General features: G+C 69.1%; 182 protein-coding genes, 5 tRNA genes and 22 pseudogenes (1 of these 209 cut by a window edge). 85 read left to right on the forward strand and 124 right to left on the reverse strand.

What is annotated here, in order from left to right:
• The first annotated feature begins 6 nt into the window (after nt 1-6).
• Nucleotides 7-573 (forward strand): elongation factor P-like protein YeiP, encoded by a 567-nt coding sequence (locus tag B1L07_08880; GenBank protein AUZ55179.1) that lies wholly within the window; start codon nt 7-9, stop codon nt 571-573.
• Between the two features lie 155 nt (nt 574-728).
• On the opposite strand, the gene B1L07_08885 is transcribed toward B1L07_08880, so the two are convergent.
• The 4 genes from B1L07_08885 to B1L07_08900 all read right to left on the reverse strand — a co-directional run bounded on the left by B1L07_08885 (nt 729) and on the right by B1L07_08900 (nt 4,564).
• Complete coding sequence (locus tag B1L07_08885; GenBank protein AUZ55180.1) at nt 729-995, reverse strand: hypothetical protein; 267 nt, start codon at nt 993-995, stop codon at nt 729-731.
• A 93-nt stretch (nt 996-1,088) separates the two neighbouring features.
• Nucleotides 1,089-2,828 carry a hypothetical protein gene (locus B1L07_08890; protein ID AUZ55181.1) on the reverse strand — a complete coding sequence of 580 codons (1,740 nt, stop codon included), beginning with the start codon at nt 2,826-2,828 and terminating at the stop codon, nt 1,089-1,091.
• Nucleotides 2,828-3,127 carry a hypothetical protein gene (locus tag B1L07_08895; protein ID AUZ55182.1) on the reverse strand — a complete coding sequence of 100 codons (300 nt, stop codon included), beginning with the start codon at nt 3,125-3,127 and terminating at the stop codon, nt 2,828-2,830. Before B1L07_08895 ends, B1L07_08890 begins: the two co-directional genes overlap by 1 nt.
• Nucleotides 3,128-3,175: 48 nt before the next feature.
• Complete coding sequence (locus B1L07_08900) at nt 3,176-4,564, reverse strand: FAD-binding oxidoreductase (GenBank protein ID AUZ55183.1); 1,389 nt, start codon at nt 4,562-4,564, stop codon at nt 3,176-3,178.
• A 205-nt stretch (nt 4,565-4,769) separates the two neighbouring features.
• On the opposite strand from B1L07_08900, the gene B1L07_08905 reads away from it, so the two are divergent.
• Nucleotides 4,770-6,011, forward strand: coding sequence for a D-3-phosphoglycerate dehydrogenase (locus tag B1L07_08905; protein ID AUZ55184.1), 1,242 nt, complete (start codon nt 4,770-4,772; stop codon nt 6,009-6,011).
• Nucleotides 6,012-6,084: 73 nt separating this feature from the next.
• Here B1L07_08905 and B1L07_08910 read toward each other — a convergent pair whose 3' ends face one another.
• On the reverse strand, nt 6,085-6,681 hold the full coding sequence (locus B1L07_08910) for an NUDIX hydrolase (GenBank protein ID AUZ55185.1): 597 nt from the start codon (nt 6,679-6,681) through the stop codon (nt 6,085-6,087).
• Nucleotides 6,682-6,824: 143 nt separating this feature from the next.
• Between B1L07_08910 and B1L07_08915 the strand changes: the two genes are divergently transcribed.
• The 6 genes from B1L07_08915 to B1L07_08940 all read left to right on the forward strand — a co-directional run bounded on the left by B1L07_08915 (nt 6,825) and on the right by B1L07_08940 (nt 12,966).
• Nucleotides 6,825-8,303 carry an amino acid permease gene (locus B1L07_08915; GenBank protein AUZ55186.1) on the forward strand — a complete coding sequence of 493 codons (1,479 nt, stop codon included), beginning with the start codon at nt 6,825-6,827 and terminating at the stop codon, nt 8,301-8,303.
• Between the two features lie 64 nt (nt 8,304-8,367).
• Nucleotides 8,368-9,801 (forward strand): amino acid permease, encoded by a 1,434-nt coding sequence (locus B1L07_08920; protein AUZ55187.1) that lies wholly within the window; start codon nt 8,368-8,370, stop codon nt 9,799-9,801.
• 187 nt (nt 9,802-9,988) lie between these two features.
• Nucleotides 9,989-10,636 carry a methylthioribulose-1-phosphate dehydratase gene (locus tag B1L07_08925; protein ID AUZ55188.1) on the forward strand — a complete coding sequence of 216 codons (648 nt, stop codon included), beginning with the start codon at nt 9,989-9,991 and terminating at the stop codon, nt 10,634-10,636.
• A gap of 84 nt (nt 10,637-10,720) precedes the next feature.
• The gene (locus tag B1L07_08930) at nt 10,721-11,275 is read left to right on the forward strand and encodes an acireductone dioxygenase (GenBank protein AUZ55189.1); all 555 of its coding nucleotides are present in this window, start codon (nt 10,721-10,723) and stop codon (nt 11,273-11,275) included.
• 310 nt (nt 11,276-11,585) lie between these two features.
• The gene (locus B1L07_08935; GenBank protein AUZ55190.1) at nt 11,586-12,284 is read left to right on the forward strand and encodes an acireductone synthase; all 699 of its coding nucleotides are present in this window, start codon (nt 11,586-11,588) and stop codon (nt 12,282-12,284) included.
• Between the two features lie 190 nt (nt 12,285-12,474).
• Nucleotides 12,475-12,966, forward strand: a complete 492-nt coding sequence (locus tag B1L07_08940; protein AUZ55191.1) for a methyltransferase — start codon at nt 12,475-12,477, stop codon at nt 12,964-12,966.
• Between the two features lie 14 nt (nt 12,967-12,980).
• Here the strand turns inward: B1L07_08940 and B1L07_08945 are convergent, their stop codons facing one another.
• The gene (locus B1L07_08945; protein AUZ55192.1) at nt 12,981-14,147 is read right to left on the reverse strand and encodes a hypothetical protein; all 1,167 of its coding nucleotides are present in this window, start codon (nt 14,145-14,147) and stop codon (nt 12,981-12,983) included.
• A 220-nt stretch (nt 14,148-14,367) separates the two neighbouring features.
• A complete protein-coding gene (locus B1L07_08950) occupies nt 14,368-16,209 on the reverse strand; it encodes a hypothetical protein (GenBank protein ID AUZ56532.1) in 1,842 nt (613 codons plus the stop codon).
• A 193-nt stretch (nt 16,210-16,402) separates the two neighbouring features.
• On the opposite strand from B1L07_08950, the gene B1L07_08955 reads away from it, so the two are divergent.
• From B1L07_08955 to B1L07_08965, 3 genes are all read left to right on the forward strand, one after another.
• Nucleotides 16,403-17,674: a hypothetical protein gene (locus tag B1L07_08955; protein ID AUZ55193.1), complete on the forward strand. Its 1,272-nt coding sequence runs from the start codon at nt 16,403-16,405 to the stop codon at nt 17,672-17,674.
• A gap of 103 nt (nt 17,675-17,777) precedes the next feature.
• The gene (locus B1L07_08960; GenBank protein ID AUZ55194.1) at nt 17,778-18,404 is read left to right on the forward strand and encodes a hypothetical protein; all 627 of its coding nucleotides are present in this window, start codon (nt 17,778-17,780) and stop codon (nt 18,402-18,404) included.
• A complete protein-coding gene (locus tag B1L07_08965; protein ID AUZ55195.1) occupies nt 18,392-18,754 on the forward strand; it encodes a hypothetical protein in 363 nt (120 codons plus the stop codon). The genes B1L07_08960 and B1L07_08965 overlap by 13 nt, the downstream gene beginning before the upstream one ends.
• 154 nt (nt 18,755-18,908) lie before the next feature.
• Here B1L07_08965 and B1L07_08970 read toward each other — a convergent pair whose 3' ends face one another.
• From B1L07_08970 to B1L07_09020, 11 genes and pseudogenes are all read right to left on the reverse strand, one after another.
• On the reverse strand, nt 18,909-20,435 hold the full coding sequence (locus B1L07_08970) for a calcineurin phosphoesterase (protein AUZ55196.1): 1,527 nt from the start codon (nt 20,433-20,435) through the stop codon (nt 18,909-18,911).
• 105 nt (nt 20,436-20,540) lie between these two features.
• Nucleotides 20,541-21,176, reverse strand: a complete 636-nt coding sequence (locus B1L07_08975; GenBank protein AUZ55197.1) for a bifunctional phosphoribosyl-AMP cyclohydrolase/phosphoribosyl-ATP diphosphatase — start codon at nt 21,174-21,176, stop codon at nt 20,541-20,543.
• A complete protein-coding gene (locus B1L07_08980; protein AUZ55198.1) occupies nt 21,166-21,942 on the reverse strand; it encodes an imidazole glycerol phosphate synthase subunit HisF in 777 nt (258 codons plus the stop codon). The genes B1L07_08975 and B1L07_08980 overlap by 11 nt, the downstream gene beginning before the upstream one ends.
• Nucleotides 21,936-22,669 (reverse strand): annotated as a pseudogene (locus tag B1L07_08985) (1-(5-phosphoribosyl)-5-[(5-phosphoribosylamino)methylideneamino]imidazole-4-carboxamide isomerase). The gene B1L07_08980 and the pseudogene B1L07_08985 overlap by 7 nt, the downstream one beginning before the upstream one ends.
• Nucleotides 22,666-23,267, reverse strand: a pseudogene (locus B1L07_08990) (imidazole glycerol phosphate synthase subunit HisH). The pseudogenes B1L07_08985 and B1L07_08990 overlap by 4 nt, the downstream one beginning before the upstream one ends.
• Entirely contained in the window at nt 23,264-24,337 is a 1,074-nt protein-coding gene (locus B1L07_08995; GenBank protein ID AUZ55199.1) for a bifunctional imidazole glycerol-phosphate dehydratase/histidinol phosphatase, read from the reverse strand. Before B1L07_08995 ends, B1L07_08990 begins: the two are co-directional and overlap by 4 nt.
• Nucleotides 24,334-25,416 carry a histidinol-phosphate transaminase gene (locus B1L07_09000; protein ID AUZ55200.1) on the reverse strand — a complete coding sequence of 361 codons (1,083 nt, stop codon included), beginning with the start codon at nt 25,414-25,416 and terminating at the stop codon, nt 24,334-24,336. The genes B1L07_08995 and B1L07_09000 overlap by 4 nt, the downstream gene beginning before the upstream one ends.
• Nucleotides 25,413-26,708: a histidinol dehydrogenase gene (locus B1L07_09005; GenBank protein ID AUZ55201.1), complete on the reverse strand. Its 1,296-nt coding sequence runs from the start codon at nt 26,706-26,708 to the stop codon at nt 25,413-25,415. The genes B1L07_09000 and B1L07_09005 overlap by 4 nt, the downstream gene beginning before the upstream one ends.
• Nucleotides 26,705-27,616 (reverse strand): ATP phosphoribosyltransferase, encoded by a 912-nt coding sequence (locus B1L07_09010; GenBank protein AUZ55202.1) that lies wholly within the window; start codon nt 27,614-27,616, stop codon nt 26,705-26,707. The genes B1L07_09005 and B1L07_09010 overlap by 4 nt, the downstream gene beginning before the upstream one ends.
• Nucleotides 27,617-27,626: 10 nt before the next feature.
• Nucleotides 27,627-27,953, reverse strand: a complete 327-nt coding sequence (locus tag B1L07_09015; GenBank protein AUZ55203.1) for a DNA-binding transcriptional regulator — start codon at nt 27,951-27,953, stop codon at nt 27,627-27,629.
• Between the two features lie 123 nt (nt 27,954-28,076).
• Nucleotides 28,077-29,483 (reverse strand): histidine--tRNA ligase, encoded by a 1,407-nt coding sequence (locus B1L07_09020; GenBank protein AUZ55204.1) that lies wholly within the window; start codon nt 29,481-29,483, stop codon nt 28,077-28,079.
• A 109-nt stretch (nt 29,484-29,592) separates the two neighbouring features.
• Here B1L07_09020 and B1L07_09025 point away from each other — a divergent pair, with 109 nt between their 5' ends.
• On the forward strand, nt 29,593-30,351 hold the full coding sequence (locus B1L07_09025; GenBank protein ID AUZ55205.1) for a Crp/Fnr family transcriptional regulator: 759 nt from the start codon (nt 29,593-29,595) through the stop codon (nt 30,349-30,351).
• 89 nt (nt 30,352-30,440) lie between these two features.
• A complete protein-coding gene (locus tag B1L07_09030) occupies nt 30,441-30,884 on the forward strand; it encodes a hypothetical protein (GenBank protein AUZ55206.1) in 444 nt (147 codons plus the stop codon).
• A 135-nt stretch (nt 30,885-31,019) separates the two neighbouring features.
• Here B1L07_09030 and B1L07_09035 read toward each other — a convergent pair whose 3' ends face one another.
• From B1L07_09035 to B1L07_09060, 6 genes and pseudogenes are all read right to left on the reverse strand, one after another.
• Nucleotides 31,020-32,318 carry a threonine synthase gene (locus B1L07_09035; GenBank protein ID AUZ55207.1) on the reverse strand — a complete coding sequence of 433 codons (1,299 nt, stop codon included), beginning with the start codon at nt 32,316-32,318 and terminating at the stop codon, nt 31,020-31,022.
• A gap of 43 nt (nt 32,319-32,361) precedes the next feature.
• A complete protein-coding gene (locus tag B1L07_09040) occupies nt 32,362-33,297 on the reverse strand; it encodes a homoserine kinase (GenBank protein AUZ55208.1) in 936 nt (311 codons plus the stop codon).
• A gap of 22 nt (nt 33,298-33,319) precedes the next feature.
• Nucleotides 33,320-35,818, reverse strand: a pseudogene (locus B1L07_09045) (bifunctional aspartate kinase/homoserine dehydrogenase I).
• Nucleotides 35,819-36,331: 513 nt separating this feature from the next.
• Nucleotides 36,332-37,263, reverse strand: a pseudogene (locus tag B1L07_09050) (EamA family transporter).
• A gap of 83 nt (nt 37,264-37,346) precedes the next feature.
• Entirely contained in the window at nt 37,347-38,048 is a 702-nt protein-coding gene (locus tag B1L07_09055; protein ID AUZ56533.1) for an AraC family transcriptional regulator, read from the reverse strand.
• 52 nt (nt 38,049-38,100) lie between these two features.
• Nucleotides 38,101-38,177: transfer RNA gene (locus B1L07_09060), tRNA-Arg, on the reverse strand.
• Nucleotides 38,178-38,327: 150 nt separating this feature from the next.
• Between B1L07_09060 and B1L07_09065 the strand changes: the two genes are divergently transcribed.
• The 6 genes and pseudogenes from B1L07_09065 to B1L07_09090 all read left to right on the forward strand — a co-directional run bounded on the left by B1L07_09065 (nt 38,328) and on the right by B1L07_09090 (nt 44,117).
• Nucleotides 38,328-39,860: an aldehyde dehydrogenase family protein gene (locus B1L07_09065; protein ID AUZ55209.1), complete on the forward strand. Its 1,533-nt coding sequence runs from the start codon at nt 38,328-38,330 to the stop codon at nt 39,858-39,860.
• Between the two features lie 198 nt (nt 39,861-40,058).
• The gene (locus B1L07_09070; GenBank protein AUZ55210.1) at nt 40,059-40,346 is read left to right on the forward strand and encodes a hypothetical protein; all 288 of its coding nucleotides are present in this window, start codon (nt 40,059-40,061) and stop codon (nt 40,344-40,346) included.
• 7 nt (nt 40,347-40,353) lie between these two features.
• Nucleotides 40,354-41,124, forward strand: a complete 771-nt coding sequence (locus tag B1L07_09075) for an SAM-dependent methyltransferase (protein AUZ55211.1) — start codon at nt 40,354-40,356, stop codon at nt 41,122-41,124.
• Nucleotides 41,125-41,129: 5 nt separating this feature from the next.
• Nucleotides 41,130-42,185: a dihydroorotate dehydrogenase (quinone) gene (locus B1L07_09080; protein ID AUZ55212.1), complete on the forward strand. Its 1,056-nt coding sequence runs from the start codon at nt 41,130-41,132 to the stop codon at nt 42,183-42,185.
• Nucleotides 42,182-43,221: pseudogene (locus B1L07_09085) on the forward strand (UDP-N-acetylenolpyruvoylglucosamine reductase). Before B1L07_09080 ends, B1L07_09085 begins: the two are co-directional and overlap by 4 nt.
• Before the next feature lie 50 nt (nt 43,222-43,271).
• Nucleotides 43,272-44,117, forward strand: a complete 846-nt coding sequence (locus tag B1L07_09090) for an EamA family transporter (GenBank protein AUZ56534.1) — start codon at nt 43,272-43,274, stop codon at nt 44,115-44,117.
• Nucleotides 44,118-44,360: 243 nt separating this feature from the next.
• Here B1L07_09090 and B1L07_09095 read toward each other — a convergent pair whose 3' ends face one another.
• The 22 genes and pseudogenes from B1L07_09095 to B1L07_09200 form a co-directional block, all read right to left on the reverse strand.
• Nucleotides 44,361-44,582, reverse strand: a complete 222-nt coding sequence (locus B1L07_09095) for a hypothetical protein (protein AUZ55213.1) — start codon at nt 44,580-44,582, stop codon at nt 44,361-44,363.
• A gap of 90 nt (nt 44,583-44,672) precedes the next feature.
• Nucleotides 44,673-45,734 carry a hypothetical protein gene (locus B1L07_09100; protein AUZ55214.1) on the reverse strand — a complete coding sequence of 354 codons (1,062 nt, stop codon included), beginning with the start codon at nt 45,732-45,734 and terminating at the stop codon, nt 44,673-44,675.
• 57 nt (nt 45,735-45,791) lie between these two features.
• Nucleotides 45,792-46,979 carry a hypothetical protein gene (locus B1L07_09105; GenBank protein AUZ55215.1) on the reverse strand — a complete coding sequence of 396 codons (1,188 nt, stop codon included), beginning with the start codon at nt 46,977-46,979 and terminating at the stop codon, nt 45,792-45,794.
• Nucleotides 46,972-49,026: a DEAD/DEAH box helicase gene (locus tag B1L07_09110; GenBank protein AUZ55216.1), complete on the reverse strand. Its 2,055-nt coding sequence runs from the start codon at nt 49,024-49,026 to the stop codon at nt 46,972-46,974. Before B1L07_09110 ends, B1L07_09105 begins: the two co-directional genes overlap by 8 nt.
• Nucleotides 49,023-51,796 (reverse strand): annotated as a pseudogene (locus B1L07_09115) (lactate dehydrogenase). Before B1L07_09115 ends, B1L07_09110 begins: the two are co-directional and overlap by 4 nt.
• A 58-nt stretch (nt 51,797-51,854) precedes the next feature.
• Nucleotides 51,855-52,055 (reverse strand): transcriptional regulator, encoded by a 201-nt coding sequence (locus B1L07_09120; GenBank protein ID AUZ55217.1) that lies wholly within the window; start codon nt 52,053-52,055, stop codon nt 51,855-51,857.
• Nucleotides 52,056-52,196: 141 nt separating this feature from the next.
• Nucleotides 52,197-52,475, reverse strand: coding sequence for a hypothetical protein (locus tag B1L07_09125; protein AUZ55218.1), 279 nt, complete (start codon nt 52,473-52,475; stop codon nt 52,197-52,199).
• Between the two features lie 111 nt (nt 52,476-52,586).
• Entirely contained in the window at nt 52,587-52,988 is a 402-nt protein-coding gene (locus tag B1L07_09130) for a hypothetical protein (GenBank protein ID AUZ55219.1), read from the reverse strand.
• A gap of 565 nt (nt 52,989-53,553) precedes the next feature.
• Entirely contained in the window at nt 53,554-54,459 is a 906-nt protein-coding gene (locus tag B1L07_09135; GenBank protein ID AUZ55220.1) for a plasmid replication initiator-like protein, read from the reverse strand.
• 65 nt (nt 54,460-54,524) lie between these two features.
• Complete coding sequence (locus B1L07_09140) at nt 54,525-54,749, reverse strand: transcriptional regulator (GenBank protein AUZ55221.1); 225 nt, start codon at nt 54,747-54,749, stop codon at nt 54,525-54,527.
• Between the two features lie 1,097 nt (nt 54,750-55,846).
• Nucleotides 55,847-57,052, reverse strand: a complete 1,206-nt coding sequence (locus B1L07_09145; GenBank protein AUZ55222.1) for an integrase — start codon at nt 57,050-57,052, stop codon at nt 55,847-55,849.
• Nucleotides 57,053-57,360: 308 nt separating this feature from the next.
• On the reverse strand, nt 57,361-58,926 hold the full coding sequence (locus B1L07_09150) for a glutamine-hydrolyzing GMP synthase (GenBank protein ID AUZ55223.1): 1,566 nt from the start codon (nt 58,924-58,926) through the stop codon (nt 57,361-57,363).
• Nucleotides 58,927-59,031: 105 nt separating this feature from the next.
• On the reverse strand, nt 59,032-60,489 hold the full coding sequence (locus tag B1L07_09155) for an IMP dehydrogenase (protein ID AUZ56535.1): 1,458 nt from the start codon (nt 60,487-60,489) through the stop codon (nt 59,032-59,034).
• A 187-nt stretch (nt 60,490-60,676) separates the two neighbouring features.
• Complete coding sequence (locus B1L07_09160) at nt 60,677-61,561, reverse strand: bifunctional methylenetetrahydrofolate dehydrogenase/methenyltetrahydrofolate cyclohydrolase (GenBank protein ID AUZ55224.1); 885 nt, start codon at nt 61,559-61,561, stop codon at nt 60,677-60,679.
• 81 nt (nt 61,562-61,642) lie between these two features.
• A complete protein-coding gene (locus tag B1L07_09165) occupies nt 61,643-62,782 on the reverse strand; it encodes a molybdopterin biosynthesis protein MoeB (protein AUZ55225.1) in 1,140 nt (379 codons plus the stop codon).
• Nucleotides 62,783-62,881: 99 nt separating this feature from the next.
• On the reverse strand, nt 62,882-64,282 hold the full coding sequence (locus B1L07_09170; protein AUZ55226.1) for a ribosome biogenesis GTPase Der: 1,401 nt from the start codon (nt 64,280-64,282) through the stop codon (nt 62,882-62,884).
• A gap of 12 nt (nt 64,283-64,294) precedes the next feature.
• The gene (locus tag B1L07_09175; GenBank protein AUZ55227.1) at nt 64,295-65,491 is read right to left on the reverse strand and encodes an outer membrane protein assembly factor BamB; all 1,197 of its coding nucleotides are present in this window, start codon (nt 65,489-65,491) and stop codon (nt 64,295-64,297) included.
• A complete protein-coding gene (locus B1L07_09180) occupies nt 65,491-66,132 on the reverse strand; it encodes a hypothetical protein (protein AUZ55228.1) in 642 nt (213 codons plus the stop codon). Before B1L07_09180 ends, B1L07_09175 begins: the two co-directional genes overlap by 1 nt.
• Nucleotides 66,133-66,190: 58 nt before the next feature.
• A complete protein-coding gene (locus B1L07_09185; protein AUZ55229.1) occupies nt 66,191-67,003 on the reverse strand; it encodes a hypothetical protein in 813 nt (270 codons plus the stop codon).
• A gap of 44 nt (nt 67,004-67,047) precedes the next feature.
• The gene (locus B1L07_09190) at nt 67,048-67,839 is read right to left on the reverse strand and encodes a type IV pilus biogenesis/stability protein PilW (protein AUZ55230.1); all 792 of its coding nucleotides are present in this window, start codon (nt 67,837-67,839) and stop codon (nt 67,048-67,050) included.
• A complete protein-coding gene (locus B1L07_09195) occupies nt 67,832-69,049 on the reverse strand; it encodes a 23S rRNA (adenine(2503)-C(2))-methyltransferase (GenBank protein ID AUZ55231.1) in 1,218 nt (405 codons plus the stop codon). Before B1L07_09195 ends, B1L07_09190 begins: the two co-directional genes overlap by 8 nt.
• 23 nt (nt 69,050-69,072) lie before the next feature.
• Nucleotides 69,073-69,498 carry a nucleoside-diphosphate kinase gene (locus B1L07_09200; protein ID AUZ55232.1) on the reverse strand — a complete coding sequence of 142 codons (426 nt, stop codon included), beginning with the start codon at nt 69,496-69,498 and terminating at the stop codon, nt 69,073-69,075.
• 209 nt (nt 69,499-69,707) lie between these two features.
• Between B1L07_09200 and B1L07_09205 the strand changes: the two genes are divergently transcribed.
• The 3 genes from B1L07_09205 (at nt 69,708) to B1L07_09215 (ending at nt 74,047) form a co-directional block, all read left to right on the forward strand.
• Nucleotides 69,708-70,361 carry a TetR family transcriptional regulator gene (locus B1L07_09205; GenBank protein ID AUZ55233.1) on the forward strand — a complete coding sequence of 218 codons (654 nt, stop codon included), beginning with the start codon at nt 69,708-69,710 and terminating at the stop codon, nt 70,359-70,361.
• 31 nt (nt 70,362-70,392) lie between these two features.
• A complete protein-coding gene (locus tag B1L07_09210) occupies nt 70,393-72,765 on the forward strand; it encodes a 3-hydroxyacyl-CoA dehydrogenase (protein AUZ55234.1) in 2,373 nt (790 codons plus the stop codon).
• A 73-nt stretch (nt 72,766-72,838) separates the two neighbouring features.
• Nucleotides 72,839-74,047, forward strand: coding sequence for an acetyl-CoA acetyltransferase (locus B1L07_09215; GenBank protein AUZ55235.1), 1,209 nt, complete (start codon nt 72,839-72,841; stop codon nt 74,045-74,047).
• Between the two features lie 568 nt (nt 74,048-74,615).
• Here B1L07_09215 and B1L07_09220 read toward each other — a convergent pair.
• The 8 genes and pseudogenes from B1L07_09220 to B1L07_09255 form a co-directional block, all read right to left on the reverse strand.
• Nucleotides 74,616-75,494, reverse strand: a complete 879-nt coding sequence (locus tag B1L07_09220) for a UTP--glucose-1-phosphate uridylyltransferase (protein AUZ55236.1) — start codon at nt 75,492-75,494, stop codon at nt 74,616-74,618.
• Nucleotides 75,494-77,395 (reverse strand): polysaccharide biosynthesis protein, encoded by a 1,902-nt coding sequence (locus tag B1L07_09225; GenBank protein AUZ55237.1) that lies wholly within the window; start codon nt 77,393-77,395, stop codon nt 75,494-75,496. Before B1L07_09225 ends, B1L07_09220 begins: the two co-directional genes overlap by 1 nt.
• 2 nt (nt 77,396-77,397) lie before the next feature.
• A pseudogene (locus B1L07_09230) lies at nt 77,398-78,383 on the reverse strand (lipopolysaccharide biosynthesis protein).
• Between the two features lie 3 nt (nt 78,384-78,386).
• Nucleotides 78,387-79,564: pseudogene (locus B1L07_09235) on the reverse strand (lipopolysaccharide assembly protein LapB).
• A 6-nt stretch (nt 79,565-79,570) separates the two neighbouring features.
• Nucleotides 79,571-79,861: a hypothetical protein gene (locus B1L07_09240; protein ID AUZ55238.1), complete on the reverse strand. Its 291-nt coding sequence runs from the start codon at nt 79,859-79,861 to the stop codon at nt 79,571-79,573.
• A 152-nt stretch (nt 79,862-80,013) separates the two neighbouring features.
• Nucleotides 80,014-80,319 carry an integration host factor subunit beta gene (locus tag B1L07_09245; GenBank protein AUZ55239.1) on the reverse strand — a complete coding sequence of 102 codons (306 nt, stop codon included), beginning with the start codon at nt 80,317-80,319 and terminating at the stop codon, nt 80,014-80,016.
• A gap of 89 nt (nt 80,320-80,408) precedes the next feature.
• Nucleotides 80,409-82,100 (reverse strand): 30S ribosomal protein S1, encoded by a 1,692-nt coding sequence (locus B1L07_09250; protein AUZ55240.1) that lies wholly within the window; start codon nt 82,098-82,100, stop codon nt 80,409-80,411.
• A 193-nt stretch (nt 82,101-82,293) separates the two neighbouring features.
• Nucleotides 82,294-82,970, reverse strand: a pseudogene (locus B1L07_09255) (cytidylate kinase).
• Between the two features lie 189 nt (nt 82,971-83,159).
• Between B1L07_09255 and B1L07_09260 the strand changes: the two are divergent.
• The 6 genes from B1L07_09260 (at nt 83,160) to B1L07_09285 (ending at nt 87,791) form a co-directional block, all read left to right on the forward strand.
• Complete coding sequence (locus B1L07_09260; protein AUZ55241.1) at nt 83,160-83,285, forward strand: 50S ribosomal protein L36; 126 nt, start codon at nt 83,160-83,162, stop codon at nt 83,283-83,285.
• A 234-nt stretch (nt 83,286-83,519) separates the two neighbouring features.
• Nucleotides 83,520-83,852, forward strand: coding sequence for a hypothetical protein (locus B1L07_09265; protein ID AUZ55242.1), 333 nt, complete (start codon nt 83,520-83,522; stop codon nt 83,850-83,852).
• Nucleotides 83,853-83,976: 124 nt separating this feature from the next.
• Nucleotides 83,977-85,011: an agmatine deiminase gene (locus B1L07_09270; protein ID AUZ55243.1), complete on the forward strand. Its 1,035-nt coding sequence runs from the start codon at nt 83,977-83,979 to the stop codon at nt 85,009-85,011.
• A gap of 127 nt (nt 85,012-85,138) precedes the next feature.
• Entirely contained in the window at nt 85,139-86,023 is an 885-nt protein-coding gene (locus B1L07_09275) for an acyltransferase (GenBank protein AUZ55244.1), read from the forward strand.
• 15 nt (nt 86,024-86,038) lie between these two features.
• Complete coding sequence (locus B1L07_09280) at nt 86,039-86,569, forward strand: phosphinothricin acetyltransferase (GenBank protein ID AUZ55245.1); 531 nt, start codon at nt 86,039-86,041, stop codon at nt 86,567-86,569.
• Entirely contained in the window at nt 86,562-87,791 is a 1,230-nt protein-coding gene (locus B1L07_09285; GenBank protein ID AUZ55246.1) for a conjugal transfer protein TraB, read from the forward strand. Before B1L07_09280 ends, B1L07_09285 begins: the two co-directional genes overlap by 8 nt.
• Nucleotides 87,792-87,813: 22 nt before the next feature.
• Here B1L07_09285 and B1L07_09290 read toward each other — a convergent pair whose 3' ends face one another.
• Genes B1L07_09290 through B1L07_09310 form a run of 5 tightly spaced genes read right to left on the reverse strand, consistent with a single transcriptional unit; the run spans nt 87,814 to nt 96,712 of the window.
• Nucleotides 87,814-88,224 (reverse strand): hypothetical protein, encoded by a 411-nt coding sequence (locus tag B1L07_09290; protein AUZ55247.1) that lies wholly within the window; start codon nt 88,222-88,224, stop codon nt 87,814-87,816.
• Between the two features lie 11 nt (nt 88,225-88,235).
• Complete coding sequence (locus tag B1L07_09295) at nt 88,236-88,949, reverse strand: hypothetical protein (GenBank protein ID AUZ55248.1); 714 nt, start codon at nt 88,947-88,949, stop codon at nt 88,236-88,238.
• A gap of 52 nt (nt 88,950-89,001) precedes the next feature.
• Nucleotides 89,002-92,079, reverse strand: coding sequence for an acriflavin resistance protein (locus B1L07_09300; GenBank protein ID AUZ55249.1), 3,078 nt, complete (start codon nt 92,077-92,079; stop codon nt 89,002-89,004).
• Nucleotides 92,080-92,084: 5 nt separating this feature from the next.
• Nucleotides 92,085-95,576, reverse strand: coding sequence for an acriflavin resistance protein (locus tag B1L07_09305; protein AUZ55250.1), 3,492 nt, complete (start codon nt 95,574-95,576; stop codon nt 92,085-92,087).
• Nucleotides 95,573-96,712: an efflux transporter periplasmic adaptor subunit gene (locus tag B1L07_09310; protein AUZ55251.1), complete on the reverse strand. Its 1,140-nt coding sequence runs from the start codon at nt 96,710-96,712 to the stop codon at nt 95,573-95,575. The genes B1L07_09305 and B1L07_09310 overlap by 4 nt, the downstream gene beginning before the upstream one ends.
• 205 nt (nt 96,713-96,917) lie before the next feature.
• Between B1L07_09310 and B1L07_09315 the strand changes: the two genes are divergently transcribed.
• Both B1L07_09315 and B1L07_09320 read left to right on the forward strand, forming a co-directional pair.
• Nucleotides 96,918-97,310: a cytochrome C gene (locus B1L07_09315; GenBank protein ID AUZ55252.1), complete on the forward strand. Its 393-nt coding sequence runs from the start codon at nt 96,918-96,920 to the stop codon at nt 97,308-97,310.
• A 9-nt stretch (nt 97,311-97,319) separates the two neighbouring features.
• Nucleotides 97,320-97,781 carry a cytochrome C biogenesis protein CcsA gene (locus tag B1L07_09320; protein AUZ55253.1) on the forward strand — a complete coding sequence of 154 codons (462 nt, stop codon included), beginning with the start codon at nt 97,320-97,322 and terminating at the stop codon, nt 97,779-97,781.
• A 288-nt stretch (nt 97,782-98,069) separates the two neighbouring features.
• Here B1L07_09320 and B1L07_09325 read toward each other — a convergent pair.
• The 3 genes and pseudogenes from B1L07_09325 to B1L07_09335 form a co-directional block, all read right to left on the reverse strand.
• Nucleotides 98,070-99,013, reverse strand: a pseudogene (locus tag B1L07_09325) (IS481 family transposase).
• Between the two features lie 135 nt (nt 99,014-99,148).
• Entirely contained in the window at nt 99,149-100,906 is a 1,758-nt protein-coding gene (locus tag B1L07_09330; protein AUZ55254.1) for a hypothetical protein, read from the reverse strand.
• Nucleotides 100,907-100,918: 12 nt separating this feature from the next.
• On the reverse strand, nt 100,919-101,518 hold the full coding sequence (locus B1L07_09335; protein ID AUZ55255.1) for a Fe-S biogenesis protein NfuA: 600 nt from the start codon (nt 101,516-101,518) through the stop codon (nt 100,919-100,921).
• A gap of 88 nt (nt 101,519-101,606) precedes the next feature.
• Here B1L07_09335 and B1L07_09340 point away from each other — a divergent pair, with 88 nt between their 5' ends.
• The gene (locus B1L07_09340; protein AUZ55256.1) at nt 101,607-101,951 is read left to right on the forward strand and encodes a 4a-hydroxytetrahydrobiopterin dehydratase; all 345 of its coding nucleotides are present in this window, start codon (nt 101,607-101,609) and stop codon (nt 101,949-101,951) included.
• A 1-nt stretch (nt 101,952) separates the two neighbouring features.
• Nucleotides 101,953-102,366, forward strand: coding sequence for an energy transducer TonB (locus B1L07_09345; protein AUZ55257.1), 414 nt, complete (start codon nt 101,953-101,955; stop codon nt 102,364-102,366).
• Nucleotides 102,367-102,467: 101 nt separating this feature from the next.
• On the opposite strand, the gene B1L07_09350 is transcribed toward B1L07_09345, so the two are convergent.
• Nucleotides 102,468-103,457 (reverse strand): 23S rRNA pseudouridine(955/2504/2580) synthase, encoded by a 990-nt coding sequence (locus tag B1L07_09350; protein ID AUZ55258.1) that lies wholly within the window; start codon nt 103,455-103,457, stop codon nt 102,468-102,470.
• Between the two features lie 409 nt (nt 103,458-103,866).
• Between B1L07_09350 and B1L07_09355 the strand changes: the two genes are divergently transcribed.
• Nucleotides 103,867-107,010 (forward strand): ribonuclease E/G, encoded by a 3,144-nt coding sequence (locus B1L07_09355; GenBank protein ID AUZ55259.1) that lies wholly within the window; start codon nt 103,867-103,869, stop codon nt 107,008-107,010.
• A 75-nt stretch (nt 107,011-107,085) separates the two neighbouring features.
• On the opposite strand, the gene sirA is transcribed toward B1L07_09355, so the two are convergent.
• From sirA to B1L07_09370, 3 genes are all read right to left on the reverse strand, one after another.
• Nucleotides 107,086-107,733, reverse strand: a complete 648-nt coding sequence (gene sirA / locus B1L07_09360; protein ID AUZ55260.1) for a two-component system response regulator UvrY — start codon at nt 107,731-107,733, stop codon at nt 107,086-107,088.
• Between the two features lie 267 nt (nt 107,734-108,000).
• Nucleotides 108,001-108,699, reverse strand: coding sequence for a hypothetical protein (locus tag B1L07_09365; protein AUZ55261.1), 699 nt, complete (start codon nt 108,697-108,699; stop codon nt 108,001-108,003).
• A complete protein-coding gene (locus B1L07_09370) occupies nt 108,680-109,945 on the reverse strand; it encodes a 4-hydroxy-3-methylbut-2-en-1-yl diphosphate synthase (protein AUZ55262.1) in 1,266 nt (421 codons plus the stop codon). The genes B1L07_09365 and B1L07_09370 overlap by 20 nt, the downstream gene beginning before the upstream one ends.
• Before the next feature lie 79 nt (nt 109,946-110,024).
• Between B1L07_09370 and B1L07_09375 the strand changes: the two genes are divergently transcribed.
• The gene (locus tag B1L07_09375) at nt 110,025-111,260 is read left to right on the forward strand and encodes a sensor histidine kinase (protein AUZ55263.1); all 1,236 of its coding nucleotides are present in this window, start codon (nt 110,025-110,027) and stop codon (nt 111,258-111,260) included.
• Complete coding sequence (locus tag B1L07_09380) at nt 111,257-111,820, forward strand: two-component system response regulator (protein AUZ55264.1); 564 nt, start codon at nt 111,257-111,259, stop codon at nt 111,818-111,820. The genes B1L07_09375 and B1L07_09380 overlap by 4 nt, the downstream gene beginning before the upstream one ends.
• A gap of 33 nt (nt 111,821-111,853) precedes the next feature.
• Here the strand turns inward: B1L07_09380 and B1L07_09385 are convergent, their stop codons facing one another.
• From B1L07_09385 to B1L07_09400, 4 genes and pseudogenes are all read right to left on the reverse strand, one after another.
• Nucleotides 111,854-112,621 (reverse strand): short-chain dehydrogenase, encoded by a 768-nt coding sequence (locus B1L07_09385; GenBank protein AUZ55265.1) that lies wholly within the window; start codon nt 112,619-112,621, stop codon nt 111,854-111,856.
• Nucleotides 112,622-112,766: 145 nt separating this feature from the next.
• Nucleotides 112,767-115,358: a bifunctional aconitate hydratase 2/2-methylisocitrate dehydratase gene (locus B1L07_09390; protein ID AUZ55266.1), complete on the reverse strand. Its 2,592-nt coding sequence runs from the start codon at nt 115,356-115,358 to the stop codon at nt 112,767-112,769.
• Between the two features lie 41 nt (nt 115,359-115,399).
• Nucleotides 115,400-115,800: pseudogene (locus B1L07_09395) on the reverse strand (VapC toxin family PIN domain ribonuclease).
• Nucleotides 115,797-116,039, reverse strand: a complete 243-nt coding sequence (locus B1L07_09400; GenBank protein ID AUZ55267.1) for an AbrB family transcriptional regulator — start codon at nt 116,037-116,039, stop codon at nt 115,797-115,799. Before B1L07_09400 ends, B1L07_09395 begins: the two are co-directional and overlap by 4 nt.
• 280 nt (nt 116,040-116,319) lie before the next feature.
• On the opposite strand from B1L07_09400, the gene B1L07_09405 reads away from it, so the two are divergent.
• Nucleotides 116,320-119,076: an aconitate hydratase 1 gene (locus B1L07_09405; GenBank protein AUZ55268.1), complete on the forward strand. Its 2,757-nt coding sequence runs from the start codon at nt 116,320-116,322 to the stop codon at nt 119,074-119,076.
• 582 nt (nt 119,077-119,658) lie between these two features.
• Nucleotides 119,659-120,798: a Zn-dependent dipeptidase gene (locus B1L07_09410; GenBank protein ID AUZ55269.1), complete on the forward strand. Its 1,140-nt coding sequence runs from the start codon at nt 119,659-119,661 to the stop codon at nt 120,796-120,798.
• 13 nt (nt 120,799-120,811) lie between these two features.
• On the opposite strand, the gene B1L07_09415 is transcribed toward B1L07_09410, so the two are convergent.
• From B1L07_09415 to B1L07_09475, 13 genes and pseudogenes are all read right to left on the reverse strand, one after another.
• A complete protein-coding gene (locus B1L07_09415; GenBank protein AUZ55270.1) occupies nt 120,812-122,227 on the reverse strand; it encodes a replicative DNA helicase in 1,416 nt (471 codons plus the stop codon).
• Between the two features lie 216 nt (nt 122,228-122,443).
• A complete protein-coding gene (locus B1L07_09420) occupies nt 122,444-123,001 on the reverse strand; it encodes an NADPH-dependent FMN reductase (protein ID AUZ55271.1) in 558 nt (185 codons plus the stop codon).
• 73 nt (nt 123,002-123,074) lie between these two features.
• Complete coding sequence (locus tag B1L07_09425) at nt 123,075-125,018, reverse strand: asparagine synthase (glutamine-hydrolyzing) (GenBank protein AUZ55272.1); 1,944 nt, start codon at nt 125,016-125,018, stop codon at nt 123,075-123,077.
• 8 nt (nt 125,019-125,026) lie between these two features.
• Nucleotides 125,027-127,302 (reverse strand): annotated as a pseudogene (locus B1L07_09430) (MFS transporter).
• 43 nt (nt 127,303-127,345) lie between these two features.
• On the reverse strand, nt 127,346-128,005 hold the full coding sequence (locus tag B1L07_09435; protein AUZ55273.1) for a glutathione S-transferase: 660 nt from the start codon (nt 128,003-128,005) through the stop codon (nt 127,346-127,348).
• A gap of 216 nt (nt 128,006-128,221) precedes the next feature.
• Nucleotides 128,222-128,758, reverse strand: a complete 537-nt coding sequence (locus B1L07_09440; GenBank protein ID AUZ55274.1) for a GNAT family N-acetyltransferase — start codon at nt 128,756-128,758, stop codon at nt 128,222-128,224.
• Between the two features lie 48 nt (nt 128,759-128,806).
• Complete coding sequence (locus B1L07_09445) at nt 128,807-129,661, reverse strand: peptidase (protein AUZ55275.1); 855 nt, start codon at nt 129,659-129,661, stop codon at nt 128,807-128,809.
• Between the two features lie 3 nt (nt 129,662-129,664).
• The gene (locus B1L07_09450; GenBank protein AUZ55276.1) at nt 129,665-130,249 is read right to left on the reverse strand and encodes an oligoribonuclease; all 585 of its coding nucleotides are present in this window, start codon (nt 130,247-130,249) and stop codon (nt 129,665-129,667) included.
• A gap of 97 nt (nt 130,250-130,346) precedes the next feature.
• On the reverse strand, nt 130,347-130,859 hold the full coding sequence (locus tag B1L07_09455) for a tRNA adenosine(34) deaminase TadA (protein ID AUZ55277.1): 513 nt from the start codon (nt 130,857-130,859) through the stop codon (nt 130,347-130,349).
• The gene (locus tag B1L07_09460; GenBank protein ID AUZ55278.1) at nt 130,856-131,320 is read right to left on the reverse strand and encodes an acetyltransferase; all 465 of its coding nucleotides are present in this window, start codon (nt 131,318-131,320) and stop codon (nt 130,856-130,858) included. The genes B1L07_09455 and B1L07_09460 overlap by 4 nt, the downstream gene beginning before the upstream one ends.
• A gap of 63 nt (nt 131,321-131,383) precedes the next feature.
• A tRNA-Ser gene (locus B1L07_09465) sits at nt 131,384-131,473 on the reverse strand.
• A 69-nt stretch (nt 131,474-131,542) separates the two neighbouring features.
• The gene (locus B1L07_09470) at nt 131,543-132,535 is read right to left on the reverse strand and encodes a LysR family transcriptional regulator (protein ID AUZ55279.1); all 993 of its coding nucleotides are present in this window, start codon (nt 132,533-132,535) and stop codon (nt 131,543-131,545) included.
• 175 nt (nt 132,536-132,710) lie between these two features.
• A complete protein-coding gene (locus B1L07_09475; protein ID AUZ55280.1) occupies nt 132,711-133,991 on the reverse strand; it encodes a serine--tRNA ligase in 1,281 nt (426 codons plus the stop codon).
• A gap of 130 nt (nt 133,992-134,121) precedes the next feature.
• Between B1L07_09475 and B1L07_09480 the strand changes: the two genes are divergently transcribed.
• Nucleotides 134,122-134,772 carry an energy transducer TonB gene (locus B1L07_09480; protein AUZ55281.1) on the forward strand — a complete coding sequence of 217 codons (651 nt, stop codon included), beginning with the start codon at nt 134,122-134,124 and terminating at the stop codon, nt 134,770-134,772.
• A 130-nt stretch (nt 134,773-134,902) separates the two neighbouring features.
• Complete coding sequence (locus B1L07_09485; protein ID AUZ55282.1) at nt 134,903-135,457, forward strand: hypothetical protein; 555 nt, start codon at nt 134,903-134,905, stop codon at nt 135,455-135,457.
• 69 nt (nt 135,458-135,526) lie between these two features.
• Here B1L07_09485 and B1L07_09490 read toward each other — a convergent pair whose 3' ends face one another.
• From B1L07_09490 to B1L07_09505, 4 genes and pseudogenes are all read right to left on the reverse strand, one after another.
• A complete protein-coding gene (locus tag B1L07_09490; protein AUZ56536.1) occupies nt 135,527-136,837 on the reverse strand; it encodes a 3-phosphoshikimate 1-carboxyvinyltransferase in 1,311 nt (436 codons plus the stop codon).
• A gap of 142 nt (nt 136,838-136,979) precedes the next feature.
• A pseudogene (locus B1L07_09495) lies at nt 136,980-138,127 on the reverse strand (chorismate mutase).
• A gap of 56 nt (nt 138,128-138,183) precedes the next feature.
• Nucleotides 138,184-139,269 carry a phosphoserine transaminase gene (locus B1L07_09500; GenBank protein ID AUZ55283.1) on the reverse strand — a complete coding sequence of 362 codons (1,086 nt, stop codon included), beginning with the start codon at nt 139,267-139,269 and terminating at the stop codon, nt 138,184-138,186.
• 140 nt (nt 139,270-139,409) lie between these two features.
• The gene (locus B1L07_09505) at nt 139,410-140,210 is read right to left on the reverse strand and encodes a hypothetical protein (protein ID AUZ55284.1); all 801 of its coding nucleotides are present in this window, start codon (nt 140,208-140,210) and stop codon (nt 139,410-139,412) included.
• A gap of 119 nt (nt 140,211-140,329) precedes the next feature.
• Between B1L07_09505 and B1L07_09510 the strand changes: the two genes are divergently transcribed.
• Nucleotides 140,330-140,605, forward strand: a complete 276-nt coding sequence (locus B1L07_09510) for a polyhydroxyalkanoic acid synthase (GenBank protein AUZ55285.1) — start codon at nt 140,330-140,332, stop codon at nt 140,603-140,605.
• 92 nt (nt 140,606-140,697) lie between these two features.
• On the forward strand, nt 140,698-141,159 hold the full coding sequence (locus B1L07_09515) for a hypothetical protein (protein ID AUZ55286.1): 462 nt from the start codon (nt 140,698-140,700) through the stop codon (nt 141,157-141,159).
• Between the two features lie 183 nt (nt 141,160-141,342).
• Here the strand turns inward: B1L07_09515 and B1L07_09520 are convergent.
• From B1L07_09520 to B1L07_09535, 4 genes and pseudogenes are all read right to left on the reverse strand, one after another.
• Nucleotides 141,343-142,748 (reverse strand): annotated as a pseudogene (locus B1L07_09520) (coniferyl aldehyde dehydrogenase).
• Between the two features lie 105 nt (nt 142,749-142,853).
• Entirely contained in the window at nt 142,854-145,334 is a 2,481-nt protein-coding gene (locus B1L07_09525; protein AUZ55287.1) for a hypothetical protein, read from the reverse strand.
• A gap of 92 nt (nt 145,335-145,426) precedes the next feature.
• Nucleotides 145,427-146,554: a hypothetical protein gene (locus B1L07_09530; protein ID AUZ55288.1), complete on the reverse strand. Its 1,128-nt coding sequence runs from the start codon at nt 146,552-146,554 to the stop codon at nt 145,427-145,429.
• A gap of 10 nt (nt 146,555-146,564) precedes the next feature.
• Entirely contained in the window at nt 146,565-147,788 is a 1,224-nt protein-coding gene (locus B1L07_09535; GenBank protein ID AUZ55289.1) for a hypothetical protein, read from the reverse strand.
• Nucleotides 147,789-147,981: 193 nt separating this feature from the next.
• On the opposite strand from B1L07_09535, the gene B1L07_09540 reads away from it, so the two are divergent.
• Nucleotides 147,982-148,947 (forward strand): hypothetical protein, encoded by a 966-nt coding sequence (locus tag B1L07_09540; GenBank protein AUZ56537.1) that lies wholly within the window; start codon nt 147,982-147,984, stop codon nt 148,945-148,947.
• 127 nt (nt 148,948-149,074) lie between these two features.
• Here B1L07_09540 and B1L07_09545 read toward each other — a convergent pair.
• From B1L07_09545 to B1L07_09570, 6 genes and pseudogenes are all read right to left on the reverse strand, one after another.
• Nucleotides 149,075-150,588: pseudogene (locus tag B1L07_09545) on the reverse strand (glucose-6-phosphate isomerase).
• Complete coding sequence (locus tag B1L07_09550) at nt 150,585-150,965, reverse strand: aspartate 1-decarboxylase (protein AUZ55290.1); 381 nt, start codon at nt 150,963-150,965, stop codon at nt 150,585-150,587. Before B1L07_09550 ends, B1L07_09545 begins: the two are co-directional and overlap by 4 nt.
• A 179-nt stretch (nt 150,966-151,144) precedes the next feature.
• Nucleotides 151,145-151,984, reverse strand: a complete 840-nt coding sequence (locus tag B1L07_09555; protein ID AUZ55291.1) for a pantoate--beta-alanine ligase — start codon at nt 151,982-151,984, stop codon at nt 151,145-151,147.
• Entirely contained in the window at nt 151,981-152,796 is an 816-nt protein-coding gene (locus tag B1L07_09560; protein AUZ55292.1) for a 3-methyl-2-oxobutanoate hydroxymethyltransferase, read from the reverse strand. Before B1L07_09560 ends, B1L07_09555 begins: the two co-directional genes overlap by 4 nt.
• 31 nt (nt 152,797-152,827) lie before the next feature.
• Entirely contained in the window at nt 152,828-153,316 is a 489-nt protein-coding gene (locus B1L07_09565) for a 2-amino-4-hydroxy-6-hydroxymethyldihydropteridine diphosphokinase (protein AUZ55293.1), read from the reverse strand.
• Between the two features lie 5 nt (nt 153,317-153,321).
• A complete protein-coding gene (locus tag B1L07_09570; GenBank protein AUZ55294.1) occupies nt 153,322-154,695 on the reverse strand; it encodes a polynucleotide adenylyltransferase in 1,374 nt (457 codons plus the stop codon).
• A 41-nt stretch (nt 154,696-154,736) separates the two neighbouring features.
• Here B1L07_09570 and B1L07_09575 point away from each other — a divergent pair.
• A tRNA-Glu gene (locus B1L07_09575) sits at nt 154,737-154,811 on the forward strand.
• 208 nt (nt 154,812-155,019) lie between these two features.
• Nucleotides 155,020-155,343: a ferredoxin gene (locus B1L07_09580; protein ID AUZ55295.1), complete on the forward strand. Its 324-nt coding sequence runs from the start codon at nt 155,020-155,022 to the stop codon at nt 155,341-155,343.
• Nucleotides 155,344-155,474: 131 nt separating this feature from the next.
• On the opposite strand, the gene B1L07_09585 is transcribed toward B1L07_09580, so the two are convergent.
• Together B1L07_09585 and B1L07_09590 are read right to left on the reverse strand one after the other, a co-directional pair.
• The gene (locus B1L07_09585) at nt 155,475-155,984 is read right to left on the reverse strand and encodes a hypothetical protein (GenBank protein AUZ55296.1); all 510 of its coding nucleotides are present in this window, start codon (nt 155,982-155,984) and stop codon (nt 155,475-155,477) included.
• 31 nt (nt 155,985-156,015) lie between these two features.
• Nucleotides 156,016-156,909, reverse strand: a complete 894-nt coding sequence (locus B1L07_09590; protein AUZ55297.1) for a 4-hydroxy-tetrahydrodipicolinate synthase — start codon at nt 156,907-156,909, stop codon at nt 156,016-156,018.
• Between the two features lie 162 nt (nt 156,910-157,071).
• Between B1L07_09590 and B1L07_09595 the strand changes: the two genes are divergently transcribed.
• From B1L07_09595 to B1L07_09635, 9 genes and pseudogenes are all read left to right on the forward strand, one after another.
• Nucleotides 157,072-157,632: a transcriptional regulator gene (locus B1L07_09595; protein ID AUZ55298.1), complete on the forward strand. Its 561-nt coding sequence runs from the start codon at nt 157,072-157,074 to the stop codon at nt 157,630-157,632.
• Between the two features lie 78 nt (nt 157,633-157,710).
• Nucleotides 157,711-158,190, forward strand: a complete 480-nt coding sequence (locus tag B1L07_09600; protein AUZ55299.1) for a peroxiredoxin — start codon at nt 157,711-157,713, stop codon at nt 158,188-158,190.
• Nucleotides 158,191-158,271: 81 nt separating this feature from the next.
• Nucleotides 158,272-159,672 carry a phosphate starvation-inducible protein PhoH gene (locus B1L07_09605; protein AUZ55300.1) on the forward strand — a complete coding sequence of 467 codons (1,401 nt, stop codon included), beginning with the start codon at nt 158,272-158,274 and terminating at the stop codon, nt 159,670-159,672.
• A gap of 84 nt (nt 159,673-159,756) precedes the next feature.
• Nucleotides 159,757-159,951, forward strand: a complete 195-nt coding sequence (locus B1L07_09610; protein AUZ55301.1) for a hypothetical protein — start codon at nt 159,757-159,759, stop codon at nt 159,949-159,951.
• 547 nt (nt 159,952-160,498) lie between these two features.
• Nucleotides 160,499-161,173, forward strand: a complete 675-nt coding sequence (locus tag B1L07_09615) for a DUF1275 family protein (GenBank protein AUZ56538.1) — start codon at nt 160,499-160,501, stop codon at nt 161,171-161,173.
• A gap of 35 nt (nt 161,174-161,208) precedes the next feature.
• Nucleotides 161,209-162,017, forward strand: a pseudogene (locus tag B1L07_09620) (bifunctional hydroxymethylpyrimidine kinase/phosphomethylpyrimidine kinase).
• Nucleotides 162,014-162,856: a hypothetical protein gene (locus B1L07_09625; protein AUZ55302.1), complete on the forward strand. Its 843-nt coding sequence runs from the start codon at nt 162,014-162,016 to the stop codon at nt 162,854-162,856. The pseudogene B1L07_09620 and the gene B1L07_09625 overlap by 4 nt, the downstream one beginning before the upstream one ends.
• A gap of 62 nt (nt 162,857-162,918) precedes the next feature.
• Nucleotides 162,919-162,995: transfer RNA gene (locus B1L07_09630), tRNA-Arg, on the forward strand.
• Between the two features lie 52 nt (nt 162,996-163,047).
• Nucleotides 163,048-163,124, forward strand: a tRNA-Arg gene (locus B1L07_09635).
• Between the two features lie 254 nt (nt 163,125-163,378).
• Here the strand turns inward: B1L07_09635 and B1L07_09640 are convergent.
• The 12 genes and pseudogenes from B1L07_09640 to B1L07_09695 form a co-directional block, all read right to left on the reverse strand.
• On the reverse strand, nt 163,379-166,075 hold the full coding sequence (locus tag B1L07_09640; protein AUZ55303.1) for a DNA gyrase subunit A: 2,697 nt from the start codon (nt 166,073-166,075) through the stop codon (nt 163,379-163,381).
• 234 nt (nt 166,076-166,309) lie between these two features.
• Nucleotides 166,310-167,374, reverse strand: coding sequence for an S-methyl-5-thioribose-1-phosphate isomerase (locus B1L07_09645; protein AUZ55304.1), 1,065 nt, complete (start codon nt 167,372-167,374; stop codon nt 166,310-166,312).
• A 22-nt stretch (nt 167,375-167,396) separates the two neighbouring features.
• Complete coding sequence (locus B1L07_09650) at nt 167,397-168,092, reverse strand: hypothetical protein (GenBank protein AUZ55305.1); 696 nt, start codon at nt 168,090-168,092, stop codon at nt 167,397-167,399.
• Nucleotides 168,093-168,273: 181 nt separating this feature from the next.
• Nucleotides 168,274-169,218 carry an EF-P lysine aminoacylase GenX gene (locus tag B1L07_09655; protein ID AUZ55306.1) on the reverse strand — a complete coding sequence of 315 codons (945 nt, stop codon included), beginning with the start codon at nt 169,216-169,218 and terminating at the stop codon, nt 168,274-168,276.
• On the reverse strand, nt 169,215-169,691 hold the full coding sequence (locus tag B1L07_09660; protein ID AUZ55307.1) for a GNAT family N-acetyltransferase: 477 nt from the start codon (nt 169,689-169,691) through the stop codon (nt 169,215-169,217). Before B1L07_09660 ends, B1L07_09655 begins: the two co-directional genes overlap by 4 nt.
• Nucleotides 169,688-172,168, reverse strand: coding sequence for a DNA ligase (NAD(+)) LigA (locus B1L07_09665; GenBank protein ID AUZ55308.1), 2,481 nt, complete (start codon nt 172,166-172,168; stop codon nt 169,688-169,690). The genes B1L07_09660 and B1L07_09665 overlap by 4 nt, the downstream gene beginning before the upstream one ends.
• 107 nt (nt 172,169-172,275) lie before the next feature.
• Nucleotides 172,276-173,009, reverse strand: a pseudogene (locus B1L07_09670) (cell division protein ZipA).
• A gap of 46 nt (nt 173,010-173,055) precedes the next feature.
• The gene (locus tag B1L07_09675; GenBank protein ID AUZ55309.1) at nt 173,056-176,559 is read right to left on the reverse strand and encodes a chromosome segregation protein SMC; all 3,504 of its coding nucleotides are present in this window, start codon (nt 176,557-176,559) and stop codon (nt 173,056-173,058) included.
• 223 nt (nt 176,560-176,782) lie between these two features.
• On the reverse strand, nt 176,783-177,232 hold the full coding sequence (locus tag B1L07_09680) for a 50S ribosomal protein L9 (GenBank protein ID AUZ55310.1): 450 nt from the start codon (nt 177,230-177,232) through the stop codon (nt 176,783-176,785).
• 161 nt (nt 177,233-177,393) lie between these two features.
• Nucleotides 177,394-177,624: a 30S ribosomal protein S18 gene (locus B1L07_09685; GenBank protein ID AUZ55311.1), complete on the reverse strand. Its 231-nt coding sequence runs from the start codon at nt 177,622-177,624 to the stop codon at nt 177,394-177,396.
• 11 nt (nt 177,625-177,635) lie between these two features.
• Nucleotides 177,636-178,067 (reverse strand): 30S ribosomal protein S6, encoded by a 432-nt coding sequence (locus B1L07_09690; GenBank protein AUZ55312.1) that lies wholly within the window; start codon nt 178,065-178,067, stop codon nt 177,636-177,638.
• Between the two features lie 249 nt (nt 178,068-178,316).
• Complete coding sequence (locus B1L07_09695) at nt 178,317-178,655, reverse strand: Fe-S cluster assembly protein HesB (GenBank protein ID AUZ55313.1); 339 nt, start codon at nt 178,653-178,655, stop codon at nt 178,317-178,319.
• A 145-nt stretch (nt 178,656-178,800) separates the two neighbouring features.
• Here B1L07_09695 and B1L07_09700 point away from each other — a divergent pair, with 145 nt between their 5' ends.
• The 13 genes and pseudogenes from B1L07_09700 to B1L07_09760 all read left to right on the forward strand — a co-directional run bounded on the left by B1L07_09700 (nt 178,801) and on the right by B1L07_09760 (nt 189,748).
• Nucleotides 178,801-180,195 (forward strand): asparagine--tRNA ligase, encoded by a 1,395-nt coding sequence (locus B1L07_09700; protein ID AUZ55314.1) that lies wholly within the window; start codon nt 178,801-178,803, stop codon nt 180,193-180,195.
• 109 nt (nt 180,196-180,304) lie between these two features.
• Nucleotides 180,305-180,610, forward strand: coding sequence for a hypothetical protein (locus B1L07_09705; protein AUZ55315.1), 306 nt, complete (start codon nt 180,305-180,307; stop codon nt 180,608-180,610).
• Nucleotides 180,607-180,921, forward strand: a complete 315-nt coding sequence (locus B1L07_09710; GenBank protein AUZ55316.1) for a hypothetical protein — start codon at nt 180,607-180,609, stop codon at nt 180,919-180,921. Before B1L07_09705 ends, B1L07_09710 begins: the two co-directional genes overlap by 4 nt.
• A gap of 7 nt (nt 180,922-180,928) precedes the next feature.
• On the forward strand, nt 180,929-181,639 hold the full coding sequence (locus B1L07_09715; protein AUZ55317.1) for a hypothetical protein: 711 nt from the start codon (nt 180,929-180,931) through the stop codon (nt 181,637-181,639).
• Nucleotides 181,640-181,706: 67 nt separating this feature from the next.
• Nucleotides 181,707-182,369: a carbonate dehydratase gene (locus B1L07_09720; protein ID AUZ55318.1), complete on the forward strand. Its 663-nt coding sequence runs from the start codon at nt 181,707-181,709 to the stop codon at nt 182,367-182,369.
• A gap of 16 nt (nt 182,370-182,385) precedes the next feature.
• Nucleotides 182,386-182,904 (forward strand): 3-hydroxyanthranilate 3,4-dioxygenase, encoded by a 519-nt coding sequence (locus B1L07_09725; protein ID AUZ55319.1) that lies wholly within the window; start codon nt 182,386-182,388, stop codon nt 182,902-182,904.
• A gap of 112 nt (nt 182,905-183,016) precedes the next feature.
• Nucleotides 183,017-184,291 carry a kynureninase gene (locus B1L07_09730; protein ID AUZ55320.1) on the forward strand — a complete coding sequence of 425 codons (1,275 nt, stop codon included), beginning with the start codon at nt 183,017-183,019 and terminating at the stop codon, nt 184,289-184,291.
• A 41-nt stretch (nt 184,292-184,332) separates the two neighbouring features.
• Nucleotides 184,333-185,682, forward strand: coding sequence for a kynurenine 3-monooxygenase (locus B1L07_09735; GenBank protein ID AUZ55321.1), 1,350 nt, complete (start codon nt 184,333-184,335; stop codon nt 185,680-185,682).
• An 85-nt stretch (nt 185,683-185,767) separates the two neighbouring features.
• Complete coding sequence (locus B1L07_09740) at nt 185,768-187,210, forward strand: exodeoxyribonuclease I (protein ID AUZ55322.1); 1,443 nt, start codon at nt 185,768-185,770, stop codon at nt 187,208-187,210.
• Entirely contained in the window at nt 187,207-187,893 is a 687-nt protein-coding gene (locus tag B1L07_09745) for a TIGR02453 family protein (GenBank protein AUZ55323.1), read from the forward strand. The genes B1L07_09740 and B1L07_09745 overlap by 4 nt, the downstream gene beginning before the upstream one ends.
• A 74-nt stretch (nt 187,894-187,967) precedes the next feature.
• Complete coding sequence (locus B1L07_09750; protein ID AUZ55324.1) at nt 187,968-188,438, forward strand: hypothetical protein; 471 nt, start codon at nt 187,968-187,970, stop codon at nt 188,436-188,438.
• A 16-nt stretch (nt 188,439-188,454) separates the two neighbouring features.
• Nucleotides 188,455-189,006, forward strand: coding sequence for a hypothetical protein (locus B1L07_09755; protein ID AUZ55325.1), 552 nt, complete (start codon nt 188,455-188,457; stop codon nt 189,004-189,006).
• 455 nt (nt 189,007-189,461) lie between these two features.
• Nucleotides 189,462-189,748: pseudogene (locus tag B1L07_09760) on the forward strand (hypothetical protein).
• A 730-nt stretch (nt 189,749-190,478) separates the two neighbouring features.
• Here the strand turns inward: B1L07_09760 and B1L07_09765 are convergent.
• The 5 genes from B1L07_09765 to B1L07_09785 form a co-directional block, all read right to left on the reverse strand.
• Nucleotides 190,479-190,691: a DNA-binding protein gene (locus B1L07_09765; GenBank protein ID AUZ55326.1), complete on the reverse strand. Its 213-nt coding sequence runs from the start codon at nt 190,689-190,691 to the stop codon at nt 190,479-190,481.
• Nucleotides 190,692-190,961: 270 nt separating this feature from the next.
• Nucleotides 190,962-191,687, reverse strand: coding sequence for a transferase (locus B1L07_09770; GenBank protein ID AUZ55327.1), 726 nt, complete (start codon nt 191,685-191,687; stop codon nt 190,962-190,964).
• Nucleotides 191,684-192,640, reverse strand: a complete 957-nt coding sequence (locus B1L07_09775; GenBank protein AUZ55328.1) for a 5'-nucleotidase — start codon at nt 192,638-192,640, stop codon at nt 191,684-191,686. The genes B1L07_09770 and B1L07_09775 overlap by 4 nt, the downstream gene beginning before the upstream one ends.
• Nucleotides 192,641-192,690: 50 nt before the next feature.
• Complete coding sequence (locus tag B1L07_09780) at nt 192,691-193,506, reverse strand: NAD kinase (protein ID AUZ56539.1); 816 nt, start codon at nt 193,504-193,506, stop codon at nt 192,691-192,693.
• 269 nt (nt 193,507-193,775) lie between these two features.
• Nucleotides 193,776-198,755 (reverse strand): glutamate dehydrogenase, encoded by a 4,980-nt coding sequence (locus B1L07_09785; protein AUZ55329.1) that lies wholly within the window; start codon nt 198,753-198,755, stop codon nt 193,776-193,778.
• Nucleotides 198,756-198,991: 236 nt separating this feature from the next.
• On the opposite strand from B1L07_09785, the gene B1L07_09790 reads away from it, so the two are divergent.
• The 3 genes and pseudogenes from B1L07_09790 (at nt 198,992) to B1L07_09800 (ending at nt 204,020) form a co-directional block, all read left to right on the forward strand.
• The gene (locus tag B1L07_09790; protein ID AUZ55330.1) at nt 198,992-199,630 is read left to right on the forward strand and encodes a TetR family transcriptional regulator; all 639 of its coding nucleotides are present in this window, start codon (nt 198,992-198,994) and stop codon (nt 199,628-199,630) included.
• 22 nt (nt 199,631-199,652) lie between these two features.
• A pseudogene (locus tag B1L07_09795) lies at nt 199,653-200,822 on the forward strand (efflux transporter periplasmic adaptor subunit).
• 30 nt (nt 200,823-200,852) lie between these two features.
• The gene (locus B1L07_09800; protein ID AUZ55331.1) at nt 200,853-204,020 is read left to right on the forward strand and encodes a multidrug efflux RND transporter permease; all 3,168 of its coding nucleotides are present in this window, start codon (nt 200,853-200,855) and stop codon (nt 204,018-204,020) included.
• Between the two features lie 122 nt (nt 204,021-204,142).
• Here B1L07_09800 and B1L07_09805 read toward each other — a convergent pair whose 3' ends face one another.
• Nucleotides 204,143-205,291: an acyl-CoA dehydrogenase gene (locus tag B1L07_09805; protein ID AUZ55332.1), complete on the reverse strand. Its 1,149-nt coding sequence runs from the start codon at nt 205,289-205,291 to the stop codon at nt 204,143-204,145.
• Between the two features lie 206 nt (nt 205,292-205,497).
• Here B1L07_09805 and B1L07_09810 point away from each other — a divergent pair.
• The 4 genes and pseudogenes from B1L07_09810 (at nt 205,498) to B1L07_09825 (ending at nt 211,713) form a co-directional block, all read left to right on the forward strand.
• A pseudogene (locus B1L07_09810) lies at nt 205,498-206,426 on the forward strand (ArsR family transcriptional regulator).
• A 46-nt stretch (nt 206,427-206,472) separates the two neighbouring features.
• A complete protein-coding gene (locus B1L07_09815; protein ID AUZ55333.1) occupies nt 206,473-207,606 on the forward strand; it encodes a 5-methyltetrahydrofolate--homocysteine methyltransferase in 1,134 nt (377 codons plus the stop codon).
• Nucleotides 207,603-210,284 (forward strand): methionine synthase, encoded by a 2,682-nt coding sequence (locus B1L07_09820; GenBank protein ID AUZ55334.1) that lies wholly within the window; start codon nt 207,603-207,605, stop codon nt 210,282-210,284. The genes B1L07_09815 and B1L07_09820 overlap by 4 nt, the downstream gene beginning before the upstream one ends.
• A gap of 259 nt (nt 210,285-210,543) precedes the next feature.
• Nucleotides 210,544-211,713 carry a cytosine deaminase gene (locus B1L07_09825; protein ID AUZ55335.1) on the forward strand — a complete coding sequence of 390 codons (1,170 nt, stop codon included), beginning with the start codon at nt 210,544-210,546 and terminating at the stop codon, nt 211,711-211,713.
• Between the two features lie 113 nt (nt 211,714-211,826).
• On the opposite strand, the gene B1L07_09830 is transcribed toward B1L07_09825, so the two are convergent.
• Nucleotides 211,827-212,708 (reverse strand): LysR family transcriptional regulator, encoded by an 882-nt coding sequence (locus B1L07_09830; GenBank protein ID AUZ55336.1) that lies wholly within the window; start codon nt 212,706-212,708, stop codon nt 211,827-211,829.
• A 229-nt stretch (nt 212,709-212,937) separates the two neighbouring features.
• On the opposite strand from B1L07_09830, the gene B1L07_09835 reads away from it, so the two are divergent.
• Nucleotides 212,938-214,389 carry an amidohydrolase gene (locus B1L07_09835; protein AUZ55337.1) on the forward strand — a complete coding sequence of 484 codons (1,452 nt, stop codon included), beginning with the start codon at nt 212,938-212,940 and terminating at the stop codon, nt 214,387-214,389.
• Nucleotides 214,390-214,536: 147 nt separating this feature from the next.
• Entirely contained in the window at nt 214,537-215,757 is a 1,221-nt protein-coding gene (locus B1L07_09840) for an MFS transporter (GenBank protein AUZ55338.1), read from the forward strand.
• A 26-nt stretch (nt 215,758-215,783) separates the two neighbouring features.
• On the opposite strand, the gene B1L07_09845 is transcribed toward B1L07_09840, so the two are convergent.
• The 5 genes from B1L07_09845 to B1L07_09865 all read right to left on the reverse strand — a co-directional run bounded on the left by B1L07_09845 (nt 215,784) and on the right by B1L07_09865 (nt 219,681).
• The gene (locus B1L07_09845) at nt 215,784-216,428 is read right to left on the reverse strand and encodes a nucleoprotein/polynucleotide-associated enzyme (protein AUZ55339.1); all 645 of its coding nucleotides are present in this window, start codon (nt 216,426-216,428) and stop codon (nt 215,784-215,786) included.
• A gap of 17 nt (nt 216,429-216,445) precedes the next feature.
• Nucleotides 216,446-216,688: a hypothetical protein gene (locus B1L07_09850; protein AUZ55340.1), complete on the reverse strand. Its 243-nt coding sequence runs from the start codon at nt 216,686-216,688 to the stop codon at nt 216,446-216,448.
• Entirely contained in the window at nt 216,681-218,030 is a 1,350-nt protein-coding gene (locus tag B1L07_09855) for a UDP-glucose 6-dehydrogenase (GenBank protein AUZ55341.1), read from the reverse strand. The genes B1L07_09850 and B1L07_09855 overlap by 8 nt, the downstream gene beginning before the upstream one ends.
• Nucleotides 218,031-218,051: 21 nt before the next feature.
• Complete coding sequence (locus B1L07_09860) at nt 218,052-219,011, reverse strand: peptidylprolyl isomerase (GenBank protein AUZ55342.1); 960 nt, start codon at nt 219,009-219,011, stop codon at nt 218,052-218,054.
• Between the two features lie 100 nt (nt 219,012-219,111).
• Complete coding sequence (locus B1L07_09865) at nt 219,112-219,681, reverse strand: glutathione peroxidase (protein ID AUZ55343.1); 570 nt, start codon at nt 219,679-219,681, stop codon at nt 219,112-219,114.
• Nucleotides 219,682-219,813: 132 nt separating this feature from the next.
• Here B1L07_09865 and B1L07_09870 point away from each other — a divergent pair, with 132 nt between their 5' ends.
• The 7 genes and pseudogenes from B1L07_09870 (at nt 219,814) to B1L07_09900 (ending at nt 224,305) form a co-directional block, all read left to right on the forward strand.
• Complete coding sequence (locus B1L07_09870; GenBank protein ID AUZ55344.1) at nt 219,814-220,056, forward strand: hypothetical protein; 243 nt, start codon at nt 219,814-219,816, stop codon at nt 220,054-220,056.
• Between the two features lie 2 nt (nt 220,057-220,058).
• A complete protein-coding gene (locus B1L07_09875; GenBank protein ID AUZ55345.1) occupies nt 220,059-220,421 on the forward strand; it encodes a GntR family transcriptional regulator in 363 nt (120 codons plus the stop codon).
• A complete protein-coding gene (locus B1L07_09880; protein ID AUZ55346.1) occupies nt 220,418-221,290 on the forward strand; it encodes a multidrug ABC transporter ATP-binding protein in 873 nt (290 codons plus the stop codon). Before B1L07_09875 ends, B1L07_09880 begins: the two co-directional genes overlap by 4 nt.
• Nucleotides 221,287-222,300, forward strand: coding sequence for a hypothetical protein (locus B1L07_09885; protein ID AUZ55347.1), 1,014 nt, complete (start codon nt 221,287-221,289; stop codon nt 222,298-222,300). The genes B1L07_09880 and B1L07_09885 overlap by 4 nt, the downstream gene beginning before the upstream one ends.
• A 51-nt stretch (nt 222,301-222,351) precedes the next feature.
• Nucleotides 222,352-223,191: a hypothetical protein gene (locus B1L07_09890; GenBank protein ID AUZ55348.1), complete on the forward strand. Its 840-nt coding sequence runs from the start codon at nt 222,352-222,354 to the stop codon at nt 223,189-223,191.
• A 33-nt stretch (nt 223,192-223,224) separates the two neighbouring features.
• Nucleotides 223,225-223,811, forward strand: a pseudogene (locus tag B1L07_09895) (hypothetical protein).
• A 59-nt stretch (nt 223,812-223,870) separates the two neighbouring features.
• Nucleotides 223,871-224,305 (forward strand): hypothetical protein, encoded by a 435-nt coding sequence (locus B1L07_09900; protein ID AUZ55349.1) that lies wholly within the window; start codon nt 223,871-223,873, stop codon nt 224,303-224,305.
• Between the two features lie 306 nt (nt 224,306-224,611).
• Here B1L07_09900 and aspA read toward each other — a convergent pair whose 3' ends face one another.
• Nucleotides 224,612-226,009 carry an aspartate ammonia-lyase gene (gene aspA, locus B1L07_09905; GenBank protein ID AUZ55350.1) on the reverse strand — a complete coding sequence of 466 codons (1,398 nt, stop codon included), beginning with the start codon at nt 226,007-226,009 and terminating at the stop codon, nt 224,612-224,614.
• Between the two features lie 143 nt (nt 226,010-226,152).
• Between aspA and B1L07_09910 the strand changes: the two are divergent.
• From B1L07_09910 to B1L07_09920, 3 genes and pseudogenes are all read left to right on the forward strand, one after another.
• A pseudogene (locus B1L07_09910) lies at nt 226,153-227,534 on the forward strand (adenylosuccinate lyase).
• A 289-nt stretch (nt 227,535-227,823) separates the two neighbouring features.
• Entirely contained in the window at nt 227,824-229,812 is a 1,989-nt protein-coding gene (locus B1L07_09915; protein ID AUZ55351.1) for a hypothetical protein, read from the forward strand.
• A gap of 159 nt (nt 229,813-229,971) precedes the next feature.
• A protein-coding gene (locus B1L07_09920) for a hypothetical protein (protein AUZ55352.1) crosses the window boundary here: on the forward strand, nt 229,972-229,994 show its beginning. It continues 265 nt past the right edge of the window; only the first 23 of its 288 coding nucleotides appear in the window; its start codon is at nt 229,972-229,974; its stop codon lies beyond the right edge, outside the window.

Consider the following 229,994-nt stretch of genomic DNA (forward strand, 5'->3'; position numbering starts at 1 on the left):
CCAAGCATGAAAGCCAGCGATATCAAGAAAGGCAACGTCGTCGAATACAACAACGGCGTCTACCAGATCCGCGACATCGAGCGCAGCTCGCCGCAGGGCCGCGGCGGCAATGTCCGCTTCCGTTTCATCATGTACAGCGTGCCGGGCGGCAACAAGCTCGACGCCAGCTTCGACGCCGACGACAACCTGCCGGAAGTCGAACTGCTGCGCCGCCAGTCGACCTTCTCCTACATGGACGGCGACGCCTTCGTGTTCCTCGACGACGAGGACTACACCCCGTACACGCTGGACGCGGACGTGATCGGCGACGACGCCGGCTACATCACCGAGGGCCTGGCCGGCATCTACGTGCAGGTGATCGACGAGCAGCCGGTGGCGATCCAGCTGCCGCAGCACGTGACCCTGGAAGTGGTCGAGACCCCGCCGGAACTCAAGGGCGGCACCGCCACCAAGCGCCCGAAGCCGGCCAAGCTCAACACCGGCATCGAGATCATGGTCCCGGAGTACATCGCCAACGGCGAGCGCATCCTGGTCAACACCAGCACCGGCGAGTTCGGCGGCCGCGCCGACTGATCCACCGCTGGCTACCCCATGCGACGGCGCCCACGGGCGCCGTCGTCATTCATGGTCATCGGCGGCGGTACGTGGCCCGGCGCTGTCAGCGGGCGCGACCGATGCCGGTGCCGGAAGCCGCGGCACGCCGGTGGCGGCCGCGCCCCCGCTGCAGATCACCCTTCGGGCAGGCCGTGGACGCCGAAATCGATCACCACCGCATCCGGTCCGCGCTGCAGGTAGCTGATCGACAGGTGCGCGCCGAAGCGCTGGCCGAGCTGGTCCAGCAGCGGGATCGGGTCGTGGTCGTTGACGAAACGCATGGTCTCGCCGTTGCGCAACGCGCCCAGCGCGCCGAAGATCGCCGCGTGGCGGAACCGCCGCGCCACGCCGCGCGCGTCGAAGACGTGCACGTGCGGTGCCGGATCGAGGGAAACAGGCATTGCGGGAACTCCATCGTGGGAAACCCGGCCCATGCCAGGCCGCGCCACCGGCACCGCCCTGACCGGGGTCAAGACCCGCGCCGATGCCCCGCTTCAGTCCGGCACGGCGGCCAACGCGCGCATGCGTTCGGCCAGCCAGCGCACCCGCTCCCTGCTGCGCTCGAGTTCCTCGCGCTGCGCCGGCGGCAGCACCTGCTCGGCGCTTTCGTGCAGCGCCTGCCAGCGTGCCTGCCCGTCCTCGCCGAGCCGTGCCAGTGCCTGCGCCAGCGCGTCCAGTTCATCGGGCTGGGCGATGCCGTAGCCAGCGGCTGGCAGCAGTGATGCCGGCGCATCCAGCAGGCTGCTGAACCGCTGCCAGTCGGCCACCCGCGCCTGCAGTTGCGGCGTGGTGCCCTCCAGGTGCCGCTTGAGCTGGGCGAGCGCGCGCAGTTCGGCGCGGCGCAGCGCCGCCGTTTCTAGCACCCACCACGCCGCGGTGGCCTGCAGTGGCAGATCCGCGGTGGGCTCGCCGCGCTGCCGTGCCGGGCTGTCCAGCCAGCGTTCGAGCGGCAGCGGCGGCACCCGGCCCGCCTGCTGCAGGCCATGCAGCAAGTGCGCGTAATCGGCGCGGGCCGAGGCGAAGTACAGGCCCTCGTCCGCGCCTGGCGGCGGCGCCTGCCGCGCGGCCAGGCCGGCATCCTGCAGCCGCCGCAGCACGCCGCGCGGCGTGGTGGCCTGCAGCCGCCGGCGCGGCGGGGTCAACGCCAGGTCGAGCAGGCGCCCGCTCTCCACCGCGCAGTTGTTGCCGATGAAGCGATAGCGCCCGTCGTAGCTCCAGTGCGCGCGGGCGGCCAGCTGCAGCAGCGCGTCGATCTGCGCCGGCGACAGCGCCAGCGGCCAGGCCTGCAGGTCGCGCAGCTCGATGCGGGTGTATTCGTCGATCACCTGGTCCAGCGGCAGCACGAACAGCCGTGCCGGGTAGGCGCCGGTCAGCCCGCGCCAGTTGGAGATCTGCACGTCGTTGACGAAGGCGCGGAAGGACAGCACCCGGTGGTAGGCCAGGTCCATCCGGCAGCGCGGGCCCGGTTCGCGGCCGGGCGCGCAGACCACCAGGCGCAGCATGGAATGGCCGAACCGGCTCATCGCCGCGTCGCCGGCGCCGGCCAGCAGGTAGTCCACCGCGTAGATCCGGGCCGGGTCCAGCGTTTCCAGCTCCAGCTGCGCCGGCGCGGCGCCGGCCACCAGCAGCGGCAGCGCGGCGGCGCAGGCCACCGGCGCAAGCGGCGCCGGCCCCAGCTGCTGCCGGAACCACGCCGCCAGCGCCGGCCGCCGGCACGGATACCGCGGGTCGAGCAGGTACCACTCCAGGTTGACCGCAAATGCCTCGGCCGGGCTGTGCCGCTCATAGCCGTCGGGGCTGCGCAGCGTGTACGGGTTGGCACCGCGCCGGTCCCATCCGGCGAGCCGACGGAACGCCGGTTGCCGCGACCAGCCGCCGCCTTCGCCCCGGTCGAAGGCGTGGGCGATCTCGTGCAACACGGTGGCCCGGGCCAGGTCGTGTGCGGTGGCGGTGGCCGTCGCCGCCTCCTCAAGCAGTTCCGGCGACAACCGCAGTTGGCCACGCCGGTGGCGGCCGGCAATGTCGGCCGGCAGGCCAGGATCGAAGCGCAGCGTCAGCCGCCGCGGGTCGGCCTGCCAGCGTCCGGGCAGGCGTTCGTGGGCACGGGCAAGCAGGTCGCGGGCGCGCTGCTGCGCCGGCGGGTCCAGCCCGGCCGGATCCAGCGCCAGTTCCAGCGCCGGGGCGCCGCCGCTGGCCAGCAGCAGCGCGGCGGCCAGCACAGCCGCCAGCCGCATCAGCGGGCGAGGATGGTCCGCGCCAGTTGCATGTCGCTGGCCTGGGCGGCGCCGGCGTCGTGCTGGCGCAGGTACAGCAGCGCGGCCTGCAGCCGCGCGCCGCGCAGGCGGCCGTCGCTGGCGACGAAGCCGGCGGCCTCCTCGCGCGCGGCCTGGATCACCTTGTCATCGCCCGACGAGCTGCTCGACCCCTTGGACGAGGCGCCGGCGGAAGTACCGGCGGTGCTGCCGGCAAAGCTGGAGGCCAGCAGCGGCGCGGAGGCGAGGAGCAGGACGCAGGTCAGGAACGGACGGATCATCGGCGGAGACAGTGCTGGGGACAGGCGTCGAGCGTAACCGGCCGCCGCCTACAGGTCGAACACCTTGCCCGGATTCATCAAACCCAATGGGTCGAATGCCTGCTTCACCCCGCGCATCAGCGCGATTTCCGCCGCATCGCGGGTGCTGGACAGGTAGGGCTTCTTGACCAGGCCGATGCCATGCTCGGCCGAGATGCTGCCGTGGAAACGGTGCAGCACCTGCGCCAGCAGCTTGGTCACGTGCTCGCACTGGCCCAGGAACTCGGCGTCGCTGGTGTCGTCGGGCTTGAGCACGTTGATGTGTAGGTTGCCGTCGCCGATATGGCCGAACCAGACCACGTCGAAATGCGGGTAGGCGCCGCCGATCAGCGACTGCGCCTCGGCCAGGAAGTTCGGCATCGCAGAGATCCGCACCGACACGTCGTTCTTGTACGGCCGGTAGCGCGCCAGCGCCTCGGTGATGCCCTCGCGCAGGCGCCACAGCTGCTGCGCCTGCGCCTCGCTGGCGCTGATCACCCCGTCCAGCACCCAGCCCTGCTCCATGCAGTGCTCGAACGCGGCCAGTGCCGCGGCCTCGCCCGCTTCGTCGGCCGCGGCGTACTCGGTGACCACGTAGTACGGGTAGGTTTCGGCGAACGGGTACGGCGCGCCATGCGCGGTGACGTGCTGCACCGCGCGGTCGGTGAAGAATTCGAACGCCTCCAGCTGCAGGCGTTCGCGGAATGCCGAGAACACCCGCATCAGCACCTCGAACGAGGGCAGCGCCAGCAGCATGACGTTGGTCGCCGGCGGCGGATCGACCAGCTTCAGCGTCGCCTCGACCACGATACCGAGGGTGCCCTCCGAGCCGATCATCAGCTGGCGGAAGTCGTAGCCGCTGGAGTTCTTGATCAGGCCCTTGTTGAATTCGAGCAGTTCGCCGTTGCCGGCCACCACCTTGAGGCCGGCCACCCACTCGCGGGTATTGCCATAGCGGATCACGCGGATGCCGCCGGCGTTGGTGGCGATGTTGCCGCCGATCGAGCAGGACCCGCGCGCGGCGAAGTCCACCGGGTACTGCAGGCCGTGCTCGCGGGCGGCGTTGTGCACGGCCTCCAGCGGCATGCCGGCCTGCACGGTGAGGGTGCGGTCCACCGCGTTGAAATCCAGCGCCTTGTTCAGCCGCTCCAGGCTAAGCACCAGCTCGCCGTTGGCCGCCACCGCACCGCCGGACAGGCCGGTCCTGCCGCCGGAGGGCACCACCGCCACGGTGTTCTGGTTGGCCCAGCGCACCACCGCCTGCACGTCCTCGACGCTGCCCGGCAGCGCGATGGCCAGCGGTGCCGGCGTCCAGCGCCGGGTCCAGTCGCGCCCGTAGTGCTCCAGGTCGGCCGGATCGGTCTTCAGGCGCAGCCCCGGGCAGGCAAGCAGCAGGGTGTCCAGGCGCGGGTCGGTCATGGCGTTGTTTCGAAGGCGTGAAAGCCGGCAAGCGTGCCAGCCCCGCCGCGGCGCGTCCAGTCACCCGCGCAGCGCCGAAGACGGCCGCGGTAAATTCAGATGAAACCTTTTGTGTTCAAGGTGTTGCCGCATGGCGCAGCGCACCAAAAGCCGGGCCGGTTCTGGCATAGTGAACGGCCCATCCCCTCCACCCGCCGTGGCCGCCATGTCGCCCAAGAAGACCTCGTTCCCGAAGCAGGACATCCGCGTTTTGTTGCTGGAGGGGGTCAGCCAGACCGCCGTGGATACCTTCAAGGCGGCCGGCTATTCGCAGATCGAGTACCACACCAAGTCGCTGCCCGACGACGAGCTGAAGGCGCGCATCGCCGAGGCCCACATCATCGGCATTCGCTCGCGCACGCAGCTGGACGCCGAGGTGCTGGCGCATGCCAAGCGCCTGATCGCGGTGGGCTGCTTCTGCATCGGCACCAACCAGGTGGACCTGGAGGCGGCCGAACTGGCCGGCATCCCGGTGTTCAACGCGCCCTACTCCAACACCCGCTCGGTGGCCGAGCTGGTAATCGCCGAGGCGATCATGCTGACCCGCGGGGTGCCGCAGAAGAACGCCGAGTGCCACCGCGGCGGCTGGTCCAAGTCGGCCGACGGCAGCCACGAGGTGCGCGGCAAGACCCTGGGCATCATCGGCTACGGCCACATCGGCACCCAGGTCGGGGTGCTGGCCGAAGCGCTGGGCATGCAGGTGATCTTCCACGACATCGAGACCAAGCTGTCGCTGGGCAACGCACAGCCGGCCGCCAGCCTGGACGACCTGCTCGCCCGCGCCGACGTCGTCACCCTGCACGTGCCGGAAACCGCGGCCACGCAGTGGATGATCGGCGCACCGCAGCTGGCGAAGATGAAGCGTGGTGCGCACCTGATCAACGCCGCGCGCGGCACCGTGGTGGTGATCGAGGCGCTCGACGCGGCGTTGCGCTCGGGGCACATCGGCGGCGCCGCGGTGGACGTGTTCCCGGTCGAGCCCAAGGGTAACGGCGACCGTTTCGAGTCGCCGCTGGCCGCGCACGACAACGTGATCCTGACCCCGCACGTGGGCGGCAGCACGCTGGAGGCGCAGGACAACATCGGCGTCGAGGTGGCGGCCAAGCTGGTGCGCTACAGCGACAACGGCAGCACCCTGTCGGCGGTCAACTTCCCCGAAGTGACCCTGCCCGAGCACGAACAGAGCCTGCGCCTGCTGCACATCCACCGCAACGTGCCCGGCGTGCTGTCGCGGCTCAACGAGGTGTTCTCGCGCCACAACCTCAACATCGACGGCCAGTTCCTGCGCACCAACCCGAAACTGGGCTACGTGGTGGTGGACATCAGCGCCACCGTGGAACAGGCCAACGCGATCCGCGACGAACTGGCCGCGATCGACGGCACGCTGCGTACCCGCATCCTGTACTGAGCGCGGCGCCGACCCGCGGGCGCGATCCCGCCGCGCGCCCCGGCAAGCACCGCCGGGACCGCGGCGCGCGGCCTCAGTGCGCGTGCGCCAGCCAGCGCAGCGCCATGCGCCGCAGCGAGGCGTCGGCCTGCGCATCGGCGGCGATGGCATCGATCGCGCGCCATGCCAGGTCCAGCGACTCCGCGCTGACCAGGAAGCGCTCGTCGGTGCCGGCGCGCACCACGTAGCGCACGTCGTAGTGCCAGTGGCCGGGCACGTCGCCGCGCCCGGGAATCCAGTGCCGGTCAAGATCGAACGGCACCAGCGCCTGCAGCGACAACCCGGGCAGGCCCGATTCCTCCTGCGCCTCGCGCAGCGCCACCGCGGCCAGGTCGCGGTCACCGTCGGCATGCCCGCCCAGCTGCAGCCAGCGCCCCAGCTTGCGGTGATGGGTCAGCAGCACCCGCTGGCCATCGGCGCTGACCAGCCAGGCGCTGCCGGTGAAGTGGCCGGCAAGGCGCGAGCGCTGGAACGGGTCGGCGCCCTGCGCGTCGAGCAGGTCCAGGAATTCCGCCGCCACCTGCGCATGCTCCGGCACCCGCCGCGCGTAGTCCTGCAACGTGTCGCGCAGGCGTCCCTCGTGTTCGTACATGACTGCAGGCACATCCCATCGATCCGACCAGGCGGCCATTATCACCGGCCATGCTGCACCTGCGCTTGTCGGTTTGGCCGGGCTTTGGCAAGGTAGGCCGTTGCCGGCGGTTCAGCTTGCCACACCCCATGCGCATTGCCGGTGGATGCGCGGAAACACCACCAGGTCTGGAAAAACAGCGAATGCTCAAAACACTGTTGAGGGTCAAACCGGTCGAGCCGGCCGCACACGTGGACGCCGGCGAACCGGTCGAAGGCAGCCTGCAGGGCGAAGCCACGCTCAAGCGCACCCTCACAGCCAGGCACCTGATCCTGTTGGGCATGGGCGCGGTGATCGGCGCCGGCATCTTCGTCATCACCGGCCAGGCCGCGGCCCACCACGCCGGCCCCGCGATCATGCTGTCGTTCGTGCTCGCCGGCCTGGCCTGCGCCTTCGCCGGCCTGTGCTACGCCGAGTTCGCGGCGATGATGCCGGTTTCCGGCAGCGCCTATTCGTATTCCTACGCCACCCTGGGCGAAGGCATGGCCTGGTTCATCGGCTGGTGCCTGGTACTGGAGTACCTGTTCGCCTCCTCCTCGGTGGCGGTGGGCTGGTCGGCCTACCTGCTCAGTTTCCTCACCAGCACCCTGCACCTGCCCTTCCCCGACGCGCTGACCGCCGCGCCGATCGCCTGGGAGAACGGCCAGTTCGTCGCTTCCGGCAAACTGCTCAACCTGCCGGCGGTGCTGATCATCGCGGTGATCTCCGGGCTGCTGTACGTCGGCGTCACCCAGTCCACCTTCGTCAACGCGGTGATCGTCGCGATCAAGGTCGCGGTGATCTGCCTGTTCGTCGGCTTCGGCGCGATGTACGTCAACCCGGAGAACTGGACGCCCTTCATCCCGGACAACACCACCGGCGTGTTCGGCCAGTTCGGCTGGAGCGGCGTGTTCCGCGCCGCGTCCATCGTGTTCTTCGCCTACATCGGTTTCGACGCGGTCTCCACCGCCGCCGGCGAAACCAAGGACCCGCAGCGGAACATGCCGATCGGCCTGCTCGGCTCGCTGGCCGTGTGCACCATCATCTACATCGTGGTCTGCGCGGTGATGACCGGCCTCATGCACTACACCCAGCTCGGCACCGACAAGCCGGTGGCCACCGCGCTGGAGGCCTATGCCAACCTGGCGTGGCTCAAGACCTGGGTGGAGATCGGCGCCATCGCCGGCCTGTCCTCGGTGGTGCTGGTGATGATGATGGGCCAGACCCGCATCGCCTACACCATTTCCCGCGACGGCCTGCTGCCGCAGGTGTTCGGCCGGGTGCACCCGAAGTTCCGCACGCCGCACCTGAGCACCGTGATCGTCGGCGCGCTGGCCGCCACCCTGGCCGGACTGGTGCCGCTCAACGTGCTGGGCGAACTGGTCGCCATGGGCACGCTGCTGGCATTCGCCACGGTCTGCATCGGCGTGCTGATCCTGCGCCGCACCCGCCCGGAGATGCCGCGCGCGTTCCGGGTGCCGGCGGTATGGCTGGTCGCGCCGCTGGGCGCGCTGATCTGCCTGGGCCTGTTCGCGATGGCCTTCGCCGCCCATTGGCTGGTGTTCGTGCTGTGGAACGTACTGGGCGTGGCCATCTACCTGGGCTACGGCATGCGCCACAGCAAACTGAACCGGAACGCCTGATTCCCTTCCTTCCGGCCGGCCACGCGCCGGCCGTTCCCGTACGCACGACGAGCGAACACGCACCATGTTCAAGCAACTGTGGGCCACCAAACATCCGCACGCCGCCCATGAAGAGGCCAACGGCCTGAGCCTGCGCCGCACCCTGGGCCCCTGGGGGCTGACCGCGCTGGGCATCGGCGCGGTCATCGGCGGCGGCATCTTCGTCATCACCGGCCAGGCCGCGGCCAACCACGCCGGCCCCGCGATCATGCTGTCGTTCGTGCTGGCGGCGGTGTGCTGCGCGTTCTGCGCGATGGCCTACGCCGAGTTCGCCTCGATGGTGCCGGTGTCCGGCAGCGCCTACACCTACACCTACGCCACCTTCGGCGAACTGTCGGCGTGGTTCATCGGCTGGATGCTGGTACTCGAGTACGGCGTCTCCGCCTCGGCGGTGGCGGTGAGCTGGACCGGTTACTTCCTCAGCCTGCTCAGCCATTTCGACATCTACCTGCCGGCGGCGCTGGTCAATGCGCCGCTGGACGCCCAGCTGCGCCCGACCGGGGCCATCGCCAACATTCCGGCCGCGGTGCTGGTGCTGCTGCTGACCTGGCTGTGCTACGTGGGCATCAGCAAGTCCTCGGCGATGAACATGGCCATGGTGATCCTCAAGACCGGCCTGATCCTGCTGGTCATCGTCGCCGGCTGGAAGTACGTGGACCCGGCCAACTGGACCCCGTTCATCCCCGCCAACGAAGGCCCGGGCAAGTACGGCTTCGACGGCGTGCTGCGCGGCGCGGCGATGGTGTTCTTCGCCTACATCGGCTTCGAGGCGGTCTCGGTGGCCGCGCAGGAATCGCACCGCCCGCAGCGCGACCTGCCGATCGGCATGCTGCTGTCGCTGGTGATCTGCACCGTGCTGTACATCGCCATGGCCGCGGTGATGACCGGGCTGGTCCCGTACAAGCTGCTCGGCACCGCCGAACCGGTGGTGACCGCGGTGGCCGCGCATCCGCAGCTGGACTGGCTGCGCATCATCGTCGAGGTCGGGGCCCTGATCGGCCTGTCCTCGGTGGTGCTGGTGATGGTGATCGGCCAGCCGCGCATCTTCATGATCATGGGCCGCGACGGCCTGCTGCCGCCGGTGTTCACCAAGATCCACCCCAAGTACCGCACTCCGCACATCAACACGGTGATCACCGGCATCGGCATCGCCCTGCTCGCCGCGCTGTTCCCGCTGGACATCCTCGGCGAACTGACCTCGATGGGCACCCTGATCGCCTTCGCCGCGGTCTGCGCCGGCGTGCTGGTCCTGCGCCGCACCCAGCCGGACCTGCCGCGCCCGTTCCGCATCCCGATGGCCTGGCTGATCTGCAGCGCCGGCGTGCTCAGCTGCATCGCCCTGCTGACCGCGATGACCCTGCACAACTGGATGCTGATGGGGCTGTGGACCGCCACCGGCTTCATCGTCTACTTCGCCTACGGCATGCGCCACAGCAAGCTGCGCGACCGCCGCGGCTGACCGCGCGGCCACGCGCCAGCCTTCCGGGCCCGGGTGGAAACACCCGGGCCTTTTTTCCGCCGCCCGGCACGCGCCGTGCGCAATGGCGCCCGCGATGCGGCCGATCCGGCACGGAGGACGCCGCCTGGCCACGGGCCCGGTGTCCGGCGGCCCCTACGCGTGCCGCCGGCTGAGTAGAATGCGGGCCATGAACGCCCCCACTGTCCCCTACGACGCCCAGCGGCTGAGCGAACTGGCGCAGCTGCTGATCGACAACATCCGCGAACTGGCCCGGGCCGGCTGGACACCCGCCACCAGCAGCAACTTCTCGCACCGGCTGGACGACCGCCATGCAGCCATCACCGTGTCCGGCAAGGACAAGGGACGGCTGGTCGAAGCCGACATCATGGTCGTGGACTTCGACGGCAAGGCCGTGGGCAGGCCGCTGCGCCCGTCGGCCGAAACCCTGCTGCATACCCAGCTCTACGCGCGCTTCCCGGAAGTGAACTGCGTGCTGCACACGCATTCGCCGGTGCAGACCATCGCCTCGCGCCTGTACGGCGGCGACGGCCACGTGCGCCTGGAAGGCTACGAGCTGCTCAAGGCGCTGCACGGCAATTCCACCCACGAGACCGCGGTGGACCTGAAGGTGTTCGCCAACACCCAGGACATGGACGTGCTCGCCGCGCAGGTGGAGGCCGAACTCGACAAGGGCCCGATGTGGGGCTACCTGATCGACGGCCACGGCCTGTATGCCTGGGGCCGCGACATGGCCGAAGCGCGCCGCCACCTGGAAGCGTTCGAGTTCCTGCTCCACTGCGAACTGGAACTGCGCCGGCTGCGCGCCGGCGGCTGAATCCACGCACCGCGGGCCACGCGGGCGCCGATGGCGCCGGGTGCCCTGCTACCCTTCCCGTCCCCCACGCCTCGAGCCGCCGCCATGAGCCGACTGCGCATCTTCAACGACACCGATCCCGCCACCGTGCTGCTGGACAGCCGCGACGGCGGGGTCATCCGCGCCGAACTGGAGAAGATCGGCGTCACCTTCGAGCGCTGGCAGGCGAAACACCCGGTCGCGCCGGGCGCCAGCCAGGAAGAAGTGTTCGCCGCCTACCGCGAGGACATCGACCGCCTGGTCGCCACCCACGGCTTCAAGAGCGTGGACGTGGCCTCGATCGCGCCGGACAACCCGGACCGCGAGCAGATCCGGCTCAAGTTCCTCGACGAGCACTACCACAAGGAGGACGAAGTGCGTTTCTTCGTCGCCGGCTCGGGCCTGTTCACCCTGCACGTGGGCGACAAGGTCTACGAAGTGGAATGCGTCAAGGACGACCTGATCTCGGTGCCCGACGGCACCACCCACTGGTTCGACATGGGGCCCGCGCCGAGCTTCGTCGCGATCCGCTTCTTCACCGCGCCCGATGGCTGGGTCGGCCACTTCACCGGCACCGACATCGCCCGGCAGTTCCCGCGCTACCAGCCCGACGCGGGGTGATGCTTCGAGCCCCGCTCCGTTCGGCGTGGCAGGGGCCGTTCGCGCCCCACCGCTGCGCTGGCCCGTCAATGCCCCTGCGCCAGCGCCGGGAGCGCGGCGCCACACCGGGCACGGGGCAAGGGCACATGCAGCAAACCCGTGCGCCGTTCCCGCTGCGCCCGCCTGCCAGCCGCACTGCGCCGTACCCCTCCCGCCCTTCGGGCACCTGCACCCGGCACCTCCCCGTGCCCCACCCACCCGGCGGCTTCAGCGTACAGCGTGGCGGCCCTGCCAAACTGTCGCCCGCAAGCAAAGGAACTGGACTCCCCGCATGACCACCCGCGCCATCCTCACCGACATCGAAGGCACCACCTCGAGCATCTCCTTCGTCAAGGACGTGCTGTTCCCCTATGCCCGTGCCGCCCTGCCCGGCTTCGTCAGCGCGCACGGGCAGCAACCCGAGGTTCGCCGCTGGCTCGACGCGGTCGCCACCGAGATCGCCGCCAGCGCCTGCCAGGACGAGGTCATCGTCGAGACCCTGCAGGGCTGGATCGACCAGGACCGCAAACACACCGCGCTCAAGGCGCTGCAGGGCATGATCTGGGAGGCCGGCTACCGCAACGGCGACTACACCGCGCACCTGTACCCGGAGGTGGCCGCGGTGCTGCGCGGCTGGCATGCCGCCGGCATCCCGCTGTACGTGTACTCCTCCGGTTCGGTGCCGGCGCAGAAGCTGTTCTTCGGTTACAGCGACGCCGGCGACCTCAGCGGCCTGTTCTCGGGCCACTTCGACACCCAGACCGGTGGCAAGCGCGAGGCCGGCAGCTATGCGCGCATCGCCGCGGCCATCGGCGTGGCGGCGCATGACATCTTGTTCCTGTCGGACATCGTCGAGGAACTGGACGCGGCACGCGAGGCCGGGCTGCGCACGGTGCTGCTGGACCGCCGCGACGACTACCCGATGCCACGCACCGGCGACGCCACGCACGGCCATGCCCGGGTGGAGACGTTCGAACAGATCGTGCCCTGAGCGCCCCGCGCATCCGGCATGCATGACCCCGGCGGCCCCCTGCGGGCCGTCTTCATTGGCGCGCCGCGGCGACCGGCTGGCCCGGCCCGCCCGCATCGACGCGGCCATCACCCCGGCTGCATTGGCGCGATGCTAGCGTGCGCCGGCATCGCGTGCATCGACACGCACCCCCCCGTGCCGGAACCCTACGATGAGCATCACCACACAGGTCGGCCAGGCGCTGGCCGCCGAATTCGCCATACCCGACGTCGCTACCCTGACCGTCGTCGCCACCCGCCTGCTCACCGCCATCGTGCTCGGCGGGGCGCTGGGACTGGAGCGCGAAAGCAAGGGCCGTGCGGCCGGGCTGAAGACCCACATCCTGGTGTCGGTGGGCTCGGCGCTGTTCGTGCTGGCGCCGCTGCAGATGGGCATCAGCGGCGCCGACGTCACCCGGGTCATGCAGGGCATCGTCTCGGGCATCGGCTTCCTGGGTGCCGGCGCCATCCTCAAGCAGGACCGCGAGGAACGGGTGCAGGGCCTGACCACCGCCGCTGGCATCTGGATGACGGCCGCGATCGGCATGGCCGCGGGCATGGGCATGCAGATGGTGGCGCTGGCCACCACCGTGGCCGCGCTGGCGGTGGTCAGCGCGCTGCCGCGGCTGATGCCCGAACGGCGGAGCATGGCCGCCGACGACTGAGCCTGCGGACGCCCTCAACGGGCGCGGGCGGGCGCGGCCTTCAGTACCAGCAGGTCGATGCTGGAGGGAACGCCCAGGCGCACGCCGAAGCCGTCCCATTGCCCGGCACCACTGCTGACGAACAGGGTCATCGGCCCGACCCGGTAGTCGCCGCGGACGAAGCCGTGGTTGGCCGGCGCCACCACCCAGCGGTCGAACCCCAGCATGTGGCCGCCGTGGGTATGGCCGGATACTTGCAGGTCGAACGCGCCGGTGGCCGCGGCCGCACGCGCCTGCTTCGGCTGGTGGGCGAGCAGGATGTGCGCGTCGGCCCCCTTGCCGGCGGCGATCACCGCCGGCAGGTCGGGCGCGAGCCCGCCACGCATGTAGGCACTGGGACGCAGCGCGGCCAGGTCGCCCACGCCGGACACCGCCAGCGTGCGGCCGTGGATGTAGAGCCGCGCGGTCTGGTTCTCCAGCACGCCCAGGCCCATGCCGCGGAAGTGCGCCATCCAGCGCCGGTAGCCGTGGTAGTACTCGTGGTTGCCCGGCGCCACCCATACGCCGTATGGCGCGGCCAGTCCGGCCAGCGGGGCGACGAACGCTGCCGTGTCCCCGACCTCGCCGTCGACCATGTCGCCGGGCAGCACGATCAGGTCGGGGCGCGCGGCCATTACCGCATCGACCACCTTCCGCGTGCGCCAGGCGCGCTTGACCGGGCTGGCGTGCAGGTCGGCGATCACCGCCATGCGCAGGCCGTCCAGTTCCTGTGGCAGGCCTGGCACTACCAGCGCACGCTCATGCACCGCTGGTGGCTTCAGGCCATTGACTATACCGAGCGTGGCCAGCAGCACGATCACCGCGGCGGCCAGCTGGTTACCACGCACGCCGTGCCATGCGGTGGCCAGCACCGAAGTGCGCGGCGCCCGTCGCGACAGCAGCCAGCCCAGCTCGCGCAACGGCAGGAACACCAGCAGCATCACGAACATCGCCAGCACCCAGCCGAACACCAGCTGGATCCAGGCTTCGGCCGCGTACGCCAGGACATCCATGCGCCACAGCGCGGCCAGGGCCACGCCCAGCAGGGCCAGCACCACGCTGGTGCCAAGGTGCCAGCGGCGCTGCCGCCGGTCCGGGAACGGCACGGGCCACCACAACCACAGGGCAAGCAGCGGCAGGAGCAACGATACGATCAGGGTCATCGACGGGGGAGCAGCCGGGCCGGCGCGGACGCGGCCGTCCGGCAGCCGGAAAGGCGTTCAAGGGAGGGGAGCAATGATGCGGCAGGCGCCCGCCGTGCGGCGAGTGCGCCGGTTGCACCAGTGCGTTCCCGCGGCGCAGCGAGGGGCGGTGCCGGCAGCAGGCCCCGGTACCGGGCGACGGCGGCGGCCACGTGGCCGCCGCGTCGGTGCCCGGCGCCGCTCAGCCGCCCTGGGCGGCGATCCAGCCGTCGACCTTCTCTTCCAGCACGTCCAGCGGCACCGAACCGTCCTTCAGCACCTCGGCATGGAACTGGCGGATGTCGAACTTGCCGCCGAGCTTCTGTTCGGCACGCCGCCGCAGCTCCTGGATCTTCAGCTCGCCGGTCTTGTAGGCCAGCGCCTGGCCCGGCCATGCGATGTAGCGCTCGGCCTCGGCCACCGCATCGGGCTCGCTCACCGAGGAATTGGCGAACATGTAATCCAGCACCTGCTGGCGGCTCCAGCCCTTGGCGTGCAGGCCGGTGTCCACCACCAGCCGCACCGCGCGCCACAGCTCGCCCTGCAGGCGGCCGAAATAGCTGTACGGGTCGGTGTACACGCCCAGGTCCTTGCCCAGGCTCTCGGCATACAGGCCCCAGCCTTCGATGAAGGCGGTTTCGCCGCCGAAGCGGCGGAACGCCGGCACGCCCTGCAGTTCCTGCTGCAGCGCCAGCTGGAAGTGATGGCCCGGAATCGCCTCGTGCAGGAACAGGTCCTCCGCGTCCCAGGTCTTGCGGGTCGGCAGGTCGTAGGTGTTGACGTAGAAGATGCCCGGGCGGCTGCCGTCCTCGCTGGGCTGCATGTACTCGCCGCCGGCCGCCGACTTGGCGCGGAACGCCTCGATCGGGCGGATCTCGAAACCGGCCTTCGGCGTCAGCGAGAACAGCTTGGGCACGTTGGCGTTGATCTTGGCTTCCAGCCCGCGGTAATGCTCCAGCAGCGCCGCTTCGGAGCCGAACTCGAACTGCTTGTCGTGCTGCATGAACTTGAAGAAGTCCTGCAGCGAGCCCTTGAAGCCGACCTGCTGCATCACCGTGCGGATCTCGCCGTGGATGCGCTCCACTTCCTTCAGGCCGATCTCGTGGATCTGCTCCGGGGTCTGCGTGGTGGTGGTGCTCTCCCTGGCGTTGAAGGCATACCACGCCTTGCCGTCGGGCAGCGCGTCCAGGCCCACCGTGTCGCGGGTCGCCGGCAGGTACTCGTTGGCGATGAAGTCACGCTGCTTCCTGATCGCCGGCAGCAGCTGCTGCTCGATCAGCGTGCGGTAGGCCGCGGTCAGGCGCTCCTTGTCGGCCTGCGCGAAATCGGCCGGCATCGCCTTGATCGGCCCCCAGAACTGGCTGTCCTCGGCGCCCTTGGCCGCCAGGATCTCGTCGAACTGCGGCACCACCTTTTCCATCAGCACGCGCGGCTGCACCACCCCGGCCTTCATGCCTTCGCGCATATTGGCGATCTCGGTGTCCAGCAGCACCGGGATGCGCGCGGCGCGCGCCAGCCAGTTGTCGTAGTCCTTCACCGTCTTGAACGGCTGCGCGACCTGGCCCGAACCCAGCATCACCGCGTAACTCACGGTCGAGCCCATCTGGTTGACCGGCATCATCCAGCCGGGGAATTTCTCCCCTTCCAGCGACTGCTTCTGCTCCTGGACGAAGATGCGGTAGCTGAGCAGGTCCTGCCCGGTCAGCCCGGCATCGCCGATCTTCTCCGCCTTGGCCAGCCATTCGGCGGTGAAGTCGTGGCTCTGCCTGCGGAACTGCGCCGAGCCGAAATCCGGCAGCTGGTCGTTGTAGCGGTTGTCGCCCTGGAAGGTGGCCTGCAGCGGGTTCAGCTTGAGCACGCCCTCCCAGTAATCGGCATAGAGCTGGTTGAGCCGGGCGGCCTTGTCGGCCTGCGCCGCCTCGCCGGCGGCGTCGCCGGCGGCCGGTTGCGTGGAGGGGGAACAGGCAGCCAGCACGGTGGCCAGGGACAGCGAAACGGACAGGGCCAGGGGACGCAGCTTCATGCGGGAATCCATCGGATGCAGGAAGCCACCAGCGTCCACGCAGCACTCCCGCCGGGGAAAGGGCCAAAGGTCATTGCCGCGGCGACCATCGCCGCCGCGCCGGCAACGCGTCATAATCCGCGCCCGTTCCCGCGCCCGTTGCCGCAGGCGCCTCCCCCTTCCGCCCGACCCGGTGCCCCGGTACCCGTGGCCGCGCCCCGTTCCCTGGCTCCTGATGACTACCCCCCACCGCCCGCTGGGCTTCTGGTCCGCCACCGCCCTGGTCGTGGGCAGCATGATCGGCTCCGGCACCTTCCTGCTGCCGGCCACGCTGGCCCCCTACGGCGCCGCCACCCTGGTCGGCTGGGCCATCACCCTGTGCGGTGCGCTGCTGCTGGCGGTCACTTTCGCCCGCCTGGCGCGGCGCTGGCCGCAGACCGGTGGGCCGTATGTGTTCGCGCGCAACGCCTTCGGCGAACTGCCCGGTTTCGTGGTGGCATGGAGCTACTGGATCTCGATGTGGTGTGCCATCGCCGCCATCGCGGTGGCCTTCGCCGGCAGCATCGGTGCCATCTTCCCGTCCCTGACCGCCACCCCGGTGCGCGCGGCCGGCTGCGGCCTGGCCGCGTTGTGGCTGTGCGCCGGCGTCAACCTGGCGGGGCTGCGCGAGGCCGGCCGCCTGCAACTGCTGACCACCGTACTGAAAGTGGTGCCACTGCTGCTGTTCGGGCTGGTGGCGCTGTGGTTCGTCGATGCGCGCCACTACGTGCCGTTCAATCCCAGCGGTGAATCGCTGGGCAGCGTGGCCGCCGCCACCGTGGCGCTGACGCTGTGGGCGATGATCGGGCTGGAAGCGGCGACCGTGCCGGCCGGATCGGTCGACGATGCGCCGCGGACCGTGGCCCGCGCCACCGTGGCCGGCACCGCGATCGCCGGCATCGCCACGGTGCTGGCCTGCACCACCGTGCTCGGCCTGCTGCCGGCCGACGTGCTGGCCCGCTCCAGCGCACCGATGGCCGACGCCGCGGCGGCATTGTGGGGACCGGCGGCCGGCGTGCTGCTGGCGGTGGTAATGGCGGTGTCCTGCGTCGGCGCGCTCAACGGCTGGACCCTGCTGGCGGCGCAGCTGCCGTTGGCCGCGGCCCGCGATGGCGTGCTGCCGCGCGCCTTCGCCCGCGAGAACGCGCGCGGCGCCCCGGCGTTCGGTGTCATCGTCAGCTGCCTGCTGGCCAGCGTGCTGGTGATCAGCAACTACAACCGCTCGCTGGTGGACCTGTTCAAATTCTCGGTGCTGCTGTCCACCGCCGCCACCCTGCTGCCCTACCTCGCCGGTGCCGCCGCGTGGCTGTGGCGCGGCGACGGCAGGGGCTCGCGGCTGGCCGCCGCCGGCGCGCTGGCCTTCAGCCTCTACGCGCTTGGCGGCATCGGCACCGAAGCCCTGTTGTGGGGCGCGGGCCTGGTCGTGGCCGGGCTGCCGATCTATTTCGGGTTGCGCCACCGACGCTGAGCCATAGCCGCCGCATCCGCAGCGGCGGCCCTGGCGGCGCTCCTGCTTGCGTCCGGCGCAGCCCCCTGCAACGCTGCCGGCGTCCCACGAGAGCCGATTGCCGATGCCGGAAACACCGCGACCGCCGCGTTCCCGTTCCCTTGCGCTGCGCCGGCTGTGGCTGGCCGGGGTGATGCTGGCCGGCAGCTGGCCGGTGCTGGCGGGTAGCGCCGACCAGCCGCCGTGGGTGCCGACCACGCCGGCACTGGATGCCCCGCAACGCGCCCTGCTCGACGGCCTGCTCGCGCGGCTGCCGCCGCAACGGCCCGGCGTGACTGACCTGTATGTGCTGGGGGTGGCCGGCGACGCCGACGAGGACGTGTTCCGCAACGAAGTGCTTTACCTGCGACAGCTGTCGGCCCGGCGCTGGGACGCCGACGGCCGCATGGTCGCGCTGGTCAACCAGCCGGACACGCTGCCCGGCGAGGCGCCGCTGGCGCCGGCGACCTACGAGAGCATCGGCCGCGCACTGGACGGGCTGGGGCAGGTGCTGGACCCGCGCGAGGACGTGTTGTTCGTGTACCTGAGCAGCCATGGCCTGGACGACAGCAGCTTCTACCTGCACACCGGCCCGGACCAGGAGGACTACCTGACGCCGGAGGACCTGGCGCAGCTGCTGGAAGACGCGGGCATCGGCAATGCGGTGATCGTGGTCTCAGCCTGCTATTCGGGGGCTTCGTGCCGGTGCTGAAGGCTGCCAACCGCATGCTCGTCACCGCCGCGCGCAGCGACCGCCCGTCCTTCGGCTGCGGCAACACCGACAGCGCCACCTGGTTCGGTCGCGCGTTCCTGGTCGAGGCGCTGAACGCCACCGACGACTTCGCCGCCGCCTTCGGCATGGCCCGCGACAGCGTTCGCCGGCGCGAGAAGCAGGAAGGCGAGCTGCCATCGCATCCCCAGTTCGCCGCCGGCAGGGCGATCGCGCCGGTGCTCGCGCGCTGGCGCGCCGGGCTGCCGGCAAGTGCGCCGGTACCTTACCCGTTCGTGCATGCGCCGCCGGCCGCGCCGGGGGCGACACCGGCCAGCCACGACACACGCTGACCGTCCGGCAGACGTCGCCGGGTCAACGCAGCCGCGGACGCATGCCGTCCAACGCCTACTCGTGTGCCCATACCGACACCACGGCGGTGCAGCGTTGAGTGGCCTGCCCCGGGTGCACGGGCGCCTGCAGCGTCCGCTGCCCTGGCCCGCCGACTCAGGGCCGGGCGTCCTGCAGCCGGTAGGTGGTTTGGCTGCGGTACTCCCTGCCGTTGAGCGTGGTGCGCACCTCGATCAGGTGCTCGCCAACGTCCAGCCGGGTCGGCAACGCCGCGCGCCACAGGTGCGTGGACGGCGTGGCTTCGGGCGAGCGGTCATAACCGCGCAGGCTGTCGGCCTGGTCGTCGGCCACGTTCTCGGCCAGCAGCCGTGGGTCGGGCTGCTCGACGCGTTTCATCGGCTGCCAGTCGCCGCCATCGACGCGGAATTCCACCGGCAGGCCGTCATGGCCCATGTAGACGTTGGCGTACACGCCCCACGCCGGATACGCGCCGCGGCGCAGCACCTTGGGCGCATGCAGCGCGATCTGCTCGTCCTCGGGCGCGCGCGCGACCCGGTACTCGACGCTGTAGCGGCCCTGCGGCTGCACGTTGAGCAGACCGTAGCCATTGGGCGTGCCATCGGACATGGTGGTGTCGGGGATGCCCTGCGCGTCCTTCACTCCCGACCAGAACGCACCGCAGGCGGCGCCCACGTTGTACTCGTGCAGCGGGCGCGTACCCTTCCAGCCCTGCGCCGCGCTCCAGAACACCTGGCGCTGGTTGTGGGTGTGGCCGCTGAGCACCAGCGGGTGCGGCACCTGCTCCAGCAACGCGAACAGGCGCGCGCGGTCCGCGGCGCGGAACGCGTGGTCGAACAGCGGAATATGCAGCCCCAGCACCACCAGCCGGTCCTTGGGCACGGTCGGCAGGTAGCGCTCGAGGAAAGCGAACTGGTCCTCGCGCAGGCCGCCGACGTACGCCGGCTTCTGCCCCGGTTGGGCGACCACGTCGTCCAGGCCGATGAACACCATCGACGGCTCTTCCCAGGCATGGGTATCCGGGCCGAGCTGGCGGTGGAAGCTGTCCAGCGACGCGGCATCGCTGCGCGCGCCCAGGTCCATGTCGTGGTTGCCCGGCACGTGCAGCCACGGCACCCCGAGCGAGGTCACCGCCTTGACCAGCAACGGGTACAGCGCCGGATCGTCGTTGCTGATGTCGCCCAGGGTCATGCCCAGCCGCGCTGAGTGACGGCCGCGCAGCGGCGCGACGATGTCGCGCTCGAAGTAGTCCACGTCCAGCGCGCTGGAAGTCTGGCTGTCGGCCATCACCAGCGCCTGGAAGCTGGCCGGCGCGTCCGGCTGCGGCACCAGCGCGAACGGCCGGCACTGCCCGCCTTCGGTCTCGCCCGCGCGCGGGCGCCAGATGTCCGGCAGCCCGTCGGCGCGCGCCGCGGCGCGACGGCCCGCGGGCTTGATGACGAACACCGTGGTCTGCGCCGAGTCCGGCAGGCGGTAGCGGCCGTCGCGGCCGGTGAGCGCGATGTGCTCGCCGTCGGAAACACGGATGCCCGGCAGCGGCTGCTCGCCGGGGTCGCGCACGCCATTGCCGTTGGCATCGTCGAACACCGCGCCCTCCACGCAGGACGCGGCCGCGGTCAGCGGCGCACAGGCCAGCAACAGGCCGGCGAACAGGTAATGGCGCATGCAAGCTCTCGTCAGGCGAACGGACAGGCCGGCATTATCGCGCCGTCATGCGCCGCGCGCATGGCGGCAAGCCGCCCGGGCGCTCCGCCGCGGCGGCCGCATCACTCAGCGCGCCGCCTTCTCCGCCGCCTTGGCGTGGCGCTGCGCCAGCACCGCCACCGCATCGTCCAGCGACAGCCCGCGCGCGCGCAGCAGTACGATCAGGTGGAACAGCAGGTCGGCCGACTCGCCCAACAGCTCGTCGTCGTGCTGGACCACCCCGGCCAGCGCCGTCTCCACGCCTTCCTCGCCCACCTTCTGCGCGATGTGGCGGGTGCCCTTCTCGAACAGCTTGGTGGTATAGCTGTTGAGCGGACGGTCGTGCTCGCGCTGCCGCACCAGCGCGTCCAGCGCGCCCAGGAACTGCCCCGGCGCATCGCCGAAGCAACTGCTGCTGCCGGTGTGGCAGGTGGGCCCGTGCGGGTGCGCCGTGACCAGCAGGGTATCGCCGTCGCAGTCGGCACGGATGGTCACCAGTTCCAGGTGGTGGCCCGAGGTCTCGCCCTTGGTCCACAGGCGCTGCCTGCTGCGGCTGAAAAAGGTGACCTTGCCGTCGCGCAGGGTCCGGTCCAGCGCGGCGCGGTCCATGTAGCCGAGCATCAGTACGCGCAGTGTGGCCGCGTCCTGCACGATGACCGGCAGCAGCCCGCCGACCTTGTCCCAGTCCAGCGCGGCCGGGTCGAACGGCTTTTCAATAGACATCGCGCACCTCGATCTGTTGTTCGCGCAGGAAGCGCTTGAGTTCCGGGATGCCGATGGCGCCGGAGTGGAACACGCTGGCGGCCAGGGCGCCATCGACGTCGGCCTGCTCGAACACGTCGGCGAAATGGCGCGGTGTCCCGGCGCCGCCGGAGGCGATCAACGGCACGCTGCACACGGCGCGGGCCTGGCGCAGCTGGGCGATGTCGTAGCCCTTGCGCACACCGTCGCTGTCCATGCAGTTGAGTACGATCTCGCCGGCACCGCGCTGCTGCGCCTCGCGCAGCCAGTCCAGGGTCAGCCGCGCTTCGTCGCGGGTCCGCGCCGGGTCGCCGGTGTACGAGCGCACGCGCCACTGCCCATCGGCTTCGCGGATGGAATCGATGCCGACCACCACGCACTGCTGGCCGAACGCCCCGGCCAGTTCTCCGATCAGCGCCGGCCGCTCCAGCGCCGGGGTATTGATCGATATCTTGTCGGCGCCGGCGTTGAGGATGCCGCGCGCGGTTTCCACGTCGCGGATGCCGCCGGCCACGCAGAACGGAATGTCGATCAGGCGCGCGACGCGCTCGATCCAGGCGCGGTCCACCGAGCGTCCCTCGGGGCTGGCGGAGATGTCGTAGAACACCAGTTCGTCGGCGCCCTGGTCGCGGTAGCGCAGCGCCAGCTCGGCGATGTCGCCCATGTCGACGTGGTCGCGGAAACGCACGCCCTTGACCACCCGGCCATCGCGCACGTCCAGGCAGGGGATGATGCGGCGGCTCAGCATGCCAGCGCCTCCTGCAGCCGCATCCGGCCCTCGAGCAGCGCCTTGCCCAGCACCGCGCCGGCACAGCCGGCGGCGCGGGCGGCGGCGACGTCATCGACATCGCGCACGCCGCCGGATGCCTGCACCGCCACCCGGGCAACAACCGCGACAGGTGGGCGTACAACGCCAGGTTGGGACCGGACAGCATGCCGTCGCGGGCGATGTCGGTGCACAGCAGGTGCCGCATGCCGGCCTGTGCATAGCGCACGGCCAGTTCGTCCAGGGTCACGTCGGCGGTCTCGGTCCAGCCATGCACCGGCAGGCGCCACACGCCGTCATCGCCCTGCCGCGTGTCCAGCGCGATCGTCAGCCGCTCGGCGCCGAATTCCTGCAGCCAGGCCAGTACCCGCGCCGGCTCGCGCACCGCCAGCGAGCCGATCACCACGCGGCTGGCGCCGGCGTCGAGAATCCGCGCCACGTCGTCGCGGTCGCGCACGCCACCGCCGGTCTGCACGTGCAAAGCGGTGCTCGTGGCGATGCGTGACAGCAGTGGTGCCAGGGTGTAGCCACCGGCGCGGGCGGCATCCAGGTCGACCAGGTGCATCCATTGCGCGCCGGCGGCGGCGAAGGCCTGCGCGCGCGGCAACGGGTCGTCGCCATAGGTCGTCTGCTGCGCGTAGTCGCCCTGCAGCAGGCGCACCACCTGGCCGTCGCGGATGTCGAGTGCGGGATAGACGGTAAAGCTCATGGAAAATCGGTCTCGATGAAATTGCGCAGGATGCGCGCGCCCGGCCCGGCCGAACGCTCGGGATGGAACTGCGCGCCGCACAGGCGGCCGCGCTGCACCACCGCGGTGAACAGGCCACCGTGGTGGCACGCGGCCACGGTATCGGAGGTGACCGGTGCGGCGTAGCTGTGCACGAAATAGGCGCTGGCGCCGGGTGTCACGCCGTCCAGCAGCGGCGACTCGCGCAGCGCAAGCAGCTTGTTCCAGCCCATGTGCGGCACCCGCACGCCCACCGCCGGGTGCAGGCGCCGCACCACCCGGGCAACAGCCCCAGGCAGTCCACCCCGCCCTCCTCGGACCCCTCGAACAGCAGCTGCATGCCCAGGCAGATGCCCAGCAGCGGCACCTGCAGGTCGCGCAGCGGCTGCACCAGCCCCTGCGCGTGCAGCCGGCGCATGCCCTCGGCCGCGGCACCGACGCCCGGCAGGATCACCCGCGAGGTGCCTACAAGGTCGGAAGGCTCGCGCACCATGCGCACCGCCACGCCCAGCCGTTCCAGCGCATAACGCACCGAGCCGAGGTTGGCGCCGCCGGCGTCGATCAGCCCGACCGTGCTCACAACGCCCCCTTGGTCGAGGGCAGCTCGGTGCCTTCGCGGCGGATCGCCTGGCGCAGCGCGCGCGCCAGCGCCTTGAAGCAGGCTTCGACCTTGTGGTGGTCGTTGTCGCCTTCGACCTTGAGGTTGAGGTTCAGGCCGGCCGCATCGCACAGCGAGCGGAAGAAATGCGGCACCAGTTCGGTGGGCATGTCGCCCACCCGTTCGCGCCTGAACGCGCCGTCGAACACGAAGTACGGGCGGCCGCTGAAATCCAGCGCGGCGCTGGCCAGGGTTTCGTCCATCGGCAGGGTGAAGCCGTAACGGCCGATGCCACGCTTGTCGCCCAGCGCCTCGCGCAGCGCCTGGCCCAGGGCCAGGCCGGTGTCCTCGATGGTGTGGTGTTCGTCGATATGCAGGTCGCCGCGTGCCTGCACCTCCAGCGCGAAGCCACCGTGGCGGCCGATCTGGTCGAGCATGTGGTCGAAGAACGGCAGGCCGGTGTCGATCGTCGACGCCGCCACCCTGTCCAGATCGACGGCCACGCGGATCCGGGTTTCCTTGGTGTCGCGCTGCACGACGGCGCGGCGCGGCGCATCGGCCAGTTCGTGGGCGATGCCGTCCCAGTCCCAGTCGCCGCCGAACTGCGGGGTGCGCAGCTGGAAACCCCGGATCTTCATGTTGTCCGCGAACTGGATGTCGCTGGGCCGGTCGCCGACCATCGCCGAGCGCGCCCAGTCGATCGAGCGGTCCTGCAGGTACGGCAGCATCATGCCGATGCCCGGCTTGCGGTTGGGGCTGTTGTCGGCCGGCCAGCTCGGGTCCACCAGCACGTCGCGGAACACGATGCCCTGGCTGGCGAAGATCTGCAGCATCAGGTCGTTGGGGCCGTCGAAGCTGGCCTGCGGGTAGCTGTCGCTGCCCAGCCCGTCCTGGTTGGAGACGATCACGAACTGGTAGCCGGCATCGCGCAGGCGCAGCATCGCCGGGATCACGTTCCTGACGAAACGGATCTTCTCGAAGGCGTCGATCTGGAAATCGGCCGGCTCCTCGATCAAGGTGCCGTCGCGGTCGACGAACAGGATGGGGGTCATGGTGCGGACTCCAGCGTGGCAAGCACGCCCAGTACGCGCGCGTTCTGTTCAGGGGTACCCAGGGTGATGCGCAGCGCGTCGTGCAGCTGCGGCGCGCCGCGCTGGTCGCGCACCACCACCCCGGCCACCAGCAACCGCTGGAACGCGGCTTCGGCATCGGCCAGGCGCACCAGCAGGAAATTGGCGTCGGACGGGTACACCCGGCGCACGCCGGGCAGGCGTGCCAGCGCGGCGCCCAGGCGCTCGCGCTCGGCGCGTACCACGGCGATGCGTTCGCGCGTGCGCGCCAGCGCCGCGTCGGACAGCCCCTCCAAGGCCAGCGCCGTGCATGGCGCCGGTATCGGATAGGGCGCCTGGCAACGGCGCAGCACCGCGATCAGGCTGGCATCGGCGATCACGCAGCCGACCCGTGCCGCCGCCAGCGCATGCGCCTTGGACAGCGTGCGCAGCACGGCGATGTTGTCATGGCGCGGCAGCAGGCTTGCCGCCGAAGGCTCGTCGGCGAAGTCGGCATAGGCCTCGTCGACCACCACCAGCGCCTGCCCGCGCAGCGCCACGGCCACCTGTTCGACCTGCGCCAGCGCGATGCTCCGGCCGCCGGGATTGGAGGGCGAACACAGGAACACCAGGCGTGCGTTGCCCTGCTTGGCGGTGGCGATGATGGCCTCGATGTCCGCCACCAGCCCGGCCTCGTCGTCGCGCAGCGGCACTTCCAGCGCCGGCGCGTTCTGCAGTCGCGCACTGACCGCGTACATGCCGAACACCGGTGGCGTGTACAGCACGCCATCGCGGCCGGGCACGCACAGCGCGCGCACCAGCAGGTCGATGGCCTCGTCGCTGCCGCGCCCGACCAGCAACTGCTCGGACGTACAGCCATAGAGCGTGGCCAGGCGCTCGCGTAGCGCCTGCGGCTGCGGCTCCGGATAACGCCGGCACAGCCCGCCGGCATCGCCGGGGTTGGGCCACGCCGATTCGTTGGCATTGAGCCAGATCTCGCCCTCCAGCCGGGTGCTGCGCGCGGACGCATACCCGGCGAAGCCGCGCAGGTCCTCGCGCACCAGGTCGAGCACGCCGCTCATGGCGCCACCTCCAGCCGCAGCGCGACCGCGTTGGCGTGCGCGTCCAGCCCTTCGGCGCGGGCCATGACCAGCGCGCACGGGCCGATGCCGGCAATGCCCTGCGCGCTGGCGGCCTGCACGCTGATCTGGTTCTGGAAGCTGGCCACGCTGACCCCGCTGTAGGCGCGTGCGGCGCCGGCGGTGGGCAGCACGTGGTTGGTACCCGAGCAGTAATCGCCCAGCGCTTCGGGCGTGTAGTCGCCCAGGAACACCGAACCGGCCGCCTCGACCCGCTCCAGCCAGTCGCGCGGCTGGCGCAGCGCCAGGATCAGGTGCTCGGGCGCGTAGCGGTTGGAAATGGAGAACGCCTGTTCGATGGATGCGACCTGCAGCAGCAGCGAGGCCGCCAGCGCCTGGCGGGCGATGGCCTCGCGCGGCAGCCGCGCCACCTGCCGTTCCACTTCCCCGCGCACCGCGGCGATCAGCGTGGCGTCGTCACTGAGCAGCAGCACCTGCGAATCGGGGCCGTGTTCGGCCTGCGACAGCAGGTCGGCGGCGACGAACGCCGGGTTGGCGCCGGCATCGGCGATCACCAGCACTTCCGAAGGCCCCGCCGGCATGTCGATGGCGGCGGCGCCAGCCTGCGCCACCTGCTGCTTGGCCTCGGTGACGTAGGCGTTGCCGGGGCCGAACAGCTTGTCGCAGGACGGCACGGTCGCGGTACCCCAGGCCATCGCCGCGATCGCCTGCGCGCCGCCGATCTTGTAGACCCGGTGCACGCCGGTCAGGCGCGCGGCCACCAGCACCGCCGGGTCGGCGGAGCCATCCCGGCGCGGCGGCGTGCACAGCACCACCTCGCGGCAACCAGCCAGTTTCGCCGGCACCCCCAGCATCAGCGCGGTCGATGGCAACGGCGCGCTGCCGGCCGGCACGTACAGGCCGACGCGGGCGATCGGCCGGATGACCTTGCCGCAGACCACGCCCGGTGCGGTTTCCACCGAGTACGGCTGGGCCATGCCCGCGCGGTGGTAGGTGTCGATGCGCGTGGCCGCCTGCTGCATGGCGATGCGCAGTTCCGCCGGCACCGCCAGCTCGGCGGCGGCGAACTCGGCCTCGCTCACCTCGAAGCGCTCCAGCGTCACCCCGTCCAGGCGCGCGGTGATGTCGCGCAGCGCGGCATCGCCGCCCTCGCGGACCTGCTCTATCAAGGCCGCGACGGCGGCGCGGGTCCGGGTGGCCACGGCCTGCGCCGGCCGGGTCAGCGCGCGCGCCTGGGCGTCGGCATCCAGTGCATTCCAGTCAAGGATGTTCATGCCAGCGACTTCTCCACCGCCAGCACCATCAGCCCCTGCGCACCGGCGCGCTCCAGTTCCTCGAGCCGCTGCCAGCTCAGCGCGCCGTTGCACATGGTCTGCAGGCGCACCGCGCCGCCATCGCCGGGCAGCCGCAGCAGCGGTTCGGCGTCGGGCAGCAGCCGCGCCAGCGCGTCCACGCGCTCCTCGGCCGCCGAGAACATCAGCAGTTTGCGGTCCTGCACCCTGCTCAGGCCGTCCAGGCGGCGCAGCAGCATCGCCATCAGCCCGGCGCGGGCGTCGTCCAGTTCACGCACCGGGCCGGCCAGCACCGCCTCGCTGTCCAGCAGCGTCTCCACCGGCTTGAGCTGGTTGGCCGCGAGCGTGGCGCCGCTGGACACCAGGTCGCAGATCAGGTCGGCGGTGCCCAGCCTGGGCGCGATCTCCACCGAACCGGACAGCTCCACCACCTGCGCGTCCACGCCCTTGTCCCGCAACCAGGCGGCCAGGATGGCCGGGTAACTGGTGGCGATGCGCTTGCCGGACAACTGCGCCACGCCCTGCCACTCCCAGTCCTCGGGCACGGCGATCATCAACCGGCACTGGCCGAAGCCCAGGCCGCGCAATGGCTGGTAGGCATCGGCCAGGCCCAGCTGGCGGCGCGCCTTGGCCTGCTCGTCCAGTTCATTCAGGCCGACCACGCCCAGGTCGCAGACGCCGTCTGCGATCAGCCCGGGGATATCGTCGTCGCGCACCAGCAGCAGGTCCACCGGCAGCGATTCGCCAAAGCAGAACAGCTTGTCGCGGCTCTGCCGCCAGCTCAGCCCGCAGGCGGCCAGCAGGCTGCGCGCCGGGTCGGCCAGGCGCCCGCTCTTCTGGATGGCGATGCGCAGCCGGTCGCGGGCCGGCGCGGAGGAGGAAGCACTCATGGGTCTTGTCTCAGTTGGATTCGGCTTTGCGCGCGGACAGGCGCTCGATGGCGACGGCATACCCGCCGGCGCCATGCTCGAGCGAGCGCGCGACCCGGCCGATGGTGGTCACGCTCACCCCGGTCAGGTCGTAGATCTCGCGATACGGCACGCCCTTGCGCAGCAACGGCACCACCCGCCAGCGGTCGGCCATCGCCTCCAGCTCGGCCGGCGTGCACAGGTCGCGCAGGAAGGCCTGCACGTCCTGCGGCCGTTCCAGCGCGGCGAACGCGCGCGCCAATGCCTTGAGGGAAGCGTCGGAAGCCTTTTCGCGGTCAGAGTCGGGGCGCGGTTTCATACGTACCAATGTAATAGCGTGCTAGTACATTAGTCCAAAAAAGGGCGCCGGGTCAAACGCCGGCGCCCCCGGGAAAGCAGAAGGCCCCGCGATGCGGGGCCTTTCGTTCAGCCTGCGCGGCGCTCAGCGCGCCATGGCGCGGGCCTGCTCCAGCTCCACCTGCAGGGTGGACGCCAGCTCGTCGCGGGCGACTTCGAACTGCTGTTCGCGCAACAGGTCCTTGACCGCAACCACGCCGCGCGCCAGCTCGTCGTCGCCGGCCAGCACCACGAAGCGGATGCCGGCCTTGGCCGCGTACTGGAACTGCTTGCCGATCTTCTTCGGCTCCATCTGCACTTCGGTATTGATGCCGCCGGCGCGCAGGCGGCGGGCGATGTCCAGCGACTGCGGCATCGCCGCCTCGTCCATCAACGCCACCATGGCCTGCACGCTGCTCTCGGCGATGCCTTCGATCAAACCGGCCTCGCGCAGCTGCCAGAACAGCCGGGTCAGGCCGATGGAAATGCCCACGCCCGGCAGCCGGCTCTTGGTGTAGTGGCTGGCCAGGTCCTCGTAGCGGCCGCCCGAGCAGATCGAGCCGATCTGCGGGTGCTCCAGCAGGGTGGTCTCGTAGACGGTACCGGTGTAGTAATCCAGCCCGCGGGCGATGGAGAAATTCAGGCAGTAGGCGTCCTCCGGCACGCCCAGCGCCCGCACCAGCTCCAGCACCTCGCGCAGTTCGGCGGCGCCGCTGCGCAGCGATTCGCTGGCGGCGGCACCGGCCTCGGCCAGCACCGCGTCGATCCGGGCCAACGCGTCGGCATGCGATTGCGAACGCACCTCGACGAAGGCGAGGATGCGCTCCACCGCGGCCGTCGGCAGGCCGAAATCCGGGCCGACCAGAGTGTCGCGCACGTAATCGGCGCCACGCTTGTCGAGCTTGTCGACCTCGCGCAGCACCAGCGCCTGCTGCTGCGGGTCGGACACGCCCTGGGCCTCGAAGAAGCCACGCATCAGCTTGCGGTTGTTCAGCTGTACCGCGAAGCGGCCGATGCGCAGCTCGGAGAACACCGCATGGATCACCGCCAGCACCTCGGCGTCGTAGCGGATGCTCAGCGTGTCCTTGCCGATCACGTCCACGTCGCACTGGTAGAACTCGCGGAACCGGCCGCGCTGGGCGCGCTCGCCACGGTAGACCCGCTGCATCTGGTAGCGGCGGAACGGGAAGGTCAACTCGTGCTCGTGCTCGGCCACGTAGCGCGCCAGCGGCACGGTCAGGTCGAAGCGCAGCGCCATCTCCGGCAGGCCCTTGTCGGCCGACCCGGCGGCGTTGGCCAGGGCCCCGGTGGACTGCACGAAATAGACTTGGCGCTCGGTCTCGCCGCCGGACTTGGTCAGCAGCACGTCGGACAGTTCGAACACCGGGGTCTCCACCGGCAGGAACCCGAAGCGCTCGTAGTTGCGGCGGATGACGTCCAGCATGCGCTGGAACGCAATCTGCTCGCGCGGCAGCAATTCCATGATGCCGGGCGGGGTACGGGGCTTGATCACGGGCGAAACTCCTGCAAACAGTGGGGGTGAGCGGACGCCAATTCTAGCGCCACGCCGCCCGCGCCGACCGCATGAAGTATCATGCGCCCACCTCCCCCGCTGCGACGCCATGACCCGGTCCGTCCCCGGTTCCGAGCCAAACTCCGTACCGACCCCCGTTTCCGATGGAAGCGGCGCGCGCGAGTGCCTGCACTGCTCGGTGCGGCACCTGTCGGTGTGCTCGGCACTGTCCTGCGACGAGGTGCGGGCACTGGAGCAGATCACCACCTCCATGCCGGTGCCGATGGGGGCCACCCTGGCCCGCAGTGGCGAGCCGCGCGCGCATGTGTTCACGGTGACCGAGGGCGCGCTGCGGCTGGTGCGCACGCTGGCCGATGGCCGCCGCCAGGTCAACGGCTTCGTGCTGCCCGGCGACTACGTCGGCCTGAGCGGCAGCGACCACCACCGCTACGATATCGAGGCCATCGCCGACAGCCGGGTATGCCGGGTGCCGACCACGCAGATGCGCGACCTGCGCCAGCGCTACCCGCACCTGGAACGCAAGCTGCTGCAACGCGCCTGCCAGGAACTGGATGCCGCGCAGGACAATGCCTTGGCGCTGGCGCGGCTGCAGCCGCCGGAACGGCTGGCCGACTTCCTGCTGCGACTGGCCGCGCGCGAGGCCGCGCTGGGCCAGGTCGGCAACCGCGTAGCGCTGCCGATGGGCCGCGGCGACATCGCCGACCACCTGGGCCTGACCATGGAAACGGTCAGCCGCACCTTCACCAAGCTGCGCCAGCAGGGGCTGATCGCCCTGCCGCAGCTGAACGTGGTCGAGATCCTCGATTTCACCGGCCTGCAGACACTGGCCAACGACGACCTGGGCTGAGCCCGGACGGCGTTTGACGTCACCCGCCCCGGCCCTGCAAGCTGGGCGCGACCGCCGCGCCACCGCCGGCGGCTGACCCGGGAGGCCTCATGTCGCGCCCTATCGCCACACTGCTCTCGATCGCCATCGGCATTGGTTTCATGCTGCTGGTCCTCAACGCCTGGCCGGCCATCGCCGCCCATAACACGCTCCCCACCCGGCTCGCACAGGCCGGGCTGTCCGGCAACGCGTGGTACGCCGCATTGACCGTGCAGGACTTCGTGCTCAACGTACTGCTCGCGCTGCCCGCGGCGTGGCTGCTGCGGCGACTGGGCCGCGAGCGGCTGCGCTTTCATTGCGCGCTGGCGACGCTGACGTTCGCCACCGCATTCACGGCGGCGGCCGGGCTGCCGGTGTTCGCAGCCGGGGGCTTCGTCATCGCCGGCTGGCTGCTGATGCTGGCTGCGCTGCCGGTGGCGACCTGGCTGCTGGGCCTGTCGGGGCGCAACCGGCACCGTCCGGCCGGCCGCCTGCCGCGTCCGCGCGCCGCCTGAGGCCACGGGCCAGCCTGGCGCCATTTTCGCCACACCGGGGCCAACGCCCGCCGCCGCTGGCGCGGCGGGCACTTGTCCACAGGCTTTCCTCGCCACGCTCCACATCCGCTGTGGACAACGCGACGACCGCACGCATCAGCGCAGCAGCGCGTCGCGCAGCGCGGCGTACTCCGGCGCGCAGGGCTCGGCCTGGGCCGGGCGCCGCAGCAGTTCGGCCAGTGCCGGCGGCACCGCCACCTCGCGGCCGATCAGCGGCTCGACCACGGCCTCGAACTTGGCCGGATGCGCCGTCGCCACCACCGCCCAGTGCTCGTGCGCGGCAGCCTCGCCGCTGGCGCGCAGCTGCTCCAGCACCCGCACCGCGGTAGCGGTATGCGGGCACAGCACCTCGCCATGCCGCTGGTGGCGCGTGGCGATGGTGTCGGCGATGGCGTCGTCATCGACCGCGCGCGCGACGAACTGGGCACGCAGCACGGCGTCGTCGCCGGCATGCAGCCAGCGCAGCCGCTCGAAGTTGCTGGGCGCGCCGACATCCATGGCGTTGGCCAGCGTGGCCACGCTGGTACGGGCCTGGTAAGCGGCACCGGCGAAGTAGTCCGGCAGCACGCGGTTGGCGTTGGTGGCCAGCACGATGCGGCCCAACGGCACGCCCAGCGCACGCGCCATGACCGCGGCCATGGCGTTGCCGAGGTTGCCGGTGGGGACGACGACGTTCAGCAGCGTGTTCTGTGCGGCCTGGTGGGCCAGCGCCGCGTGGGCGTAGTACGCCATCTGCGGCAGCAGGCGGCCGAGGCTGATGCTGTTGGCCGAGCTCAATGGCACCCGCGCCTGCAGCTCGGGGTCGTTCAACGCCTGCTTGACCATGGCCTGGCAATCGTCGAACGCGCCGGCCACGCGCAGCGCGCGGATGTTGCCGCCCAGGCAGCCCAGCTGGTGCGCCTGGCGCGGCGACACCCGTCCGTCCGGGTACAGCACCACCACCTCCAGCCCGGGCTGCCCATGGAACGCGGCGGCGACGGCCGCGCCGGTGTCGCCGGAGGTCGCGACCACGATGGTCAACGGGCGCTCGTGGCCGGCACGCAGCCGCGACAGGCTGGCGGCCAGGAAGCGCGCGCCGAAATCCTTGAACGCGGCCGTGGGGCCGTGGAACAGCTCGAGCACGTGATCGTTGCGGGTGGCCAGGCGGCGCAATGGCGCGGGGAAATCGAAGGCCTCGGCGCAGATCCGCGGCAGCTCCGGCTCCAGTCCGTCGCCGGCGAAGAATGGCTGCAGCAGCGTGGATGCGGTATCGGCCAGCGAAGCGCCCGCCTGCAGGGTCCGGGGCGCCGGCATCTGCTGCGGCACGTAGAGACCGCCATCGGGCGCAAGGCCGGCGGCGATGGCCTGGCTGAGCGTGGCGGCGGGTGCGTTGTTGCGGGTGGAGATGAAGTGCATTGGGAGAGGATTCCGTGAAAGCGCCCCGCGGGAGGGCGGGGATTCAAAGCAGGCGCGCGCCCGGGCTGTCCAGCGGCGTCACCCAGCTCTGGCTGTCGAAGCCGGCAGCGGCGAAAGCGGCCCGCACCTCCGCTGCGGCGGCCTGCGCGGCTTCGGCGGTCTCGAACCATGCGAACACGCTGGGGCCGGCGCCGGAAATGCTCGCGCCCATGGCGCCGGCCGCCAGTGCCGCCTGCTGGGCGGCGGCGAAGCCGGCGATCAGCGGGGCGCGGCGCGGCTCGACCAGCACATCGCGCAGGCCCGCGCGGACCAGCCCGGCGTCGCCGGCATGGCAACCGGCCAGCACCAGCGCCAGGTTGGTGCTCTGCGCGACGAATTCCCCGAGCGCATAGCTTCCCTGCAGCGCCGCGCGCGCGCGACGGGTTTCCAGCTGCGCATCCGGATGCACCAGCAGGCTGTGCCAGTTTGGCGGCACCGGCACCGGCACCAGCCGCTCCAGGGTGGACAGTACCAGTCCGCCCAGGAACATCGGCCCGAGGTTGTCGCCATGGCGGCTGCCACTGGCCACGGCCTCGCCGTCGAGCGCATGCAGGTACAGCTGGTCCCGGCCCAACGGCGCATCCAGCAGCGCATTGGCCGCGACCAGCGCGGCCACGCACGAGGCCGCCGAGCCGCCCATGCCGGAACTGAGCGGGATGCCCTTGTCGATCTCGATCTCGAACCCGAACGGCAGCGCCAGTGCCTGCCGCAGCGCGATCAGCGCCGCGCCGGCGGTGTTGGCCGCCGCCTGTCTGGGCAGGTCCACGGCGGTGCCGCGGATCGCCGCGATGCGGACCTCCGGGGCGTCGATGCGGCGCACCGTCACCGTATCGCCGACACCGGCCACGGCATAGCCGAGCAGGTCGAATCCGACCGCCACGTTCGCCACCGAGGCCGGGGCGAAGGCGCGCGCCTCGTCCCGGCCGGCGGCGGACTGCATTGCCTGCCTGCTCACAGTCGCGCCCCCTCCCCGCAGCCACCCGCAGCACGTCGGCGAACACCCCGGCGGCCGTCACTTCCGGGCCAGCGCCCGGCCCCTGCACCACCAGCGGATTGTCACAGTAGCGGCGGGTGCGGAACTGCACCACGTTGTCGGTCAGGCGCAGATTGGCGAAGGCATGATCGCCGGGCAGTTCGACCAGGCCGACCGTGGGCCGCTGCCCGGGCTCGAAACGCGCGACATAGCGCAACACATTGCCGCGCCCGCGGGCGTCGGCCAGGCGCTGGTCGAAGCCGGCATCGACCTCGTGCAGGCGCGCCATGAAGGCTTCCACGCCGCCCTGCTGCAGGTCCGCGGGCACCAGCCCCTCCACCGCCACGTCCTCCAGGCTGAGCGCGTGCCCAGCCTCGCGCGCCAGGATCACCAGCTTGCGCGCCACGTCCACCCCGGACAGGTCGTCGCGCGGATCCGGCTCGGTGTAGCCCATCGCCCGCGCCTGCGCGACCAGCTGCGAGAACGGCACGCTGCCGTCGTATTTGTTGAACAGCCAGGCCAGCGTGCCGGAGAAGATGCCGGCGATCGCCGTCACCTCGTCGCCGGTATCGACCAGGTCGCGCAGGGTGGTGATGACCGGCAACCCGGCCCCCACGGTCGCCTCGTAACGGAAACGCGCGCCGGTGGCGGTGGTCGCCTCGCGGATCGCCTGGTAGCGCGCCAGCGGGCCGGAACCGGCCTGCTTGTTGGGCGTGACCACGTGGATGCCGGCGGCCAGCCAGCCGGCATAGCGGTCGGCCACGTCCGCGCTGCCGCTGCAGTCGATGACCAGGGTGTGCGGCAGGCGCGCGGACAGCAGGTGCTCGGTGAAGCGGTCCAGGTCGGCCGGCTCGGCGCTGGCCTCGAACGCGGCCTTCCAGTCGCCCTGCACGCCGCGTGCGTCCAGCAGCATGCGGTTGCGCGACAGCACCGCGCGCAGGCGCAGGTCAAGCTTTGCCCGCGCCAGCAACTGCGGCTGCGCCAGGTGCAGCTGCTCCAGCAGCGCGGCGCCGACGTTGCCCGGGCCGATCACCCCGACCGAGAAGGTCTGCGGCGACAACCAGAATCCGGCATGCGCGGCGCGCAGCGCCTTGGTCGCGTCGCCGGCATCGATGGCCACGGAGATATTGCGCTCCGACGAGCCCTGGGCGATGGCCAGGATATTGACCTGCGCCCGCCCCAGCGCCTCGAACAGGCGCGCGGCCACGCCCGGCTGGCCGGCCATGCCGTCGCCCACCGCGGCCAGCACGCTCACGCCCTCGGTCAGCTGCACCCGCTGCACCTGGCCGGCGGCCAGTTCGTGCGAGAACGCCTGCACCAGCGCATCGCGGGCGCGCGCCGCCTCGGCCTGGCGCACCACGCAGCAGATCGAATGCTCGGACGAGCCCTGCGAGATCATCACCACCGACACATGCGCGTTGCGCAGCGCCGCGAACACGCGCTCGGCGGTGCCCGGCACGCCGATCAGGCCGGTGCCCTCGACGTTCAGCACCGCCAGCTCGGGGCTGAGCGTCAGCCCCTTGATCGGCCCCCTGCCGGCGCTGACCGCGGTGATGCGGGTACCCGGATGCTCGGGGTGGAACGTGTTGCGGATGATGATCGGCAGGCCGCGCTCGATCGCCGGGGACATGGTCTGCGGGTGTACCACCTTGGCGCCGAAATAGGCCAGCTCGCAGGCCTCGTCGTAGCTCAGCGCCTCCAGCTGCACGGCCTCGGGCACCACCCGCGGGTCGGCCGACAGGACGCCGTCCACGTCGGTCCAGATGTGCAGCTCGTCGGCGGCGAACAGCGCGGCGAAGATCGCCCCGGAAAAATCGCTGCCGTTGCGGCCGAGCGTGGTGATGTTGCCCCGGCGGTCGCGGGCGACGAAGCCGGTGACCACCAGCCGCCGCGCCGGGTGCGCGTCGCGCCACAGCGCCAGCTTGGCGGCACTGGCCTTCCAGTCCACGTCGACCCCGAGCTCGCCGTGGTCGACCACCAGCACCTCGCGCGCGTCCAGCACGTCGGCGTCTTCGCCCAGCGCCTGCAGGTGATGGCCGAGCAGGTGCGCCGAGAACACCTCGCCCAGGCCCTGCACGCGGTCCAGCACTTCCCGGGGCAGCTCCCCGATCACCGCCAACGCGGCCAGGATCTCGCGCAGGCGGTTGAAGCGCGCATCCAGCCACTCGATGGTCGGCCCGGCGTTCTCGGCCAGCAGCGACACCGCCGCGGCACGGTGACGGGCGCGCAGCTCATGCCAGCGCTCGTCCCAGCCGGCGTCGGCGGCCGCTGCCGACCGCGCCAGGTCGATCAGTGCGTCGGTCACTCCCTTCATCGCCGACACCACGGCGACCTGCAGGTCCTCGTCGCGCGCCAGCAGCAGCCGCGCCACATGGCGGTAGCGGTCGGCGTCGGCCACCGAGGTGCCGCCGAATTTATGGACCACGCTGCGGACGACGGCGTCGGTGGCGGGAGCGGGAGCGGGGAGCGGAGCGGCAACTGGCGACATCGGATGGACCTCGGCTGGAGGCCCCGACACGCATCAGGATGGGAGCCCCCGCATCCTGATCCGGGTGCGGGGCCGTGGTTTTCGGAAATTACGCGAAGACGACGGGCCGCACCGGGCGAGTGGTGACGGTAATGGTGGTGGTGGTAATGGACAGGCCGCCGCGATCGCCCGGCAGCGCGCCTGCGGGCGGCGGGTCGATGGCGAAGAAGGGCGACGGCATGTGCATGCGACCAAGAGGACACCAGCGATGAATGCGCTGTCAAGTGCTGCGATGCAAAACACCACTTGCAAGGATCGTCGGCGAACACGCATGCATCGGTTGCAAATGTCATCAACGCCGATCATCGGCCATCAGGCCCGCAAGCACCGGCAAAAGCCGCACCCGGACACCGGAGTGACCGCAGCGGCCCTGCCCTGCGACGGGTGCACGGCTGCGCCCGGGTGGCACCTCCGCCGGCACGGCGCCCGCCGGATCTGCGCGGAACGCGCACCTGCGCCCGGGTCGTGGCGCCGTCAGTGCTGTGCCAGCGCCTCGGCCGCGGGCCGGTGCGCGGCCGCGGCCAGCACCACGCCGGCCAGGAGGCAGCCGGCGGCCAGCAGCTCCAGCGGCAACGGCCAGCGCTGCTGCCAGAGAAAGCCGTAAAGCAGGCCGAACAGCGTCTCGAACACGATCATCTGCCCGCCCAGGCTGAGCGGCAGCGCACGACTGGCGCGGTTCCAGCAGGCATTGCCAAGGATCGAGGCCAGCACCGCCACCGCCGCGGCAACCAGCCAGAACAGGCCCCACTCGGCGGCCGGACGGCCCTGCCCGCCCCGGCGAATGCCAGCGGCGCCACCAGCAGGGCCAACGCGCCGGTGGCCACCCCGGTCAACAACGACCAGTCATGCCCGGACACCTCCGGGCAGCGTGCTAGCCAGCGCGCATTGCCGACCGAATACACCGTCCACGACAGCAGCGCGCCCACCGCGCACAGCAGGCCGACCAGGCGCCGCCCGGTACTGGCATGCACGTGCGAGGACGCCATCGCTGCCCAGCCCATCAGCACCACCCCGGCCACGCACAGCGCCAGCGCCGGGGCCAGCTTCGACAGTGGCACCGCGCCCGGTTCGCGCGCGGCGGTGACCGCCACCAGCACCGGCACCATGCCCACGATCAGCGATGCCGCCGCGCCACCGCTCCACTGCACCGAAACCGACAGCAGCACGTAATACAGCAGGTTGCCCAGCAGGCTGAGCCAGGCCAGCGCGGTCCATTCGGTACGCCCGATGCGCGAACGCAGGGCCGGCCAGCGCGGCACCAGCAACAGCAGCGCCAGGGCGCCGTAGACCAGGTAGCGCGCGGCCGCGAGCTGCAGCGGCGCGAACCCGGACAGCACCGCCGGGGCCAGGAACACCACGCCCCACAGCGCCCCGGAAGCCACGCCGTTGGCGATCCCGACACTCATCGAACGATTCACGCCTGCCGCACCCTTGCCCTGGAGAACGGCGCGCAGTGTAGGCACCGCGGCGGGCCGCGTCTTGACCCGGACTACTGCCGGGCCCGCCATTGCCGTGGGGTGCGCCCGCTCTCGCGACGCAGCGCACGGGTGAACGCACTGTGCTCCGAGTAACCGGCGCGCTGGGCGATGTCGCTGATGCTGGCGTCGCTGCACAGCAGTTGCCGCCTGGCCCAGCGCAGCCGCGCGGCGCTGACCCAGGCCAGCGGCGGCAGCCCGAACTCGCGCACGAACAGCGCGTGCAGGCGGCTGCAACCGACCCCGGCCAGGGCCGCCATGCGCGCCACCGACCAGTCCAGCCCCGGCGCGGCCACCACCGCGCCGCACACGCCCTGCAGCCGCGCGCCACTGCCGGCCGGGGCGAAATGCCGCAGCAGGTGCGGCAGCGGGTCGCCCAGGGCGCGGCTGCCAGGCAATCCCTGCAGGCGCTGACGCATGGCCGCCGGCAGCGCCAGCCAGGGGCGGCGGTACAGGTGTTCGAGCGTGTCGTCGTCGAGCACCCCGGGGGCGCAATCGACGACCAGGCAGCAGTTGTCGCCGAGCACGTCCAGGTCGTGGGCCTGCCCGGGCGCGACGAAGGCGCCCAGCAAACGGTCCAGGTGGCCACCGGCGCCTCCTACTTCGAACGGCAGCTCGCCGCGCACCGGCAACACCCACTGCGCATGGTCGTGGCATTCCAGCCCGGTGGGCCGGAGATAGCGACGCAGGTGGGGGGTGCTGGCGCTGGCGGACATGCGGGCGGTCTGCGCAGGGAGCGCCGCGGGCATCGCGCGGCAGGCGGATCAATGGCGGCCCCGACACGATTCGAACGTGCGACCTGTCCCTTAGGAGGGGACCGCTCTATCCAGCTGAGCTACGGGGCCTGCGGACGCGTATTGTGGCATGCCGCCCCCGCATCCGGCATCCACCCGGGCCAAGAAGCGTGCGCGGCTCTGCTAAAATCGCCGTTCTGCACGCCGCACCCCACCGTCGCCAGCGGCTGCGCCCCCAACGCAAAGCAATCAGGAGATTTCATGTCCTTCGAAATGCTCAAGGCGCTCGGCCTCGAGGCTTCCAACGCTGGCACCTACCTGGGCAATGGCCAGTGGTCAGCGGCCACCGGCGCGGGCGTGCTCTCGCCGCGCAACCCGACCACCGGTGAAGTCATCGCCCAGGTGCAGGCCACCACCGAAGCCGATTACGAGACCGTGATCGCCCGCGCGCAGGAAGCCTTCAAGGCGTGGCGCACCACCCCGGCCCCGCGCCGTGGCGAGGCCGTGCGCCTGTGCGGCGAGGCACTGCGCAGGCACAAGGACGCGCTGGGTTCGCTGGTCGCCCTGGAAATGGGCAAGTCCAAGCCGGAGGGCGACGGCGAAGTGCAGGAGATGATCGACATCGCCGACTTCGCGCTGGGCCAGAGCCGCATGCTGTACGGCTACACCATGCACTCCGAGCGCCCGGGCCACCGCATGTACGAGCAGTACCACCCGCTGGGCCTGGTCGGCATCATCTCGGCGTTCAATTTCCCGGTCGCGGTGTGGGCCTGGAACGCGTTCCTGGCCGCGATCTGCGGCGACGTCTGCATCTGGAAGCCGTCCAACAAGACCCCGCTGACCGCCATCGCCACGATGAGGATCTGCAACGAGGCGCTCAAGGAAGGCGGCTTCCCGGACATCTTCTTCCTGATCAACGATGCCGGCACCGCGCTGTCGGAGAAGCTGGTGGACGACAAGCGCGTGCCGCTGATCTCCTTCACCGGTTCCACCCAGATCGGGCGCATCGTCAATGAGCGCGTCGCCCATCGCCTGGGCCGCTGCCTGCTGGAACTGGGCGGCAACAACGCCATCATCCTGGACGAGACCGCCGACCTGAAGCTGGCCGTGCCGGGCATCGTGTTCGGCGCCGTCGGCACCGCCGGCCAGCGCTGCACCACCACCCGCCGCCTGATCGTGCACGAATCGATCTACGACAACGTGCTGGCCACCCTGGTCAAGGCGTACAAGCAGGTGGAAGGCAAGATCGGCGACCCGACCGACCCGGCCAACCTGATGGGCCCGCTGAACAGCCCCGAGGCCGTGCAGCAGTTCCTGGCCTCGATCGAGAAGGCCAAGGCCGCCGGCGGCACCGTGGAGACCGGCGGCACCGCCATCGACCGTCCGGGCAACTTCGTGCTGCCGGCGATCGTCACCGGCCTGAAGAACAGCGACCAGATCGTCCAGCACGAGACCTTCGCGCCGATCCTGTACGTGATGAAGTACACGACCCTGGACGAGGCCATCGACATGCAGAACGGCGTGCCGCAGGGCCTGTCCTCGTCGATCTTCACCACCAACCTGAAGTCGGCCGAGAAGTTCCTGTCCGCGGCCGGCAGCGACTGCGGCATCGCCAACGTCAACATCGGCACCTCCGGCGCCGAGATCGGTGGCGCGTTCGGCGGCGAGAAGGAAACCGGTGGTGGCCGCGAGTCCGGTTCGGACGCGTGGAAGGTCTACATGCGCCGCCAGACCAACACCATCAACTACTCCGACTCGCTGCCGCTGGCCCAGGGCATCAAGTTCGACCTGTGATGGCGTCGGCCTTCGCCTGCTGACGACGGCGCCGCGGCGGCATGGCCGCGGCGCCTGGTACTGCCGGTAGCGGAACCAGGCTGGTGCCGCGCCGGATCGGGGCGGCAGACGGCAGCACAAAGGCAACGGCGGGCCGCCCGCCGCTGCTTCCCTCTTCCACCGGGAGAGCGACCCCAACCCCAGCAATGGAGTCCAACCATGAGCATTCCCGCACCACGACAGACCAGCAGCTATGCCGTGATCGCCCTGGTCGCCGGCATCCTCGGCTGGACCCTGCTGCCGCTCCTGGGCAGCCTCGGCGGCATCATCTTCGGCCACATGGCGCGCGGCGAGATCCGCCGCAGCAACGGCCAACTCGACGGTGACGGCCTGGCCATCACCGGTCTGGTGCTGGGCTGGGCGTCGGTGGCGCTGTGGGTAATCGCCATCCTCGCCTTCATCCTGTTCTTCGGCGGTCTGGCCTGGCTGGCCACGCTGAACGCCTGAGGCGGGCGTGCAGCCGAACGATCCAACCGCGCGTTTCAGCAGCCGGGTGGCCGATTACGTCCGCTACCGCCCCGGCTACCCGCCGGCGCTGCTGGACTGGTTGCATCGCGACATCGGCGTCCCGGCCACCACGCCGGTCGCCGACATCGGTGCCGGCACCGGCATCTCCACCCGCCTGCTGCTCGACGCCGGCCACCCGGTAATCGCGGTCGAACCCAATACCGCGATGCGCATGGCCGCCGAGCACTGGCTGGCCGCCGATCATCCGCAGCTGACCTTCGTGGCCGGCACCGCCGAAGCGACCACGCTGGCCGACGCCAGCGTCGGCCTGGTCAGCGCCGCCCAGGCGTTCCACTGGTTCGACACCGACGCGCTGCGGCCGGAATGGCGCCGCATCCTGCGCCCGGGCGGCATGGCGCTGGTGTACTGGAACTCGCGCCTGCTCGACGCCTCTCCCTTCCTGTCCGGTTATGAGCAGTTGCTGCTCGACTACGGCACCGACTACGACGCGGTAGCCGAACGCTACCCGGACGACGCCACCATGCGCGGATGGTTCGGCCGCGGCCTGCGCGGCCAGCTGCAGCTGCCCAACACGCAACACCTGGACTTCGACGGCCTGCGCGGCCGCCTGCTGTCCTCCTCCTATGCACCGCAGGCCGGCCATCCGCGCCACGAGCCGATGCTGCACGCCCTGCGCGCCCTGTTCGACACCCATGCGGTGGACGGACGGGTCGCCTTCGAATACCGAACCCGTGCCTTCGTCGGCACGCTGGACTGAACCCCATGTATCCGCTCGTACGCCCCTTCCTGTTCGCCTTCGACGCCGAGCGCGCCCATGGCCTGGCGCTGTCCGCGCTGGAGCTGGCGTGGCGCACCGGCACCACGCCGCTGCTCGCGGCGCGGCCGGCGCCGATGCCGACCACGGTGTTCGGCCTGGACTTCCCCAACCCGGTGGGGCTGGCCGCCGGCCTGGACAAGAACGGCGAGCATATCGACGCGCTGTTCGGCCTGGGCTTCGGTTTCGTCGAGATCGGCACCGTCACCCCGCGGCCGCAGGCAGGCAACCCGAAGCCGCGGCTGTTCCGACTGCCGCAGCACGCGGCCATCATCAACCGCATGGGCTTCAACAATGCCGGCGTCGACGCGCTGGTGCGCAACGTCGAGCGCAGCAGCCAGCGCACCGGGCCGCTGGGCATCAACATCGGCAAGAACAAGGACACGCCCAACGAGGACGCGCTGTCCGACTACCTGGTGTGCCTGGAGAAGGTGTACCCGCTGGCCGACTACGTCACCGTCAACATCTCCTCGCCCAACACCGCCGGCCTGCGCGAGCTGCAGGAAGAGCAGGCGCTGCGACGGCTGGTCGGCGGCCTGCGCGACGCGCAGGAACGTCTGGCGTCCCAGCACGGCCGGCGCGTGCCGATGCTGGTCAAGGTGGCGCCGGACCTGAGCGACCGCGACATCGAAGCCGCCGCCCGGGTGCTGAGCGAGCTGGAAGTGGACGGCGTGATCGCCACCAACACCACCATCGGCCGCGAAGGCGTGGAGCATGACCGGCGCGCGGCCGAGACCGGCGGCCTGTCCGGCGCGCCGCTGCTGGGGCAGTCCACCCTGGTACTGCGCCGGCTGCGCGCGCGCCTGCCCGAGCGCATCCCGCTGATCGGCGTGGGCGGCATCCAGTCCGGTGCCGACGCGGTGGCCAAGATGTCCGCCGGCGCGACCCTGGTGCAGTGCTACAGCGGCCTGATCTTCCGCGGCCCGGCACTGATCGGCGAGTGCGTCGATGCCATCCGCCGCCGCCGCGAGGCACCTTCCCGAGGCGCCGTCGCCCCGCTATGACAACCGCTGCACCCTGGTCGCTGACCACAGACGCCCCGCTGCGATCCCTCAATACCTTCCATGTCGCTGCCCGCGCGCCACGGCTGCTGCGCGTGCACGATACGGCCGCGCTGCCCGAGGCCCTGGCCGCGGTGGCGCCATCGCCGCTGCTGGTGCTGGGCAGCGGCAGCAACGTGCTGCTCGCCGCCGACCCGCAAGGCACCGTGCTGTGCTTCGACAACCGCGACATCGCGATCCTCGAGCACCGCGCCGACCATGCCGTGGTCCGCGCCGGGGCCGGCGTGGTCTGGCACGACCTGGTGATGTGGTCGCTGGCCGAAGGCCTGTCCGGGCTGGAGAACCTGGCGCTGATTCCAGGCACCGTCGGCGCCGCGCCGATCCAGAACATCGGCGCCTACGGCGCCCAGGTCGGGGAGTTCATCCAGTTGGTCGAGGCCTGGGACACCGTGCGGCACGAATGGGTGCAGCTGGACCAGGCGGCCTGCCGCTTCGGCTACCGCGACAGCCTGTTCAAGCACGAGGCCGACCGTTACCTGATCACCGCGGTGCAGTTCCGGCTGCCGCTGCTGCACGAACTGCGCCTGGACTACGCTGGCATCCGCGAAGAACTGCGGGCCATGGCCGTGGAACTGCCGGTGGCCGCCGACGTCGCCAACGCGGTCATCGCCATCCGCCGCCGCAAGCTGCCCGACCCGGACGTGCTCGGCAATGCCGGCAGCTTCTTCAAGAACCCGATCCTGCCGCGCGAGCAGGCCGAACTGCTCTCACACCAGCACCCGGCGCTGCCGGTGTTCCCGGGGAGGACGAAGGCCACCGCAAGCTGTCGGCGGCGTGGATGATCCAGGCCTGCGGCTGGAAGGGACGGCGCGAGGGCGATGCCGGCGTTTCGCCCAACCACGCACTGGTGCTGGTCAACCATGGCAACGCCAGTGGCGCCGAACTGCTGGCCTTCGCCCGCCGCATCTCCGCTTCGGTACTGGAGACTTTCGGCGTGCCGATCGAGCCCGAACCGCGGCTGGTCGGCGCGCGCTGGTGAACGCCGTCGCGGCCGCCCCCGGCCCTGCCCCGCTGCGCGCGGCGCTGCTGATGTTCGGCAGCGCCATGGCCTTCGGCCTGATGGCCATCGCCATCCGCCTGGCGACGGCCCACGTGCCCACCCAGGAAGTGGCGTTCTTCCGCAACGCCTTCGGCCTGCTCGCGCTGCTGCCGGTGCTGCTGCGCCCGGGCCACGCGCCGCTGCGCACCCGGCAACTGCCGCGCTACCTGCTGCGCAGCGCGATCGGCCTGGCGTCGATGCTGTGCGGCTTCTGGGCACTGGGCCACCTGCCGCTGTCGCAGGCGGTCTCGCTGTCCTATTCGACGCCGTTGTTCGTGACCATCGCCGCGGTACTGTGGCTGGGCGAAACCGTGCGCGTGCGCCGCTGGGCGGCGGTGATCGCTGGCTTCATCGGCGTGCTGGTGATCGTGCGTCCCGGCGCGCATGGCTTCCAGGCCGGCAGCCTGGTCGCGGTGTCGGCGGCCATGCTCAGCGCGCTGGTATCGATCCAGATCAAGCAGCTCACCCGCATCGACGGCCCGGATACGGTGGTGTTCTACACCTATGTGTTCTGGGTGCCGCTGTCGCTGCTGCCGGCGCTGTTCGTGTGGACCTGGCCGACCGGCATCGCCTGGCTGTGGCTGCTCGCCACCGGCATCCTCGGCACCATCGGGCAGTTGCTGTGGACGCGCGCGCTGCGGCTGGGCGAAGTCTCGGCACTGACCCCGATCAGCTTCACCCAGCTGCCGCTGGTGGTACTGCTGGGCTGGCTGCTGTTCGGCGAAACCCTGGACCACTGGACCCTGCTCGGCGCGGCGATCATCCTCGCCGCCAACGCCTACATCGCCCACCGCGAAGCGGTGCTGGCGCGCCAACGGCGCAAGCTGGCGCCCTGAGTGGCCGCCTCGGAGGCGGCCCTGCGCATCGGGTTGGTACGCACTGCCATACAGGGCGGAGGCCAGGGCCTGCCGTTGGCCCCGGCTCACCCGTCCCGCGCACTACCCGGGACAGACCCTCAACCGCGGATCACTCCCACTCGATTGTCATCAAGAGAAAAATATCTTTTCACATCCACATGTTACTTACGACCATTAGCCTGATGCCATGATAAATACCATGTGACGCCAAGGCAGATTGAGTTAGCCACCATCGGATGCGGTCCAACCTCCGGCCTTGCGCCGCTTCTCCCGCTCGGCGTCGGCCAAGTCGCCGGGCCACCCCGCCAACTCTTCACTGGTGAGGCCCGCCAGGATTTGCGGCAGGTTCATGGTCCGGTGTGGAGGGGGCGGCAGGTCATTGGACGGCGGGCCGTCGGTTATGAAACATGGCTCGGTTTGGTCGTCCTGGTGCAGCTTCATCATTCTCTTTCCTCTTGGCGTTCATTTTGGCCTGCGGCCAGGGCAAATCAAGCGCGCGACGGCCTTGCCGAAAACGAACATTGCGCAACAAGGCTATCTCCCGCGACCCCGCGGGCGTGCCTGCCATGCTTCCTCGACCAATTCCGGGGTGATAGCTTCCCGAAGCACGCGCAGTGCGTTGTCGGAATACCTCGGGTGTTTTTGAGACCCGAACTCAAACACCATGACGTTGGCTTGATCTTCGTCTATACGCAGGAAGTCGCGGACAGCCTTGGCCTTATTGATTGTCAACCCCAGCTTTTCCGCCAACGCACTCGGACTCCAGTGGTATTTTTTCTGGAGATCTACGTCGCGGATAGCCGCCGCACCCTCTGGGTCATCACCCGACACGAAGCGAACCGCTGGAGCGTCTGCGGCTCGGGTGATTCGGACTCGAATCGTCGGACCGTCTCCTTCAATGTTCGTTGCTAGGGTCATCAATCGTGGAAATACCTGCTCCACGGGAGTGTCGTCTTTGATCGCCTCTTCAATTCGATCCAGATCTCGTTTGGAAACTGCAACCTCTTCACTGACATGGGCTTCCATCGCCAGGAGTGCCGTGATTCGGCCTCTAGCCTCGTCTCTCGCCCTTCGGCCCGGAGCAAGCAGGTCTCTAATCTGTGCGTATTCCCGATTCACCAGCATTAAGAAATCAGGCAGCGGTTGGGTAGACAGAGGCAGAACCCGTACCGGAAGGTTATCTGCGATCGTGTCCTGGAAGTGCGCTGTCAGGATTTCATCCAACACCGTTATCAACGCCCTCGCGTTGATGTAGAGAGCGTCTTCGGGAACCACGATCATCCAGTGCTGGGCTTGGTCACGCAGCGCGTCGACGACTCGGATAGCCCCAGCTTGTGATGCGCTCATCCACCCTTTGGACTGAGCAATGTTCAACGCCTTCTCGATACCAATCGAGGTTCCCTTTTCTTTGTCAAAGACGTCCTGCCCCTTCTGAACCAACAACGCCTTAGCCAACATTTCGCTCGCGTGCTGAAGCATAAGAAGGACTGTTTCCGGCCTCCCATCGTCGTCGTGGTTATTGAATGCCTCCAACCCACGCTTTAACGAAGCTATAGCCTTGGCCTTCAGCGTCTTGGCTTCCCTCTTCAGCTTCATAATTGCTCCAATCTTTGGCTAATTTCAGACGAACGGGGCGGCGGAGGTGAGTTCGATCTACGTCACCTTCACCAGCTTCGCAGCCTTGGGGTCGTAGACGTAGCCGGTGATGCTGCCATCCTTGATGCGTGCAACGGCCTCGTCGATCACGAACAGCGGAACGAGAAACCATTCCTCGGGCTGCACGGGGTGACCGAAGCGGTCGTTGATGGTGATGTTCAACCGCGCGGGCGCGAACAGCCTGTGGAACAGGTTTTCCATCCGGGTGCGGTTGATGCCCGCGAGCTTGTAGGTCGCTACCACTTCGACCTTTGCCAGCAGGTAGGTGGAGTCGTGCTCGGCGTTGGCGATGCGCGTCTCCACCCTGCCCCCGGTCACGCCGACCTTGTGAATGATGTCGCGGTGCTGCGCGACATAGGGATGATCGGAGAGGGAGCGCAGGACGTAGATCGTGCCGCTTTCGACATCATCGGCTTCAAGCTCTCCGCCGAAGCAGAGTTGCCCGCTCTCGGGCGAGGCCAGCCGCCGCGCGGCGGGGTCGTTGTAGAACGCACGCTGGAGCGAGCGAAGCAGCAGATTGCTTTCGGTGCCGTTGGAGAAGATGAGGCGCAGGCGGCGGTCCACTTCCCCAGCGGTGGTTTTCAACGGCTCGCCAACCTCGGCGACGTAGAGAGTAAGGCCATCAAGAACAAAAAAGTCCCCAGCTTCAATCGCGCGGCGGCCCGCTTCGATGGGCTGGGACTGGCGCATACCGGTTTTGACCTCAGCTTGCACGCGCTCGAACAAGAGTCGAAAGGTCTCGAAGTTTTCGCAAGGCTTGCGATCCGCGATCTCCTCGGCAGCGCGCTTGTCGGCGCTGGTGCGGACATGGCGCAGGACCGTGATGTCGCCCGCGCCGGCTACGCCCGCCAGCTCGGCGGCCAGGTCGTCGATGTCGATGGCTTCATCCGCCGAAGCGGCAACGGTAGGCGCCCCAGCAAGCAAGCCCTGATGGTCCAGCGGCTCCAGCAGGGCGCGGCAGTCCGGGAGCACGCGCAAGCGGTCCAGGCGCACGGCGTAAAGGCGCTCGAAGATGTCGCGGTCTTCACCGTGCTGCGGCGCACGGCCGTGCTTTTCGGTGAAACGTTGGATTTCCTCGAAGCCCGCGATGACGCGCTCCTCACTGGCCGGCCGGCCGCCCTTCTTCTCAGGCGGTGCGAACTCGGCAAGCTCCGCAGCGAGTTCGTCAAGATCGGAGTTACTCATAGCGCCCCTCCGCCTTGAAGCGCATAAAGGCGGCCGCGCCTTCGGCCATGCGTCGCTCCCAGGCATCCTGGGAATCGAGCGCCGGAATGCGGCCGCGCTCCTTCTTGAACTGGACAGCACGAACGGCCATCTCCTTCGCCTCGTCCGGCGTCAGGCTCGTGCGCTTGGCCGAGATCGCCATCGCAACCTGCTTCAAGCTGTCCTCGCTCATGGTCTTGGCGAGGATGGCGTAGGCTTCGCCGAAGGGGTTGATGCGGTCGATCAGGTCGATGTCCAACTCGCGCACGTCCATCGCAAAGCGGCGCACGCCGTCGATCAAGGCGGTGTTGGGCGACCCATCGCCCTCGCCTTCGGTGACAAGCCGCTTGGCTTGTTGCGTGAGGTTGAGGGCGGCGATGGCGTGCTGGCGCACGGCCTCCTGATCTTCGGCATCAAGCTCGGGATATTTGTCCTTGATAATCTTGCCCATGCGAACCTGCGTCAGTTCCTCGGGCACCAGCTCCTCATCGAACAGGCCGCGCTCGATGGTGGGCTTGTCCTGCACGAAGGCCGCAATGACTTCGTTCAGGTCTTCCTGACAGATTCGCGCCGCCTCCTTGCTCTTGGGCTCGGCGAGGCCCTTGATCTCGATCTGGTAAGCCCCTGTCTGCTCATTGACACCGACATTGCAACGGTCCGCGTCGTAGCCACCCTCGCCGTAGTTAAATCCCGGCGTCGGGCCGCTGTCGGGGTTCTTGGGCTTGAACTCGAAGCGCGGAGCAAGAACCTGCTCCATCAGCAGGCTTGCCGCGATAGCTTTCAACGTATCGTTGACGGCCTCGGTGACAGCTTCCTCGGCCGCATCCGGCTCGGCGATCAGGTTGGTGAACCTCGCGCGGGTCTTGCCGGGCGCGTCGCGGGTAGCTCGGCCGATGATCTGCACGATCTCGGTCAGGCTGGCGCGGTAGCCCACGGTCAGTGCATGTTCGCACCAAATCCAATCGAAACCTTCTTTGGCCATACCCAGCGCGATGATGATGTCCACATGGTCGCGGTTGTTTTTCTGCGTCGGGTCTTTGAGTGAAGCGGACACGCGGTCGCGCCTGGCGGCATCGTCATCGACGAGATCGGCGACCCGCAGCACGCGGCCATCGGGGCGCTTGACACGTTGGAAGCCGGTCGCAGGGTCGATGCCTTGCCATTCACCCAGCGCCTCGATGATGTGCTCCACTTCCCGCATCTTGTCTTTCGTACTTTCGCGCGAATTGACATTCGGGATGTGGATGATGGTCTTCTCGGCGGGATCGAGGACATTGAGGATGTCATCGACGTAAGGCCCGCTGTAGAAGAAGTAGCCAATGTCGAGCTGCTTGAGGTACTCGTAGCCGTTGAGCTGCTCGTAGTAGGTGTAGGTGACGGTATCGAACTTCGACTCATCCTGCGGTGCGAGCACGGCCTCGGCGTCGCCACGGAAGTAGGAGCCGGTCATGGCAACGATGTGCGTCTTGCCCCGTGCGAAGAACTGTCCCAGGTGCAAGCCGAGCTTGTTGTCCGGGTTGGACGAAACGTGGTGGAACTCATCGACCGCGATCAATCGGTCGTCGAACGCCTCCACGCCGTAGGCATCGACCGCGAAGCGGAAGGTCGCATGGGTGCAGACCAGCACCTTGTCGTCGCCTTCCAGGAATGCACCCAGCGACTTGACCTTGCCGCCGTTGTCGTTGCCTGGCGCATTGCACAGGTTCCACTTGGGTTCGACCTGCCAGTCCGCCCAGAAGCCGTACTTGGACAGCGGTTCGTCGTTGAAGCTGGCACCGATGGACCTCTCCGGCACAACGATGATGGCCTGCTTCAAGCCTTGGTTCGTGAGCTTGTCGAGTGCCACGAACATCAGCGCACGGCTCTTGCCCGATGCGGGCGGCGACTTGATGAGCAGGTATTGCTCGCCCCGCTTCTCGTAGGCCCGCTCCTGCATGGGCCGCATCCCAAGCGCATTGGCCTTGGTCGACGCACCGTTGCGGGCGTAGGTGACGGAAACGGACGGTACGGACTTGATCTTGTCGCTCATGCGTTGGCTCCCGCTTTGCGCTTCTTGCCCTTGGCCGGTGCAGCCGAAGCGGTCATCTTGGTATAGAGGTCAAACAGCTTTTCCAGCCGCTCGGTGTCGTTCTTGAAGCGCCGACCGATGTAGATGCGCTCCAGCACTTCGTCGTTGCGATCATGGGCGGCGCGCAGGTCCGCGGGCATGTTCTCGGGGTCGTACAGGTCCGCGATGGTCGCGGGGAAGTGATGCTCCCGCGCCAGCAAAATGTCCTCAGCGCAGCGCGTGAGGTCGGCCTTGTTCTTATCCGTCAGTGCCGGAACGGGAAAGGTGTTCCAGCCGACAGTGTTGGAGTAGGAAAAGTCGGTTCGCATGCGAACGCACACGGTCCCAATCCAAACCCAATGCAACTTCGACACAATTAGCGCCATATTCCACAGCGGGGCGTCATATAGTGCAAAACACTTGTTTGACGCTATGGCGTCAGCCGTCAAGTAGTCGCAGGGCAAGTAGGGTCGGTTCTCCGAGCTAACACCAGGAACAAGTATTTGATTCCGTCGCGCCACGCCCGCGATTTGGACGAAACGGTGTGGCTGCTTGGCGAACTGACGTGTAGATTCGGCATCTGACTGCTTGCGATTCTCCGCCACCAACCGCAAGCGCTCAGCAATGAAGACGCTTCTCTTGGCATACTCCACGTCCTTGTCCGCAATCCACAAGCAGTACCGTAGCTTGCCGTTTATTAGCTCGGTCGAACCGACAAATCGCTTGACGAAGGGGCGCGCATCAACGTCCTCGGCAATGACCTTCTCTGCCAATTCGGCATCAAGAAAAAGGTGTCCGCCATCGCGTGGCATGTTGCCGAACAGCATCGTGGACTGCTCGCCAATCGGATCATTTGCCTTCTGAACATATGCGAGGCTATCCGGCACAAGGTACGGACCGATAGCAGAGCATTGCTTGACTAACTCCTCCTGGTAGAGCCTTTTGGGTAGCGTCGATTTTTCACCCAGACCGACGATCACCACCGTCACGCCAGCGTTGTGACTGGCAAGGTTCGCCCACTTGAACGAGGTGTGTGCAAAGCGGATTTCGTAGCCACGCTGGAAGGCTACCGGCCAAACGTCAATGGCCTGCTGGCCCTGGCATATGCTGTTGGTTGCCACGAAGGCGGCAACTGCATTTGGAACGCTGTCAGCGTAGTCGAAGAAGCGCGCAAACCATCCTGTCACGAAGTCGGTCGTCTTCGCCAGCTTGGGGTGCTTGACCCAAGCGTTCGCCAAATCGGCCTTTTGTTCGTCGCTCTGCCATTTGCTGCCCTTGTACGGCGGATTTCCGCAGATGTACGTCTCGCCGCCTTCGTTCTGAAAGTCGATCTCGGCTTGATCGAGTGGAGTTTCAAAGAGGTCGTCCGCCTGCAGCTTCACGCCAGTACCGGTCGCAGGGCACACGCTCAACCAGTCGATTCGCAGTGCGTTGTGACACGTGATCCAATTCTCGTTGCGCAGAGGCAGAAACTCAGCCAGCGCCAGCTTCTGTCCCCGGTACAGCACATCGCACTGGTACTCGGCGATGACCAGTGCGAGACGGGCGATTTCGGCCGGAAAGTCGCGTAGCTCGATCCCGCGAAAGTTGGTAAGCGGGATTTCTGATGCGCGATCCGGCTCGCCGCGCCGCCGGTTGATCTCGGCCTCGATGGCCCGCATTTCCTTGTAGGCGATGACCAGAAAGTTGCCCGAGCCGCAGGCCGGGTCGAAGACCCTGATCTTGGCGATGCGCTTGCGCAGGTTGAGCAACATGCGGACGTTGTCGTCCGCTTCCTCCAACTTCTCCCGCAGGTCGTCGAGGAACAGCGGATTCAGCACCTTTAGGATGTTGGGGACACTGGTGTAGTGCATCCCCAGCTCGCCACGCTCCTCGTCCTCGGCGACGGCCTGGATCATCGAACCGAAGATGTCAGGGTTGATCTTGGTCCAATCCAACCCGCCGACGTGCAACAGGTAGGACCGGGCGATCTTGCTGAATCGGGGCACTTCGTCGCCACCAGAGAACAACTGACCGTTGACGTAGGGGAAGTCTTCGGCCCATCGGGGAATCTTGGCGGCGGCCCGATCCTCGCGCTTGGTGTTCATGGTGCGGAACAGCGTGGCGATGACCTCGTGCGTGTTGGACGAGTCCTTGGCGCTCATCTGCGCGACGGTTTCAGTGAAGCGGCCCTTGCCGACAAAGATGTCGGTGTCCTCAGCAAAGAAGCAGAAGATCAGCCGCGCCATGAGGTTGTTCATGTCGTGGCGACGCTCCGCCGCACCCCATTCGGGTTGTCTTTCAGCAGTTCGACGTACAGGCGGTTCAGGCGGCTGGTGGCCCGGATGTCGAAGGCGTTTTCGCTGATCTGGCGGACGGTGCTGATGCCCGCCAGCGGCAGGAAGAAGCCGAAGTGGTCGGGAAAGTCCTTGAAGGCACAGGCGACGGTCTCGCCGCTGGTCAGGTCTTCGGCCTCGAAGTCCGCGCCGTCCGTGGCAAGGATGAACTTCGCCTTGGCCTTGGCCGTCGCCGGACTGGCCTTGAGAGCGGCCAGCGTCTGGGTCACCCGCCCTGCGTCGCACGTCAAGATGTGGATGTTGCTGGTCTGGAGAAGGCCGCCGAGGTCAGACTTGTTCGACGCCCCCGCACGCAGGCGCTTGATGGTCGTCGCTTTGTTGCCGAACGCCTCAAGGAAGGCATAGGGGAACTCTGCGCTGTCGAACGGCTGCTCCGCCAGGTCTGTGATGGCTTGTTCGATTTCTACGGCGTTCATGGGCGTGTAGCCCTCCCTCTGAGCGAGGCCGTCTGGCTGCTGCTGTTCTGCGGGGTGCTCATGTCTTGTCCTGCGTTTTCTCGGCTATCTGCGCGGCAATCCAGCGATCCAACTCGCTGCGGCGAAACCGCCAGGTGCCGCCCAGCTTGAATCCCGGTATCTCCCCCTGCTGGGCCAACCGGTACACGGTCTTCTTCCCTGCCTTGAGGTAGACCGCCACTTCGTCCAGCGTGAGAATTTCGCTATCGGGTTGGTTCATGTCAGGCGGCTCGCTTGGTGTCGCACGGCGAAGTTTTCCAAAGTTTGGCCAAGTTTACCCTTCAACCACTTACGCAGTCTTGCAAGCCACTGGCCCGAACTTAGGCGGGAGCGGGATTTCGGCTACCTGTACGAGGGTGCTTTAGGCCGGATCGCGTGAATCGGACCCATAAGCCGCATCAGCGTCCTCCGTCCTGAACCCACGATCCCGTATGAACTGCGCACCGAACTGACCTTTGAGGAAGGCCAACGAGTGCGCAGGCAGCTCGGCCAGTGCCAGCCATGCCCATGCGGCTTCTTCATCACCGGCGTGGTCGGCAGCACGGGATTCCGCCATCAGGATTGCGTTCTCCGACATGCCGCCAGCTCGCCGCCGCGTGCGGTCTTCTTCGGTCATGTAACTTTTTGGTTTGGTGCTCATCAACGCTCTCCGAACTTCAAGGCTTGAACGGCGGCTGTGGAAGCAGGCGAGCCTGCGCGATGGGACTGTAGCCGCAAGGTGAAGCGCACCCAAGTGTCAGAGCCACCACGTTCAATCACCACGCACCACGCGCCCCATGACGTCCAGGACGCGGGTTTGCAGGGCGCGGAACTCGATCATGAGGCTTTCGACCTCCACCGGACGTCCGCCCTGCCCGCGTTTCTCGGCCAGCCAGAGTTTCAGCAGGCCCGCCACCCGGCCAAGGTCGCCGTTGACGTGCCCGAGGTCGGCCACCGCTTTCAGGTCAACCACTGACCGCACCGGCTGGTTAAGGCCTACCGCTCGCAGGTAGCCCGAGTTGGACAAGCCGGCCTGTGCAGCCAGGTCGGCAATGGTCGCTTCTTCCTCTGGTGTCACCCACACCTCTATGCGCCGCCCACGCGGCCGCCCACCCCGCACCTTGGGAGGCAGGGCGGCCGGCTCTTTGGGGGGGCGCTGGGGCAGCTTTGGCATCGCTTGGCTCGTTCGGCTTAGGGCTTGGTCGCGGCAGCGACGGTCAGCCTCGCAGAGCAAGATTCCGTCGAACCGAAGGCGAGTAAGGGGCGGTGGTGGACAGGTGCGGGCGCAGCCCGTACCGGTACAACACACATCTTGCCGTCACTTACGACGCAAAGTAGTGCAATTGAATGCAAGAGGTTCTTTCTTTTCAGCCAATTGCATTGAATTGCGCTCTCTTGCGCAAAATTGCGCTTGCGGCCGTCGATTAACCGCTGAATTGCCTTGTTTTGCATAAAGTTGCCTAAAAAACACCGCTTCCACGAAAGTTCAGCCAGCCCAAATGCTGCGCGCTGTCCATGTTGTCCACAGCCGCAATGCGTTAAAGAGCTTTTAAAGTTAAAAAAGCAGTTAAAGCGCGCGCGCGTTACACTTTTGGAAAGCCTTGTGCCGCAAGGGTTTGAGGGGTGGTTGCGTTCCTGAAAGCACGAAGTGAGCGTTCCTGAAAGCACGTGTCTGGTGTTCCTAAAAGCACGTGGCTATCCACAGAAAGCGTTCCTGAAAGCACGTGGCTATCCACAGGTCAGAGCTGCCTCTTGGGCTTCCTCGCGACAATCCTCTTGTGAGCCGTCAGCGTGGCATGTGGCCGTCCGGTCTGAATGTCGCAGGCCTCCGCCCTCCGGCCCTTGGGGCCGATGGCATAGATTGTCACCACGTCCCGTTCCACATCGAAGGCCATCAGGTAGTCTGGCAACCCACCACTCTCCGCCAACGCTTTCACGTCAAAGCGGAATCGACGCAGCGACGCCATGCTGCCGCTCTTTTGGTGCAGAACCGTCATCGAGACGCGCCAACGCGATTGCGAACCGCAATGCTTGCGGGCCAACTCGTAGATGCGGCGATCCAACGCCTTGCGCAGACCCCAATAGTCATCCGATAGCGTTAACACTTTCCCAGCATCCACCGAACGGAAGAGCCAGCGTGGCAAATCCACCTCGACGGCTACCATTCGATCATCGACGGGAGACTTCTCGACCACCCGCCAACTGTCGATCAAGCCAAAGCCACGTCGTTCACGCTGCCCATTCGTCTCGATGTTGGTTTCGACCACCGTGCCTTTCAGGCGGCGCAGCATGTCTTCCATGCGTTCGTAAGCCCGACCGCTGGCACCACGTCCCGTTGCGATCAGGAAGTCATAGGCGGTAAAGCGCACGGTCGGCGCGATGACGCGGCCCCGGTTCCTGGCTTCCATCAACTGGCTGATGCAGTAAATCCACAGGTCTTTGTCGTGGATGGTGGCGCAGCCACAAGACCCGGGCATCACAGTCACGGTATTGCCATTGCGCTCGTAGGTACGCACGCGCTTGTCGCCAGCCTTCAACGCGAACAACGGATACTCCATGCTGGCAATATCATCTTTCGGCGAGGCACCAAAGATGTCCGCTATGAAGAAATCGCCTTGCTGGCAGCGGCCTGATGCGAGCCGCATGGCAACCTCGCAGTCGATGCGCTCCGCTCGGCTGGTGTTCGGCGCGATGAGCACGAACTAGCAGCTCAGTGCCCGACTCCAGGGCGTATGGCTTGGACACCCGACAACCTGCGGGCATCAACCCATGCTTCAACCTCCGCCAGATCCCATGCGACGTTTCTGCTGGTGAGCACGATGCGACGGGGAAACTCTCCGCGCTGCTCCATGTTGTAAATCGTGCGCTCTGCCAGCGGGATCATCGCCAACAGTTTCTTGCGGTTGATGAGCGTCCTGTTCGTTGTTGTCAGCATGCCGTGTTTCCTTCAGCCACTTTAAACGTGCCTGATGGTGCCCCGTGATGCCAGTTGCGTCGGCGTATTAGTTGGCTAAAATGGTTGACATGAGGAATCCTTCAATCCCGATCTGGGAAGGCTGCTATCCAGCCATTTCGGAAGCCATAGGGCGATTCCAAGGTCGTTGGCGGGCATCTTCAACGGACAAGCACAGCGTCCGATTGTTGAAGGAACTGATTGATCCCGTTGTGACCGCCTATGCAGCCACCCTTCCCTTGCGCTATTTGGGCCATGTACCGGGTGTCGGGCCAGACGTGAAGCCACTCAGCGAGATCGCACGACTGATCGGGTTCAACGCAATGGCTCGGCTGCAACGGCAGCTACTGCGCGCTTTCACGCTCACGAACAACCGGTGGTCTGCGCGCGAAAAGCAGTTTGTCGCAACGCTCGAAACATTGATTGAGTTGGTCAGCGCCTGTGCCCGCAAGCGACCAACAAAGTCGAAGATTCGTGACACGAATTTGAAGAGTGGGCGCACTCGGGGTTTTGCCGATTTTGCGGGGCAATGGCCGAACTGACTCTATTCGGAAATGGAAGCGAGGCACCAAAGGCAAATGACCCGGAAGACGTACTGAGACTAAGCAACCTGTACTGTCCTGAACACCGGCCAAGATTGCCAACCGGCGAATGGAATCCCGCATATCGAAGAGCCAAACGGTCACTGGCGCAGTTCGATCAGGAACTAGCCAGACTCGACCTGCAATCCACAAAAATGCAAGCAGGCCAAGCGCAGTCAGGCGACGCGCTTATCGACAGCTACGTCTTTCACTATGTCCGCAAGTATGGCTTTCAGCCTGCGGACGAGGCCGAACTGCGCCATCATGCGCGATGGATGGTGGACAACAAAGTGACGGATCGGAAGAAGCAAATGGTGATTCTGCACCGGTACGGCATGAGTCAGTCAGACATAGCGCGAAAGCTGAGCATCAAGCGCCAAGCTGTGTTCAAGGCGCTTGCGTCGATCCCGGAGGACGCCCGCCAACTACCCATGCTCCCCGGTTTCCCATCTCATTTTCTTTCGTCAACCAAATCGTACAATTAGTTTGCATCAAAATTCACGCCGGCAAACGTGACTTGAGCGTCCACTCGTCGATCATGTCCGCCCAGTCTTGCAACATGGCCGTGCGTTGCTCGCGATATTCAGCCTTGTTGTAAACCGCCCTGACACCCCGTTGCTCGTGGGCGAGGCACTTCTCGATCCAATCGGTGTTGTAGCCGGCTTCGTGAAGTAGCGTGCTGGCCGTGCGCCGCAAATCATGCGGCCCGAAGTTTGCAAGAGGCCTCCCCTCTTTTTGCGCCAGCCGATAGGTCAGCGTCAGCACGCGATTGAGCGTGGCACTGCTCATCTGCACGTCGGCATCGTAGCGCCCCGGAAACACATAGTTCGAGCCGCCGGCAAAGATTTTCAGCGCGATGAAGATATCCAGCGCCTGCCGGGAAAGAAACACCAGATGGGGGTTGCGTCGCTTCATCCGCTCTTTCGGGATCGTCCAAAGCGCCTCGCTGAAATTGATTTCGTCCCAGGTCGCATCGGTCAGCTCGCTCTTGCGCACCATTGTCAGAAGCAGCAATTTGACCGCCGCCCGAATAGTTGGCGTCGTGCCAATACGCTCCATGTACTGGTACATCAAGCCGATTTCATCAGGCGTCAACGCACGGTCGCGCGGCTCGAATTTGGCGATGGAAGTCGGGCGCACCAGCTCGGCTGGGTTCTCGACCTTCTGACCACGCTCGATAGCCCAGCGATAGACCTGCAATACGATCTCCCGAACATGCACAGCCGTCGCTGGCGCACCGCGGCCGACGATGGCATCGGTCAATGCCCGCAAGTCCTCGTGGGTGATCTCAGTCAGCTTCCAGTTGCCGAACTTGGTCTTGAGGTCGCGCTCATAGACGGAGCGGCGCATGTCGCGGGTGGAATCGGCCATCTGGTAGCCGCGCAACCACTTCTCGGCCCATGCCCCGAACGTCTCGGCATCCTTGGTACGCGCCTTGTCGCGTGCCTTCTCCTTTGCCGGCGACTTGCCCGCCGCGATCATCTTCTTGGCCTCATTAAGCCGCTCGCGCGCTTCTGCCAAGGTGATGCCGCCAACTCCGTAGCGGCCGAAGGTCATCGTCTCCTGCCGGCCATTGATCGCGTAGTTGTAGCGAAAAGAGATGGCACCAGCCGGCGTGACGGCCACATAGAGGCCGTCACGATCGACGGCCTTGTACAGCTTGTCCTTCGGCTTGAGGTTGCGCAGCTTGGTATCGGTCAACATGACAAGGTTCCAGAGTCCGGACTGGATACCATGATCAAGAACTGCCAAAAAATCCCACTTTAATCGTTAAAAATCAACAATTTATCAGAATTAAATACCATGCAAACAACCGCCGAGCGCACATGGTATCGAGGCAACATCATGGCATCAGGCGGGATACTACCATCGCCCATGCCATCAGGAGAAATTGCTTGCTGGTGCCAGAACCTGCCAGACAGCACCAGGCAGAACAATCAAAATGTCCACCTAAAACATCCACTTAGGCGGCATTTATTGCCCGTAGTTGCCAGTGCGTACCAGACGCAAAATCACTCCCACTCGATCGTCGCCGGCGGCTTGCCGGAGATGTCATAGACCACGCGCGAGACGCCGCGCAGTTCGTTGATGATGCGGTTGGACACGCGGCCGAGGAAGTCGTACGGCAGGTGCGCCCAGTGCGCGGTCATGAAGTCGATGGTTTCCACCGCACGCAGCGCGATCACCCATTCGTAGGCGCGTGCATCGCCGACCACGCCGACCGACTTCACCGGCAGGAACACCGCGAACGCCTGCGAGGTCCTGTCGTACAGGTCGGCCGCACGCAGTTCCTCGATGAAGATCGCATCGGCCCTGGCCAGCAGCTCGGCATATTCGCGCTTCACTTCGCCGAGGATGCGCACGCCCAGGCCCGGGCCCGGGAACGGGTGGCGGTAGACCATGGCGCGCGGCAGGCCGAGCTCGACGCCGAGGCGGCGCACTTCGTCCTTGAACAGCTCGCGCAGCGGCTCGACCAGCTTGAGCTTCATGTCTTCCGGCAGGCCGCCCACGTTGTGGTGGCTCTTGATCACGTGCGCCTTGCCGGTCTTGCTGCCGGCCGACTCGATCACGTCGGGGTAGATCGTGCCCTGCGCCAGCCACTTGGCGTTCTTCAGCTTGGCCGATTCCTCGTCGAAGATCTCGACGAACAGGTTGCCGATGATCTTGCGCTTGGCTTCCGGGTCGCTGACCCCTTCGAGCGCTTTGAAATAGCGGTCGGCGGCATTCACCCGCACCACCTTCACGCCCATGTTCTCGGCCATCATGCGCATGACCTGGTCGCCTTCCTGGAAGCGCAGCAGGCCGGTGTCGACGAACACGCAGGTCAGCTGCGCGCCGATGGCCTTGTGCAGCAGCGCGGCGACCACCGACGAATCGACGCCGCCGGACAGGCCGAGGATCACCTCGTCGCTGCCGACCTGCTCGCGCACGCGGGCGATCTGGTCGTCGATGATGTTGGCCGCGGTCCACAGCGTGGCGCAGCCGCAGATGTCGGTGACGAAACGCTTGAGCAGCGCCGAGCCCTGCCTGGTGTGGGTCACCTCCGGGTGGAACTGCACGCCGTACCAGCGCTTTTCCTCGTTGGCCATCGCCGCCACCGGGATGCGGTCGGTCACCGCGGTGATGACGAAGCCCGGCGGCACGTGGGTGACGTGGTCGCCATGGCTCATCCACACGTCCAGGCGCGGTTCGCCGTTATGGTCGGACAGCCCGCCGAGCAGGCCGTCGTGGCCCAGCAGCTTCACTTCGGCATGGCCGAACTCGCGCTGGTCGGCGGCTTCGGTGCCACCGCCCAGCTGCTTGGCCATGGTCTGCAGGCCGTAGCAGATGCCCAGCAGCGGCAGGCCGCTGTCGAACACTTCCTGCGGCGCGGCCGGCGCGCCGTCCTGCGTGGTCGATTCCGGGCCACCGGACAGGATGATGCCCTTGGCGCCGAACGCGGCGATCTCGGCCGGATCGTGGTCCCAGGCCCAGATTTCGCAATACACGCCGAACTCGCGGATGCGACGCGCGATCAGCTGGGTGTACTGGGCGCCGAAATCGAGGATGAGGATCTTGTCGTTGTGGATGTTGGTCATGGGGCCTGGAACGATGAGTCGGAAAACGGGGGCGATGCGGATGCCGGCGGCGTATAGAGAAAGAGGAACGGGACAGCGTCCTCGTTCCTCTTCGCTCGTTCCGCGTCAGGCGCGGTAGTTCGGCGGTTCCTTGGTGATCTGCACGTCGTGGACGTGGCTCTCGCGCTGGCCGGCGCCGCTGATCTTCACGAACTTCGGCTTGCTGCGCATCTCCTCGATGGTGCCGCAGCCCACGTAGCCCATGGTCGCGCGCAGGCCGCCGACCAACTGGTGGATGATGCCACCGACCGGGCCTCGGTACGGCACTCGGCCCTCGATGCCTTCCGGCACCAGCTTGTCGGCAGTGGCCGCGTCCTGGAAATAACGGTCCTTGGAGCCTTTCTCCATCGCCGCCAGCGAACCCATGCCGCGGTAGCTCTTGTAGGAGCGGCCCTGGAACAGCTCGGTCTCGCCCGGCGATTCCTCGGTGCCGGCCAGCAGGCCGCCGATCATCACCGTCGACGCGCCGGCGGCCAGCGCCTTGCCGATGTCGCCGGAATAGCGGATGCCGCCGTCGGCGATCAGCGGGATGCGGTCCTGCAGCGCCTCGGCGACCAAGTCGATCGCGGTGACCTGCGGCACGCCGACGCCGGCGACCACGCGCGTGGTGCAGATCGAGCCCGGGCCGATGCCAACCTTGACCGCGTCCGCACCGCAGTCCAGCAGCGCCAGCGCCGCCTCGCCGGTGCAGATGTTGCCGCCGACGACCTGTACCTGCGGGAAGTGCTTCTTGACCCAGCGCACGCGGTCCAGCACGCCCTGCGAGTGGCCGTGGGCGGTATCCACCACCAGCACGTCCACCCCGGCGGCGACCAGCGCCTCGACCCGGCGGTCGGTGTCGCCACCGACGCCGACCGCGGCACCGACCAGCAGGCGCGTGGCCGCGTCCTTGGCCGCGTTGGGGTTGTCGGTCTTCTTCTGGATGTCCTTGACCGTGATCAGGCCGCGCAGTTCGAACGCGTCATTGACCACCAGCACCTTCTCGATGCGGTTCTTGTGCAGCAGCGACAGCACCTCGTCCGAGGCCGCGCCCTCCTTCACCGTGACCAGCCGGTCCTTCTTGGTCATGATGTGGCGGACCGGATCGTCCAGTTCGGTCTCGAAGCGCATGTCGCGGTGGGTGACGATGCCGGCCAGCAGGCCGTCGCTGCCCACCACCGGTACGCCGGAGATGTTGTGCGCGCGGGTCAGCGCCAGCACTTCGCGGATGCTGGTCTCCGGGCCGACCGTGATCGGGTCGCGGATCACCCCGGATTCGAATTTCTTGACCTTGGCCACTTCGGCCGCCTGCTGCTCCAGCGGCAGGTTCTTGTGGATGATGCCGATGCCGCCGAGCTGGGCCATGGCGATGGCCAGGCGCGCCTCGGTGACCGTATCCATGGCCGCCGAGACGATCGGCAGCCGCAGCCGAAGGTCGCGGGTCAGGCGCGTGCCGAGGTCGACATCCTTGGGCAGGATCGTGGAGTGGGCGGGGACGAGCGAAACGTCGTCGTAGGTCAGTGCTTCAGCCTGGATGCGCAGCATCGGCATACCCGAGATGTGGGGAAGCGCGTCATTTTACCCTTGTTCGGGCGCCGATGGCAGGGGGCCGGTGCGACGCAGTGTCGCGCCGGCACCGATGGTTCAGGGCCGCGGCCACGGCCGGCCGGCGCCGCCCGTGCGGCGGGCACCGGTATGACCCGGCAGGGCGATGGCCGCCGCCGGTGGCCGTTCAGCCGGCCGCGTCGGCCGCCTCGATGGTGTTCTGCATGAGCGTGGCCACCGTCATCGGGCCGACGCCGCCCGGCACCGGGGTGATCCAGCTGGCGCGACGCGACGCCGCTTCGAACCCGACGTCGCCGACCAGGCGGCCATCGTCCATGCGGTTGATGCCGACGTCGATCACCACCGCCCCCGGCTTGACCCACTCGCCCGGCACCAGTTGCGGGATGCCCACCGCCACCACCAGGATGTCGGCGTTGCGCACCGCCCGCTCCAGCTCCTCGCGCGGGGTGAACTTGTGGCAGCTGGTGACGGTGCAGCCGGCAATCAGCAGTTCCAGCCCCATCGGCCGGCCGACGTGGTTGCTGACCCCGACGATTGTGGCGTTGCGTCCGCGCACCGGCTGGTCGGTATGCGCCAGCAGGGTGATGATGCCGCGCGGCGTGCACGGGCGCAGGCCGAACTCGCGCAGCGCCAGGTGCCCCACGTTCTGCGGATGGAAGCCGTCCACGTCCTTGCGCGGGTCGATGCGCTGGATCAGCCGGTTGGCGTCGGCGATGCCCGGCAGCGGCAGCTGGATCAGGATGCCGTGGATCTTGGGGTCGGCGTTGAGCCGGTCGATCAGCTCCAGCAGCTGCGCCTCGGTCGTGCCCTCGGGCAGGTCATGGTCGAAGGCCTCGATGCCGACCTTCTGCGCGGCACGGCGCTTGTTGCGCACGTACACCGCCGAAGCCGGGTCGCCGCCGACCAGCACCACCGCCAACCCCGGCCGCGAGCGCCCGGCCGCGATCCGCGCGTCCACGCGCAGCTTCAGGTCGTCGAGCAGTTCTTCGGCGATGCGGCGGCCATCGAGGATGCGGGCAGTGGCCGCGGAGGCGTCGGCAGGCAGGGTCATGGGCGTGGAGGCGGGAACGGGCCGGCTATTGTCCCCGATTCGGCGCGGCGCGACATCCCGCCGCGCGCCCGGCAGCCGCGATCAGCCGCGATGGGCGCAGAATGCGGCGTAGTCGATATAGCCGGGAAACGCGCGGCCCGGCGCGCAGACCGGGCAATCGGGATCCGGATGCACGCGGGTCTCACGGAAGCGCATGCCCAGGGCGTCGAAGCGCAGCAGCCGCCCGACCAGGGGCTGGCCGATCTCCAGCAGCAGCTTGAGCACTTCGGTGGCCTGGATCACCCCGGCCAGCCCGGGCAGCACGCCGAGCACCCCGGCCTGGGCGCAGTTGGGCGCGAATGCGGGCGGCGGCGGCTCCGGAAACAGGCAGCGGTAGCACGGCGCCTGGCCACGCCGGCGGCCGGCATCGAATACCCCGACCTGCCCGTCGAACCGCTCGATGGCGGCGTACACCAGTGGCCGCGCGTGCCTGATGCAGGCGTCGTTGAGCAGGTAGCGCAGCGGGAAGTTGTCCGAACCGTCCAGCACCACGTCCACGCCCTCCATCAACGCGTCGACATTGGCCGACGTCACCCGTTGCGCGATCGCCTCCACCTCGATGTGTGGATTCAGCGCCAGCAGGCGCGCGCGCGCCGACTCCACCTTGGCGCTGCCGATGGCGGCATCGGTGTGGATGATCTGGCGCTGCAGGTTGCTGCGCTCGACCACGTCGTCGTCGACGATGCGCAGCCGCCCCACCCCGGCCGCGGCCAGGTAGAACGCGGCCGGCGCGCCCAGCCCACCGGCACCGACCACCAGCACGCGGGCGCGCTGCAGGCGCCGCTGCCCGGCCTCGCCCACCTGCGGCAGCAGCAGGTGCCGCGAATAGCGGTCGTAGAAGTCGCGTTCGCGCGCGTCGAGCAGCGGCTGCACCAGCGGCAGGCCCGCCGCCCGCCACGCGAGCGTTCCGCCGGCAACCGAGGCCAGCTGCGCGTAGCCGGCCGTCTGCAAGGCCACCGCCGCATCCAGCGAACGCCTGCCGCTCTGGCAGATCAGGATGATGTCCTGTTGCGGCGACGGCAGGGCGCTGGCGGGCGCCGCCAGCAGTTCGCCAGCGGCAACCCCGTGCGCGCCTTCGGCCATGCCGGCGGCGCGCTCGTGCGCTTCGCGCACGTCGATCATCACCGCGCCGGCCAGTTGGCGGGCACGGGCCTGTTGCGGGGTCAGCTCGCGGATGCTCATGGCGCGATTATCGGCCATGGCTCCGGCGCGCGCCGGGATTCATCCCGCCATCGGCAGGGCACAAACGAAAAGGGCGGCCCTGCGGCCGCCCCTGCGTGATCACTTCCTGCCTTTGACGTGCTTCATCAGCCGCCGCTTGGCCTTGACCTGGCGCTCGGTCAGCACGTTCTTCTTGCCCTCGTAGGGGTTGGCGCCCTCGCGGAACAGGAACGTCACCGGCGTGCCCACCAGCTTGAAGCGCTTGCGGAAGAAGTTCTCCAGGTAGCGCTTGTACGAGTCCGGCAGCTCCTTCAGGCGCGTGCCGTGCACGATGAAGGTCGGCGGGTTGGTGCCGCCCGGGTGCACGTAGCGCAGCTTGGAGACATGGCCGCGGATGCTCGGCGGCGGGTTGCTCTCGTAGGCGATTTCCAGCGCCTTGTTCACTTCGCTGGTGCTGAATTCGTGGGTGGCCGAGGCATGTGCGCGGTGCACCGCGCGGAACAGCTCGCGCAGGCCCGAACCGTGCTTGGCGGAGATCCGCACCACCTCGGCCCAGGGCACGAAGCCGAGCTTGAGCGAGAGCAGGGTTTCGGCCTGTTCGCGCTGGTAGTCGGTCAGCCCGTCCCACTTGTTGATCGCGATCACCAGCGCGCGCCCGGCATCGAGCACCGCGCCCAGCACGCTGGCGTCCTGGTCGGTGACGCCTTCGCTGGCATCGAGCATCAGCACCGCGACCTGGCACTCCTCGATCGAGCGCAGGGTCTTGACCACCGAGAACTTCTCGACCACTTCGTCCACGCGCGATTTGCGGCGCAGGCCGGCGGTATCGATCAGCCGGTACAGGCGGCCGTCACGCTCGAGGTCCACGGAAATCGAATCGCGGGTGGTGCCGGGCACGTCGGAGGCAATCATGCGCTCCTCGCCCAGCAGGCGGTTCACCAACGTCGATTTGCCGACATTGGGACGGCCGACGAAGGCGATGCGCACCCGTGCCGGGTCGTCGTCCAGGGTCTCGGTCGTGCCCTCTTCCGGCAGGCGCTCGACGATCTCCTCGAGCAGGTCGTCCAGGCCCTGGCGGTGCGCGGCCGAGACCGTGAGCATCTCGCCGAAGCCATAGCGCGCGAATTCCGAGCGCACGTCCTGCTCGTCGGTGCCGTCGATCTTGTTGATCAACAGCAGCGTCGGGCGCGACAGCTTGCGCAGCCACGCCAGGATCTCGTCATCCAGCGCCGAGGTGCCATCGCGGGCATCGACCACGAACAGGATCAGGTCCGCCTCGGCGGCGGCGGCGCGCGCCTGCCGCGCGGTGGCGCCGGCCAGGCCCTCCTCTTCCTCGGCGATGCCGCCGGTGTCGACGATCAGGAACGGGTTGTCCTCGTCGAGCCGGCACACGCCGTAGTTGCGGTCGCGGGTGACGCCGGGCTGGTCGTGGACCAGAGCGTCACGCGTACGCGTCAGGGCATTGAAGATGGTCGACTTGCCGACATTCGGCCGTCCAACCAGGGCGACCAAAGGCAGCATCGCTTGGACTCCTTAATTCGCCAACCGCCAGGCGGTCAGCTTGCCGTCCACGTTCTGCACCAGCAGCACGCCTTCGGCGACGATGGGTTGCGCAACCACGGGGTCGCCCCCGCTCTTTTCACGGGCCGCCAGGGCACCATCGCCCATCTGCAGCCAGTGCAGGTATCCCTTGTAATCGGCGACCACGACGTAATCGCCCTGGATCGCCGGGCCGGTCACCGAGCGCCGCGCCAGCGCCTGCTGCGACCACATCGCCGCACCCGAGGTCTTGTCCAGGCCATAGACCGTACCCTTGCCGTCGGTGACCACCACGTGGCCGGAGGAGACGGCCAGGCCGCCACCGCCGCCATGGTCGCGCGACCACAGCGGACGCCCGCTCGGGCCTTCGATCGCCAGGGTCTGGTTCTTGAAGCTGGTCACGTACAGGTTGTTGCCTTCCAGCACCGGGGCGCCGTCGACGTCGGCCATGCGCTCCAGTTCGGTACGCCCTTCCGGGGTGCCGATGGTCTGCTCCCACAGCGGGCGGCCGTCCTGCATGGCCAGCGCCGCCAGGGTGCCATCGTCGTTGCCGATGAACAGCACGCCCGGGCCCGCCACTACCGGCGCGTTGCCGCGCACGGTCAGCGAGGGCAGCTCCTGCGCATTGAACCAGCGCCGTTCGCCGCTGCCGGCATCCAGCGCGGTGGTACGGCCGTCGTTGCTGCGCACGAAGACCAGCCCCTGCGCGACCGCCGGGGCGGCGATGATCTCGCCGGGGACGCGCGCGCGCCACTTTTCGCTGCCGTTGGCCGCGTCCAGCGCGATCACCTGGCCGTCCAGCGTGCCGATGACCACCAGCCCCTCGCCCACGCCCGGGCCACCGGACAGGCGCAGGTTGGCCTTCTTCTTTTCCTTGGCGGGCGTGTATTCCCACACCTGCTTGCCGGTCTGCAGGTCGAGCGCGTGCACGCCGCCTTCGACCGCCGCGGCGTAGACGCGGCCATCGGCCACGGCCGGTGCCTGGCGCACGCCGATGCGGCCTTCACCCTTGCCGACGTTGGCCGACCAGATGCGGTTGACCTTGAGCGTGGGCTCGAACTTGACCAGTTCGGCCGGCTCCAGGGCCTTCTTGGCCTCGGCATCCTTGCCCGCGAACCAGCCCTTGACCGTCGAGCAACCGCTCAGCGCCACCGCGACCAGCGCGATGCCCGCCACATGCTTGAGTTTCATCAGTTCTTCTCCGCCGCAGGGTCGGCGACGGTACCGCCGGCGTCCATCAGCTTGATTTCGAGCAGGCGACGCTGCGGCGCGGCGACGTCGAGCTTGGCCAGCGACTGCGCGTACAGCTCGCGCGCCTGCTCGCGCTTGTCCTGCGCCACCAGCGCGTCACCGCGGATCTCCAGGCTGGCGCTGTCATCGGCCTTGCCAAGCAGGGCCTGTGCTTCGGCCGCCTTGCCGGTTTCGATCAGCAGGCGGGCAATGCGCTGGTCGATCAGCAGCTTGAACTCGCCTTCGACCTTCAACCCGCGCAGGGTCTTGATAGCATCGTCGTTCTTGCCCGCCTCGACCTGCGCCTTGGCCAGCTCCAGCGCCGCGAGGTCGGCATAGATGCCGGCCTTGCTGCCTTCCAGCGCCGCCACTTCCTTGGCGGCCTCGTCCAGGTTCTTGGACTGCAGGCTGCGGCTGACCGCGTCATAGCGGCTGTTGGCCTGCGCCAGCTTGCCCACCTGGTCGTTCTGCCACCACTTCCAGCCCATGATCAAGGCCAGCGCAAGCACCACCCCGCCAATGATCCCAGCGCCGTTCTGGCGCAGCCAGGTGCGGACACGTTCGCCTTGTTCATGCTCGTCGAGCAGGTCGTCAATCGCCATGCGTAACTCTCGCTCCACTCCTGCCGGGGGAGCCTTGATGTTTTGATCTGCGCTCGTTTCAGTGCGAAACCGGCGCCACGGAGCCGTCAGAGGATACCGTAAAGCGGGCCACATTATTACCGCTTGTAAACGGCGCCAGGTCGACATTGCCACCGCTCTGGCGGAAGTCCACTTCCGAGGCGTTGCCTACTTTCATGCGGCCGACCTGACCGGGACTGTAACTGCGCTTCTCGCCGGCGCGGATCAGCGCCTTCTCGACGATGGAACCATCCGGCGCGGAGACCTCGACCCAGCTGTCGCCGCGGAACTCCAGGCTCATGCCCGCCGACGCCAGCGCCTGCGGCTCCGCCGCCTGCCGCGCGAGGGGCGCCATCGATGCGATGTAGGGCGCCCGCTCCTGCTGCGGGCGTGCCGCCGCTTCGTCGCTGCCGGCGCTACCGGCAGCGGCCACCGACGCCGGGTCCGGTACCACGTCCAGCGACGCGGTACTGGGTGGCGCGTCGCCGAACTTGCTCTGGAAGGCGTACCAGACCGGCACCGCCAGCACTGCGGTGATCACCACGTACACCGCCCGGCGACCGAGACTCTCGGCGACCCGGCGCACGCGCGGGGTATGCGTATGGCTGACCAGCTTGGGCGGCTCGACCGGCGCGATCCGCGCCTGCTGCAGCAGCCCGTCCAGGTTGACGCTGAGCAGCCGCGCATAACTGCGCAGCTGGCCACGCACGAACACCGGCGCGCCCAGGCGCTCCCAATGCTCCTGCTCCAGCGCGGCAACCACCTGCACCGGCATGTGCAGCCGCCCCGCCACTTCCTCCAGCGACAGGCCAGCCGCCTGGCGCGCCTGGCGAAGCTGCTCCCCGCAGCCCACCGCCCCTCAAAAGCGTTCATACCCGGATCATTGCTCACAATGCATCAGCCCTGGGAATTCGGGGTTGCGCCGGCAGGAAATTCCTCACGCAACCGCTGCTGGTATCGGCTGACGGCACTGCTGTCGCCCAGCCGTTCTTCAATCTGAATGGCAAGTTGTAACACGGAAACCGTGGCCGGCGCAGCCGCCAGGCGTCGCTGGTAGAACGCGCGCGCCTCGAAATAGCGCCCCAGCCGGAACTCGTTGCGCGCCATCGCCTCCAGCGCATATGCGTTGTCCGGGTCAAGTTCCAGCGCCTGGCGCAGGTCCTGCCCGGCGCGTTCGCCCTGCCCCGCTTCCAGCGCGCAGCCGCCCGCGTTTGCCAGCGCGTCGGCACGTTCCTGGTAGCCGGGATCGGCCACGGCGCGGTCGAACCAGACCAGCGCCTCGGCCGGATGGCCGTTGGCGCACAGCCAGGCACCATAGTTGTTGAGCACGTCGCCCTGGCGCGGCGCAAGCTCGGCGGCGCGCCGGTACAGCCGGCCGGCCTCCTCCATGTTGCCCCGCCGCCCTTCGATCACCGCCTGCAGGGTGTAGGCCGCCGGATCGTCCGGCGCCAGCCTCTGCGCCGAGCGGGCGTGTTTGAAGGCGCCATCGAGGTCGCCCCGGCCCAGCCGGTCGCCGACCAGCCGCAACAGTTCCTGGTAGCGCAGGCGCGCGCGCACCTGGCGGTCGTCATGCACCTCTACGGACTGCGCCATCTCCGGGCCCCAGCGGACCCTGGTCGCCTTGGTGCCATGCCCGCAGCCGGCAAGCAGCAGCAGGACCAGCACCGACGCGAGCAGGCGCTCAACCAAGCGCGTCCCGCTGCGCCGGGGGCGCGTCCTGGGCCTGCAGCAGCCGGTTGAACTCGGCCTGGCGACGGGTGCGATCCATCACCTGGCCCTTGAGCTGGCCGCAGGCGGCATCGATGTCGTCGCCGCGGGTGCGCCGCACCATCGTCAGTACCTGCGCGTCGAGCAGGATCTTCTGGAAGGCGCGGATCTGCTCCTCGTCCGAACGCTCGTAGCGGGTGCCCGGGAACGGGTTGAACGGAATCAGGTTGACCTTGCCCGAGTCCTTGGCCTGCACCGCGTTGTCGAACTGGCGCATCAGCCGCGCCAGCTGGCGGGCGTGCTCGGGCTGGTCGTTGATGCCCTTCATCAGGGTGTATTCGAAGGTCACCGAATCGCGCTTCTTGTTGCCGCGCAGGTAGCGCGCGCAGGACGCCATCAATTCGGCGATGGGGTACTTTTTGTTGAGCGGCACCAGGGTTTCGCGCAGCGCGTCGTTGGGCGCATGCAGCGACACCGCCAGCGACACGTCGCTTTCGACCGACAGGCGGTCGATCTGCGGCACCAGCCCGGACGTGGACAGGGTCACGCGTTTGTTGGCCAGGCCGTAGCCCAGGTCGTCGCGCATGATGCTCATGGCACGCACGACATTGTCAAAATTCATCAGCGGCTCGCCCATGCCCATCATCACCACGTTGGTGAGGCGGCGCATCTGGTGCGGCACGTTGCCCAGGTGGCGCGCGGCGACCCACACCTGGCCGATGATCTCGGCGGTGGTCAGGTTGCGGTTGAAGCCCTGGGTGGCAGTCGAACAGAAGGTGCAGTTCAGGCCGCAGCCGACCTGCGAGGACACGCACAGCGTGCCGCGGGTCTTGTCCGGGATGTACACGGTTTCGATGGCATTCCTGCCATCCACGCCCATCGCCAGCAGCCACTTGTGGGTGCCGTCGGCCGACGGTTTGTCGAACACGACATTGGGGACGACGACCTCGGCATGCTGCTGCAGCTTGGCGCGCAGCGACTTGCCGAGGTCGGTCATCTGGTCGAAATCGGTGACGTAGCGGTGGTGGATCCACTTCATCACCTGGTGGGCGCGGAACTTCTGTTCGCCGAGCGTCTCGACGAAGAACGTCTCCAGGCCCGCGCGATCGAGGTCGAGCAGGTTCTGCTTGCCAGCCGCCGGCGTGGTTTTCGGCAGCGGCTGGATGGCGGGGGACTGTACGACCTCGTTCACGGCTTCAACCTTCTACGTACTGCTCAGCGCGAGACCACTTCGGTGGCGGCGAAGAAGTAGGCGATCTCGATCGCGGCGTTCTCGACCGAGTCCGAGCCGTGGGCGGCGTTGGCGTCGATGGATTCGGCGAAGTCGGCGCGGATGGTGCCCGGCGCGGCTTCCTTCGGATTGGTGGCGCCCAGCAGTTCGCGGTGGGCCAGCACGGCATTCTCGCCTTCCAGCGCCTGGATCATCACCGGGCCGGAGATCATGAATTCAACCAGCGCGTTGAAAAACGGACGCTCGCGGTGCACGGCGTAGAAGCCTTCGGCCTCGCGGCGCGACAGCTGCTTGTACTTGGCGGCCACGATCTTCAGGCCGGCCTTTTCGAAGCGGGCGTAGATCTCGCCGATCACGTTCTTGGCGACGGCATCGGGCTTGATGATGGAAAGGGTGCGCTCCAGCGCCATGGGAATTCTCCGGATTTGGGGCCGGTCGGCCCGAGGGTACATGAAAAAAACCCGCGTGCGGACGCGGGCTTAGCCTGAATTGCGGTTGCCAATTCTAACGGGTGCCCGGGGGCTTTGCACAGCGCCAGATAAATGATGCTGCAAAGCAGCATGACCCTGCGCCCCGCCGGGCGTAGCATCCAAACAATCGTTTGATTGACTGCATCGCCATGGGCAAACCCGCCAGCTTCTCCACCAAGGACCGCATCCTCTGCGCCGCCGAGGAACTGTTCGCGCAGTACGGCTTCGCCGGCACCTCGCTGCGGCAGGTGACCAGCCACGCCGACGTCAACATCGCCGCGGTCAACTACCACTTCGGTTCCAAGGAAAACCTGGTCAACGAGGTGTTCCGCCGGCGCATGGACGAAATGACCGCCGCCCGCCTGGCCCAGCTGGAGCAGGCCCGCGCCATCCGCCCCGGCGACCTGCGCGCGGTGCTGGCCGCCTTCGTCGAGCCGGCGCTGGCGATGGCGCAGGACCGGCAGAGCGGGGGCGCGTTCGTGCGGGTGATCGCCCGCGCCTACGCCGAGAAGAACGACAACCTGCGCAAGTTCCTGTCCGACCACTACGGCCACGTGCTGCGTGAGTTCGGCAAGGCCATCGGCGCCTGCGTGCCCGGCCTGAGCAAGGAAGAGCTGTACTGGCGGCTGGACTTCCTCGCCGGCGCGCTGACCTATGCGATGGCCGATTTCGGCCTGATCAAGCGCCCGCACGGCATCAGCGAGGCCGCGCACCGCAGCAAGGCTGCCAACGAACTGATCCATTTCGCCGAGGCCGGGTTCCGCGCCAGCGCACACGGCGCCGCCGCGCCCGCCTCCCCCTGATTCCACCCGGTACCAACAAAGGCCCTACATCATGTCCAATTCCCTGCTGATCCGCCGCGCCGCCGTGCTGGGTGCCGGCGTCATGGGTGCCCAGATCGCCGCCCACCTCACCAACGCTGGCGTCGACACCGTGCTGTTCGACCTGCCTGCCAAGGAAGGTCCGGCCGACGGCATCGTGCTCAAGGCAATCGCCAACCTGGGCAAGCTGAGCCCCGCGCCGCTGGCCAGCAAGTCGCTGGCCGAAGCCATCACCCCGGCCAACTATGAGTCCGGCCTGGAGCAGCTGAAGGACTGCGACCTGATCATCGAGGCCATCGCCGAGCGCATGGACTGGAAGCAGGACCTGTACAGGAAGATCGCCCCGTTCGTGGCCGACCACGCGGTGCTGGCCTCCAACACCTCCGGCCTGGGCATCAACAAGCTCGCCGACGTGCTGCCCGAACAGCTGCGCCACCGCTTCTGCGGCGTGCACTTCTTCAACCCGCCGCGCTACATGCACCTGGCCGAGCTGATCCCGGCCACCACCACCGACGACGCCGTGCTGGAAGGCCTGGAAGCTTTCCTGGTCACCACCCTGGGCAAGGGCGTGGTGTACGCCAAGGACACCCCGAACTTCATCGGCAACCGCATCGGCGTGTTCTCGATCCTGTCCACCATCCACCACACCCAGCAGTTCGGCCTGGGCTTCGATGAAGTGGACGGCCTGACCGGCCCGCTGGTCGGTCGCCCGAAGTCGGCCACCTACCGCACCTCCGACGTGGTCGGCCTGGACACCATGGCGCACGTGATCAAGACCATGGGCGACACCCTGCCGAACGACCCGTGGCATGAGTTCTTCAAGTCGCCGAAGTGGCTGGACGCGCTGATTGCCAAGGGCGCGCTGGGCCAGAAGACCGGCGCCGGCATCTTCCGCAAGGTTGGCAAGGACATCGTGGTGCTGGACCTGGAGAAGCAGGACTACCGCCCGGCCGATCGCGCTGCCGCGCCGGAAGTGGTCGAGATCCTGAAGATCAGGAACCCGGCCGAGAAGTTCGCCAAGCTGCGCGAAAGCCAGCACCCGCAGGCGCAGTTCCTGTGGGCGACCTTCCGCGACCTGTTCCACTACAGCGCCTACCACCTGGCCGACATCGCCGAGACCGCGCGCGACGTGGACCTGGCCATCCGCTGGGGCTACGGCTGGTCGCTGGGCCCGTTCGAAACCTGGCAGGCCGCCGGCTGGAAGCAGGTCGCACAGTGGATCGCCGATGACATCGTGGCCGGCAAGAGCATGAGCAACGCCCCGCTGCCGGACTGGGTGTTCGATGGCCGCGACGGCGTGCATGCCGCCGAAGGCAGCTACAGCCCGTCGCGCAACGCCAAGCTGCCGCGTTCGTCGCTGCCGGTGTACCAGCGCCAGCGCTTCCCGGATCCGCTGTTGGGCGAGAAGTTCGCGCCGGGCGAGACCGTGTTCGAGAACGACGGCCTGCGCATGTGGCACGACGGTGATGGCATTGCCGTGGTCAGCTTCAAGACCAAGATGAACACCGTGTCCGACCAGGTGCTGGACGGCCTGCAGGAATGCGTCAGCCGCGCCGAGAAGGACTTCCAGGGCCTGGTGATCTGGCAGCAGAAGGAGCCCTTCTCTGCCGGTGCCGATCTGGCCGGTGCACTGGGCCTGCTGCAGGCCGGCAAGGTCGACCAGTTCGAAGAAATGGTTGCCAACTTCCAGCGCACCAGCCAGCGCATCAAGTACTCGCTGGTGCCGGTGGTGGCCGCGGTGCGTGGCCTGGCGCTGGGTGGCGGCTGCGAGTTCCAGATGCACAGCGCCAAGACCGTGGCGTTCCTGGAAAGCTACATCGGCCTGGTCGAGGCCGGCGTCGGCCTGCTGCCGGCCGGTGGCGGCCTGAAGGAACTGGCCGTGCGCGCCTCACAGGCCGCGGGCCCGGGTGGCGACGTGTTCGCCGAACTGAAGAAGACCTTCGAGACCGTGGCGATGGCCAAGGTCTCCAACTCGGCGGTCAACGCCAAGGAACTGGGCCTGCTGCGCAGCACCGACAAGGTGGTGTTCAACAGCTACGAGGCGCTGTACATCGCCAAGGCCGAAGCGCGTGCGCTGGCCGAGGCGGGTTACCGCCCGCCGCTGCCGGCACGCCGCATCCAGGTGGCCGGTGACGTCGGCATCGCCACCTTCAAGATGATGCTGGTCAACATGCTGGAGGGCCGCTTCATCAGCGCGTACGACTACGAGATCGCCGAGCGCATCGCCACCGTGCTGTGCGGCGGCAAGGTCGACCGCGGCACCGTGGTGGACGAAGAGTGGCTGCTGACCCTGGAGCGCAAGCACTTCGTCGAACTGGCCCAACAGGAAAAGACCCAGGCCCGCATCGCGCACATGCTCAAGACCGGCAAGCCGCTGCGCAATTGATCGCCCTTCCCTGCTTTCGGTGGGTGCCGGCCATGGGTCGGCACCCCGGCTAAAAATTCGAGAGATCACCACAATGACCAAGCAAATCCAGGACGCCTACATCGTCGCCGCCACCCGCACCCCGGTGGGCAAGGCGCCCAAGGGCATGTTCCGCAACACCCGCCCCGACGACATGCTTGCGCACGTGCTGCGCAGCGTCGTCGCCCAGGCCCCGGGCGTGGACGTCAACCGCATCGATGACGCGATCATCGGCTGCGCCATGCCGGAAGCCGAGCAGGGCATGAACGTGGCGCGCATCGGCGTGCTGCTGGCCGGCCTGCCGAACACCGTCGCCGCGCAGACCGTGAACCGCTTCTGCTCCTCCGGCCTGCAAGCCGTGGCGCAGGCCGCCGACGCGATCCGCCTGGGCAACGCCGACCTGATGTTGGCCGGCGGCACCGAATCGATGTCGATGGTGCCGATGATGGGCAACAAGATCGCCATGGCGCCGAGCGTGTTCGACAACGATCACGTGGCCATCGCCTACGGCATGGGCATCACCGCCGAGAAGGTCGCCGAAGAGTGGAAGGTCTCGCGCGAAGACCAGGACGCCTTCGCCCTGGCCTCGCACCAGAAGGCCATGGCCGCGATCCAGAACGGCGAATTCAAGGACGAGATCAGCCCGTACGAGATCGTCTCGCACCTGCCGGACCTGGCCGATGGCCAGCGCATCATCACCCGCAACACGATTGCCGACACCGACGAAGGCCCACGCCCGGATTCCTCGGCTGAAGGCTTGGCCAAGCTGCGCCCGGTGTTCCGCAACGGCCAGTTCGGCGGCACCGTCACCGCCGGCAACTCCTCACAGATGAGCGACGGCGCCGGCGCCGTGCTGCTGGCCTCGGAGCAGGCGATCAAGGATTACGGCCTGACCCCGCTGGCGCGTTTCGTCAGCTTCTCGGTGGCCGGCGTGCGCCCGGAAGTGATGGGCATCGGCCCGATCGCCGCGATTCCGAAGGCATTGAAGCAGGCTGGCCTGACCCAGGACCAGCTGGACTGGATCGAACTGAACGAAGCCTTCGCCGCGCAGGCGCTGGCGGTGATCCGCGATTGCGGCCTGGACCCGAGCAAGGTGAACCCGCTGGGCGGCGCCATTGCCCTGGGCCACCCGCTGGGTGCGACCGGCGCGATCCGTACCGCCACCCTGCTGCACGGCCTGCGTCGTCGCCAGCAGAAGTACGGCATGGTGACCATGTGCATCGGCACGGGCATGGGTGCGGCGGGTATTTTCGAGGCGCTTTAAGGTTCAGAGCGTTGCCGGTCGGGATGTCGGTGTACTGAAGGGCCCGGGTGGGTGAGACTGCCCGGGACACGCCGCAAGTACATCCCCGTAGGCTTGGCAGCGGCATCCATGCCGCTGACAGTCCCGGTCAGCCTCACCCACCCGCGCTACCCGGCATTCCGCGTGGCGGCGGGCTGAGCAAAGGCAAGATCAAAATCGGGGTCAGAGCCCTTTGCTGCGCAAAGGGATCCGACCCCAACAAGCAACCCCAAAAGAAAAAGGCAGCCATTGGCTGCCTTTTTTGCTTTTGCCTTTGCCCTTGATTCCGCCCTTCCCGTCCGCGCCGCACGGAAACTGTCGAGAGGGGGCGGAAGGCCCTCTCCAAGACCGTTGGCGCCATGGGCCCGAGGCATGCCTCGGGCGGGTTGGGCAGGACGCCCAACCCCGGTCTTGCCGTGTACGCAGGACAGCGCACACGAGCAAGGCGCCATCGAGCACCATGGAAGGGCTTTGGCGTGTTTTGGAGAGGGCCATCCGCCCCCCCCTCCCCACGCATCAATCAAAGCGCGAACGGAACGCTGGCTAAACCTTATTCGGCCAACATCGCCGCCAGCTTCTCCCGCGCCGGGCCAGCCAGCTTCGGGTTGTCCAGCGCGAAGCGGATCGTCGCCTCCACCAGACCCAAGTGCGTGCCGCAGTCGAAGCGGGTGCCCTCGAAACGGTAGGCATCGACCTCTTCGGTCTTCAGCAACTCCGCGATCGCATCGGTCAGCTGGATCTCGCCACCGGCACCTGTCCGGGTCTGTTCCAGCAGTTCGAAGATCTTCGGGCTCAGCACGTAGCGGCCGACCACCGCCAGGTCGCTGGGCGCATCCTCCGGCTTCGGCTTCTCGACGATCTGCGAAATACGGCCCTTGCGGCCATCGAAGGCCTCGGTCGCGACGATGCCGTAGCTGGCGGTCTTGTCATGCGGCACGTCTTCGACCGCGATCACGCTGGCGCCACTGGCTTCGTTCAGATCGGCCATCTGCTTCAGCGCGCCGTCACCCCGGTTCCAGATCAGGTCATCCGGCAGCAGCACCGCGAACGGCTCGTCGCCGATCACCGCCTTCGCGCAGAGCACGGCATGCCCCAGGCCCAAGGCTTCGGCCTGGGTCACGAAGATCGCGCGTACGCCTTCGGGCAGCACGTGGCGGATCATCTCCAGTTGTTCCTGCTTGCCGGCGCGCTCGAGCTTCTGCTCCAGTTCGTAGGCCTTGTCGAAATAGTCCGCGACCGCGTGCTTGTAGCGGTTGGTGATGAACACCAGCGTGTCGCAACCAGCTTCGATCGCCTCATCGACGGCGTACTGGATCAGCGGGCGATCGATGATCGGCAGCATCTCCTTGGGAACGGTCTTGGTGGCGGGCAGGAAGCGCGTGCCGAGACCTGCGACAGGGAAAACCGCCTTGCGAATGCGTCGGGACATCAGTTCCTACCAGCCTCTTTGGGAAACGGGACAATATTGGTCCTGGTGCTTTGCTCCACCGTTTCGCGCAAGGGCGAATACTCGGGGATGACGGCAGACAGGATGGCCTGCATGGCCTCGGTATCATAGCCGGCTACCGCCTCGCGCAGCCGCGGCAGGCTACCCAGCACGCGCTCGGTGGAGAACTCGCGCACGCCCGCCTCCAGCACCTTGGGATGGGCGGTGGGGCGGCTGTTCTCATCCGAATAGAACAGGCTTTCGTGCAGCTTCTCGCCCGCGCGCAAGCCGGTGTAGACGATGGCGATATCGGCACCCGGCTGCTGTCCGGCAAGGCGGATCATCTGCTCGGCGAGCACCCGGATCAGCACCGGTTCGCCCATGTCCAGCATGTAGATCGCGCCACGCGAGGACGAAGCCGCCGCCTGCAGGATCAGCAGGCAGGCTTCGGGAATCGTCATGAAGTAGCGGCTGACCTCGGGATGGGTCACGGTGACCGGGCCGCCTTTGCGGATCTGTTCGCGGAACAGTGGAACCACGCTGCCCACCGAGCCCAGCACGTTGCCGAAACGCACGGTGACGAAGCGCGTGCCCTTCTTCTCGTTGAGGCTCTGGCAGATCATCTCGGCGTAGCGCTTGGTCGCGCCGAGCGCATTCGCCGGGTCGACCGCCTTGTCGGTGGAGATGAACACGAAATTGTCCACGCCCTGCTCCTGGCAGGCACGCGCCATGCATTCCGTCGCCAGCGTGTTGTTGCGGACGGCTTCGCGCAACTGCCCTTCCAGCAACGGGACCTGCTTGTAGGCCGCAGCATGGAACACGGTGTCCGGGCGATACAGGCCAAGCGCATGGCGGGCGACTGCGGGGTCGCCACAGTCGCCCAGCACGCACTCGATCTCCAGGTGCGGGAAGTTGCGGCACAACTCGCTCTGGATGTTCAGCATGAGGATCTCGCTGATTTCCAGCAGCACGATCCTGCCCGCGCCATGACGCGCGCATTGCCGGCAAAGCTCCGAACCGATCGATCCGCCGGCGCCGGTGACCATCACCGTGCGCCCGCGCAACCACCCCCGGATCAGCGCCCAGTCCGGCTGGATGGGCTTGCGGCCGAGCAGGTCCTCGATCGCCACCTCCTTCAACTGCCCGGGCAGAGAGTTTCCTTCCAGCACATCGCTCAGCCTCGGTACGGTCCGGAACGGCAGCCCGGTGCTCTCGCACAGCGCCACGATCCGCTGCATGCCGGCCGCATCCAGGGTGGGAATGGCGATCACCAGCAGTTTCGCCGCCGTTTCCCGAGCCACCGACGCCACGTCGGAGATGGTTCCCAGGATCGGAATGCCCTGCAGCTTGGCGCCCTTCAGGTGCGGAGAGTCGTCAAGCAGACCCACGGGCTCGTAATCGCCCGATCGGCGCAGGTCCTTGACCAGGGCTTCGGCGGCGTGACCGGCGCCCAGTACCAGCACCCGGCGCGCGCGCGCATCGGATTGGATCGACTGATGATCCTTCCACGCGCGGTACAGCAGACGCGGCCCACCCAGCATGGCCGCGAGTGCGAACGGATAGATCGCCAGCACCGACATCGGAATGCCGTTCAGGCGCCGGTAGCTGAATACCAGGACGATCGCACCGACGCCGAGGAAGCAGGCCTTGAAGATGTTGACCAGGTCGGTGACGCTGGCAAAGCGCCACAGCCCGCGGTACAGGCCCACGTAATGGAACGCCATGGCCTGCAGCAGCATCACGATGGCGACATCGAAACTGAACAGGGGAATGGCCGGCGCGCCCGCCAGCATCGCATAGCGGGCCACGTGCAGCAGCTGCCAACACGCCCAGACCATGACCAGGTCGTGCAGCATCACCGCGATGCGTGGAAAATTTCCTGCCAGCCGTCGCCAGACCGCCATGGTCATCCTTCCCTATTGATCGACTTGTTGCGCAGAACGAACCAGAGACCCGCTGCCGCCGCCGCCCACGCGGTGGCCGCCAACTGGCTCCACGGCGAAGGCAGCCGCACGGAAACAACGGTCAGCACGACTCCGGCAGCCCCGAACAATGCGTAGCCCAGTGTGACTGTGACGTGACTGTGGCCGGCTTTCACCCAGCGCTGGTAAAGGTGCTGGGTGTGCGCCTCCATCCAACGCTCGCCCCTCAGGATGCGGCCCGCCAAGGTGAACCCGGCATCGACCAGGAATGCGGCAAGCGGGATCAGCAGCACCGCCGGCGGGGCGCTGTGGCTGGCCAGCCCCAGGGCCACCAGCGCGGCGAGCAGGTACCCCAGGGCGCCACTGCCGACATCGCCCATGAAGATCCGCGCCCGGGGAAAATTGAATGGGATAAAGCCCGCCACGCCCGCCGCCAGGACCAGCGCCAACGCGGCGACCGGCGCCGGCAGCACCAGAGCGTAGGCCAGCGCCGCCAGCAGCGCCTGCGTGGCGGCCAGGCCATCGATGCCGTCCATGAAGTTCCAGACGTTGACCAGCCCGATGGCCAGCAGCGCACTGAAACCGCCCAGCAGGAGGTCACCGGTCCCGTGCCAGACCAGCCCCCCAGCAACATGCCGGCCAGCGCATGCACCGCCAGGCGCGGGAGCGCCGGCAGTGGCCGGTGATCGTCCCACCAGCCGATGCCCGCCACCAGCAACAGTCCCGCGGAAAACACCGCGAGCGGCGGCGCGGCCGCCGGGGACAGGACGCCGATGCACAGGCAGGCCAGCAGTTGCGAGGCGACGATGGCGATGCCGCCACCACGCGGTGTCGCGACTGCATGGCTCCTGCGCTCCCCAGGCTGGTCCAGCAACTGTAGGCGCCGCGCATAGCCACGCGCCAGCGCCGTCAGCAGCGCCGCAACCACGAAGACCAGGAACAGGCCCGGTATCATCCATGCCGGCTGCATGGATCAGAGCACCGCGTAATTCAGCAGCGGCTTGACCGTCCCCCATTCCTTGCAGCTCGGGCACTGCCAATGGTGGGTACGCGCGCCGAAACCGCAGCGGGTGCAGCGATAGGCCGGGTTGCGCACCAGCAACTGGTCGGTGATGTGCTTCAGGTCCTGCAGCGTCGCCACCGGGTCCGCGCCCTCGGCCAGGGTCAGGTCGATGAGCGCCGACTCGCCACGCACGGAGGGACGGTCCTTCAACTGGCGGCCCAGGTAGGCCCGCGCGGGGCCGGCGCCTTCCTGCTCCTCCATCAACCGCGACAGCGCCAGCACCGGGGCGATGCCGCGGTAGTGTTCGGTCATTTCCGCCAGGAACGCGCGCGCGCCGGCCAGATCACCCACGTTGCGGTAGTTCTTGAGCAGCTGCGGCAGGATCTCGGGCAGGTAATCTGGATCGTTGCGCGCCGCACGTTCGAACGCGCGCACGGCCGCCTCATCGTTGCCGAAGTCGCTTTCCAGGCGACCCTCGATGATCCCGGCCCGCACGCTCATCGCATCGGCGGCATTGGCACGCCCGATCGCCGCGCGCGCCTCGTCCAGCCGCCCGGCGGCGCGATGGCGCTCTGCCAGCTCGCACTCGAACTGGCCGATCAGCTTGCCCATCGGCTCGTCGGTGACCTGTTCGTAGCGGGTCGCGTTCTCGATCGCCTTTTCCCAGTCGCGCTCGGCCTGGTAGATGCCGATCAGGTGCTTCAACGCCTGCGGTGCGCGCTGGTCGATGCGCGCCAGGTCGGTGAACACGGTCTCGGCACGGTCCAGCAGGCCCGACTTCATGTAGTCCTCGCCCAGCGCGAGCAGGGCCTGTACCCGCTGCTGGTCGGACAGGTCCTGGCGGTTGGCCAGCCCCTGGTGCAGGCGGATGGCGCGATCCACCTCCCCCTGCGCCGGAACAGGTGGCCGAGCGCAAGCTGGGTCTCGAAGGTCTCCCGATCCAGCTCGGCAATGTGCAGGAACAGCTCGATCGCCTTGTCCGGCTGCTCGTTGAGCAGGTAGTTCAGGCCGCGGAAATAGGTGCTCGACAGGCGGCTGACCTGGTTCTCGCTGTGGCGCTGGCCGCCACGCCGGCCCACGACCCAGCCGCCCAGCGCGGCGATCGGCAGGAACAGGAAGAACCAGAACCACTCACTGATGAAAGCCATCGTCGATCAGCGTCCGTCGAAGGGGGAAGGCGCCTGCGGCGCCGCGTCGCCGGCCGCGCCTGCTGCGGCCTTGTTGGCACGCCGGAGCCGGGCATACAGCGGGATGGCCACGCCTGCCAGCACCAGCCCGCCGCCCACCAGCGCGCCCAACAGCAACGACACGATGATCGCGATCCCGGAGGTGGTGCTGAGCGCCCAGAACGCCAGCCGGATATCGACGGGCTGCGAATTGAGCGAGCCTATCACCAGGCCACCGACCAGCACGGCCAGCAGAATCAACAGACGGACAGCCTTCATTCGGCAGCCTGCTCCATGTCCACAGAGCCACTAGCTTAACGGCCGTGGCGACGATCCGCAGCAGGCGGATCAAAAAACCACCCCGAACGGTTGCCGGGGCCACTTGTCGATGGATCCGGGGGATGCCGCCGCGGATCGCGGCGACCAGGAACTCAGGCCGGGTCGCTTTCCAGCGGCACGACGTCGCTCACGCGCTCGCGCAGCTCCTTGCCGGGCTTGAAGTGCGGGACATGCTTCCCCGGCAGGGCGACCGATTCGCCGGTCTTCGGGTTGCGCCCCATGCGCGGCGGCCGGTAATGCAGCGAAAAGCTGCCAAAGCCACGGATCTCGATGCGGTCGCCGGAAGCCAGCGCGCCGCCCATCATCTCCAGCAACGACTTCACGGCCAGATCGACATCATCGGCCTTCAAGTGCGCCTGGTGGCGCGCAAGGATTTCGATCAGCTCGGATTTGGTCATTGCGGACTCGTCACGAAGGTAAAACCCCGAAGCGGCCCGGATTTTCGTCCGGGCCGCCCAGGTTGCATCTACGACAAGCTCAAGGCCGATTACTCGGACTTGTTGCCACCCAGCTGCGCGCGCAGCAGCGCACCCAGGCTGGTGGTGCCGGCAGCGGCTTCGGTCGAGGACTTGTTGTACTCGGCCAGCGCTTCGGCGGTCTCGGCTTCGTCCTTGGCCTTGATCGACAGCTGCATGGTACGGCCCTTGCGGTCCATGCCCACGAACTTGGCTTCGACCTTGTCGCCCACCTTCAGGTGCTGCGAGGCGTCGTCGACGCGGTCGTGGCTGATGTCGCGGGCCGAGACGTAGCCTTCGATGCCGTCGGCCAGCTCGATCACGGCGCCCTTGGCGTCGACTTCCTTCACCACGCCTTCGACCTTGGAGCCCTTCGGATTGGCCGCCATGTACTGGCCGAACGGATCCTGCTCCAGCTGCTTCACGCCCAGCGAGATGCGCTCGCGCTCCGGATCGACGGCCAGGACGACGGCGTCCAGGGTATCGCCCTTCTTGAAGTTGCGGACGACGTCTTCGCCGGTGGTGTTCCAGCTGATGTCGGACAGGTGGACCAGGCCGTCGATGCCGCCGTCCAGGCCGATGAAGATGCCGAAGTCGGTGATCGACTTGATCTGGCCGGACACCTTGTCACCCTTCTTGTGGGTGGCGGCGAAGGTTTCCCACGGATTGGCGGCAACCTGCTTCATGCCCAGCGAGATGCGGCGACGCTCTTCGTCGACGTCCAGCACCATCACTTCGACTTCGTCACCGACCTGCACGACCTTGGACGGGTTGACGTTCTTGTTGGTCCAGTCCATCTCGGACACGTGCACCAGGCCCTCGACGCCCGGCTCGATCTCGACGAACGCGCCGTAATCGGTGACGTTGGAGACCTTGCCGAACACGCGGCTGTTGGCCGGGTAACGACGCGAGATGTTGTCCCACGGATCCTCGCCCAGCTGCTTCAGGCCCAGCGACACGCGGTTGCGCTCGCGGTCGAACTTCAGCACGCGCACGTCCAGCTCGTCGCCGACGTTCACGACTTCGGACGGATGGCGCACGCGCTTCCATGCCATGTCGGTGATGTGCAGCAGGCCGTCGATGCCGCCCAGGTCCACGAACGCGCCGTAGTCGGTCAGGTTCTTGACGACACCCTTCAGGATCGCGCCTTCCTGCAGCTTGTCCATCAGCTGCTCGCGCTCTTCCGAGTGCTCGCTCTCGACGACAGCGCGGCGGGAAACGACCACGTTGTTACGCTTGCGGTCCAGCTTGATGAGCTTGAACTCCAGCTCCTTGCCTTCCAGGTAGGCCGGGTCGCGCACCGGGCGCACATCGACCAGCGAACCCGGCAGGAACGCGCGGACATCCTTGATGTCGACGGTGAAACCACCCTTGACCTTGCCGCTGATGCGGCCGGTGATGGTCTCGTTCTTCTCCAACGCTTCTTCCAGCTCGTCCCACACCATGGCGCGCTTGGCCTTCTCGCGCGACAGGACGGTTTCGCCGAAGCCATTCTCGATCGAGTCGAGCGCGACCTTCACCTGGTCGCCCACGCCCACGTCGATTTCGCCAGCGTCGTTACGGAACTGTTCGATCGGCACGATGCCTTCGGACTTCAGACCGGCGTTGATCACCACCACGTCGCCGCGGACGTCGACGACGGTGCCGACGACGATGGCGCCCGGCTTCAGCTTGGCCAGATTGGCCTGGCTGGCTTCAAACAGTTCTGCAAATGATTCGGTCATTGGATTTACTCAGTTGAACACATGGGCAGGCCGCTCCCTTCGGGGAATGCGTGCCGCCCGCCTGTTGGTCGACCCCGTGCCGGCGGCCGTGTGTGGAGTGGAAAAACCGCCGTGCACCCTGCACGACGGAGCCTTGTACAACTTCGATTTGCGCGACGGCGGCCGTCACCGGCCGCTCTCACGGAACCGCGGGTCACGCTTCCGGCGAAGGAAGCAGGCCCAGCACCCTGGCAACGACGTCGTCGATGCCGATACCGCTGGTGTCGATGAGAACGGCGTCATCGGCCGGCCTCAGGGGCGCCACTGCGCGTTGTGCATCACGGGCGTCGCGGGCCATGATCTCGCGCAGGAGGTCATCAAAGTTAACCGAAACCCCTTTTTCTTTCAACTGTTTATGCCGCCTGTGCGCCCGCTCCTCGGCGCTGGCGGTCAGGAATACCTTGAACGGGGCGTCCGGGAAGATCACCGTCCCCATGTCGCGGCCGTCGGCGACCAGCCCCGGCGGCATCCTGAATGCGCGCTGGCGCTCCTTCAGCGCCGCCCGCACCTCCGGGATGGCGGCGATCGCCGAGGCCAGCGCCCCGGTGGTCTCCAGGCGCAGCTCGTCGGTGGCATCGGTATCGTTGACCAGCACCCGCAGGCTCTCGCCGCGCTCGACGAAGCGGATCCGGGTATCGAACGTGCAGCGCACCAGCGCCGAGGCGTCAGAGGTATCGATGTCGGCCCAGCTGGCGGCCACCCCCACCGCCCGGTACAGCGCCCCGAATCCAGGTAGTGCCAGCCCAGCCGGTGCGCGACGATGCGGCTGACGGTACCCTTGCCGGCCCCGGACGGGCCGTCGATGGTAAGAACGGGGGGAAGTGGACTCATCTGCGGCCTGCGCTGGAACGGGAATCCGCCCATTCTAGCGCCGCGCCCGGCCCGCCTGCCGCCGATTGCACGCAACCACTTGAACCCACATGGAATTGCCCGGTAGAATGGCGGGCTTGAACGAGCGTCAACCTGCATATCCGCGGCTACGCTCCCTGAAGAACTCCAACGTATCCGCCGAGGTATGCCATGAAAGTCCTGTCCTCCCTGAAGTCGGCGAAGGCCCGTCACCGTGACTGCAAGGTGGTTCGCCGTCGCGGCAAGATCTTCGTGATCTGCAAGTCGAACCCGCGCTTCAAGGCTCGCCAGCGCTGAGCCGACTGGCGTTCGCCGCCAGCGGAATCCGCGAGGATTCCGGATCTTCGCAGAAAGCCGCCCCGGGCGGCTTTCTGCATCTTCGTGCCCCGCTCACGGCCGGCCGCGTATCCTGCACCCGCCGTGTCCGCCGCACGCATGCCGCGCCCGGCAGCGCGGAACAGGGCTGCCTGCCACTTTATCGACGCTGTTTTTTTGCTGTAATCGCCACTTGTCCTCCGGGGAGAAGCGACCATGAAGCAGACCATCCGGGCCCTGGCCCTGAGCGCCGCGATCATCGCGGCACCCACCACGGCGCTGGCCGACACCCTGCTGATCGAGCGGGCCCAGGAAAAGCCGGCGGGCACGCTGCCGGCGCGCGGCGAGTCGATGGGCCAGGTGCAGGCGCGCTTCGGCGCCCCGCAGGAACGGCTGGAACCGCGCGGCGGCCAGAAGCGCCAGTGGCCCACGATCAACCGCTGGGTCTACCCGGCCTTCACCGTCTACTTCGAGAAGCAGCGGGTGATCGACGTGGTCGCCAACCAGGCAGGCCCCGACGAGATCGGCCCCAAACCGCCGGTCCGCTGATCTCCGCCACTCCGGGGCTGCAATGGCGGCCCCGGGCGGCGCCCTCCCCCGCGCCTCCCGGCACCGGCAGGCGCGCCAACGCACCGGACTTTCGCGCCGGGCATGATCCGAGCACTTACCCGCAATGACCGATGCACTTCGTTTTCCCGCCGAATGGGAAGCCCAGTCCGGCGTCCTGATCGCCTGGCCGCATGCCGATACCGACTGGGCCGAACGCCTGGCCGAGGTCGAGGAGACCTATATCGCGCTGGTCGCCGCCATCACCCGCTTCCAGCCGGTGCTGATCTGCGTGGCCGACGACGATATCGAGACCTACGCGGAGATGCGCCTGCGTTCCAACCGCATCGATATGGCGCGCGTGCGCTTCATCACCGCAGCGTACGACGACACCTGGCTGCGCGACTCCGGCCCGATCACGCTCAGGCGTGCCGACGGCGGCTTCCAGCTGCTGGATTTCCGTTTCACCGGCTGGGGCGGCAAGTTCGAGGCGAGCCTGGACGACCAGCTGGTCGGGGTGCTGCATGACGCCGGCGTGTTCAACAACGCCCAGGTGCGCAGCATCGCCTTCGCGCTGGAGGGCGGCGCCATCGACACCGACGGCGACGGCACCCTGCTGACCACCTGGAAGTGCCTGCACGAACGCCACCCGGAGCGCGACCGCGCATCGCTGGCCGCCGACATGGCGCAGTGGGTGCACCAGGAACGCGTGCTGTGGCTGGACCACGGCTATCTGGAAGGCGACGACACCGATGCCCATGTCGACACCCTGGCCCGCTTCGCCTCGGCCGACAGCATCGTCTACCAGGACTGCGACGACCCGCAGGACTCGCACCATGCCGAACTCAAGGCAATGGGGGCCGAACTGGCCGCGCTGCGCACCCGCGATGGCCGGCCCTACCGCCTGTTCCCGCTGCCGTGGGCGCAACCGGTGATCGACGAGGGGCGCCGCCTGGCCGCGTCCTACGCGAACTTCCTGATCATCAACGGCGCCGTGCTGATGCCGGCCTACGGCGACCCTGCCGACGACACGGCGCGCGACGTGCTCGCCCGCGCGTTCCCGGACCGCGAGATCGTGCCGGTGCCGTGCCGGCCGCTGATCTGGCAGAACGGCAGCCTGCACTGCATCACCATGCAGCTGCCCGCCGGCCTGCTGGGCTGAAGCCCGGCGCCCGCTTGCCCTGTGCCTGCCTGGCAGGCACGGGGCCCGGCGCCCTCCTCTTTCCCATGCCCGGCGCGAAGCGCCCCTTGTGCAGGGGCCATTGCTCCCCCAGGTTTACAATGCCCGCATGAATACACATTCCCTGACTGTCGCCCTGATCCAGGAACGCAACCACGGCGATGCCGCCGCCAACCTGGCCGTGATCGAGGCCCGCGTCGCCGAAGCCGCGACGCAGGGCGCCAAGCTGGTGCTGCTGCAGGAACTGCACAACGGCCCGTATTTCTGCCAGCACGAATCGGTGGACGAGTTCGACCTGGCCGAGCCGATCCCCGGCCCGAGCACCGCGCGCCTGGGCGCACTGGCCAGGCAGCATGGCGTGGTCATCGTCGGCTCGCTGTTCGAGCGCCGCGCCGCCGGCCTGTACCACAACACCGCGGTGGTGTTCGAGAAGGACGGCACCCTGCTGGGCAAGTACCGCAAGATGCACATTCCCGACGACCCGGGCTTCTACGAGAAGTTCTACTTCACCCCGGGCGACATCGGCTTCAAGCCGATCGACACCTCGGTCGGCCGCCTGGGCGTGCTGGTGTGCTGGGACCAGTGGTATCCGGAAGCCGCGCGCCTGATGGCGCTGGCCGGCGCCGAGCTGCTGCTCTACCCCACCGCCATCGGCTGGGATCCGGACGACATGCAGGACGAGAAGAACCGCCAGCGCGACGCCTGGGTGCTTAGCCACCGTGGCCATGCCGTGGCCAACGGCGTGCCGGTGCTGTCGTGCAACCGCGTCGGCCACGAGCCGTCGCCGCTGGGCGCGTCGGGCATCCAGTTCTGGGGCAACAGCCACGTGCTCGGCCCGCAGGGCGAGTTCCTGGCCGAGGCCGGCACCGAGCCGACCGTGCTGGTCTGCGAGGTGGACCTGCAGCGCAGCGAGCACGTGCGCCGCATCTGGCCGTTCCTGCGCGACCGCCGCATCGATGCGTACGGCGACCTGCTCAAGCGCTACATCGACTGACCGGGAACCCTGCGCATGGCCGTGCACATCCGTGATGCCGGTGCGGCCGACATCGCCGCCATTACCGCGATCTACGCGGTCGAGGTGACCGACTTCGTCAACACCTACGAGTACGAGGTGCCGGACGAAGCCGAGATGCTGCGGCGCATGCAGGACATCATCGCCCGTGGCTTTCCCTACCTGGTCGCCGAGATCGACGGCCAGGTCGCCGGCTACGCCTACGCCAACACCTATCGCAGCCGCATCGCCTACCAGTGGACGGTGGAGAATTCGGTCTACGTCGATGCCCGCTTCCAGGGCCGCGGCGTGGGCAGCACGCTGCTGCAGGCGTTGATCGACGCCTGCACCGCGCGTGGCTACCGGCAGATGGTCGCGGTGATCGGCGAGCCCGCCAATAGCGCCTCCATCAGGCTGCACGAGCGTTTCGGGTTCCAGCTCGTGGGCGTGTTCCGCGGCCTGGGCCGCAAGCACGGCCGCTGGCTGGACACGGTGCAGATGCAGCGCGCGCTCGGCGATGGCGCCGGCAGCGCCCCCTCCAATGAATGACGCAATGACCGACACCCACTCCGAAAACGGCAGCGAACTGCTCGCCGGCCAGCCGCTGCGCATCGTCGAACGCGATGGCGTGCGCTACACCCTGCTGGGCACCGCCCATGTGTCCGCCGCCAGCGTGCAGGCGGTGGAACAGGCCATCGGCAGCGGCCAGTACGACGCCGTCGCGGTCGAGCTCGATCCGCAGCGGCTGCAGGCCCTGACCAACCCGGACGCGCTGGCGCAGCTGGACCTGATCGAGGTGATCCGCAAGAACCGGGTCGCGCTGTTCGCCGCCAACCTGGCCCTGGCCGCCTACCAGCGCCGGCTCGCCGAACAGCTGGGCATTGAACCGGGCGCAGAGCTCAAGCGCGCGGTGACGCTGGCGCAGGAACGTGGCCTGCCGGTGCACCTGATCGACCGCGATGTCGGCCTGACCTTCCGCCGCGCCTCGCAGCGCCTGGGCTTCATCGGCAAGCTCAAGCTCGTCGCCGGGCTCGGCGCCGGCCTGTTCTCGTCCGAGGACGTGGGCGCGGACGAGATCGAGAAGCTGAAGCAGGGCGACATGCTCGAATCGAGCTTCGGCGAATTCGCCAGCGAAAGCCCGGCGCTGTACGAGAGCATCATCGGCGAGCGCGACCGCTACATGGCCACACGCCTGCGCGAAGAGCGCAGCGACAGCCAGCGCAACGTACTGGCGGTGGTCGGCGCCGGCCACCTCGCCGGGCTCGCGCGTTACCTGGAAACCGACACCGAAGCGCCCGGCCCACTGCGCCAGGCGCTGGAGGCGGTACCGAAGAAGCGCAACATCCCGTGGATCACGCTGACCATCCTGGCCGTGGTCCTGGCCGGCATCGGCGTCGGCTTCTGGAAGGGCGGCATGGGCATGGGCGCGGACATGCTCGCGACCTGGGCGCTCTACACCGGCGGCCTGGCCGGCCTTGGCGCGCTGCTGGCCGGCAGCCACCCGTTGAGCATCCTGACCGCGGTGCTGGTGGCGCCGTTCAAGCCATTCCGCCTGAGCATCCCCACCGGCGCGTTCGCGGCGCTGGTGGAAACGCGCCTGCGGCGGCCGGCCTACGCCGATTTCCTGCGGCTGCGCGACGACGCGCAATCGCTCAAGGGCTGGTACCGCAACCGTGTCACCCGCATCGTGCTGACCTTCATGCTCACCAACCTCGGCAGCATGCTCGGCCTGTGGCTGACCGGTTTCACCGTGTACGGCAAGCTGGTGTGATGCGCCGGCGCTGGCGCGGCCCTCAGGTCCGCGGCCAGCGCCAGGACAGGCCCACGATCAACAGGCACAGCACGATCTCGATACTGCTGTAGGCCAGGTAGAACCACCATGCCCCCGGCATGGTGAGCGCGACGAAGGCGGCGTAGAACAGGGCCAGGCCGATACCCAGCCAACGCACCACGCGCGCCGGCAGCGCCAGCGACAGGAACACCATGAGCCCGGGCACCGCCAGCAGCAGCGCGACGAACAGCAGCGAGCCCTGGCTGCTCGGCCCCATCGGACCGCCGCCGTCGAGCATGTACTTCAGCTTGCCGGGCCGATAGAGGCCGAAGTAATCACCGTAGAGATAGCAGAAGGTCAGGCTGGCCCACAGCGCCGAGAGCTTGATGCGCGGCGACAGCGGCGGGTCGGATAGCAGGGAACGGCTTTGCATGGGACGTCTCCTCAATGGACAGCGGATGGCACGGCATCGCGGCCCCGCGTGCGCAGGCCGAACAGCAGCAGCCACAGGCAGGTACCGATCTCGCCGACGGAGGCCGGCAGGGTCAGGTGGGCGGAAATCCACCAGTCCGCGTAGCCCGGCACCAGCAGTTCCGCCAGCACATCCAGTACATAGCCCAGCCCGCCCAGCACCAGCAGCGCGCCGAGCAGGCGCGGCAGGCGGCGCGAGCGCAGCAACAGCCAGCCCAGCGGCAGCAGCCACAGGCCCCAGAACACGCGCACCAGCTGCATGCCGCCGCGGTACGCCTTCAACGCCGCGTGCGCAAGCTGCTGGCGTTGTTCCAGCGACAGCAGCTGCGCGCTGTCGGCATCGGTCAGCAGCGCCAGCGCCTGCAGCCGGTGCGACAACGCCGCCAGCGCCAGTGGCACGCCCATCGCCACGAACGCCAGCATCAGCGTCGCCGCGCCGCGGCTGACATCCTGGAAGGCGCGGTACAGCACCAGTGCCAGCAGCAGGTAGGCCACCTGTTCGACGACGAACGCCGCCACGCCCTGTTTGAACAACGCCTGCCTGGCGACCACGTTGTCCAGCAGTGCACCGGCGTCGGCGCCGGCCAGCTGCGCCGGTACGTAGGCCAGGCAGAAAATGCCGGTGACGACGACGATCAGGTACAGGACACCGGCAAGCCGGCCGCCCGGGTGAAGTACATGTGGCATCCGCGGTTCCCCTGGAAAAGGCCCCCGCCGGCATGGCGGGAGCACGATGGCGTTACTCCTGCACCGGCGCCGGCCCCACCTCCGGCAGTGGCGACAGCCCGCGCGCGCGCCGCACCAGGCGCGCCGTGCCGGTGCGCAGGTCGTCGAGGATCGCGTAGATGGTCGGCAGGAACAGCAGGCTGACCACGGTCGAGAACGCCAGCCCGCCGGCGATGGCGCGTGCCATCGGGTAGTACGGCGGCATGCCGTCGGCGGTCTTGGTGTTCAGCGCGATCGGAATCATCGCCAGGATCGCCGTGCCCATGGTCATCATGATCGGGCGCAGGCGTTCGCGGCTGCCTTCCACCAGCGCATCGGTGCGCGCCATGCCGCGCCGGCGCAGGTTGTTGATGTGCTCGATCATCACGATGCCGTTGTTCACCACCACGCCCATCAGCACCAGGATGCCGATCACCGCCATGATGTTCATCTCGGTGCCGGTGATCCAGAACAGCCAGTACACGCCGAAGATCGAGAACAGCACGCAGGACATGATCGCCGCCGGGAACAGCAGGGATTCGAACACCGCGGCCATGATCACCACCATCAGGATCAGCGCGATGAAGATGCTGTTCACCATCTGCTGCATGCCGTCGAAGTTGATGTTGAAGCCGGCGCCGGCGAAGGTGTAGCCATAGCCGGGCGGGAACTGCACGCCGTCCAGCGTGGTCTCGACCGCCTTGCGCGCCTGGTCCATCGGCACGTCCTTGGCCAGCCCCGCCTCGACCCGCAGCATGGTCTGCCGGTTCAGCCGCTGGATCGAACTGGCCGCCGGGGTGACGTTCACGTCCACCATCGCCAGCAGCGGCACCTCCTTACCGCCGGCGGTGCGCACCATGAACGAGGACAGGTCCTCGATGCCATAGTTCTCCGAGCCGGCGAAGCGCACGTTGACCGGGATCTCGACGTCGTCGCGGTGGAAGTCGCGCAGCGACGAACCGCGCAGCGCCATGCCGACGAACTGCGCCACCTGCTGTGCGCTGAAGCCGTAGGCGGCGGCACGTTCGCGATCCACCCGCACCGCCAGTTCGGTGTTGGCGTCGCCGGTGTCCACGCGCACGTCGCGCAGCTTCGGATCGCGGGCCAGTATCGGCACGATGTCATCGGCCAGCTCCTTCAGGGTCTGGGTCGAATCGCCCACCAGGCTGAAGCGGATGCCCTGGCCGTCGCTGCCCATGCCACCCGGCCAGCCGATGCCGATCTTGGCGCGCGCCGACTGCGGCAGCCCCTTGCGCACCTCCTCCTTGATCTTTTCGCTCAGCGCCGGGTCCTCGGTATCCAGGAACAGGCGGGTCTGTGCCCAGCCCTGTTCGCTGTAGCGGCTGAACACGCGGTCGATGTGGAACTGCTTGCGGTTCGCATTGACGAACGCCTCCACCCGCGCCACTTCGCGGCCCATCTCCTCCTTGGAGTAGGCGCCACGCCACTGGTAGAAGATGTTGATCTCGCTCGGATTGTCGTCGTCGCCGCCACCACTGGTATGCGTCATCGGATACACGCTGGCCAGGGAAATGGCGAGGATGCCGCCCACCGCCCAGCCGCGGTGCTGCAGCGTCCAGCGCAGCGCACGCGCATAACGTTCCTGCATCCGGTTGATCAGCGGCGACTTCAGCGCCGGTGGGGTCTTCATCCGCGCCGACAGCATCGGGATCAGGCTCACCGCCACCAGCCACGAGGCCAGCAGCGAGACCGAGATCGTCACCGCCAGCTGCGACAGGTAGATGGTGATGATGTTCTTCTCGCCGAACATCATCGGCAGGAACACCACGCAGTGACACAGGGTACCGGCCGACAGCGCGATGGCCACGTGGCGGGTACCGATGATGGAGGCCAGCGAAGGCTGGTCGGGGTACTTCTCGCGCTCCTGGTAGATGCTCTCCACCACCACCACCGCGTTGTCCACCAGCATGCCCACCGCCAGCAGCAGGCCCATCATCGAAATGATGTTCAGGGTGATGCCGGCGAAGTACATGAACCCCAGGGTCATGATGAAGCAGATCGGGATGGCCAGCGACACCATCAGCGTCGACGGCCAATGGCGCAGGAAGGCGTACAGCACGATCACCGACAGCAGCAGGCCGATCGCGCCGGCCTCGGCCAGCGCCAGCAGCGAACTGGTCACCGCCTGTCCCTGGTCGTCGGTGACCTCGATGCCGACACCACGCATCGCCGGGTCTTCCTGCAGCCGCTCGATCTCGGCGCGCACCGCGCGCGACAGGTCCACCAGGTTGGCCGAGCGCTCCTTGTATACGTCGACGCCGACACTGGGCCTGCCCTCCATCTGCCGCACGTAGTTCATGCGCTGCGGCTGCAGGCTGACGTCAGCGATGTCCGACAACCGGGTACCACGCTTGTCGACCGGCAGGTTGCGCAGCGCCTGCAGTTCCAGCAGCTCGCCGCGCGGCTGCACGCGCAGGCGCCGGCCGGCCTCGGTGATCTGCCCGGCCGACACCGAGAAGTTGGCCGCCTGCAGCTTCTGCACCAGCTCGTTGAGCGCCACCCCGTGCGCGCTCAGCCGGTCCTTGTCCAGCGCCACCAGTACTTCCTGCTTGGCCACGCCCTCGACCTCGACCCGCGCCACCCCGGGCAGGCGTTCCAGGCGCTGCTTGATGCTGCGTTCGATCAGGTCCGCGCGCGCGGTCAGGTCCTCGTCGCTGGTCAGGCGCAGGCTCATCGCCTCGCGGTCGCTGGTACTCCAGCGCTGCACGTAGTAGCGGCGGAAATCGTCCGGCAACTGGTCGCGCACCGCGTCGATGCGCTCGCGCGCTTCGGACGCGGCCATGGCGATATCGCGGTTCCAGTCGCTGAATTCGACCTGGATCTGCCCACCCTCGGCATTGGCGCGGGCGTTCATCGACTTGATGCCGGGCATCGTGGCGATGGCTTCCTCGACCGGCCGCAGCAGGTTGCGCTCCACTTCCTCCGGCGTCGACCCCGGGTATGGCAGCGACACGAAGAAGAAGGGAATAGTGGCTTCCGGCTCGGCTTCCAGCGGCAGCCGGAAGGCGGCGATCAGGCCGATCGCCACCATCGACACGAACAGCATGATGGTGGTGACGGGGCGGCGGATGGACAGCTCGGTGATGTTCATCCGTGTCAGCCCTTCAGCCCGTCGCCGCCGGTGGCGCCATCGCCCAGCGCGTCATGCTCGTGCGCCAGCACCTGCTCGACCTGCTGCGCCTGCTGCCGCGCGCGGCGGCCACGCTCGGCATAGAACGCGTCGGCCTTGCGGTCCAGCAGGTCGTACACCACCGGGATCACCAGCAGCGTCAACAGGGTCGAGACCAGCAGGCCGCCGATCACGGTGATCGCCATCGGCGAGCGCACTTCCGCACCTTCGCCGAAGGCCAGCGCCAGCGGCAGGAAGCCGAACACCGCGCACAGCGTGGTCATCATGATCGGGCGCAGTCGCGAGCGCGCGCCCTCCACCAGCGCCTGGCGCTTGGGCACGCCTTCCTCGCGCAGCTGGTTGACCTTGTCGATCAGGATGATGGCGTTCTTCACCACCAGCCCGACCAGCAGGATCAGGCCGATGAACACCACCACCGACACCGGCGAGCGCGACAGCAGCAGCGCCGCGACCGCGCCGACCAGCGCCAGCGGGATGGTGAACAGGATCACGAACGGGTGCAGCAGCGATTCGAACTGCGACGCCATCACCAGGTACACCAGGAACACCGCCAGGGCGAAGGCGAATAGCAGCGAACGGATCGATTCGCCCAGCTCCTGGCCCTGCCCGCCGATGTGCATGCCGACATCGGTGCCGAGCGGGTTGTTGGCCACCATCTTCTGCACTTCGGTGATCGCCGTGCCCAGGTCGATGCCGCGCAGGTTGGCCGAGACGATCGCCACCCGGCGCAGGTCGGCGCGGTGGATCTCGCTGGGGCCGGTGGTTGCCACCACCTCGGCCACGGACGACAGTTCCACCGGCTTGCCGCCGGTCGGGTGCACGATCAGGCGGCGGATGTCCTCGACCGAGGAACGCTCGGACTCCTGCACGCGCACCAGCACGTCGATCTTGCGGTCGCGGAAGCTGTAGCGGGTGGCGACGTTGCCGCGCACCTTGTTGACCACCGCATCGGCGATCTGGCGCGTGGTCAGGCCCAGCGCCGCGGCGCGGTCCTGGTCGAACACCACCTGGATTTCCGGGAAGCCCTGCTCGACCGTCGACTTGACGTCGGCGTAGTGCGGGTTCTGCCGCAGCATGCCGGCCAGGCGGTTGCCGGCCACCCGGATCGCGTCGAGCGTGTTGCCCTCGATCTCGATCTCCAGCGGCGGCGACAGTGCGAACAGTTCCGGGCGCGCGAAATCCACCTGCGCCGCCGGCCATGCCTTCATGGTCTGGCGCAGCTTCTCGGTCAGCTCCGGTTCGCGCGAGGTGTCGCTCATCACCACCGACAGCTTGCCGATGTTCTCGCCGCTCTCGGTCGGGCTGGCGTCCAGCCGCGTGCCGGTGCCGGACACGCCGTACAGCAGGCGTATGCCGTCCTCGCCGGCATGCTTGCGCTGCACTTCGCGCACCAGTGCATCGGTCTGCGCCAGCGGCGTGCCGGGCGGCAGCTTGGCGGTCATCTCGAAGCGGTCCTGCGCCAGCTGCGGGATCAGGTCCACGCCCAGCATCGGCAATGCCGCCAGGGTCAGCGCGAACGCCAGCGCCGCGCCGCCGAGCACCGGCCACGGCCGTGCCAGCGCGGCGGGCAACAGCCGCAGGTAGGTGCGTTCGGCACGGCCGTACGGCGCCATGGCGATGTCGCTGGCCTTGCGCATGACCGGCCCGACCACCGCGGCGATGCCGCGGAAGATGCGCACCACCAGCCACGCCGCGGCATAGAAGCCGTAGCGGAACATGGCGCCGATGCCGCGACCGGCGAACGCGGCCGGCTTCTGCCAGCGGCGCTCCGGGCGCCACGGCTGGCGCGGATCCTCGGCCGGGAACTCCAGCGGCGGCCGGCCCTTGAGCGCGCTCAGCATCGGGATCAGGGTCATCGACACCACCAGCGACACCGCGATGGCGATCGACACGGTCAGCGCCTGGTCGCGGAACAGCTGCCCGGCGATGCCTTCGACGAACACCAGCGGCAGGAACACCGCGATGGTGGTCAGGGTCGAGGCGACCACCGCCATGAATACCTCGCGGGTGCCCTTGATCGCGGCCTCGAGGATGCCCATGCCGCGTTCGCGCGCCTTGGCGATGGATTCGAGCACCACGATCGAGTCATCCACCACCAGGCCGGTGGCCAGCGCCAGGCCGCCGAGCGACATCACGTTCAGGCTCAGCCCGAGCTGGCCCATGAAGAAGAACGTGGCGATGATCGAGATCGGCAGCGACAGCGAAATGACGAACGTGCTCCAGCCATCGCGCAGGAACAGGAAGATGATCAGCACCGACAGCAGGCCGCCGATCACCGCGTCGATCTTGACGTCCTTGATCGCGTGGCGGATGAAGACCGACTGGTCCTCCACCGTGGTCATCTCGATGTCCTTGGGCATCTGCTTGCGGATCGCCTCGAGCTTCTTCTCCAGCGCATCGGCGGTGGAGACGGTGTTGGCGTCGCCTTCCTTGTAGATCGCCAGTTCGACCGCTTCGTGGCCGCCGGCGCGGATCACCGCCTCGCGCTCCTTGTAGCCCTGGCGCACGTCGGCCACGTCCTTCAGGCGTACCGGCGAGGTGCCGCCGCCACTGCCATCGCTGCGCAGCGCGGCGATCACGTTCGGATCGCGGCTGCCGAGGATCGCGGTCATCAGCTGGCGGTTCTCGCCGGCCGAGGAGGCACCCGAGCCGGCGGCGGTGTTGAGCAGCATCTCGCGCATCTGCTCGACCGTGGCGAACTGGTTGACGGTACGCACCAGGTAACGCTGCGAGCCCTCTTCCAGGCGGCCGCCGGACAGGTTCACGTTCTCCTGCTGCAGGCGCTGGATCACGCTGTCCAGCGACAGCCCCAGCTGCGCCAGCTTGCGCTGGTCGATATCCACCTGGATCTCGTCTTCCAGACCACCGCCGACCTTGACCGCGGCCACGCCGCTGACCGGCTCGAGCTTGCGCTTGAGGTCGTCGTCGGCATAGCGGCGCAGTTCCATCAGCCGGCGCACCGCATCGGCCTCGCTGCCGCCCTCCTGCTTGGAGGACAGCGCCAGGCGCATGATCGGCTGGGTCGACGGATTGAAGCGCAGCAGCAGCGGCGGCTTGGCCTCCAGCGGCAGCTGCAGCGTCTCCATCTTGTCGCGCACGTCCAGCCCGGCCTGCTGCATGTCCGTGCCCCAGGCGAACTCCAGGACCACGTCGCTCTGCCCGGTGCGCGAGATCGACTTGAGCTTGCGCAGGCCCTTGACGATGCCCAGCGCTTCCTCGGCCGGCTGCGAGATCAGCGTCTCCACCTCGGCCGGCGCCGCGCCTTCATAGTCGGTGCGCACGGTGAGCGTGGGGTAGCTCAGGTCGGGCAGCAGTTCGACCTTCAGGCTCGACAGCGAGATCAGGCCGAACAGCACCAGGGTCAGCGTCATCATCGCGATGGTGACGCGACGGCGCGTGGCGAACTCGATCAGGTCGAAGCCGCCACCGCCGGGAACCGACGGATCGCGCGCACTCATTGCTTGGCCGCCTGTGCGGCCGGTGCCTTGGCGGGCGCCGCGGCGGCGACCGCCTTCTCCTTGCCGATCACCTGCACCGCGCTGCCCTCGCGCAGCGCCGCCTTGCCGGCGATCACCACTTCTTCGCCCGGCTGCAGGCCTTCGCGCACCTCGATCCAGCCGGCATCGTCATAGCCGAGCTTGAGCCGGGTACGGGTCGCCTTGCCGTCGCGCACCACGTACACGGCGGGCTCGCCACCGTCCTCGAGCAGCGCGGTACGCGGCACCACCAGCGCGTCGGCGCGCTGGTCGTAGTTGATGCTCAGGCGGCTGAACATGCCCGCCTGCAGATCGCCCTCGCCCGAGAACGAGGCCACCACGCGGAACGTACCGGTGCCGGTGTCCACCACCGGCGACACGCGGTCCACGACACCGTCGAACGTGCGCCCCGGCAATGCGTCGGCGACCAGCGTCACCGCCTGCCCTGGCTTGAGCTTGGCGATCTCGCGCTCGGGCACGTTGAGCGTGGCCTCCAGCTTGCCGGCGTCGACGATGCGGATGATCGGCGAATTGATCTGCACGAAATTGCCCGGCTTGATGTCGCGCGAGGCGATCACCCCGGAGATCGGCGCCACCACCGTGGTGTAGGACAGCTCCAGCGCCGTCATCCGGTATTGCGCGCGCGCGTTCTCCAGGTCGAAGCGCAGCTGGTCCACGTCGGCGGCGCTGACCAGCTGCTGCTGGACCAGCTTCTGTGCGCGCTGGTAGCTGTTCTCAAGCTTGCGCATCTGCGCTTCGCTCTGCGCCACGGCCAGCCGCGCGCGGTCCGGGTCCAGCCGTACCAGCGGCTGCCCGGCGCTGACCTGCTGGCCTTCCTCGACCATCACCGCCAGCGCCACGCCCGAGGTCTTGGCGACCACCTGCGACTCGGCGCGCGGCTCAAGCGAGGCGGTACCGGTGTAACTGGCGGCGATGGCGCGGCGTGCCGCCTTGGCCACTTCGACCGGGACCGCGTCGCTTGCCTTCTGCTCTTCCTTGGGCTTGTCCTTGGCATCCTCGCCACCGGCCTTGCAGCCCCCGAGCAACAACACCGAAGTGACGAGGAGAGCGGCGGCGCAGCGTCCGGTGCGGCCGTACGGGGTAAGGATTGGCGACATCGTGGGTTCCCTGGAGATGCAGTGGCTGGTGTTGTAGCAAAGTATTGCACCACCCCACGACGACACCATGCCCCAAAGGTCATGCCCGCATGCCGCGTCGCAGCATTCATGAATGGTTCCGAACCGGTGAATACGCGGGCTATACTCGGGCGGTTCCGTGTCCCCACGGCGGAACGAACAGACCCGCATACCGGACAAGGAAACCATGCGCCCGCAGCCGTTTGCCGTATGTCTCGCCCTGGCTCTGGCCCTGCCCTTCGGGGCGGCCGCACAAGCCGACCCGCAGCAGTCTGAACCTTCCGCCCCCGCACCCGCCGCCACGCCCGCTCCCGCGGCGGCGCCGGCCACCGGCAATGCCGAGGCCGGGCGCACCCTGGCCTACACCTGCCAGGGGTGCCATGGCATCACCGGCTACAAGAACGCCTATCCGAGTTACCGCGTGCCGAAGATCGGCGGGCAGTCGGCGCAGTACCTGGGCCAGGCGTTGACCGAATACCGCGAAGGCAAGCGCAAGCATCCGACCATGCAGGCGCAATCGATGAGCTTCAGCACGCAGGAAATCGCTGATCTCGCCGCCTACCTGTCCACTCTCAAGTAAGCACCGCTCATGTCGAAAGCCAAGCACGCTTCGCGTCTCGCCATCGCCCTGTTCGCTGCCTGCACGGTGGCCGCCTGCACCCAGTCGGAAGTGGAGTCCAGCGCCAAATCCGCCGCCGACCCCGGCCATGCCAGCGGTGAACATGGCTCCAGTTCGTCGGCCGGCCTGCCGCAGGGGCGCATCGCCGCCGGCGAGCAGCTGGCCAACAGCAAGGGCAAGGCCACCGGCCAGAGCTGCATCGACTGCCATGGTGCCGACGGCAACGCGCCGATCGATCCGGGCTATCCACGGCTCGGTGGCCAGTATGGCGACTACCTCGCCCATGCCCTGCAGGCGTATCGCAGCGGCGATCGCGAGCACATGCTGATGTCGCCGCAGGCGGCCGGCCTGAGCGACCAGGACATCGCCGACCTGGCGGCCTACTTCGGCTCGCGCCCCAGCCAGCTGCGGGACCTGCACGGCCTCAAGTAACGGCACCGCGCCGGCACCTGCGCGTGCCGGCCCCGCGCGCCGGACCTGGCCGGGCCGGGCGTGAGCGCCGCGCGACAGCCCTTGTCTGGAAAACGCCGGGTCGCCGCGCGGGTTGCGCGGCCGGCAGCCACGGCCGGATTCCCCGGTATCCGCGCGTAACCGGAGCGGCTCATCATCGATCCCGCCCGGATCGGTCCCCGGGGCGGCATCTGGAACCCTCGCGTCGCGCGTCTGCGGCATGCCGCTGTTCCCCGCCTTGGCGCGCACCATGCGGCACCACAGGAGCCGCTAGCTGTGTAAACCCAGCAGGTTGTTCAGTGGTATGCGGGAGATGGGTGGTTTGTAGCCAAGACTGGCGTGAGGGCGGTGCCAGTTGTAGTGGTGCAACCAGCCATGGAGGGCATCGGCGCGCTGCCCGGAGTTGTCATAGGCGCGGGCATAGGCCCATTCGCGCAGGCTGGTCTGCACCAGACGTTCGGCCTTGCCGTTGGTGCGGGGCGTATAGGGACGCGTGCGCAGGTGGCGCAGGCCGAGCCGACGGACCAGGCGCTGGAAGCGGCGCGACCTGTAGCAGGTGCCATTGTCGGTCAACACCCGCTCGAAGCACACGCCCAGGCTGCGGTAGTAGCGCACCGTACGGATCAGGGCCTTGCAGGCACTGGTCCCGCGCTCGTCCGGCTCGATGGAGGCGAAGGCCACGCGCGAGTGATCGTCGATGGCCAGGTGGACGTATTCCCAGCCGATGCCCCGGTGCCGGCGCGACCGGTCGCCGGTGACACGGTGGCCGGGGAGCCGATCCGCCCCAGCTTCTTGATATCCAGATGCAGCAGTTGGCCCGGTAGGGCGTATTCGTAGCGGTTGTGCGGCAGCGCCGGTTCCAGTTCGGCCAGCCGATGCAGGCCGGCGCGGCGCAGCACCCGGGCGATGGTGCTTGGCGCCACGGACAGGCGCTGGGCGATCTGGCGATAGGTCTGGCGTGAGCGGCGCTGCTCCAGCACCTGCGCCACGATCACCGGGGATAGGGCGTGGGGACTGGAATGCGGTCGGGAGCTGCGGTCCGTCAAACCACCCGGACCCTCCTCCCGGTAGCGCTTGAGCCACTTATAGGCCGTGCGTACGCTCACGCCGGCCGCGTGGGCGGCCTCTTCGATGCGCAGGCCCTGTACCAGGATGCGGTCCACAAGCAGGGCTCGACCGCGTGGGCTCAAACGGGCATGTTTATGCAGGTTCATCCGGGGCTCCTGGGGGCTGGTTGGCTTCGTAACCCCCATCTTCCAGCGATGCCCCGGATGAACAACCTACTGAGAGATCACAGCTAGCGCCCCGGCGGCGGGCGGCAGGGCGACGGCAACCACAGCTTCGCCCGCTCAACGGCTGCCGTTGTCGTCCTGCAGTTCCTGCTTGAACGGAATGTCCGGCGGCGGCCGCGCCGTGGCCGGCTGCTCCTGCATGTTCGGGTTGCGCAGGCCACAGCCGCCGCCGAACTGCAGGACCGACACCACGCAGGAGATGCGGGTACCGGTACCGGGGATGGGGATTTCAATGCTCTTGATGCCCTTGCGCACCCACTCGGCCAGCAACGATTCGTTGGGTACCCAGTACTTGTCGAACGAAGTCGGCGCATGCTCGTAGGGCGGACGCTTGAGCCAGGTGCCGGCACGATCGAGCTGCTCCCTGCTCCAGTTGTCGGATTCGCCACCCGGCGCGCCGCGATCGGGCGACGCCGCATCCTTCCCGGCATCGCCCGCCAGGCGCACGCTGCCATCACGGTTGTACAGGCCACGCCCGGCGTCGGAGGCAGCCCGTCCCTCGCCCGCCGCCTGCCGCTGCGAGGCTCCCCAGTCGTCCGAGCGGACCGGTGCCGCCCAACCGCCGCTGCGATCCCGCGGCTGTGGACCGGCGCCGGCACTGGCGCCCGCCTGCGGCGCGTTGTTGGCCGCGCGCCCGTCCGCAGCCGCAGCCGGCGATGGCCGTGATCCCTGCGCCGTGGCGCCACTGGTGGTCGCGGTCGCCACACCGGCGCCGGCCGCCGGCGCCGGAGCGGCATCGGCCACGCCCGGCACCTGCCGCTCGCGCACCACCAGGTCCGCCGCCTTCACCTGCACGCCGCTTTCGCGTACCGGCACCGTGGACAGCGCCACCGGCTGCCGCGGCGCGGTCTCGATCTGCCGCTCGCGTACGGCCGGCGCGACACTCTCCACGCGCACCTGGGGTTCGCGTGGACGCACCTGCGCCATCGCCACCGGCTGCACCGGCGCGGTCTCTACCGGGCGCTCGCGCACCTGCACCTGCGGCATCGCCGGGGTGCGCATGGCGACATCGGGCAGCGGCAGCGCGCGCACGTTCGCCGGCCGCTCCACCACGCTCTCGACGGTACGCTCGCGCACCTGCGGCACCTGCACGCGCAGCGCCGGCTCGGCCAGCGTGGGCGCGGGCAGAACGAAATCGGTGGTGGGCCGCGCCACCTCGGTGACCTGCAGCGGCTGCTGCGCCACCGCGTCGGGTGCCGGCTGCGGGGTGTCCGCCGGTGCGGGATCGACACTGCCGTCCTGCACCGCCGGTGGCGGCTGCGACTGCGGCGGTGCCTGTGGCGACGAAGCGTCGGCCAGCGCGCCGGCCGCCGCTGCCTGCGCGTGATCCGCCGACGCGCCCGCATCCCGCGGTGCACCGCCACCTTCTTGTTCCGGGGTGCCCCGGCCCAGGTACTCGACCCGGACCCGTTCCCCCTCGTCCGCACCCGGCTCGGGCACGGTGCTGCGCACCAGCGCCACCCACACCAGCAGTACCGCGAACAGCAGATGCAGGGCCACGCTGCACAGCGCGGAAAACCAGCGGATGCGGCGCTGGTCATCTGCCGGCGGGTCATCCCCGGCCCAGCGCAACAACTGCAGCAAGGCACGCTGGAACGAAACCGGACGGCCGCTTCCGCGGGAACGCGGGCCACGCCAAGGCGGCGCTGCGGCAGCGGCATCGGCGCCAGCGAAGGCCAGCCCTTTTGCCTGGCCGCCCCCTCGCAGCCAGGCACTCCAGCTGTAGGGGAAGCCGGTGCGGCGGTCATGCAGGAGGCTGCCCTTGCGGCGGGCAGCCAGCAGGTCGATCAGGTCGGCAACCGTCGTCACCGGCACGTGGCGGGTCGCTCAGCCCACGCTGCCGCGCGGAATGTAGGGCGCCTGGCCACTGGCGTGGTCGGTCGCGTCGCGCACCGCGGTAACGCCGGGGACACGGGCCATCAGGGTCTTCTCGATGCCCTGCTTCAGGGTCACGTCGGCCATGCCGCAGCCATGGCAGCCACCACCGAAACGCAGCAGCACCACGCCATCGGCGGACACTTCCTGCACCGCCACGCGCCCGCCGTGCGAGGCCAGCTGCGGGTTGACCTCGTTCTCGATGACCCAGTGCACGCGCTCGACCATCGACGCCGCCTCGCCGGGCGCTTCGCCCTTGATCCTGGGCGCCTTGATGGTCAGCTGCTGGGTGCCGGCCGCCTGGGTGACGTAGTCGATCTCGGCGCCATCCAGCCAGGCCACGCTGGTGGCCGCCACGTAGAGCGTGAAGCCATCGCAGTCCACCGCCCACTCGTCACCCAGCAGATCGGCCGGCTCGGCGAACTCCAGGCGCGCATCGGCGCGCGGCGTCCCCGGTTCGACCGCACTCAGGCGCACGCCCATGCCGGGCACGGCCTCGCGTTCGATCAGCTTGCGGAAATGGCGCTGGGCAGTATCTGAAATCTGGATCATGCGGGGTATTCTAGCCGTGTCTTGGTGGCTGCTGATGGGACAGTGATTCCACGCGCGGCACCGTTCAGCCCCTTCGATGGAGATTCCCATGGCCGATCTGATTCCACTCGCGCAGGCGCACTGCATTCCACGCAGGGGCAGCGAGCACCGGCTCGGCGCGGCGCGGCTGGCCGAACTGCTGCCGCAGGTCCCGGGCTGGGAACTGGCCGAGGACGGCCACGCCCTGGTGCGCACGTTCAGCTTCGACAACTACCACGGCACCATGGCGTTCGTGAATGCCCTGGCCTGGGTCGCGCACCGCGAGGACCACCATCCCGACCTGGGGGTGCACTACGACCGCGCGATCGTCCGCTTCTCCACCCACGACGTGGGCGGCCTGAGCGAGAACGATTTCATCTGTGCCGCCAAGGCATCCGCACTTGTGGAGCAATGACATGAAAGCGCATCTCCTGCCGGGTTCCCTCGTCACCGCCCTCCTGCTCAGTGCCTGCGGCCCTTCCGGACCGGCCGCGCCGGTGGTCGCCCCCACCGAAGTGGCCGCGGTGCAGACACCGCCACCGGACTACCCGGTCGAACTGGCCTGCAGCGGGGTCGGCGGCCAGAGCGTGCTCAAGGTCGTGGTCGGGCCGCAGGGCACCCCGACCGAAGTCGCGCTGCTCACCAGCAGCGGCAACAGCCAGCTCGACGATGCGGCGATCCAGCGCGTGCGCGAATGGAAGTTCAAGGCCGCCACCCGCAATGGCCAGGCGGTGCCGACCACCATCCAGGTGCCGGTGAGCTTCAACCCGCCGCAGCCGAAGCCGGACAGCTGCTTCGCGATCGAGGAACGGATGCGGCGCGGCGGCTGAGCCCCGCTCGCATCCCCGGGGGCGGCCCCCTGCCGGCCGCCGCCCGCGCGTCGGCGCGGGCATCGGACCGGGCGCCATCCACCCGCGGGAACCGCGCGCGGTCAGCGCAACCGGTCCAGCGCCTCCACCAGCTCCGGCGCCAGCGGCGCATTGAGCACATAGGGTGTCTTGCCGGCATCGAGGGCGAACTCCAGCGAGGCTGCATGGAGGAACAGCCGCTTGAGGCCGATCTGCTCGCGCAGCCGCTTGTTGACCGCTGGATCGCCGTACTTGTCGTCACCTGCGACCGGATGGCCGATGTGCTGGGCGTGCACGCGGATCTGGTGGGTGCGCCCGGTGTCGATCTTCACTTCGCAGTACGAATGGCCACCGCGCCGCTCCAGCACCCTGAAGTGGCTCAGCGACGGCTTGCCCGCCGCATTCACCTGCACATGGCGCTCCCCGCCCTGGCGCAGGCCCACGTGCAGCGGCGCGTCCACGCTCATCACCCCGTCGGGCATGCGCCCGACCAGCAGGGTCAGGTAGCGCTTGCGGATGCCCCCCGGGCCGGCACCGTCATGGTCTTCGCGCAGCAGCGCCTGCAGCTCGGACAGCGCCGAGCGCTTCTTGGCCATGACCAGCAGCCCCGAGGTGTCGCGATCCAGCCGGTGGACCAGCTCCAGCCCCTGGTTCGGGCGCAGCGCGCGCATGGTCTCGATCGCGCCATGGCTGATGCCGCTGCCGCCATGGCTGGCCACGCCGGACGGCTTGTTGATCACCAGCAGCCGCGCATCCTCGAACACGATGGCCTGCTCCATGCGCTGCAGGAAGCCGGCCGGCGGCGGCGCCTTGTCTCCAACCTCGGCGAGATTGACCGGCGGCACCCGTACCTCCTCGCCGGCCTCCAGCTTGCGCTCGGCCTTGGCCCGGCCGCCATTGACCCGTACCTGGCCGCTGCGCACCAGCTTGTAGACCAGGCTGCGCGGCGCCCCCTTGAGCTGGCCCAGCAGGAAGTTGTCCAGGCGCTGCCCGGCCCGGTCTTCCGGAACCTTGATCATGCGCACGCTGGATTTGCCCGCGGAGGGTGCGCGGCGGTCTTCGGAGTCAGTCATCTGCCTGTTTATTCTGCTACACTCGGGGAGCGATATAAGGGTTTGATTTCGTTGGAAGTTGACCAGGGCCAGAAGCCCGGCTTCCGACGGATCCGGCACAGTGCGCGGCCACCGCCCCCGGGGCGGCCATGTTAGCGGCTCGTCGGCGCTCCCGGCCATCGCCGGATGCCAAAAGCATCCGTGCTGGACGAAACAACATGTCCCGTGCGACGCCCCGGCCACGGCCGGAGCGGCCGCCGGCCCCGAAACACCTGAAACCAAGAACACAAGCGCTCCCGCGGCCTGCCGTGGTGTCGTAGCGCTGGAAACCCAAGCCGCCCTACCCGCGCCTGCGCGAGGGGCGGCGACCCGTGTCCAGAGGCGAAACGCCATGGCGTTCCGCGCGGTAGCAGCGCGCGAGGAACGCACAATGAAGCGAATGCTGATCAATGCCACGCAGGCCGAAGAGCTGCGCGTGGCCATCGTGGACGGCCAGACCCTGTACGACATCGACATCGAACAGCCGTCCAAGGAACAGAAGAAGTCCAACATCTACAAGGGCCGCATCACCCGGCTCGAACCTTCCCTCGAAGCGGCTTTCGTCGAATACGGCGGTGACAAGCACGGCTTCCTGCCGCTGAAGGAAATCTCCCGCGATTACTTCCAGGCCGGTGTCGACCACAACAAGGCCGGCATCCGCGAGCTGCTGCGCGAGGGCCAGGAAGTGGTGGTCCAGGTGGACAAGGAGGAGCGCGGCAACAAGGGCGCCGCGCTGACCACGTTCATCTCGCTGGCCGGCCGCTACATGGTGCTGATGCCGAACTCGCCGTCGGCCGGCGGCGTCTCGCGCCGCATCGAGGGCGAGGACCGCGCCGCGCTCAAGGACGCGCTGGACAAGCTGAACATCCCCGACGACATGGGCGTGATCATCCGCACCGCCGGCGTCGGCCGCGATGCCGAGGAGCTGCAGTGGGACCTGGACTACCTGCTCCAGGTCTGGCGCTCGATCGCCGAAGCCGCGCTGGCCAAGCCGGCGCCGTTCCTGATCTACCAGGAGTCGCGCCTGATCGTGCGCGCCCTGCGTGACTACCTGCGCGCCGACATCGGCGAGATCCTGGTGGACACCGAGGAACTGTACGAGACCGCGCGCGAGTTCATGCAGCAGGTGATGCCGCAGACCCTGCGCAAGCTCAAGCACTACAAGGACGACATCCCGCTGTTCAACCGCTTCCAGATCGAATCGCAGATCGAGGCGATCTACGAGCGCAACGTGCGCCTGCCGTCCGGCGGCTCGATCGTGGTCGACCAGACCGAGGCGCTGACCGCCATCGACGTCAACTCGGCCCGCGCCACCAAGGGCAGCGACATCGAGGACACCGCGTTCCAGACCAACCTGGAGGCCGCCGAGGAAGTGGCCCGCCAGCTGCGCCTGCGCGACCTGGGCGGCCTGGTGGTCATCGATTTCATCGACATGTCCTCCAACAAGCACCAGCGCGAGGTCGAGAACCGCCTGCAGAACGCGCTGAAGTACGACCGCGCGCGCGTGCAGCTGGGCCGCATCTCGCGCTTCGGGCTGATGGAAATGAGCCGCCAGCGGCTGCGCCCGAGCCTGGGCGAGTCCAGCCAGATCGTGTGCCCGCGCTGTGACGGCCAGGGCCGCATGCGCAGCGTCGAGTCGCTGTCGCTGTCGATCATCCGCGTCGCCGAAGAGCACGCGATGAAGGAGAACACCGGGCAGGTGCTGGTCCAGGCCCCGGTCGAGATCGCCAACTTCCTGCTCAACGAGAAGCGCAGTGCGCTGCGCGAGATCGAGCGCCGCCATGACGCGCCGATCATCATCGTCGCCGACGAGCAGCTGCACACCCCGCACTATGAAGTCACCCGCCTGCGCGAGAACGAGCTGGGCGAGGAATCGGGCAGGCCGAGCTACCAGCGCGGCACCCCGCGCAAGCTGCCGGTGCACGCCCTGACCAAGGCGCAGCTGAACATCCCGCCGGCACCGGCGGTGACCCACGTCAAGCACAGCCAGCCGGCCCCGGTGCGCGAGATCCCGGAACCGGCGCCGGCGCCGGCCCCGGTCGCCGCGCCCGCCCCCGCGGCACCGGCCGGCGGCGGCGTGATGGGCTGGCTCAAGCGGGTCTTTGGCGGCGAGACCGCCCCCGCCGCGGCACCGGCCCAGCCGCAGCCGCGCCAGGACGGCGGCCGCGGCAACCGCAATGACCGCAACACCCAGCGCCGCGATGGCCGCAATAACAACGGCGGCAACAACGGCCAGCAGGCGCGTGCCGGCGGCAATGGCAACGGCAACCGCCGCGAGGAGCAGCGCCGCGAGGAGCGTCGCGACGAACGCCGCCAGGGCGCGGGCAACCCGCAGCCGCAGAGCGCCGGCCAGCAGCCGCCCAAGCAGCGCGGCGAACAGCAGGCGCAGCAGGGCAAGCAGCCGCGCAACAACGAGCAGCAGCAGCCCAAGCCGCCGAAGCCGCCCAAGCAGCCGAAGCCGCAGCAGGAAGTGGACAAGGCGGTGCAGCCGGCCAGCGAAAAGCCGGCACGGCAGCCGCAGGCCGACGCGCCGCGCCCGGTCGTGGCTGACGCCCCGGCCATGGCCGCCGCCGCCGTGGTCGCCAGCGTGGACACCAACGCCACCGAGGCCCCTGCCAAGGTGCAGCTGCCGCTCGCGGACGACACCGCAGCGGTGGCCGCGGCCACCGCGCAGGTCGGCGTGACCGACGAGTCCGCCACCGTGGCCAACGATGACGGCAATGGGGATGGCGCCAGCCGTCGCCGCCGCGGCCGTCGTGGCGGTCGCCGCCGCCGTCGCGGCAATGCCGAAGGCACCGGCAACGCCGAGGCCGACGTGCTGGGCAACGATGACGACCTCGCCGACGAGGCCGAGGACGCCGGCAACGAGCTCGGCGCGACTGCCACCGCGCCGACCGCGGCGCAGCCGGAGTTCGATTTCGAGGACGAGCCGGCAATCGTCCGTGCGCCCGCACGCGCACCGCGTCCCGCACGCACCGAAGCACCGGTGGCGCAGCAGGCCGCGCCGGCGGCAACGCCGGCCGCACCGGACTTGGAGGGCACTGCCACCGGTCCGCAGACGATGGTCGCCGCGCAGCCCGAGGCCGCGGCACAGGCCGTGGTGACGCCGGCACCGGAACCCACGCCCGCCGTGGCCCCGGCCGCGGAAAGCGTGCAGCCGGCCGTTGTGGCCGCGCCGCAGGCGGCCGGTCCGGAACCACTGGTGGACGCCACGCCCGCCGCGCCGGTCACCGCCGTGGTCGCGCCCGCGGAGCCGGTTGCGGTTGCAGCTGCGGCCGACGCCGAGCCGCTGCCGGTTGCCGACGCCGCTCCGGCGCCGGCATTGCCGGAGAACGGCCAGCTGTTCGCCGAGGCCACGGCAGCGGCGCCGGCAACCGAGGCACGGCACGCCTCCACCGAACCGATGCCGCAGGTTGCGGTGGTGGCGTCCGAGGCGGTGGTGGTTGCTGCCGCTGAAGCCGAAGCCGAAGCAGCAGCCGAGGTCGGGGCCGACGCCGCCACGGCGCATGCGCACGAGGCGCGTCGCGACGCCTGAAGGCAGCGCGTCATGCAATGAAAAAAGCGGCCCCCGGGCCGCTTTTTTCATGCGCCGACCTCACTGCCAGGCGGGTCAGATCACCTTCGACGGATCGCCCACGCCATATTGGGCCGCCAGCCGCGCCAGCGCGATGTTGTCCTGCACCCCGGTCTTCTGGAACAGGCGCGACTTGTGGGTATTGACCGTCTTGGCACTCAGGCTGAGGCGACGCGCGATCTCTTCCTGGCGATGCCCCTGGACCAGCAGCAGTGCTACTTCCAGTTCCCGTGGCGAAAGCTCGTCGAAGGGCGAAACGTCGCCGTCGATGTTGGACAACGCCAGGTTCTGGGCGATGTTGTTGGCCAGGTAGCGCCGCCCCTGCGCCACATCGTGGATCGCGCGCACCAGCTCGCGGGCGTCGCCGCCCTTGCCGACATACCCCGACGCCCCGGCCTCCAGCAGCCGCTTGGGCATCGGCCCGTCTTCCAACACCGACACGATGATGACGCGGGTGCCATGGTCGCCCTTGACGATGCGCTCGGTGATCTCCAGCCCGCTCAACCCCGGCAGGTTCAGGTCGCAGAGCACCACGTCGGGCTTCAGCCGGCGGATCTGCGGCAGTGCCACCTCGCCACTGTCCGCGGCACCCACCACCTCGATGCCGGTTTCACCGGCAAGGATCATCTGCAGACCGGTGCGCACCAGCGCGTGGTCGTCAATCAGGAATACCGTTATCGTCACTACCCGCTTCCTCCCCCGACACCCAGTGACAGTCGCAGCTGGCTGCGGCTCCGTGGTCTGGAGCCAGGGCGCGGATTTTCCACCACGCGCCGTCACGCAAGCTGCCCTCATTATCAATCAAGTGGCCGGTCCCGCCCCCAGGGGACGACGCACGTGGACGACTCCCCTGTCCACGCATGACCCGATCATGACAAGCCCCGGGTGAGCGACCATGACATGCTGCATGCCGCAGCGGCGCGCGGCCATCAGTGCATCCCTCTCAGCCAGTTAGGGATTCACCGCAACCGGTGGTGACCAGCGGCGGCGGAACAACAATACGTGCACGCCGGTCACCCATGCCAGCGCGGCGCACCAGCCGCCCAGGATATCGGAGGGGTAATGCACGCCCAAGTGGACCCGCGACAGCCCGACGCACGGCACGAAGACCAGGCCGGCAACCGCCACCGGCCAGCGCCAGCGCGTATTCCAGGCCAGGAACAGCGCGGTGGCGGCCAGCGTCATCGACCCCATCGCGTGCCCGCTGGGAAAACTGAAGGTACTTTCCGGCGCGATCGATTCCCACAGGCTCGGCCGCTCGCGCTGGAACAGCTGCTTGCTGCCGATGTTCAACAGCGCCGAGCCCGCGAACGCGGTGGCGGCGAACAGCGTGTCGCGCCAGCGCCGCCGGAATGCGAGCACCGCCACCACCAGCAGGTCGAGCGGAATCACGCCCCACTGGTAGCCCAGCCGCGACATCAGCAGGAAGAACGCATCCAGCGCGGGCGACGCCAGCCCGTGCATGCGCCACAGCAGCGCATGGTCGAGGTACAGCGCCTCGGCCTCGTGGATCTCCTCGGCCAGCGCCACGAACCCGGCCAGCGGCAGCAGCAGGCAGAGGAACAGCACGACCACGCGCCAGGCGTTGTGCGCGAGCCAGTCGCGCACGCCGGCGGCTTCGCGGCGTGATTCAGCCGGCGTGGCGCGCATAGCGGCTCTCGACGTACTCGTCGATCAGCGCCACGAACTCCTGCGCGATGTTCTCGCCCCGCAGCGTCACCTTCTTCTCGCCATCGACGAATACCGGCGCGGCCGGCGCTTCACCGGTGCCCGGCAGCGAGATGCCGATGTTGGCGTGCCGCGATTCGCCCGGGCCATTGACGATGCAGCCCATCACCGCCAGGGTCATGTTTTCCGCGCCCGGGTGGCTCACGCGCCACACCGGCATCTTCTCGCGGACATGGTTCTGCACCACCTTGGCCAGCTCCTGGAAGAACTCGGAGGTGGTGCGCCCGCAGCCCGGGCAGGCCGTGACCATCGGCGTGAACGCCCGCTGCCCGGTGGTCTGCAGCAGTTCCTGGGCGACGATGACCTCCTGGGTGCGTGGCTGCCCCGGCTCGGGCGTGAGCGAGATGCGGATGGTGTCGCCGATGCCTTCCTGCAGCAGCACCGCCAGCGCCGCCGACGAAGCGACGATCCCCTTGCTGCCGATGCCGGCCTCGGTCAGGCCCAGGTGCAGGGCGAAATCGGAGCGGTTGGCCAGGTCACGATAGACCGCGATCAGTTCCTGCACGCCGCTGACCTTGGCCGACAGCACGATGCGCTCGCGCGGCAGGCCCAGTTCGACCGCGGTCTGCGCCGAATCCAGCGCCGAGCGGATCAGCGCCTCGCGCAGCACCCGGCCGGCGTCCCAGGGCTGCGCGCGCTGGCTGTTCTCGTCCATCAGCCTGGCCGCCAGGGTCTGGTCCAGCGAGCCCCAGTTGGCGCCGATGCGCACCGGCTTGTCGTAGCGGATGGCGAACTCGATCAGCTGCGCGAACTGGGTGTCCTTCTTCTTGCCGAAGCCGACGTTGCCCGGGTTGATGCGGTACTTGGCCAGCGCCTCGGCGCAGGCCGGCTCCTGCGCCAGCAGCTGGTGGCCGTTGTAGTGGAAGTCGCCGATCAGCGGCACCTCCACGCCCATCATCCGCAGCTTGTCGACGATCCGCGGAATGGCCGCGGCGGACTCGGCGTTGTTGACGGTCAGCCGCACCATTTCCGAACCGGCGCGCCACAGTTCGGCCACCTGGCGGACGCTGGCGGCGACATCGGCGGTGTCGGTATTGGTCATCGACTGGACGACCACCGGATGCCCGCCGCCGACCTTCACCCCACCGATATCGACGGCATGGGTGATGCGGCGGGGCCAGGCGGTGGCGTCGGCGGGAGGTGTCGGGCGGGTGACGGCGTCGTGCATGGCGCGCAGTTTAGCGCGCCGCCCCGCGCCACCGCATGAACCATGAGCACCGCCCACCTGGACCCATTACGATGCGCGCATGGATTCCGCCGACGCCTCGTTCCTTCGCACCCTGTGCAGCCTGCGCTGGCTGGCCACCGCCGGCCAGGCCAGCGCGATCCTGGTCGCCACCGGGCTGCTGGGACTCGACCTGCCGCAGCTGCCGCTGTGGAGCGGCGTGTGCGTGCTGGCGCTGTTCAACCTCTACGTGCAGTTGCGGGTACACGACAGCGACCCTGCCCCGGTCACCGCCTTCGGCCACATCCTGGTGGACGTGACCGTGCTGACCTGGATGGTCGGCTGGAGCGGGGGCATCACCAATCCGTTCGGCTCGCTGTTCCTGGTCCTGATCGCGCTGGCCGCACTGGCCCTGCCGTTGCGCTGGACCCATGCGGTGGCCGCGGCGTGCGTTGCCGGGTATGCGGTGAGCGCGATCTTCGGGCTGCCGCTGCACGGCGGTTACTTTGATTCGATGAGCCTGCAGTTGTGGGGCGCGGCGGCCAATTTCCTGCTCTCCAGCGTGGTCGTGCTGGTGTTCTCGACGCGGCTGGCCGCGGCGCTGCGCGAGCGCGAGAACCAGCTGGCGCTGCTGCGCGAACGCTTCGTGCGCAACGAGGGCATCGTCGCCCTGGCCACCCATGCGGCATCGGTGGCGCATGAACTGAACACCCCGCTGGCGACCATGACCCTGCTGGCCGACGACATCGCCGAACAGTACGCCGGCGACCCGCTGATGCAGGAAGACATGGACACCCTGCGCGGGCTGCTGGTGCAATGCCGCGAGCGGGTGCTGGCGCTGGCGGCGCCGGCAGAAGGCGCGCGCCGCCGCGCCCGCGTGTCGATCGGCGACGTGCTCGAGCAATGGCGCCTGGTGCGCCCGACCGTGCACCTGCGGCGCAACGCCGACGCGCCGCTGCAGCTGGCGCTGGACCCGGGGGTCGGCCACCTGCTGCAGGTACTGCTGAACAACGCCGCCGACGCCGGCGAACAGACCGGGCAGGGCCAGGTCGACCTGGACATCCGCATCGACGGCGACCACCTGTACGGCGAAGTCCGCGACTACGGCCCCGGCTTCAAGGCCAACGACGCCGCCCACGCGGCGCTGCCGGGCACCCTGTTCAACAGCGGCAAGACCGGCGGCATGGGCGTGGGCCTGGCGCTGTCCCATGCCACCATCGAACGGCTGCACGGGGAACTGTGGATGCGCCCGGCCGAAGGCCGCGGTACCCGCGTCGGTTTCCGGCTGCCCCTTGTCAATATGGAAGCCAATCCATGAGCCCTTCTGCCCACGGCCTGCTGGTCGACGACGATCCGCTGTACCTGCGCACCCTGCAACGCAGCCTCGCCCGGCGCGAGATCGAGACCGTCACCGCCCATGACATCGCAGGTGCGCTGGAGCAGGCCACGCGCGCGCCGCCGGCATTCGCGCTGATCGACCTCAAGCTTGGCGGCGAATCCGGCCTGGCGCTGATCCAGCCGCTGCGCGCGCTGCGCGCGGACATGCGCATCCTGCTGGTCACCGGCTACGCGTCGATCGCCACCGCGGTGGAGGCGATCAAGCTGGGCGCCGACGATTACCTGCCCAAGCCGGCGACGGTGCCGATGATCCTGCGCGCGCTGGGCGAGGCCGACGAGGGCGGCGAGGAACACGAGGACGTCGAGCCGCCCGATGCGATGACCCCGATCAGCCGCCTGCAGTGGGAACACATCCAGCAGGCGCTGCACGAAACCGGCGGCAACGTCTCGGCCGCCGCGCGCCTGCTCGGCATGCACCGCCGCTCGCTGCAGCGCAAGCTGCTCAAGCGGCCGAGCCCGGAGCGCGATCCGCACCGTTGACGCCGCGCACCGCCGCTCCGGAAGCGGGGTGTCTTACCCGCGCTGGATGGACACCCCGCCATCGACCCGCATCGCGGTGCCGGTGACGAACGAGGATGCCGGCGACACCAGGAACAGCGCCGCGGCCGCGATCTCCCCGGGCTGCGCCAGGCGGCGCAGCGCATGCAGGCGCGCCACCGCGCCCAGCGCCGCCTCGTCGGGGTTCATCTCGCGGGCCATCGGCGTGTCGGTGCCGCCGGGCAACAGCGCATTGACGCGCACCCCGGACGGCCCGAGCTCGGCCGCCAGCGACTGCACCAGGCCGATGACACCGGCCTTGCTGGCCGCATACGCGGCCGTACACGGAAAGCCGGCGGTGTGGCCAACGAAGGTCGAGGTGAACACCAGGCTGGCGCCGCTGCCGGTGCGCAGCAGCGACGGAATCTGGTACTTGGCGCCAAGGAAGGCCGCGGTCAGGTTGACCGCCAGCGCATGCTGCCAGTCGCCCAGCGCGACCTCGGGCGTGGGCTGCAGCGGCCCCAGCACGCCGGCGTTGTTGAAGGCCGCATGCAGCGGGCCGAAGGTGTCCTCGGCATGGCGCACCAGCGCCTGTGCGTAGGCTTCCTCGCACACGTCGCCGGCCAGCCAGGTGGCGGCGCCGCCGCCGGCCTGGATCTGCGCGGCCAGCGCCTGCAGTTCGGCGCCGCGGCGCGCGCCCAGCACCACCCGCGCGCCTTCGGCGGCGAACAGCAGCGCGGCGGCGCGGCCGATGCCGGAACTGGCGCCGGTGATCAGTATGGTCTTGTCGTGCAATGCCTTCATATGCGGCTCCCGATGGATGGAGCGCGCAGGATGAAGGCCGGCGGCGCGCGGCGCTCGCCGCTATCGGACATGGCATTGGCGCAGCGCATGGAAACGAAAAGCCCGGCGTGTGCCGGGCTTTTCGGGTAGTGCGTGCCGCCGTGGCTTACGCCGCGACGGTGTCGGCCACGTCCTTGTAGTCCGCGATCTGGTCGAAGTTCATGTAGCGGTAGATCTCCGCGCCATTGGCGTTGATCACGCCGATGTCGGCCATGTACTCCTCCTTGGTCGGGATCCGGCCCAGGCGCGAGCAGATCGCCGCCAGTTCCGCCGAGCCCAGGTACACATTGGTGTTGCGGCCCAGGCGGTTGGGGAAGTTGCGGGTCGAGGTCGACATCGCGGTGGAGCCTTCGCGGATCTGCGCCTGGTTGCCCATGCACAGCGAGCAGCCCGGCATTTCCATGCGCGCGCCGGCGCTGCCGAAGGTGCCGTACACGCCTTCCTTGGTCAGCTCGGAGGCATCCATCTTGGTCGGCGGGGCCACCCACAGGCGGGTCGGGATGTCGCGCTTGCCTTCCAGCAGCTTGGCGGCGGCACGGAAGTGGCCGATGTTGGTCATGCACGAACCGATGAACACCTCGTCGATCCTGGCGCCGGCCACTTCGGACAGGGTCTTGACGTCGTCCGGGTCGTTCGGGCACGCCACGATCGGCTCGTGGATGTCGGCCAGGTCGATCTCGATGACCGCGGCGTACTCGGCGTCGGCATCCGGCTCCAGCAGCTGCGGGTCGGCCAGCCACGCTTCCATCTTCTCGATCCGGCGCGCCAGCGAGCGGGCGTCTTGGTAGCCTTCGGCGATCATCCACTTCAGCAGCGTGATGTTGCTGTTGAGGTACTCGATGATCGGCTCCTTGTTCAGGCGCACGGTGCAGCCGGCGGCCGAGCGTTCGGCCGAGGCGTCGGACAGCTCGAACGCCTGCTCCACCTTCAGCTCCGGCAGGCCTTCGATCTCCAGGATGCGGCCGGAGAAGATGTTCTTCTTGCCGGCCTTGGCCACGGTCAGCAGGCCCTGCTTGATGGCATACAGCGGGATCGCGTTGACCAGGTCACGCAGGGTCACGCCCGGCTGCATCTGGCCCTTGAAGCGCACCAGCACCGACTCCGGCATGTCCAGCGGCATGACCCCGGTGGCCGCGGCGAAGGCGACCAGGCCCGAACCGGCCGGGAACGAGATGCCCACCGGGAAACGGGTGTGCGAGTCGCCGCCGGTGCCGACGGTGTCGGGCAGCAGCATGCGGTTGAGCCAGCTGTGGATCACGCCGTCGCCCGGGCGCAGCGACACGCCGCCGCGGGTGGAGATGAACTCCGGCAGGGTGTGGTGGGTCTTCACGTCCACCGGCTTCGGATAGGCGGCGGTATGGCAGAACGACTGCATCACCAGGTCGGCCGAGAAGCCCAGGCAGGCCAGGTCCTTGAGCTCGTCGCGGGTCATCGGGCCGGTGGTGTCCTGCGAACCCACCGAGGTCATCTTCGGTTCGCAGTAGGTGCCCGGGCGCATGCCCTTGCCTTCCGGCAGGCCACAGGCGCGGCCGACCATCTTCTGCGCCAGCGAGTAGCCCTTGCCGGTGTCGGCCGGCTGCACCGGCAGGCGGAACAGGGTGGTGGCCGGCAGGCCCAGCGCCTCGCGCGCCTTGGCGGTCAGGCCGCGGCCGATGATCAGCGGAATGCGGCCGCCGGCGCGCACTTCGTCGAACAGCACTTCGGACTTCACCTCGAACTCGGCGATCACCTCACCGTTCTTCAGCGCCTTGCCTTCGTACGGACGCAGCTCGACGACGTCGCCGTGCTCCATCTTCGACACGTCAAGCTCGATCGGCAGCGCGCCGGCGTCTTCCATGGTGTTGTAGAAGATCGGTGCGATCTTGCCGCCCAGGCACACGCCGCCGGCGCGCTTGTTGGGGATGTACGGGATGTCGTCGCCGGTCCACCACAGCACGCTGTTGGTGGCCGACTTGCGCGAGGAGCCGGTGCCGACCACGTCGCCGACGTAGGCGACCAGGTGGCCCTTTTCCTTCAGCGACAGGATCTGCTGGATCGGGCCGCGCTTGCCGTCTTCTTCCGGGGTGAACGGCGCGTCGTCGCGCTTGTTCTTCAGCATCGCCAGGGCGTGCATCGGGATGTCCGGGCGGGTGGTGGCGTCCGGCGCCGGCGACAGGTCGTCGGTGTTGGTCTCGCCCGGCACCTTGAACACGGTGATGGTCAGGCTCTGCGGCACTTCCGGCTTGCTGGTGAACCACTCGGCGTCGGCCCAGCTCTGCAGCACGGCCTGCGCGTTGGCGTTGCCGGCCTTGGCCTTTTCCTGCACGTCATGGAACGCGTCGAACACCAGCAGGGTGTTCTTCAGCGCGTCGGCGGCGATGGCGCCGACCTGGGCGTCGTCCAGCAGCTGGATCAGCGGCGCGACGTTGTAGCCGCCGAGCATGGTGCCCAGCAGTTCGGTGGCGCGCTCGCGGCTGATCAGGGCGTTCTTCTCGGTACCGAAGGCGACCGCCGCCAGGTACGACGCCTTGACCTTGGCGGCATCGTCCACGCCGGCCGGCACGCGGTGGGTGATCAGGTCGAGCAGGAACTCGGCCTCGCCCGCCGGCGGGTTCTTCAACAGCTCGATGACGTCGGCCGTCTGCTGTGCGCTCAGCGGCAGCGGCGGGATGCCGAGCGCGGCGCGCTCGGCTACGTGGTGGCGGTAGGCTTCCAACATGACAACTCCCGGGTGGTACGGATGAGGAATGGGGTATGGGCTCAGGCTTGCGGCACGATCAGCTTCAGGCCCTTGAAGTAGTCGCGGTAAAACGTGTCGTTCCAGGTGATCAGGCCGTCGCACTGCAGCAGGGCGTGGGCGCCGACCATGAAATCGTCGATGCGGCGGCTGTCGCCGGCATTGCGCTGGCGGTGGCGGCGGTGCATCTCGCCGGCGCGCAGCGCCGACTTGGCCTCCAGCGGGCTGAAATGGATGCCCATTTCCTCCAGCGCCTCCTGTACCTGCGCGCCGCCACGCAGCGAGGCGCAGATCTCGGCCAGGGTCGTGCCGCAGACCACCACCCGGCCACCGACCAGCGCCTGCCGCAGGCAGGCCTCCACCGCGTCGGCGCGGGGCCGTCGCTGAGCAGTTCGATCAGCACCGGGGAATCGACCGCGATCATGCGCCGCCGGCCTCGCCGGCCTCGTCGCGCACGGTACGCACGGCCTGCTCGGCGGACGGGAAGCCGTCCAGCGCGAACTTGCCACGGGCACGGGAAATGGCATCGTCCACGCTCTTGCGCAGGATGATGCGGCTGCCTTCCAGCTCGACCTTCAACAGCGTGCCCTTGGTCAGGCCCAGCGCGTCGCGCACGGCCTTGGGCAGGGTGATCTGTCCGCGTTCAGCAACGGTGGCTTCCATCGGGCGCCCTCCAAAGTATGCACGAATTATACATACCTTGACCCGCATACCCAAGCGCACGGGGCACCCTTGGCAGCGCCGCAAGGCTTGTGCCGCAAGGGTCTGCGCCCTTCCCGTGACATGGCTGCAACAAACCGGTGCGTATGCTCGGGGGCCTGCACCGGCCCCGCCCCCGGAAAGATCGTCCATACTCGGGCGACCGCTTCACTGAACGGGGCGCACCGCGCCAGCCAGCGCGCGCCTGAGCGCCGCCGCACGCCATCCGCAACAGGAGTCAGCCATGAGCGATTCGTTCTCCACCCGCAGCCAACTCACCGTCGGCGACCAGACCTACACCTATTGCAGCCTGCCCAGGCTGGGCGAGCGCTTCGACCTCTCGCACCTGCCCTACTCGATGAAGATCCTGCTGGAGAACCTGCTCCGCCACGAGGACGGCGGCCAGACCGTGGGCCCCGAGCACATCGAGGCGGTGGCCAGGTGGAATCCGCAGGCCGAACCGGACACCGAGATCGCCTTCATGCCGGCGCGGGTGGTGCTGCAGGACTTCACCGGGGTGCCGTGCGTGGTCGACCTGGCGGCGATGCGCGATGCGGTCACCCGGCTGGGCGGCCGCGCCGAGCAGATCAACCCGCTGATTCCCTCGGAACTGGTGATCGACCACTCGGTGCAGGTGGATGTGTTCGGCCGCGCCGACGCGCTGGACCTCAATGGCCGCATCGAGTTCGAGCGCAACCGCGAGCGCTACGGTTTCCTGCGCTGGGGCCAGAAGGCGTTCGAGAACTTCAAGGTGGTGCCACCGAACACCGGCATCGTGCACCAGGTGAACCTGGAGAACCTGGCCCGGGTGGTGATGGAGCGCGACGTGGACGGCACCCGCTGGGCGTTCCCGGACACCGTGTTCGGCACCGACTCGCACACCACCATGATCAACGGCATCGGCGTGCTCGGCTGGGGCGTGGGCGGCATCGAGGCCGAGGCCGCCATGCTCGGCCAGCCTTCGTCGATGCTGATTCCGCAGGTGGTCGGCTTCAAGCTCAGCGGCCGCCTGCCCGAAGGCGCCACCGCCACCGACCTAGTGCTGACCGTCACCCAGATGCTGCGCGCGCTGGGCGTGGTCGGCAAGTTCGTCGAGTTCTACGGGGATGGCCTGCAGCACCTGCCGCTGGCCGACCGCGCCACCATCGCCAACATGGCGCCGGAGTACGGGGCCACCTGCGGCATCTTCCCGATCGACGCCGAGTCGCTGAACTACCTGCGCCTGTCCGGGCGCAGCGACGCGCAGATCGCGCTGGTCGAAGCCTATGCCAAGGCCCAGGGCCTGTGGCATGCGCCGGACAGCCCGCATGCGCGCTACAGCGCCACGCTAGAACTGGACATGGGCACGGTGCAGCCGTCGCTGGCCGGCCCCAAGCGCCCGCAGGACCGGGTGCTGCTGCAGGACGTGCGCCGGAACTTCGCCGATGCGCTGGTCGGGCTCACTGCCAACCGCGACCACCGCAACGGCGAGGTCGCCGAGTTCATCAACGAGGGCGGCGGCGCGGCGGTGGGCAACGAGCAGCTGGCCAAGGGCCATGCCGACATCGAGATCGACGGCCGCAAGGTGCGGCTGAAGGACGGCGCGGTGGTGATCGCCGCCATCACGTCGTGCACCAACACCTCCAACCCGGCGGTGATGATCGGCGCCGGCCTGCTGGCGCGCAACGCCGCCGCACGCGGCCTGACCCGCCAGCCCTGGGTCAAGACCTCGCTCGGGCCGGGCTCGCGGGTGGTCACCGACTACCTGGAAAAGGCCGGCGTACTGAAGGAACTGGAGAAGCTGGGCTTCTACGTGGTCGGCTACGGCTGCACCACCTGCATCGGCAACTCCGGCCCGCTGCCCACCGAGGTCAGCGCCGGCATCGCCGCCGGCGACCTGGTGGTCGCCTCGGTGTTGTCGGGCAACCGCAACTTCGAGGGCCGCGTGCATCCCGAGGTCAAGGCCAACTACCTGGCCTCGCCGCCGCTGGTGGTGGCCTACGCCATCGCCGGTACGGTCAACATCGACCTGACCCGCGAACCGCTGGGCACGGACCGCGACGGCAACGACGTCTACCTGCGCGACATCTGGCCCAGCAACAAGGAAATCGGCGACGTCATCGCCGCCACCGTCGGCCCGGAGATGTTCAAGCAGAACTACGCCGACGTGTTCAAGGGCGACAGCCGCTGGGCGCGCATCGAGTCGCCGGAGGGCCAGGCCTACCAGTGGGACGCGGCGTCCACCTACATCAAGAACCCGCCGTACTTCGACGGCATGACCATGGCCGTGGGCAGCATCGCCGACATCCATGGCGCGCGCGTGCTCGGCCTGTTCGGCGACTCGATCACCACCGACCACATCTCCCCGGCCGGCAACATCAAGAAGGACTCGCCCGCGGGCCGCTTCCTGCAGTCGCGCGGCGTGCAGCCGGCCGACTTCAACAGCTACGGCAGCCGCCGCGGCAACGACGACGTGATGGTGCGCGGCACTTTCGCCAACATCCGCATCAAGAACCTGATGTTCGGCGGCGAGGAAGGCGGCAACACCCTGTACTTCGGCGTGCAGCCGCCGGAAAAGATGTCCATCTACGACGCGGCGATGAAGTACAAGGCCACCGGCACGCCGCTGGTGGTGGTGGCCGGCAAGGAATACGGCACCGGCTCCTCGCGCGACTGGGCCGCCAAGGGCACCAACCTGCTCGGGGTCAAGGCGGTGATCGCCGAGAGCTTCGAGCGCATCCACCGCTCCAACCTGGTGGGCATGGGCGTGCTGCCGCTGCAGTTCCTGCCGGGCGAGAACGCGCAGACGCTCGGGCTGGACGGCTCGGAGGTGTTCGACATCACCGGACTGGAGGACGGCCAGTCCAAGCGCGCCAGCGTCACCGCGACCCGCCCCGACGGCCGTGTGACCCGCTTCCAGGCGCATGTGCTGCTGCTGACGCCGAAGGAAGTCGAGTATTTCCGCAATGGTGGCCTGCTGCAGTACGTCCTCCGCCAGCTGGCGGCGAAGAAGGTGGCGTAGGCGCCTGCGGCAACACGCAACCCCGCCCCGCGCAGCGCGCGGGGCGTTCGTCAACACCGCGTGGCAGTACCACGCGCGGGTGGTCCGCCCGCCCTCACCCGCGAGAGGGTCTGCTGCCACACGTACTTCGCCAGCCGGCAACGAAGAAGGTGACGTAAGCGCCTGCTGCAACCTGAAGGCCCTGCCCTGCCCGCGCAGCGCGCGGTATTCGTCCGTACCGCGCGGCAATACGACGCGCGGGTGGTCCACCCTCATCCGCGAGTGGGCCTGTTGCCACACGTACTTCGCCCACCGGCAGCGAAGAAGGTGACGTAAGCGCCTGCTGCAACCTGAAGGCCCTGCCCTGCCCCGCGCAGCGCGCGGTATTCGTCCGTACCGCGCGGCAGTGCCCAGCACAGGCCTCCCGCACTCGCCCGCAGGGGCGGCCTGCTGCAACCGGGAAGACCGGCGGCAACGACAGCGAGATTGGCATCGCGTGGAGCGCGCAGGCGTCCCGGCCGGTGCCACGCGCGGCCCCGGGTTTGTGCCGGGCGCGCCGCTTGGGCCATGATCGCCGTCTGTCATCGCCACGAAGGGAGTTCGATGGGTATCGATGCATCGCGTCGCCGCGTGCTGGGCTGGGGCGGCGGTCTGCTGGCGGGGCTGGCCGTGCCGGCCGCCGCGACGAACGGGGCAGCGCCCGCCGCCATTGCCTCGGCCGACAGCAGTGCGCTGTATGCCCGCGCCCTGGTCCTGGATGCCAATGTGCTGGCGTCGATCGGCGCGCTGCTGGATGACGATGCGCAGGCGCTGCACCTGCGTCAGATACGCGACTCGGGCATCAGCGCGATCAAGACCACGCTCGGCGGCGCGGCCGGGTCATTCGAGGAAACCGTCGCCGACATCGCCCGCGCGCAGCAACTGGTCGAATCGGTGCCGGAGATGTTCCTCAAGGTCGTCCACCACGCCGACCTGGCGCGCGCCAAGCGCGAAGGCCGGGTGGCGCTGATCTTCTCGTTCGAGGCCGCCACCATGCTCGAGGACAGGCTCGAGCGCATCGACCTGTTCCGCGGGCTCGGGGTACGGGTCATGCAGTTGTCCTACAACCACGCCTCGCCGTTCGGCGGCGGTTGCCTGGACGCCGCGCCCAGTGGCCTGAGCCCGCTCGGGCGCGAAGCCGTGGCCCGCATGAACGACTGCGGCGTGGCGTTGGACCTCAGCCACTCCAGCGCCCTGGCCACGCGCGAAGGCATCGAGGCCAGCCGCACGCCACCGCTGATCACCCACGCCGGCTGCAGCGCGGTGTTCGAGCATCCGCGCAACAAGCGCGATACCGAGTTGCGGGCGATGGCCGACAAGGGCGGCGTGGTCGGCATCTACATGCTGCCGTTCCTCACCGAAGACAGCCGCCAGCCGCTGCTGGCCGACTACATCGCGCACCTCGAGCACGCGCTGCGCGTGTGTGGCGAGGATCACGTCGGGATCGGCAGCGACGCGCTGTTCTTCCCGGTGGACGCGCAGGACATCCGCGACATGGAGCGGCAGATGCGCGAACGCCGGCTGGCCGGCACCGGTGCGCCGGGCGAGAACCGCACGCCCTACCTGCCCGACGCCAACAGCCCGCGCCGGCTGGCGCAGGTGGCCGATGCGCTGCTGCGCCGCGGGCACCCGCCGCGCGTGGTGGACAAAGTCCTGGGCGCCAACTTCGCCCGCGCCTTCGGCGATATCTGGGGCAACGGATGAGATCGCCGGCGCGTTACTCGAACGCGCCGACGCTGTCGTGGCTGAGGTTGTCGAAGCGGGTGTATTCGCCGAAGAACTTCAGCTTGCACGATCCGGTGGGGCCACCACGGTGCTTGCCGATGATGATCTCGGCCAGGCCCTTGTCCGGCGAGTTTTCCTTGTTGTAGTACTCGTCGCGGTAGATGAACACGATCATGTCCGCGTCCTGCTCGATGGCGCCCGATTCGCGCAGGTCGGCCATCACCGGGCGCTTGTCGGTACGCGTTTCCAGCGAGCGGTTGAGCTGGGACAGCGCGATCACCGGCACGTTCAGCTCCTTGGCCAGTCCCTTGAGCGAACGCGAGATCTCCGAGATCTCGGTGGCGCGGTTCTCGCTGTTGCCGGGCACGCTCATCAGCTGCAGGTAGTCGATCACCACCAGCCCCAGGTCATGCTCGCGCTTGAGCCGGCGGCACTTGGAGCGCAGCACTTCCGGCGACACGCCCGGGGTGTCGTCGATGAAGATCTTGGTTTCCTTGAGCATGCGGATGGCGCTGGTGACGCGGCTCCAGTCCTCGTCCTCGAGCTGGCCGGTGCGCAGTCGCGTGGCGTTGATGCGGCCGTTGGAGGAAATCAGGCGCATGGCCAGCTGCGAGGCCGACATTTCCATGGAGAACACCGCCACGCCTTTCTTCGACTTGATCGCCGCGTACTCGGCGATGTTCAGCGCGAAGGTGGTCTTGCCCATCGCCGGGCGCGCGGCCAGGATGATCAGGTCGGTCGGCTGCAGGCCGGCGGTCATCGCATCGAATTCGTTGTAACCGGTTGGCAGGCCGGTGATGTTGCCGCCGTTCTCGAAGCGGTTGCGCAGTTCCTCGAACGCATCCTTCAACGCGCCGGGCATGGCCACGAAGTCGGTGCGACCGCGTGCGCCCTGCTCGGCAATGGCGAACACCGATTTTTCCGCCGACGCCAGCAGTTCGGTGCTGTCGCGGCCCTCGGGCTGGAAGCCGTCGTTGACGATGTCGGTGCCGACCTGGATCAGCTGCCGCAGCACCGCCTTATCGCGCACGATCTCGGCGTAGGCGCCAATGTTGGCGGCCGACGGCGTGGTGCTGGCCAGTTCGATCAGGTAGGCGCCGTCGCCGACCTGCTCCAGCTTGCCCTGCGATTCGAACCACTCGCCCAGCGTCACCGCATCGAACGGCCGGTCGCGCTCGGACAGCTCGCGGATGGCGCGGTAGATCAGCTGGTGGTCGCGGCGGTAGAAGTCCTTTTCGGTCAGTGCCTCGTTGACCCGGTCGAAGGCCTCCGGCGCCAGCATCAGGCCGCCGAGCACCGCCTGTTCGGCCTCGACCGAATGCGGGGGCACGCGCAGGGTGTCGATGCGCTGTTCGCCGCGCTCTGCGCGGTCGTTGCGGTCGGAACGGAAGCCAGGACGGGCAGACATGAAAAACCTTCGTGCAGCGGGAAAACGACCCGGCCATGGTAGGCCGATGCAGGCCGGCAATGTGGGGATAAGTCCGTGGACAAGCTGTCGGCAGCCCGTGGATGTGGCCACCGGCCCCGCTTCACAAGGGCCTGCGACGCCACCGGCACGCAAACCCCGGCAGCGTCGCCGGTGCCGGGGTCCGCATTATCGCCCGATCGGGCCGCGCCGGCGCGTTCAGTGCCGGGCGTGGATCCGGATCCAGTCCAGGAAGCGGTCGACATACGCCTGCAGGAAGCGGCGGGTGCCGTCGTTGGTCACGCTACCATCGGCCTCGATCAGCCCTTCCTTGTACTGCAGGAAGGCCTCGGGCTGGGCCATCACCGACAGGTTGACGAACACCAGCACGTTGCGCAGGTGCTGCTGGGCCATCGCGGTGCCGGCCGCGCCGGGCGAGGTCCCGATCACCGCCGCCGGCTTGCCGTCGAAGGCGCTGTCGCCGTACGGCCGCGAGGCGGTATCGATGGCGTTCTTGAGCACCCCGGGAATGGAGCGGTTGTACTCGGCGGTGACGAACAGCAGCGCATCGGCCTGGCGGATCGCGGCTTTCAGGCGCGTGCCCTGCGCCGGGAAGTCGCCGTCATGGTCCTGGTTGTAGAGCGGGATGTCGTCGATGCGCAGGTAGTCGAACCGCGCGCGATCGCCGGCCAGCTTCTCCAGGGCCAGCGCCAGGCGGCGGTTGTGGGACTCCTTGCGCAGGCTGCCGACAAGTACGGCGATGCGGTACGGTTGCATGGCGACCTCGCTGCGGTAAGGGAAGTCCAGCCTAGCCGACCGCACCTTGTTGGCCGGTGAAGGCCGGCCGCGGTCAGCCCGCCCGCACCTGCGCCCGCTGCGCCTGCCAGTGCGCCTGCCAGGCCTGGAACATCAGCACGTTCCACAGGTGGGTGTGCCACTTGCGCTCGCCCTGGCCGAAGCGCTGCCACAGCGTGGAGATGGCGGCCTCCTCGAACACCCCGTCCTGGCGCAGCCGTCGCGGATCGAGCAGGTCGCCGGCCCAGCCCTGCAGCTCGCCGCGCAGCCACTGCGTCACCGGCGCGCCGAAGCCGCGCTTGCCGCGGAACACCATCGCGTCGGGCAGGTAGCGCCGCAGCACCTGCTTGGGCAGGTACTTGCTGGTGCCGTCGCGCAGCTTCATGGCCAGCGGCAGCGACCAGGCGAACTCGGCCACCTGCCAGTCCAGCAGTGGCGCGCGTGCCTCCAGGCTGGCCGCCATGCTGGTGCGGTCCACCTTGCACAGCAGGTCGTCGGCCAGATAGGTGGTGAAATCGGCCAGCATCATCGCGTCGGCCGCCGTGCCCTGCCCCTGCAGCGGGTCGGGCAGGCTGTAGAACGTGGCCGGCTCGCGTGCGCCACGCACCACCGCGGCGGGGTCGCGCCAGCGCGAGATGCGGTTGCGGTAGACATCGCCGATGCCGCTGGCGCCGGCCTCGGCCAGCAGCGCGGGCAGCCCGCCGGCGCGCGAATCCTCGCCCTGTGCCCGGGCACGACGGCCCAGCCAGCGGCGCAGCGGCGCCGGCACGCGCTGCAGCGCGCGCCAGTTGCGCAGCGCGCGCTGGTAGCGGGTGTAGCCGAAGAACAGTTCGTCGCCGCCATCGCCGGACAGCGCCACGGTGACCCCGCGCCGCGCCAGCCGCGCCACCAGCGCGGTCGGCACCTGCGAAGCATCGGCGAACGGCTCGTCGAACATCACCGGCAGCTCCGGCACCACCGCCAGCGCATCGGCACCGCTGACGTACAGCTCGGTGTGGTCGCAGCCCAGGTGGGCGGCGACCTCCCTGGCCAGCGGCGCCTCGTCGTGGTCGGAGTCCTCGAAGCCGATGCTGAAACTGTGCACCGGGGCCATGCTCTGCGCCTGCATCAGCGCCGTGACGAGGGCCGAATCGGTGCCGCCGGACAGGAACACGCCCACCGGCACGTCGGCCACCATGCGCAGCGCCACGGCCTGGCGCAGCCGCGCGTCGAGCGCGTCGGTGGCCTCGGCCGCGCTGCCGGCGAACGGCGTGGCCAGGCAGGCGGCCATGCGCGAGGGCGCGTCCCAGTACGCCACCTGCGCCTGCGCCGGCCGGTGCGCGGCGGCACCGGCGGCCACCGCGGCCGCGTCCAGTTGCAGCACCCGGCCCGGCATCAGCTTGAACGCACGCTCGTGGATGCAGTGCGGCGCCGGGATGTAGTCCAGCCGCAGCAGCAGGGTCAGCGCGTCGCGGTCGATGCCGTTGTCGAACGCCGGGTGCCGCCACAGCGCCTTCAGTTCGGAACCGAACACCAGCGTGTCGCCGGCCCAGCCGTAGTACAGCGGCTTCTTGCCGACCCGGTCGCGGGCCAGCGACAGGCGTTGTTCGCGCCGGTCCCACAGCGCGATCGCGAACATGCCGTTGCAGCGCCGCAGCGTCGCCTCCAGCCCCCACTGCACGACCGCGGCCAGCAGCACCTCGGTGTCGGAATGACCGTGGAAAGCATGGCCGAGCGGTTCCAGCTCGGCACGCAGCGTGGCGAAGTTGTAGATCTCGCCGTTGTAGGCCAGCCGGTAGCGGCCGTCGCTGGACGCCATCGGCTGGTGGCCCAGCGGCGACAGGTCGAGGATGCTCAGCCGCCGGTGCGCCAGCGCCACGCCGGCGCCGGCATCGGCCCAGACGCCGCGGTCATCGGGACCGCGATGGGCCAGCGCATCGCCCATCGCGCCGGCCAGCGCCGCCAACTCCGCTTCCTGCAACCGCGCCTGCGATTGCAGTATTCCCGCCAGTCCACACATACAGATCGTTATCCACGCGCCAGCTCGGCTGCGGCGCTCACCACGTCATTGTCGCCCGGAAGCACCAGCAGTGCGGCGCCGGCCAGCGGCGTGTAGGTGTCGGCGCCGGTCACCCGGCGCAGCGGCACGCCGCCGAAGCCGGCCTCGACCAGCGCGGTGATCACCCCTCGCCCACGCCGGCGCTGTGCCGGCCCTCGTCCAGCACGATGATGCGCCGGGCGCCGCTGGCCTGCTCGGCGATGTAGGCGGCGTTGAGCGGCACCAGCCAGCGCAGGTCCACCACCCGCACCTTCCAGCCCTGCGCCGCCTCGATGGCGCGCGCCGCGCGCAGCGCCATCGGCACGCCGTTGCCGTAGGTGAACACCACCAGGTCGTCGTTGCCCTCGCCGTAGACACGGCCCTGGCCCAGTTCCAGCGCCTGCTCCGGCGCCGGGTACGGGAACAGCCACTGGCCGTCGCCGGCCTCGTACAGGTCCTTGGCCATGTACAGCGCGATCGGCTCGAGGAACACGCACACCCGCCCGTCCACCCTGGACAGCGCCGCCAGCGTGCGCAGCATCATCGCCGCATCGTCGCCACGCGACGGGCAGCCGACCACCAGCCCGGGGATGTCGCGGATGGCGGTGATCGAATTGTCGTTGTGGAAATGGCCGCCGAAGCCCTTCTGGTAGCCCAGCCCGGCGATGCGGATCAGCATCGGGTTGCGGTACTGGTCGTTGGAGAAGAACTGCAGCGAGCAGGCTTCGCCGCGCACCTGGTCGATGGCGTTGTGCAGGTAGGCCAGGTACTGGATCTCCGGCACCGGCAGCATGCCCATGTTGGCGAAGCCCTGGGCCATGCCCAGGATCATGGTCTCGTCGAGCAGGGTATTGAACACCCGGCGCGGGCCGAACGCCTTGTGCAGGCCCTTGGTCACCGTGTAGACGCCGCCCTTCTGCGCCACGTCCTCGCCGAACAGCAGGGTGTCCGGGTACTTGCAGAACAGGTCGTGCAGGGCCTGGTTGATCTGGATGGCAAGGTGCCGCGGCGGCAGGTTCTCGGGCAGCGACGCCTCGCTGCCGAACACCTGCAGGCGGCGCTGCGCGTAGTCGGCGCGGGTCGCCTCGGCGCGCACCTGCTCCGGGGTGTACGGCGCCAGCGGCGCCATCACGTCCTTGAGCGAGGTCAGCCGCGGGCGCTGGTCAGCCTCCTCGGCGGCGGCGAAACAGCGCGCGCGGGTGCGCTCGTACAACGCCAGCACCTCGTCGGCGCTCATCACCCCGGACTCGACCGCGATCTGCGCCGAGCGCAGCAACGGGTCGCCCGCCTCCACCGCGCACAGTTCCTCCAGCGCGCGCCATTCGATCTCGAAGTCGGTGCCGGCGTGGCCCATGATGCGGGTGGTGCGCAGGTGCAGGAAGGTCGGCCGGCGGGTGCGCCGGCAATGCTCCACCGCGCGCTGCACGTCGGCGTAGCCGGCGGCCAGGTCCAGGCCGTCGGCGAAGAAGTAATCCAGGTCCGGGCGGTTGCGGAAGCTCTCGGCGATCCAGCCCCCGGGGGTCTTCACCGAGATGCCGATGCCATTGTCCTCGCACACGTACAGCACCGGCGCCGGCAGCTTCTGGTAGGCGGTCCACGACGCGGCGTTGAAGGCGGTCTGGGCGGTGGCATGGTTGGCCGAGGCGTCGCCGAAGGAACAGATGGCGATGCTGTCGCCCGGCACCGGCAGCTCCACCCCGAGGCGCTTGCCGGCCTCGATCGCCAGCGCCGTGCCCAGCGCCTTGGGCAGGTGCGAGGCGATGGTCGAGGTCTGCGGCAACACCCACAACGGCTTGCTGCCCCACACCTTGTGGCGGCCGCCGCTGGCCGGGTCCTCGGCGCTGGCGGCGAAGCTCAGCGCCGAGTCCATGATCGGGTCCATGCCCGGCAGCTTGCGGAAGCGCTCGGCCATGAAGCCGCCGGAACGGTAGTGCAGGAACGCCGGGTCGGTATGGCGGGTGGCGCGCGCCACCATGGCATTGCCTTCATGCCCGGAGGAGCCGATGGTGTAGAAGACCTTGTTCTGCACGCGCAGCACGCGCGCCATCAGGTCCAGGTGGCGGCTCACCAGCTGCGATTCGAACAGTTCGCGGAATCCGCGCGCGTCCAGCGCGCTGCCCGGCAGCACCGGCGCCCCGTCCTGCGGCGCACCGGCCGGCCCCTGCCCCAGCCCCCTCACGAATTCGATGAAATTGGTATCGCAGATCTCGGCGCGGTTCAGGCCCTTCATGCGGGCCGGAATGGGGTTGGGTACACGGGCGAACATCAGGCAGGACTCCACGGTGCAGACGGGTTGGGGAAAGGAAGGATCAGGGTGACGCGGCGAAGTTGCGCAGCACCTCCGGCGAGGGATCGGGCATGGCCACGAAGCCGGGCCGGGCGCGCAGCGCCTGCAGCCAGCGGCCGATGGCCGGATAGGAGGACAGTTCGATGCCGCCGTCGGCGGCGACCGCGGTATAGGCGAACAGCGCGATATCGGCGATGCCGTAGTCCGGCCCGGTGAACCAGGCGTGGCCGGTCAAGTGCTGCTCCATCACCGCCAGCGCCGCATGGCCGCGCTCGCGCAGCCGGGGCAGCTCCTGCCGCCGCGGCGAATCCGGTGGCGTCCAGCCCCGGATGAAACGCGCCACCGCGATGTATGGCTCATGGCTGTACTGCTCGAAGAACATCCACGAAAGCGCCTGCGCGCGCTGCCAGCCATCGGCCGGCAGGAACGGCGTGCCTTCGGCCAGCCAGAACAGGATGGCATTGGACTCGGTGAGCACGCGCCCGTCGCCGCGCTCCAGCAGCGGCACCTTGCCGTTCGGATTCAGCGCCAGGAAAGCGGCCGTGCGGGTCTGGCCGGCGGCACTGTCCACCTCGACCCAGCGATGGCGCGTGCCCAGCTGCGCCAGCAACAAACGGACCTTGTGGCAATTGCCCGAGGTGGACATGCCATACACCGTCAACGCAGCACCTGGATTGCTCAACGACACGATTCCCCACACCGCCGACTGGCAGGCGATCCTGCCATCTGACCGGAATCGGGGGCGGTTGGTAAAGCTGCGACCGCAGCAAAATCCACGCGCGGTCCAGGACCGCACCGCGGCGCCGCCGCCCTTCGCCGCAGGCTGCGCATGCGCCGGGCGGCCGCCGCGCGTGCCGGACCCGCGGCCGGCCACGATGGATACATCGGCAACGATGCGTCAGCGGCGGGCTTTCCAGGCCTCCCGCGGCTGTCCCCACACCTCGACGTCGACCTCGTGCGGGGGTGGCAGGCGGGCATGCCGCAGTACCCGCGCGCCCAGCTTGCGCGCCACCGCCTGCGAATTGCGGTTGTCCGGCGCGATGGTGTGGATCACCTGGTCCCAGCCCAGCACGTCGAACGCCCAGTCGATGGCCGCGCGCGCGGCCTCCGGCGCGTAGCCACGGCCCCACCGGTCCGGCACGATGCTCCAGCCCACCTCCGGTCCCGGCCAGCCGTGCGGCTGCCACGGGCCGGCGCGTCCGACCCAGCGCCCACTGTCCTTCTCGATCACCGAGAACATCGAATAGCCGAGCAGGTGCCAGCTGCCGGCCATGGTGGCCAAGCTGCGCCACGCCACCGACGGCGCCTGCACGCCGCCCAGGTGCTGCATCGGCAGCGGATCGGCGCAGAACGCGGCGAACGCGTCGAAATCCTCCGCGCACGGTGGCCGCAGCAGCAGCCGCTCGGTTTCCAGGCGCAGGTCGAAAATGCTCATCGCGGGCTCTCCATGTATCCGGCAGGCCACGCTACCACCGCGTGGCGCTCAGGCGGTCATGCGCCCGCTGACCGCGCCGTAGGCCAGGCGCACGGTCTCGAAGCCGTACTTGCGTTCCAGCCGGCGGACAATGAAATGGCCCCGCGCCATGTCCTGGTAGTAGCCGGTGAACAGGGTGTTCAAGGTGGCGCCGGCGACCGCGCCGAGCACCGGCACCGCCTGCGCGGCGAACTTCTCCGACACCACCACGCCAAAGCGGGCGGCGACCTTTTCCACGATCCGGGCCAGCCATTTGCCGGCTTCCTTCGGCCCCAGCCCCAGCAGCAGGCCGTGGCTGCCGCTGAGCGTGGTGCCGGCCAGCTCGGCCGACAGGTGCCGCATCAGCTCGGTGGTGAAGCCGCGTGCCAGGTAATAGCCGGTTTCGCTGGCGTCGTCGCCGCCCGAGTTGCCGCCCAGCGCGAATACCTCCAGGCACGCTTGGCGGGTGCCGAAGTCCTCCAGATCGAAGCCCTCGCTGCGGGCGATGTCGGCCACCGCGCGCATGATGATGGTGGTCGACAGCGGCAGCTCGATCACCAGTGCCGGCAGCCCGCCGGCACCGCCCAGCGCACCGGACGCGGCCGCCGCCAGCTTGTGCAGGCGCGGCGACGCCGGCTTGCCCGGCCGGGTGCGGTCCATGCTCCACAGCGCCGCCTGTGCGGCCTTGTGCAGCGCGGCCTCGGCCGCGCCCTGGATGCGCCTGGATACGCCCGCCGGCAGCCGGCGCACGGCGAACTCCAGCGGCGAGCCGACCAGGTTGGCCATGCGTGCACTGAGCGTTGGCGCTTCCAGCAGCGCCACCGCACGTCGCAGGTCGGCCATGTCCTGCGGGCTGTCGGCCAGGGTCGGCGCCAGTTCGCCCATCGCTCAGGCCGGTTCCGCCACGCCCGGCAGCCCGGCCAGCGCACCCATGTACTGGCGGTAGTGGCGCAGTTCGGCGATCGAATCGTGCACGTCGCTCAGCGCGGTGTGGCTGGAATTCTTGCCCACCCCGGCGGCGATGGCTGGCGCCCAGCGCCGGGCCAGTTCCTTGACCGTGGACACGTCCAGGTTGCGGTAATGGAAATAGCGCTCCAGGCGCGGCATCTGCCGGTGCAGGAAGCGGCGGTCCTGGCAGATGGAATTGCCGCACATCGGCGAGGCGCCGGCCTTGATCCAGTCCTGCAGGAAGGCGATGGTCCGCGCCTCGGCCTGGCCCAGGCTGACGTCGCTGTCGAGCACGCGCTGCCACAGGCCGGAACGGCGGTGCTGGTTGCGGTTCCATTCGTCCATCGCCTCCAGCGTCGCCAGCGGGTGGGCGATGGCGAACTCGGGGCCTTCGGCCAGCACGTTGAGCTGGGCATCGGTGACCACGGTGGCGATCTCGATGATCGAATCGTTGTCCGTGTCCAGCCCGGTCATCTCCAGATCGATCCAGATCAACCGGTCGTTGCCTGTGCTGTTGTCCGTCATGTGGCGCCTCGTGCAGGGGGCCGGCGGCGACGCCGGCCGTGTTGTCGGGCGCCCATGATACGCCGCGGGTTCACCGGGCCGGACGCCGGCCGGACGCTCAGCTGCCCTCGCCGGGCAGCAGCGGCCGGCCACGCTTGGCGCGGAAATAGTTGGTCAGGCGCAGGCTCGCCTCGCGCGCCAGCACGCCGCCGGCCACCTGCACGCGGTGGTTGTGGCGCGGGTCGCCCAGCAGGTCGAACACACTGCCGCAGGCGCCTGTCTTCGGATCGGTGGCGGCATACACCACCCGCGCCACCCGCGCGTGCACCAGTGCCATCGCGCACATCGCGCACGGCTCCAGCGTCACGTACAGGGTGCAGCCGACCAGCCGGTGGTTGCGCAGCCGTGCGCCGGCCTCGCGCATGGCCACGATCTCGGCATGCGCGCTGGGGTCGTGGCGGGCGATGTTGAGGTTCCAGCCCTCGCCCAGCAGCTGCCCGTCGGCGCCGACCAGCACCGCGCCCACCGGGATTTCGTCGAACTCGCGCTGCGCGCGTTCGGCCAGCGCCAGCGCATGCCGCATCCAGCGTTCGTCGGCCTGCGGATCGGGGCTGGTGGTGGCAGCGTTCATGCTGCCGCGTCCGCTGCGGTGGGCGCACCGGCGTGGCGCAGATGCACCAGCGGATATGCGCGCCCCTGCCCATCCAGCGGCGAGCGCCCGGTCTCGACGAAACCCAGGCGCGTGTAGAACGCCAGCGCCTGCGGGTTCTGCGCGTTGACGTCGGTACACAGGTGCGGGTGTTCGCGCAGCGCCTGCTCCACCAGCCGGCGTCCCAGCCCGCGGCCGTGCTGCGCCGGATCCACGAACAGCGCCTCCAGCTGGCCGCCCACGACCCACATGAAGGCCTGCGGCACATCGTCGGCGTCCACCGCCAGCCGCAGCGGCGCCGCGGGCAGCAATGCACTGACCTCGGCATCGAGGGCCTGGCGGTCGGCGGGGGCAAGGAAGTGATGCGTGGCATCGACGGCGCGACGCCAGATGTCGATGACCCGGGCGCCGTCTTGCGGGCGCGATGAACGCAGTGTCGGCATGGTTCGCAAGTCCGGAAAGAGCCCGCGACGGGGCCGGGGCCACATGCGCCCGGGTCGTCGGAATGGCGGGCAGAGTGGGATTCGAACCCACGGAAGGTTTGACCCTTCGCCGGTTTTCAAGACCGGTGCCTTAAACCGCTCGGCCATCTGCCCGTGACTGTCGTGCCGATGCCTGCGCACCGGCCAGGGGCGCGCATTCTCGCACGCCACCGGGGATTGTGCTCAACCGGCCTCGATCGCCAGCGCGCCCATGGTCGAGGCGCGGATCTTTTCCTTGGCGCGTTCGCAGGCGCCGCCGCAGTCCAGGCGCGAGGCCTCCAGCTGCGGCGGCAGGTGTTCGGCGAGGAAGTCGATGAACACCCGCACCGCCGGCAACAGCCCGCGGCGCGACGCGAACACGGCATGGCAGATGCCCTGCGGCAGCGACCAGTCCGGCAGCACCACTTCCAGTTCGCCGTTGCGCACCGCTTCGGCGCAGACCGTTTCCGGCAGCATGGTGATGCCGAAGCCGTCCTTGACCATGCTCTGCAGCAGCGGGAAATCGAAACCGGCCACTCGCGGCTGCAGGTCCACGCGGCTGACCACGCCGCCCGGGCCGTGCAGTTCCCAGCGCTGGCGCGCCTCGTCCTCGCTGATGCTCAGGGTGACGTGCTGGGCCAGGTCGTCGGGCGTCTTGGGGCGGCCGGCGCGGTCCAGGTACTTCGGGCTGGCGACCAGCAGCTCCTGCACCTGGCCGAAGCTGCGCATCACCAGGCTGCCGTCGTCGTCCAGCCGCGAGCGTACCCGCAGCGCCACGTCGTAGCCCTCGTTGATGATGTCCACGCGGCGGTTGCTGATGTTCAGCTGCAGCCGCACCTTGGGGTACTGCTCCAGGAACTTCGGCAGCAGCTTGGGCAGCTGCATCTGTGCCAGCGACACCGGCACGCTGGCACGCACCAGCCCGCGCGGCTCGGCACTGAGCCGGTCCACCACTTCGCGCGCGGCCTGCGCCTCGGCCAGCATGGTCTGCGCATGGCGGTGCACGCTCATGCCGACGTCGGTCACCGCGAAGCGGCGCGTCGAGCGCTGCAGCAGGCGCACGCCCAGGTCGGTTTCCAGCTGGCTGATGCGCCGGCTCAGGCGCGATTTGGGGATGCCCAGCGCACGCTCGGCGGCGGCAAAACCGCCATGGTCCACCACCATCGCGAAGTAGTAGAGGTCGTTGAGGTCCTGCATGGATTGATCCCACAACTGGAACGAATGGCGAGATTCAACCACCTTTGTCCTGATTTTACAAATCAGGCCTCAAACGGTCCTGTATGGGCGACCTTCCCACCTCCTGCCCGCCCCCGACAACGCAGAGGCCCGCATCGCTGCGGGCCTCCGGGAAGAACCACGACGACGGCTAGGTTCAGCCGATCCGCTCCACGCCGCCCATGTACGCGCGCAGCGCCTCGGGCACGGTGATCGAGCCATCCGCGTTCTGGTAGTTCTCCATGACCGCGATCATCGCCCGGCCCACCGCCACGCCGGAGCCGTTGAGGGTATGCACCAGCTCCGGCTTGCCGGTGGCGGGGTTGCGCCAGCGCGCCTGCATGCGCCGCGCCTGGAAATCGCCGCAGTTCGAGCACGAGGAGATCTCGCGATAGGTCTGCTGCGACGGCAGCCACACCTCCAGGTCGTAGGTCTTCACCGCCGAGAAACCCATGTCGCCGGTGCACAGCAGCATCTTGCGGTACGGCAGGCCCAGCTTCTGCAGCACGGCCTCGGCACAGGCGGTCATGCGCTGGTGCTCGGCGTCGCTTTCCTCGGGGCGGCAGACCGAGACCAGCTCGACCTTCTCGAACTGGTGCTGGCGGATCATGCCGCGCACGTCGCGGCCGCCGCTGCCGGCCTCGGAACGGAAGCACAGCGAGTGCGCGGTCATGCGCAGCGGCAGGCGCTCGGCCTCGACGATCTCGTCGCGCACGATGTTGGTCAGCGAGATCTCCGAGGTCGAGATCAGGTAACGCTTCTGCTCACCCAGGTGGGTGATGAACATGTCTTCCTCGAACTTGGGCAGCTGACCGGTGCCGTACAGGCTGTCGGCATTGACGATCACCGGCACGTTGGTTTCCTGGTACTCATGCGCGCCGCTGTGCAGGTCGAGCATGAACTGGGCCAGGGCACGGTGCAGGCGCGCGAGTGGACCGCGCAGCACGGTGAAGCGCGAACCGGACAGCTTGGCCGCGGTCTCGCCGTCGAGCCACTTGTTGCGGGCGCCCAGTTCGACGTGGTCGAGCACCGCGAAATCGAACGTGCGCGGCGTGCCCCAGCGCGACTGCTCGACGTTGTCGTTCTCGTCGGCCCCGGCCGGCACGTCATCGGCCGGCAGGTTCGGGATGCCCATCGAGATCGCCTCGATCCGCGCGCGCAGTTCGTCCAGCTGGACCTCCGAGGCTTTCAGCTCATCGGCGAAGGCGGCCACCTCGGCCATGATCGCCGACACGTCCTCGCCCCTGGCCTTGGCCTGGCCGATCGCCTTGGAGCGGCTGTTGCGCAGGTTCTGCAGTTCCTGGGTACGCACCTGGATGCGCTTGCGGTCGGCCTCCAGGGACTCGATCGCGGCCACGTCGAGTTCGAAGCCGCGCGTGTCGCGCAGGCGTTGCGCCAGTTCGGCGGGCTGCTGTCGGAGAAGGGCGGGATCGAGCATGGGGCGGCACTGTAAACGGATACGGAACGCGATTATCGCCCGAACCGCGCCGCTCTGCCGCGCGCCGCTGCGGTCCTGTGCCAGAATCCGATGGTCACCCTCCCGGTCACGCCCCCCGCACGCGCCGCCCATGCCCGCTTCCCGCTCCGACCATACCCCCGCCTTCGTGTTGCCGCACAACGCCCTGAAGGTCGCCGGCATCGCCTTCTGCGCCGGCCTGCTGCTGTTCGTGGTGGTGTGGTTGAACGCGCGCCGGCACAACGACGCCTACCCGGTCGATCCGGCGCAGCCGCAGGCCCAGGCCAATGCGGCCATGCCGTTGCCCGAGCCCTTGCCGGCCGGCACCGGCGCCAGCGACATGCCCGATGCGCGCCCGGAAGCGCCGGCCGAGGACGCGCCGCAGGTAGTGGAGACCGCGCCTGCGCCGCCGCAGCCGCTGCCCGAGACCCCGCTGGCCGCGGCGCCGGCCAACCCGGCCGCGCCACCCGCCGCCGCGGCGCCGGGCGACCGCCCGGTGCCACTGCCGGGGCAGAGTCCGCCGCCGTCCTATCCGCCGGCGGCGCTGCGCCGTGGCGAAAGCGGCACCGTGGTGGTGCGCGTCGAGGTCGATGCCAGCGGCACGCCGCTGGATGCGCGGATCATCCAGCGCAGCGGCTCGCGCGATCTCGACCGCGCGGCACTGGAGGCCGTGCGCGGTTGGCGCTTCCAGCCGGCGCAGAGCAACGGCCAGCCGATGGCCGGCAGCCTGGAAATTCCCTTCGACTTCCAGCCGGCGCAATAAGCTGAACGGTACCTGCGCCGCACGCTGAACTGTGGCGGACCCGTCGGCGCCGCATTGACGTTCTGCTGACACCTGCGCGGCGCGCATCGGGCCAGACTCCAGGCGTCACTGGACGCAGAAGGAGCCGACCATGAGTGCCACCCATGCCCATGAACTGAACAACGCCACGCAGAGCGGGCAGTCGCCCCGTCACGCGGTGTCGCCCGTCCTGTGGGTTGCCCTGCTGCTGGCGATCCTGCTCGGCGTGTTCGCCCTGGTGCGGCGCCACGCCGAGCCCACGCCGGCACTGCCGCCGGCCACCGGAACCGCGCCCATGGCAGCCGTACCGGCGGACGCGGCGCCGGCCGCGGCAACGCCGCTGAAGGCGCCTGCCGCCGGCGAGCGCAGGCCGGCCATGGCGCGCGACCACCAGGCGCGGCCGCTGGCTGGCAACCCTGCCCCCACCTACCCGCCGGCCGCGCTCCGCGCCGGCATTGAAGGCAGCGTGGTCGCCAGCCTGCAGGTCGACGCCCACGGCAAGGTCACCGATGCCAGCATCGTCGCGCACGATGGCCAGCGCAGCCGCGACCTTGATCGCGCGGTGCTGGACACGCTGCGCGGCTGGCGCTTCGAGCCGGCGGTGCGCGATGGCCGCGCGGTGGCGAGCGTGGTCCGGGTGCCGGTGGATTTCCGCACCGGCCGCTGATCGGCTCCGGTGCCACGGACACGGGCCGGCCGCGCCGCGCGGCCGGCCCGGTACGTCTATTTACCGCCCTCAGGCGGAGGTCAGCGCGAACCCCGCCTCGCGTGCCAGCCGGTCGTAGCCCGGGAACGAGGTGGCCACGTTGGCGACATCGTTGATCCGTACCTGCCCGCGGCTCAACTGGCCGGCGATGGAGAACGCCATGGCGATGCGGTGGTCGCCATGGCTTTCGATGGTGCCGCTGCCGAGCACGCCGGGATGGACGGTGGCGCCATCGTCGGTTTCGTCGACGCGCAGGCCCAGCGTGCGCAGCCCGGTCGCCATCGCCGCCAGGCGGTCCGATTCCTTCACCCGCAGCTCGGCGGCGCCGCTCACCACGGTGGGGCCGTCGGCCGCGGCGGCGGCAATGAACAGCGCGGGGAACTCGTCGATCATGTCCGGCACCAGCGCCTCGGGAATCCGGGCACCCTTGAGCGGCGCATGGCGCACGACCAGGTCCGCCACCGGCTCGCCGCCGTGCTCGGCAGGGTTCTCCTCGACGATGTCCGCGCCCATCAGCCGCAGCGCGGCCAGCAGGCCGGTGCGGCGCGGGTTGAGCCCCACCGAGCGCAACCGCACCTGCGAGCCGGGAATGACGCTGGCGGCGACGATGAAGAACGCGGCCGAGGAGAAATCCGCCGGCACCGCGATATCGGTGGCGCGCAGCCGCTGGCCACCGCGCAGGCGTGCCCGGCCCGGCTCGAAATCGATCTCCACGCCAAACGCGCGCAGCATCCGCTCGGTGTAGTCGCGGGTCGGGTGCGGCTCGACCACGGTGGTTTCGCCGCTGGCATACAGGCCGGCCAGCAGCAGCGCCGATTTCACCTGCGCGCTGGCCACCGGCAGCGCGTAGTCGATGCCGTGCAGCGGCTGGCCGCCGTGGATGCGCAGCGGCGGGGTGCCGTCGTCGCGGGTGTCGATGCGCGCCCCCATCTGCGCCAGCGGGCCGGTGACGCGGCGCATCGGCCGCCGCGACAACGATGCGTCGCCGACCAGCACGCTGTCGAACGACTGCGCCGCCAGCAGCCCGGCCAGCAGGCGCATGCCGGTACCGGCGTTGCCGCAGTCCAGTTCGCCGTCCGGCGTCTTCAGCCCATCGACGCCCACGCCATGGACGATGCGCCGCGACGGCGACGGGGTTTCGAAGCGCACGCCCATGCGCGCGAAGATCGCCGCGGTGGCGCGGGTGTCCTCGCCCTCGAGGAAGCCGTCGATGTGCGATACGCCGTCGGCCAGCGCGGCGAACATCACCGCGCGGTGCGATACCGATTTGTCGCCGGGAATGTCGAGCGTGCCCTGCAGGGGCTGGCCTTTGCTTGCGATCCAGTGGGGCTGGGAGGTCATGCGGGTCTCGTTGGTTGTGCGTCTGCCATGCCGGCGCAGGCCGCGCATGGTGTTGTCCATGCCGCCCTGGCCGGCAGTGGCGGTGCCAGGCGGCGGGCGGAAGGGGCGCGGAGTACCGTCCACGCGGCGGAGCGATGTCAGCTCACGGCACCGCGACCGGATAGGAACCCAGCACCTTGATCTGCGCCGAATGGGCCTCGAGTTCGGCCAGTGCCGCCTGCATCGAGGCGTCCTCGATATGCCCGGCCAGGTCGATGAAGAACGCGTATTCCCACTTGGCCTGGTGCGACGGGCGCGACTCGATCCGGTTCATGCTGATGCCGTGGCGCGCGAACGGGCTGAGCACGTCGAACAGGGCGCCGGGCTTGTCGTGGATGAACACCAGCACCGAGGTGCGGTCGTGGCCCGAGGAAGGGAAGAACCGGCGGCCGATCACCAGGAAGCGCGTGGTGTTGTCCGCGTCGTTCTGGATCGGCTTGGTGACCACCTTCTTCAGCCCGTACACGTGGCCGGCACTCTCACCGCCGATGGCCGCCGCGTCGTCGGCGTTGCGCGCGCGGCGCGCGCCCTCCGCGTTGCTGGACACCGGCACCTTCTCCGCCGCGGGCAGATTGGCGCGCAGCCAGGCCGAGGTCTGCATGAACGACTGCGGGTGCGCGTAGACCCGCTCGATGTCCTCCAGCCGGCCGCTGCGCGACATCAGGAACTGCTGCACGCGCAGCTCCACTTCACCGCAGATCTTGAGGCTGGAGGTCAGGAACATGTCCAAGGTGATCTGGATCGTGCCCTGCCCGGAGTTTTCCACCGGCACCACGCCGAAGTCGGCGTTGCCCGCTTCCACTTCCTGGAACACTTCCTCGATGCTGGCCAGCGGCAGGCCCAGCGCCGAGCGCCCGAAATGCTTGAGCACGGCCTGCTGGCTGAAGGTGCCCTCGGGGCCGAGGTAGCCGATCTTCAGTGGTTCCTGCTGCGCCAGGCAGGCGGACATGATCTCGCGGAACACGTGCACCAGCAGCTCGTCCGACAGCGGGCCTTCGTTGCGGTCGACCACCATGCGCAGCACCTGCGCCTCGCGCTCGGGCGGTAGTAGTCGACGGCGGCGGCGAGCTTGCCCTTGGCCTTGCCGACCTGGTGCGCGAACCGCGCGCGCTCGGCGATCAGCGACTGGATGCTGCGGTCGATCTGGTCGATCTTGGCGCGCACGTCGGCCAGCGCCGGCGGCGCGGCCGACGCTTCGGCGGCGCGCGCCGGCGGCTTGTCTGCGGGGGTCTTCTTCGGCTTTGCGGCCACGTTGCCTTCCTCGATGACGTCTGCTTTCCGCCGCCCGCGGGCGGCGGCCTGTGGGTTCAACCGTTGCGCTGCTGGAAGTCGCGCATGAACGCCGCCAGCGCCTGCGCGCCTTCCAGCGGCATGGCGTTGTACAGCGAGGCGCGGATGCCGCCGACCGCCTTGTGGCCCTTGAGCGCGAGCAGCCCGGCGGCCCTGGCCTCGGCGACGAAGCGCGCGTCCAGCTCGGCGCTGGACAGGAAGAACGGGATGTTCATGCGCGAGCGCACGGCCGGCGCCACCTGGTTGCGGTAGAAGCCGCCCGACTGGTCGATGGTGGCGTACACCAGCGCTGCCTTGGCGGCGTTGCGGCGCGCGAACTCGGCGGTGCCGCCCTGCGCCAGCATCCACTTCACGGTCAGGCCGAGCAGGTACCAGTTCCAGGTCGGCGGGGTGTTGAGCATGGAGTCGCGCGCGGCGTGCGAGCGGTAGTCGAAGATGTCCGCGCGCGGCTGCCCGGCGCGCTCGAGCAGGTCGCGGCGGATGATGACCACGGCGATGCCGACCGGGCCGAGGTTCTTCTGCGCGCCGGCGTAAATCACGCCGTAGCGCGTGACATCGATCGGCTCGGAGGCGATCGACGAACTGAAATCGGCCACCAGCGGCACCGCGCCCACGTCCGGTGCATCGCGGAATTCGACGCCATGGATGGTCTCGTTGGCGGTGATGTGCACGTAGGCCGCATCGGCGGACAGCCGCCACTGCGCGCGCGCGGGGATGTCGCGGAAGCCATCGGCCTCGCCGTCGGCGGCGATGTTCACGTCCACGTAGGGCCGCGCCTGCTTGACCGCGGTCTTGCCCCAGTGCCCGCTGACCACGTAGTCCACGCGCTGCCCCGGCGCGGCCAGGTTCAGCGGCAGCAGCGCCTGCTGGGTGGTCGCGCCGCCGCTCAGGAACAGCACGGCGTAGTCATCGGGAATGCCGACCAGGGTGCGCAGGTCGGCTTCGGCCTGCGCCGCCACCTGCATGAAGTCGGCGCTGCGGTGGCTGATCTCGACGATGGACGCGCCCACGCCGTTCCATTCCAACATTTCCGCCTGCGCCTGGCGCAGGACCGATTCCGGCAGCGTCGCGGGGCCGGCACTGAAATTGAACGCGCGCGTCATGTCACACCTGTCCGAGGGGAACCCCAAGTATGCCGCAGCGCAACAGGCTTTGGGGGCGCGGAAAAAGTTGCATCTGCAGCCAATTCGCGGGCCGCGCGTGGCGCGATGGCGCGGCCGCCATGCACGGCCACCGGGGTGGTTCAACGGGCGCCGAACAGCAGCAGTGCGCTGATCGCAGCACCCAGCAGCAGCGCGCTGAGCAGCAGCCAGGGCCAGCGCCGCGCGCGCGGCCGGGTGTCGTCCGTGGCGGTCTCCGGCTCCACGCCGGGGCTATCGGGGGCGGTGGAGAACGCGGCCGCGTGGACGTCCAGTGGCACTTCCAGCACGAAGCGCTGGTTGCCTTCGAACACCACCTGGTCGCCCCCCTGCAGCCAGCAGTGGCGGACCGCGATGCCGTTGACCCGGCATCCCTCCGGCGAACCGAGGTCGCGCAGCAGCACCCGGTCGCCATGGCGCTCGAACCGCGCCTGCCGCTCGGGAAAGGCCGGGTCGTCGATCACCACGTCGGCGCTGGCGTCGCGGCCGAGGGTGCGCGGCCGGTCGAGCGGGTAGCAGCGGCCGTGGTGGCGGCCACCGACGCCGCGCAGCAGCACGCGCAGGTCGTCGCCGTGGTCGCCGCCCGCGGCCGGCGGCTGGGCGACGGCTTCGCACTCGCCGCGCAGCAGCATCTCCACGCCGTCGGCATAGACCGAATCCCCGGCGCGCAGCAATGCCATGCGCCGCACCGGGCGGCCATTGACGTGGATGCCGCGGCTGCCGCTGGCCACCTGCAGCCAGACCCCGCGCTCGTCGGTGCAGAAGCGGGCCAGCAGCAACGGGCCGACGCTGTCGTCGCCCAGGCGGACCTGCCCGCTGGCATCGCGGACGATGCGCTGTACCCCCGGCGCTAGGGGCTGATCCGGTTGCTGGCGATTGCTGAAATGGACTTGCAGGGTGCGCACCGGCGGCAGCCTAGCAGGTTGGCAGAGCGTGCAGAAGCCGGACACGGGGCTTGGACTGTGGCGCGCCGGTCCGCACAATGCCGCACCCGCGTTCCACGCCCGATTGCCAGGAGCCCCGCATGTCCACCATCGATATCCGCCATGCCCACCCGCTGACCGACGAGCGGGCCCGCGACGCCATCGCCGAGGTCGCGCGGAAGCTGCAGGAGCGCTTCGATGTGAGTGCGCGCTGGGAGGGGGACAAACTGCATTTCGCCCGTTCCGGGGTCGACGGGGTGATCGAACTGTTGCCGGGCGCGGTCCGGGTCAAGGCCGAGCTCGGCTTCCTGTTGTCGGCCATGAAGGGCACGGTGGAATCGGAGATCCGGCGGGTGCTGTCCGAAAAGCTGGGCTGAACGGCCGCCGCGCGCGCCGCTTCCATCACGCCGCGCTTGCGCCGCCGGCGCTACGGTGGTCCCCGCTCGCCGCAAACGGAGGAACACCCGCAATGACTACCCATGAACACCGTAATCCGGGCCACGAGCCGGGCGCGACCGCGCAGGAGCGTGGCGCCCGCGGTGGCCGCACGCTGGGCGGCTCGGCGCAGCAGGTCTGGCTGGCCGGGCTTGGCGCGCTGTCGCGGGCCCAGGCCGGCGGCAGCCGGCTGTTCGAATCGCTGGTCCGCGAAGGCGAATCGATGGAGGCCCGCAGCCGCGAGGAATCGCCGCGCGGCGAAAGCCTGCGCGATTCCGTGGAGAACACCCTGGGCAACGCCCGCGAGCGCGCGGCCGGCACCTGGGACCGGGTCGAAAAATCGTTCGAGGACCGGGTGCAGCGGGTGCTGCGACGCATGGACATTCCCAGCCGCTCGGACATCGAGGCACTGAACGCACGCCTGGACGCGCTCAACGCGCGCCTGAACCGGGCCGAAGCGCAGGCCAGCACCCGGCCCTCCCCCGACCAAGCGTGATGTTGCAAAGCAACATCAACTGAGCAAGAATCCCTACACCCGCCAGCAGTACCGCGCCGTTTGTCTCCCTCCCCTCACGGCGCCGGATGGCGGGTTTTTTGTGCCCGTTCCCCAGGCCGCGGCGCCTGCCCTGCGCCGCAGCCGGCGCCAGCGCCGCGAACGGGGGAGCCGGCAGTGGCACGCTCAGCGCACGATCAGGTCGATCAGCCACTGCGCCTGCCGGTAGGGCGGCTTCAGCAGGTCGCCGCCACTGCGCCGCGCCTGCCACAGGATCGGCAGCTGCTTGCTCATCGCGTCGAAGCCGGCGCGGCCGTGGTAGGCGCCCATCCCGCTGGGCCCGATGCCACCGAACGGCAGGTCGTTGATGGCGAAATGGAACAGCGTGTCGTTGACACAGACGCCGCCGGCCAGGGTGGCCCCAGGATCCGCTCCACCTGCGCGCGGTCGTGGCTGAATGGGTATAGGGCCAGCGGCCGGTCGTGCGCGTTGACGTAGGCGATGGCCTCGTCCAGCGAGCGCACGCTGCGGATCGGAAACACCGGGCCGAAGATCTCTTCCTGCATCACCGTGGCGTCATCGCCCGGCTCCAGCACCAGCGTCGGCGGGAACAGCCGCTGCGCCGGATCGGCCTGGCCCAGTTCGATCACCTCCAGGCCACGGGCGCGGGCGTCGTCCACGTAGCCCTGCAGGCGCGCGTACTGGCCGGCGTTGATGATGCGGCTGTAGTCGTCGTTGCCGGCCAGGGCCTGGCCATAGCGCGCACGCACCTGCGCGCGCAGCGCCTGCACCAGCGCGTCGCGCCGCGCCGCGCCCACCAGCACGTAGTCCGGGGCGATGCAGGTCTGCCCGCCGTTGAACCATTTGCCGGTGGCCAGGCGCGCGGCGGCCAGCTCCAGCGGATAGTCGTCGCAGACGATCGCCGGCGATTTGCCGCCCAGTTCGAGGGTCAGCGGGGTCAGGTTCGGCGCGGCGGCCGCCATCACCTTGCGCCCGACCGCGGTGGACCCGGTGAACACCAGGTGGTCGAACGGCAGCGCGGCGAACGCGGCGGCGACCTCGGCCGCGCCCTCGGCGATGGCCACGCGCCCGTCCGGGAACACCTCGGCCAGCAGCTCGCGCAGGAACGCGCTGGTGCGCGGGGTGTGTTCGGAGGGCTTCAGGTAGACGTGGTTGCCGGCGGCGATGGCGGTCGCCAGCGGGATCAACGCCAGATTGACCGGGTAGTTCCACGGCGAGATCACGCCGACCACGCCGACCGGTTCGGCGCGGATCTCCGCGCGCGCCGGCAGGAACCGCCAGCCCACGCCGACCCGGCGCGGCTTCATCCAGCGGCGCAGGTGCCGGCGCAGGTGGTCGATCTCGTTGAGCACGGCCATGCCGTCGGCGATGCGCGACTCATGCAGCGAACGATGGCCGAAGTCGGCGGCGATGGCCTGCGCCATCGCGTCCAGCCGCCGTTTCAGGGCCTGGCGCAGGCGCAGCAGGTCGGCGCTGCGCTGCGCGCGATCCGGCTTGCGCGCCTGCCAGGCCGCGCGCAGGCGGTCCAGGGTGGGGCGCAGTTCGGCAATGGGCGTGGTGGTGGTGTCCATGGGCTCGAGTCTAGTGGCTGCGCCGCGACCGGCGCGAGCGGCGGTTGCATCGTGCGGCATGCCGGGGCTGCGGGGGGCCGCTGCCGCACCCGCGCCCCGGCCGGCTCAGAAGCGGTACATCAGTTCCATGCCGTAGAAGCGCGGCTCGCTGATGCCGGCCGCGGTGGTGCCGACCACCGTGGTGCCATAGGTATACAGGCCGTTGACATAGCGGTTGTCGAAGACGTTGTTGGCGTAGGCCGCCACGCTCCAGTGCGTGGACGGCGAGCGCCAGCGCAGGTACAGGTCGGTGCGGTTGCGCTCCTCGCCGATGCTGAAGGCCGGGTAGCGGCCGCAGTTGCCCTGGCTCAGCGAACCGGCGTTGCAGCGCGCGCTGCCGCCATACGCGTGGCGCGCCGACAGCGTCAGCTCGCCATGCGCGCCCAGCGGCACGGTGTAGGCGGCGCCAGCGGCGAAGGACAGGCTCGGCTCGCCGGTCGGCTGCCCGTCGAGGTCGATCCCCTCGGGGGTGACGTAGTTCTTGTAGGTCGAGTCGATCCACTCGGCGGCGACATCCACGCTCAGGCGGTCGCTGGCCTGCCAGCGCGCGCTGAAGTCGATGCCGCGCGCGGCCAGGTCGCTGGTGCTGACCACGTAGCGCGGGATCTCGGACGTCGTGTCCAGGCGGATCGCCTGGCGGTTGTCGTAGACATAGTGGAACACCGACGCCTCGTACTGGATGCGCAGGTCGCGCAGGTCGCGCTTGATGCCGGCCTCGAAGTTCCACACGCTTTCGTTGGCGAAGCTGGCCCCCGGCGAGAACGCGTTGTAGCCACCGGCCTTGTAGCCCTTGGCCACCGAGGCGAACAGCATGGTGTCGTCCGACGGGTGATAGTCGACGACCAGCCGCGGGCTCCAGTCGCTCCAGGCGTGGCGGGCGCGGTTGGTCACGCCCTTGTTGGCCATCGACACGGGGTCGCTGAACGCCAGGTCGAAGCCCGCCAGGAACGCCGCGTCGATCGCGATCAGGCCATCGCCATCCCCGTCCAGGGCGCACAGGCCCAGCACCGCGCAGGGCAGCGGCTGCGGCAGCACGCCGTACTGCTCCAGGGTCTGCAGCGCCTGGTTGAGGGCGTCGGCGCGGTGGTGGTCGTTGAACCAGGTAAAGGCCTTGCGGTCGCGCGTATAGCGCAGGCCCAGGGTCAGGTTGAGGGAGTCGGTGGCATGCCAGATCACGTCACCGAACACCGCGTAAGCGGTCGAATCGACGGTGTTGTCGTAGGCTTCGCGCCACGGATGGCCGAACAGCTGCACCGGGATGCCGTAGTAGTCGGCCGCGTCCTGCAGCATGCCGAACAGGGGCAGGCCGTACAGTCCGGCGGCAGCGGTGTTGATGCTGTCGCTGGTCAGGTCGACCACGCTGGACTGGCTGGCCTTTTCCTGGAACCAGCTGGTGCCGGCCACCCAGTCCAGTCGCCCGCGGGTGCCGCTGAACTTGAACTCCTGGTACCAGGTGGTGTTGTCCTCGATGTTGATGGTGTCCAGGTACAGCTCGCGGCGGCGGGTGCCGTCTTCCTCGGCGCGGTTGTAGGTGTCGAAGCTGCGCCAGGCGCTGGTCGACACCAGGTGGCCCCATTCGAACGCGTGGTCCAGGATCAGCGTCGCGCCATCGAAGGTGCGGGTTTCGTTGTTGTCCACCACGTCGGTGTAGGCGGCGTGGCCGACCGGGTCCTGGTAGCCGGCCGGGTCGGCGGGCACCGGTGGCACGCCCGGCGCCGGCGGCAGCGCGACGATGCCGATCGCCGGGCGCGAGCGCTGGTCCAGGTCCTCGTGGTCCCAGCTCAGCAGCATCTGCGTGTTGTCGCCGATGTCCCAGCGCAACGCCGCGCGTGTGGCCCAGTTGCGGCCGTCGTCCAGCGGCCGGCCGGTGGCGGCGTCCCTGATCCAGCCGTCGCTGCGGCTATCCATGGCATTGAGGCGGAAGGCCACGGTGTCGCCGGCCGGCAGGTTGAGCATGCCATCGACGTACTGCTTGCCATGGTTGCCGAGGCGTACCCGCGCGCGGCCTTCAGGCGTGTCGCCCGGGCGCTTGGTCACGATGGACACCGCGCCGGCGGCGGTGTTGCGACCGAACAGGGTGCCCTGCGGCCCCTTCAGCACCTCGATGCGTTCCACGTCCAGGAACGGCAGCACGGTGCCGCCGCCGCGGCCGGCATAGACGCCGTCGACATAGACGCCGACCGTGGGGTCGGTGCCGATGCCGAAGTCGCCGGTACTCAGCCCGCGCAGCTTGAAACTGGCCTGGGTCGGCTGGTCGTCGCTGATCGACAGCCCGGGGACGAAGCTGTCCAGGTCGCCCAGGTTCTCGGCCATGGTCTGTTCGATGACGTTTTCGCCGACGACCTGCAGGGCGATGGGGACGTCCTTGAGCTCCTGCTCGCGGCTCTGCGCGGTGACCACGATCCGGTCCAGCTCGACCGCCTCCGGCGGCGCCGGCGGCGCCGGCGGCGGATGCTGCGCCTGCGCCTGCACGGCCAGCGCCGGCGTGGCCAGCAACGAGGTCAGCAGCGCCCTGCGGACGCCGCGCGACAATCTGTTGTACGTCATCGCGTTCCCCTTTCCCATGTGAGTTGCCCCCTTGCGACCCGGGACGCGGCACGGCCAGCACCGCCGGTTCCCGGTGTGTGCCCCGTCCGGCGCTAGGCGCCGCAGTCCTGCGCGGCCATCGCCGCGATCCACTGCCGTATCAGCGCCACGCCCTCCTCGTGGACAAGCGCGCGCCCCAGTTCCGGCATCATCACGCCCGGGTCGGTGCTTTCCATCCGGTACGTCAGGATCGAATCGTCCGGCGCGCCGGGCACGATGTCCCAGGCCCGGTTGCCGGTGCCCTGCCCCGCGGCGATCGGCAGTTTGCAGCGGCCGATGCGCAGCGGATCGTGGGTGTTGGCGTCCAGCCACATGCCCGAGGTGCGGGCCGCGCCCTTGTCGCTGTGGCAGTGCCCGCAGTTGATGTCCAGGTACGCGCGGGCGCGCGCTTCCAGCGGCGCCTGCGGGTCGTTCCAGGCAACGTTGCGCGGCAGCGTGCCGGCCGGCACGTCGACCAGCTGGCCGAGCGCCTGCCAGTGCCGCAGCTGGTTGGCCTTGCCGGAGGCGTAGGCGAAGTCGTGGTTCAAATGCCGCGCCTTCGGCCCGATCGGGGAAAGCTGCCTGGACCTGAGGTCGGTGCCGTGGCAGCCGGCGCACTGGTTCTCGTCCGGCACCAGGTAATCCAGCTGCTGCCGCCGGCCATCCGCACCGGCCAGGGTCAGCGGCACCAGGTCGCCGGTGCGCATCAGCCGCGCCTCGGTCTGCGCGTCGTTCCACACATAGGGCAATGCCAGCCAGCCCGAGGCACGGCGCACCAGCAGCCGCGTCTCCACCAGCCGCACCCTGTCCAGCGTCAGCCCGCCGTCGGGCTCGGCGCCGGTGTCGGCGCTGCGCAGCACGGTGCCGTCATCGCCACGCGGGTAGTAGAACGTCTTGCTGATGATGGTGCCGACCGGGAAATCCAGCGCCCCGTCCGGCTGGTAGCGCGCGGCGGCGCCCGCCGGCATCCACACCGTGCGCAGCTTGTGCGCGTAGTCGGTGAACAGCGCCGAATCCAGGTCGTACGGCAGCACCCGCGCGTTGAGCCGCAGCCGGCCATCGGCCACGTACAGCACGTTCCACTCGGCCAGGCGCTCGGGCTGGCCGTCGACGAAGAAGCGTACCGGCTCCGGCGCCGGGGCGCGGGCGCAACCCGCCAGCAGCAGTGCGGCCAGCGCCAGCAGCGGGCGATGCAACGGCATGCGCACCCCCTCAACCACGCTTCAGGTCGACCGCCGGCAGCGACGGCAGCGTGCAGTCGTAGGGCCTGGCGTCCTTGCTCGGGTTCTTGTAGCCGCCGGGGCCGTCGGCGTTGAGCACGCCGGAGACGTCGCGCAGGCAGATCTGCGGGCCTTCGGCGCGGCGCGGGTTGACGTAACCGTCGAACAGCACGTCCGGGAAGCTGCCGGTGAGGCCGTACATCGCCACCTTCAGCGCCTTAAAGTCCATCCGGTCGGGCGAATCGCCGCCACCGGACAGGCGGTTGCCGTGCACGTGGATCCGCTCGGGATACGGATCGAACGCACCGGAGGCCTTGTCGTCCTTGTAGCCGGTGGAATACACGCTGGACACGATGATGTTGCCGGTGCGGTTGCCGGCGATGTCGTTGTCGAAGATCTCGATATTGTCGTTGGAGTTGATCACCACGCCGCTGCCGGCCGGCACGCTGGCCACCGGGGTGCCCTTGGCGCCGAAATTGTCGTGGTTGTTCTCCACCACCTTGTTGCGGAACACCCGGATCGCGTCGCCCTGCTGGGTCAGCGCCGGCATGTTGAACACCAGGATGCCGCCGGTGTTGCCGGTGGCCTGGTTGTCGTGGACGTCGGCGTTGATGGTGTTCTCGATCTCGATGCCGGCCACGTTGCGTTCGGCGCGGTTGTTGCGGACGATGACGTCGCGCGACTGGCCGACGTAGATGCCCGAGTCCGAGGCGCCGATGGCCACCGAGTCCTCGATCAGCACGTTCCTGCACAGCACCGGGTACAGGCCGTAGCCACCGTTGCTGGTGCTGGGCCCGCCGGTCCACTCCACCCGCACGCCGCGCACGGTGACGTTCTCGCACTGGCTGATCTTGAAGCCGTCGCCCTTGCTGTCCTCGATCGCCAGGTTTTCCAGGGTGAAGCCATTGGCGTTCACCAGCAGGCCCTCGGCGCCGGCCTTCTGCCCCTTGAAGCTGAGGATGGATTTGTCCATGCCCCTGCCGCGCAGGGTGACGTTGTCCACCCGCAGGCTGAGGCTGCGGTCGAAGCGGAAGGTGCCTTCGGGCACCTCGATCACATCGCCGGGCCGGGCATCGAGCAGCTTCTGCTGCAGTAGCCTGGCGAAGCCGGCATCGCCGGGCGCCGGGGCCGGGGCCGGGGCCTCGGGGGTCTTCTGGCAAGCGGAGAGCAATAGCGCAAGTGCGCCGATCGTGCCGACAAGAATGCTGCGCTGCATGAATTCTCTCCCGTACGTGCTCGCCAAGTCTGGGCCGCAGTCTGGTGCGGCGGGGCACATTGCGCGAAGGGCATAAGCGGCATACAAAGGGGGGCAAACCGGACAATCGGAAGGACCTCGGATGCGTTTGACCACCGCAATCGGCGATGACCTGTCCTCCGCCGACCGACCGACCAACATCCTCTGCGGGCTGATGCAGTTCGCCGCCGAGAGGGCAATCGACTGCAGCGCCTGGTTCGCCGGCACCCGTCTGCAACCCGAGGAAATCAGCAATCCCGACACCCGCATCTCGTACCGCCAGGCGAGCACGGTGATCCGCCGCGCGCTGGCGGCACTGGCCGTGGAGGGCCTGGGCCTGGAGCTCGGCGGCCGCCAGAACCTGGGCAACTTCGGGCTGCTCGGGCTGGCGATGAAGACCGCCCCCGATTTCGGCGAGGCGGTGCGCGTCGGCCTGGCCTACCAGCGCAACAGCGGCGCGCTGATGGACATCACCCTGGCCGAGCATGGCGACGGCTGCGTGGCGGCGGTCGCCAGCGCGCCGGACGAAGCCCACGACCTGCAGCCGTTCCTGTGCGAGGAGCTGTTTGCAAGCGTGCTGCAACTGGTGCGCGAGCTGGTCGGCCCGGGGTTCCAGCCGCAGCGCCTGGAACTGGGCTACCCGGCGCCGCGCCATGCACAGCGCTACCGCGACCTGTTCGGCTGCGAGGTGCGTTTCGAACAGTCGCGGCATGCGCTGGTGATCGACCGGCGCTGGCTGGAGCTGCCCTTCACCAGCTACAACCCGGTGACCTCGAACCAGGTGATGACCCTGTGCCGCATGCAGATGGATGCGCGGCCGGTCTGCGGCGAGACCACCGCCGCGCTGGAAAGCCACCTGCGCACGCGCCTGCGCGAGAACCCGCAGATGGCCGAGATGGCCGCGGCGCTGCACCTGAGCGAACGCACCCTGCGCCGGCAGCTGGCCGAGGAAGGCACCTCGTTCAGCGCGATCCACGACCGCGTGCGCACCAAGCGGGCGATGGAACTGCTGCGCGACCCGACGCTGTCCATCGTCGCCATCGGTGGCCGGCTGGGGTTCAACGACGCCCGCGAGTTCCGCCGCGCGTTCAAGCGCTGGACCGGGCGCGCGCCGAGCCAGGCACGGCGCGCCGGCGATTGAAGGCAGGCAGGGCCGCGGGTGCAGCGCACCTTGACGGATGCCGGCGGCAGGACGGACGACGCCGCGCATCACGGCGCGGCGTCGGTCCTGCCTCCATGGCCCGGCACCCAGCGCCGGGCGCGACCGCTCAGCCGCGCAGCTGGGCCAGCGCCTCGCGCGTCATCGGATCGGCGATCTCCACCGCCCCGCCCTGCAGCGCCGGCAACAGCTGGTTGGCCAACTGCTTGCCCAGCTCGACGCCGAACTGGTCGAAGGCGTTGATGCCCCACACCAGCGACTGCACGTAGACCGCATGCTCGTACATGGCCACCAGCGCGCCCAGCGCGCGCGGGGTAAGCGCATCGAGCAGGATCAGCGTGCTCGGGCGGCCACCGGGATAGCGGCGGTGCGGATCGTCGCTGTCCTGGCCGTTGGCCAGCGCCTCGGTCTGCGCCAGCAGGTTGGCCAGCAGCGCCTGGTGGTTGAGCGTGTACGGGTCGTCGCCGCGCACGCAGCCGATGAAATCGGCCGGCACGATGCTGGTGCCCTGGTGCAGCGCCTGGAAGAAGCTGTGCTGCACGTCGGTGCCCGCCCCGCCCCACCACACCGGCACGGTGTCGGCTTCGACCGGACTGCCGTCGAGCCGGACCCGCTTGCCCAGGCTTTCCATCACCAGCTGCTGCAGGTACGCCGGCAGCAGCGCCAGGCGCTGGTCGTAGGTCATCACCGCGTGGGTGGCGTAACCCAGCGCGTTGCGGTTCCAGATGTCGGTCAGCGCATGCAGCACCGGCAGGTTGCGCTCCAGCGGCGCGCTGGCCGCATGCGCGTCCATTTCCGCGGCGCCGGCCAGCAGCTGGCCGAAGCGCTCGAAGCCGATCGCCAGCGCGATCGGGAACCCCACCGCCGACCACAGCGAATAGCGGCCGCCGACCCAGTCCCACATCGGCAGCACGCGCGCGGCGTCGATGTCGAACGTGCTGGCGGCGCGGTCGGGATTGGCGCTGACCGCGTACAGCCGGTCGCTGCCGCCCAGCCAGTCGCGCAGGATCGCGCCGTTGAGCAGGGTTTCCTGGGTGCCGAAAGTCTTGGAGATCAGGATGCCGGCGGTGGTGGCCGGATCGAGCGTGGCCAGCGTGCGCTGCATCGCCGCGCCGTCGACATTGGAGACGAAGTGCACGCGGAAGCGCGCGCCGCTGGCCGGGCGCAGCGCATCGGCCACCAGCCGCGGTCCGAGGTCCGAACCGCCGATGCCGACGCTGACGATGTCGGTGACGTTGCTGGCCTCCAGTGCCTGCACCAGTGCGCCCATGCGCGCCTGCACGGCCGCCGCTTCGGCATGCGCCGCCACCGCCGCGGGGCATCGCTGGCGGCACCGCGCAACGCGCTGTGCAGCACCGCACGGTCTTCGGTGAGGTTGATCCGCTCGCCGCCGAACAGGCGCGCGAAGCCGCCGGCGACGTCGCGCGCGGCGCCCAGGTCCAGCAGTGCCTGCAGGGCGGCGCGGTCATATGTCTGCCGCGCGAAGTTCACGTACAACGGACCGACCTTGAACGCCAGGGATTTCACCCGGTCCGGCTCGGCGGCCAACAGCGAGGGAATACCCGTGCCCTGCAGACGCTGGGCGTGGGCGTGCAATGCGGTCAATCCGTTGTGCGTGGTCATGCGGCCTGTGTGGGGATGGAGTGGTTGGTGTGGGTGATGCGGTTGTTGCCGTCGACATACACCAGCTTGGGCTGGAAGCTGTCGGCCTCGGCCTCGCTCATGCCGGCGAAGGCGGCGATGATGATGATGTCGCCCACCTGCACGTGGCGCGCGGCGCCGCCGTTGAGCGAGATCACCCCGCTGCCGGCCTCGGCGCGGATGGCATAGGTGGAGAAACGCGCGCCGTTGGTCACGTCCCAGATGTGCACCTGTTCGAACTCGCGGATGCCGGTGGCTTCCAGCAGGTCGCCGTCGATCGCGATGGAGCCTTCGTAGTTCAGCTCCGAGTGGGTGACGGTGGCGCGGTGGATCTTGGTCTTGAGCAGGGAAAGTTGCATGGCGATGCCGGGAAACTGCGATAGAAAGCACGCAGTCTAGCACCGGCCGGGGCCCTTGCCCGCACTGCAACATGAGCGGCCGTGCCCGCCCGCGCGGGCAGCGAAATGGCGCCACGAGGGCGCCATTGCAGGACATCGAAGCGCATCGGCCGGGACAGCGGCGGTCCCGGCCGGGCGGGTCAGAACTCGATGTTGTCGATCAACCGGGTGCTGCCCAGGCGGGCGGCGACCAGGGCCACGCGGGCGCCGGCGTCCTCGCCCGGCTCGCCCAGGTCCGGCAGCCGCACCACCGCGTAGTCGACCTGGAACCCGGCCGCCTGCAGCCGCGCCGCGCCCTCGGCCTCGACCTGCGCCCGCGGGGTGCCGGCCCGGCTGGCGTCGCGCATGCCCAGCAGCACCTGGCGGATCACCGCGGCCTGCGGGCGGGTATCGGCGGTCAGGTACTGGTTGCGCGAGCTCATCGCCAGGCCGTCGTCCTCGCGCACGATGTCGCCGCCGACGATCTCGATCGGGAATGCCAGGTCGGCCACCATCTGCCGGATCACCGCCAGCTGCTGGTAGTCCTTGCGCCCGAACGCGGCCATGTCCGGCTGCACCTGGTTGAACAGGCGCGCGACAACGGTGCACACGCCGTCGAAATGGCCCGGGCGGTGAGCGCCCTCGAGCAGCGCGCTGACCCCCGGCACGTGTACCTTGGCCGCCAGCTCCACGCCGAACGGATACATCGATTCGACCGTGGGCAGCCAGAGCACGTCGCAGCCGGCCTGCTCAAGCCCGCTGGTGTCCGCCTCGGGGGTGCGCGGGTAGCGGGTGAAGTCCTCGTTCGGGCCGAACTGGGTCGGGTTGACGAATACGCTGGACACCACCCGGTCGGCGTGCCGGCGCGCCAGCGTGACCAGCGAATAGTGGCCGGCGTGCAGGTTGCCCATGGTCGGCACGAAGCCCACCCGCAGCCCCTGGCGCTTCCAGCCGCCGACGATGGCGCGCAGCCGGGAAAGTTCGGTGACGGTCTCGATCATGATGCGTACGCATGCTCCGCGTCGGGGAAGGTACCGGCGCGGACCGCGTCGGCGTAGGCGCGGACGGCGCCGGCCACCGAACCGCCTTCGGCAAGGAAATCCTTGACGAACTTGGGCCGGCGGTGGCCACTGTCCAGGCCGAGGAAATCGTGCATCACCAGCACCTGGCCGTCGCAGCCGGGGCCGGCGCCGATGCCGATGGTGGGGATCGCCACGTCGGCGGTGACCTGCGCGGCCAGCGGCGACGGCACGCATTCGAGCACCAGCAGCGCGGCGCCGGCGGCGGCCACCGCACGGGCGTCGGCCCGCAGCCGCTCGGCGGCTTCGCCGCGTCCCTGCACCTTGAAGCCGCCCAGGGTCAGCACCGACTGCGGGGTCAGGCCCAGGTGCGAGCACACCGGGATCTCGCGCTCGACCAGGTAACGGATCACGTCCAGCTTGAAGCCGGCGCCCTCGATCTTGACCATCTCCGCGCCGGCGCGCAGCAGCTGCAGCGAGGCTTCGAACGCACGCTCGGGGGTGGCATCGGCACCGAACGGCAGGTCGGCCACCAGCAGCGCGCGCTGCAGTACCCGCGCGACCGCGGTGGTGTGGTAGGCGATGTCGGCCACGGTGACCGGCAGGGTCGAATCATGCCCCTGCACCACCATGCCCAGCGAATCACCGATCAGGATCAGGTCGACCCCGTTGGCATCGAACGTGCGGGCGAAACCGGCGTCGTAGGCGGTCAACATCACCAGCTTCTGGCCATTGCGCTTGGCCTCGGCCAGCGCCGGGACGGTCCAGGGCTTGCTGTCTGCGTGGGTGCTCATGTGGGGATAACGATCGGTGATGAGCCGCGCATTATCCCCCTATCGGCGTGATACCGCAGGTTTCGATGGCAGCCAGCGCGCCACGCACCGTTCCATGGCCGGGAATCACCGCCTCCGGCGCCACCTCGGCCAGCGGCAGCAGGGCGAAAGCGCGCTCATGCAGGTGCGGATGCGGCACCTTGAGCTGCGGCAGGTCGATCACCTGCGCCGCGTACAGCAGCAGGTCCAGGTCGAGCGTGCGCGGGCCCCAGCGCTCGCCGGCCATGCGCACGCGGCCGAACGCCTGCTCGGTCGCCAGCAGGCGCTCCAGCAGGGCCGGCGCCGGCAGCGTGGTCTCCAGCGCCACCGCGGCATTGATGAAATCCGGCTGGTCCTCGTTGCCCCAGGCCGGGGTGCGGTACAGCCGCGACGCGGCCAGCAGGCGGCAGCCCGGCAGCGTCGCCAGCGCCTGCACCGCCGCACGCACGGTGGCCGGCGCATCGCCGAGGTTGGCGCCCAGGCCCACGCACGCCATGACCATGGCGCTTACTCCCCCGCGGCGGCGCTGCTGCGGCGACGGCGACGGCGACGGCGCGGGGCCGCGCCCTCCTCGGCAGCGCCCTCGGCCTGCAGCGAGTCCAGCGACGACTCCAGTTCGCGCCCGGACTGCTGCTGCGCCTCGCGCCAGAACGCGATGTCGGCGGCATGTTCACTGGACGCGGCCTGGCGCAGCACCAGGAAATCGAACGCGGCGCGGAAACGCGGATGGGTCAGGGTGCGGAACACGCGCTTGCGCTGGCGCGAGGCGAAGCGCGACTGCAGCAGCCAGATTTCCTGCATCGGCAACGAGAACCGGCGCGGCAGCGCGATGGTGGTGAGCTGGTGCAGGGTCACCCGGTCGGCGGCGCGGCGCTGCGCCTCTTCCGGCGCCAGCCCCTGCCGCTGCAGGGCGATCAGGGTGCGGCAGAACGCCGGCCACAGCAGCAGCGCGAACAGGAACGCCGGCGACACCGGCTCGTCGTTGGCCACGCGCGCGTCGGTGCTGCGCAGCCCCTCGATCACGAAGCGGCGCAGGGCCCCGCTGCGGTTGCTCTTCAGCGCGGCCGCGCTCTCCGGGAACAGGGCCGGCAGCAGGCCATGGCGCTCCAGGCCCTCGAAACTGGCCACGCCGTGCCCGGACAGGAACAGCTTGAGCACTTCCTCGAACAGCCGCGCCGGCGCCGCCTCTTCCAGCAGCCCGGCCAGGCGCGGGATCGGCTCGGCCGTGGCCGGCTCGATCCCGAAATCGAGCTTGGCCGCCAGCCGCACCGCGCGCAGCATGCGCACCGGGTCCTCGCGGTAGCGCTGCTCGGGGTCGCCGATCAGCTTCATGCGCCGCGCCAGCACGTCCTCGAAGCCACCGACGTAGTCGCGTACCGAGAAATCCTCGATGGCGTAATACAGGGCGTTGCAGGTGAAGTCGCGGCGCACCGCGTCGTCCTCGATGCTGCCGTAGACGTTGTCGCGCACCAGCATGCCGTTCTCGACCTCGCGGTCGCCGCTGCCGTCGTCGATGTTGGCGCGGAAGGTTGCGACCTCGATGATCTCGCGGCCGAACACCACGTGCGCCAGGCGGAAGCGGCGGCCGATCAGCCGGCAGTTGCGGAACAGCTGCTTGATCTGCTCCGGCGTGGCATCGGTGGCCACGTCGAAATCCTTGGGCCGCCCCCCTACCAGCAGGTCGCGGACGGCGCCGCCGACCAGGTAGGCACCGAACCCGGCCTCGCGCAGGCGGTAGAGCACACGCAGGGCATTGGGACTGACGTCCTTGCGCGAAATGGTGTGCTGGTCGCGCGGGATGACGCGCAGGGTGAACGGCGTTGTAACTGTGGAATTGATGTTGGCGATTCCGGTTGGGGTTGCAGGGTTGCCTGGCGGCAAACAGGTGCATATACTAGCGCGCTCGCCGGACGCGACCAAACGCTCCCTTCGTCTAGTGGTTAGGACGTGGCCCTCTCAAGGCTAAAACAGGGGTTCGAGTCCCCTAGGGAGCGCCAACTCCGTCCGCGAAATCAAAAAGCCCCGCCCATGCGGGGTTTTTTGTTGCCGGCGCATCGCGGCGGCGCCACCAGCGCAGGCCGGCCGCCGCGCCCTCGCACACGCCACGGGCATGGCCGGCGCGCGACAGCCGGCGCGAATGAAAATGGTCCCGCCCAGCGACGGCATCCTGCTCTAGAATTGGCGTGTTCAACGCCGGACCACGTCATGCCCTTTGTCGTCACCGAAAACTGCATCAAGTGCAAACACACCGATTGCGTCGAAGTCTGCCCCGTGGACTGCTTCCATGAAGGCCCCAACTTCCTGGTGATCGACCCGGACGAGTGCATCGACTGCACCCTGTGCGAGCCGGAATGCCCGGTCAACGCCATCTATCCGGAGGACGACGTGCCGGCGGGCCAGGAAACCTTCGTCGCGCTGAACGCCGAGCTGGCCAAGGCCTGGCCGGTACTGACCGTGCGCAAGGACCCGCCGGCCGATGCCGCCGAGTGGGACGGCAAGCCGGACAAGCTCAAGCTGCTGGAACGCTGACCCGCCAGGCGGGACACGAAAAAAGGGCGCCGTCGGCGCCCTTTTCGTTTCCGCGAGCAGGCGCCGGCCAGGCCGGCGCAGCGCACCCGTCGCCCATGGCGGCATGCCGCCATGGGCCGCGGCAACCGTACTTACGGCGCCAGCTTGGCCTTCAGCGCACCGAGCAGCTTGATCGCCGCCGGGTCGGTGGCCGGCAGGCCACGCGGATCGACCGCCGACACGTAGGCGCCGGCGTCGACGCCGACCACGCGCACCAGGAAGTTGCTGCCTTCATAGGCCACGTCGTACGAACCCAGCAGCTGCGCGCGGCTGGCGATGGTCACGCCCTCGACCGTGGCCAGGGCGTCACCGACCTTGCCGAACACCTCGTCGCGGCTGCCGCTGGCGGTGAAGCCGCCCTGCGCCGGCTGCGCCGCGGCGGGCTGCGCCGGACGCGTGGCCGATGCCAGCGCCGGCACCTGCGACGCGCCGGCGGTGTTGGGCAGGGTCAGGTCCGGCGGCACTTCGAGCGGACGCATTTCCGGCGCCAGCGCGTAGTCGCCGCGCGCGCCACGCTTGAAGCAGCCGGTCGCGGTGACGGTGGTGGCGATGGCCAGCAGGGCCAGCGAAAGTGCGCGGACGGCGGAACGGGAATGACGCATGGTGTATCTCCAGGTTCTGGCCACTGCAGGTTCAGTGGCTGGATAGTGCTTCCAGGGCGCCCACGTCGGCCGCCAGGTGGTCGGCGGCGGCGTGGTGCGGGGCGGACAGGGGCAACAGCGGCAGGCGCAGTCCATGGCCGATGCCCAGGCGCTGCAGCAATGCCTTGACCGGGATCGGGTTGGACTCGAGGGTGAAGAAATCGTGGTAGGGCTGCAAGCGCGCGTCCCAGGCTTCGGCGGCGGCATGGTTGCCGGCGCGCGCCAGGTCGCACAGGGTACGGAACGCCCCCGGCAGCACGTTGGAACCGACCGACACCAGGCCGTCGGCACCGGCCAGCAGCGCGCGCGCGGCGCTGGCATCGTCGCCACCGAGGACGGCAAAGCCGTCGCCGCGCAGTTCCAGCAGCGCCTTCATGCGGGTCGAGTCGCTGACCGCTTCCTTGATGCCGACGATCCGCGGATGCGCCGCCAACTGCGCCACGGTGTCGGGCAGCAGGTCGCAGCCGGTGCGGCCGGGCACGTTGTACAGCACCACCGGCAGCCCGCCCTGCTCGGCCACGGCCAGGTAATGCTGGCACAGGCCTTCCTGGGTCGGGCGCACATAGGGCGGGGTGACCACCAGCGCATGGGTGGCACCGTTGCGCGCGGCACGGCGGGTGGCCTCGATGGTGCGGGCGGTACCGGAATGGCCGGTCCCGGCAAGCACCGGCATGCGGCCACCGAGGACCTCCACGGCGGTGCGCAGCAGGGTGTCGTATTCGGCGTCGGACAAGGTGGCCGCTTCGCCGGTGGAGCCGGCCACCACCACGCCCTGCGCGCCCCCGGCCTCCTGCAGCGCCAGCAGCCGCCGCCAACCGGCGCCATCCAGTGCGCCGTCGGCAAGGAAAGGCGTCGCCAGGGCGGTGATGAGGCCGGAAATGGACAAGGGGAACGCCGTTCTTCGAGGGGGCTGGGAATCCCGCCTGGCGGCGGGTTCGTGACCGGGGGCATGTTACTTGCCGGTCGAAAGCACGGGCAAGTATGCTGGGTGCCAGCGAACGTGCCCGCGCCGGCGCCGTTCAGACTCACAGAGCACCCCGGAACCACCTTGACCAACAGCACCCCGCGGCCGCAGCCGACCGAAAACCACCTCCTGATCAACGCCTACACGACGCATCCGGAGTCCCCGCTGCTGTCCGTCACCCGCCGCATCGCCGACAGTGGCTGCAACCTGGTCGACGCGCGGCTGTCCACGGTGGGGCGCGATGTCTCGGTCACCACGCTGGCCACCGGCTCGTGGGACGCGGTGGCCAAGCTCGAGGCGATGCTGACCCGGCTGGAGCGCGAGGAAGGCCTGAAGCTGGTGTGGTACCGCACCGCCGCCAAGCAGGCCCAGTCCAACCTGCTGCCCTACATCGTGGAAGTGATCGCCGCGGACAAGCCCGGCATCCTGTTCCAGCTGGCCGACTTCTTCGACCGGCAGGGCATCACCATCGAGAACCTGCAGAGCACCCGCTACCAGGCCATGCAGACCGGCGCGGAGATGTTCTCGGCGCAGATCACCATCGGCGTGCCGGCCAACATGCACATCGCCGCGCTGCGCGACGATTTCCTCGAGTTCTGCGACCACCTCAACCTGGACGCGATCATGGACCCGATGAAGTTCTGAACATTCGCGCGTCCGTCACGGGCGTGCGGCGTTTCATGTAGCTGCAATGGAAGTACCCCAGGCTCCGGAAAGGATCTGATGAACATCGGCGATACCCTGGACCGCACCACTCTCGAGCTGCCGCTGGCACTGTCCGGCGGCGCCACCACCACCCTCGCCGCGCAGGCCGGCCTCTGGCTGGTGCTGTACTTCTACCCGAAGGACAGTACCCCCGGCTGCACCACCGAAGGCCTGGAGTTCAATGCCCTGCTGCCGGCGTTCAAGCGCGCCGGCGCGCGGGTGTTCGGCGTCTCCCGCGACTCGGTGAAGTCGCACGACAACTTCTGCGCCAAGCAGGGCTTCGGGTTCCCGCTCATCAGCGATGCCGACGAGGCGCTGTGCAATGCCTTCGACGTGATCCGCATGAAGAACATGTACGGCAAGCAGGTGCGCGGCATCGAGCGCAGCACCTTCCTGGTCTCGCCCGACGGCACGCTGGTGCAGGAATGGCGCAAGGTCAAGGTCGCCGGCCATGCCCAGGCCGTGCTCGACGCCCTGAAGGCCGCCCGGTCCACGTGAGTCCCATCGCCCACCTCGTCCGCCGCGCCCCTGCCCCGCAGGTCGTGGCGGTTTTTCCCTGCCCGTAACCAGGAATCGACGATGACCCGAGGCAAGCGCATCTACGTGCTGGATACCAACGTGCTGATGCACGATCCGACCGCGCTGTTCAAATTCGAGGAGCACGACGTCTACCTGCCGATGCAGGTGATCGAGGAACTGGACAACGGCAAGAAGGGCACCTCCGAGGCCAGCCGCAACGCGCGCCAGGTCAGCCGCTTCCTCAACGAGCTGATCGAGGCCTCCGGCATCGGCGGCATCGCCAGGGGCGTGCCGCTGGTGCTGCCGCAGGGACTGCAGCTGCGCGGCGCGCGCAGCGCCGGCCACCTGTACTTCCAGACCAGCCATTTCGAGGCCGGCAAGAGCTTCGGCGCGGTGATCCCGGACAACGCGATCCTCGGCGCGATCCTGGCGCTGAAGGAACAGACCCCGGACGTGCCGGTGGTGTTCGTGTCCAAGGACATCAACCTGCGGATCAAGGCGGCCATCGCCGGGATCGACTCGGAGGATTACGAGAACGACCGCGCGCTGGACGACTTCAGCCTGCTGTACACCGGCGCCACCGCGCTGCCCGAGGATTTCTGGAAGAAGCACGCAAGCGACCTGCGCAGCTGGAGCGACAAGGGCCGCACCAGCTACGAGATCCGCGCCACCGACGACGAACAGTGGTTCCCCAACCAGTACGTCTACCTGCCGGGCGATGACGAGGTCGAACTCAAGGTCGCCCGGGTCGAGGCCGATGGCCGCATCACCCTGACCCTGGTCGATGACTTCCGCCACGGCGCGCATTCGGTGTGGGGGATCACCGCGCGCAACCGCGAGCAGAATTTCGCGCTCAACGCGCTGATGGACCCGGAGATCGACTTCGTCACCCTGCTCGGCACCGCCGGCACCGGCAAGACCCTGCTGGCGCTGGCCGCGGGCCTGGCGCAGACCATGGACACCCAGCGCTACCGCGAGATCATCATGACCCGCGCCACGGTCAGCGTCGGCGAGGACATCGGCTTCCTGCCCGGCACCGAGGAAGAGAAGATGACGCCGTGGATGGGCGCGCTCACCGACAACCTGGAAGTGCTCACCCACAACCAGGAAGGCGGCGCCTGGGGCCGCGCGGCCACCAACGACCTGCTGGCCTCGCGCATCAAGATCCGTTCGCTGAACTTCATGCGCGGGCGCACCTTCCTGTCGCGCTACCTGATCCTGGACGAGGCCCAGAACCTCACCCCGAAGCAGATGAAGACGCTGATCACCCGCGCCGGCCCCGGCACCAAGATCGTCTGCCTGGGCAACGTCGAGCAGATCGATACGCCCTATCTGACCGAGACCACCTCGGGCCTGACCTACGCCGTGGACCGCTTCAAGAACTGGCCGCACAGCGCGCACATCACCCTGCGCCGCGGCGAGCGCTCGCGGCTGGCCGATTACGCATCCGAAGTACTGTAACGTCGCCGACGCGATGCCCCGCCCTCCCGACCGCCCATGCCCATGACCCATCCCGAACTGGAATGCTGCAAATGCCACGCTCCGATGCACCCCGGCTATCTGCTGGAGGAGGGCCATGCCAACGAACGCTCGATCACGGCCTGGGTGGAAGGCCAGCCGCAGAAGTCGTTCTGGATGGGCCTGAAGACGCCGCGCCAGAAACTGGCCACGCGCACCTACCGCTGCACCGGTTGTGGTTACCTTGAGAGCTACGCGCCCGCCCCTGCCACCACTGCCTGAAGTCCGCCACGCACTGCCCGGAGTCGCCGTGAAAGCCGCCCGTTCCCTGCTCCTGTTCGTCCCCGGCCTGCTCGCGCTGGCCGCCTGCACGCCGGCCAACGTGAAGCCCGGCGCCACCGTGCCGACAGCGATCAAGGCCGGGCAGTCGTGGGTGGTCACGCGCCCGCTCGTCGCCGCGCAGGTGCTCGACACCTGCTCGCGCGACAGTCCCGCCAGGCAGCCCGATGGCGTCAGCGGTTACTGGGCGCCCAGCCGCGCGCAGATCGACGCGCTGGAAAGCCGCCTGCAGCAGCTGCAGCCCACCATCGCCGAGCCGGCACGCTCCAGCCGCCAGTACGTGGGCTTCATCGCGCGGGGCCGGCAGCTCATCTACATCAACGCCTTCACCCTGCCCGACCACGACAAGACCAACCCGGCCCGCGAGGCGGTACGGGTCTGCGACGGCGGCGCGGCCTTCTGGGGGCGGTGTACGACCCCCAGACCGGCAACTTCTCCGAGATCGCCCGCAACGGCGGTTTCTGAGCGGGCCGGCGGTACCGTCAGCGCCATGGGCATACAGCTCCCCCGCTGGGTATGGATCGGCGCGATCGCGCTGTCCTGCGTGGCCGGCATGGTCAACGTGGTCGGCTTCCTCGGCTTCGAGCACCAGGCGGTCAGCCACCTCACCGGTACCACCAGCCAGCTCGGCATGGCCCTGGCGCAGCGCGACTGGCGCAGCGTGTCGCACCTGTGGGGCATGCTCATCGCCTTCTCGCTGGGCGCCATGCTCAGCGGGCTGATCGTGCAGGACGGCACCTTGCGGCTGGGCCGGCGCTACGGCGTGGTGCTGACCATCGAATCGCTGTTGCTGCTGGTGGCGATCCCGCTGTTCAAGCAACAGCAGATATGGGGCGCGCTGGCCGCGGCCATGGCCTGCGGCCTGCAGAACGCCATGGTCACCACTTTCAGCGGCGCGGTGGTGCGCACCACCCACCTCAGCGGCATGTTCACCGACCTGGGCATCGGCCTGGGCCATCTGCTGCGCGGGCTGCCGCTGCAGATGCGGCGGCTGACGCTGAGCGGGCTGATCATCAGCGGCTTCCTCGCCGGCGGCATCATCGGCGCCTGGCTGTTCCAGCGTTACGGGTACGACGCGCTGCTCGCACCGGCGCTGCTGACCGGCTGCACCGGCGCCACCTACATCATCTACCGGCTGTCGCAGCACCTGTACCCCGCGCCCTGACGGCAGCAGCAGGCCAAACGCGGCACAATCGCGCCATGACGCCTTCCACTCCCGTTTCCGTCCTCACCATCGCCGGCTCCGATTCGGGCGGCGGCGCCGGCATCCAGGCCGACCTCAAGGCCTTCGCCGCGCACCGCGTGCATGGCCTGTCCGCGATCGCCGCGCTGACCGCACAGAACACCCGCGGCGTCGTCGCCGTGCACGTGCCGCCGCTGGAATTCCTGCAGGCCCAGCTCGACGCCTGCTTCGATGATTTCGACATCCACGCGGTCAAGCTCGGCATGCTCGCCAACGCCGATGTCATCCACCTGGTCGCCGACGTGCTGGAAACGCGCCGGCCGCCGCAGGTGGTGCTGGACCCGGTGATGGTCGCCACCAGCGGCGCGCGCCTGCTGGAAGCCAGCGCGCTGCGCGCGCTGCGCGAGCGCCTGCTGCCGCTGGCCACGCTGCTCACGCCGAATGCGCCCGAGGCCGAGCTGCTGCTCGGGCGCCGCATCGGCAACGCCGGCGAGGCCGAGGACGCCGCCGCCGCGCTGCTCGGGCTCGGCGCCGGGGCGGTGCTGCTCAAGGGCGGGCACCTGGATGAAGGCCCGCGGGTGATCGACCGCTACTTCGATGGCGTCACCGGCGAGGAATTCAGCCACGCCCGGCTGCCGGTAAATGCGCACGGCACCGGCTGCACCCTCGCGGCGGCCATCGCCGCGCAGCTGTGCCGCGGGCTGTCGCTGCCCAATGCCTGCGGGGCCGCCATCGACTACGTGGCCCGCGGGCTGCGCAACGGCTACCCCCCGGGCGCGGCGAGGTCATGGTGCTGGATCACTTCGGCGCCGCCGGGCCGGCATGAGCGCGCATACCATCATCGACGTCGCCGCGGCCGACGGACACCGCTTCCAGCTGCTCGCCCAGGTACCCCCGCAGCCGCGGGCGGCGGTGCTGTGGCTGCCCGCCCTGGGCGTGGCCGCCCGCCACTATCTGGCGCTGGCCGAGGCCCTGGGCGCACGCGGCGTCGCCGTATTCGTGCACGAATGGCGCGGCAACGGCAGCAGCAGCCTGCGCGCCGGCAGGCGCGACGACTGGGGCTATCGCGAGCTGCTGCTGCACGACCTCCCCGCCGCCGAGGCAGCGGTCCGCTCGGCGCTGCCCGGGCTCGCGCTGCGGCTGGGCGGACACAGCCTCGGCGGACAACTGGCGTGCTGCCATGCCGGCCTGCACCCGGAGGCGTTCACCGCGCTCTGGCTGGTCGCCAGTGGCACCCCGTGGTGGCCGGGTTTCCCGGCGCCGCGGCGCTGGCTGCTGCCGCCGGCCTACCGTTTCCTGCCCTGGCTGGCGCACCGGCGCGGGGCGCTGCCCGGGCGCCGCCTCGGCTTCGGCGGCAACGAGGCACGCGGCCTGATCCAGGACTGGGCCCGGGTGGGCCTCAGCGGCCGTTACGCCGCGGCGGGGCTGGCGGTCGACCTGGAGGCGGCGATGCGCGCGCTCGCGCTGCCGGTGAACGCGCTGCTGTTCGAGGCCGATTGGCTGGCCCCGGCCGGATCCATGCGCCACCTGCTGTCCAAGCTGCCGGCCGCGCCGGCGACGCTGCGGACCCTGTCCGACAGCGAGCTGGGCACCCGCGCGGACCATTTCAGCTGGATGAAATCACCGGCCATCGTCGCCGATGCGCTGGCATCGGCAGCGTTATAGGAAAATTTCACAAAAGCGTTGACGCCTGCGCGTCATATCCGCATAATTCCGCTCCTGACGACGCGCCCGTAGCTCAGTTGGATAGAGTACCTGGCTACGAACCAGGCGGTCGGGAGTTCGAATCTCTCCGGGCGCGCCAGTTTGGAACATTGCACATGCAGTGCTCCCCGTCAGAACAATAAAGGTAAAACGCGCCCGTAGCTCAGTTGGATAGAGTACCTGGCTACGAACCAGGCGGTCGGGAGTTCGAATCTCTCCGGGCGCGCCATTACACCGAACAGCAGGCCTTGCCTGCTGTTTTTTTTTGCGTTCCGGAAAAGCCGCGAGCGCGACAGGCCCGCCGCCACACCACCCTTGAACACACCGCGCGCGATGCCTCAAGACAGGTCCAGCGCAGCGGCCACGGCCACCGTACCGGCAGGCCTGCCTGGCGAACGCCGCGCGACAACCCGCTTGGACGGACGGGCGGCAAAAAAACGCCGGCTTGCGCCGGCGCTTTCATTCAACGCGGACGGTGGCTTTTCAGCCCTCCGATACCGGCACGCCCTGCTCCGCCCCGTCGGACGCCGGATCCTCGTCGGCATCGTCGCCCGACTGCAGCGACGCATCCAGGCGTTCGACCGCCTGCAGCTTCTCGCCCTTGGACAGGCGGATCAGGGTCACGCCCTGGGTGTTGCGGCCCACGCGCGAGATTTCCGAGCCACGGGTGCGCACCAGGGTGCCACCATCGGAGATCAGCAGCACCTCGTCGCCCGTGCCCAGCAGCACCGCGCTGACCAGCCTGCCGTTGCGCTCGCTGGTCTGGATGCCGATCACGCCCTGCGTGCCACGCCCCTTGCGCGGGTAGTCGGCCAGCGGGGTGCGCTTGCCGTAACCGTTCTCGGTGGCGGTGAGGATGTACTGCACGCCGGCATCGTCGGCCGACTCGATGATCTCGCCGCCTTCGGCCGCGATCTCCTCGACGCCGTTGTCGTCCTCGTTCTCGTCCTCGGCGCCGCCGGCGCTTTCGGCCACGATCAGGCTGACCACTTCCTCGCCCTTGGCCATCTTGATGCCGCGCACGCCGGTGGCGGTGCGGCCCATCGAACGCACCCGGTCCTCGCCGAAGCGCACGGTCTTGCCGTTGGAGGCGAACAGCAGGATGTCGCGCCCGCCATCGGTCAGGCCGACGCCGACCAGCGCATCGCCCTCGTCGAGGTTGATGGCGATCTTGCCGCGCGCCAGGCGGAACGCGAACTCGCTCAGCGGGGTCTTCTTGACCGTGCCGTTGCGGGTGGCGAAGAACACGAAGTGGTTGTCGTCGTACTCGCGCACCGGCAGCACCGCCTGCACGCGCTCGCCGTTCTCCAGCGCGATCCAGTTGATGATCGGGCGGCCACGCGCGTTGGAGCCGGCCTCCGGCAGCTGGTACACCGGCAGCCAGAACACCTTGCCGGAACTGGTGAATGTCAGCAGCGTGTCATGGGTGTTGACCAGCCACAGCTGTTCGATCGAATCCTCGTCCTTGGTCGCCGCCGCGCTGCGGCCGCGGCCGCCGCGCTTCTGCGCACGGTAGGCCGACACCGGCTGGCGCTTGACGTAGCCGGCGCGCGACAGCGTCACCACCACGTCCTCCGGCGCGATCAGGTCGAGGATGTCCAGGTCTTCCTCGCTGTGGCGGATCTCGGTGCGGCGCTCGTCGCCGTACTCGGCGCGCACGCTCTCCAGCTCCTCGCGGATCACCTGCAGCAGGCGATCGGGATTTTCCAGGATGTGGATCAGCCCGGCGATCACGTCCAGCAGCTGCCTGTATTCCTCGGTGAGCTTGTCCTGCTCCAGGCCGGTGAGGCGGTGCAGGCGCATTTCCAGGATCTGGGTGGCCTGCACGTCGGACAGCTGGTAGTGGCCGTCGACCAGGCCAATGCCCCTGGGCAGGTCTTCCGGACGCGAGGCCTCGGCGCCGGCGGCACCCAGCAGCGCGCCGACCAGGCCCGGCTCCCACACCTTGGCGAGCATGCGCTCCTTGGCCTCGGCGGGGTTGGACGAGGTCTTGATCAGCTCGATCATCTCGTCGATGTTGGCCAGCGCGACGGTCAGGCCTTCCAGCACGTGCGCGCGGGCGCGCGCCTTGCGCAGTTCGAAGATGGTGCGGCGGGTGACCACCTCACGGCGGTGGCGGACGAACGCCTCCAGCATCTCCTTGAGGTTCAGCAGCTTCGGGCGGCCGTCGACCAGCGCCACCATGTTGATGCCGAACACCGACTCCATCTGGGTCTGCTGGTACAGGTTGTTCAGCACCACCTCGGCCGATTCGCCGCGCTTGACCTCGATGTAGATGCGCATGCCGTCCTTGTCGGACTCGTCGCGCAGCTCGCTGATGCCCTCGAGCTTCTTTTCCTTGACCAGCTCGGCGATCTTCTCGATCAGCCGCGCCTTGTTCACCTGGTAGGGAATCTCGGTGACGATGATCGACTCGCGGCCATTGTCGGCCACTTCGATGTCGGCCTTGGCGCGGATGCGCACGCGGCCACGGCCGGTACGATAGCCGGCGATGATGCCGGCGGTACCGTTGATGATGCCGGCGGTCGGGAAATCAGGCCCCGGGATGTACTCCATCAGCCCGTCCACGTCGATCGACGGGTTGTCGATCAGCGCGATGCAGGCGTTGATGGATTCGGTGAGGTTGTGCGGCGGGATGTTGGTGGCCATGCCCACCGCGATGCCGGCCGAGCCGTTGACCAGCAGGTTCGGGAAGCGCGTCGGCAGGACCGTCGGCTCCAGTTCCTTCTCGTCGTAGTTGGGCTGGAAATCGACGGTTTCCTTGTCGATGTCGGCCAGCATCTCGTGGCTGATCCGCGACAGGCGCGATTCGGTGTAACGCATCGCCGCCGGGCTGTCGCCGTCGACCGAGCCGAAGTTGCCCTGGCCGTCGATCTGCATGTAGCGCAGCGAGAACGGCTGCGCCATGCGCACCAGCGTGTCGTAGACCGCGCTGTCGCCGTGCGGGTGGTACTTGCCGATGACGTCACCGACGATGCGCGCCGACTTGTAGTACGGCTTGTTGGCGTGCGCGCCAAGCTCCTGCATCGCGTAGAGGACGCGGCGATGGACCGGCTTGAGGCCGTCGCGGGCGTCGGGGAGCGCGCGGCCCACGATCACGCTCATGGCGTAATCGAGGTAGCTCTTGCGCATCTCGTCTTCCAGGTTGACCTGGATGATTTCCTTGGCGGTTTCTGCCATTCGGATTCCGTATTCTGGTAGCGGTCCGGAGCAGCGCCGACGGCCCTTGTGGGCGGTCCCGGCACAAGCCCGATTCAAGTGGCCGAGTTTACCACACGGCGCCGTCTGCCGCCTCGGGCGGCAGCACTTTTAACGGAATAAATCAGGGACTTAGCTGCTGCGCGGCAGCGTCAGCAGCGGTTTTACCGCACCGCCGCCGGCAGCCCGCCGCCGGCGCCCGCGCCAGCCCCGGGGTCAGCCGCCGAACGCCGCGCGCATGGCCGCGCTGTCGGGGTCCAGGATCACGCCCTTCTCGGTCACGATGGCGTCGATCAGGCTGCCCGGGGTCACGTCGAACACCGGGTTCCAGGCCTGGATGCCCTCGGCCACGGTGCGCACGCCGCCGACCCCGAACAGTTCGCCCGGGTCGCGCTGCTCGATCTCGATCGCATCGCCATGGGCGGTCCCCATGTCCACGGTCGAGGACGGCGCCACCACCATGAACTTGACCCCGTGGTGGCGCGCGGCGATGGCCAGCTGGTAGGTGCCGATCTTGTTGGCGGTGTCGCCGTTGGCGCAGATGCGGTCGGCGCCGACCACCACCCACTGCACCGCGCCGGTCTTCATCAGGTGCGACGCCGCCGAGTCGGCGACCAGGGTGGCATCGATGCCGTCCTGCTGCAGCTCCCACACCGTCAGGCGCGCGCCCTGCAGCCACGGCCGGGTCTCGCCGGCGAACACCCGGGCGATGCGCCCCTGGGCCACGCCCGCGCGGATCACGCCCAACGCGGTGCCGAAGCCGGCGGTGGCCAGCGAGCCGGTGTTGCAGTGGGTCAGCACGCCGCTGCCGGGCGCGATCAGCGCCGCCCCGCGCTCGCCCATGTGCCGGTTGGCGGCCAGGTCCTCGTCGGCGATCGCCTGCGCCTCCAGCGCCAGCACCTGCCGCCAGTCGCGGCCGGCCGCGGCCAGTGCGCGGCGCATGCGCGCCAGCGCCCACGCCAGGTTGACCGCGGTCGGGCGCGCGGCATTGAGCCGCGCCATCGCCGGTTCCAGCGCCTGCAGCGCGGCGGCGCCATCGCCGGCATCGACCTCGCGCGCGGCCAGCACCACGCCCCAGGCCGCGGCGATGCCGATCGCCGGCGCGCCACGCACAGTGAGCGCATGGATGGCGGCGGCGACCGCATCACTGTCGCCGCACAGCACGTGCTCGACGACGAACGGCAGTCTGCGCTGGTCCAGCAGCTCCAGGGCGTCGCCGGTCCAGCGGATCGGGCGGATGTGGTCGTAACGGGCGTAGTCGATGGCGTGGTTGTCGTTCATCGCGCCATTGTACGGGCCGCCGTCAATCGGCGGAAAACTCGGCGCGACAGCCCTTGTCCACCCAGATGCCGGCGCGGTCCCAGCCCCAGCTGCGTCCTTCCTCGCAGGCCGCGTTGGACAACTGCCTGACCAGCGTGACCTTGCGCTCCACGCTCACTCCGCACTCGCGGCGCATCTCGCTCTTCGACTCGCAGATGACCTGGCGCGGGACGTCGACGAATCCGGAGCCATCCTCCGCACCGACCTCGAACTGCCCCTCGCAGCCACGGCTCACCCAGATCTCGTTGCGCCCGTATCCCCAGGTACGCCCTTCCCTGCAGGGCAGCAGCGACTGCTGGCGGATCAGGCGTACCGGCGCGCCACGCAGCAGCACCGGGCAGGTCACGGTGCGGCCCTTGGATTCACAGCGGACCATGCGCCGCACCAGGCGTTGCCCGGGCGCCGGTTGTTCGGGCGCGAACTCGGCGCGGCAGCCGCGGCTGACCCAGATCCCGCGCTCGTCCACGCCCCAGCTGGTCTCGCGGATGCAGCTCTGGGTGGACAGCTGGCGAACCAGCTGCACGCCACGCGAGACATCCATCGTGCAGCGCTGGCGCACGCCATCTTCCGATTCGCAGCGCACCACCTGCGCCGGCGCTGGCGCCGTGTCGTCGGGCCCCGCCACGGCTGGCATCGGCAACAGCCACAGTGCTGGCAACAGGCCGCACACACCCTTCATCAGACCTTCCCGCGCTGCAATCGGATGGACTCCGCCGGCACACACACTGCGCCCGCAGGCGTGATCAGAGCATCATCGGCGGTGCGCAGGCAATACATGCGCGCAGCGGGCACGGTACCGGCAACCAGGCACGCGGGCGTGCAATGCCCGCATGCCGGGCACTGCCGCGCCGCCCACGCCCTCAGGCGTGGGCGAAATCGAAGGCCAGCACGTCGGCGATGCGGCCGGTTCCGGCCAGCGCCATCAACAGCCGGTCCACGCCCACCGCCACGCCGGCGCAGTGCGGCAGGGCCGGCAACGCGGCCAGGAACCGCTCATCCAGCGGCGGCTGCCCGTCACCACGCGCGGCGCGTACCGCCAGGTCGCGCTGGAAGCGCTGGCGCTGCTCCACCGCATCGTTCAGCTCGTGGTAGCCGTTGGCCAGCTCCACCGCGCCCAGGTACAGCTCGAAGCGCTCGGCCAGCGGCGGCTGCCCGGGGCGGATGCGGGCCAGCGCGGCCTGCGTCGCCGGCCAATCGTGGACCACGGTGATGCGGTCGGCGGGAAAGCAAGGCTGGATGCGATGGGTCATCAGCAGGTCCAGCCAGTCGTCGCGGGTGAGACCCTCGGCAGTGAGGCCGACGCCGGCCAACGGCGCGCGCAGCTGCGCCTCGTCGGCGCTGAACGGGTCCACGCCGAGCGTGCCGACGAACAGTTCGCGGTAGCTCAGTACCTGCAGCGCCGCCTCGCGCCCGACCATCGCCAGCGCCTCGCGCACCAGCGCCACCGTCTCCTCGATCAGGCAATGGTGATCCCAGCCGACGCGATACCACTCGAGCATGGTGAATTCGGGGTTGTGGCGGCCGCCGGCCTCGCCGTTGCGGAACACCCGGCCGAGCTCATAGCAGTCGCCGACGCCGGCGGCGAGCAGCCGCTTGAGCGGGTACTCGGGCGAGGTGCGCAGCCAGCGCAGCGGCGAGCCGGCGTCGACGTGGCCGCTGAAGCGGGTCTGGAAACCGTCGATGTTCGGCTCGGTGTTGCCGGCCGCGGACAGGATCGGCGTTTCCACCTCCAGCACCCCGCGGCGCGCGAAGAAATCGCGGATCAGCGCGTTCAGGCGCGCGCGCCGGTGCAGCGCCTCGATCACGGATGCAGGCCCGTCGGCGACACCGCCAGCGGCAGGGTCAGGATGTCGCGCTGGTCGTCGCGGTAGCCGGCCGACAGGTACAACGCCCTGGCCCTGGCATTGTGGTGGTTCACTTCCAGCCGCATCACGCTGGCGCCCTCGACGATCGCCCAGTCGCGCGCCAGCGCCAGCGCCTGCCGCCCCCAGCCGCGGCCCCGCGCGGCAGGGGCCAGGTACAGCTCGTCCAGCAGCACGAAGCGACCGCCCTGCTCCACGCTGAAGCACCAGCCCAGGGTGATGTAGCCGGCCTCGGCCACGTCGTCGCCCTGCAGCAGCAGGGCCGCGCCGCAGGCCGGCTCGGCCAGCAGGGTGCGCAGGCCGGGCTCGACCAGCGCCGCGTCGTAGGCGATCTGGTCCTCGGCATAGAACGCCCGCACCATGGCGAGCAGGCGCGGGAAATCCTCGGGCGTGGCGAGGCGGAAACGCAGGTTCATGGGTGTTGTCCGTGTTCGGTGAGGAAGGCGAGCAGGCGCGGTTCGTCCCACACCTCCACGCCCAGTTCGGTGGCCTTGTCCAGTTTGGAGCCGGCCTCGCTGCCGGCAACCACGAAGGCGGTCTTCTTCGAAACGCTGCCGGCGACCTTGGCGCCCAGCGCTTCCAGCCGCGCCTTGGCGGCGTCGCGGGTCAGCGCCGACAGCGTACCGGTCAGCACCACGGTCTGGCCGTCCAGCGGCCCGGCCGGCTGCGTGGCCGCCTCCGGGGCCAGTTCCAGCAGGCGCCGCATCTGCGCCTCGCCCCTGAGCAGCAGCTGCCCGTGGTTGTCGCTGTCCAGCCATTGCGCCAGGCCGTGCGCGGTGTCCTCGGGCAGCCCGGCGGCAAGCAGGTGCTGCGGCTCGGCGTCCAGGATCTGCTGCGCCGACGGCAGCGCCGCCACCAGCTTCTCCGCACGCAGCCGAGTGATGCCCGGTATCTCGGCCTCGACCAGCAGCTGCGCCAGGTCCAGCCCTTCGCGCAGCCGCGGCGACGGCGGGTGGGTATCGCCAATGCGCACCCGCCCGACCTGCAGCAGCGCGTCGATCGCCTGCTGGTTGCCTTCCTGCTCGAAGAAATGGCCCAGCGAGCGCGCCACCTCGCCACCGATATCGGGCACCCGCTTGAACAGCGGCCACGGCAGCTGGCGGATCAGTTCCAGATCGCCGAACCACTGCGCCAGCGCCTTGGCCGTGCTCTCGCCGACATGCTCGATGCCCAGCGCGAACAGCAGCCGCTCCAGCGTGGTGGTGCGGCTGGCGTCGATGGCCGCGATCAGGTTGTCGGCCCAGCGGGTGGCGATCTTCTTTGGGTTCCACTCGAAGCGTGCCGGCAACGCCAGCGCCTGCGCGCGCCACCGCGGATCGGTGCCGTCCAGGCGCAGCAGCGCCTTGAGCCACTCGTCGCTGCCCTCGGCCGGCAGGTGCGGGGCGATGCCGTTGGCCAGCGCCGAGGGGTCGGCCGCGTCCAGCGCCAGCTTGAGCAGCAGCAGGGTGTCGCGCTGCAGGCGGTAGAGATCGGCCACGCCGCGCACGATGCCGGCGTCGACCAGGATTTCGATGTACCTGTCGCCGAGCCCGTCGATGTCCATCGCGCGGCGCGAGGCGAAATGGGCGATGGCCTCCTTGCGCTGCGCCGGGCAGCTCAGCTCGCCCGAGCAGCGCCACACCGCCGCGCCCTCCTCGCGCACGATCTCGGCGCCGCATACCGGGCACGCCGCCGGCATCGTCCACGGCAGCGCGCCGGGCGGGCGGCGCCCGGGGATGACGCTGACCACTTCGGGGATCACGTCGCCGGCGCGGCGCACGATGACGCTGTCGCCCACGCGCACGTCCAGCCGCGCGATCTGGTCGGCGTTGTGCAGGGTGGCGTTGGTGACGGTCACCCCGGCCACCTGCACCGGCTGCAGGCGCGCCACCGGCGTGGCCGCGCCGGTGCGGCCGATCTGGATCTCGATCGCCTCGACCGTGGTGGTCTGCTCCTGCGCCGGAAATTTGTGGGCGATGGCCCAGCGCGGCGCGCGGGCGACGAAGCCCATCTCGCGCTGGCCGTCGCGGTCGTCGAGCTTGTAGACCACGCCGTCGATGTCGAATGCCAGCCCGTCGCGGCGCGCGCCGATGTCGCGGTAGTAGTCCAGCAGTCCATCGACACCCTCGACCACCCGGCACAGGTCGCTCACCGGGAAGCCCCACTGCGCCAGCCGCGCCAGCGTCGCCGAATGGGTGGGCGGCAGCTCGCCGCCCTCGACCTCGCCGGTGCCGTAGGCATAGAAACTCAGCGGCCGCTGCGCGCTCACCCGCGGATCGAGCTGGCGCAGCGAGCCGGCGGCGCCGTTGCGCGGGTTGGCCAGCACCTTGCCGCCGTGCAGCCGCGCCTGTTCGTTGTACTTCTCGAAATCGGCGCGCGGCATGTAGACCTCGCCGCGCACCTCCAGCACCGCCGGCCAGCCCGCGCCTTCGAGCCGGGCCGGAATCACCTTGATCTGGCGCAGGTTGGCGGTGACGTCCTCGCCGCGGCTGCCATCGCCGCGGGTCGCGCCCTGCACGAACACGCCGTCCTCGTAGCGCAGGCTGATCGCCAGGCCATCAAGCTTGGGCTCGGCCGAGAACAGCAGCGTGCGGCGCTGCAGGCGCTCGTCGATGCGGCGTACGAAGTCGCGCACTTCCTCGTCGCTGAAGGCATTGCCCAGCGACAGCATCGGCATCGCGTGCACCACCTCGGGAAAGCGCGAGGATGGCCTGCCGCCGATCTGGTGGGTCGGGGAATCGGCGCTGTCCAGCTGCGGATGGGCCGCCTCCAGCGCTTCCAGTTCGCGCAGCAGCCGGTCGTAATCGGCATCGGGAATCAGCTGCTCGTCATGCTCGTGGTAGGCCTGCGCGGCCGTGGCCAGCTGCTGGCGGAGTTCGGCGATGCGGCGGCGGGCGGTGGCTTCGGAAGTCATGCCCGGATTTTACCCGCGCACGGGTGCATGCAACGCGTGTGGCCGGCCGCGCAAACAACAAGGGGCGCCGCATGCGACGCCCCCTTGCCGTGGTCAGCGTGGCGCGCTCACCAGCGCGGCGGCTTGGTCAGCGGTGGCGCCTGGTGCTGGCGGTCGTAGGCGCGCAGTTCGTCGCGGATGTGGGCGATGCGCTGGCGCCCCAGCGCGTTGCGGCTGTCGTCCAGGACCACGCCGTCCAGCAGCTCGGCCATGCGCTGCACGGTGGGCAGCATCTTTTCCCAGGCGTCGAGCGCGGTCATCGGCGCCGGCAGGGTCAGGAAGAAGGCGATGGCCGGGGTTTCCATCTCGCGGATGTGGGCCATGTCGAAACTGCCCGGCTTCATGATGCTGGCCATGCTGAAGATCGGCCCGCGCTCGGGTGGCCTTCGACCATGCGGTGGAACACGTTCATGTAACCGAACACCAGCCCGGTCTTTTCGGCGGCGACCACGATGTCCTCGCCGCGCAGCGACAACCCGGCGCGCGCGGCCACGTACAGCGAGACGATCTTGTCGAAATCCTGGGTCGCGCGCTTGCCCAGTTCGCTGCCCGGCGCGTCCACGTCCGGCAGCCCCAGCTCCTGCTGGGCGGCCTCCTGGTCCGCCTCGGGCACGGCGACCGCATCGGCGCCCTCCTCGCCTGCCGCCAGCACCGGCTCGCGCCGCGGCCGCTCGCCGCTTTCGGCCGGTTCGCGGCGCTTGCCCTGCGCCGGCTTCCGCGGCCGCCCGAACAGGAGGATCGCCGCGATCAGCAGCAGCCCGGCGGCAAGGATGCCGATACGCAACAGTGCCGTGTCGGACATTCGATAGGTTCTCCGGCTGGTTCGTTCAGGCAACTAGCATGGCACGTCAGGCCGCGCCCGCCAAACGCGCCGCTTCCTCCAGGTCCACGCTGACCAGGCGGCTGACGCCCGGCTCGCGCATGGTGACGCCGGAGAGCTGGTGCGCGGCCTCCATCGTCGCCTTGTTGTGGCTGACGAACAGGAACTGCACCTTCTCGCTCATTTCCTTGACCATGTTGGCCAGGCGGCCGACGTTGGCCTCGTCCAGCGGCGCGTCCACCTCGTCCAGCAGGCAGAACGGCGCTGGGTTGAGCTGGAAGATGGCGAACACCAGCGCCACCGCGGTCATCGCCTTCTCGCCACCGGACAGCAGCGAAATGCTGGACACGCGCTTGCCGGGCGGGCGCGCCATGATGGTCACGCCGGTATCGAGCAGGTCCTCGCCGGTCAGCTCCAGGTAGGCGTGGCCACCGCCGAACAGGCGCGGATACAGCGCCTGCACGCCGGCGTTGACGCGGTCGAAGGTGTCCTTGAAGCGGCCGCGGGTCTCGCGGTCGATCTTGCGGATCGCCTCTTCCAGCGTCTCCAGCGCGGTGGTCAGGTCCACGTGCTGCGATTCCAGGTACTCCGAGCGCTGCGAGGCCTCGCCGTACTCGTGGATGGCGGCCAGGTTGACCGGCTCCAACCGGCGCATGCGCGCGTCGATCTGCTGCACCGCCTGCTCCCATTCGCCGATGCGCGCGTCCTCCGGCAGGGCGTTGACCACGTCCTCCAGCACGAAGCCGGCCTTCTCCACCGCCGCCTGCAACTGCTCGGCGCTGAGCACCAGCGCCTGCTGGTCGAGCTTTCGCTGGGAAATGCGCTCGCGCTGCGCCAGCGCCTGCTCGTCGCGCTGGTTGCGGGTCTGCTCCAGCGTGCGCAGTTCGGCGTCGATGCCGTCCAACTGCGCGCGCGCCTCGGCCAGCACCCGGTCCACGCGCACGCGCTCGGCCAGCGCGTTCTGGTGTTCGGCCTCCAGCGCCTGCACCGGCGTGTCGCCCTGGTCCAGCTGCGAATGCAGCTCGCCCAGGCGCGAGTCCAGCTGCCCGCGCTGGGTGCTCATGCGCTCGAGCGACTGCGACAGCGAGGCGATCTGCGCGCGTTGCGACTCCAGCGTCAGCGCCAGCGCATGCATGCTGTCGCGCACGTTGCGCGCGGCGTCGCGGGCCAGGTCGCGGGCCTCGGTCAGCTGGCGGCGTTCGCCCTCCAGCGCCTGCCGCGTGGTTTCCAGGTCGCCCATGCTGGAAACCGCGTCCTCCAGCCGCACGCGCGCCTCGCCAGCCTGCTCGCGGCTGGCGTCCAGCGCTTCCAGCAGCTGCGCAAGCTCGGTCTCGATGCGCTCGATGCGGGTGCGCGCCGACTCCAGCCGGCCGCGCTGGCTCTGCACCTGCCCGGCCAGCTCGGATGCACTGCGATGTGCCTGGTACAACGCCCGCTGCGCTTCCTCGCGCTGCTGCTCGGCCGCAAGCAGCTGCTCGCGGAACGCGCCGAGCTGGCGTTCGAGCTCGCCCTCGCGCTCCTGCAGTTCCTCGATCTGCCCGCGCAGGGTGACGATCTCGCGCTCGCGCAGCAGCGCGCCCTGCTTGGCCGCCCCCTGCCGCGACACCCGCACCCAGCCCTCGCCCAGGCGCTCGCCGTTGCGGGTGATGACCGAGTCGCCGTCGTCCAGCCGTTGCTGCAGCTCGCGTGCGGCGGCCAGGTCCGGCGCGCCATGCAGGCGCGCCAGCAACCGGCGGATCGCCAGCGGGCCCTGCACGCGCGCGGCCAGCGAGGTCGGCGCGAAATCCGTATCGCCCGCGGCATCGGCCACCAGCGCGATGCGGCCCTCGCCCAGCTCGCCCAGTGCATCGACCAGTGCTTCGGGCGCATCGACCAGCACGCCTTCGATCAACTGGCCCAACGCGCTTTCCACCGCGTTTTCCCAGCCGCTCTCGACGGTGATGCGCTCGCCCACGCGCGCGGCCGAATCCAACCCCTGCGCCTTCAGCCAGGCCACCGCCGCGCCCTGCTCTTGGCCGAGCGCGGCCTGCTGCAGGGTTTCCAGCGAAGACAGGCGGCCGCGCGCGGCCTGCGCCTGCTTGCGCACCTCGGCCAGTTCGGCCTGGCTGGCGCGCTGCCGTTCCTGCAGTGCCGCCGCGCTTTCCCTGCGCAGCTCCACCTGCTCGTTCAGCTCATCGAGCACGGTGGCCTGCGATTCGTGCTGCAGCTGCAGCTGCTCGAACGCCTCGGCCAGGGCCTCGACGTCGAGCCCGGCGCGCTCGGCCAGCAGCGCTTCGCGGCGGCGATCGGCCTCCAGTATCTGCCGGTCGAGGTAATCGACGCGGGTGCGCTCCACCTCGCCCGAGCGGGTGGCCTCGGAGGTGTTGCGGTTGTGCGCTTCCCAGCGCTGCTGCCAGTCGTGCAGCGCGGCCTCGGCTTCGCGCAGTCCTTCCTGGCGGAATTCGTTCTCTTCCTGCAACTGCTCCAGCTGCGGCTCTGCGTTCTCCACCGCCTCGCGCAGCACCGCCAGCCGGGCTTCGTCGCCACTGATGTGCTGGCCCAGCTCGGCCAGCGCCTGGCGGGTCTCGTCGCGGGCCTTGTGCAGGCGCTGCGCCATCTCGCGCTGGTGCTGGATCTGCTGTTCCAGCCGCGCCAGGGTGCTGCCGACCTGGTAGACGTCGGCCTGCGCCCGGGACAGGGTTTCGGCGGCCTCCTCGCGGCGCACGCGCCCGGTCTCGATCCGGCTCTCGGCTTCGCGCTGCTCGGCCACCAGCTGCTGCAGCCGGGTTTCCTCGCGCGCCAGCGCTTCACGCAGCCCGCCCAGGCGGGCATCCAGGCCGCGGTATTCCAGCGCCTTCCATTCGGCGTCCTTGACCCGGCGCTCTTCCTGCAGTGCCTGGTACTGCTCGGCCTGGCGCGCCTGCCGGCGCAGGTGTTCGAGCTGCTTGCCGATCTCCTCGCGCAGGTCGTTCAGGCGGTCCAGGTTCTCGCGGGTGTGGCGGATGCGGGTCTCGGTTTCCTTGCGGCGTTCCTTGTACTTGGAGATGCCGGCGGCCTCTTCCAGATACACGCGCAGGTCTTCCGGGCGCGCCTCGATGATCTGGCTGATCATGCCCTGCTCGATGATCGAGTAACTGCGCGGGCCCAGGCCGGTACCGAGGAACAGGTCGGTGATGTCGCGGCGCCGGCACTTGGTGCCGTTGAGGTAGTAGTTGCTGCTGCCGTCGCGGCTGACCGTGCGCTTGACCGAGATCTCGTTGAACGAGGCGTATTCGCCGGCGATGGTGTGGTCGGTGTTGTCGAAGATCAGCTCGACCGTGGCCTGCGACACCGGCTTGCGCCCGGCCGAGCCGGAGAAGATCACGTCGGTGAGCGAGTCACCACGCAGGCGGCTGGCCGAGCTCTCGCCCATCACCCAGCGCACCGCGTCGATGATGTTGGACTTGCCGCAGCCGTTGGGCCCGACCACGCCGGTCATGTTGGTCGGCAGGTGCAGCGTCGTGGGATCGACGAACGACTTGAAACCGGAGAGCTTGATCGTGGATAGACGCATGGGGCAGGCAAGGTTCCAGTGCCGGGCCGGGGGGCGGCACCGTGGGTTCTGCGGGGAATCGGGGCTTGGGAACAGCAGTCTGCGGGGAGTATAAGCCCCTCTTCCACCGTGGCGCGGGGCCCGGGCAGCCCGCGGCCGGGCCGCGGCCGGGCCGCGCGCGACCGGACAAAAAAGAACGGGCGCCTTGCGGCGCCCGTTCCGGGTACAACGTGAACCGCAGGGATCAGGCGTCGGCTTCGACGATGACCTTGACGGTGGCTTCCACGTCGGCGTGCAGCTTGATCAGCACGTCGTACTCGCCGACGGCACGGAAAGCGCCCTCGCCGAGGATGACTTCGCTCTTCTCCAGCGGCAGGCCGGCGGCGGTGAAGGCCTCGGCGATGTCGCGCGGGCCGACCGAGCCGTACAGCTTGCCTTCGGTCGAGGCATGCGCACCGATGGTGACGCTGGCGTCGGCGAACTTGGCGGCGCGGGCTTCGGCTTCGTCATGCGACGCCTTGGCCTTGGCTTCGTACTCGGCGCGCTTGGCTTCGAAGGCAGCAACATTGGCTTCGGTGGCCGGCACGGCCTTGCCGTGCGGCACCAGGAAGTTGCGGCCGTAGCCCGGCTTCACGTCGACCAGGTCGCCCAGGTTGCCCAGGTTGGTCACCTTCTGCAGCAGAATCAGCTTCATTTTCTTGCTCCGTTATTCGTTAGCGATGCCCCGCAGGACACCGCAACGCTTGCTGTCCGAATGGACGGGTGGGGCCAGGAGTGAGTCAAGAGGAGTGAGAAGCGAGAGAAAACATCTCACTCCTCACTTCTACGGCGCATGCGCCGCACTCACTTCTGCACTCAGACGTCGTGGTTGTCCGTGTACGGGATCAGCGCCAGGAAACGGGCGCGCTTGACCGCCGTGGACAGCTGACGCTGGTACTTGGACTTGGTGCCGGTGACGCGGCTCGGCACGATCTTGCCGTTCTCGGTCAGGTACTGGCGCAGGGTGTTTAGATCCTTGTAATCGATCTCCTTCACACCTTCAGCCGTGAACTTGCAGAACTTGCGGCGACGGAAGAACTTGGACATGAGCTGACTCCTTATTCGGCAGAGGCGGCGTCGTCGCCGGCTTCTTCATTGTTGGAATTGGCAGCTTCTTCGTCGTCACGACGACGGCGCTCGCCACGCTCGGGCTTGTCGCCCTTCTCGTCCTTGCTCTTCATGATCAGCGACTGCTCGGTCTCGGCCTCGTCACGCTTGATGACCAGGTTGCGCAGCACGGCGTCGTTGAAACGGAAGCTTTCGGTCAGTTCGTTCATCACCGACTGGTCGGCTTCGATGTTCATCAGAACATAGTGGGCCTTGACCAGGTTCTGGATCGGGTACGCCAGCTGGCGGCGGCCCCAGTCTTCCAGGCGGTGGATCTTGCCGTTGCCGCCCTCGACCAGCGCCTTGTAGCGCTCGACCATGGCCGGAACCTGTTCGCTCTGGTCCGGGTGGACCAGGAACACGACTTCGTAATGACGACTCATGTTTTTCTACCTTTCGGATGTAGCCCTCTCGGGCCGGACAGCCCCCGCCGTTGAGACCGCGGTGGGGCAAGGACTCCCGCCCCGGAAGGCAGGAAGCCGCGCATTATGGCGCAGATGGGGTGGCCGGGCAATCGAGCGGTCACCGGACAACCTGAACCGGGTGCCGCCCGGCCCTGCCCGCCGGGCCATGGACATGCCCGGGCCGCGGCCGGCAGCCGCCTGGACCCGGCAACCGGGCGGAACGCCGGATCAGGCCTTGTCGGCGTCGGTGGTGAAGCTCTCGCCGCACCCGCACTCAGCGGTGGCGTTCGGATTCCTGAACAAAAAGGTCTCGCTCAGGCCCTGCTTGCCGTAATCGATCTCGGTGCCGTCCACCAGGGCCAGGCTCTCGGCGTCGACGAAGATGCGCACGCCGTCCTGCTCGAACACCGTGTCGTCCTCGCGCTGCTCACGGGCGAGGTCGGTGGTGTGGCCCCAGCCCGAACAGCCGGTGCGGGTCACGCCGAAACGCAGGCCCAGCGCGCCGGGGGTCTGCGCGACGAAGCGCTGCACGCGGGCGAAAGCGACAGGGGTGAGGTGGATGGCCATGGGCAAGCGACTCCGGGGATTGCGGGGCAATTATAGGAAAACCCGGCTGTACCGGCCCCGGATGGCGGATCCCTCGCCTGTCCGGCCGCGCAGCCGCTAGAATTCCGCGTTCATAGATCGAGTCGATCAGCAGAGGATTCAAGTCATGACGGTGGTCAGCGTTGCGCACGCCCTGGCCGGGAAGATCCCGGAAGGCGGAGAAGTCACGGTTCGCGGTTGGGTTCGCACGGTCCGTGCCTCCAACGGGCTGGCCTTCGTCAATGTCAGCGACGGCTCCGGCTTCGCCCCGATCCAGGTCGTGGCCACCGACGCCCTGGCCAATTTCGACGACATCAAGCGCCTGACCCCGGGCTGCTCGGTCATCGCCACCGGCAAGCTGGTCAAGTCGCAGGGAAAGGGCCAAAGCTTCGAGATCCAAGGCGAAAACCTGGAGATCGTCGGCTGGGTCGAGGACCCGCTGACCTACCCGATCCAGCCCAAGCCGATGTCACCGGAGTTCCTGCGCGAAGTGGCGCACCTGCGCCCGCGCACCAACCTGTTCGGCGCGGTCACCCGCATCCGTGACTGCCTGGCCAAGGCCGTGCACCGCTATTTCCACGAGAACGGCTACTACTGGATCAGCACGCCGATCATCACCACCTCCGACGCCGAGGGCGCCGGGCAGATGTTCCGCGTCTCCACGCTGGACCTGGCCAACCTGCCGCGCGGCGAGAACGGTGGCATCGATTTCAGCCGCGACTTCTTCGGCAAGGAAACCTTCCTGACCGTGTCCGGCCAGCTCAACGTCGAGGCCTACTGCCTGGCGCTGAGCAAGGTCTACACCTTCGGCCCGACCTTCCGCGCCGAGAACAGCCACACCACCCGCCACCTGGCCGAATTCTGGATGGTGGAGCCGGAAATCGCCTTCGCCGACCTGGCCGAGGACGCGCGCGTGGCCGAGGACTTCCTGAAGTACCTGTTCCGCGCGGTGCTCGACGAGCGCGCCGACGACATGGCCTTCATCGCCGAGCGCGTGCAGAAGGACGCCATCACCCGCCTGGAGACGTTCGTCAACGCGCCGTTCGAGCGCATCGAGTACACCGATGCGGTCAGCCTGCTGCAGAAGTCGGGCAGGAAGTTCGACTACCCGGTCGAGTGGGGCCTGGACCTGCAGACCGAGCACGAGCGCTGGCTGACCGAGGAGCATGTCGGCCGCCCGGTGGTGGTGACCAACTACCCCGAGCACATCAAGGCCTTCTACATGCGCCTGAACGACGACGGCAGGACCGTCGCGGCGATGGACGTGCTGGCCCCGGGCATCGGCGAGATCATCGGCGGCAGCCAGCGCGAGGAGCGCCTGAACATCCTCGACGCGCGCATGGCGCAGTTCGGCCTGGATCCGGAGCACTACCAGTGGTACCGCGATTTCCGCCGCTACGGCTCGGTGCCGCACGCCGGCTTCGGCCTGGGCTTCGAGCGGCTGGTGGTCTACGTCTGCGGCCTGTCCAACATCCGCGATGCGATCCCCTACCCGCGCGCGCCGGGCTCGGCGGAATTCTGAGGAGCAAAAGTGAGGAAACAGAAGTGAGAAGAGAGAAAAAAGCAGACCTCCCGGCAGTGGGCAGCCGCCGCTGTTTCTCACTTCCCACTCCTTTTCACTCACTCCTGCCATGACGCTCTTCCTCGCCCTGTGCTTCGTCGGCGTGGCCATCGCCGGGTTCAGCGCGTTCCTGATCTTCTGGCCGCTCACCCTGGTGCATGTCCGTGACCGCCACCCGGCGGTCGCCGCCGGCTTCGGCGATTTCGCCTTCCTCGACGGCAAGGCACTGCGCTGGCTGGTCGGTGGCGCCTACCGCACGCTCGACGACCGCGCGCTCAGCGGCCTGGCCACCCCGGCGCGGATCGCGCTGTGGGTGATCTGGGCCGGGCTGGGCATGGCCGGACTGCTTTGGCTCTACTCCCTGGTACTGAAATGAACGACATCGACACCTGCGCCGACCAGTGGTGGCTGGCCAGCCTCGGCACCACCCTGGTATGGGCGCGGCTGCGCGTGCGCCCGGCCGGCACCGCCGAGGTGCTGGACAGCGACGGCAATACCCTGAGCTACGACAGCGAGGACACCGCGCGCGCGCAGCTGTTCGACGCCGAGTTCGTCGCCTGGGACGGGCTGGACGAGGAGGACGCGCTGGCGCGCGGCTTCTCGCTGCATGAAGTCCAGCCACCGCAGGCCGGCAGCGACGCCGAGCTGCGCGGACGCATGGTGCAGTCGCTGGGCGGGCGCGCCTGAGCGGCCGATGTTCACCCCACGCGCCTTCGCCGAGCATGATCTGGTCTGGCTGGATCGCCTGCTGGAGCGCGACCCGTTCGTCACCGTGCTGACCACCGGCGCCGACGGCCTGCCCGAATTGACCCGGTTGCCGGTACTGTACCGGCGCGACGGCGAACGCATTGAACTGCTCGGCCACTGGGCCCGGGCGAACCCGCAGGCGCGTCATGCCGGCGCCGCCAAGGTGCTGGTCGATGGCCCGCACGGCTATGTGTCGGCGAGCTGGTATCCAGACAACGCCGTCGGGAACGGCGTTGGACAGCCGCAGGCTGGCCCGGAGGGCGCATCCCATGGACGGGGTGCGCACCAGGAAGCGGCCGCGCGCGTGCCGACCTGGAACTATGCCAGCGCCGAACTGCGCGGACGCCTGCAACCCTTCGACGGCGAGGACGCGCTGGCCGCACTGGTCGGCGCGCTCAGCGCGCGCTTCGAGGCCGGCGTCGGCCAGGACTGGCGCTTCGCACCGGAGCGCGACGAACAGCGCCGCCAGCTGCGCGGCATCGTCGGCTTCCGCTTCCAGGTCGAGCAGGTCCAGATCAAGCTGAAAATGAGCCAGAACCAACCGGACGCCAACCAGCAGGCGGTGATCGCCGCGCTGGAACGGCTGCCAGGCCCCGCTTCCCGGGAGCTGGCGCAGTGGATGCGCCGCTACCGCGAACAGGCCGCCGCGGGCCACTGAACGCCCCGTTTCCCGACGACGCGGCCACCGCCGCGCCTTCCACCCCTCAACGTCAGGAACACCCGAAATGAAAGACATCCGCAAGCTGCTGCAGAACAACCGCGAATGGGCCGACCGCATCGCCCGCGAGGATCCCGATTTCTTCCAGCAGCTGTCCAAGCAGCAGCACCCCGAATACCTGTGGATCGGCTGCTCCGACTCGCGCGTGCCGGCCAACCAGATCATCGGCATGGCGCCGGGCGAGGTATTCGTGCACCGCAACGTGGCCAACGTGGTGGCGCACAGCGACCTGAACTGCCTGAGCGTAGTCCAGTACGCGGTGGACCAGCTGAAGGTGAAGCACATCCTGATCGTCGGCCACTACGGCTGCGGCGGCGTGCATGCCTGCCTGCACAACACCCGCGTCGGCCTGGCCGACAACTGGCTGCGCCATGTCGGTGACGTGGTGCAGAAGCACGCGGCGATCCTGGACGCGATCGAGGACGACGAGCTCAGGCATGCGCGCCTGTGCGAGCTGAACGTGATCGAGCAGGTCGCCAACCTGTGCCGATCGACCATCGTCCAGGATGCCTGGGCCCGCGGCCAGAAGCTGATGGTGCACGGCTGGGTCTACAGCCTGAAGGACGGACGCGTCAGCGAGATGGGCATCGACGTGGGCGCGGCCGAAGACCTCAAGCAGGCCTACGAAAACGCCCTGGCCTTCGTACCGCGCCAGGGCCGGCGCGACTGACCCACAGGAACCGACCATGCTCGCCGCGCCGATCAACCTGCACGCCTGGATCGAGGACAACCGCCACCTGCTCAAGCCACCGGTGGGCAACCGGATGATCGACAACGGCGACTTCATCGTCATGGTGGTCGGCGGCCCCAACGCGCGCACCGACTTCCACTACGACGAAGGCCCGGAGTGGTTCTACCAGCTCGAGGGCGAGATGGTGCTGAAGGTGCAGGAAGACGGCCGTGTGCGCGACATCCCGATCCGTGCCGGCGAGATCTTCTTGCTGCCGCCACGGGTGCCGCATTCGCCGCGGCGCCCGCCCGGCGGCATCGGCCTGGTGGTCGAGCGCAAGCGCCTGCCGCACGAGCTCGACGGCGTGGCCTGGCATTGCGAGCACTGCAACCACAAGCTGTACGAGGAGTTCTTCCACCTGGGCAACATCGAAACCGACCTGCCCAAGGTGTTCGACCGCTTCCACTCCTCGCTGGCGCATCGCACCTGCGCGGCCTGCGGCACGGTGCATCCGCTGCCGGCCGTGCAGGACTGAGCCGCGCCCGGCAGCCACTGCCAGGCGCGGGCGCCTGGCCGTGGCCCCGGTTGCAACCGCGTACCGCGACCGGGCGGTACACTGCGGGCACGTCTTCAATGCGCGCGCCCCGATGAACGAACGCCTGTCCCCGGCCCATGCCACTGCGCTCGATGCCGCCGATCCGCTGCGCCACCTGCGTGGCCAGTTCCTGTTTCCGCAGCACCAGGGCGCCGACCAGGCCTACTTCGTCGGCAATTCGCTCGGCCTGCAGCCGCGCGGTGCACAGGCGATGGTGCAGGAGGTCATGGACCTGTGGGCGCGCATCGCCGTCGAGGGCCACTTCACCGGCCCGACCCACTGGATGAACTACCACCGCCTGGTGCGCGACCAGCTGGCCCGCGTGGTCGGCGCGCAGCCGCTGGAAGTGGTGGCCATGAACACGCTGAGCGTGAACCTGCACCTGATGATGGTCAGCTTCTACCGGCCTACCCGCGAGCGCCCGGCGATCCTGATGGAAGCCGGCGCGTTCCCCACCGACCGCCACGCGGTCGAGGCGCAGATCCGCTTCCACGGTTTCGACCCGGCCACCGACCTGATCGAAGTCCGCCCGGACGAAGCCGATGGCACGCTGTCGATGGCCGCGATCGAGCAGGCGATGGCCGAGCATGGCCGGCGCGTGGCGCTGGTGCTGTGGCCCGGCGTGCAGTACCGCACCGGGCAGGCATTCGACCTGGAGGCGATTACCCGGCTGGCACGCGCGCATGGCGCCAACATCGGCTTCGACCTCGCGCACTCGGTCGGCAACGTGCCGCTGGCGCTGCATGAGGTCGCCCCCGATTTCGCGGTGTGGTGCCACTACAAGTACCTCAATGGCGGCCCGGGCGCGGTCGCCGGCTGCTTCGTGCATGAACGCCACGCCCACGACACCACGCTGCCGCGCTTCGCCGGCTGGTGGGGCCACGAGCAGGCGACGCGCTTCCGCATGGCCCCGGAGTTCGTGCCCGAAGCCGGTGCCGAAGGCTGGCAGCTGAGCAACCCGCCGGTGCTCGGCCTGGCGCCGCTGCGCGCGTCGCTGGAGCTGTTCGACCAGGCCGGCATGCAGGCGCTGCGGGCCAAGTCGCTGCGCCTGACCGGCTACCTGGAGACCCTGGTCCGCGCGCGCCTGCCCAACGTGCTGCAGATCATCACCCCCGCCGAGCCGGCGCGGCGCGGCTGCCAGCTGTCGCTGCGCGTGGCCGGCGGGCGCGAACAGGGACGCTCGCTGTTCGAATACCTGCAGTCGGTCGGCGTGCTCGGCGACTGGCGCGAACCCGACGTGATCCGCATTTCCCCGACCCCGATGTACAACCGCTACCGCGACGTGCTGCGCTTCGTCGAGGAAGTGGAGGCCTGGGCCGGCCCCTGATTCCCCGGAAACAATGACTTGAACGCTTCCCCCCGCGTCACCTGACCCTGATCGGCGCCGGCCTGGCCGGCTCCCTGCTGGCGATCCTGCTCTCGCGCCGCGGCTGGCGCGTCACCGTCTACGAACGCCGCGGCGATCCGCGGGTGGCCGACTACGAAAGTGGCCGGTCGATCAACCTGGCGCTGGCCGAGCGCGGGCGCAACGCGCTGCGCCGCGCCGGCGTGGAGGACGCGGTGATGGCGCGCACGGTGATGATGCGCGGGCGCATGGTGCACCCGCGCGACGGCGCCCCGCCGCAACTGCAGCGCTACGGCCGCGACGACAGCGAAGTGATCTGGTCGGTGCACCGCAAGGACCTCAACGTCACCCTGCTGCAGCTGGCCGAGGACGCCGGCGCGCGCTTCCATTTCCACCATCGCCTGCACACGGTGGACTTCGATGCCGGCTATGCGCGCTTCATCGACGACCGCGACGACAGCCCGCACGACATCCACTTCGACACCCCGCTGGTCGGTGCCGACGGCGCCGGTTCGGCGCTGCGCGCGGCGATGAACCGCAAGTCGCCGCTGGGCGAACGCACCGAGTTCCTGGACCACTCCTACAAGGAGCTGGAGATCCCGCCCGGGGCCGATGGCAGCTTCCAGATCGAGGCCAACGCCCTGCACATCTGGCCGCGCGGCCGCTACATGTGCATTGCCCTGCCCAACGACGAAGGCACCTTCACCGTCACCCTGTTCCTGCCCAATGAAGGCGACCCGGGGTTCTCCAGCGTACGCAGCGGCGCCGAGGCCGAGGCGCTGTTTGCGCGCGAGTTCGCCGATGCGCTGCCGCTGATCCCGCACCTGCGCCGCGACTGGGAGCAGCACCCGCCGGGCTTGCTCGGCACCCTGTACCTGGAGCGCTGGCACCTCGGCGGCAAGGCGGTGCTGCTGGGCGACGCCGCGCACGCGATGGTGCCGTTCCACGGCCAGGGCATGAACTGCGCCTTCGAGGACTGCGTGGCGCTGGCCGAGCTGCTGGAAACGCACCCGGACAGCGCCCGGGCGTTCGCCGCGTTCGAGACCGAGCGCAAGCCCAATGCCGCGGCGATCCAGCAGATGGCGCTGGACAACTACCTGGAGATGCGCGACCGCGTCGCCGATCCGACCTTCCTGCTGCAGCGCGAGCTGGAACAGGAACTGCAGCGGCGCTGGCCCACGCGCTTCGTGCCGCATTACACCATGGTGACCTTCCTGCACACGCCCTACGCGCTGGCGCTGGAACGCACCCGGCTGCAGCAGCGGATCCTGGCCGAGGCCACCGCCGGCCATGCCAGCCTGGCCGGCATCGACTGGTCCGCGCTGGAAAAGACCATCCACGCGCAGTTGCCGGTGCTGGAGGGCGCGCACTGATGATCCCTGCCCCGCAGCGCCGCATTCGCCAGGGGACGCCACCGCCGCCACGCCCGGCGGGCGCGGCAGCCCGACGGTAAGCCCCATGCCCGAGACCTTCCTGTTCTACGACCTCGAAACCTTCGGCCAGGACCCGCGCCGCACCCGCATCGCGCAGTTCGCCGCGGTGCGTACCGACGCGCAGCTGCAGGTGGTGGAGGAACCGGCGAGTTTTTTCGTCAGGCCGGCCGACGACCTGCTGCCCTCGCCGGTCGCCACGCTGATCACCGGCATCACCCCGCAGCGTGCATTGGCCGAGGGCGTGAGCGAGGCCGAGGCATTCGCGCGCATCAACGAACTGATGGCGCGCCCGCAGACCTGCACGCTGGGCTACAACACGCTGCGCTTCGACGACGAGTTCGTCCGCCACGGCCTGTTCCGCAATTTCTTCGACCCCTATGAGCGCGAGTGGCGCGGCGGCAATTCGCGCTGGGACCTGCTGGACATGCTGCGGCTGGTACACGCGCTGCGCCCAGAGGGCATCCACTGGCCACGGCGCGAGGACGGCGCCACCTCGTTCAAGCTGGAACACCTGGCGCTGGCCAACGGCGTACGCCAGGGCGATGCGCACGAGGCGCTGTCCGACGTGTATGCCACCATCGGCATGGCCCGCGCGTTCCGCCGCGCGCAGCCGCGCATGTGGGACTACGCCCTGAAGCTGCGTGACAAGCGCTTCGTCGCCGGCCTGCTGGACGTGGTGGCGATGCAGCCGGCGCTGCACATCTCGATGCGCTACCCCGCCAGCCGCCTGTGCGCGGCGCCGGTGCTGCCGCTGGCCACCCACCCGCACATCGGCAACCGGGTGATCGTGTTCGACCTGGACGCCGATCCGCAGGCGCTGCTCGACCTGTCGGTGGAGGAGATCACGCAGCGGTTGTACACCCGTGCCGCCGACCTGCCCGAGGGCCAGCAGCGCATTCCGCTCAAGGAAGTGCACCTGAACAAGGTGCCGGCACTGGTGGCCTGGAACCACCTGCGCGCGCCCGATTTCGAGCGGCTGGGCATCGACCCGGCGGCGACCGAGGCGCGCGCCGCGCAGCTGCGCGCGCATGGCCCGGCGCTGGCCGAGAAGGTGCGCCGGGTATTCGCCCGCGAGCGCCCGGCCGAGGGCCCGCCCGATCCCGATGGCGCGCTGTACGACGGCTTCCTGGCCGAGGGTGACCGCGCGCAGCTGGCGCGCGTGCGCGCCTGCCCGCCCGAGGCGCTGGCGCAGATGGCCGCCAGCTTCCGCGACCCGCGCCTGCCGGAGCTGTTGTTCCGCTATCGCGCGCGCAACCACCCGCAGACCCTGGACCCCGGCGAGCGCACGCGCTGGAACGGCTATCGCCGCCAGCGCCTGCTGGACAGCCCCGGGCTCGGCGAACAGACCCTGCCCGATTACTTCGCGCAGGTGCTTGCCCTGCGCACCGAACACCACGACAACCCCGCCGCGCTGGCCCTGCTCGATGCACTGGACCAGTGGGGCCAGAACCTGCAGCAATCGCTATGAGCCGATACTTCAGCGACGCCAGTTTCACCTTCCTGCGCGGGCTCGCCCGCCACAACGAGAAGCCGTGGTTCGCCGAGCACAAGCACGAGTACGAGGAGCACGTGCGGCAGCCGTTCCTGCGCCTGATCGCCGACCTGCAGCCGGACCTGGCGCAGGTCAGCACGCATTTCCGCGCCGACCCGCGCACCGTCGGCGGCTCGCTGTTCCGCATCTACCGCGACTCGCGCTTCTCCAGCGACAAGACGCCGTACAAGACCTGGCAGGGGGCGCGCCTGTTCCACGAGCGCCGCAAGCAGGTGCCGGCGCCGTCGTATTACATCCACCTGGCACCGGGCGAGAGCTTCGTGGGTGCCGGCATCTGGCACCCGGAGCCGGATACGCAGCGCCGCATCCGCCAGTTCATCTTCGACAACCCCGGCAGCTGGAGCGCCGCCGCGCACGCGCCGGCCACGCGCCGCCGCTATGCATTCGAGACCAGCGAGAAACTGGTGCGCGCGCCGCGTGGCTTTCCCGCCGATTTCGCGTTCATCGACGACCTCAAGCACCGCAACTGGGTGCTGTGGCGCCCGCTGGACGACACGGTGATGACCGGCCCGCGCCTGCGCCAGACCCTCGCCGCCGACCTCGCCGCGCTGGGGCCGTTCGTCGACTACCTGTGCGCGGCGCTGGACCTGGAGTTCTGACCGCGCACCGGGATTCACGCCACGCCGGTGGATTTGCGGCACCCTAGCGGGCAACGCCCGACGGAGCCGCCGCCATGGCCGCCATCCATCACCAGATCTGGATCGACGCACCACTGGCCACCGTGCATGCCGGCCTGGCCACCGCACGCGGACTGGGGTACTGGTGGGTCGCCCATACCGCCAGCGTGATCGACGGCGATGCCGTGCTCAGCCACAACCCCGGTCCGGCGCATGGCGTGGTCGCCATGAAGGTACTGGAAACCTCGGCGCACTGCGTGCGCTGGGAGGTGATCAGCCGGCACCCGGCACAGAGCCCCGCCTCGGCCTGGACCGGCACCGAGATCCGCTTCGAGCTGTCGCGCCGCGCCAGCCCCGGCGCGTGGCGCGGCCTGCCGCACGAGGGCGAACCGATGACCGTACTCGAGTTCCGCCACCTGGGCTGGGATCCGGACAGCGAGTTCCTGGGCTTCTGCAGCCAGGCCTGGGCCGAGACCCTGGTGCTGCTGCGGCGCTGGGCAGAGTCCCACCCCGACCTGCCGGCCTGAGCCACGGAGCCCGCTGATGAAGAAGTGGCTGCTGGCAACCCTCGCCCTGCTGCTGGTGCTGCTCGCCGGCTACGTGGCCGCCGGGCCCTGGCTGGCGATCCATGGCATCTCCGAGGCGATCGCACAGCGCGACGCCGCGCGGCTTGCCCGTCATGTCGATTTCCCCGCGCTGCGGATCAACCTCAAGGCGCAACTCGACGACCAGTTGGTGCGGCGCGCCGGCAGCGACATGCAGTCCAGCCTGCTCGGCGCCATGGCACTGGGCGTCGCCGGCCGCCTGAGCGGCGCCGCGGTGGACCTGATGGTCACCCCGGCCGGGGTTGCCGCCCTGCTGCAGGGACACGGGGTGTGGAAGCGCGCCACCGGCGACACCGCCGACGGCGACACCTGGGGCCCACCGGCGCCGGCGCGTCCGCTGCAGGGCGCACGCGGGCATTACGAATCGCTGTCGCGCTTCACCGCCACCCGGCAGCTGGAGGACGGCGGCCGCGTGGTCTTCGTGCTGTCCCGCCAGGGGCTGCGTTGGCGCCTGACCGACATCACCCTGCCGCTGGACGCACCCGGCTGAGGACGCTGCCACCGACCCGACAGGTGCCGGCCGGACGTCGCCTCCAGGGCCCCGCAACGGCATCACGACAGGCCGATATCCGCCAGCGCACGGCGTCGGCCGCACTCGCCACCAGAGCGGTGCCTGCCGGAAACAGCATACTCCGTGAAGCCGGCCGGGTCGCCAGGTGATAGCATGGCCATGCAGGCACTGCCTGCCCCGCGCGTTCCGCGCAGCCGCCCAGGCAGTTGCCCGCTCCGCTCCCTTTCCTGCGTCATCCGCCCGGTACCGCCGGACGGCCGCTCAACGGGAGTCTCCATGACCACGCATTCCACTTTCCACACACCGGCACCCGGCCGGCCCGGCAGCGGCGTCGTCGCCGATCCGCGCGGGCAGGCGCCGGCATTGCCCGCGGCGCCTCCCGGCCCCGACGGAGACCGGGTCTGAAGCTCTCAGCCGGTCAAGCGGCTGCCGCGATCCACTGCACGTCCTGCGATGCGGTGTGCTGCCGCCAGACCGTGGTACTGGGCGGCGAGGACGACGTGCCGGCCCACCTGACCACCCGGGTCCACGGCCTGCGGGTCATGGCCCGCGACCCGAAGGCTGGTGCGTGGCGGTGGACGGGCAGCGGATGAACTGCCGGATCCATGCAAGCCGGCCGGCGGTCTGCAGAACCTTCGTCATGGGCGGCGCCTGCTGCCGCTCGCTGCGCGCGGCCTACGCGCACGGCGGAAGCCGCACCATCGAATCCACACTGGCCTGAGGAAAGCTCATGAGCACGCCCCGCAAATCCAGCTCCACCGCGCCGAGGAAAACGACGTCGGCCTTCGCCGGCCCTGCCTCGTCGGGGCCGTTGACCCGTGAACGCATCGCCGAGGACCTGGCCGCGTTCGACCGTGCCGGCGGAAAGATTGAAACCCTCGGCAACACCCCCTTGCGCGGCAAGCCAGAAAGCCCGAAGCCGTCCGGCCGCGGCGCCAAGCCAGCGGTTGCCACCCCGCGCCGGAAAAGGCCTGACCTCCCCTCCCCCAACGGAAGACGACGACCGTGGCCAAGATCAACTACTCATACGAGAAACGCCAGCGCGAGCTGGCCAAGAAAAAGCAGAAAGACGAGAAGCTCGCCAGGAAGCGCGCGTCCAACGCAAACCAGGCGACCGATACGCCCGACCCGCCGACGTCCGCGTCCTGATCGCCCTGGCCACGCCCGTGCAGCGGGCGTGCAGCCGCAGCCGCGCATGGCGCCCGGCAGGTAAGCACCAGATGCCCTGAAACCGCAGCGCAGCGGCCGCGCCCCTGCATTGCCACCATTGCCCGTGCCCGCGCGACCTGCGCCTGCCTGCGGGTCGCCCCGCAGACCATGCACGGCACCCTCGCCCACGCGCCTGCCTTGCGCGAAAGCGCCGCGGCTGCGCGGTATCCGTGGCGCACCGGGGCCCAACGAAAAAGCCCGGCGCGAGGCCGGGCTTCCTGATCAGGGCGATCGCCGATCGGTCAGACCACGCGGACCTGGTCGGCCTGCATACCCTTCTGGCCCTTCACCGCCACGTAGGTGACCTTCTGGCCTTCCTGCAGCGACTTGAAGCCGGACGATTCGATCGAACGGAAGTGGACGAACAGGTCTTCACCGCCGCCGTCCTGGGTGATGAAGCCAAAACCCTTGGCGTCGTTGAACCACTTCACGGTACCGGTCTGGGACTGGGACATTTCAATACTCCTTGTTGCGGATGGGCGCCGCGGACTGCGGCAGGACGCTGATTCCAAGGAGAATTGAGAAGCGGGTGCAACAGTGTAGAAGGCAACCTCTACAGCATCGGGCCACGATTCAAGGTGACCCTTGTCATTCAGCACGGCCACGGTAGAGGCTTGGCGCGCGTAAAGCAAATCCGGCGCCGGCCGCGGTTCAGGCTGCGGCCTGGGGCCGGCGCTGCATGGCCACCGCCGCCGGCACCGGGCAAAGCGCCGGAGACACACGACTCAGTGCCGTGCGACCCGCGCCCATGCCCGCGCAAGGCGCTGGAAACCGGCGCGCAGCTGCACGCGTGCGCCCCACGGCAACGCCGACAGCGCGGCGCCCACCGGCGCCGGATGCGGCGCACCGTTCCAGGCGATCGCGACCTTGTTGCTCATGCCCGGCTCGTCCAGCTTCAGCACGCGGCCGTCGAAACTGCGCCGCAGCCGCGTCAGGTGACCGCGGGTATCGGTGTCGTACAGGTTGCTGGCCATGACCCCGTCCGCCCCCAGCGCCGCGTGGCAATCGTCGTAGAACGCCTGGGTGGACAGCGCCGCGGGAATGCCCTGCGCGTCGTAGGCATCGAGCAGCAGCAGGTCGAAGCGGCCGCGATGGCGGCGCAGCCAGCGCGCGCCATCGATGCACTCCACCCGCAGCCGCGCATCGTCGGCCGGAATGCGGAACGCATCGCGCAGGGCGATCACCGTGGCGTCGCTCTCGGCCACCTCGATGCATGCCTGCGGCAAATAGCGGTGGCAGAACTTGGCCTGCGCGCCGCCACCGAGCCCGATGATGCCGATATGCCGCGGCGCCGGGTGCAGCCACAGCGCGGCGAGCATGCTGCGGGTGTAACCCACCTGCAGGCGCTGCGGGAACCAGCGCGACATCCGGGTCTGGGTGACGTCGCCCTGGAACTGCAGTTCCACGTGCCGCCAGGTCCGCCGGACGTAAGCGTGCCCGCCGCCGCTCATCCGCCGCGGTCGGCGTTGGCGATGCCGTGCGGCACGTGGCCGGCGGCGACGCTGTGGTGCTGGCGCGCGCTGTCGATGTTGTGCTGCGAGTCGTCGAAGAAGATGTCGGCGCCGAACGCTTCCAGGAACGGCCCCTTGTGGCGGCCACCGAGGAACAACGCCTCGTCCAGGCGCACGCCCCATTCGCGCAGGGTACGGATCACCCGCTCATGCGCCGGCGCCGAGCGCGCGGTGACCAGCGCGGTCCGGATCGGCGCCTCCTCGCCGGCCGGGAACGCGGCCTGCAACGCGTGCAGGGCCGACAGGAAACTGCGGAACGGCCCGCCGCTGAGCGGTGCATGCGCGTGCTCGCGCTCGTGCCGGCCGAAGGCCTCCACCCCGTGCTCGCGGGAAATGCGCTCGCCCTCGTCACCGAAGATCACCGCGTCGCCATCGAAGGCGATGCGCAGCTGCGTCGGCGGCCGCCCGGTATCGGTGGCCGCCGCGGCCGCCGAGACCTCGCCGGGGCCGCGCGGCAGGATGGTGGCGGCGGCGATGCCATGCACCAGCGCACGCCGCACCGATTCCGGGTTGGCCGACAGGAACAGGTCGGTACCGAACGGCTTGACGTACGGCCAAGTCGGCTCGCCGGCGGTGAAGGTCGCGCGCACGATGCCCAGCCCGTAGTGCTGGATGGAATTGAAGATGCGCAGGCCGGTGTCGGCCGAGTTGCGCGAGAGCAGGATCACCTCCACCCGCGGCGTCTCCAGCGGCGCGCCCTCGTTCAGCGCCAGCAGCTTGCGCACCACCGGGAAGGCCACGCCCGGCTTGAGCACGTCGTCCTCGTGCTCGCGCTGGTAGGCGGCGTAGGCCTCCACGCCCTCGCGCTCGAACAGCGCATGCCCTTCCTCCAGGTCGAACAGCGCCCGCGAGGTCACCGCCACCGTCAACAGCCTGGGAGTGTTGTCACCCATGTTCCTGATCCATTGCCTTGCCGTTTCCGGCGTTGTTGCCGCGCACCCGCTCAGAACATGAACTGCTCGCTGAGGATGCGTTCTTCCAGATTGTGCTCGGGGTCGAACAGCAGCGTCACCTGGCGTTCGCGCGACTCGCGGATGGTGACCTCCACCACGTCGCGGGTCTCGTGCGAATCGGCGGTGACGCTGACCGGCCGCTTGTAGGGGTCGAGTACGCGGAAGCGCACTTCGGTCTCGGCCTTGAGGATGGCCCCGCGCCAGCGCCGCGGCCGGTACGGCGCCAGCGGCGTCAACGCGATGGTGTTCGAACCCAGCGGCAGGATCGGCCCGTGCGCCGAGTAATTGTAGGCGGTGCTGCCGGCCGGCGTGGAGACCAGCACGCCGTCGCAGATCAGCTCCTCCACGCGCTGCTGGCCGTTGAGGTCGATGCCGATGTGCGCCGCCTGCCGCGTCTGCCGTAGCATCGACACGTCGTTGTAGGCGAGCGAACCGACCGTGGTGCCGGACTCGGTGCGCGCGATCATCTCCAGCGGACGCAGGTGCGCCGGCTCTGCCTGCGACAGGCGGTGCAGCAGGTCGTCGTCGCGATGGTGGTTCATCAGGAAGCCGACCGTGCCCAGCTTCATGCCGAACACCGGCTTGCCCATGCTGCCGAAGCGGTGCAGCGTCTGCAGCATGAAGCCGTCGCCGCCCAGCGGGCAGAGCACGTCGGCCGCCTCCGGGGCGTGGTCGCCGTAACGCGCGGCCAGGCGTTCACGGGCCTGCTGCGCGGCGTCGGTGGTGCTGGCGAGAAAGGCGATGCGGGGGACATGGCCATCGTCGGTTGCGGTGGGGATTACCGAGGATAACCCGCCACGGCGGATGCTGCCGTGGCCAGGCACTGGAAAGCACCGCGGCCAAGCCCGCTCCTGCGAAAGCAACGGGTGCTGCGGCAGGAGCGGGCTTGGCCGCAGTGCTTCATCCGGCAGGTGCCGACCAACGGTCGGCACCTCTCTATCAACGTTCTGGCGCAAAGCCCCCTTTGTTAAGGGGGCGCGGCGACAGCCGCGGGGATAGGCAAACCGAGGGCGGTGCCACAAGTTCGCGCTGCGAACTTGTGGGTCGGGCCGGTAAAACCGGCCCGACCACGGGCTCAAACCCCGTGCGCCGCCAGCTGGCCCAGGCGCTGCACCGCGACCGACACGGTCGGGTAGTCCAGCGTCTTCTGCTCGGCCAGTTCGGCCAGCATCGCCAGGGTGAAGCGCAGGCTGCTGTCGTCGCGGCCCAGCCACGCGGCGACCTTGGCCTCGGCGCTGCCGCCCTTCATCGACAGCACCTGGCCGGCCAGGTTGCGCTGGTGCGCAGCCAGTTCGTCGCGCAGCACGCCACGGGCGACCGCGTGCCAGCGGCCATTGACCTCCAGCGCGTCGATCTGCTCGAACAGCCACGGCATCTGCAGGGCTTCGCCCAGGCGGAAGTGGACCTTGGACACGTCCACCGGCTTGAGCTTGCGGGTGCGGGCCAGTTCGATGATGTCGAACGCCGGCTCCAGGAACTGCAGCTCGGACAGCTGCTGCGCCAGCGCCGCCGGCAGGCCCTTCTCCTTCCACTGCCTGACGCTGGCCTCGTAGGCCGGGCGCTGCGAATCCGGCAGCACGCCCGAGGCGACGCGGATGTCGTTGAACGGCCCCTGGTAGCGCTCGACCGCGGCGGTGATGTCCGGCATCGCGCCCGGACGGTTCAGCAGCCAGCGCACGAACGAACGCTGCAGCTTCCAGATCACTTCCAGGGCATCGACCTGCACGGCCTCGGGCAGGGTGCCGTCGAGCGCGTCGATCTGGGTCCACAGCGCGCGCGCGTCCAGCGTCTCGCGGCTGATGGTGTAGGCCTTGGCGACCTCGGCCACGCTGCGGCCGGTGTCTTCCTGCATGCGCATCAGGAAGGTGGCGCCCATGCGGTTGATGGTCTGGTTGGTCACCGCGGTGGCGATGATCTCGCGCTTCAGGCGGTGGCCGTTCATCGCGTCGGCGTACTTCTTCTGCAGCGGCTGCGGGAAGTAGCGCAGCAGCTCCTTGGACAGGTACGGGTCCTCCGGGATGTCCGATTCCAGCAGTTGCTGGAAGGCGACGATCTTGGAGTAGGACAGCAGCACCGCCAGCTCCGGACGGGTCAGGCCCTGGCCACGCACCTTGCGCGCGGACAGTTCGGCATCGGACGGCAGGAACTCGATCTGGCGATCGAGCAGGCCCTGCTGCTCCAGCGTGCGGATGAAGTGCTGCTTGGAACCCAGGCGCTTGACGCTCATCCGCTCCATCAGGCTGATTGCCTGGTTCTGGCGGTAGTTGTCCATCAGCACCAGCCCGGCGACTTCGTCGGTCATCGACGCCAGCAGCTTGTTGCGCTGTTCGACGGTGAGCTTCTTGGCGCGCACCACGTCGTTGAGCAGGATCTTGATGTTGACCTCGTGGTCGGAGGTATCAACGCCGGCGGAGTTGTCGATGAAGTCGGTGTTGAGCAGCACGCCGTTGTGCGCGGCCTCGATGCGGCCGAGCTGGGTCATGCCCAGGTTGCCGCCCTCGCCCACGATCTTGCAGCGCAGCTCGCCACCGTTGACGCGCAGACCGTTGTTGGCGCGGTCGCCGACATCGGCGTTGCTCTCGCTGGCCGACTTCACGTAGGTGCCGATGCCGCCGTTCCACACCAGGTCCACCGGCGCCTTGAGCGCGGCGTTGATCAGCTCGGTCGGGGTCATCGACTTGATGCCGGCGTCGATGCCCAGCGCCTCGCGCACCTGCGGGGTGATCTCGATCGACTTGAGCGAGCGCGGATACACGCCGCCGCCCTTGCTGATCAGCTTGGCGTCATAGTCCGCCCAGCTCGAACGCGGCACCTTGAACATGCGCGCGCGCTCCTTGAAGGAGGTCGCGGCCACCGGGTTCGGGTCGAGGAAGATGTGGCGGTGGTCGAACGCGCACACCAGGCGGATGTGCTCGGACAGCAGCATGCCGTTGCCGAACACGTCGCCGGACATGTCGCCGATGCCGACCACGGTGAAGTCCTGCTTCTGGCAATCGCGGCCCAGCGCGCGGAAGTGGCGCTTGACCGACTCCCACGCACCACGCGCGGTGATGCCCATGCCCTTGTGGTCGTAACCCACCGAGCCACCCGAGGCGAAGGCGTCGTCCAGCCAGAAGCCATGCGCGCGTGCGATGCCGTTGGCGGTGTCGGAGAACGTCGCGGTGCCCTTGTCGGCGGCGACCACCAGGTACGGGTCGTCCTGGTCGTGGCGCACCACGCCCTGCGGCGGCACGATCTTGTTGCCGACGATGTTGTCGGTGATGTCCAGCAGGCCGTTGATGAAGCGCTTGTAGCAGGCCACGCCCTCGGCGAACCAGGCGTCACGGTCCAGCGCCGGGTCCGGCAGCTGCTTGGCGTAGAAACCGCCCTTGGAGCCGACCGGCACGATCACCGTGTTCTTCACCATCTGCGCCTTGACCAGGCCCAGCACCTCGGTGCGGAAATCCTCGCGGCGGTCGGACCAGCGCAGGCCGCCACGGGCCACCGGGCCGAAGCGCAGGTGGGTGCCCTCCACGCGCGGGCCGCACACGAAGATCTCGCGGTACGGGCGCGGCTTGGGCAGGTCCGGCACCTTGGCGGCGTCGAACTTGAAGCTGATGTAGTCGGCCGGGCCGCCGTCGGCACGCAGGCCGTCCTTGCGCGGCATGTAGTAGCTGGTGCGCAGCGTGGCCTGGATCACGCCGATGAAGCTGCGCAGGATGCGGTCCTCGTCCAGGCTGGACACGCCGTCCAGCAGCTTGACCAGGGTGTCATGCACCAGTGCCATGCGCGCATCGCGGTTGCCGCCACGCGCCTTGACCACGCCCTCGAGCAGCTTGATGGTGGCGGCATCGCCGCCGGCCAGCGCCTTGAACTGCGCCAGCTGCGCGTCGGCGGTGGCCTTGTCGGCGGCCGGTGCCGGGTCGAAGCGGGCTTCGAACAGCTCCACGATCAGCCGCGCCAGCAGCGGGTAGCGGTTGAAGGTGCCTTCGACGTAGGCCTGCGAGAACGGCACGCCGATCTGCAGCAGGTACTTGCAGTAGCCGCGCAGCATCGACACCTGGCGCCAGTCCAGGCCGGTGGCCAGCACCAGGCGGTTGAAGCCGTCGTTCTCGGCCTCGCCGTGCCACACCCGGGCAAAGGCCTCGGCGAAGGCGGCGCTGGCGGCGGCCGCGTCGATCGCGCCGACGGTCGATTCGACCTCGAAGTCCTGCACGTAGACCGGCGCGTCATCCACCATCAGCCGGTACGGGCGCTCGGCGATCACGCGCAGGCCCATGTTCTCCATCATCGGCAGCACGTCGGACAGCGGGATGTCCTTGAGCTGGCGGTACAGCTTCATGCGCAGGCCGTCGCCGCCGTCACGGTGGATGGCCTGCAGGCTCAGGCGCAGGTCGTCCGGGCCGGTGAGCGCATCGAGCTGGGCCACGTCGGCGGCGGCGATCTCGGCGCTGGAGTCCTCGATGTAGCCGGCCGGCAGCGCCTTGCCGATGCGCGAGGCGATGCGCAGGCCCTCGCCTTCGCCGTGGCGCGCGACCAGCGCCTCGCGCAGGTCGTCCTGCCAGTTGCGCAGCACGTGGGCCAGGCGCTTCTCCAGGCCCTCGGTGTCCAGATCCAGGCTCTGCCCGGCCTTGGGGCGCACGATCAGGTGCACCTGGGCCAGCGGCGAATCGCCCAGCACCACGCTCGAATCCACGTACTCACCCTGCAGCGCCTCGCGCAGCAGGCCCTCGATGCGCAGGCGCACGTCGGTGTTGAAGCGTTCGCGCGGCAGGAACACCAGCGCGGAAATGAAGCGGCTGAACTTGTCGCGGCGCAGGAACAGGCGGCTGCGCACGCGCTCCTGCAGCCCCAGCACGCCCATCGCGGTACGGAACAGTTCGTCCTCGCTGGACTGGAACAGCTCCTCGCGCGGCAGCGACTCGAGGATGTGGCGCAGCGCCTTGCCGCTGTGGCTGGACGGGCTCAGGCCCGAACGCTTCATCACGTTCTCGTAGCGCTGGCGCACCAGCGGGATTTCCCACGGGCGGCGGTTGTAGGCGCTGGAGGTGAACAGGCCGAGGAAGCGCTGTTCGCCGACGATGCGGCCCTTGGCGTCGAATTCCAGCACGCCGATGTAATCCATGTAGCCGCCGCGGTGGATCCGCGAGCGGGCGTTGGTCTTGGTCAGGATCAGCGCGTCGGTCAGGCCGCTGGTGGTGTTCAGGCCCTGCGCGGCCAGCCCCTTGACCGGGCGCGCCACCGAGGTGTCCTTGCCGCGCATCAGGCCCAGGCCGGTGCCGTTCTGGGCGGCCAGCACGTCCTCGCGGCCCTGCTTCTCCACCTTGTACTCACGGTAGCCGAAGAAGGTGAAATGGTTGTCCGCGGCCCAGCGCAGGAACTCCTGCGCCTCGTGGCGCGACTCATCGCTCACCGGCAGGGTGCGCTGGCCCAGGTCTTCGGCCAGGGCCAGCGCCTTGTCGCGCATCGGCTCCCAGTCCTTGACGATGGCACGCACGTCCTCCAGCGCTTCGCCCACGCGCTTGGCCACCGCGTCCATGGCCTCGGCCGGCTGGCGGTCGATCTCCAGCAGCATCACCGACTCCAGCGGGCCGTCGCCGACGCTGGTCAGCTTGCCGGACTTGTCGCGGCCCAGCGCGATCACCGGGTGGCCCAGCACGTGCACGCCGACGCCCATGTCGGCCAGCGCCAGCGAAACGGTGTCCACCAGGAACGGCATGTCGTCATTGACGATCTGCAGCACGGTGTGGGCGGTTTCCCAGCCATCGGTCTTCAGGCCCGGATTGAACACGCGGACGTTGGCCTTGCCCGGCTTGCGCACGCGGGCGAACTCCAGCATGCCGGCGGCCAGCGCCGCCCAGTCCTCGGCACGGTGCGCGCCGAACTCATCCGCCTCCATGCGCTTGTAGAAGGCCGAAGCGAAGGCGATCGCCTGGGCCTGGGCCGCGGCGGGGTAACGCTTGCGCAAGGCCGCAAAAACCGGCTCCAGGGACAGGCCGGCCTCGGAAACACTCTGCTTGGCAGCCGGTTGGGATTTCGTTTTTGCGGACTTGGCAGCGTTGTTTTGCGATTTCATGGTTGAGCTTTCAGTGGGCTCCTGGGGAGGCGCGATTGTAGCCCCCGCCATTCAAAGAGCATTGTTGCAGGGCCGCAATCGGCCCCTTCGAACACCCCAAAGAACAAGCGCAAGTTACTGAATTAAAACAACAAAAAGGCAACAAATGCATTTCTCCGCGCGAACCACGGCCAAGCTGGAAAAGCGCATTTCCGCGCTGCTTTACCAATTGTAAACTGGACGGTATAGTCCAAATCGTGCATCCCACCCGTTCCCGATCCAGGCCCGCCGAAGCGCGCGACCAGCGCGTGTTCGACGCCGTGCGCGAGCTGCTGGCGACCCAGGGCATGCACCTGAGCATGGACGCGGTGGCCGCCTACGTCGGCTGTTCCAAGCAGACCCTGTACAGCCGCTATGGCAGCAAGCGCGAGCTGCTCAGCCTGGCGATGCGCCGCCACGCCAGCGTCGCCGCCGCGCCGTTGGCCGCCGGCGACGAACGCCCGCTGCGCGACGTACTGCTGGATTTCGCCGTGCACTACCTGGAGCACCGCAACCAGCCACGCGTGCGCCAGGCCGCGCAGGTGATCGCCAGCAGTACCCTGGAATTCCGCGACGAGGCCCGCGCGCTCTACCATGACAGCGCCGACGTGGTGCGCGACCAGTTGGCTGAATGGATGCGAACCGAGATGGCGCGCGGCCGGATCATCCATGACGATGCGCATTTCATGGCTGAAATGTTAATAAGCATGATCGCTGGTCAGGATTTCGAACGACAACGGTTCCACGCTCCCCACCGCGACGCCCCCGAGTTGCGCCGCCGGTGGGCCGAATTCGCCGTCGATGCCTTCCTGCGCGCCTTCCCGGCGCCGCCGGCCGGCATCCCCGGCACCCGCTGAAAACAACCTCCGGAGTTTCCCGATGACCTCCCCGCTGCGCATCCTCGCCCTGACCGGTGCCCTGGCCCTGGGCCTGACCGCCTGCAAGAAGCCACAGGAACAGGCCGCCCCGCCGCCGCCGGATGTCGGGGTCATCGAAGCCAAGCCACAGACACTTCCGCTGCAGCGCGAACTGGTCGGCCGGCTGTCGCCGTTCCGCTCGGCCGACGTGCGCGCACGGGTGTCCGGGGTACTGCTCAAGCGCGCCTACGAAGAAGGCAGCGCGGTGAAGGAAGGCCAGCTGCTGTTCCAGATCGACCCGGCGCCGCTGCGCGCCACGCTGGCCTCAGCCGAAGCCGCGCTGGCGGCGGCCCGCGCCAGCCACGCCAACGCCCGGACCACCGCCGAACGCGCGCGCTCGCTGGCGCCGCAGAACTACGTATCCAAGTCCGACCTGGACAACGCCGAGGCCGCCGAGCGCACCACCGCGGCGGCCGTGCAGCAGGCGCAGGCCGCCGTGGCCAGCGCCCGCATCAGCCTGGGCTACGCCAATGTCACCGCGCCGATCGCCGGCGTGGCCGGCAAGCAGCAGGTGACCGAAGGCGCGCTGGTCGGCCAGGGCGAGGCGACGCTGCTGACCACGGTCGACCAGATCGACCCGCTGTACGTCAATTTCTCGATGACCGCCGACGAACTGAGCGCGCTGCGCGCCGCCCAGGACAAGGGCGCGGTGGCCCTGGCCGGCGACGGCAAGACCACGGTGCAGGTGAACCTGCCCGACGGCACCCCGTACGCCCACCAGGGCACGCTGGACTTCTCGGCGACCACGGTCGACCCGGCTACCGGCGCGGTCTCGCTGCGGGCGCAGTTGCCCAACCCCGAGCGCAGCCTGCTGCCGGGTTCGTTCGTGAGCTTCAAGGCCAACCTGGGCGAGCGCAACAACGCCTTCCTGATCCCGCAGCAGGCGGTGCTGCGCGACACCCGCGGCGGGTACGTGCTGGTGGTGGGCAAGGACGGCAACGTGGCACGCAAGGACGTGGCGCTGGACGGCCAGCAGAACGGCAGCTGGCTGGTTTCCTCCGGCCTGGCCGCCGGCGACAGGGTGATCGTCTCCGGTGTGCAGAAGGTCAAGGAGGGCGCGCCGGCCAAGCCCTCGCCGTGGCAGCCGGGCCCGGCCCAGCCCGCCGCCAAGCCCGCAGCCGCCGCGCCGGCGCCGGCCAAGTAAGGGAAACGGGAACCCGCCATGCCTAAATTCTTCATCGAACACCCGGTATTCGCCTGGGTGGTGGCCATCCTGATCTCGCTGGGCGGCGTGATCTCGATCCTCAACCTGGGCGTGGAGTCCTACCCCAGCGTCGCCCCGCCGCAGGTCACCGTGAGCGCCACCTACCCGGGCGCCAGCGCCGCCACCGCGGAGAAATCGGTCACCCAGGTGATCGAGCAGCAGCTGACCGGCATCGACAACCTGGTCTACTTCAGCTCGTCCTCGTCCTCGACCGGGCGCGTGTCCATCACCCTGACCTTCGACAGCGGCACCGACCCGGACATCGCCCAGGTGCAGGTGCAGAACAAGGTCGCCCTGGCGACCCCGCGCCTGCCATCCGAAGTCACCAAGCAGGGCGTGGTGGTGGCCAAGGCCAACGCCGGCTTCCTGATGGCCATCGGCGTGCGTTCGGACGATGGCTCGGTGGACCGCGACGCGCTCAACGACATCGTCGGCTCGCGCGTGCTGGACCAGATCTCGCGCGTGCCGGGCGTCGGCAGCACCCAGCAGTTCGGCTCCGAGTACGCCATGCGCATCTGGCTCAACCCGGAGAAGCTGCAGGGCTACCACCTGTCGGCCACCGACGTGTACAACGCCATCGGCACCCAGAACCTGCAGTTCGCCGCCGGTTCGGTGGGCGGCGACCCGGCGCCGAACGGCCAGGCGTTCACCGCCACCGTCGCCGCCGAGGGCCGCTACAGCACGCCGGAGGAATTCGAGAACACCATTCTGCGGGCGAACGCCGACGGCAGCGTGGTGCGGCTCAAGGACGTGGCCAGCGTCGCCTTCGGCGCCTCCAACTACGGCTTCGACACCCGCTACAACGGCAAGCCGGTGGCGGCCTTCGCCATCCAGCTGCTGCCCGGCGCCAACGCCCTGGACGTGTCCAAGGCGGTACGCGCCAAGATGGACGACCTGGCCCCCAGCTTCCCGCCCGGGGTGAGCTGGTTCACCCCGTTCGACAGCACCACCTTCGTCAACATCTCGATCAAGGAAGTGGTGCACACGCTGGTGGAAGCCATCGTGCTGGTGTTCCTGGTGATGCTGATCTTCCTGCAGAACTTCCGCGCGACGATCATCCCCACCCTGGTCATCCCGGTGGCCCTGCTCGGCACCTTCATGGGCATGCTGGCGATCGGCTTCACCATCAACCAGCTGACCCTGTTCGCGATGGTGCTGGCGATCGGCATCGTGGTCGACGACGCGATCGTGGTGATCGAGAACGTCGAACGCATCATGAGCGAGGACAAGCTCGACCCCAAACCGGCCACGCAGAAGGCCATGGGCCAGATCACCGGCGCGGTGGTGGCGATCACCGTGGTGCTGGCGGCGGTGTTCATCCCCAGCGCCATGCAGCCCGGTGCCTCGGGCGAGATCTACAAGCAGTTCGCGCTGACCATCGCCATGTCGATGGGCTTCTCGGCGCTGCTGGCGCTGAGCTTCACCCCGGCCCTGTGCGCGGCGTTCCTGAAGCCGACCCACAATGAACGGCCGAACTGGATCTACCGCACCTTCAACACCTATTACGGCAAGCTGGAAAAAAGCTACGTCGGCAGCGTCGGCAGCGTCATCCGCCACAGCCCGCGCTGGCTGATGGTGTTCGCGCTGCTGCTGGTGCTGTGCGGTTTCCTGTTCACCCGCCTGCCCGGCAGTTTCCTGCCGGAAGAGGACCAGGGCTATGCGCTGGCCATCGTGCAGCTGCCGCCGGGCGCGACCAAGAGCCGTACCACGGTGGTGTTCGACCAGCTGTACGGGATGATGAAGGACGACCCGTCGTTCGAGGGCATGATGCAGGTCACCGGCTTCAGCTTCGTCGGTTCCGGCGAGAACGTCGGTATGGCCTTCATCCGCCTCAAGGACTGGGACGCGCGCGAGGAGACCGCGCCGGAGTTCATCCAGAAGATGAACGGCAAGGCGTTCGTCGGCATCAAGGACGCGCAGGTGTTCTTCGTCAACCTGCCCACGGTGCAGGGCCTGGGCCAGTTCGGCGGCTTCGACATGTGGCTGCAGGACCGCGCCGGCGCCGGCCAGGAGGCGTTGATGGAGGCACGCAACACCCTCATCGGCGCGGCATCGGCCGACAAGTCGCTGGTCGGCGTGCGCCCCAACACCCTCGAGAATTCGCCGCAGCTGCAGCTGAAGGTGGACCGCGTGCAGGCCCAGGCCATGGGCGTGTCGGTCAACGACGTCTACACCGCGATCCAGATGATGCTGGCGCCGGTATACGTCAACGACTTCTTCTACGGCGGCCGCATCAAGCGCGTGAACATGCAGGCCGATGCCGCCTACCGCACCGGCCCCGAATCGCTGCGCAGCTACTACGTGCCCAGCTCGCTGAGCAAGGACGCCGACGGCCAGCGCTCGATGATCCCGCTCAGCACCGTGGTCAAGTCCGAGTGGATCTACGCGCCGCCGGCGCTGAGCCGCTACAACGGCTACTCGGCGGTGAACATCGTCGGCTCGCCGGCCCCGGGCGGCAGCTCCGGCCAGGCGATGGCGACCATGGAAAACCTGGTGCGCAACGACCTGCCCAACGGCTTCGGCTACGACTGGAGCGGCATGTCCTACCAGGAAATCCTGGCCGGCAATGCCGCGGCGCTGCTGATGGTGCTGTCGGTGGTGGTGGTGTTCCTGTGCCTGGCCGCGCTGTACGAAAGCTGGTCGATCCCGGTCTCGGTGCTGCTGGTGGTGCCGGTCGGCATCCTCGGCGCGGTGGTGTTCTCGCTGCTGCGCGGCCTGCCCAACGACCTGTACTTCAAGATCGGCATGGTGACGGTGATCGGCCTGGCCGCGAAGAACGCGATCCTGATCGTGGAGTTCGCGGTGGAACAGCGCGCCGCCGGCAAGACGTTGCGCGAGGCTGCGATCGAAGCGGCGCACCTGCGCTTCCGGCCGATCCTGATGACCTCGTTCGCGTTCATCCTGGGCGTGCTGCCGATGGCCATCTCCACCGGCGCCGGCGCCAACGCCCGCCACTCGCTGGGCACCGGCGTCATCGGCGGCATGCTGTTCGCCACCGTCATCGGCGTGCTGCTGATCCCGCTGTTCTTCGTCACCGTACGCCGCGTGCTCGGCGACAAGCTGGACGAGCCGTCCAGGCAGTTCATCGAGCAGCACAAGGTGCGTACGGTGCAGCAGGATCGTTGATAAGGACGTCGATCCTGAAACTACGAAGAAGCCCCCGGCATTGCCGGGGCTTCTCTTTTTCTCAAACGGCGGCTGGACCACCTGCTCCGGCTACACCAGGCCCGCCCGGCGTCCGCTGCCGCTCAGCGCACGCCGGTTTCGTTGCGGGCGATGACCAGGCGCTGGATCTCGCTGGTGCCTTCGTAGATCTCGGTGATCTTGGCGTCGCGGAAGTAGCGCTCCAGCGGCATTTCCTTCGAATAGCCCATGCCGCCGTGGATCTGCACGGCCTGGTGGGCGATCCACATCGCCGCTTCCGAGGCGGTGAGCTTGGCGACCGCGGCTTCGGTGGAGAAGCGCTTGCCCTGGGCCTTGGTCCAGGCCGCGCGCAGGGTCAGCAGCAGCGCCGCGTCCAGCTTGCACTTCATGTCGGCGATCTTGGCCTGGATCATCTGGAAGCTGCCGATCGGCGCGCCGAAGGACTTGCGTTCGCGCACGTAGGCCAGCGACGCCTCGTAAGCGGCGCGGGCGATGCCCACCGCCTGCGCGGCGATGCCGATGCGGCCGGAATCGAGCAGGCTCATGGCGATCTTGAAGCCCTGCCCCTCGGCGCCGATCACGTCCTCGGCGCGCGCCACGTAGTCCTGGAACTCGATCTCGCAGGTCGCCGACGCACGCACGCCGAGCTTGGGCTCGGTCTTGCCGCGACCGAAGCCCGGGCGGGTGGTGTCGATCATGAAGGCGGTGATGCCGCGCGCGCCCTGCGACGGGTCGGTCATCGCGAACAGCACGATGTAGCGCGCCACCGGGCCGGAGGTGATCCAGCTCTTCTGGCCGTTGATCACGTAGGAACCGTCGGCCTGCTTCACCGCGCGGCAGCGCATGGCGGTGGCGTCGGAGCCGGACTGCGATTCGGTCAGGGCGAAGGCGCCGATCTCGCGGCCCTCTGCGATCGCGCGCACGTACAGCTGCTTCTGTTCCTCGCTGCCGTGGCTGAGCACGGCGTTGCAGAACAGCGAGTTGTTGACCGACATGATCGTGGCGTGCGCGGCATCGGCGGCGGACACCTCGATGATCGCCAGCACGCTGGACACCGGGTCCATGCCCGCACCGCCGTACTCGACCGGCACTTCGATGCCCATCAGGCCGTTCTCGCCGAGCAGGCGGATGTTCTCCAGCGGGTATTCGCCGGTGGCATCGTGGTGCTCGGCGCTGGGCGCGATCTTCTCTTGGGCGATGCGGCGGGCGACGTCCTGCAGCATCAGTTGTTCGTCGGAAAAGCTGAAATCCACTACACCCCTCCCAGGGCATTACGAAGTTGCGATTGTAACTGTTGCCGTGACCGGCAAAGAGGGGGCTGCCCGCGGCAGACGGCGCTGGGTGGGCAGCGCCATTCACGTCGACCTGCACGCCCGTTCGCCCGGCCCACGCGGGCCGCGCCTTGACCCTGCCGCGCCGCAGCAGCAAAATATCTCTCTATCTCGATAGGTAGATATTTATGGATCTGGAAGACTGGTCGACCCGCCTGAAGGTGTTCGCCGACGCCACCCGCGTGCGCCTGCTGACGCTGCTGGAACAGGAAGAGCTGACCGTGGCCGAGCTGTCGGCCATCACCACGCTGGCGCAGCCGCGCGTGTCCACCCACCTGGCCCGGCTGAAGGAAGCCGGGCTGGTCCGCGACCGCCGCGCGGGGTATCGGCCTACTACCGCTTCGACGACGCCGCGCTGGATCCGGCGCAGCGCGCATTGTGGCATGCGCTGAGCAACGGCAGCGACGACCCGCTGCTGCGCCAGGACGCCGAGCGGGTGCCCTCGGTGCTGGCGATGCGCGCGGCCGACCAGAACTGGGCCGACAGTGTGGCCGGCGACATGGAACGCCACTACTCGCCCGGACGCACCTGGGAGGCGCTGGCACGCAGCGCGCTGCCGCTGCTGGAAACCGGCGACGTGCTCGACATCGCCTCCGGCGACGGCGTGCTGGCCGAACTGCTGGCCCCGCATGCGCAGCGCTACGTCTGCATCGACACCAGCGCGCGCGTGGTCGCGGCGGCCAGCGAACGCCTGCGCAAGCTGCCCAACGTGGAAGTGCGCGAGGGCGACATGCACCAGCTGCCGTTCGACGATGGCAGCTTCGACCTGGTGGTGCTGATGCACGCCCTCACCTATGCCAGCCACCCGGCCAAGGCCGTGGCCGAAGGCGCGCGGGTGCTGCGCCCGGGCGGGCGGCTGATGCTGTGCAGCCTGGCCCGCCATGAGCACAAGGTGGCGGTGGAAGCCTACGGCCACGTCAACCTGGGCTTCACCGGCAAGGAGCTGCGCAGGTTCGTCGAGAAGGCCGGGCTGGAGGTATCCAGCCTGGAGACCGTCACCCGCGAGAAGCGCCCGCCGCATTTCGAGGTGATCTCGCTGATCGCCCACCGCCCCTGAGCCGGCATACCCGCCCTCGCCCCCGATTCCAGCCCACGGTCCGCCCATGCACGCCCTCCCCTGGCTCCATCCCGAACGCGTCGCCCTGCTGCTGCAGGCCCTCGCGCAGCGCATCCTGGTCATCGACGGCGCCATGGGCACGATGATCCAGCGCCATGGGCTGGAAGAGGCCGACTACCGCGGGCAGCGCTTCGCCGGCGGTTTCGATTCGCGCCACGACGCCCAGCCACCGGCCGCGCCCGGCACTGCCACGGCAGCGCCGCAGGCGCACGTCCACGGTGCCGGCTGCGGCCATGACCTGAAGGGCAACAACGACCTGCTGCTGCTGACCCGGCCGGACATCATCGCCGGCATCCACAGCGCCTACCTGGAGGCCGGCGCGGACATGGTCGAGACCAACACCTTCAACGCCACCGCGATCAGCCAGGCCGACTACCACCTGCAGCACCTGGTGTACGAACTGAACAAGGCCGGCGCGCAGGTGGCACGGCAATGCTGCGACGCCATCGAGGCGAAGACCCCGGACAAGCCGCGCTTCGTGATCGGCGTGCTCGGTCCGACCAGCCGCACCGCCTCGATCAGCCCCGACGTCAACGACCCGGGCTTCCGCAACACCAGCTTCGACGAACTGCGCGCGACGTATCGCGAGGCCATCGACGGCCTGATCGACGGCGGCGCCGACACGCTGATGGTGGAAACCATTTTCGACACGCTCAACGCCAAGGCCGCGCTGTTCGCCATCGAGGAAGCCTTCGACGCGCGCGGCGGGCGCCTGCCGGTGATGATCTCCGGCACCATCACCGACGCCTCCGGCCGCACCCTGTCCGGGCAGACCGCCGAGGCTTTCCATGCGTCGGTCGCGCACGGCCAACCGCTGTCGATCGGCTTCAACTGCGCGCTGGGCGCCAGCGACATGCGGCCGCACGTGGAAACCCTGGCGCAGGTGTCCGATGGCTACGTCAGCGCCCACCCCAACGCCGGCCTGCCCAACGCCTTCGGCGAGTACGACGAGACCCCGGAGGAAATGGCCGCCACGCTGAAGGAGTTCGCCACCTCCGGGCTGCTGAACCTGGTCGGCGGCTGCTGCGGCACCACCCCGGCGCACATCAAGGCGATCGCCGAGGCCGTGGCCGGGGTGCCGCCGCGGGCGTTGCCGCGGTCGCGGGAGCTGGCCGCATGAACACCCCGTCGCATACCCGCCTGTCCGGCCTGGAGCCGCTGGTCATCACCCCGGACCTGCTGTTCGTCAACGTCGGCGAGCGCACCAACGTCACCGGCAGCGCGCAGTTCCGCAAGCTGATCAAGGAGGAGCGCTACGAGGAAGCGGTGGAGGTGGCGCGCCAGCAGGTCGCCAGCGGCGCGCAGATCCTGGACGTCAACATGGACGAGGGCCTGATCGACTCCGAGAAGGCGATGACCCGCTTCCTCAACCTGATCATGTCCGAGCCGGACATCGCCCGCATCCCGGTGATGGTCGATTCGTCGAAGTGGAGCGTGATCGAAGCCGGGCTGAAGTGCCTGCAGGGCAAGAGCGTGGTCAACTCGATCTCGCTCAAGGAGGGCGAAGCGGCGTTCGTCGAGCACGCCAGGCTGGTGCGCCGCTATGGCGCCGCCGCGGTGGTGATGGCCTTCGACGAGGACGGCCAGGCCGACACCTGCGCGCGCAAGGTGGAGATCTGCACCCGCGCCTACCGCATCCTGGTCGAGCAGGTCGGCTTCCCGCCGCAGGACATCATCTTCGATCCGAACATCTTCGCCGTCGCCACCGGCATCGAGGAGCACGACAACTACGCGGTGGACTTCATCGAGGCCACCCGCATCATCAAGCGCACGCTGCCGCATTGCCACGTGTCCGGCGGTGTGTCCAACGTCTCGTTCTCCTTCCGCGGCAACGAGACCGTGCGCCAGGCGATCCACGCGGTGTTCCTGTACCACGCCATCCGCGCCGGCATGGACATGGGCATCGTCAACGCCGGCGCGCTGCCGATCTACGACGACCTGGAACCGGAACTGCGCGAGCGGGTGGAGGACGTGATCCTCAACCGCCGCCGCGACGGTACCGAACGCCTGCTGGAGATTGCCGAGCGCTACAAGGGCAGGAAGGGCGAGAAGAAGGCCGAGGACCTAGGCTGGCGCGACAGGCCGGTGCGCGAGCGGCTGGCGCATGCGCTGGTGCATGGGCTGGACAGCTGGGTCGAGGCGGATACCGAGGAGGCGCGGCAGCAGGCCAGCCGGCCGCTGGACGTGATCGAAGGGCCGCTGATGGACGGCATGAACGTGGTCGGCGACCTGTTCGGCGCCGGCAAGATGTTCCTGCCGCAGGTGGTCAAGTCGGCACGGGTGATGAAGAAGGCGGTGGCCTACCTGCTGCCCTTCATCGAGGCCGAGAAGCTGCGCACCGGCGACGTCGGCAAGAGCAACGGCAAGATCGTCATGGCCACGGTCAAGGGCGACGTGCACGACATCGGCAAGAACATCGTCGGCGTGGTCCTGGCCTGCAACAACTTCGAGGTGATCGACCTGGGAGTGATGGTCCCGGCGCAGAAGATCCTGGACACCGCGCGCGCCGAGAACGCCGACCTGATCGGCCTGTCCGGGCTGATCACGCCCTCGCTGGAGGAAATGAGCCACGTCGCCCGCGAGATGCAGCGCCAGGGCTTCAGCACGCCGCTGTTGATCGGCGGTGCCACCACCTCGCGCGCGCACACCGCGCTGAAGATCGACCCGCATTACGCCGCGCCGACAGTGTGGGTGAAGGATGCCTCGCGCGCGGTGGGCGTGGCGCAGTCGCTGATCTCGCCGGAGCTGCGCGGCGCTTTCGTCGCCGCCAACGACGCCGATTACGCCGACATCCGCCAGCGCCACCGCAACCGCGGCGACGCCAAGCGGCTGGTGTCGCTGGAACACGCGCGCGGCCAGCGCTTCCGCTGCGACTGGGCGCAGTACGTTCCGCCAGTGCCGGCCCAGCCCGGCGTGCACGTGTTCGAGGACTGGCCGCTGCAGGACCTGCTGCCGTTCATCGACTGGACCCCGTTCTTCAGCGCCTGGGAACTGGCCGGCAAGTTCCCGGCGATCCTCGACGACGAGATCGTCGGCACCCAGGCCAGCGCGCTGTACCGCGACGCCCGCGCGATGCTGGACACGATCATCAAGGAAAAATGGCTGACCGCCCGCGCCGTGTTCGGGCTGTGGCCGGCCAACAGCCGCGGCGACGACGTGGTGGTATCGCTGCCCGACGGCGAGACCACCCTGCACTTCCTGCGCCAGCAGGTGGACAAGCCGGCCGAGCGCCCGGACTTCTGCCTGGCCGATTTCATCGCCCCCCAGGACAGCGGCCGGCAGGACTGGATCGGCGCCTTCGCGGTCACCGCCGGCATCGGCATCGAGCCGCACGTGGCGCGCTTCGAGGCCGACCACGATGACTACAACGCGATCCTGCTCAAGGCGCTGGCCGACCGCCTGGCCGAGGCGCTGGCCGAGCGCCTGCACCACCGCGTGCGCACCGGCTACTGGGGCTATGCCGCCGGCGAGGCGCTGGACAACGAAGCGCTGATCGCCGAGCAGTACGTCGGCATCCGTCCCGCCCCCGGCTATCCCGCCTGCCCGGAGCACAGCGAGAAGCGCACGCTGTTCGCCCTGCTCGGCGCCGAAGGCATCGGCATGTCGCTGACCGAGAGCTTCGCCATGCTGCCCACCGCGGCGGTGTCCGGCTATTACTTCAGCCACCCGCAGAGCCAGTATTTCGTGGTCGGGCGGGTGTCCAAGGAGCAGGTGGCCGACTATGCGCGGCGCAAGGGCGTGGACCGGGCGCAGGCCGAGCGCTGGCTGGCGTCGAACCTGGACTACGACCCGGATTGAGCGCACGCCACGCCGATACGCCGGCATCCGCGTGCGGGGCCTGCGCCCGGGAATCACCAGGGCGCCATGGCGCGGGCGACACCCCGCGGCGCATGCCGCGCACGGCACTGAGCTGCGCGCGGGCGTTCCGTGCACGGGCCGGTGACGCCGGCAGCCCGCCATCACCGTGGCGAATGCCGCCCATCGCGATACTTCATTTCCGCCGCGCCGACGGCGGCCCTATCGTGGCGGCCCCGCTCCCCTGCCCCGCGACACCGCCATGTTCGACCAGCTCTTCATCAACGCCATCGGCCCCGACGGTACGCCGCTGGAACTGGCCGTGGCCGGCGGCCGTTTCGCCGCCATCGGCCCGGCCCTGCCGCGCTGCGACGGCGTGGAACAGATCGACCTGGGCGGGCAGCTGGTGCTGCCGGGCCTGGTCGACGGCCATATCCACCTGGACAAGAGCTTCGTCGGCGACCGCTGGCACCCGCACCGCCCCGCGCATACCCTGCGCGAGCGCCTGTCCATCGAAAAGCAGGAACTGGCGGCCGCGCCCTCCATCGTCGAGCGCGCCGACGCCCTGGTGGCGCAGGCGGCCGCGTTCGGCACCGTGGCGATGCGCAGCCATGTCGACGTCGACGCCACCACCGGCCTGGACCACCTGCACGCGGTGAACGCGGTGCGCGAGCGCTGGCGTGGCATCGTCGACATCGAACTGGTCGCGTTCCCGCAGGCCGGCGTGCAGTCCTGCCCCGGCACCGCGCAGGTGCTGGACGCGGCGATGCGCGAAGGCGCGCAGGTGGTCGGCGGGATCGACCCGGACACGCTCGACGGCGACAGCACCGGCCAGCTCGACGTGGTGTTCGGCATTGCCGAGCGCCACGGTGCCAAGGTCGACATCCACCTGCACGAACCCGGCCTGGGCGGCATCGAACAGTTGCGGCGCATCGCCGAACGCAGCCGCGCCCTGGGCATGCACGGACGCGTCGCGGTCAGCCATGCCTATGCGCTGGGCGAAGTGGATACCGCGCAGCTGGAGCGCATCGCCACGACGCTTGCCGATGCCGGCGTGGCGATCATGACCAATGCCCCGGGCGACCGCCCGTTCCCGCCGGTGCGGCAGTTGCGCGCGGCCGGCGTGGAGGTGTTCCTGGGCAACGACAACATCCGCGACGCCTGGTGGCCGTATGGCAACGGCGACATGCTGCAGCGGGCGATGCTGCTGGGCTACCGCTCCGGGTTCCATACCGACGAGGAGCTGTGCACGGCGCTGAAGATGGCCACCGGCGCCGGCGCGCGCGTGCTTGGCCTGCAGGGCTACGGCCTGGCCGTGGGCAACGAAGCCACCTTCCTGGTGCTGGACGCGCCCAATGCCGCGGCCGCGGTGGCCGGGGTACCGTGCCGCCGCGGCATCGTGCGCCGCGGCCGGCTCGGGCCGGACGCCTGATCGATCGCCCCGGAGCGGCACGCCCGCTCCCGTAGGTGCGGGGCTTGCCCCGCACGAGGCTTCACCGGACGGCTGCGTGCGGGGCAAGCCCCGCACCTACGGCCTCCGCGCGCTTATGCCTGCGGCTGCGCCAGCATCTCCACCAGCATGTCGGCCAGCACCCGCACCTCGGGGTCGGCCGAGGGCCGCATCAGCAGCGCTAGTTCGATGCTGTCGATCTCCGGCAGGCCGCTTTCCACGCCCAGCACCACATGCGCCGGTGTCACCGTGCGCGCCGGCAGCAGGCTGATGCCGAGCCCATCGGCGACCGCCGCCTGGATGCCGCCGAGGCTGGAACTGGTGAAACTGATGCGCCAGCGCCGGCCCAGCGCCTCGATCGCGTCGATCATGTCCTCGCGGTACAGGCCGCGTGGCGGGAAGGCCACCAGCGGCACCGGGTCCAGCGCGAACGCGGGGCTGGCCGCGCTGTCGATCCAGCGCATCGGCTCGGGCCAGCGCGCAAGCGCCTCGCGGCTGCCGCGGCGCTGTTTGACCAGCGCCAGGTCCAGCTCGCCACGGTCGTAGCCCTCGGCCAGCGCGCGGCTCAGGCCACTGCTGACCTCCAGCTTGACCCGGGGGTGGCGCCGGCTGAAATCGGCCAACAGGTGCGTGGTGCGGCCGCCGGCGAAATCCTCCGGCACGCCCAGGCGCAGGGTGGTGGCCACCCCCGCGCCGGACAGTGCCTCGCCCAGTTCCTCGTTCAGCGCCAGCAGGCGCCGCGCGTAGCCCAGCACGGTCTCGCCGGTATCGGTGGGGCGCACGTCGCGCACGCCACGGTCGAGCAGCCGGTGCCCGGCCAGCTCCTCCAGCCGCCGCACCTTCTGGCTGATCGTGGACTGGGTGGAATGCAGGCGCGCGGCGGCGGCGGTGAAGCTGCCGCAGTCGGCCACCGTCAACAGGGCGCGCAGCAGATCGAGGTCGAACAGCACCCTATTCGATTTCGGACTGTTTTCCATCGGTACATTTCATTTCTGGATGGACGCACCGGCTTGTAGCATCGCCCCGGAGCGCATGCAAACCCCCGCCCGCCGCGCTGCTCCCGGCGCCGCGCGCAGCGCAGACCCGGACAGGCGGCGGCCACCCCGCATCGGCTTGACGTACCGCGACCCGGCGCGTGCCCGGCCGGTGCCTGCCGCCCTCTCCTCCCGCCGTGCGGGCAGCCACGACCGCCCTGGAACGCACCGAATGAACACCACGCTCCGCTTCGCCCTTTCCTCGCTGCTGGCGCTGGCGTCGCCGGCATTGGCCGCACGCCTGGATGCCGATGTGTTGATCCGCCACGCCACCGTGGTCGATGTCGAGCACGCCCGCACCCTGCCCGGCCAGGCCGTTGCGATCCGCGGCGGCGACATCGTCGCGGTCGGCGCGGACGCGACGCTGGCCGGCCAGTGGCGCGCGCGCAGAACGCTCGATGCGCGCGACCGCTACCTGATCCCGGGGTTGTGGGACATGCACGTGCATTTCGGCGGCGGCCCGGCGCTGGTCGAGGAAAACAAGGCATTGCTGCCGCTGTACGTCGCCCATGGCATCACCAGCGTGCGCGACGCGTCCGGCGACCTGCCCGGGCAGGTGCTGGCGTGGCGCGCGCAGATCGCCGATGGCCAGCTGTTCGGGCCGCAACTGTTCACCTCCGGCGCCAAGATCGAAGGCATCGCCCCGGTCTGGAAGGGCACCCTGGAAGCCGGCGACGAGGCCGGCGTGGACGCCGCGCTGGACCGCGAACAGCGCGACCGGGTCGATTTCGTCAAGATCACCGACAGCACGCTCAAGCCGGAGCTGTTCCTGTACGCGGTGTCCGAGGCGAGCAAGCGCGGCCTGCGCACCTCGGGCCACATCCCGATGGCGCTGACCGTCGGCCAGGCCATCGACGCCGGGCTCAGTTCCATCGAGCACCTGGACTACGCGTTCCAGGCCGGCGTTCCGGACGAGGCCCGGATCGCCGCTGATTTCGCCGCCGGCCGCATCGACCGCGCCGAGGCCAGCCGCCGCCTGCACGAGGGCTTCGACCGCGCCACCGCGCTGGCCGCCTATCACCGCTTCGCCGAACGCGGGGTCGCGGTCACGCCCACGCTCGACGGCAGCCGCATCCTCAGCTTCCTCGACAGCGAAGCGCATGCCAATGACCCGTACCTGGCCTACATCGGCCCGGGCCTGCGCAAGACCTACGCCTGGCGCGTGGAGCGCGCCGCCAGCGCCACGCCGGAACAGGTCCAGGCGCGGCACGCGCGCCACGCCCGGGTTGCGGCGGTGCTGCCGCTGCTGCAGGAGGCCGGCGTGCGCATCATGGCCGGTACCGATGCCGGCTTCCTCAATTCCTACAACTATCCCGGCATCGGCCTGCACAACGAGCTGGCGCTGTATGTGCGCCATGGGCTGACGCCGGCGCAGGCACTGGCCACGGCCACCCGCAACGGCCCGGCGTGGTTCGGCAGGCTGGACCGCTATGGCGCCATCGCCGCCGGCAAGGCCGCCGACCTGGTGCTGCTGGAGCGCAACCCGCTGCAGGACATCACCGCGACCAGCAGCATCGACACGGTGGTGTTGCGCGGCACCGTCTACGACCGCGCCGCGCTGGATGCGATGCTCGCCGGAATCCGTGCCCAGGTCGCCATCTGGACCGCCGAAGCCAGCCCCTGATCAGCGGATGCCTGCGGCGCTATAGCGGCCGCTCCGGCCCCGCCCCGAGCGGACGGCGCTAGCGCCTTCCGCGCGCATTACGGCGGGACGCGGCGCGGCGCAGGGCGCACAATAGGCACCCTGCTTTACGCGCCCGCGCGCCTGTTCATGACCTCCCCGACCCCGCTGCAGCCCTCGGTCCCCGTCGCCCGGCTGTCCAGCTTCTATTTCTTCTATTACGCCGCGCTCGGCGCGTTCACTCCGTACTGGAGCCTGTACTTGCAGTCGCGCGGCATGGGCGTCACCGCGATCAGCGTGATGATGAGCCTGTGGTACGCCACCCGGGTGGTCGCGCCCAGCACCTGGACCTCGCTGGCGGCGGTCTCGCCGCGCCCGATCCGCTGGCTGCGCATCGGCTGCGTGTTGACCGTGGTCAGCTTCGCCGGCTTCCTGCTGCCGCAGCCGACGTGGACGCTGTACGCGGTGATGGTCGGGTTCTGCTTCTTCTACAACGCGGTGATGCCGCAGTTCGAGTCCATCACCCTCACCCACCTGGGCAGCGACAGCCACCGCTACGGCATGATCCGGGTATGGGGCTCGCTGGGCTTCATCGCCGTGGTCACGCTGTTCGGCTGGGTCATCGAACGCCATGGCGCCGGCCTGCTGCCGTGGCTGATGCTGCCGCTGTTCATGCTGATGACCGGCGCGTCCTTCGCCAACCGCTATGCCCGCCATGTCGGCACCCATGCCGCGCACGTGCAGGGTTTCTGGTCGATCGTGCGGCGGCCGCCGGTGCTGGCGTTCTTCATCGCTGCGTTCCTCGAGCAGCTTTCGTTCGGGCCGTACTACACGTTCTTTTCGCTGTACATGGACCAGCATGGCTACAGCACCTCGCTGCTGGGCCTGATGTGGACGGTGGGCGTGGTGTTCGAGGTGGCGGTGTTCTTCCTGATCGCCGGCTTCTTCCGGCGCTGGGACGCCAGCTGGCTGCTGATCATCTCCATGGCCAGCGCCGCACTGCGTTGGTGGGCCACCGCGCTGTGGCCGGAAGACCTGCCGGTGATGCTGGTGGCGCAGGCCACCCACTGCCTGGGCTTCGCCGCGTTCTTCGCCTCGGCGATGCAGCTGCTGGCGCGCTACTTCCCCGGCAACCTCAACGGCCACGGCCAGGGGCTGTTCTACGGGTTCTCGTCGGGCCTGGGCGGCGTGCTCGGCGCGCTGATCGCCGGCCAGCTGTGGCCGTTCGGCGACGGCAAGGTGGCCTTCATCGCCGGCGGCTGCTTCGCGCTGGCCGGCGCGGTGATCGCGTTCTGCTTCCTGCCGGAGAGGAACCGCCGTGGACGCGGGGCGTCCCCCGCATGCCCCGGCGGGCATCGCGACGCCCCCTGAGGCAACGTGCGGGGCAAGCCCCGCACCTACCAGACCAGGTCGTCGGGCACCTGGTACATCGGGTCGGCGTAGGGGTCGTCCCCGGCCGGTGCGTCGGGATCGACCTTCAGTGCCACGGCCGGGGCGAAGATCTTCTCCGCCTCGGCCAGCAGTTCGGCCGTCACCAGCAGGTAGCGCCCGTTCTGCTGCAGCACGCCCAGCTGCCCGGCATTGAGCGCCTTGAGCTGGTCGGCGGTGACGTAGATGCGCTTGATCTTGCCGCCATAGGGAAAGTGGCGGGCGATATCGGCGTCGGGGTCGTTCAGCCCCTTGTCCTTGATCAGCTCGTCCAGCCGGGCCTTGGCCTCGCGGCGCAGGCGGGCTTCTTCCTGCTTCCGGCGTTCGGCCTCGATGCGCTCGTCCTTTTCCTTCTGCGCGCGGATCGCATACGCCTTGGCCAGGTCGATGTCTTCCTGCGAACGCGGCTTGCGCGGCCCCTGCGGGCCGCCATGGGCGGGCTTGTTGCCGTGCGCCGGCTTGCCGGCATGGCCGGGCTTGCCAGCGGGCTTGTTGCCGGCCTGCGCCGGCCTGCCCTGCGGGCGGCCGTCGCGGCGGGTGTCGGGCTTGCGCTCCGGCTTGGGCGCGGGCTTGAAGCCCAGCCCGAGGAGCTGGTCGCGGAGAGTGTCGCTCATGCGTGCGGTACGTCGTATCAGTAGTGCGGGGGCGGCGGTTCGCTCGCCGGGTCGGAGGCATTGAGCGCATTGCGCACCTTGCCCAGGTCCTCGAGCAGCACGCGCAGCACGTCGGCGTTGCGGCTGCCCTGCATGCGCGCATCGGCCAGCGCTTCGCTCAGCTCGGCCAGCGCGTGCTCCTGGAAGGACACACGCATTTCAAGTTCCACCAGGCGTTCTTCCAGGGCCTGTTCGCGGGCGCTCGGCAGCAGGTCAGACATGCAGGGAGCGCCCCCGGCCGATGCCGTAATAGGCCAGCCCGGCCGCCTCGATCTCATGCGGGTCGTACAGGTTGCGGCCGTCGAACACCACCGCGTCGCCCAGCGCCTGGCGGATGCGGGCGAAATCCGGGCTGCGGAACTGTTTCCATTCGGTGACCACGATCAGCGCATCGGCGCCTTCCAGCGCTGCGAACGCCGAGTCGCACAGCACCAGGTCGTCGCGTTCGCCGAAGAGGCGGCGGGCCTCGTGCATCGCCTCCGGGTCGTAGGCGCGCACCCGCGCGCCGGCCTCCCACAGCTGCGCCAGCAGGCGGCGGCTGGAGGCTTCGCGCATGTCGTCGGTATTGGGCTTGAACGCCAGCCCCCACACCGCGAAGGTCTTGCCGCGCACGCCCTCGTCCTCGCCCCGGTCATAGTGGCGCTGGACCAGTTCGAACAGGTGCCCCTTCTGCGCCTCGTTCACCGCTTCCACCGCCTCGAGCAGGCGCGGCGCATGGCCGTACTGCAGGGCGGTGCGGGCCAGCGCCTGCACGTCCTTGGGGAAGCACGAGCCGCCGTAGCCGGCGCCGGGATAGATGAAGTGCCAGCCGATGCGCGGGTCCGAGCCGATGCCCTGGCGGACGTGCTCGATGTCGGCGCCGACGCGCTCGGCGATGTTGGCGATTTCGTTCATGAACGAAATCTTGGTCGCCAGCATCGCGTTGGCCGCGTACTTGGTCAGCTCGGCCGAACGCACGTCCATTTCCACCACGCGGTCGTGGTTGCGGTTGAACGGTGCGTACAGGCGGCGCATCACCGCCACCGGCGCGTCGCTGGCGGCGCCGATGATGATGCGGTCCGGGCGCATGCAGTCGGCCACCGCATCGCCCTCTTTCAGGAATTCGGGGTTGGAGACCACGTCGAACGCGATCTCCACGCCGCGCGCGGCCAGCTCCTCGGCGATCGCCGCGCGGACCTTGTCGGCGGTGCCCACCGGCACCGTCGACTTGTTGACCACCACGGTCGGCACCTGCAGGTGCCGGCCGATGGTGCGGGCCACCGCCAGCACGTACTGCAGGTCGGCGCTGCCGTCCTCGTCCGGCGGCGTGCCGACCGCGATGAAGACCACCTGGCCATGCGCGATCGCGGAGGCGGCGTCGGTGGTGAAGGCCAGCCGCGACGCGGCATGGTTGGCCTTGACCATCGGTTCCAGTCCCGGTTCATAGATCGGGATGACGCCCCGGTTCAGGCCGTCGACCTTGGCCTGGTCGATGTCGACACAGACCACGTCATGCCCAACCTCGGCCAGGCAGGTCCCGGTGACGAGTCCGACGTAGCCGGTACCGAAAATCGCAACGCGCATGGGTGCAGGGGCTCCGTGGGGTTACTGCAGGACGCCCAGCAGCTCGACGTCGAAGGTCAGCGTCGCGTCCGGGCCGATCGGGCCGCCCGGGGTGCCGTTGCTGCCATAGGCCAGTTCGGACGGGACCCAGAACCGGTACTTGGAACCGACCGGCATCAGCGACACGCCTTCGGTCCAGCCCTTGATCACCTGGTTCAGGCCGAAATCGGCCGGCTGGCCGCGCTGGTAGCTGCTGTCGAACACGGTGCCGTCCAGCAGCTTGCCCTCGTAGTTCACGCGCACGCGGCTGGTGGCCATCGGGCGCTCGCCGCTGCCGGCGCGCAGCACCTGGTACTGCAGGCCCGAGGCGGTGGTCACCACGCCCGGCTGGGTCTTGTTCTTGGCCAGGAACGCATTGCCTTCCTCGCGGTTCTTGCCGGCGGCGGCGGCCTGCTTGGCGGTGCTGAACGCCTGCAGCGTGGCCTGCGCCTGCTGGCGGTCCATCAGCGGCGTGCCCTTGGCGAAGATGGTGCCGATGGCCTGGAACACCGCGTCCAGGTCGATGTCGCCGCGGATCGGCGCCAGCGACGGGCCGACGGCGTAGCTGCCCAGCATCAGGCCGACCTTTTCGCGGTCCACCGCCGGCGGCTGGCTGCCCGGCGCCATGCCCGGCACCTGCTGGCCGGAACGGATCATCATCGCCATGCGCAGCGCCTGGTCGGTCTTCTGCGCTTCTTCCTGCGACAGCAGCGGCTGGCCGCCGGCGAAGGCGTTTTCCACGGCACGGCGCAGCGCGGCGACGTCGACTTCCGAGGCGATGGGTTCGAACGAACTGGCGACGTCCACGCCGATGGCATAGCCGATCTTTTCACGTTCCGAGGTCAAAACGGACTTCTCCTTGGTGGCCGCCGGGGCGGCAGGTTGTTGCGCGATCACGGCCGCAGGGACCGCCAACGCCAGAATCATCAGCGACGCCACGGCGCCGCGCTTTCCCATCTTCATTCGCTGCTTTCCTGGAAGTGAACAGACGCCGGCATCGGCGCGAAGGGCGCCATTGTCGCACGCACACCGGCGATGTCGAGGCGGTGCGCCGCCGCGCGCATCAGCGGCGGCCCGGCACCGGCCGCGCGAGTTCGCGCTCGATCGCCGCGCGCAGTTCCGGGTCGTCCGGCCGCACCTTGCTGGGGAACTGCGCCACCACCCGGCCGTCTCGCGCGATCAGGTACTTGTGGAAGTTCCAGCCCGGCGCCACGCCGGTCAGGCGGGCGAGGTCGCGATAGAGCGGCGTGGCCTCGGCGCCGGTCACGTGCACCTTCTGGAACATCGGGAACTTGACCCCGTAGGTCAGCGTGCAGAACTCCTGGATCTCCGCCTCGCTGCCCGGCTCCTGGCCCTTGAAGTCATTGGAGGGAAAGCCCAGCACCGCGAAACCGCGCCCGGCAAGCGCCTGGTGCAGGGCTTCCAGCCCCTCGTACTGGGGCGTGTAGCCGCATTTGGAGGCGGTGTTCACCACCAGCAGCACCTTGCCGCCGTACTCGCGGTTCAGGTTCACCGGGTCCTTTCCGGCAAGCGGCCGGTAGTCGCGGTCCAGCAAGGCACCGTCGGCGGCGCCCGCCCCCCCGGCCATGGACATGGCAAATGCCACTGCAATCAGGTATTTGCGGATAGACATCGGAATTCTCCTGGGTGTGTGCGCGGCTCGTGCGCAGACTAGGCCATCAGTTGGGTTACAGGGGAGTTGCATGTCGGCGTGTCGGTGTTATAGTTGCATACAACACCAGCCACCCTACACAGGGGGACCGCCATGAACCGAAGGCACCAGCGACATCTTCTCCCGGCACTGACCGCTGCCGGCACGTTGTTGTTGATCGGTTGCACGCTGTCCCTGCCTGCCGGCCGTGGCGCGGTCCAGGATTATGCCGCCGGGACCACCGGCGAAGAGCAGGAGGCCAACGTGCAGGAGAAGAAGCGCCCCATCCGGCGGATGCGGACCAGCCTTTCCCTGCCCTACTTCTCATTCGCACAGTCGCTGAATCCACGGAGCTGACCATGAGCGATATCCAGTGGAGCGATGGCGCTCCCATCTACCGCCAGCTGAAGGATCGCGTCATCGCGATGATGCTGGACGGGGTCATCAAGCCGGGCGACGCGCTGCCCTCGGTACGCCAGGTGGCGGCCGAGTACCAGTTGAACCCGATCACGGTCTCGCGTGCCTACCAGGAACTGGCCGACGAGAACCTGGTCGAGAAGCGCCGCGGCCTGGGCATGTTCATGACCGAGGAAGCCGCGCGCAAACTGCGCGGCAGCGAGCGCGACCGTTTTCTCAATGAAGAGTGGCCCGGGGTGCTGGAACGGATCCAGCGCCTGGGCCTGACCTTGGAAGATCTGCTGCCACCGGGGACCACACCATGAATGCCGCCGTCGACGCCGTCGTTTCCGCCCAGGGCCTGCGCAAGGCCTACAAGCAGAAGCCGGCACTGGACAACACCAGCTTCACCATCGCCCCGGGCCGCATCGTCGGCCTGATCGGCCCCAATGGCGCCGGCAAGACCACGGCGCTCAAGGCCCTGCTCGGGCTGACCGCGTTCGAGGGCGACCTGCGCGTGCTCGGCATGGACCCGCGCACCCAGCGCAACGCGTTGATGAACGACGTGTGCTTCATCGCCGACGTGGCGGTGCTGCCGCGCTGGATCCGGGTCAAGGAAGCCATCGATTTCGTCGCCGGCGTGCACCCGCGCTTCGACCGCGCCCGCTGCGAGCGCTTCCTCGCCAACACCAAGCTGCAGCCGAAGCAGCGCGTGTCCGAGCTGTCCAAGGGCATGGTGGTGCAGCTGCACCTGGCGCTGGTGATGGCCATCGACGCGCGCGTGCTGGTGCTGGACGAGCCGACCCTGGGCCTGGACATCCTCTACCGCAAGGAGTTCTACCAGCGCCTGCTGGAGGACTACTTCGACGAACAGAAGACCATCATCATCACCACCCACCAGGTCGAGGAGATCGAGCACATCCTCACCGACGTGCTGTTCATCCGCGACGGCCGGATCGTGCTCTCGGCCGACATGGAGAACGTGTCCGAGCGCTATACCGAGCTGCTGGCATCGGCCGACACCCTGCAGGCCGCACGCGAGCTGTCGCCCATCGACGAGCGCGCGCTGCCGTTCGGCAAGACCGTGCTGCTCTACGACGGCGCCGACCGCACCCAGCTCGACGCCCTGGGCGAAACCCGCAACCCCGGCCTTGCCGACCTGTTCGTGGCCATCATGAAGGGAACCTACGCATGAACGCCGTCCATCACATCACCCCGCTGGGCAAGTTCAAGTGGCTGCTCAAGCGCGAGTACTGGGAAAACCGCGGCGGCTTCCTGCGCGCGCCGCTGGTGGCCGGCGGCATCTCGCTGCTGCTGTCGCTGATGGCGATCATCGCCGGCCTGATCGCCGCCCGCCGCGCCGCCGAGAACGGCGACCTGCACATCAACGGCATCCAGGTCAACGGCCTGGACCTGGGCATGCTGACCCAGCACATGACCCCCGCGGACATCGCCAAGTTCGGCGAGGGCATGAACATGACCCTGCTGCTCAGCTCGGCCTGGCCGTTCATCACCCTGGCGTTCGTGGTGTTCTTCTACTGCCTGGGCGCGCTGTACGACGACCGCCGCGACCGCAGCGTGCTGTTCTGGAAATCGATGCCGGTCTCGGACACGCAGACGGTGCTGTCCAAGCTGGTCGGTGCGCTGGTCATCGCCCCGCTGCTGGCGGTGGTCGCGGCCATCATCACCATGTTCGGCTTCATGGTCATGATCAGCCTGGTGGTGCTGTTCCACGGCGGCAACCCGGTCACCCTGATCTGGGCCTCGTCCAATCCGTTCTCGATCGCCGCCAGCCACCTGGCCTGGATCCCGGTCTACGCGCTGTGGGCGCTGCCCACCGCCGGCTGGCTGCTGCTGTGCTCGGCCTGGGCGCGCAGCAAGCCGTTCCTGTGGGCGGTGATGCTGCCGGTGTTCGCCGGCGTCATCGTCAGCTGGTTCGACCTGATGAAGCTGTTCGGCCTGAACAGCGGCTGGTTCTGGGGCCACGTGGTCAGCCGCCTGCTGCTCAGCGCCACCCCGGGCATCGAACTGGCCTACCGCAGCCCCACGCCGACCGGCGAGTCGGTCAAGTCGATGCTGCATGGCTTCTCGCCCGGCGTGCAGCTGGCGGGCCTGGCCACCCCCGAGCTGTGGGTCGGCGTCGTGGTCGGCGCCGTGTTCATCGCCGCGGCGATCTGGCTGCGCCAGCGCCGCGACGACACCTGATCCCCCGCTGTCGATCCGCCCCCCCCATCCGCCGTGACCCCGAGGAACCCGATGGACATCAAGCACGCGACGATCAAGCCCCTGCTGTTCGCCCTGGCCCTGCTGCCGGGCGTGGCCTTGGCCGACGAACACTGCAAGTTCAGCCAGCCGCAGGCAATGGACCTGGCGCTGGCCGGGGTCAAGGCCGTGGTGTTCGAGGTCAACAGCCATGACCTGCGGCTGCAGGCATCGCCCGGCGCCCGCGCCGCCCTGTCCGGCCGCGCCTGCGCGTCCAGCCAGGACCTGCTCGGCCAGCTCTCGCTCACCCAGGAAAAGGTCGGCGACAAGCTCGTCGTCCGCCTGCAGCGCGAGAGCCGCGGGCTGAACATCGGCTTCGGCTCCAGCTATGCGTGGCTGGACATCACCGGCACGCTGCCCGACACGCTGCTGGTGCAGCTCAAGGTCGGGTCCGGCGATGCCTCGCTCAGCGGCGCCCAGGCGATGAGCGCCGATGTCGGCTCCGGCGACGTGAAGGCCCGGGACATCAAGGCGCTGGCCACCGCCGCGGTCGGCTCCGGCGACATCGAGCTGGACAACGTCGGCGCGCTGCACGTGGTCTCGATCGGCTCAGGCGATGTCCGCGTCGGCGGGGTGCGCGGCGATGCCAGGGTCGGCAGCATCGGCTCGGGCGACCTGGAACTGCGCGACGTGCAGGGCAACGTGGAGATCGACAGCATCGGCTCGGGCGACGCCGACATCAGCGGCGTCCGCGGCACGGTCGGCCTCGGCACCCTGGGCTCGGGCGACCTGCGCGTGCGCGATGCCGGCGGCCTGCGGGTCCGGCACAGCGGCAGCGGTTCGATCGACCACTCCGGCATCCGCGGCACCGTGGAACTGCCGAAAAAGCGGTGACATTCCCTTCTTGCCAGCAACGGAAGCACTCCCATGAAAACCCTCAAAGCCCCCCTGCTCGCGCTGGCGCTGTGCCTGCCGCTGCTTGCCTGCGGCGAACGCCCGCAGGCCGATGATCCGCTCGGCGAAGCCAGCATCGGCCAGAAGGTGCGCGAAGCGACCAACCGCGCGCGCAAGGAAATCACCGAGAAGAACATCAGCATTTCCAGCGACGGCGGCGCCAAGGTGGAGATTTCGCCCGCCGGCGACCTGCTGATCGATGGCCGCAAGATCGCGGTCGACGACGCCCAGCGCAAGCTCCTGCTGGAGTACCGCGCGCAGGTCGTCCAGGTCGCCGAGGCCGGCATCGAGATCGGCGTGCAGGGCGCCAACCTTGGCGTCCGCGCCGCCGGCGAGGCGCTCAAGGGCGTCCTCTCCGGCGACACCGAGCAGATCGAGAAGCGGATCGAGGACGAGGCCAGGAAGCTCGAGCAGAGCGCCACCCGGATCTGCGACCAGCTGCCGGCGATGCTCGCCACCCAGCAGCGGCTGGCCGCGGCCATCCCGAGTTCAAGCCCTACGCGAAGATGGACCAGAGCGACATCGATGAATGCCGCAACGGCCGGGTGACGGCACGCTGACCGGCGGCGGCGGGGAGCGGTAGAATCGGCGCTCCCCCGCCGTACCGCTCCACCCCGCCATGAACAAGCTGCTGCTGTCCCTCCTGCTGGCCTGCATCGCCGCCGTCGCCGGTTGCGGCGACCGCGAGCAGTACACCGCCCACCGCGCCGAGCGCAGCAAGCCGAAGATGGAGGTGGGCGCCAACATGGTGTCGGTGCGGCGTGCGCCTTACCCGAACCTGGACATCCTGCCCGACGGCAGGCTGCGCGTGGATGACATCGAGATCCCGCTCGACGAGGCGCAGCGCGCGCTGCTGCGGACCAGCTTCGTCAAGCTGCAGATCCTGCGCCAGAACACCCTGACCGAATCCACCGCGCCCGCCGATGCCAGCGGCCGCACCATCCCGCTGGACGTGCCCGCCGGCGAAACGCCGTTCCCGCCGGACCTGGCCGAGCGCATTCCCGAGTTCAAGCAGTACGGCGAAGCGCTGGCCAACCCGCGCGCACTGCGCTGAATCCCGCGCCGCGGCCGCTCATCCGGCCGCGGTGGCATGAACCGCGCGGGCCGTCAGCGCAGGCCACCGGGTGCCGACGCACCGCCCGGGCCCGCCCGCTGCCGGCGATGCGGTGAACCCGGCATCCAAGCAGGACGCCGGCCTCCAGCAATGCCGGCACCGCCCGCGCGAGCTGCGCGGAAACAGGATGCCGGACAGCGCGCGGCCATCATGGATGCGCGGATGCCGCGATCGGGCCGGCGCCGATGCTCGCCCACGCGTCGTACCGCGGACTGCCGCGACGGCAACCGCCGGGTTCGGGCGCCCTCAATGGTCGTGGATGCCCCCACGCGTCAACGCCGCCGGGTCCAGCAGGCGCTTGAGCTCGGCTTCCGGCAGGCCGCTGTCCTCGCGGGCGATCTCCAGTACCGGGCGCTGTTCCCGGTAGGCGCGCTTGGCGATGGCCGCGGCCTTCTCGTAACCGATGATCGGGTTGAGCGCGGTCACCAGGATCGGGTTGCGCGCCAGCGCCTCGCGTACCCGCTCCTGTTTGACCACCAGCCCGGCGAACACTCTGTCGGCCAGCAGGGTCATCACGCTGGACAGCAGCTGGATGGAGTCGAGCAGGTTGGCCGCGATCAGCGGCAGCGCCACGTTCAACTGGAAGTTGCCGGTCTGCCCGGCCACGGTGATCGCGGTGTGGTGGCCGATCACCTGCGCGGCGGCCATCACCGTCGCTTCCGGGATCACCGGGTTGACCTTGCCCGGCATAATCGAACTGCCCGGCTGCAGCGCCGGCAGCTCGACCTCGCCCAGCCCGGCCAGCGGCCCGGAATTCATCCAGCGCAGGTCGTTGGCGATCTTGATCAATGCCACCGCCAGCGCGTTGAGCTGGCCGGACAGCTCCACCGCGTCGTCCTGCGCGGCCAGGCCTTCGAACTTGTTCTGCGCGCTCTCGAAACGGGTGCCCGTGGCGCTTGAAAGCGCCCGCGCCACCTTGCCGCCGAAGCGCGGATCGGCATTGATCCCGGTGCCGATCGCGGTGCCGCCCAGCGGCAGCCGGCGCAGCCGCTTCAGTGCGTCCTCGATGCGCCCCTGCGCCGATTCCAGCTGCGCCGACCAGGCGCCGAATTCCTGCGCGAAGGTCAGCGGCATCGCGTCCATGAGGTGGGTGCGGCCGGTCTTCACCACCTTGCCCAACGCCCGCCCGCGCCTGTCGATGGCGCGGCGCAGGTGCCGGAGCGCCGGCAGCAGGGTCTGCACCGTTTCCAGCTGCGCCGAGACGCGGATGGCGGTGGGAATCACGTCGTTGGAACTCTGCCCCAGGTTGACGTGGTCGTTGGGATGCACGTGGGCCTTGCCGGCCTTGCCGCCCTGGTTGGCCAGCGTGGCGATGACCTCGTTGGCGTTCATGTTCGACGAGGTACCCGAGCCGGTCTGGTAGACGTCGACCGGGAACTGCGCGTCGTGCGCGCCGGCCGCCACCTCCAGGGCCGCGGCGCGGATCGCCCGGCCCACGCCCTTGGGCAGCAGCCCGAGCCCGGTGTTGACCTCGGCGGCACTGGCCTTGATCAGCCCCAGCGCGCGGATGAAGGCGCGCGGCATGCGCTGCCCCGACACCGGGAAGTTCTGCACGGCACGCTGGGTCTGCGCCCCCCACAGGGCCTCGGCCGGCACCTGCAGTTCACCCATGCTGTCGTGTTCGATCCGGAATTTCCCGCCCATCGGCATTCTCCCAGCCCTCGTCGAATAAGGCGTCCGAGGATACGCCGCAGCTGCGCATGCCGGCGTGTGCGCGGCGTGCGCGGGCGGCCGTTCCGGACAGGCCGTAGAATATGCGCCCCCGCCCCTTGCCCCTGCCTGCCGACATGACCGAACCGTCCCGCCCGGAAGCCGCCCTGCTCGCCCTGTCCCCGCTCGACGGGCGCTACGCGTCCAAGGTCGACGCGCTGCGCCCGATCTTCTCCGAGTACGGCCTGATCCGCGCGCGGGTGAAGGTCGAGATCGAGTGGCTGCTGGCGCTGGCGGCCGAGCCGGGCATCGGCGAACTGGCCGACTTCTCCGCCGCCGGCAAGGCGCGCCTGCGCGCGCTGGCCGATGGCTTCTCGGTGGCCGACGCCGCCCGGGTCAAGGAGATCGAGCGCACCACCAACCATGACGTCAAGGCGGTGGAGTACTTCATCAAGGAGCGGCTCAAGGACGACGCCGAACTGGCGCCGGCGCTGGAATTCGTGCATTTCGCCTGCACCAGCGAGGACATCAACAACCTGTCCTACGGGCTGATGCTGGCCGAGGCGCGTGGCACCGTGCTGCTGCCTGCCCTGCAGGGCATCGCCGCCTCGCTGCGCCAGCTGGCCCACGCCCAGGCCGCGCAGCCGATGCTCTCGCGCACCCACGGCCAGACCGCCTCGCCGACCACGCTGGGCAAGGAAGTGGCCAATGTCGTCGCGCGCCTGGAACGGCAGATCCGCCAGATCGGCGCGGTCGAGCTGACCGGCAAAATCAACGGCGCGGTGGGCAACTACAACGCCCACGTGGTGTCCTACCCGGACGTGGACTGGCCGGCCTTCGCCGAGCGCTTCGTCACCTCGCTGGGCCTGGTGTTTAACCCCTACACCACCCAGATCGAGCCGCATGACAACGTCGCCGAGATCGGCGATGCCGCGCGCCGCGCCAACACCATCCTGATCGACCTGGCGCGCGACATCTGGGGTTATGTGTCGCTGGGCTACTTCAAGCAGAAGCTCAAGGAGGGCGAAGTCGGCTCCTCGACCATGCCGCACAAGGTCAACCCGATCGACTTCGAGAACGCCGAGGGCAACTTCGGCATCGCCAATGCGCTGTTCGAGCACTTCAGCGCCAAGCTGCCGATCAGCCGCTGGCAGCGCGACCTGACCGACTCCACCGTGCTGCGTGCGCTGGGCACCGCGTTCGGCCACACCCAGGTGGCGCTGGAATCGCTGGCCAAGGGCCTGGGCAAGCTGGAAGTGAACCCCCAGCGGCTGGACGCCGACCTGGACGCGGCCTGGGAAGTGCTGGCCGAGGCGGTGCAGACGGTGATGCGCCGGCACGGCCTGCCCAACCCGTACGAGCAGCTCAAGGCCCTGACCCGCGGCCAGGGCATCACCGCCGAGTCGATGCGTGGGTTCATCGAATCGCTGGACCTGCCGGCCGAAGCCAAGCAGCGCCTGCGCGAGCTCACCCCGGCGGCTACGCCGGCCTGGCCGCATCGCTGGCCAAGGCAATCTGACCCCGGCCGCTGGCCCCGGGCCGGGCCGGGCTTCCCGCATGCAACGGCCAGGCACCCGCCTGGCCGTTGCCGCATGTGCCCGCCGGGCTGCCGCCGCCGGCGCCCGGCGGACATCTGGAACAATGGCCGCCAATCGTGTAGAAAAGCGCGGTTGAGGTACCGCCAGACGCGGTGACCGGCTTTGCCGGGCAGGACGCACGGGCCTGCAAGACGAAGCGCCATGACAGCCACTCCCCGGGGTGGCTGTCATGGCGCTTTTTTCATGCCCAGGTTTTCAACAGGGGGATTCATGGGTGCTGTCGAGACATCGCGGACGCGGGATGCCGAGGCCATCGAGGCCGACCGGTTGTTCCTGCCGATGCTGGCGCTGCTGGGGGTGGCGGCGCTGGCGCATGCACTGGATTCGGGTGGCTGGATCCTGTTCGTGGCCGCGTACCTGCCCACCACCACGTTCGCGGTGCTGCAGGCGCGGCGTGCGCCGGGCACCCGCCGCAGCCGCCTGGCGATCGCCGCGGCGTTGGTCGCGGCGCTAGCTGCCGCCCCGCCCGCGCTCGGCCCCGCCGGCAGCGTGGCCGTGGTCGCCCTGCTGTTGTGCTATCGCGACTGGGCACCGCTGGCGCTGGCGGCGACCGGCCTGCTGCTGTGGCTGGCGGCGCTGCAGCCGATGCTGGCCGCGGCGCTGCCACGGATGGCCGCGGTCTCGGTGGTAACCGGGATTGCCTGCGTATTCGCGGTGCGGCTGCGCGGCTCCGGTACGGAACCACGACCGCACGCGGACCAGGAAGCCGCCGCGGCTGCACCGCTGCCCGCCGCCACCAGCGCCGCGCCCGGCTTCCATGTCGAAGCCGCGCTGTGCGCGCTGCGCACCGGCATGATGATCGCCGACCGCGAACACCACATCGTCTATGCCAACCAGGCGGTCATCGCGATCCTGCGCAACCAGCGCGCGGAACTGCTCAAGGCGTTCCCGGACTTCGACCCCGAGCGCCTGATCGGCGCCAGCATCCATTGTTTCCACCGCGACCCGGCGCGCATCCGCGCCCTGCTCGACACCCTCGACGGCGCTCACTCCGGCCGCATCCAGATCGGCGAGGCACATTTCAGCCTGAACGTCACCCCGATGGTCGACGCCGACGGCCAGCGCCACGGCTTCGTCGTCGAATGGCACGACCGCACCGCCGAAGCGCGCATGGAGCACGACATCGCCACGATCATCGACGGCGCCGCGCAGGGCCGGCTGGACCAGCGCCTGCAGGCATCCGGCGAGGCCGGCCTGATGGGGCGGCTGTCCCGGGGCGTGAACCGGCTGCTCGACGCCACCGCCGAAAGCGCCGACGAAATGCGCCAGTTGCTGTCGGCGCTGTCGCGCGGCGACCTCGGGCGACGCATCACCCGCGACTTCGACGGGGTGTTCGGGCAGATGAAGACCGACGCCAACGCCACCGCCGAACAACTGGCCGGCATCGTCGCCGGCATCCAGCAGTCCGCCGACCGCATCGCGGCGGCCGCCGGCAGCATCACCGGCGGCAACGACGAGCTGTCCGCGCGCACCGGGCGGCAGGCGGCCACGCTGCGCGAGGCGGCCGCCTCGATGGACCGGCTCACCGCCACCATCGGCGACAATGCCGGGGCCGCGCACCACGCCAGCCAGCTGGCCGAGGGCGCCGCGGCGGTCGCCCGCCAGGGCGGCCAGGTGGTCGACGAGGTGGTGCTGACCATGCGCGCCATCGAAACCGCGTCGCGCAGGATCGGCGAGATCATCGGGGTGATCGACGGCATCGCCTTCCAGACCAACATCCTGGCCCTGAACGCGGCGGTCGAGGCCGCCCGCGCCGGCGACAGCGGGCGCGGCTTCGCCGTGGTCGCCGCCGAAGTGCGCACGCTGGCGCAGCGCTCGGCCGTCGCCGCGCACGAGATCAAGGACCTGATCGGCAACTCGGTGGAGAAGGTCGCCGACGGCTCGGCGCAGGTGGAAAAGGCGCGCCGCACCATGGTCGACATCGTGGCCTCGGTGCAGCACGTCACCGCCCTGACCGCGGAGATAGCGAGCGCCTCGCGCGAGCAGAGCGCGGGCATCGCACAACTCAACCAGACCATCGCGCAGATGGACAGGAGCACGCAGCAGAACGCGCTGCTGGTGCAGGAAACCGGGCGCGCCACCCACGACATGGAGCATGAGGCCGCCCGGCTGGCGCAGGCCGCCGCCCGGTTCCGGCTGGCGCCAGCAACGGGCACGGCTACCGCGCTACCGCGTGCGGTGTCGACGGTGGCATGGTGACGAAAGGCCCGCGTGGCGGGAAACGATGGACGCTTTTCACGCAAACATGGAACAGGAACAGATGTCGAGCATGCCCCCCACCTCCGCCGGTGCCGCAGGCGGTCCGGAACCGGACGCCGCGCCCACCGCGCCGCCCCGCGCCCCGCACGGGACAGCGGCGTGGCCCGGATCATCTGCACCGA

It is taken from the genome of Stenotrophomonas acidaminiphila (assembly GCA_002951995.1).
Classification (GTDB): Bacteria; Pseudomonadota; Gammaproteobacteria; order Xanthomonadales; family Xanthomonadaceae; genus Stenotrophomonas; species Stenotrophomonas acidaminiphila_A.

Excerpts from the sequence above, each read along its gene's own strand:
- B1L07_08880 (AUZ55179.1), top strand. The coding sequence starts at position 7 with ATGAAAGCCAGCGATATCAAGAAAGGCAACGTCGTCGAATACAACAAC.
- B1L07_08885 (AUZ55180.1), bottom strand. The coding sequence starts at position 995 with ATGCCTGTTTCCCTCGATCCGGCACCGCACGTGCACGTCTTCGACGCG.
- B1L07_08890 (AUZ55181.1), bottom strand. The coding sequence starts at position 2,828 with ATGCGGCTGGCGGCTGTGCTGGCCGCCGCGCTGCTGCTGGCCAGCGGC.
- B1L07_08895 (AUZ55182.1), bottom strand. The coding sequence starts at position 3,127 with ATGATCCGTCCGTTCCTGACCTGCGTCCTGCTCCTCGCCTCCGCGCCG.
- B1L07_08900 (AUZ55183.1), bottom strand. The coding sequence starts at position 4,564 with ATGACCGACCCGCGCCTGGACACCCTGCTGCTTGCCTGCCCGGGGCTG.
- B1L07_08905 (AUZ55184.1), top strand. The coding sequence starts at position 4,770 with ATGTCGCCCAAGAAGACCTCGTTCCCGAAGCAGGACATCCGCGTTTTG.
- B1L07_08910 (AUZ55185.1), bottom strand. The coding sequence starts at position 6,681 with ATGGCCGCCTGGTCGGATCGATGGGATGTGCCTGCAGTCATGTACGAA.
- B1L07_08915 (AUZ55186.1), top strand. The coding sequence starts at position 6,825 with ATGCTCAAAACACTGTTGAGGGTCAAACCGGTCGAGCCGGCCGCACAC.
- B1L07_08920 (AUZ55187.1), top strand. The coding sequence starts at position 8,368 with ATGTTCAAGCAACTGTGGGCCACCAAACATCCGCACGCCGCCCATGAA.
- B1L07_08925 (AUZ55188.1), top strand. The coding sequence starts at position 9,989 with ATGAACGCCCCCACTGTCCCCTACGACGCCCAGCGGCTGAGCGAACTG.
- B1L07_08930 (AUZ55189.1), top strand. The coding sequence starts at position 10,721 with ATGAGCCGACTGCGCATCTTCAACGACACCGATCCCGCCACCGTGCTG.
- B1L07_08935 (AUZ55190.1), top strand. The coding sequence starts at position 11,586 with ATGACCACCCGCGCCATCCTCACCGACATCGAAGGCACCACCTCGAGC.
- B1L07_08940 (AUZ55191.1), top strand. The coding sequence starts at position 12,475 with ATGAGCATCACCACACAGGTCGGCCAGGCGCTGGCCGCCGAATTCGCC.
- B1L07_08945 (AUZ55192.1), bottom strand. The coding sequence starts at position 14,147 with ATGACCCTGATCGTATCGTTGCTCCTGCCGCTGCTTGCCCTGTGGTTG.
- B1L07_08955 (AUZ55193.1), top strand. The coding sequence starts at position 16,403 with ATGACTACCCCCCACCGCCCGCTGGGCTTCTGGTCCGCCACCGCCCTG.
- B1L07_08960 (AUZ55194.1), top strand. The coding sequence starts at position 17,778 with ATGCCGGAAACACCGCGACCGCCGCGTTCCCGTTCCCTTGCGCTGCGC.
- B1L07_08970 (AUZ55196.1), bottom strand. The coding sequence starts at position 20,435 with ATGCGCCATTACCTGTTCGCCGGCCTGTTGCTGGCCTGTGCGCCGCTG.
- B1L07_08975 (AUZ55197.1), bottom strand. The coding sequence starts at position 21,176 with ATGTCTATTGAAAAGCCGTTCGACCCGGCCGCGCTGGACTGGGACAAG.
- B1L07_08980 (AUZ55198.1), bottom strand. The coding sequence starts at position 21,942 with ATGCTGAGCCGCCGCATCATCCCCTGCCTGGACGTGCGCGATGGCCGG.
- B1L07_08995 (AUZ55199.1), bottom strand. The coding sequence starts at position 24,337 with ATGACCCCCATCCTGTTCGTCGACCGCGACGGCACCTTGATCGAGGAG.
- B1L07_09000 (AUZ55200.1), bottom strand. The coding sequence starts at position 25,416 with ATGAGCGGCGTGCTCGACCTGGTGCGCGAGGACCTGCGCGGCTTCGCC.
- B1L07_09005 (AUZ55201.1), bottom strand. The coding sequence starts at position 26,708 with ATGAACATCCTTGACTGGAATGCACTGGATGCCGACGCCCAGGCGCGC.
- B1L07_09010 (AUZ55202.1), bottom strand. The coding sequence starts at position 27,616 with ATGAGTGCTTCCTCCTCCGCGCCGGCCCGCGACCGGCTGCGCATCGCC.
- B1L07_09015 (AUZ55203.1), bottom strand. The coding sequence starts at position 27,953 with ATGAAACCGCGCCCCGACTCTGACCGCGAAAAGGCTTCCGACGCTTCC.
- B1L07_09025 (AUZ55205.1), top strand. The coding sequence starts at position 29,593 with ATGACCCGGTCCGTCCCCGGTTCCGAGCCAAACTCCGTACCGACCCCC.
- B1L07_09030 (AUZ55206.1), top strand. The coding sequence starts at position 30,441 with ATGTCGCGCCCTATCGCCACACTGCTCTCGATCGCCATCGGCATTGGT.
- B1L07_09035 (AUZ55207.1), bottom strand. The coding sequence starts at position 32,318 with ATGCACTTCATCTCCACCCGCAACAACGCACCCGCCGCCACGCTCAGC.
- B1L07_09040 (AUZ55208.1), bottom strand. The coding sequence starts at position 33,297 with ATGCAGTCCGCCGCCGGCCGGGACGAGGCGCGCGCCTTCGCCCCGGCC.
- B1L07_09055 (AUZ56533.1), bottom strand. The coding sequence starts at position 38,048 with ATGTCCGCCAGCGCCAGCACCCCCCACCTGCGTCGCTATCTCCGGCCC.
- B1L07_09065 (AUZ55209.1), top strand. The coding sequence starts at position 38,328 with ATGTCCTTCGAAATGCTCAAGGCGCTCGGCCTCGAGGCTTCCAACGCT.
- B1L07_09070 (AUZ55210.1), top strand. The coding sequence starts at position 40,059 with ATGAGCATTCCCGCACCACGACAGACCAGCAGCTATGCCGTGATCGCC.
- B1L07_09080 (AUZ55212.1), top strand. The coding sequence starts at position 41,130 with ATGTATCCGCTCGTACGCCCCTTCCTGTTCGCCTTCGACGCCGAGCGC.
- B1L07_09090 (AUZ56534.1), top strand. The coding sequence starts at position 43,272 with ATGTTCGGCAGCGCCATGGCCTTCGGCCTGATGGCCATCGCCATCCGC.
- B1L07_09095 (AUZ55213.1), bottom strand. The coding sequence starts at position 44,582 with ATGATGAAGCTGCACCAGGACGACCAAACCGAGCCATGTTTCATAACC.
- B1L07_09100 (AUZ55214.1), bottom strand. The coding sequence starts at position 45,734 with ATGAAGCTGAAGAGGGAAGCCAAGACGCTGAAGGCCAAGGCTATAGCT.
- B1L07_09105 (AUZ55215.1), bottom strand. The coding sequence starts at position 46,979 with ATGAGTAACTCCGATCTTGACGAACTCGCTGCGGAGCTTGCCGAGTTC.
- B1L07_09110 (AUZ55216.1), bottom strand. The coding sequence starts at position 49,026 with ATGAGCGACAAGATCAAGTCCGTACCGTCCGTTTCCGTCACCTACGCC.
- B1L07_09120 (AUZ55217.1), bottom strand. The coding sequence starts at position 52,055 with ATGAACCAACCCGATAGCGAAATTCTCACGCTGGACGAAGTGGCGGTC.
- B1L07_09125 (AUZ55218.1), bottom strand. The coding sequence starts at position 52,475 with ATGAGCACCAAACCAAAAAGTTACATGACCGAAGAAGACCGCACGCGG.
- B1L07_09130 (AUZ55219.1), bottom strand. The coding sequence starts at position 52,988 with ATGCCAAAGCTGCCCCAGCGCCCCCCCAAAGAGCCGGCCGCCCTGCCT.
- B1L07_09135 (AUZ55220.1), bottom strand. The coding sequence starts at position 54,459 with ATGCGGCTCGCATCAGGCCGCTGCCAGCAAGGCGATTTCTTCATAGCG.
- B1L07_09140 (AUZ55221.1), bottom strand. The coding sequence starts at position 54,749 with ATGCTGACAACAACGAACAGGACGCTCATCAACCGCAAGAAACTGTTG.
- B1L07_09145 (AUZ55222.1), bottom strand. The coding sequence starts at position 57,052 with ATGTTGACCGATACCAAGCTGCGCAACCTCAAGCCGAAGGACAAGCTG.
- B1L07_09150 (AUZ55223.1), bottom strand. The coding sequence starts at position 58,926 with ATGACCAACATCCACAACGACAAGATCCTCATCCTCGATTTCGGCGCC.
- B1L07_09155 (AUZ56535.1), bottom strand. The coding sequence starts at position 60,489 with ATGCTGCGCATCCAGGCTGAAGCACTGACCTACGACGACGTTTCGCTC.
- B1L07_09160 (AUZ55224.1), bottom strand. The coding sequence starts at position 61,561 with ATGACCCTGCCTGCCGACGCCTCCGCGGCCACTGCCCGCATCCTCGAT.
- B1L07_09165 (AUZ55225.1), bottom strand. The coding sequence starts at position 62,782 with ATGAGCATCCGCGAGCTGACCCCGCAACAGGCCCGTGCCCGCCAACTG.
- B1L07_09170 (AUZ55226.1), bottom strand. The coding sequence starts at position 64,282 with ATGCTGCCTTTGGTCGCCCTGGTTGGACGGCCGAATGTCGGCAAGTCG.
- B1L07_09175 (AUZ55227.1), bottom strand. The coding sequence starts at position 65,491 with ATGAAACTCAAGCATGTGGCGGGCATCGCGCTGGTCGCGGTGGCGCTG.
- B1L07_09180 (AUZ55228.1), bottom strand. The coding sequence starts at position 66,132 with ATGGCGATTGACGACCTGCTCGACGAGCATGAACAAGGCGAACGTGTC.
- B1L07_09200 (AUZ55232.1), bottom strand. The coding sequence starts at position 69,498 with ATGGCGCTGGAGCGCACCCTTTCCATCATCAAGCCCGATGCCGTCGCC.
- B1L07_09205 (AUZ55233.1), top strand. The coding sequence starts at position 69,708 with ATGGGCAAACCCGCCAGCTTCTCCACCAAGGACCGCATCCTCTGCGCC.
- B1L07_09210 (AUZ55234.1), top strand. The coding sequence starts at position 70,393 with ATGTCCAATTCCCTGCTGATCCGCCGCGCCGCCGTGCTGGGTGCCGGC.
- B1L07_09215 (AUZ55235.1), top strand. The coding sequence starts at position 72,839 with ATGACCAAGCAAATCCAGGACGCCTACATCGTCGCCGCCACCCGCACC.
- B1L07_09220 (AUZ55236.1), bottom strand. The coding sequence starts at position 75,494 with ATGTCCCGACGCATTCGCAAGGCGGTTTTCCCTGTCGCAGGTCTCGGC.
- B1L07_09225 (AUZ55237.1), bottom strand. The coding sequence starts at position 77,395 with ATGGCGGTCTGGCGACGGCTGGCAGGAAATTTTCCACGCATCGCGGTG.
- B1L07_09240 (AUZ55238.1), bottom strand. The coding sequence starts at position 79,861 with ATGAAGGCTGTCCGTCTGTTGATTCTGCTGGCCGTGCTGGTCGGTGGC.
- B1L07_09245 (AUZ55239.1), bottom strand. The coding sequence starts at position 80,319 with ATGACCAAATCCGAGCTGATCGAAATCCTTGCGCGCCACCAGGCGCAC.
- B1L07_09250 (AUZ55240.1), bottom strand. The coding sequence starts at position 82,100 with ATGACCGAATCATTTGCAGAACTGTTTGAAGCCAGCCAGGCCAATCTG.
- B1L07_09260 (AUZ55241.1), top strand. The coding sequence starts at position 83,160 with ATGAAAGTCCTGTCCTCCCTGAAGTCGGCGAAGGCCCGTCACCGTGAC.
- B1L07_09265 (AUZ55242.1), top strand. The coding sequence starts at position 83,520 with ATGAAGCAGACCATCCGGGCCCTGGCCCTGAGCGCCGCGATCATCGCG.
- B1L07_09270 (AUZ55243.1), top strand. The coding sequence starts at position 83,977 with ATGACCGATGCACTTCGTTTTCCCGCCGAATGGGAAGCCCAGTCCGGC.
- B1L07_09275 (AUZ55244.1), top strand. The coding sequence starts at position 85,139 with ATGAATACACATTCCCTGACTGTCGCCCTGATCCAGGAACGCAACCAC.
- B1L07_09280 (AUZ55245.1), top strand. The coding sequence starts at position 86,039 with ATGGCCGTGCACATCCGTGATGCCGGTGCGGCCGACATCGCCGCCATT.
- B1L07_09285 (AUZ55246.1), top strand. The coding sequence starts at position 86,562 with ATGAATGACGCAATGACCGACACCCACTCCGAAAACGGCAGCGAACTG.
- B1L07_09290 (AUZ55247.1), bottom strand. The coding sequence starts at position 88,224 with ATGCAAAGCCGTTCCCTGCTATCCGACCCGCCGCTGTCGCCGCGCATC.
- B1L07_09295 (AUZ55248.1), bottom strand. The coding sequence starts at position 88,949 with ATGCCACATGTACTTCACCCGGGCGGCCGGCTTGCCGGTGTCCTGTAC.
- B1L07_09300 (AUZ55249.1), bottom strand. The coding sequence starts at position 92,079 with ATGAACATCACCGAGCTGTCCATCCGCCGCCCCGTCACCACCATCATG.
- B1L07_09305 (AUZ55250.1), bottom strand. The coding sequence starts at position 95,576 with ATGAGTGCGCGCGATCCGTCGGTTCCCGGCGGTGGCGGCTTCGACCTG.
- B1L07_09310 (AUZ55251.1), bottom strand. The coding sequence starts at position 96,712 with ATGTCGCCAATCCTTACCCCGTACGGCCGCACCGGACGCTGCGCCGCC.
- B1L07_09315 (AUZ55252.1), top strand. The coding sequence starts at position 96,918 with ATGCGCCCGCAGCCGTTTGCCGTATGTCTCGCCCTGGCTCTGGCCCTG.
- B1L07_09320 (AUZ55253.1), top strand. The coding sequence starts at position 97,320 with ATGTCGAAAGCCAAGCACGCTTCGCGTCTCGCCATCGCCCTGTTCGCT.
- B1L07_09335 (AUZ55255.1), bottom strand. The coding sequence starts at position 101,518 with ATGATCCAGATTTCAGATACTGCCCAGCGCCATTTCCGCAAGCTGATC.
- B1L07_09340 (AUZ55256.1), top strand. The coding sequence starts at position 101,607 with ATGGCCGATCTGATTCCACTCGCGCAGGCGCACTGCATTCCACGCAGG.
- B1L07_09345 (AUZ55257.1), top strand. The coding sequence starts at position 101,953 with ATGAAAGCGCATCTCCTGCCGGGTTCCCTCGTCACCGCCCTCCTGCTC.
- B1L07_09350 (AUZ55258.1), bottom strand. The coding sequence starts at position 103,457 with ATGACTGACTCCGAAGACCGCCGCGCACCCTCCGCGGGCAAATCCAGC.
- B1L07_09355 (AUZ55259.1), top strand. The coding sequence starts at position 103,867 with ATGAAGCGAATGCTGATCAATGCCACGCAGGCCGAAGAGCTGCGCGTG.
- B1L07_09365 (AUZ55261.1), bottom strand. The coding sequence starts at position 108,699 with ATGCGCGCCACGCCGGCTGAATCACGCCGCGAAGCCGCCGGCGTGCGC.
- B1L07_09370 (AUZ55262.1), bottom strand. The coding sequence starts at position 109,945 with ATGCACGACGCCGTCACCCGCCCGACACCTCCCGCCGACGCCACCGCC.
- B1L07_09375 (AUZ55263.1), top strand. The coding sequence starts at position 110,025 with ATGGATTCCGCCGACGCCTCGTTCCTTCGCACCCTGTGCAGCCTGCGC.
- B1L07_09380 (AUZ55264.1), top strand. The coding sequence starts at position 111,257 with ATGAGCCCTTCTGCCCACGGCCTGCTGGTCGACGACGATCCGCTGTAC.
- B1L07_09385 (AUZ55265.1), bottom strand. The coding sequence starts at position 112,621 with ATGAAGGCATTGCACGACAAGACCATACTGATCACCGGCGCCAGTTCC.
- B1L07_09390 (AUZ55266.1), bottom strand. The coding sequence starts at position 115,358 with ATGTTGGAAGCCTACCGCCACCACGTAGCCGAGCGCGCCGCGCTCGGC.
- B1L07_09400 (AUZ55267.1), bottom strand. The coding sequence starts at position 116,039 with ATGGAAGCCACCGTTGCTGAACGCGGACAGATCACCCTGCCCAAGGCC.
- B1L07_09405 (AUZ55268.1), top strand. The coding sequence starts at position 116,320 with ATGAGCGATTCGTTCTCCACCCGCAGCCAACTCACCGTCGGCGACCAG.
- B1L07_09410 (AUZ55269.1), top strand. The coding sequence starts at position 119,659 with ATGGGTATCGATGCATCGCGTCGCCGCGTGCTGGGCTGGGGCGGCGGT.
- B1L07_09415 (AUZ55270.1), bottom strand. The coding sequence starts at position 122,227 with ATGTCTGCCCGTCCTGGCTTCCGTTCCGACCGCAACGACCGCGCAGAG.
- B1L07_09420 (AUZ55271.1), bottom strand. The coding sequence starts at position 123,001 with ATGCAACCGTACCGCATCGCCGTACTTGTCGGCAGCCTGCGCAAGGAG.
- B1L07_09425 (AUZ55272.1), bottom strand. The coding sequence starts at position 125,018 with ATGTGTGGACTGGCGGGAATACTGCAATCGCAGGCGCGGTTGCAGGAA.
- B1L07_09440 (AUZ55274.1), bottom strand. The coding sequence starts at position 128,758 with ATGAGCATTTTCGACCTGCGCCTGGAAACCGAGCGGCTGCTGCTGCGG.
- B1L07_09445 (AUZ55275.1), bottom strand. The coding sequence starts at position 129,661 with ATGGGCGAACTGGCGCCGACCCTGGCCGACAGCCCGCAGGACATGGCC.
- B1L07_09450 (AUZ55276.1), bottom strand. The coding sequence starts at position 130,249 with ATGACGGACAACAGCACAGGCAACGACCGGTTGATCTGGATCGATCTG.
- B1L07_09455 (AUZ55277.1), bottom strand. The coding sequence starts at position 130,859 with ATGAACGCTGCCACCACCAGCCCCGATCCGCAGGCCGACGAACGCTGG.
- B1L07_09460 (AUZ55278.1), bottom strand. The coding sequence starts at position 131,320 with ATGCCGACACTGCGTTCATCGCGCCCGCAAGACGGCGCCCGGGTCATC.
- B1L07_09470 (AUZ55279.1), bottom strand. The coding sequence starts at position 132,535 with ATGCAGGACCTCAACGACCTCTACTACTTCGCGATGGTGGTGGACCAT.
- B1L07_09475 (AUZ55280.1), bottom strand. The coding sequence starts at position 133,991 with ATGCTCGATCCCGCCCTTCTCCGACAGCAGCCCGCCGAACTGGCGCAA.
- B1L07_09480 (AUZ55281.1), top strand. The coding sequence starts at position 134,122 with ATGCCCGCTTCCCGCTCCGACCATACCCCCGCCTTCGTGTTGCCGCAC.
- B1L07_09485 (AUZ55282.1), top strand. The coding sequence starts at position 134,903 with ATGAGTGCCACCCATGCCCATGAACTGAACAACGCCACGCAGAGCGGG.
- B1L07_09490 (AUZ56536.1), bottom strand. The coding sequence starts at position 136,837 with ATGACCTCCCAGCCCCACTGGATCGCAAGCAAAGGCCAGCCCCTGCAG.
- B1L07_09500 (AUZ55283.1), bottom strand. The coding sequence starts at position 139,269 with ATGACGCGCGCGTTCAATTTCAGTGCCGGCCCCGCGACGCTGCCGGAA.
- B1L07_09510 (AUZ55285.1), top strand. The coding sequence starts at position 140,330 with ATGTCCACCATCGATATCCGCCATGCCCACCCGCTGACCGACGAGCGG.
- B1L07_09515 (AUZ55286.1), top strand. The coding sequence starts at position 140,698 with ATGACTACCCATGAACACCGTAATCCGGGCCACGAGCCGGGCGCGACC.
- B1L07_09525 (AUZ55287.1), bottom strand. The coding sequence starts at position 145,334 with ATGACGTACAACAGATTGTCGCGCGGCGTCCGCAGGGCGCTGCTGACC.
- B1L07_09530 (AUZ55288.1), bottom strand. The coding sequence starts at position 146,554 with ATGCCGTTGCATCGCCCGCTGCTGGCGCTGGCCGCACTGCTGCTGGCG.
- B1L07_09535 (AUZ55289.1), bottom strand. The coding sequence starts at position 147,788 with ATGCAGCGCAGCATTCTTGTCGGCACGATCGGCGCACTTGCGCTATTG.
- B1L07_09540 (AUZ56537.1), top strand. The coding sequence starts at position 147,982 with ATGCAGTTCGCCGCCGAGAGGGCAATCGACTGCAGCGCCTGGTTCGCC.
- B1L07_09550 (AUZ55290.1), bottom strand. The coding sequence starts at position 150,965 with ATGCAACTTTCCCTGCTCAAGACCAAGATCCACCGCGCCACCGTCACC.
- B1L07_09555 (AUZ55291.1), bottom strand. The coding sequence starts at position 151,984 with ATGATCGAGACCGTCACCGAACTTTCCCGGCTGCGCGCCATCGTCGGC.
- B1L07_09560 (AUZ55292.1), bottom strand. The coding sequence starts at position 152,796 with ATGAGCACCCACGCAGACAGCAAGCCCTGGACCGTCCCGGCGCTGGCC.
- B1L07_09565 (AUZ55293.1), bottom strand. The coding sequence starts at position 153,316 with ATGGTCATGGCGTGCGTGGGCCTGGGCGCCAACCTCGGCGATGCGCCG.
- B1L07_09580 (AUZ55295.1), top strand. The coding sequence starts at position 155,020 with ATGCCCTTTGTCGTCACCGAAAACTGCATCAAGTGCAAACACACCGAT.
- B1L07_09585 (AUZ55296.1), bottom strand. The coding sequence starts at position 155,984 with ATGCGTCATTCCCGTTCCGCCGTCCGCGCACTTTCGCTGGCCCTGCTG.
- B1L07_09600 (AUZ55299.1), top strand. The coding sequence starts at position 157,711 with ATGAACATCGGCGATACCCTGGACCGCACCACTCTCGAGCTGCCGCTG.
- B1L07_09605 (AUZ55300.1), top strand. The coding sequence starts at position 158,272 with ATGACCCGAGGCAAGCGCATCTACGTGCTGGATACCAACGTGCTGATG.
- B1L07_09610 (AUZ55301.1), top strand. The coding sequence starts at position 159,757 with ATGCACCCCGGCTATCTGCTGGAGGAGGGCCATGCCAACGAACGCTCG.
- B1L07_09615 (AUZ56538.1), top strand. The coding sequence starts at position 160,499 with ATGGGCATACAGCTCCCCCGCTGGGTATGGATCGGCGCGATCGCGCTG.
- B1L07_09625 (AUZ55302.1), top strand. The coding sequence starts at position 162,014 with ATGAGCGCGCATACCATCATCGACGTCGCCGCGGCCGACGGACACCGC.
- B1L07_09640 (AUZ55303.1), bottom strand. The coding sequence starts at position 166,075 with ATGGCAGAAACCGCCAAGGAAATCATCCAGGTCAACCTGGAAGACGAG.
- B1L07_09645 (AUZ55304.1), bottom strand. The coding sequence starts at position 167,374 with ATGAACGACAACCACGCCATCGACTACGCCCGTTACGACCACATCCGC.
- B1L07_09650 (AUZ55305.1), bottom strand. The coding sequence starts at position 168,092 with ATGAAGGGTGTGTGCGGCCTGTTGCCAGCACTGTGGCTGTTGCCGATG.
- B1L07_09660 (AUZ55307.1), bottom strand. The coding sequence starts at position 169,691 with ATGAACCTGCGTTTCCGCCTCGCCACGCCCGAGGATTTCCCGCGCCTG.
- B1L07_09665 (AUZ55308.1), bottom strand. The coding sequence starts at position 172,168 with ATGACTTCCGAAGCCACCGCCCGCCGCCGCATCGCCGAACTCCGCCAG.
- B1L07_09675 (AUZ55309.1), bottom strand. The coding sequence starts at position 176,559 with ATGCGTCTATCCACGATCAAGCTCTCCGGTTTCAAGTCGTTCGTCGAT.
- B1L07_09680 (AUZ55310.1), bottom strand. The coding sequence starts at position 177,232 with ATGAAGCTGATTCTGCTGCAGAAGGTGACCAACCTGGGCAACCTGGGC.
- B1L07_09685 (AUZ55311.1), bottom strand. The coding sequence starts at position 177,624 with ATGTCCAAGTTCTTCCGTCGCCGCAAGTTCTGCAAGTTCACGGCTGAA.
- B1L07_09690 (AUZ55312.1), bottom strand. The coding sequence starts at position 178,067 with ATGAGTCGTCATTACGAAGTCGTGTTCCTGGTCCACCCGGACCAGAGC.
- B1L07_09695 (AUZ55313.1), bottom strand. The coding sequence starts at position 178,655 with ATGGCCATCCACCTCACCCCTGTCGCTTTCGCCCGCGTGCAGCGCTTC.
- B1L07_09700 (AUZ55314.1), top strand. The coding sequence starts at position 178,801 with ATGACGGTGGTCAGCGTTGCGCACGCCCTGGCCGGGAAGATCCCGGAA.
- B1L07_09705 (AUZ55315.1), top strand. The coding sequence starts at position 180,305 with ATGACGCTCTTCCTCGCCCTGTGCTTCGTCGGCGTGGCCATCGCCGGG.
- B1L07_09710 (AUZ55316.1), top strand. The coding sequence starts at position 180,607 with ATGAACGACATCGACACCTGCGCCGACCAGTGGTGGCTGGCCAGCCTC.
- B1L07_09715 (AUZ55317.1), top strand. The coding sequence starts at position 180,929 with ATGTTCACCCCACGCGCCTTCGCCGAGCATGATCTGGTCTGGCTGGAT.
- B1L07_09720 (AUZ55318.1), top strand. The coding sequence starts at position 181,707 with ATGAAAGACATCCGCAAGCTGCTGCAGAACAACCGCGAATGGGCCGAC.
- B1L07_09725 (AUZ55319.1), top strand. The coding sequence starts at position 182,386 with ATGCTCGCCGCGCCGATCAACCTGCACGCCTGGATCGAGGACAACCGC.
- B1L07_09730 (AUZ55320.1), top strand. The coding sequence starts at position 183,017 with ATGAACGAACGCCTGTCCCCGGCCCATGCCACTGCGCTCGATGCCGCC.
- B1L07_09740 (AUZ55322.1), top strand. The coding sequence starts at position 185,768 with ATGCCCGAGACCTTCCTGTTCTACGACCTCGAAACCTTCGGCCAGGAC.
- B1L07_09745 (AUZ55323.1), top strand. The coding sequence starts at position 187,207 with ATGAGCCGATACTTCAGCGACGCCAGTTTCACCTTCCTGCGCGGGCTC.
- B1L07_09750 (AUZ55324.1), top strand. The coding sequence starts at position 187,968 with ATGGCCGCCATCCATCACCAGATCTGGATCGACGCACCACTGGCCACC.
- B1L07_09755 (AUZ55325.1), top strand. The coding sequence starts at position 188,455 with ATGAAGAAGTGGCTGCTGGCAACCCTCGCCCTGCTGCTGGTGCTGCTC.
- B1L07_09765 (AUZ55326.1), bottom strand. The coding sequence starts at position 190,691 with ATGTCCCAGTCCCAGACCGGTACCGTGAAGTGGTTCAACGACGCCAAG.
- B1L07_09770 (AUZ55327.1), bottom strand. The coding sequence starts at position 191,687 with ATGAGCGGCGGCGGGCACGCTTACGTCCGGCGGACCTGGCGGCACGTG.
- B1L07_09775 (AUZ55328.1), bottom strand. The coding sequence starts at position 192,640 with ATGGGTGACAACACTCCCAGGCTGTTGACGGTGGCGGTGACCTCGCGG.
- B1L07_09785 (AUZ55329.1), bottom strand. The coding sequence starts at position 198,755 with ATGAAATCGCAAAACAACGCTGCCAAGTCCGCAAAAACGAAATCCCAA.
- B1L07_09800 (AUZ55331.1), top strand. The coding sequence starts at position 200,853 with ATGCCTAAATTCTTCATCGAACACCCGGTATTCGCCTGGGTGGTGGCC.
- B1L07_09815 (AUZ55333.1), top strand. The coding sequence starts at position 206,473 with ATGCACGCCCTCCCCTGGCTCCATCCCGAACGCGTCGCCCTGCTGCTG.
- B1L07_09820 (AUZ55334.1), top strand. The coding sequence starts at position 207,603 with ATGAACACCCCGTCGCATACCCGCCTGTCCGGCCTGGAGCCGCTGGTC.
- B1L07_09825 (AUZ55335.1), top strand. The coding sequence starts at position 210,544 with ATGTTCGACCAGCTCTTCATCAACGCCATCGGCCCCGACGGTACGCCG.
- B1L07_09830 (AUZ55336.1), bottom strand. The coding sequence starts at position 212,708 with ATGGAAAACAGTCCGAAATCGAATAGGGTGCTGTTCGACCTCGATCTG.
- B1L07_09835 (AUZ55337.1), top strand. The coding sequence starts at position 212,938 with ATGAACACCACGCTCCGCTTCGCCCTTTCCTCGCTGCTGGCGCTGGCG.
- B1L07_09840 (AUZ55338.1), top strand. The coding sequence starts at position 214,537 with ATGACCTCCCCGACCCCGCTGCAGCCCTCGGTCCCCGTCGCCCGGCTG.
- B1L07_09845 (AUZ55339.1), bottom strand. The coding sequence starts at position 216,428 with ATGAGCGACACTCTCCGCGACCAGCTCCTCGGGCTGGGCTTCAAGCCC.
- B1L07_09850 (AUZ55340.1), bottom strand. The coding sequence starts at position 216,688 with ATGTCTGACCTGCTGCCGAGCGCCCGCGAACAGGCCCTGGAAGAACGC.
- B1L07_09855 (AUZ55341.1), bottom strand. The coding sequence starts at position 218,030 with ATGCGCGTTGCGATTTTCGGTACCGGCTACGTCGGACTCGTCACCGGG.
- B1L07_09860 (AUZ55342.1), bottom strand. The coding sequence starts at position 219,011 with ATGAAGATGGGAAAGCGCGGCGCCGTGGCGTCGCTGATGATTCTGGCG.
- B1L07_09865 (AUZ55343.1), bottom strand. The coding sequence starts at position 219,681 with ATGTCTATCCGCAAATACCTGATTGCAGTGGCATTTGCCATGTCCATG.
- B1L07_09870 (AUZ55344.1), top strand. The coding sequence starts at position 219,814 with ATGAACCGAAGGCACCAGCGACATCTTCTCCCGGCACTGACCGCTGCC.
- B1L07_09875 (AUZ55345.1), top strand. The coding sequence starts at position 220,059 with ATGAGCGATATCCAGTGGAGCGATGGCGCTCCCATCTACCGCCAGCTG.
- B1L07_09880 (AUZ55346.1), top strand. The coding sequence starts at position 220,418 with ATGAATGCCGCCGTCGACGCCGTCGTTTCCGCCCAGGGCCTGCGCAAG.
- B1L07_09885 (AUZ55347.1), top strand. The coding sequence starts at position 221,287 with ATGAACGCCGTCCATCACATCACCCCGCTGGGCAAGTTCAAGTGGCTG.
- B1L07_09890 (AUZ55348.1), top strand. The coding sequence starts at position 222,352 with ATGGACATCAAGCACGCGACGATCAAGCCCCTGCTGTTCGCCCTGGCC.
- B1L07_09900 (AUZ55349.1), top strand. The coding sequence starts at position 223,871 with ATGAACAAGCTGCTGCTGTCCCTCCTGCTGGCCTGCATCGCCGCCGTC.
- aspA (AUZ55350.1), bottom strand. The coding sequence starts at position 226,009 with ATGGGCGGGAAATTCCGGATCGAACACGACAGCATGGGTGAACTGCAG.
- B1L07_09915 (AUZ55351.1), top strand. The coding sequence starts at position 227,824 with ATGGGTGCTGTCGAGACATCGCGGACGCGGGATGCCGAGGCCATCGAG.